Origin of the sequence: Arthrobacter sp. NPDC080031 (assembly GCF_040702485.1) — a bacterium.
GTDB lineage: Bacteria > Actinomycetota > Actinomycetes > Actinomycetales > Micrococcaceae > Arthrobacter.
On sequence record NZ_JBFBLA010000002.1, the window covers coordinates 38,529 to 269,214 of the forward strand.

The window sequence follows — 230,686 nt, forward strand, 5'->3', positions numbered from 1 at the left end:
ACATGCCCCTCGTTGGCAGCAAGGAGTGGACATATACCCACTATGTCCAGTGCTGGTGGCGAGGGGAGGGCATGTCCCGGTGTGGAAGCTCAGCCGTGGCCCGGGTCCCCACGGGACATGCCCCTCGTTGGCAGCAAGGAGTGGACATATACCCACTATGTCCAGTGCTGGTGGCGAGGGGAGGGCATGTCCCGGTGTGGAAGCTCAGCCATGGTCACCAAGTGATAACCATCTATCAAATATCTCCCACCCTGAGTTGGCATGTGATTGGCTCTTTGGACGAAGTAGTCTCCTGCGGATGGGTGTGATCAGACTTATGAACCCCTTGGTTAATGACTGCACCGCAGAATGACCACCATCTGAAATAGGCTGTTGCCGCTTCAGGGACCAATCCAGCTTGGATTTCACCCCGCACAGTGCGATCCGAGTGTCCCCACTGGACATGCCCCTCGTTGGCTGCAAGGAGTGGACATATACCCACTATGTCCAGTGGTGGTGGCCAGGGGAGGGCATGTCCCTTCCGGCTTGGCCCGGGTCGCCACGGGACATGCCCCTCGTTGGCAGCAAGGACTGGACATAAACCCACTATGTCCAGTGCTAGTGGTCAGGGGAGGGCATGTCCATACGAAGCTCAGGCCTGGAGGTCGACCCATTCCGTTCCCCGCAAGTGGAGTAACGAGGCGCCCCCGGTCATGGATGCCAGCCGCTCACCGGCGTCGGCGATTGCGATTGCATCATCAGGCAGGGCCACGCGCAGGATCGTCCCCGAGGGTTCGTAGCTTGTTTCGGCCATGGCATAGCCCGCGGAGCGCAGGTCGTTTTCAAGCCTTCCGGCCGCGTGGTGGGGCACGGGGATGTCGCAAATCCGCAGGCGGCGTCGCTGAACCAGGGGAGCGGAGTCCAGCGCGGCCGAAATTGACTCGGAATAGGCACGGACCAGCCCGCCGGCGCCCAGGAGGATCCCGCCGAAATAGCGCACGACGACGGCACTCACGTCGCTCAGGTCAGCCACCCCGGGAAGTGTCTCGCGTTTGATGAGTGCCTCAAGCATGGGGATGCCGGCTGTGCCGGAGGGCTCGCCGTCGTCGTTGGAACGCTGGATGACGCGATCCGGACCGAGGACGAATGCCGAGCAGTGGTGCCGGGCGTCATGGAATTCCTTGCGCAGTTCCGTCACCAAGGCGCGGGCGGAGTCCTCGTCCGAGGCGCGGCGCAGCACTGTGATGAAGCGCGAACGCTTGATCTCGAGTTCGTGGCGGAAATCGCCTCCAAGCGACAACGTTGTGTACGCGGTCGCCCGGCTTTCGTCCTGTTCTGCCACCGACCCAGTCTAGTGTGGAGGGGTGCTGAAGATTGGACTTACCGGCGGGATCGCCTCCGGCAAATCGCTCGTGTCCGCCCGGCTGAGGGAGCTGGGCGCCGTCTTGATCGATGCCGACGCGCTGGCCCGCGAGGTCGTGGAGCCGGGCACGCCAGGCTTGGCGGCTGTTGTTGCCGAGTTCGGTGAGGGCATCCTCGACGGCGACGGGCGCCTTGACCGGGCACGCCTCGGCGCGATTGTGTTCGCTGAGCCGGATCGCCGGGAAGCGCTTAACGCGATCATCCATCCGCGCGTCCGGGAGAAGGCCGCCGCGATGCTTGCGACCGCCGAACCGGGAGACATCGTCGTCCAGGATATTCCGCTTCTGGTCGAAACCGGGCAGGGCAGCAGCTTCCACTTGGTGCTGGTGGTCGATGCCTCGGACGAAGAGCGGATCCGTCGCATGACGGAGATCCGCGGCATGACAGTCGAAGACGCGGTCTCCCGCATGGCCGCGCAAGCCGGCAGGGACGAACGGTTGGCGGCGGCCGACGTCGTGTTGGACAACTCCGGAAGCGTTGAGGACGTTACGAAGCTCGTGGAAGCCCTATGGGAAGAGCGACTGGCACCGTTTGCCCGCAATCTTGCCGCCGGCCGCCCGGCACCGCGGGACGGCGGACCCGTCTTGTCCCCGCCAAACCCCGACTGGCCGGTCCAGGCCGAACGGCTGCTTGCCAGGCTCAGGCGGGCATCTCCGGAGATCCTGGGCGCAGACCACATCGGTTCGACATCGGTACCCCGCCTTCCCGCCAAGGACGTCATCGACCTGCAAGTAAATGTGTCCTCGCTGGAAGCCGCGGACCGGATAGCAACGGCCTTGGGCGAGGCCGGTTTCCCGTTGCAGGAGGCTTCCGCCCGTGACACGCCCAAGCCGCCGGACCTGGATCCATCGGCATGGCAAAAACGCTTCCATTGCAACTCCGACCCCGGGCGGGCCGCGAATGTCCATGTCCGGGTCCTTGGAAGTCCAGGCTGGCGTTATGCGTTGTTGTTCAGGGACTGGCTCCGCGCCAACCCCGACGCAGTGCGCATGTATACGGACATGAAACAGGAGCTCGCCGCGCTCCACGCCGGCGACCACCGGACCTTGGCGTATGCGGAAGCCAAGGAACCCTGGTTCACCGAAGTGGCCTGGCCGCTTATGGATGCCTGGGCCAGGAGCAGCGGGTGGCAGCCGCCGTCGCACTCCGCGGCACGAGACTAGGCGGTACGCATGGCCGGGAATCGGAGAATCACGTCCCATCTTGAGGGGCAGCGGCTCGGCGCCGTTCGCGCCCTGGCTTGTGTCCGGCATCTGGTTCGCCGTCAAGATGTTCCGTTCCATCATGGGACGGCTGGATGACAGCTGGATCCGCCCCGGCGGCGGTCCCCGTTCAACCGGAAAACGCGGACAGTAACTGTCCGCGGGCGGGGGTACATTGGATTCATGAGTCTTGCCCAGGAGATCAACCGAGTCGTCGCGCCCTTTGAGGTCATCAGCGAATTCAAGCCGGCCGGTGACCAGCCGGCCGCTATCGCGGAGCTGACCGAACGGATCAACAACGGCGAAAAAGACGTGGTGCTGCTCGGCGCCACCGGTACGGGCAAGAGTGCCACCACCGCCTGGTTGATCGAACAGGTCCAGCGGCCCACCTTGGTGATGGTCCAAAACAAGACCCTGGCAGCGCAGCTCGCCAACGAGTTCCGGGAACTGCTGCCCAACAATGCGGTCGAGTACTTCGTTTCGTACTACGACTACTACCAGCCTGAAGCCTATGTTCCCCAGACGGATACCTTCATCGAGAAGGACTCCTCCGTGAACGAGGAAGTCGAGCGGCTGCGTCACTCGGCCACCAACGCGCTGTTGACCCGCAGGGATGTCGTTGTGGTGGCCACCGTGTCCTGTATCTACGGCCTGGGTACCCCCGAGGAGTACATCGCCGGGATGGTCACCCTCACCAAGGGCGCGGAATTGAACCGGGACGATCTCCTGCGCAGGTTCGTCGCCATGCAATACACCCGCAACGACATGGACTTCCACCGCGGCACTTTCCGTGTGCGCGGAGACACCGTGGAGATCATCCCCATGTACGAAGAGCTGGCCCTGCGCATCGAGTTCTTCGGCGACGAGATCGAGAACATCTACACCTTGCATCCGGTCACGGGCGATGTGATCCGCGAGGAAACCGAGATGTACATCTTCCCGGCTTCGCATTATGTCGCCGGACCGGAACGCATGTCCCGCGCCATCACCGCCATCGAAGAAGAGCTCGCGGAGCGGCTCAAGGTCCTCGAAGGCCAGAACAAGCTGGTGGAGGCCCAGAGGCTGCGCATGCGCACCACCTACGACCTCGAGATGATGCAGCAAATGGGGTTCTGCAACGGGATCGAGAACTACTCACGCCACATCGATGGCCGCGGCTCCGGCACAGCCCCGCACTGCCTCATCGACTACTTCCCGGACGACTTCCTGCTGGTCATCGACGAATCCCACGTCACTGTCCCGCAGATCGGCGCCATGTACGAGGGCGACATGTCGCGGAAGCGCACCCTCGTGGACCACGGCTTCCGGCTTCCGTCGGCCATGGACAACAGGCCGCTCAAATGGGATGAATTCCTGGAACGGGTGGGCCAGACCGTCTACCTTTCCGCGACCCCGGGCAAGTACGAGCTGGGCAAGGCCGACGGTTTCGTCCAGCAGATCATCCGCCCCACCGGACTGATCGATCCGGAAGTCATCGTGAAGCCGACCAAGGGCCAGATCGACGATCTCCTTGGCGAAATCCGGACGCGGGTTGAGCGCGATGAACGCGTGCTGGTCACCACCTTGACCAAGCGCATGGCCGAGGACCTGACCGACTACCTGCTGGGCCACGGCGTCAAGGTCCAGTACCTGCACTCCGACGTCGACACCCTTCGGCGCGTGGAACTGCTCCGCGAACTCCGCATGGGCAGTTTCGACGTCCTGGTGGGCATCAACCTGCTCCGCGAGGGCCTCGACCTGCCCGAAGTGTCCCTGGTCAGCATCCTGGACGCCGACAAGGAAGGTTTCCTGCGCTCGGCCACTTCACTCATCCAGACCATCGGGCGCGCGGCCCGGAACGTTTCGGGTCAGGTCCACATGTACGCCGACCGGATTACGGACTCCATGGCGAAGGCCATTGAGGAAACCAACCGTCGCCGGGAAATCCAGGTCAAGTACAACACCGACAACGGTGTCGATCCGCAACCGTTGCGCAAGAAGATCGCGGATATCACCGATCAGCTTGCCCGCGAAGACGCCGACACCCGCGAGTTGCTCGCCGCAGCCGGAAAGGGCGGCCGGACCGGAAAGGGCAAGGGCGCTTCGAAGGTCCGGCAAGACGGCCTGGCCGCGGCGCCGGCCGAGGACCTGGTCGGTCTGATCGAACAGCTGACCGAGCAGATGCACGCGGCCGCCGCCGAACTCCAGTTCGAGATCGCCGCGAGGATCCGTGACGAGGTGGGCGACCTCAAGCGCGAACTGCGCCAAATGCAGTCCGCAGGGCACGCCTAAGGTAAAGTTGGGCCTACGTAGGGGAGTATCCCAAGCGCTAGGTCCGTCAACACGCAAGGCACAGCTGCCTCGCCGGGCCTAGTGGATCGCCGTTTGAGCGTTGTTGCCTTGAGGCAGGGTGACGCAGGCAGGTCGGAGAGACTTACGCCGTTTTGGCGTACCTGCGAAAGGCAATTTAGATGCAACTCCCCGCCTGGTTTGAGATCGGCTCTTTCGTCGTTCTCGGAATCATCCTCCTTGTCGACCTTCTCCTGGTGGTCAAGCGTCCGCATGAACCCTCCATGAAGGAAGCCGGTCTCTGGGTCGCCTTCTACGTCACCCTTGCCTTGGTGTTCGCCGTAGCGATGTTCGCGTTCGCCGGTCCGGAGCATGGCAGCCAGTTCATCGCAGGCTGGGTGACTGAATACAGCCTGAGCATCGACAACCTCTTTGTCTTCATCATCATCATGGCGCGGTTCTCGGTGCCCCGTAAGTACCAGCAGGAAGTACTGATGGTGGGCATCATTATCGCCCTCGTCCTGCGCGGTATCTTCATTGCCCTCGGTGCGGTGGTGATTGAGCAGTTCAGTTGGGTCTTCTACATCTTCGGCGCGTTCCTGCTGTGGACCGCGTGGAAGCAGGCCACGGACAACGGCGAAGACGAGGAAGATGGCGCCGAAAACCCGCTGATTGCCCGCATCCGCAAAGTTGTCCCGATGTCGGAGAAGTTCGACGGCGGCAAGCTGCGCACCACGGTCGACGGCAAGAAACTGTTCACGCCGATGCTGATCGTCTTCGTGACCATCGGCATGACGGACCTTTTGTTCGCCGTGGATTCCATCCCAGCCATCTTCGGACTGACGCAGAGCCCCTTCATCGTCTTCACCGCCAACATCTTCGCCCTCATGGGCTTGCGCCAGCTGTACTTCCTCCTTGGCGGCCTCATGAGCCGGCTGATCTACCTCAAGCACGCCTTGTCGGTCATCCTCGCGTTCATCGGTGTCAAGCTGGTCCTGCACGCCATGCACGTCAACGAACTGCCCTTCATCAACGGCGGCCACCATATTGAATGGGCTCCGGAGATCCCGACCTATGTGTCCTTGGCGGTCATCATCGGCACGATCGTGGTAGCGGTTGTCGCGAGCCTCATGACCCCCGCCGCCAGCAAGTCCAAACTGGACGCCCGGCTCGAGGAAGACTCCCGCAAGAGCATGAACAAGGTCAGCGGCCACTGACAAATGCGGAGCCACTGACAAATGCGGAAGGCTTCGGAGCCCCGGGGCTCAGTTCGCCCCGGGGCTCAGTTCGTGCCGCGGGCCATCCCCAGAAGTCGGTTGAAGATGCCTTCCCCGTCTTCACCGATCCCGTCGTGATGAAAGTCCGCTGTGGTCCAGGCCTGGAGTCCGCGCACGGCCGCTGCGGTTTCCATGGATAGCTGGAAGTCCACGTAGATGTCGTCGCGGTACACGGCGGCCGCGACGGGCACAGTGTTCGCGTTCAGCCGGGACACATCGTAGAGCGGTTTCCAGTCTTCCTTGCCGGCCAACAGTCCGGCTACTTCCTGCAGGGGAACGAGCGCCGGATCCTGTTCGAAATACCAGGGATAGACCATTTCGCCGGTCAGGAGCGGTTCCGCGGCGTCGGGCCGGAACCCGGGGAATTCCGCGAGGACCCGCCACGCCGCCCAGTCCGTGGCCTGCCCCTGGCCGTAGATGGACTCGTGCAAGACTGCGTACAGGGGATTCGACGCCCGGGAAACGAGCCCGTGGACCTGTTCCAGGAACGCATCCGAGAGGCGCTCTCCGTCCCGGGAGGGCACGAAGGCGTCCTCCAGGAGGGTGTGCAGGGCATCCACACGGGCGTTCCCGCCCAGGAACGACCCCACCATTTGGAAGCGTTCCGTAGTGAGGCGTTCTCCGCTGGGCAGCCGCTCCTCCGTGGATTCCAGGTGCCGTGCAATCCGGGTGACCAGCTCGCGGTCCTCCGGATACCACGCGAAGTATTCCGCGTTTCGTTCCGCAACCCGTTGGAATGTGGCCCGGTAGACGCGCTCGGCGGGACCTTCCAACGGCGCCAGCCCTCCCGTGATGAGGACTTCGCTCAAACCTTCCGGCGCGAATGACAGGTACGTCAGCGCGCAGAAACCGCCGAAGCTCTGGCCGAGGACGGTCCACGGCTCCGAACCCAAGGCCTTCCGGATGAGTTCGGCGTCGGCCACGATCGAGTCCGCCCGGAAATGGGTGAGGTATTCAGCCTGCGCCGCGGCATCGCCGCGGAGCGGCAAGGTATTGCGGTCCGCCGGCGTGGACAGGCCCGTTCCCCGTTGATCCAGCATCAGGATGCGGAAATTCCTTGCGGCAGCCTTCATCCAGCCAGACAGGGACGTGGTTCGGGTTCCGCGTCCGCCGGGCCCGCCCTGGAGGTAGAGCAACCATGGCAGCCGGGCAGCATCTTCCTTCGAGTGCTCGGCGGAGACGAACTCCCGGGCGAAGACGGTGATCGTTTCAGCGGTGCCAGGAGCGTCCGCACCCCCGGCGGCCCAGTGGTCGAGGGGGACCGTGAAAAAATGCTCGGTGGTGCGGACACCCCTGAATTCGTGATGTGCCCGGATGGTGTGGGCCGCGTGCTCAACCGTTTGCCCAACGGCGGGCCGACTCGCGCGCCCAACGATGCCCTCAACCACCCGCTCAGCCACGAGCCATGACCTTGCCGTTGCCGAAGGCGCCCAGGGCTTCGCCGGTCAGCCGGAACGTGGACCAGCCGTCCATGGGCACGGCGCCCAGGCTCCGGTAGAAGTTGATGGACGGTTCGTTCCAGTCCAGGACGCTCCACTCCACCCTTGCGTAACCGCGTTCGACGGCGGTGGCGGCCAGGTGCTGCAGGAGCGCCTTGCCGTGGCCCTCGCCCCGGGCATCGGGCCTGACGTAGAGGTCCTCGAGGTAGATCCCGTGGACGCCTTCCCACGTGGAGTAGTTCAGGAACCACAAGGCGAAACCCTGGACGTCCCCGGCTGCGTTTTCCGCCATGTGCGCATACACCCGCGGATTCTCGCCGAACAGGGCATCGGACAGCATTTCCGGCGTGTTCTTCACGGCGTCGGGCTCTTTTTCGTAGGCCGCAAGCTCATGGATCATCTGCAGGATCGCGGGGACGTCGGACGCTGTGGCAGGGCGGATAACACTCATGATTCGAGCTTACTAGGCGCCTAGAGGCGGTTGACCGAGGTCACCTTGACCACGGCGGTTCCGCTCTCATCCGAGGCTTCCAGGTCCACTTCGGCGGAAATGCCCCAGTCATGGTTGCCGGCCGGGTCATCGAAAATCTGCCGCACCCGCCAGATGCCGGGTTCCTCCGTGATCATGAGGAGTCCCGGGCCCCGGGCGTCGGGGCCGGTTTCGATGTCGTCGTGTTCGTCGAAGTAGTCGTCCAAAGCGTCTTCCCAGCGCTCCGCATCCCAGCCGCTGCCGGCGTCGAGCTCGCCCAAGGCGGCCGCGTCCTCGTCCGCGAACAACTCGACACGCCGGAACATCTCGTTGCGGACCATGACCCGGAAGGCGCGGATGTTGGATGTGAGCGACGGCGGGGGAGGAGGCGGGGCGTCGTGCGGCGTCGGAGCCACCCCGGAGGTGAGCTCTTCCCACTCGTCGAGCAGGCTGGAGTCGACCTGGCGGACCAGTTCACCCAGCCAGGCGATGAGGTCCTCGAGGTCTTCGCGGAGCGAGTCCTGGGGGACCGTCTGACGCAGGGCCTTGAAGCCGTCGGCCAAATACCGCAGCACGATCCCCTCGGAGCGGGCCAGCCCGTAGAACTGGACGAATTCACCGAAATTCATGGCGCGCTCGTACATGTCCCGGACCACCGACTTCGGAGCCAGCTCAAAGTCGCCCACCCAGGGTGCGGCCTTGCGGTACACCTCGAACGCTTCGCCCAGGATCTCCGCGAGGGGCTGCGGGTAGCTGACCGCTTCAAGCATGGCCATGCGCTGGTCGTAATCGATGCCGTCGGCCTTCATCGCGGCGACGGCCTCGCCGCGTGCCTTTTTCTGCTGCGCGGAGAGGATCTGCCGTGGCTTCTCAAGGGTCGCTTCGATCACGGACACGACGTCCAAGGCGTACGACGGCGACTCCGGATCCAGGAGCTCAAGCGCGGCAAGGGCAAACGGTGAAAGCGGCTGGTTCAAGGCGAAGTTGGCTTGCAAGTGAACGGTCAGCCGGACGGAACGGCCCTCTTTCTCCTGCTCGGCCTCGGGAATGCGTTCAACCACTCCGGCCGCCAGCAGCTCGCGGTAAATACTCAGGGCCTTCTTCATGAGCTGCAGTTGGGCCGGCCGGGCTTCATGGTTTTCGGTGAGGAGACGGCGGGCAGCGGCGAACGGATCCCCGGGGCGCTCCATCAAGTTGAGCAGCATTGCATGCGTCACGGTGAAACTCGAGGTCAACGGGTCCGGCACGGACTCCACCAAACGGGTGAAGGTGGGCTTCCCCCACGAGACGAAGCCTTCCGGCGGCTTCTTCCGCACGACTTGCCGCAGTTTCTTCTGGTCGTCACCGAACTTCGCCGTGGCTTTTGCCATCGCCTTCGCGTTCTCCACCACGTGTTCGGGCGCCTGCACCACAACTGTTCCGGCAGTGTCGTAGCCCGCGCGGCCCGCGCGGCCGGCGATCTGATGGAATTCCCGGGAGTTCAGCAGGCGGGTGCGCACGCCGTCGTACTTGCTGAGGGCAGTCAAGAGGACTGTGCGGATGGGAACATTGATCCCGACGCCGAGAGTGTCGGTGCCGCAAATGACCTTCAGGAGTCCTGCCTGTGCCAGTTGTTCGACGAGGCGGCGGTACTTGGGCAGCATTCCGGCATGATGGACGCCGATGCCGTGGCGGACCAGCCGGTTCAGGGTTTTGCCGAAGCCGGCGGCGAACCGGAAACCGGCAATCAGCTCGGCAATCTTGTCCTTCTCCTCGCGCGTGCACATGTTGACGCTCATGAGGTTCTGGGCCCGCTCGATGGCTTCGACCTGGCTGAAATGCACCACGTACACGGGAACCTGCTTGGTGCTCAGCAGTTCCTCGAGGGTTTCGTGGACCGGCGTTTCCTGGAAGTAGTAGTGCAACGGGATGGGCCGATCGGCCGAACTGACGGTTGTAGTGGACCGCCCGGTGAGTTCACTCAGGCCGGTTTCGAAACGGCTGACGTCTCCCAGGGTGGCCGACATCAACAGGAACTGGGCCTGGGGGAGTTCCAGGAGCGGCACTTGCCACGCCCAACCGCGCTGGGGATCGGAATAAAAGTGGAATTCGTCCATGATGACCGTGCCGAGCTCGGCTTCCTTGCCTTCGCGCAAAGCAATGTTGGCAAGGATTTCGGCGGTGCAGCAAATGATCGGGGCATCCTGGTTGACTCCCGAATCACCGGTGATCATCCCCACGTTCTCCGCTCCGAAAATGTCGCAGAGGGCGAAGAACTTCTCGGAGACCAAGGCCTTGATGGGGGCGGTGTAGTAGCTGCGCAAGCCGCGGGACATCGCCTCGAAGTGCGCGGCGATCGCCACTAGGGACTTTCCGGAACCGGTAGGGGTTGCCAGGATGACGTTGGAGCCGGACGCGAGTTCCATGATGGCCTCGTCCTGGGCGGGGTAGAGCTGAAGCCCGCGGCTCTCCGTCCATTCGACGAAGCGTGTGTAGATTTCGTCCGGGTCGACGCGTCCGCTGCCCGATCCGGCGTTGGACGTTCCAGCGTTGGATTTTACCGGGAGCTGCTCAAGAAGTTTCATTGCCTTCCAGCTTAGTGTGGGTGGAGCAGGCCACGGAGACGGGCGATGGAGGAAGCAGTGAAGTGGGAACCAGAGAAGTACATCGAGTTCGGCAATCACCGCGACCGGCCGTTTTTTGACCTGACCTCGAGGATTGCGGCGGAGGACCCGCGGCGTGTCGTGGATCTGGGCTGCGGACCGGGGAACTTGACGGCGACCCTCGCGGCGCGATGGCCCGGTGCCGCCGTCGTCGGTCTGGACTCCTCAGCCGAAATGCTGGCCAGGGCCCAGGTCCTCGCTCCCGGGCAACCCGGTCTCTCGTTCGTCCGCAAGGACATTGCCGAGTGGACACCGGAAGCGGACACCGACGTCGTGGTCAGCAACGCGGCGCTGCAGTGGGTGCCGGGCCATTTGACGATGCTGGCCGCGTGGCTCGAAGCGCTGAAACCAGGCGCATGGTTTGCGCTCCAGGTCCCCGGAAACTTCGGTGCGCCTTCCCATCTGCTCATGCGCGAACTGGCCGGTTCGCCGGAATGGTCCGGAAGGCTGTCCGGTGTGCTCCGGCACGAGGATGCCGTCGGGGAGCCGGCCGACTACCTGCGGGTCATGCTCGACGCCGGATGCGACGCCGACGCCTGGGAAACCACCTACCAGCAACTTCTGCCGGGAACCGATCCCGTACTGGAATGGGTCCGGGGAACCGGCCTGCGTCCGGTGCTCGCCGCACTCCCCGAAGACGAAGCGCGCGCCTTCGAAAAGCGTTATGCAGCCGCGCTCCGCGAGGCCTACCCGACGGACCGGCACGGGACGGTGTTTGCCTTCCGCCGGATTTTTGCGGTGGCACAGAAGCGGGGCTGAGCGGACCCGGATCCACGGAACGCCGGAAGTGCCGCCATTACAAGGTTTCGCACTGTGATCTGAACTACAATGGCAACGCGATCGCGGGGCGGCATCGTGTGGATCCGCTGCTCCGGAGGCCGACGATTGGAGGCAGTGTGCTGGCATCCTTGCTGTTGCAGCGGCTCGCCCCCTTCAAGGCCCACGTGCTGGCCATCGTTCTCCTCCAGCTTGTCCAGACCGGCGCCACACTCCTCCTGCCCACCCTCAACGCTGAGATCATCGACGACGGGCTTGTCGCCGGGAACAGCGAGGTGATCCTGCGCCTGGGCGCCTGGATGATGGTCCTTACGGTCATCCAGGTGCTTGCCGCCGTGCTGGCCGGCTATCTTGGAGCGATTGTCGCCATGAAGGTCGGCCGCGGTTTGCGGCAGGAACTCTTCGACAAGATCCATTCCCTGCCCGACCAGGACGTGGCAGCCTTCGGGCCGGCCAGCCTCGTGGTCAGGACCACCAATGACGTGCTGCAACTGCAGAACATCACGGTGCTCGTTTTCAGCATGCTGGTGGCAGCGCCCGTCATGGGCGTCGGCGGCGTGATCCTGGCAGTCGAACAGGACGTGGCCCTGTCCTGGATCGTTTTCGCCATCGTTCCCGTGTTGCTGGTCATCATGCTGCTGATTGTCCGCAAGCTCATCCCGCTGTACCGCGAAGGCCAAGGCCTGGTGGACCGGATCAACGGCGTGCTCCGCGAACAGATCCTGGGGACCGCGGTCATCCGGGCCTTTGTCCGCCAGCCGTTTGAGATGAAACGGTTCGAGGCCGCCAACGACGCCCTGACAAAGAACAACCTCCGTTCTGCCAGGATCGTCGCGGCCATGCTTCCGCTCGTCATGACCGTGGTCAACCTCTCTTCCGCAGGCGTGGTCTGGCTCGGTGGCCACCGCATCATTGCCGGCGACATGCAGCTCGGTGCGCTCACCGCGTTCATCGCCTACATCATGCAGATCCTCCTCGCGATCATGATGGCGATGTACGTCCTAAGCACGGCACCGCGGGCGACTGTCAGCGCTGAACGCGTCACCGAAGTGCTCGCCACGGAATCTGAACAGGTCCTGCCGGGAGCCACTGCCGGGGGAGCGGTGGCCCGTCCTTCGGCGGAAGGCCTGCGCTTCGACAACGTCGTCTTCGCCTACCCGGGAGCCGAAACCCCCGTGGTGGAAAACATCACTTTCCATGCTGCTCCGGGAACCACGACGGCGGTGATCGGCTCCACGGGAAGCGGCAAGTCGACCATCGTCAGCCTTGTGCCGCGGCTGCTTGAGGCAAGCAGCGGAACCATCTCGCTCAATGGCCGGGACATCGCCGCCGTTCCCCTCGGTGCCTTGCGCGACCAACTCGGCGTCGTGCCCCAGGAGACCTGGCTATTCCGCGGAACCATCGCCGAGAACCTGCGGATTTCACTGCCGTCCGCGACGGATTCGCAATTGTGGCATGCCCTTGAGACGGCCCAGGCCGCGGATTTCGTGAACGAGTTGCCGCAGGGGCTGGAAACCACGTTGTCCCAGGGCGGCGCCGGTCTCTCCGGCGGTCAACGGCAGCGCCTATGCATAGCGCGTGCGATCCTGCGTCCCGCATCCGTCTACCTCTTCGACGACAGCTTCTCGGCGCTGGACACAGTGACGGAAGCGAAACTCCGTGCCGCGCTTGAACCGGAACTCCGCGGGGCAGCCGTCATCATCGTGGCCCAGCGCGTCAACACCGTGGTGTCCGCGGACCAGATCCTGCTCATCGACGAGGGCCGCCTGCTGGCAAAAGGAACCCATGGCGAACTTCTCGAGTCCTCGGAGACCTACCGGGAAATCGTAGCGTCCCAGATGGAAACGGAAGAAGCCGCGTGAGCAGCGAAGGCGAGCACCCCGGCGTCACACCGAACCCGTCGCGGTCGCTCCTCCGCCTGGTGGGCTTGATGAAGCCCGCCCGCGGCATCATGACCGCGGCGATCCTGTGCAGCTGCGGCTTTGTCACGCTCAATGTCGCCGCCCCCAAGATACTCGGCGACGCCACCGACGTCGTCGCGGCCGCCGTGTTCGGAGCGCAGTTCGACGCCGGGCGCTTCGTCTTCCTGTTGCTTGTGGCTGCAGGCATGTATTGCGTCACCTCGCTGCTCAGCTGGGCGCAGGGCCGCCTCAACGCCCTCGCCGTGCAGCGGCTCGCATACGACCTCCGGGAAGCCGTGGAAGCCAAACTGCACCGGCTTCCCCTGGCCTACTACGACGGCCGCTCCCGGGGCGACGTCATGAGCCGGGCCACGAACGACCTCGACAACGTCTCGCAGACGCTCAACCAGCTCCTTTCCCAGCTCCTGACCTCAACGCTGATGGTCCTTGGCTCCCTCACGATGATGCTGCTGCTCTCGCCGCTCCTCGCCGTCGTATCCCTGATGGCTGTTCCCGTGTCGGCCCTTGCGTCGATAGTCGTGACCCGACGCTCGCAGAAGTACTTCGTCCGGCAGTGGGAAGCCACAGGGGACGTGAACTCCCTCGTGGAGGAGACCGCCACCGGTCATGAGACCATCAAGCTTTTCAACGCCCAGTCGTCGATGGCGGCCCGCTTCGCCGGCCACAACGACGGCCTGTACGCCGCCAGTTCCAAGGCACAGTTCGCTTCAGGGTTGCTTGTACCCCTCATGGCTTTCGTCTCGAACGCCAGCTACGTGGGGGTCGCGATTGTTGGTGCACTCCAGTTCCTTGCCGGGAGGATGAGCATCGGAGGCATCCAGGCGTTCATCCAATTCAACCGGCTCTTCAGCCAGCCGCTGGGCCAGATCGGCGGAATGGCCCAGGTCCTTCAGTCCTGCGCAGTTTCCGCCGGCAGGGTCTTCGAGCTGTTGGACGCAGCCGAATTGACAGCCGAACTGGCGGAACAGGGCCCCGCTGCCCGCGCCGACGGTTCAAGCCTTGATGCACGGTTTGATCTCCCTTCGGGAAGGGTTGCCTTCGAACACATCTCCTTCCGCTACCGGCCGGATGCCCCCCTCATCGAGGACCTGTCCTTCCATGTGGAACCGGGACAGACGGTGGCCATTGTCGGGCACACCGGAGCGGGGAAGACCACCCTGGTCAGTCTCCTCATGCGTTTCCACGAACTCGGCTCGGGAAGGATCACGATCGACGGCGTGGACATCGCCGGAATGGGACGTGATGCACTCCGCCGGAATTTCGGCGTCGTTCTCCAGGATCCATGGATTTTCACCGGCACCATCCGGGAGAACATCGAGTATGGACTTCCGGGCGCCAGCGAGGCAGACGTCGTTGCCGCAGCCGAGGCGAGCCATGTTGACCACTTTGTCCGCTCGCTGCCCAACGGGTACTCCACCATGCTCAGCAACGGAGGGGAACCCCTCAGCCAGGGTCAGAGGCAATTGCTGAGCATCGCGCGCGCACGGCTCTCGGGCCGGCCCATTTTGATCCTGGACGAGGCGACAAGTTCAGTGGACACCCGCACGGAAGTCCTCATCCGCCAGGCAATGCACAGGCTTCGGAGCAACAAGACGTCATTCGTCATCGCGCACCGCTTGTCCACTATCCGCGACGCTGATCTAATTCTCGTCATGGACCACGGACGGATCGTTGAACACGGCACCCACCATTCGCTGTTGGAGCTTGGCGGGCACTACGCGCGCTTGCACGAAGCACAATTCGCCGCCGGAGGCGGCGAGTTCGCCGAGATGCCGGTGAGGTCCGCGAAGCACCGCGCCGAGCAGGGGAAGAGTGCAGCAAATGAGCCCGCTTGAGTTTCCCGGTTCGTGGCGTCCCAATCAGTCCAGCACCGTCGCCCTGTACGAACAGCTTCGGCTCCGCGTCATCGAATTGGCCGACGGCGGCACCCTGCCTGCCGGGACCAAGCTTCCCGCAGTCCGCAGCCTGGCCGAACAATTGGATGTCGCCCCCCACACGGTGGCCCGGGCCTACAAGGAACTTGAAGCGGCCGGGGTGGTAGCCACCCGTGGCCGCAACGGGACGGTTGTGTGCGCCCGCGATGACCGCTGGAGCGCCTTGGCAGCGGTAGCGGCGAGCTACTCCGCCGCGGCCAAAGCGCAGGGTGCCAGTTTCGCGGAGGCTGTGCAGCTTCTGGCAGCGGCCTACGACGCCGATTGATACCCGTCGGTAGGCTGCGGGAAGCCACATGGAAATTCGAAGAAGTTTTCGATTAGCATTAGTGGGTGCCTAAAGCCGTAGCTGAAGTCCCCGCCGTCGAATCCTTCGCAAGCGTTTCCGCGCAGCAACCTGCCCTGCCCGTAAGACATGACCTGTCCCGGCTCGTGGTCAAGGGAGCGCGCGAACACAACCTGCGCAACGTCGATCTCGACCTTCCCCGTGACGCCATGATCGTTTTCACAGGCTTGTCAGGATCAGGTAAGTCGTCCTTGGCCTTCGACACCATCTTCGCCGAGGGCCAGCGCCGGTACGTGGAGTCGTTGTCCGCTTACGCCCGCCAGTTCCTGGGCCAAGTGGACAAACCGGACGTGGATTTCATCGAGGGCCTTTCACCGGCAGTGTCCATCGACCAGAAGTCGACGAGCAAGAACCCGCGTTCCACCGTGGGCACGATCACCGAGATCTACGACTACATGCGCCTTCTCTGGGCACGCGTCGGCCGGCCGCATTGCCCGATATGCCACGAACCGATCACGCGCCAGACTCCGCAGCAGATCGTCGACCAGCTGCTGGAACTCGAATCCGGCACCCGCTTCCAGATCCTTGCTCCAGTGGTCCGCGGGCGCAAGGGTGAATTCGTCGAGCTCTTCAAAGAGCTCACTGCCAAGGGATACTCCCGTGCCCGGGTGGACGGCGAGCTCGTCCAGCTAAGCGATCCCCCCAAGCTCGGCAAGCAATTCAAGCACTCCATCGAAGTGGTGGTGGACCGGCTGGTGGTCAAGGAAGGGATCAGCCAACGGCTGACGGACTCGATCGAAACCGCGCTCAGGCTTGCGGAAGGCCGTGTGCTGGTCGAGTTCGTGGATCTCGACGCCGAAGACCCTGCCCGGATCCGGGCCTTTTCCGAAAACCTTGCGTGCCCCAATGAGCACCCGCTGGCGATCGACGAAATCGAGCCGCGCTCCTTCTCGTTCAACAATCCCTTCGGCGCATGCGCCGCCTGCAGCGGTATCGGCACCAAGCTCGAAGTCGATGAAGAATTGGTCGTCCCCAACCCGGAACTTTCCTTGAACCAGGGGGCCATTGCGCCTTGGTCGTTGGGAACTGCCACCACGGAGTATTGGAACCGGCTCCTGGAAGGCCTCGCCTTGGAGCTCGACTTCTCCATGGACACCGCCTGGGAGAAGCTGCCGCAGGAAGTGCGGCAAACCGTGCTGTACGGCAAGGACCACAAGGTCGTAGTGCAGTACCGCAACAGGTTCGGCCGGGAGCGCAAGTACAGCACAGGCTTCGAAGGCGCCATCCAGTACGTCCACCGCAAACACGGTGAAACGGACTCCGATTGGGCCCGCGACCGCTACGAAGAGTACATGCGGCAGATTCCTTGCCCTGAATGCAACGGCGCCCGGCTCAACCCGGCCTCGCTTTCGGTGCTGATCAACGGCAAGTCCATCGCTGAGGTAGCAGCCCTTCCGATGCGGGACTGCGCAGACTTCCTCGGCAGCCTCACGCTTACTGACCGCGAGGCCCAGATCGCCCACCAGGTTCTCAAGGAGATCCAGGCGCGCCTGACATTCCTCCTGGACGTCGGGCTCGAGTACCTGAATCTCGAACGGCCGTCCGGGACGTTGTCCGGCGGCGAAGCCCAGCGCATCCGGCTTGCCACGCAGATCGGCTCCGGCTTGGTGGGCGTCCTGTATGTCCTGGACGAGCCGTCCATCGGGCTGCACCAAAAAGACAACCGGCGCCTCATCGAAACGCTGACCAGGCTCCGCGACCTGGGCAATACGCTGATCGTTGTCGAGCACGACGAAGACACCATCCACGAGGCCGACTGGGTGGTGGACATTGGACCCGGCGCCGGTGAGCACGGTGGCCAGGTGGTGCACTCCGGCTCCTACAAGGAACTCCTGGAAAACACGAACTCGCTGACCGGCGACTACTTGTCCGGGCGACGCAAGATCGACATCCCGGCCAAGCGGCGCAAGTACGACAAGAAGCGCGAACTCAAGGTCATCGGCGCCCGCGAAAACAACCTGAACAACGTTGACGCCACCTTCCCGCTGGGCCTCTTCACGGCTGTCACGGGCGTCAGCGGTTCAGGAAAATCCACCCTGGTGAACGAGATCCTCTACAAGGTTCTTGCCAACAAGCTCAACGGTGCCAAGCAGGTTGCCGGCCGGCATCGTTCCGTGGCAGGCCTTGAGCATCTCGACAAGGTGGTCCACGTGGACCAGAGCCCCATCGGGCGGACCCCGCGTTCCAACCCCGCCACCTACACCGGCGTCTTCGACAACATCCGGAAGCTTTTCGCGGAAACGACTGAAGCCAAGGTCCGCGGATACCAGCCTGGACGCTTCTCCTTCAACGTCAAGGGCGGCCGCTGCGAGGCATGCTCCGGCGACGGCACCCTGAAGATCGAGATGAACTTCCTGCCGGACGTCTATGTACCGTGCGAGGTGTGCCATGGCGCCCGGTACAACCGCGAGACCCTGGAGGTCCATTACAAGGGCAAGACCATCGCTGACGTCCTCAACATGCCCATCGAGGAGGGTGCCGAGTTCTTTGCCGCCTTCACCCCCATCGCCCGGCATTTGAACACCCTCGTCGACGTCGGCCTCGGCTATGTCCGTCTTGGGCAGCCCGCCACCACGCTTTCCGGAGGCGAGGCACAGCGCGTGAAGCTGGCCTCGGAACTGCAGAAGCGTTCGAATGGCCGGAGCGTATATGTCCTGGACGAGCCCACCACGGGCCTCCATTTCGAAGACATCCGCAAGTTGCTGATGGTGCTGCAGGGTTTGGTGGACAAGGGCAACACGGTCATCACGATTGAACACAACCTCGACGTCATCAAGTCCGCCGACTGGATTGTGGACCTTGGCCCCAATGGCGGTTCAGGCGGCGGGCGCATCGTGGCTACGGGGACGCCCGAACAGGTTGCCAAGTCCACCGAAAGCCATACCGCGACGTTCCTGGCGGAGATTCTCAGCTAGTCCCGTGTGAACAGCCGGGGAATATTCGGTGGCGATTGAAGTATTCCCCGGCCGGCATGTGAGTTTCAGGCATGCCTCAACTCGTGAGAAACTAACCCGGTGACTCAAACAATGGTGCCCGTAATCTTTGATCTGGACGGCACCCTTGTCGATCCTGCAGGTGGCATAACCGGCGGAATCGCCGCGGCCCTGGGCGAAATGGGCCTCCGTGTCCCGGAACAAGCCGTGCTGGACTCCATGGTTGGACCCAAGCTCAGCGATTCGCTGGCACACATCGCCGGGGTTCCCGCGGGAAAAGTCGACGACGTCATCGGGCTTTACCGCAGCTACTACCGTTCCGTGGGAATCGGTCAAAGCCGCCTCTATCCCGGTATCCGTGAGCTCCTGCAGTTTTTCGCGGAGTCGCGGCGGCCGGTTGCCGTGGCCACCCAGAAACCTCAAGGCTTGGCGCACACCGTGTTGGAGCACCACGGCATCGCCGGTTTCTTTGCCTCCATCTGCGGTGCCCCGGACGATGAGTCAATGGCCGCCAATACAGCTCCGGGCAAGGTGGCGATCGTTGGTGCCGCGCTGGCCACGTTGCGCTCCCAGCCCGCGGTGATGGTCGGGGACCGCCACCAGGATGTTGCCGGTGCCATGGCCAACGGACTCGACTGCATCGGGGTCAGTTGGGGATTTGCGCCCGATGGGGAACTTCAGGAGGCAGGCGCCGTCGCCGTCGTGGACAACGCGGCGCAGCTGCTGAAGAAGATCGAAGAACTTGACGCTGTCCACGCGGCGGCCCTGAGCGAGGTGCAGAACGATGGAAGCCTTTGATGTCATCCGCTGGACCACGCGCGGACTGATTTCCAGCACCTGCCGCCCCACGGTCATCGGGCTGGAAAACGTGCCCAAGGAAGGGCCCTTCATTGTGGCCCCAAACCATTTGTCCTTCCTCGACAGCGTGATTGTCCAGGCCTTGATGCCGCGCCCGGTGGGCTTCTTTGCCAAGGCCGAGTACTTCACGACCAAAGGCTTCAAAGGCCGGGCGATGAAGGCGTTCTTCCAGGCAGTCGGATCCATTCCGGTGGAACGCGGAGAGCAAGCAGCCAGTGTGCAGGCCCTCAAGACCCTCCTGGACATCCTGGAGAACGGCAGGGGCATCGGTATCTATCCGGAGGGAACCCGCTCCCGCGACGGCTTGCTCTACCGCGGACGTACCGGGGTCGGCTGGCTTGCCCTGACCACGGGGGCGCCCGTGATTCCGGTCGGCCTTATCGGCACCGACAAGCTGCAGCCTGTGGACCGCAACACCGTTCGTCCGCAGCATTTCACCATGAAGGTCGGCGAGCCTCTGTACTTCGAGAAAACCGGTCCGGACCATTCCCTGCCGGCCAGGCGCGAAGTCACCGACAAGATCATGGATGCCATCGCGGCATTGAGCGGCCAGGAACGTTCCACCAGCTACAACCAGAGCAAGTCCGCGGAGTAGCTTCGGCGGGCCGGCCGGCCCGTACGGGGGAGTCCGATTCCCTTACTAGACTGGATCTGTGGCAGATCCAGCGAGTTATCGACCCCAGACGGGAGAAATCCCCACCACCCCCGGCGTCTACCGGTTCCGGGATCCGCACGGCCGCGTCATCTATGTGGGCAAGGCGAAGAACCTCCGCTCCCGGTTGAATTCGTACTTCGCCAACCCCGCGGGCTTGCTGCCGAAGACGCACGCGATGGTGCACGCGGCCAGCAGCGTCGAATGGACCGTGGTGGGCAGCGAGCTTGAGTCGCTCCAGCTCGAATACACCTGGATCAAGGAATTCAAGCCCCGCTTCAACGTCGTCTTCCGTGATGACAAGACGTATCCGTACCTTGCGGTGAGCATGGGGGAGAAGCTCCCGCGGGTCCAGGTCATGCGCGGGGAGCGCCGCAAGGGCACCCGTTACTTCGGGCCGTACACAGCCGGGGCCATCCGCGAAACCATGGACACCTTGCTGCGGGTCTTTCCGGTCCGCAGCTGCAGTCCCGGCGTGCTGAAACGCGCCCAGGCCAGCGGTCGGCCATGCCTGCTCGGCTACATCGACAAGTGCTCGGCCCCGTGTGTCGGCCGTGTCACCGCCGAGGAGCACCGGGCCATTGCCGAAGACTTCTGCTCGTTCATGGGCGGCGAAGCGAAACGCTTCATCACCCGCCTCGAAAAGGAGATGGGCGCCGCCGTCGCCGAGCTGGACTACGAACGGGCAGCTCGGCTCCGGGACGACATCATCGCCCTCCGCAAAGTGTTCGAGCGCAATGCCGTCGTGCTTTCCGAGGACACCGACGCGGATGTCTTCGCCCTGTACGACGACGACCTCGAGGCTTCCGTCCAGGTGTTCCACGTCAGGGGTGGCCGGGTGCGCGGCCAGCGGGGCTGGGTCGTGGAAAAAGTCGAAGACGCCACCACTCCGGAGCTCATCGAGCACCTCCTGCTGCAGGTCTACGGCGAGGACAGCGACAACCAGGGCCGTATTCCGCGCGAAGTCCTCGTGCCGGAGATTCCGAGCAACCATCACGAACTGCTCGAATGGCTCGGCGGCCTCCGCGGCGCCAAGGTGGATATCCGGGTGCCGCAGCGCGGTGACAAGGCCGCGCTGATGTCCACCGTCCGCGAAAACGCCGAGCAGGCGCTGAAGCTTCACAAAGTCCGGCGGGCCGGCGACATCACTGTCCGCTCCCAGGCGCTCCAGGAACTGCAGGAAGCCCTCGAGCTTCCCGTGCCGCTGCTCCGGATCGAGTGCTACGACATCTCCCATGTGCAGGGAACCAACGTGGTTGCGTCCATGGTGGTGGTGGAGGACGGCCTCCCCAAGAAGGCCGACTACAGGAAGTTCTCCATCACGGGCGCGGCGGCAAGCGACGACACCGCTGCAATGCACGACGTCCTTACCAGGCGCTTCAGGCACTACCTGCAGGACAAATCCGCCCAGCTTCCCAAGAGCGGAGAAGTTCCGAATCCCGGCGCCGGGGAACCGTCGTCGGATGACGCCGCCCTCACGGGAGCCAAGGCGAGATTCGCCTATCCGCCGAACCTCGTCGTCGTCGACGGCGGGCAGCCCCAGGTGAATGCCGCCGCGAGGGCACTCGCGGAACTGGGGATCGATGACGTCTACGTCGTGGGCCTGGCCAAGCGGCTCGAAGAAGTCTGGCTGCCGGACAGCGACTTCCCGGTGATTCTGCCCCGCACTTCGCAGGGTCTCTACTTGCTCCAGCGCATCCGCGACGAAGCCCACCGCTTCGCCATCACCTTCCATCGGCAGAAGCGTGGAAAGGCCATGACGGTGTCCGCACTCGACGGCGTTCCGGGCCTCGGCGAAGCTAAACGGAAGGCGCTCGTGGCGCACTTCGGATCCCTCAAGAAGATCAAAGCCGCAACGGCCCTTGAGCTGACCGCCGCGAAGGGGATCGGCCCGGCTTTGGCGGAAGCAGTCGTGAGCCATCTGGCGGCTGCCGGCGCCTCCGGAGAGACCGCGCCTGCCGTGAACATGACCACCGGCGAAATCCTTGAAATTTAGCTAGGGTAAGAAGCGGACCGCTCCAGGAGGTGGTCTGCCTTGGACCATCCCAGAAACTTTGGACCATCTCAGAAACGGGGACACTTGATGTCAGAGTCAACAGCAGGATCCGGCGCGGAGCAGGACGGTCTCATCCCCGTCAAGCCTGTCGAAGCGGAACTGCTGGTGGTGACTGGCATGTCCGGAGCAGGCCGCAGCACCGCCTCGGACGCCCTGGAAGACCACGGCTGGTACGTCGTCGAAAACCTCCCGCCGCAGATGCTGGGGACGCTTGCCGAAATCGTCTCGCACGCGCCCCAGTCCATCCCCAAGCTCGCCGTCGTCGTCGATGTGCGCAGCAAAGGCCTCTTCACCGATATCAGGACGGCGCTCGGCGCCCTCAGCGCCAGCGGAATCACCTTCCGCGTCCTCTTCCTCGATGCCAGCGACAACGTTCTGGTGCGGCGCTTCGAGCAGGGCCGCCGCCCGCATCCGCTCCAAGGCGGCGGCCGGATCCTGGACGGCATCGCGGCCGAACGCGACGTCCTGAAGGAACTGCGGGAATCAGCGGACGTGGTCCTGGACACGAGCACGTACAACGTCCACGGCCTGGCAACCGCCATCACCGAACTTTTCACCGACACGGGCCCTGTCGCGTTGCGCTTGAACGTCATGAGCTTCGGCTTCAAATACGGACTGCCCGTGGACGCCAACTTCGTGGCGGATGCACGTTTCATCCCCAACCCGCATTGGGTTCCGAAATTGCGTCCGCACACGGGACTCGATGCCGATGTCAGCGATTACGTGCTCGGTGCCGCGGGAGTGAAGGACTTCGTTGACCGCTACGTCCTCGCATTGGAACCTGTCCTGGACGGCTACCGCACAGAAAACAAGCACTACGCCACCATTGCCGTGGGTTGCACGGGCGGGAAGCACCGCTCGGTCGCGGTCGCCGTCGAACTTTCCAAACGGCTGGCGCAATATCCCCGCGTCACCGTCACCACAAGCCACCGCGATCTGGGTCGCGAGTAATGGGGGTCCTGACCGGACCCCTGCCGCTGGTTCCACCGAAGGGCACCCCGGGCAGCCAGCCCGCCAAGGGCCCCTCGGTTGTGGCGCTCGGCGGCGGACACGGGCTTTCGGCGTCGTTGTCGGCGTTGCGGCTCCTGACCTCCGAGCTCACCGCGATTGTCACGGTAGCCGACGACGGCGGATCCTCCGGCCGGCTGCGTGAAGAGTACGGCGTCCTTCCGCCGGGCGATCTTCGCATGGCGCTGAGCGCCCTTTGTGACGACACCGATTGGGGGCGCACCTGGCGGGACGTCATGCAGCACCGCTTCAGGACGCCGAACGGTAGCCGCGGCTCCTTGGACGATCACGCCATGGGAAACCTGCTCATTGTCACCCTCTGGGAGCTTCTGGGCGACGCCGTGGCCGGACTGAAATGGGCAGGCGCCCTTTTGGGTGCCCGCGGCCAGGTCCTTCCGATGTCCACGCAACCGCTGAACATCGAGGGCGACGTCAGGGTGCCCTTGCCGGGGGGCGGTTACGAGTTCCAGACCGTCAAAGGCCAGGCCAAGTGCGCCGTCGCCGGATCCCTCGAAAACGTCAGGCTCCTTCCGGAGGACGCGCGCGCCTGCATCGAAGCGCTGACTGCGATCGAGCTCGCGGACTGGATCATTCTGGGTCCCGGTTCCTGGTACACGTCCGTGCTGCCGCATTTGCTGCTGCCCGAAATGCGCCAGGCCCTGTGCGACACGCCGGCCAAACGCTGCCTCACCATGAACCTCGCCATGGACACCAAGGAAACCTCCGGGATGTCCGCTGCCGACCACCTGGATGCCCTGCGCCACTACGCGCCGGAGTTCAGTGTGGACGTTGTCCTGGCCGACCCCTCCTCAATATCGGACGTCAAGGAATTCGAACGCGCTGCCGGGATGATCGGTGCAGAGGTGGTCTTGGGTAAAGTGGGGGCGTCGAGCCGCCGTCCAGTCCACGACCCGCTGCGTCTGGCATCGGCGTATCACGATATCTTCGGGAATAGTTAGGAACATGCGATGGCACTGACCGCATCGGTCAAGGAAGAACTTTCCCGGCTGGACATCAAGAAGTCGTCCGTCCGCAAGGCCGAAGTTTCGGCCATGCTTCGTTTTGCGGGCGGACTGCACATTATTTCGGGCCGGATCGTGATCGAGGCAGAGGTTGACCTCGCCTCAACGGCGCGGCGGCTGCGCGCCGCGATCGCCGAAGTCTACGGGCACCAGAGCGAAATCATCGTCGTCTCCGGCGGGGGACTCCGTCGCGGTAGCCGCTACGTTGTCCGTGTAGTGCGCGACGGCGAAGCCCTGGCCCGCCAGACCGGCCTCCTGGACGGCCGCGGACGGCCTGTGCGTGGCTTGCCGTCCGCCGTCGTCAACGGCTCGGCGTCGGATGCCGAAGCAGTGTGGCGCGGAGCGTTCCTGGCTCACGGATCCCTTACCGAACCCGGCCGGTCTTCCTCGCTCGAGGTCACGTGTCCCGGGCCGGAATCGGCGCTTGCCCTCGTGGGGGCCGCCCGCCGCCTCGGCATCCAGGCCAAGGCCCGGGAAGTGCGCGGCGTGGATCGCGTGGTCATCCGTGACGGTGACACGATCGCCGCCCTGCTCACCCGGATGGGCGCCCACGACGCCCTCATGGTGTGGGAGGAGCGCCGCATGCGCAAGGAAGTCCGGGCCACGGCCAACCGCCTCGCGAACTTCGACGACGCCAACCTGCGCCGCTCGGCCCAGGCCGCCGTCGCGGCCGGCGCCCGCGTGGACAGGGCCCTGGAAATCCTGGGCGACGACGTTCCCGACCACCTCAAGTACGCCGGCGAACTCCGCGTGGCCCACAAACAGGCCAGCCTGGATGAATTGGGCCGGCTCGCCGATCCGCCCATGACCAAGGACGCCATCGCGGGAAGGATCCGGCGGCTTCTGGCCATGGCGGACAAGCGGGCCGGCGACCTGGGGATCCCGGGTACCGAGGCAAATGTGACCCCCGAAATGATGGACGAATAAAGCTCCCGCCCTAGAATCGTCAGGGTGTGGATTTCCGGCCGGTTCGCCGGCCGGATGAACAAAACGAGAGTTACCAACCGGACCCCGGTCCACTACATTGGAGGATTTCGTGACAGAGTACGTATTGCCCGAGCTCGGCTACGACTACGCAGCACTTGAGCCGCACATTTCGGCGAAGATCATGGAGCTGCACCACAGCAAGCACCACGCTGCCTATGTAGCAGGCGCCAACAACGCCATGGCCCAGTTGGCCGAGGCTCGCGACAAGGGCGACTTCGCCAACATCAACCGCCTCTCGAAGGATCTCGCGTTCCACACCGGCGGCCACATCAACCACTCCGTGTTCTGGAACAACATTTCCCCGGACGGCGGCGACAAGCCCGAGGGCGAGCTGGCTGCAGCCATTGACGACGCCTTCGGCTCCTTCGATGCGTTCCGTGCCCAGTTCTCCGCAGCCGCGCTCGGCCTGCAGGGATCCGGCTGGGGCTTCCTCGCCTACGAGCCCATCGGCGGCAACCTCCTCATCGAGCAGCTCTACGACCAGCAGGGCAACGTCGCAGTCGGTACAACCCCGCTGCTCATGCTGGACATGTGGGAGCACGCCTTCTACCTGGACTACGTCAACGTCAAGGCTGACTACGTCAAGGCCTTCTGGAACATCGTCAACTGGGCCGACGTCGCGAAGCGCTTCGAAGCGGCCCGCGCGAACGCCACCGGGCTCATCGTTCTCTAGCGGTTTCCGTCCCGAATCGGTGAGTGACGCGGAATACACAAGGATGTAACAAACTTCACATTAAGGTGAATTTCGCTCAAATACCGGATTGTCTGCCCCCGCAGTTGCGGGGGCAGACGTAGTTAAACGTAAGATGGGTCACGGAAGGCGGTTAGCCTTCAGCAATGTGGCTGGTCGCCCTCCGATCTGATAATCACTTCTGCCCAATGATGTGCGGGAATTGTTAGTTGGAATCAAGATCCGACTCACTAGGTGTGCTTGCAAGAGCACCAAGGAGACTGAAATAGTGACCACCCGTATTGGTATCAACGGCTTTGGCCGCATCGGCCGCAACTACTTCCGCGCAGCACTCGCCCAGGGTGCAGACCTCGAAATTGTTGCGGTCAACGACCTCACGAGTCCCGAGGCACTTGCCCACCTTCTGAAGTATGACTCCGTCGGCGGTCGCCTGACTGAGTCCGTTGAAGTCAAAGAGGGCAACCTCATTGTTGACGGCAACATCATCAAGGTCCTTGCAGAGCGCGATCCTGCGAACCTCCCTTGGGGCGAGCTGGGCGTCGACATCGTCATCGAGTCCACAGGCTTCTTCACCAAGGCTGCCGCCGCGCAGAAGCACATCGATGCAGGTGCCAAGAAGGTTCTGATCTCCGCCCCTGCCTCGGGCGAAGACATCACCATCGTCATGGGCGTCAACCACGAGCTCTACGACCCCGCAGCCCACCACATCATTTCCAACGCTTCCTGCACCACCAACTGCCTCGGCCCGCTGGCCAAGGTCGTCAACGATGCCTTCGGCATCGAGCGCGGCCTCATGACCACGGTGCACGCCTACACGGCAGACCAGAACTTGCAGGACGGCCCCCACAGCGACCTTCGCCGTGCCCGTGCCGCCGCGATCAACATGGTCCCCACCTCCACGGGTGCTGCCAAGGCGATCGGCCTCGTCCTTCCGGAGCTGAAGGGCAAGCTCGACGGCTACGCCATCCGCGTCCCGGTCCCGACCGGTTCCGCCACGGACCTGACCGTCACGGTTTCCCGCGAAGTGACCGTCGAGGAAGTCAACGCAGCACTCAAGGCTGCTTCCGAGACCGAGCAGTTCAAGGGCATCCTCAGCTACACGGCAGATCCGATCGTCTCCTCGGACATCGTCGGCGATCCGTCTTCTTCGATCTTCGACTCCGGCCTCACCAAGGTCATCGGCAACCAGGTCAAGGTTGTTTCCTGGTATGACAACGAATGGGGCTACTCCAACCGCCTCGTCGACCTCACGGAGCTCGTCGCATCCAAGCTGGGCTAGGGTAGACACATGACATTTCACACCCTCAACGAACTGATCGCTGAAGGTGTCCGCGGGCGGTACATTCTTGTCAGAAGTGACCTGAATGTGCCGCTCGACGGCTCTACAGTGACCGACGACGGCCGCATCAAGGCCTCCCTCCCGGTCATCGAAAAGCTCTCGGACGCCGGTGCCCGCGTGCTCGTCACGGCCCACCTCGGACGCCCCAAGGGCTCTCCCGAGGCCAAGTACTCGCTCAAGCCCGCAGTGGCGCGGCTGGCGGAGCTCGCGCCGTTCAAGGTCCACCTTGCGGAAGACACCGTTGGCGGGTCCGCCAAGGAACTGGCCGCGTCGCTGGGCGACGGAGACGTCCTCGTCCTGGAGAACGTCCGCTTCGACGCCCGCGAAACCAGCAAGGACGACGCCGAGCGCGGCGCCTTCGCCGATGAACTCGTAGCGCTGACCGGTGCCAACGGTGCGTTCGTGGATGACGCATTCGGTGCCGTCCACCGCAAGCACGCCAGCGTGTACGACGTCGCCACCCGGCTTCCTTCCTACCAGGGGGACCTCGTCCACACCGAGGTGGAGGTCCTGCGCAAACTCACCACGGATACCCAGCGCCCGTACGTCGTGGTTCTGGGCGGCTCCAAGGTCTCGGACAAGCTCGCCGTGATCGAGAACCTCCTGGGCAAGGCTGACACCATCCTCGTCGGTGGCGGAATGCTCTTCACCTTCCTCGCAGCGGTTGGTCACAAGGTCGCGGGCAGTTTGCTTGAAGCTGACCAGATCCCCGTGGTCCAGGACTACCTCAAGCGCGCTTCCGACGCCGGCACCGCCTTCGTCATCCCCACCGACGTCGTGGTTGCAAGCCGCTTCGCGGCTGACGCCGAACACGAAGTGGTCGCCGCAGACGCGATCGAGGACAGCTCGTTCGGTGCCACCGGCATTGGCCTGGACATCGGACCGATCTCCGCGGAGGCATTCGCCGAACAGATCAAGGCCGCCCAGACCGTGTTCTGGAACGGCCCCATGGGCGTCTTTGAATTCGAAGCTTTCTCGGGCGGCACCCGTGCCATCGCCCAGGCTTTGACCGAGACGCCAGCATTCACCGTGGTGGGCGGCGGCGACTCCGCCGCGGCCGTCCGGACCCTCGGCTTTGAGGACTCCCAGTTCGGTCACATTTCCACCGGCGGCGGCGCCAGCCTGGAATACCTTGAAGGCAAGGATCTTCCCGGCCTGAGCGTTCTGGACCGCTAAGGCTACACGGCCGGCGGGGCGCCCTTCCTGGAAGGCAAGCGCCCCGCCGGCTTCCCTATCTCAACGCATCTTTGGAGCACACGTGACAACTTCTGCCAACGGAAACTTCATCCGCAAGCCCTTCATTGCCGGCAACTGGAAGATGAACATGGACCACGTCCAGGGCATCACCCTGCTGCAGAAGCTGGCATGGACCCTGTCCGACGCCAAGCACGACTACAGCCGGGTGGAGGTTTCGGTCTTCCCGCCGTTCACCGACCTGCGCGGTGTGCAGACCCTCGTTCAGGGCGACGAGCTGGAAGTCGTCTACGGTGGACAGGACCTTTCGCAGTTCGACTCCGGAGCCTACACCGGCGATATCTCCGGCCAGTTCCTCAACAAGCTCGGTTGCGCCTATGTCCTGGTGGGCCACAGCGAACGCCGCACCATCCACAACGAGGATGACCAGCTCCTCAACGCGAAGGTCAAAGCGGCCTTCCGCAACGGTGTCACGCCGGTCCTGTGTGTCGGCGAGGGCCTTGAGGTCCGTCAGGCCGGCACCCACGTGGAGCACACGCTGGCCCAGCTGCGCGCCGGCGTCGAAGGCCTTTCTGCGGAGCAGGCAGCCGAACTGGTTGTCGCGTACGAGCCTGTCTGGGCCATCGGGACGGGCGAAGTCGCGGGTCCCGAAGACGCACAGGAGATGTGCGCCGCGATCCGTTCAGAGCTCGCATCCTTGTTCGACGATGGCGTGTCTGCCAAGACCCGGCTCCTCTACGGCGGTTCGGTCAAGGCCAACAATGCTGCGGCGATCATGGCCGAGAGCGACGTCGACGGGCTGCTGGTGGGTGGCGCGAGCCTGGACCCAGCCGAGTTTGCTAACATTGTCAGGTTCGAGAGCCACCTCAGCGCGGCTTAGTCCGTTTCAGGATCCGCTCCCGTTTTCCGTTCTTCCGAAAGGCCGTCGTGGACGTTCTTCAAGTCATTCTGCAGATTCTGCTGGGCATTACCAGCCTTCTGCTGACGCTGCTCATCCTCCTCCACAAGGGGCGTGGCGGCGGGTTGTCCGATATGTTTGGCGGCGGTATGAGCTCAGGATTGAGTTCGTCTGGTGTCGCAGAGCGAAACCTCAACCGCTTCACCATCGTCTTGGGCTGCACTTGGGGCGTCGTGATCATTGGACTTGGCCTCATCATGCGATTCACCACCGGCGCAAACTCCTAGCACTGCCGCCGTCGGATCCTCGCACTAGAGGGGTCCTCTCATTAGACTAGGCTGCATGGCCTTCAGCGCCATGCAGCCGAACTCTCAAGGGGATCGACGATGGTTCATGGTACTTCAGGATTCCGGGGCACACGTGCCGGCGTAACTGCTGGATCAGCCCCGAGAAACCAACCCGACTCTGTTGGTGGCGAGAGCTTGCCGCGTATTCGTGTTCCCTATTGGTGCGCCAAGGGACACGAGACGCGGCTTGTTTTCGTTAAGCTCCCGGAAGATCAAATCCCGATCCGGTGGGACTGTCCGAAATGTGGCCTGGTTGCCGTCCGCGAACAGGGCGAAGCCACCATGGAACGTGCGGACGAAGAAGTCTTCAAGAGCCACCTGGACTACGTTAAAGAAAGGCGCTCCAGCCAGGACGCGGAAATTGTCCTGGCCGGAGCGCTCAAGCGGTTACGCGCCCGCGGGGTCCTTACGGACGAGCTGCTGGGGGACACGTGAGGCTGCATTCTCATCGATGAGCCATAGGGTCCTCGACCGGCCACTAGGACCGGCGGCGGGAACCTGGACCGGGTTGGCCCCGGCGAGGGCCAGTCCCACGGCGCCGGCCTTGTCCTCGCCTGCCACAACCATCCAGATTTCCTGGGCTGAGTTGATGGCGGGCAACGTCAGCGAAATCCTCGACGGCGGTGGCTTGGGGGAGTTCTCGACGCCCACGACCGTACGGTCCTTCACGCGGATACCCGCCTGCTCCGGGAAGAGCGAGGCGATGTGCGCATCCGGACCCACGCCGAGCAGCAGGATGTCGAAGCGAGGCAACTCGCCGGCCTCCTCGGGACGATTGTCCGAAGTGTCCGCGGCGTGCTCGGCAACGGCTGCAGCCTTGAGCCGGGCCGCGTAGTCCGCAGCCGCCTCGTCCGCGGTGGCGAACTCATCCGATGAACCCGGTTCGTGCACGCGGGCCGGGTCCACCGGCAGGCTGGAGAGCAGCGCCTCACGCGCCTGTACGGTGTTGCGGTCTGTGCTGTCCTTGCCAACGAAGCGTTCGTCACCCCACCAGAAGTTCACCCGGGACCAGTCAACGGCGGGCGCCGCGGGCGAGTCGGCAACCGCTTTCAGCGTGCCGATGCCCACGGTTCCGCCGGTGAGGACCACCGTGGCTTCGCCGTGCTTGTCCTGGACGTCCACCAGCTTGGTGATGAGCCGTGCTGCGATCGCGGCCATAAGGACGGCGGAGTTGGGATGGATGCTTACTCTGGGGTCAGCGCTCACTGGGACGGTCACTCCTTGCTATTGGTTCGGGGCAGTCCCATAGTAATCACTTCTCCGAAGACGTCGTCGGGGTCGAGGCGGCGCAGTTCTTCGGCGAGGCAGTCCCGCAGGCTGCGGCGCGGGAGTGAAATCCGCTGGGCGGGCTGGCCCGGCTGGGTCAGTTCCGCGACGGTGAGGCCGGGCCGGACCAGTTGGACGTCGCCGGTGGCGCGGCTCAGCCGTACCCTGCGGATGCCCGTTCCTGCCGGGTCGGCGAGGATCCGGACCGGGGCGTCGAGGAACAGCGTGAGCCAGGCGGCCAGCAGCAAAGTACTGGGCGAGTCCGAAGCGCCCTCGACGGCGATGGCCGTGACGGGCGATTCGTCTACCTGGTCCAGGGCTGCCGCGAGTTGCACGCGCCAGTTGGTCAGGCGTGTCCAGGCGAGGTCGGTGTCCCCGGCGCGGTACGTGGCCCGGATCCGGGCCAGGGCCGCTGCGGGATCGGCTTCGTTGGCGGAGTCCGTGATGCGGCGGTGCGCGATGCGTCCGATGGATGTCTCGCAGGCGTTCTCGGGCGCTCCGTGCGGCCACCAGGCCACGATCGGCGCGTCCGGCAGCAGCAGCGCTGCGACGAGGGATTCGCTTTCCTTGGCGAGCTCACCGTAGCCGCGCAGCACGATGACCTCCGATGCGCCGGCGTCCCCGCCCACCCGGATCTGGGCGTCGAGGCGGTTGGGCGCTTCGCTGCCGGCGTCGGCGAGGACGATGATGCGGCAGGGGTGTTCGCGGCTGGCCTCGTTGGCTGCCTCGATGGCTTCTTCCTCGAGGCCGGACTTGGTGACGACCACGAGGGTCAGGACGCGTCCGAGGGCGATCACGCCTCCCTGCTCGCGCAGGGAGGTGAGCTTCTTGGAGATCTTGGAGGTGGTGGTATCGGGAAGATCTACGATCATGGCCTTCTCCAGGTTCGTCCGTCGCGGGCAAGCAGTTCGTCGGCCGAGGCCGGGCCCCAGCTGCCGGGGGCATAGGGTTCGGGTTGTTCGTCGAGCCCGGCCCAGTATTCCTCGAAGGGGTCCAGGATCTTCCAGGACTCCTCGACTTCCTGGTGGCGCGGGAAGAGCGGCGGCTCGCCCAGCAGCACGTCCAGGATGAGGCGTTCGTAGGCCTCGGGGCTGGACTCGGTGAACGAGTGGCCGTAGCCGAAGTCCATGGTCACGTCGCGGACTTCCATCTGCGTGCCCGGGACCTTGGAGCCGAAGCGGATCGTGGCGCCCTCGTCGGGCTGGACGCGGATGACCACGGCGTTCTGGCCGAAGTCGTCCTCGCCGTGGCCGCGGAAGAGCAGGTTGGGCGCTCGTTTGAACACCACCGCGATTTCCGTGACGCGCCGGCCCAGGCGTTTGCCGGCCCGGAGGTAGAACGGCGCGCCGGCCCAGCGCCGGGTGTTGATGTCCAGGCGGATGGCCGCGTAGGTTTCCGTCTTGGAATCGGCCGGAATGCCGTCTTCCTCAAGGTAGCCCTGGACCAGTTCTCCGCCCTGCCAGCCGCCGGTGAACTGCCCGCGGGCCGAGTGGGTGGACAGGTCTTCGGGGAGCCTGACCGCTGCCAGGACCTTTTCCTTTTCGGCACGCAGGTCATCGGCGTTGAAGGAGATGGGCTCCTCCATGGCCGTCAGCGCGAGCAGCTGCAGGAGGTGGTTCTGGATGACATCGCGGGCCGCGCCGACCCCGTCGTAGTATCCCGCCCGGCCGCCGGTGCCGATGTCCTCGGCCATGGTGATCTGGACGTGGTCAACGTAGTTGGCGTTCCAGAGCGGCTCGAACAGCTGGTTGGCGAAGCGCAGGGCCAGGATGTTCTGGACCGTTTCCTTGCCCAGGTAGTGGTCGATGCGGAAGACCGCGTCCGGCGGGAAGACGGACTCGACGATGTCGTTGAGCTTGCGCGCGGAATCCAGGTCGTGGCCGAAGGGCTTCTCGATGACCACCCGGCGCCACTGCCCGTCCCCGGCCTGCGCCAGCCCGTGCTTGGAGAGCTGCTGGCAGACCTGCTCGAAGGCCTTGGGTGGAATGGACAGGTAGAAACCGTGATTGCCGCGCGTGCCGCGGGTCTCGTCCAGTTCGTCAAGCGTGGCGCTGAGGCGCTTGAACGCCTGGTCGTCGTCGAATTCTCCCTGGACGAAGCGGATGCCCTCGGAGAGCTGGTTCCAGACGGCGTCGTCGAACGGGGTGCGGGAGTGCGCCTTGACGTTCTCCTTGACCTCGTCCGCGAAGTCCTCGTTGCTCCAGTCCCGCCGGCCGAAGCCGACGAGCGCGAAGCTCGGCGGCAACAGCCCTCGGTTGGCGAGGTCGTAGACCGCCGGCATGAGTTTCTTCCGGGCGAGGTCACCGGTGACTCCGAAGAACACCAATGACGAAGGCCCTGCGATGCGGTTCAGGCGCCGGTCCCGAGGATCCCGGAGGGGATTGCGGTGGCTTGCCTTTCCGGTGGACCTGTAACCGATTTCAGTTTCTGGCATGTTTGGGTTTGTGCCTTAGCTTTCGAGCGCGCTGGCCTGGCCGGCCAACGCGGCGACAATGTCCTGGAGCTGGGCAACGCCCGCCCCACGATCCGTGAGGTGCAGCCGCAGGACCGGACGGCCGTGGTTCTCGAGAACCTGGGCATCGCCGGCCGCCTGGGCTGTGATCAGTTGACCGAAAGTGAACGGGCGTTCCGGGATGGCGATATCGCCGGCCGCGGAGGCCGTCACCTGCAGGAAGGAACCGATGGCCGGTCCGCCCTTGTGGAATTGCCCGGTCGAGTGCAGGAAGCGCGGACCCCAGCCGAAAGTGACCGGCCGGCCGCTCACGGCGGCGAGTTCGTCGCGGATGCCCTCCAGCTGCGCGAACGCGATCCGGTCGAAATATGCCTGGACGCTGAGGTAGCCGTCCGTGCCGAGTTCACCGAGGAGGGCCTTGACGGCGTCGGCGGCCGTTGCGGCGTCGCCGAGCCACGCACCCCCGCGGACCTCGATCACGCCGTCGACGAAGTTCGCCGGCGTCGGCTCGGGACGGGCGTCCAACAGGCCGCGCGCGGCAATCTTGGCTGCCTCGACGTCGGGCTGGTCAAAGGGGTTGATGCCCAGCAGGCGCCCTGCGACCGCGGTAGCGAATTCCCAGACGAACATCTGGGTGGCCAGGCCACCGGCGATGGCGGCCTCGTTCGCACCGAGTTCGACGTCGGAGTCCGCACCGACGAGCCGGATCACCAGGACGTCTTCCGCGCCGCTGCTGACCTCGGGTGCGGACGGGCCTGCAACAACCGGCAGGACCCCCGTGCCGAGCTTGCCGGTGGACTCGGCGATGAGCTGCTCGGCCCAGTCCGCAAATCCGACAATGCCGGAACCGTCTTCGACGATGACGATCTTGTTGCGCAGCGGGGTGGTTCCACCGAGCGCAGCACCGAGCCGGAGCCCGATGTTTTCAGGGGAGTCCTCGTTGAGGATCTCCGCAGCTTCCTCGGCCTCGTCCAGGAAGGCCTGGATGTCGACCCCGGCGAGGCCACTGGGAACCAAGCCGAAAGCCGTCAGCGCCGAAAAGCGGCCGCCGACGTTCGGGTCGGCGTTGAAAACGGCACGGTAGCCGGCTTCACGGGAGGCCTTGTCCAGCGGCGAACCGGGATCGGTCACGACGACGATGCGGCTCTTGGCATCGATGCCGGCCTCGGTGAAGGCCTGCTCGAATACCCGCCGCTGCGAGTCGGTCTCCACGGTGGAGCCCGACTTGGAGGAGACCACGATCGCGGTCTCGGCCAGGCGGTCCGCGAGGGCAGCACCGACCTGTTCGGGGTCTGTGCTGTCCAGCACGGTCAGCTCGACGCCGGCGGTGCCGGCAATGACCTCGGGGGCAAGCGAAGAGCCGCCCATGCCACACAGGACAATGCGGGAGACTCCTTCGGCCCGGAGGGCATCCCGGAGTTCCAGGATCCCTTCGACCAAAGGCTGGGATACGGTTGCCGCTTCCACCCATCCAAGACGGATGGCGGATTCGGATTCGGCATCCGGACCCCACAGAGTGTGGTCCTTCGCGAAAATCCTCGTGGCAATCCGGTCTTCGACAAGTGCCGGGATGTGCTGCTCAATGGCCTGCTGCGCAGCACCGCTGGCGTCGTAGCTGAGAGTGCTCATGTGGGTTAGGAAGCCTTCCGTGCAGAGGCGAGGGCGCCTTCGACGTCGGCCAGAAGTTCCTTCCAGCTGGCGACGAACTTGTCCAGGCCCTCGGATTCGAGGATTGCGACGACGTCGTTGTAGGAGATGCCCAGGCCTTCCAGTGCGTTGAGGACGCTGTTTGCTTCCTCGTAGGTGCCGGAGATGGTGTCACCGGTGACTACCCCGTGGTCGAACGTGGCGTCGAGGGTCTTTTCCGGCATGGTGTTGACGACGCCGGCGGCGACCAGTTCGGTGACGTACAAGGTGTCCGGGTATGCCGGGTCCTTCACGCCGGTCGAAGCCCACAGCGGGCGCTGCGGAAGCGCGCCGGCGGCGGCAAGGACTGCCCAGCGCTCGGTGGAGAACAGCTCTTCGTAGACCTGGTAGGCCAGGCGGGCGTTGGCGACGCCTGCCTTGCCCTTGAGGGCCTTGGCTTCATCGGTGCCGATGGCGTTGAGGCGCTTGTCGATCTCGGTGTCCACACGGGAGACGAAGAAGGACGCCACCGAGTGGATCTTGGAGAGGTCGTGGCCGTTTTCCTTGGCCAGCTCAAGGCCGGACTGGAAGGCGTTGATGACGGCGCGGTAGCGCTCCAGGGAGAAGATCAGGGTCACGTTGACGCTGATGCCCTCGGCCAAGGTTGCCGTGATGGCGGCGAGGCCCTCAAGGGTTGCCGGGATCTTGATGTGGACGTTGTCCTTGTTGACCTTCTTGTACAGGTGCTTGGCCTCGGCGATGGTGCCTTCGGTGTCCCATGCGAGGCGCGGGTCCACCTCGATGGAGACTCGGCCATCGACGCCCTTGCTCGCTGCCGCGACCGGTGCGAAGAGGTCGCACGCGTCGGCAACGTCGCGGGTGGTGATCTCGAAGACGGTTTCTTCGACGGTGGCGCCCCTGGCGGCCTCTTCGGAGATCACGGCGTCGTAGTCGCTGCCGGCGGTGATGGCGGCGTGGAAGATGGACGGGTTGGTGGTGACGCCAACCACGTTCTTCTCGTCGATGAGCTTCTGCAAGGTGCCGCTGGACAGGCGTTCCCGGGAAAGGTCGTCAAGCCAGATGGAAACGCCGGCGTCGGAAAGCTGCTGGGTGGGAGTCGTAGTCATTTCTTTAATCTCCTTGGAAATCTGTTCGTTGCTGTCGGATTCGTCTCAAACGCGTTTTCAGCTACTGAGACCCGCGAGGGAGTCCTTGGCGGCGGCGGCGACTGCTTCTGCCGTGATGCCGAACTCCTTGAAGAGCCGCTTGTAGTCCGCCGAGGCGCCGAAGTGCTCGAGGCTGATGGAGCGTCCGGCGTCGCCGACGAATTCCTTCCAGCCCAGTGCCAGGCCGGCTTCGACCGAGACGCGGGCCTTGATGGCGGCCGGGAGGACGGACTCGCGGTAGGCGGAGTCCTGCTTGTTGAACCACTCGACGCACGGCATCGAAACGACGCGGGTGGCGATGCCTTCGGCCTGGAGCGCTTCGCGGGCGTTCACGGCCAGCTGGACCTCGGAACCGGTGCCGATCAGGATGACGTCGGCCGGGACGGTGGCGCCGTCCTTCGAAGCCTCTGCCAGGACGTAGCCGCCCTTTGCGACGCCTGAGGTGGAACCGAAGGTGTCACCCTCGGCAACGCCCTCGCCGCGTGCGTACGTCGGGATGTTCTGGCGGGTCAGCACGATGCCTGCCGGGTTCTCGTGGTTTTCAAGCATGGTCTTCCATGCTGCGGCCACCTCGTTGGCGTCGCCGGGACGGACAACGTCCAGGCCCGGGATGGCGCGCAGGGTGGACAGCTGTTCCACCGGCTGGTGGGTGGGGCCGTCTTCGCCCAGGCCGATGGAGTCGTGGGTCCAGACGTACAGCGACGGAACACCCATGAGGGCGCCAAGGCGGATCGCGGGACGCTGGTAGTCGCTGAAGATCAGGAACGTGCCGGAGAACGCCCGGGTTCGGCCGTGCAGGGAGATGCCGTTCACGATCGACGCCGCGGCGTGCTCGCGGATGCCGAAGTGCAGCACCCGGCCGTAGGGGTTGCCCTTCCACGCGCCGGTGGACCGCGAGGCCGGAATGAACGACGGCGAACCCTCGATGGTGGTGTTGTTGGACTCGGCGAGGTCGGCCGAGCCGCCCCACAGTTCCGGCAGGACCGGGCCGATCGCGTTCAGGACCTTGCCGGACGCGGCGCGGGTGGAAACTTCCTTGCCCGCTTCGAACACCGGCAGCGCGGCGTCGAGCTCGACAGGAAGCTTCTTGGCCTCGATGCGCTCAAGCAGTGCAGCGCCCTCCGGGTTGGCGGTCTGCCAGGCCTCGAAGGATGCCTGCCATTCGCTGCGCTCGGCTGCGCCGCGTTCGATGACGGCACGGGCGTGTGCCAGGACGTCCTCGTCAACCTGGAAGGAACGCTCGGGGTCGAAGCCCAGTACTTCCTTCAGTGCTGCGACTTCCTCGGCGCCGAGGGCGGAACCGTGGATCTTGCCGGTGTTCTGCTTCTTGGGAGCAGGGTAGCCGATGATGGTGCGCAGCGAGATGATGGACGGCTTGGACGTCTCGGCCTTCGCGGCGAGCAGGGCACCGTAGAGCTCCTGGACATCTTCGACGTATTCGCCGGTCTTGGTCCAGTCCACGCGCTGGGTGTGCCAGCCGTAGGCTTCGTAGCGCTTGAGCACGTCTTCGGTGAACGCGATGTCGGTGTCGTCTTCGATGGAGATGTGGTTCTCGTCGTAGATCACCACGAGGTTGCCCAGTTCCTGGTGCCCGGCCAGTGAAGAAGCTTCCGAGGTGACACCTTCCTGGAGGTCGCCGTCGGAGGCAATGACCCAGATGGTGTGGTCGAACGGGCTCTCGCCGGCGGGAGCATCGGCGTCGAACAGGCCGCGTTGGCGGCGCTGCGAGTAGGCGAAGCCCACCGAGGAGGCCAGGCCCTGGCCCAGCGGGCCGGTGGTGATCTCGACGCCGGCGGTGTGCTTGTATTCCGGGTGGCCCGGGGTCAGCGAACCCCAGGTGCGCAGGGCCTCGAGGTCCTTCAGCTCCAGGCCGTAGCCGGAAAGGAACAGCTGGATGTACAGGGTCAGCGACGTGTGTCCGGGGGACAGGATGAACCTGTCGCGGCCGATCCAGTCCGGGTGCTTCGGGTCGTGGCGCATCAGCTTCTGGAACAGCAGGTAGGCGGCCGGTGCAAGGCTCATGGCCGTGCCGGGGTGACCGTTGCCGACCTTCTCGACGGCGTCAGCGGCCAAAACGCGGATGGTGTCCACGGCGCGCTGGTCCAGGCTGGTCCAAGTCAGTTCTTGCTCTTCCAAATGTGGCACGTAAACCGAGCCCCTCTCTGTGCTGACGGCTGGTGACGGCACATGGCAAGCCTCGGGCACAGGATGGCGCCCGCTGCGAAGTTCCTACCAGCCGTTCACCATTGAAACGTTGATCTATCATCCAGACATGCAAATCTGAGAATACGCTTTCTCGGAAACCTGCGTGAGCTGATCTGCAGACAGCTTAGCCCGGTTCGCAGCCTCGGATGGTGGGAATCTCAAAAAATGGACGCAAATTCCGTTTTATGAATCACCGCGACGTCAAAGTGCCGGTGAACTTTCGGAAACAATGGAAAGTTCGCCGGTGCCGTGGCGCCGGACAGGCCACGGTATGATATCTGGAGGCCACCAGCGGCGAGTGCGCCACCGCGGAAACCCGCCTTGACAACACCAGCAAAGAACAGAGTGACTGCCAACGTGAGCACAACAGATACGCCCCTCAATGCTTCCCCGGTTGTGGGGAAGCGCGGAATGTCCCGTAAGTTCAAGGCGTATCTGGCACTGACCAAACCCCGCGTGATCGAATTGCTTCTGGTCAGCACCCTGCCCACCATGATCTTCGCGGAACGGGGCTTCCCCTCGATCGGCTTGATACTTGCCACGTTGGTGGGCGGCGCCTTCGCAGCCGGCAGCGCAGGGGTCTTCAACTGTTACATCGACCGCGACATCGACAAGTTGATGCACCGCACCGAAAAGCGTCCCCTCGTGACGGGCGAGGTCACCCCCCGCGAAGCACTCGTCTTCGCGTGGATCCTTGGAACTGCCTCCATCGCCATCCTCTGGTTCGGGGCCAACCCGCTTTCGGCGTGGCTAGGCCTTGGTGCGATTGTTTTCTACGTTGTCATCTACACGATGATCCTCAAGCGCCGCACGGCACAGAACATCGTATGGGGCGGTGCCGCCGGCTGCTTCCCCGTGCTGATCGCCTGGGCTGCGGTGACAAACACTGTTGAGTGGCCCGCCGTCGTGCTCTTCATGGTGATTTTCCTGTGGACTCCTCCGCACTACTGGCCGCTGTCCATGCGGTACGGCGAGGACTACCGCAACGCCAACGTCCCCATGCTCGGTGCCATCGCCGGTGCCAAGGTGGTTTCCGTCCAGGTGGTTCTCTACGCCTGGGCCATGGTGGTGTGCTCGCTGCTTTTGGTGCCGGTTGGCCGCGCGGGCTGGGTGTACACCATCGCCGCCGTCCTTGCCGGCGCCTGGTTCCTGTACGAATCCCATGCCCTCTACAACCGGGCACAGGGCGGGGACGTCTCGAACAAGGGCGCCATGAAGGTCTTCCACGGCTCCATCAGCTACCTGACTCTTCTCTTCATTGCCCTCGCGGTGGACCCGTTCATCGGTTCCCCGATCATCGGCGGCTGACGGCCGCTCACCGGCAAACGCCCGGTCACTTATAGGGGCTCATCGGCAAACGCCCGGTCACTTATAGGGGCATATGGCAAACCCCCGCGCAGCTTTAGCGGGCAAACGAACGACCCTCCTTCACGTCGTGATGATGTGGACGAGGGTCTTTTCAGTTTCCGGTAACCTCTCGACACCTTTGCTAAGGGTGCTTACTATTAAGGCTCGATCAATTTCCCTTTTGCGGGCGGACGGGCCGGGCGGGACTTTCCCGGATGAGCCTGCCGCCTGGAAGCCTTTGGCCTCCCGACCCTGTGGTGGGTTCGGGGACCACAATCCTTGTTTCCCCCCTTACTCGCCAGTTCCACATGCGTGTATCCAGGTGACACCCCGGCCGTTTCGGGCCGCTGTCCTGCATGCCCGTGACTTTGCTGCGCACCCGGAAGCTACGACGCCTTGGGCAACGGCCGGGATGGGATAAAAGAAAAGAGCGGAAAAATGAAGGCAGTAGTTTACAAAGGACCGAATGACGTCAGCGTCGAGGACGTACCGGATGCCAAAATCGAACATCCGGCCGACGTGCTGGTCCGGATTACCACGACCAATATCTGCGGCTCGGACCTGCACATGTATGAAGGCCGCACCAGCTTCGAACCCGGACGCGCCTTCGGGCACGAGAACCTGGGCGAAGTGATCGAGACGGGCCCGGCCGTCAGCAAAGTAAAGGTGGGCGAACGCGTCGTGCTGCCGTTCAACATTGCCTGCGGATTCTGTAAAAACTGCGAACGGGGTTTCACTAATTACTGCCTGACCATGCAGCCAGAACCCCACCTCGCCGGCGCAGCCTACGGGTTCGCGGACATGGGTCCGTACCAGGGCGGACAGGCCGAGTACCTGCGGGTGCCATACGGGGACTTCAACTGCCTGCGCTTGGGCGAGGACGCCGTGGAGAAAGAGCTCGACTACGTCATGGTCGCCGACATTTTCCCCACCGGCTGGCACGCCACCGAACTGGCGGGGGTGTACCCCGGAGACTCGGTGGTCATTTACGGCGCAGGACCAGTCGGCCTCATGGCCGCCTACTCGGCGATTATCAAAGGCGCCGGCAAAGTCATGGTCGTGGACCGCCAAAGTGACCGGCTGAAACTGGCGGAGCAGATCGGCGCCATCCCCGTTAACGATGCGGAGGTGGACCCCGTTGAATTCGTCAAGGACCAGACCATGGGGTTCGGGGCTGACCGGGGCTGCGAATGCGTCGGCTACCAGGCCCACGACCCGGGCGGAACCGAACATCCCAACATGACCCTGAACCGGCTCGTGGACTCGGTCCGGTTCGTCGGCGGTCTGGGCGTCGTAGGCGTGTTCCTGCCACAGGACCCTGGAGCCCCCGACAAACTCGCCCGGCAGGGCCAAGTGGCCTTCGACTACGGAAACTACTGGTTTAAAGGACAGACCATGGGCTCCGGCCAGTGTCCCGTCAAGAAATACAACCGGGCCCTGCGCGACCTCATCGCTGGCGGCAAAGCCACCCCCTCATTCATCGTCAGCCACGAGCTGCCGCTGGACCAGGCCCCCGAGGGGTACAGGAACTTCGACAGCCGCGAGGACGGTTGGACCAAGGTAGTCCTCCACCCCGCCGAAGCCTGATGTGCGGTTATTCCCACACCTGCTGAGGTACGACGGCGGCAGTCGCTGAAGGAGAAACGCCTAGAGCTTCGGGCTGAAGCGTGCCACATCCGCAGCGTTCGTGGCGGCACTCATGAGCAGGGCGGCACCCAACATGTGGGCGCCTACCAGGAGGGCCGGGATGCCGTTGTAGTACTGGGCAAAGCCAATGACCGCCTGCAGGACCGTCACGGCGAGCAGCAGCAGTGTCGCAGTGCGGAACGGGCCGGTGATGCCCTTGCGCAGGACGAAGTAGACGGCGAAGACGGCCCCAGCCGTGATGAGGTACGCCGGCACTGCGTGGATGTGCGAGACGAGGTCCCAGTCGAGATCGTTGCGGGGGGCGTTCGCGTCCCCGGCGTGCGGTCCGGCGCCGGTCACCACGACGCCGAGGCACACAGCGACTGCCGAGAAGAACGCAACGGCGGTCATGACGGGGCCGATGGCGCCCGGAATCGCTGCCAACGGCCGTTTCATGAAGCGGCCGGTCCGGCCATAGGCGCGGTTGACCAGGAGCGTGGAGAAGACGACCAGGGCCATGGAAACCAGGAAGTGCAGTCCGACAACCCAGGGGTTCAGATTGGACAGCACGGTGATGCCGCCGATGATGGCCTGTGCCGGGATGCTCGCAAGCAGGCCCATGGCCAGGAGGAAAAGGTCGCTGCGTTCCTTGCGGAGGTTCCACAAATACACCAGCATCAGGACGGCGATGGCCGCCAAGGCGAATGTCAGCATCCGGTTGCCGAACTCGATGAAGCCGTGGATACCCATCTCCGGCGTATTCACGAGCGAACCGCTGGTACAGCGCGGCCATGTCGGGCAACCGAGCCCAGAGGATGTCAGCCGGACCGCGCCGCCGGTGACCACCAGGACCACCTGGCCGACCAGGGACAACATCGCCAGCCTGCGGATGGTGCTGTTGACTTCCGTGGGCAGCTTGGCGGTCAACTGCTGGATGGACTTCGGGAGGCGGGAAGCCGTGCTCACAGTGTTCTCAATTCTCGGTACTCAATTCACGCTGACGGTTCGGTTCCACAACGGGACACTCAGTTCCATTTGAACCAGCGGACGGCAGCCGCGCCAGGGACGATTGTCCACAGCAACAGCACAAGAACGTAGGGCAGGGAGACGCTGCCATGGAGGAAAGCGTCCCTGAGTGACTGTCCCAGGGCTCCTGAGGGCAGGAAGTGCACGATGCTTTGCGCCAAGTCCGGCAATCGCTCGGCAGGAACCACGATTCCACCGAGGGCGCCCAGCAGGATCCAGAGCAGGTTGGTGATGGCGAGCGTAGCCTCCGGCCGCACCGTGCCGGCAACCAGGAGCCCGAGCGCAGTGAACGCGGCAGCACCGAGAACCAGCAGGCCCAGGCCGGGAAGCCAGCCTTCGGGACGCGGATGCCAGCCAAGCAACGCGGCCACGGCGCCGATCACCAGGACCTGGAGAACCAGGACGGCCAAGACGGCGATGATCTTGCCGGCGATGAGGCCCGTCCGGCCAAGGGGAGTGGTCGACAGGAAGCGGAGCACGCCGTAGCGGCGGTCGAAGCCCGTGGCAATGCCCTGGCCGGTGAATGCCGTGGACATGGCACACAGTGCGAGAACGCCCGGGGTTGCGATGTCCACCCGATTGGCGCCGAGGCCATCGAGCAGCGGTGTGACGGACAGTCCCACCAAGGCCAGCAAGGGCATGATCACCGCGAGGATCAGCTGCTCGCCGTTCCGGATCATGGTCAAAGTTTCGTAGCGGCCCTGCAGCAGGATCCTGCGCATCAAGGGCGCCGGTCCGGCGTCGGGCATGCCGAGGGCGGGGGCTGCGTTGGTCATCGGATGTCCCTTCCGGAAATGTCCAGGAAAACGTCTTCCAAGCTGCGGGCCTCCAAGCGGAGGGATGCCGGCATGATGCCCTTCTCGGCCCACCAGGCCGTGAGCTTCGCCAGATGCTGGGGCGTCAGTGTGCCGGCGATCGCGTAGCTGCCCGCCCGGCTTTCAGTGATGGTCAGTTCGTCGCCGATGGCCGCCGCAATGTCCAGGCCGGCCGGGGCGTCAAAGAACAGGGTGCGTTCGGTCACCCCGTCCATGGCCTCGTGGCCGTGGCTCAACAAGTCGGCGACGGTGCCCTCAGCGACATTGCGGCCGGCATCGATGATGTAGACATAGTCCGCAAGCCTCTGGGCGTCGTCCATGAGGTGCGTGGTGAGGATGATGCCCATGCCGGCGTCCCGCAGTTCGGCGATGAGCTCAAAGACGATTTGGCGCGACTGGGGATCGAGGCCCGCGCTGGGCTCGTCCAGGAACAGGACTTGGGGATTGCCGATGAGGGCAGCCGCAAGCGAGAGCCGTTGCTTTTGGCCGCCGGACAAGCGGCGGACGCCGGTGCGGCTGAAGGAGTCGATGCCCAAGCGCTCCACGAGCCCGTCCAGGGGAAGCGGGTTCCGGTACATGCCCGCAATGTGCCGAAGCAAGGGGATGGGACGGGCCGACGGCGGCAGGCCGCCGTCCTGCAGCATCACGCCGACGCGCGAACGAAGGTTTGCCCCGGCCGTGTCAGGGTCTTCGCCGAGGAGTTCGATCCGGCCGCCGGTGCGCTTTTGAAGGCCTTGCGCGCATTCGAGCGTTGTTGTCTTGCCTGCACCGTTGGCGCCCAGCAAGGCCGTGACCTGGCCGCGTTCTGCGAACATGGACAGTCCGCTGACCACCCGGAGCATCTTGCCGTCAAGGGAAGCCAGCGGGCCAACGTCCTTGATGAGTCCATCGATGGTGAGGACAGGGGATTCGGGAGATCGCACCAAAGTATTCTACGTGAAGTAGTAGGGGTGCAGGGGAAGGTGCGGCAGGCCAGCCTTGCCTTACTGGATGCACGGACTAAATTACGACATGATTGTGTTGTGTATTCCATGAGGAGTTCTGTTTCCGTGCCCGCAAGGCCGCCCGCAAGGCACAGCGCCGTCGCGCCTGTGCCCGGTGGCACAGCCGTCGGCGTGGCCGATGCGGAAGACCGCACCCGGGACCGGGTTCTCAACGCGGTGCTGGAGCACGGTCCTGTCAGCGCGGCTGAACTTGGCGACATGCTGGGCTTCACCCCTGCAGCTGTCCGCCGGCACCTGGATCACCTTCAGCGTGCCGGGGTCATCGAGGTAAAACGCGTAGCGAAGGCGGGTGCCGGCGCGGGACGGCCGGCCCGTCGCTATGTCCTCAGCTCCCAAGGCCAGTCGAAGCTCGGGGATGACTACCTTAACATTGCAAGTTCTGCGCTGCGGCGGCTGCGGGACCTTGCGGGCGAACAAGCAGTCAGGGACTATGCAGTAGAGCGCTTCGCCGAGATGGAACAGCGCTACGCACCCGAGGTCGACCGGGCCGGTTCCGATATCGCAGCCCGTGCTGTGGCCCTGTCCAAGGCGCTGAGCAGGGACGGATACGTCGCGTCGGCTGCGTCGATTGAGACCAAGTCGCCCTTGCCCGCATCCCTCTCGAGCGTCCAGCTGTGCCAGGGCCATTGCCCCATCCAGCAGCTCGCCGCGGAATTCCCCGTTTTTTGTGACACTGAGACCGAACTGTTTTCCCGTTTGGTCGGCGTCGACGTCCGCAGGCTCTCCACCCTCGCGCAGGGCGGGCATGTCTGCACCACCCACATTCCTACAGGCAGGCCGGCCGCCAAGGAGGCCCTCGGGTTTCCTAAGCTGCGGGCCACGCCCCATGTCGAATCCAACAATCAGTAAGAAAGGCCGTGATGACGGGTCAATTAGCTGAAGGAACAGCAGAGAAAGCGCTAGCTGACGGTGCTGTGATCTCGGAGATTCTGGAGAAGAATCCCGAGCTGCACGGTATTGGCAACTACGAGTACGGATGGGCTGACAAGAACGACGTCGGCGCCAACGCACGCCGTGGTCTCAACGAAGAGGTAGTCCGCGACATTTCGGCCAAGAAGAACGAGCCGCAGTGGATGCTGGACCTCCGCCTGAAGGGTTTGAAGTACTTCGACCGCAAGCCGATGCCCACCTGGGGTGCAGACCTCTCCGGCATCGACTTCGACAACATCAAGTACTTCGTGCGCTCCACCGAGAAGCAGGCTGCCACCTGGGAAGACCTGCCCGAGGACATCCGCAACACCTACGAGAAGCTGGGCATCCCGGAAGCCGAGCGCAGCCGCCTCGTGTCCGGCGTGGCCGCGCAGTACGAGTCCGAGGTTGTGTACCACCAGATCCGCGAGGACCTGGAAAAGCAGGGCGTCATCTTCCTGGACACGGACACCGCGCTCCGTGAGCACCCGGAGATCTTCCAGGAGTACTTCGGCACCATCATTCCGGTGGGCGACAACAAGTTCGCGTCGCTGAACACGGCCGTGTGGTCAGGCGGTTCGTTCGTGTACGTCCCCAAGGGCGTCCACGTGGACATCCCGCTGCAGGCCTACTTCCGCATCAACACCGAGAACATGGGCCAGTTCGAGCGCACCCTGATCATCGCGGACGAGGACTCCTACGTCCACTACATCGAAGGCTGCACCGCTCCGATCTACACCTCGGACTCGTTGCACTCCGCAGTGGTGGAAATCATCGTGAAGAAGGGCGCCCGCGTCCGTTACACGACCATCCAGAACTGGTCCACGAACGTGTACAACCTGGTCACCAAGCGCGCTATCTGCGAAGAAGGCGCCACCATGGAATGGATCGATGGCAACATCGGCTCCAAGGTGACCATGAAGTACCCGGCTGTCTACCTGGTCGGCGAGCACGCCAAGGGTGAGACCCTGTCCATCGCCTTCGCCGGCGAAGGCCAGCACCAGGACACCGGCTCGAAGATGGTCCACATCGCGCCGAACACCAAGAGCTCCATCATTTCCAAGTCCGTGGCCCGCGGCGGCGGTCGTGCAGCCTACCGGGGCCTGGTCCAGGTCCGCGAAGGCGCCAAGCACTCCGCCAACACCGTGCGTTGCGACGCCTTGCTGGTAGATACCATTTCCCGTTCCGACACCTATCCCTACATCGACATCCGCGAGGATGACGTGGTGATGGGTCACGAGGCCACCGTTTCCCGAGTCAGTGAGGAGCAGCTCTTCTATCTGATGTCTCGCGGTATGCCCGAGGACGAGGCCATGGCCATGATCGTGCGCGGCTTCATTGAGCCGATTGCCCGTGAGTTGCCTATGGAATACGCCCTTGAACTCAACCGCCTGATTGAACTGCAGATGGAAGGATCCGTCGGTTAGCAATGACTGAAATCACTACTGAAAAGGCCCGCATCGGCGCGCCATCGGCACACCCCTTTATTGACGGCTTCACCGAAGAGGGCGAGAACCTCTCACCGGTCAACACCGGCACCAACACGTCTTCCACCTCGGAAAAGACCTCGGAACAGGCGCCTTCGGCCGGACCGCTCGCGGGCGCCTCGGCCAAGAGCCACTCCCACGGCGGCGGCGTTGGAATTCCGGACAGTTCGCGCGCAGGTCGGCTGACCTCGTACAAGCTGGCTGACTTCAAGCCCCTCACCGGTCTCGAAGAAGACTGGCGCTTCACCCCGCTCAAGCGGCTTCGCGGCCTTCACAACGAGGTCCTCTCCGGTTCGGCGCCGTCCGTCGCCGTTACCGCCCCGGAGGGCGTCGTCGTCGAGACCGTGGGGCGGGATGACGCCCGCATCGGCTCGGCGGCCATCCCGGAGGACCGCGTGTCCGCCAACGCTTGGGAGAACTTTACCGAGGCCACCGTCATCACGGTGCCCGCCGAGCTCCAGCTCGACGGCGAAGTGTCCGTCCTGCTGACCGGCACCTCTGCTGAAGCTTCCGCCCAGCACATCGTGATCGTGGCAGGCCGCTTCTCGAAGTCCCGGATCGTGCTGGACCACCAGGGCAGTGCAATCGTTTCGCAGAACGTCGAAATCCTCGTCGAAGACGGTGCCGACCTGACGGTCATCTCGCTCCAGGAATGGAACGACGACGCCGTTCACGCCTCGTCGCAGCAGGCCAAGCTGGGCCGTGACGCCAAGTTCAAGCACATCGTGGTCAGCCTCGGCGGCGACGTCGTGCGCATGACTCCGTCCACGCGCTTCACGGCTCCCGGCGCGGAAGCCGAGATGTTCGGCCTGTACTTCGCCGACGCCGGCCAGCACCTCGAGCAGCGCCTGTTCGTTGACCACGCCGTTGCCAACTGCAAGTCCCGCGTGCTGTACAAGGGTGCCCTGCAGGGCCGCAACGCACACACCGTGTGGGTGGGCGACGTCCTGATCCGCAAGGAAGCAGAAGGCACCGACTCCTACGAGGCCAACCGCAACCTGGTCCTCACCGACGGTGCACGCGCGGACTCCGTGCCGAACCTGGAAATCGAAACCGGCCTGATCGAGGGCGCCGGCCACGCCAGCGCCACCGGCCGCTTCGATGACGAACACTTGTTCTACCTCATGGCACGCGGCATCCCTGAAGACGTAGCCCGCCGTTTGGTGGTCCGTGGCTTCCTCAACGAGATCATCCAGCAGATCAAGGTACCGGAACTCGAAGAGCGCCTGACCGAAGCTGTTGAGCGCGAGCTCGCCGCGACCGACAACTAATACAAGCCAAGCAGGGAAAACAGACTATGAGCGAACAGCCACAAGGCGAACTGGTATGCAACGCCAACGAGATCCAGGTCAAGCAGGCGCTGCGCATCCTGATCGATGACTACCCCGTAGCCATCGTCAAGGATTCGATGGGGGAGATCCACGCCATCGGCGACACCTGCTCGCATGCGGACATTTCGCTCTCCGAGGGCGAAATCGAAGGCTGCGCGATCGAATGCTGGGGCCACGGCTCCCAGTTCGATCTCCGCACCGGACAACCCTTGCAGCTCCCTGCCTATGACCCCGTCCCCGTCTTCGCCGTCACCCTCGACGGCGACGACGTCTACGTGGACGTGACCAACGTTGTGAACGGCGCCTCAGTACAGAACTACTGAGCGCCAAGTGCCTAAAGACTTACGAAAGAAAGAAGAGCATGTCTACTCTTGAGATCAAGGACCTGCACGTCAGCATCGAGACGGAGCAGGGCACCAAGGAGATCCTGAAGGGCGTCAGCCTGACCATCAAGACCGGCGAGACCCACGCAATCATGGGCCCCAACGGTTCGGGCAAGTCCACCCTGGCGTCCACCATTGCCGGCCACCCGCGCTACAACGTCACGAGGGGCACCATCACGCTCGACGGCGAAGACGTACTGGCCATGAGCGTTGACCAGCGCGCCCGTGCAGGCGTCTTCCTGGCAATGCAGTACCCCGTAGAGGTTCCGGGCGTGACCATGACCAACTTCCTGCGCACCGCCAAGACGGCAATCGATGGCGAAGCTCCTGCCCTCCGCACCTGGACCAAGGACGTCAAGGCGGCCATGCAGCAGCTGCGTATCGACGCCGACTTCGCACAGCGCAACGTCAACGAGGGCTTCTCCGGCGGTGAGAAGAAGCGCGTGGAGATCCTCCAGCTCGAACTCTTCAAGCCGAAGTTCGCCGTGCTTGACGAGACCGACTCCGGCCTGGACGTCGACGCGCTCAAGGTCGTCTCCGAGGGCGTCAACCGCGCCCACGCCACGGGCAACATGGGTACCCTGCTCATCACCCACTACACCCGGATCCTGCGCTACATCAAGCCGGACTTCGTCCACGTGTTTGTTGATGGCCAGGTTGTCGAAGAGGGCGGCCCTGAACTGGCCGACCGCCTCGAAGAAGAAGGCTACGACCGTTACGCCACGGGCGCCGGCGCAGCCACCATCGCTGCTGCCGCAGCACAGGCCTAGTTAGGACTCCCGCCATGACCGAAATCAACGCGGCTCGCACCAGCCTCGAGGACGTCGAGGAGGCGCTCAAGGATGTCATTGACCCGGAACTCGGTGTCAACGTGGTGGACCTTGGGCTGCTCTACGGTCTGAAGTACTCGGAAGAGGACGGCGCCCTGCTCATCGACATGACGCTGACGACGGCGGCATGCCCGCTGACGGACGTCCTTGAAGAGCAGGTCGGCCAGTCGCTCGACGGCATCGTGGACGACTGGCGCCTCAATTGGGTATGGATGCCGCCGTGGGGTCCCGAGCGGATCACGGACGACGGCAAAGACCAGATGCGGGCCCTCGGCTTCAACATCTAGGTCCCCAGCCCCGGCTTAGGGTACGACGACGGCCGGTCACCTTCCTGCGAAGGTGGCCGGCCGTCGTCGTACCCGCACAGCGTCATAGAACGCCGCTGACCCGCCGCAGAGGCTAAAATTCGATGATGCCTTTCCTGGACAAACTTCAGCTTTGGGCCGATGAACGCCCCGACGACACTGCCGTCGTCGTTGGCGGCAAACGGCTCAACTGGGCTGACCTCAGGGACGCCGCAACCTTGCGCCTTGGGGAGACGCCCGCGACGACGGTACTCGCCGAGCCCAATTCCCTCGGGTTCGTGGTGGCGTACGCGGCCGCTGTGGCCGGCGAGCGGCGCTGCGCCGTGCTCGACCCGTTGTGGCCGCAGGCCATGATCGATGAGGTCACGCAGAGGATCGGACAAGCCGGGCCCGCCGCCGCACAGACTTCCGCCACGGGCCCGAAGACCGCCAGCGACGAGCTGTCCGACGGCCCTCCCGACACCACGTTCCTGATCGGCCTGACCTCCGGAACCACCTCCGTCCCCAAGGCCTTCACCCGTACCCGGCGTTCGTGGCAGGTCTCGTTTGACGCCTCCATCGAATTCTTCGGGCTGACACAGGAGGACAGGACACTCGCGCCCGGACCGCTCGCCGCGAGCCTGAACCTGTACGCACTATCGGAATGCCTGTATGCCGGAGCGGCCTTCCACACCACGGAGACCTTCGACGTCGGCGATGTCCACGGTGCCATCGCTTACGACGGCATCACCCGCGTGGTCCTGGTGCCCACCATGCTGCGCCTGTTGAGCGAACGCGGACTGGCCGGAGGCGTGGACGCATCCGGCGTGCGGAGCATCATCTGCGCAGGCTCGAAGCTGGACGCCCGCACCCTCGAGGCCGCCAGGCGTTGGGCGCCCAATGCCGCGATTTTCGAGTACTACGGTGCGTCCGAACTCAGTTTCGTTTCCGGAACGCGCCTCGCTGCCGGGGAACCGCTCGACGCCGGCGGCACGGGAATCGGCGGACCGTTTCCCGGCGTCGAACTCAGGATCATGGACGACGACGGCGCGGAGGTGCCCGACGGGACCGACGGGAACATCTGCGTCCGCTCCGGCATGGTCAGCAATGGGTATTTGTGGGGCGACGACGGCCAGGCGCTGCGGTGCTTTGACGGTTGGTACACGGTGGGGGACCAGGGCTACGTGGACTCCGGTGTCCTGCATATCCTCGGCCGTCGGTCCGACATGATCATCACCTCGGGCAGGAACGTCTATCCCCATGAGGTGGAGCTCGCCCTGGCCTCGGTCCCCGGGGTCTCGGCGGCGGTGGCGGCCGGAATACCGGACGAGGTCCGCGGCCAGAAAGTTGTCGCAGGAATCGTTCCGGCCTACGGTTCGGTGACGGCAACCCAGGTCAAGACCGGCCTGGACGGTTTGCTCGCCCGGGACAAGCGACCCCAGCGGTATTTCACGCTGTCCGAATTGCCCGTGACGGACCGCGGGAAGGTCAGCCGCCAGCTGTTGCTCGACTGGATTGAGAACAACGATCCGCGGGCGAATCCCCTTGCCTAGCCGCGAGCCGGGCACCGGGCTGGACCCTTCGCGCCAGCCGGTGATCATTGCCGCCCTGCGCACACCTATTTGCCGCGCCAACGGACAATTGAAGTCGCTCCGCGTCGAGGATCTCCTCGCCCCGGTCCTGCGTTCACTCCTGGCGGCCACGGGTGTTGCCGGTTCGGACGTCAGCGACGTCGTGATCGGCAATGCGGTGGGCGGAGGCGGAAACCTGGCCCGGTATGCCGCATTGCAGGCGGGACTGCCGGTGGGCGTTCCCGGACTGACCGTGGACCGGCAGTGCGGTTCCGGACTCGACGCCATCGCCCTGGCGTCCCGGCTCGTGGCCGCAGGCGGTAACGGCGTCTTCCTGGCCGGGGGAGTGGAGAGCATCAGTACTGCCCCGCTGCGTGCCCGGCGGAACCAGGACCCCGACGGCGAGCCGGACTTCTACACCCGAGCCACCTTTGTGCCGCCTGAGTTCGGGGACCCGGACATGGGGGTGGCCGCTGAAAATGTGGCGCGGGAATTCTTCGTCAGCCGCGAACGACAGGACGATTTCGCCCTCCGGAGCCACCAGCGGGCGGTCGCTGCCACTGCTGCCGGGGCGTTCGCCGCGGAAATTGTTCCCTTGGAAGCGGGGGGCGCCGTGGTCCGCGCGGATGACGGACCGCGGGCATCCCTCAGGGCAGGACTCATGGCCCGCTTCCCGCCGGCATTCGTACCCGGCGGCACCGTGACGGCCGGAAACTCGTGCTTCGACGCTGACGCGGCCGCCGCCGTCGTTATCACTTCACTGGAGCGGGCACGGCAACTTGGTGCCGCCGACGGATTGCGCGTCCTGGGTTGCGACACAGCCGGCGTGGACCCGGAACTACTGGGTATCGGAGCTTCAGTGGCGGCCCAGCGGTTGCTGGCGGAGCTGGATCTTGAACCCGGAAAACTGGACCTCGTCGAATTCAACGAGGCATTCGCTTCGCAGACGCTCGCCTGCCTTGACGCGCTGGGAGTGGAACCGGAACGGGCGGACCTCGACGGCGGCGCGCTGGCCTTGGGACACGCCTACGGCGCGTCCGGCGCCGTCCTGGTGACGCGGCTACTGGCCCAGGCCCGCAGGATTGCAGAAGCGCAGCCGGGCCGGGAGAGCCTGGCGCTGGCGATGATCAGCAGCGCAGGCGGAATGGGCACGGCGGCGATGTTCCGGTATTCGCAGGTGACGGGCGGTTAGTCTTCGGCGTCGCCGAGGCCGCGCGCGGCCAGGGCGTCGCCGGTCTGCCGCGCATAGGCAACCGTGGTGATGAATACCGGCAAGACCAAGGCGCGGGGATTGCGCTCAAGCCCCCGTGCCCGGGCTGAGTCACGGACATCGGAAAATGCGCCGGCAATGAACGGAAGGCTGCGCAGCATGATGGCGATGGTCAGCGCGAAGCGCTCAGGGTCCGCACCGAAACGCTTGAACGGCTTGGACAGGGCAACAACCCCGTCCAGCAACGCCTGCACCGGAGTGGTGACCGTAAGTACCGATGCCGCGACGACGCAGACAAGCACATTCAGTACAATCCGCGCCGCAACGGGGCCGCCCAGCTGCCACCATTGGACGGCGCCGATCGCCCCGAGGATGGGCGTCACGAGCCACACGGAATGCGCGAGCCGTTTGAGTCCCGCGCGGCTCAGCAGGAAGAGTCCGCACATCACGGCGAGGACCACTGCCGAGACAAGCCAGTCGACAATCAGGAACGATGCCAGCCCGCAGCCGGCAACCAACAGGAACTTGAGCCATAGGGGCGTGCGGTGCACGATCGAGTTGCCCCGCACGTAGTTGGGGATCAGGACCCCGTGGCCCCTCACGTCGCCTGCACCTTGTCGCCGGGCGCCGCGGCCGCTGCGCACAGCGCGCGGTAGTGTTCGACGGCGCCGACTGCTCCGCCGTCGAACACTATCCGTCCGCAATCCACGACCAACGCGCGGTCCGCTTCGAGGGCAAGGTCCAGATCGTGGGTGGACATGATGATCTGCTGCTCCAGGCCCGAAAGCGTGCGCCTGAGCAGCTCCCGGTTGCGCAGGTCCAGCAGCGTTGAAGGCTCGTCGAGGACCAGTACGGCGGGATTCACGGCGAGGACGGCCGCGAGGGCGAGCAGCTGCCGTTCGCCGCCGGAGAGCTCGTAAATACTCTGGTCGGCGAGGTCCAGGAGGCCGAAGCGTTGCAATACGGCTTCGGCACGGGCCGCGCGCTCTTTGGAGTTCTTGATGGAACGCCGCAGGGAGAGTTCAACGTCTTCCCGCCCGGTCGGCATGACCAGCTGCGAAAGGGGATCGGTGAAGACAAATCCCACCTGGCTGCGGGCCTGACGAACGTCCCGCACGCTGTCTGCGCCGTTGACGCTGACGGCACCATCGCTTGGAGCCACCAGGCCGTTGAGCAAGCGCAGCAGGGTGGACTTTCCCGAGCCGTTGGCCCCGATGACCGCGATGCGTTGCTCCGTGAGTTCCAAGGAGACGTCCTGCAGCAACGTCTTGGGCGCAGGGCTGCCGTCGATGGCCACGCGCACTGAGACGTCGCTGAGAGTGATGGTATTCATGGACTGATTGTTCCTGCTTTATTTGACGCGGGCTTTATTTGACGCGGCGGACCAGGATGTCGGGGAAGGCTTTGTGGAGCGCGACGGCGATGATTGCCGCCAGGACGTTCTTGATGGTGTCGCCGGGGTAATAGGGCAGGTCGGCCAGGAATGCCTTGGCGAAGTCGAACTTGCCATTGACCATGAAGCCAAGCACTCCGAGGCCGTGGATGAGGACGATGGTGCTGATCATGGCGGCGGCAAACAGGAAAACGGCACGGTGCTTGACGGTTTTGCGGATCACGATCGCAGCCAGCCAGCCGGTGGCGGCCGCCGCCAGGGGGAACGCGATGATGTAGCCGGCCGACGGTGTGGCCAGGATACCGAGACCGCTGCGACCTCCGCTGAAGATCGGCAGTCCCGCGAAACCGAGCAGGGTGTACAGCCCGACGGCGGCAAAGGCCCGCCCGCCGCCGAGCACGAGGCCGGTCAGGATGACAGTGAGGGTCTGCAGGGTGATCGGCACGCCGAGGGCGCCGACCGGAATGCCCGGAACAAGGGTCGAGGCGGCCACGAGGCCCGAGAATACCGCGATGAGGCCGATGTCCGTGGACGTCCAGCGGGTGCGGGGAGGGGTTCGTCGCGTGGAAGCGGTTTCTGTGCTGCTCATGGTGTGTCCTGTCTGTGCCTGGGGGCGGAATGGATCCCTCAAACCGACACTACAGAGCGGCCTGGCACGGCATTTTGTAGGGTGTCCACGAGCAGCGCGCCAAGGCCTTGGCGCCAAGGTACAAAGAACGGCGGCCAGCGGCCGGAGTCTTTGGCTAAGCCTCGATGTCCTCTTCCGTCGGGGTGAAACCCGCGCGGTCCACCTTGCGGTGGTAGTGCATGCCGGCCAGTCCTCCTAGTGCCGCGGCGACGAGGGTCACAACAGCCACCACGACGGTGGCGATGATGCCGGTCGTGCTCAGATGTCCCTCATTCACGGGAATCCTCGGGAAGCTGTTCACGTTGGCGAGGATATTGAACCGCGGTCCGGCGACCAATCCCAGCAACGCCACCAGCACGGCGACGATGACTGCCCAAAACCAAACCATGAGCCCCTGCCTGACGCCGTTGAACCGGGCCATGCGTCCGGCGACGTAGCCGCCGCAATAATAGGAAAGGAACAGGATCACCAGGAGCGAAATGATCCCCGCAATGCCAACGGTTTGCGACGACGCCAGGTTCACTGCGTCGCTGACGTTCGCGTTGTTGGCGAGTCCAACAGCGATCCCCGCCGCCGCCAGGAGCGCGACCAACAGCACGGCCATCCCCGTCGCGGTCAGCCAGCCGAAGAAGGCCGAGCCGATCTTGATTCCGCCGAACTGCTCCCTTTCGCGGGCGATGACCGTCTCACGGGTGGCGGCGTCTGGGTCGGCAGCGGCCGGAATCACGGGATAGCTGCTCGTTGTCTCGACGTAGCCGTCCTCAACATAAGCAGGGCCAGCCCCAGGTACACCGGCTACCTGGTCCCGCGCCGGTTCGGCGGTGTACGGGACTTCATCCTGGCTCCGGTCCGCCCTGAGGTGTTTGCCATTGGATCCTGTTGCACTGCTCATCAAGAGCCTCCCTCGCAATCGTCCCATCGGATTCATCCCTGAGCCGCTATGCAGCGTTCCCTTCCGGGCCCTACCTTCACCTAACCACGCGCCGAAAATAGTAGCAAGGGTACTTACTATTTTGGGGTCATCCGCGTGCACCCTTGTCGCTGGCGGGCGGGCGGGCTGGTGGGCGGTAGAATCGTAAAGGCCGTTTGTTCGGCCCCTCCACTTCAGCCGCGCCTTGACCTCCGGTGCTGCGGGTGTTCCCCATTGAAAGGCATCCCCCGAATTGATTACCGTCCACGAACTCGAACTGCGCGCCGGCGCCCGCCTGCTCATGGACCAGGTGAGCTTCCGCGTGGACAGGGGGGACAAAATCGGTCTGGTGGGCCGGAACGGTGCAGGCAAGACGACCCTCACCCGCGTCCTTGCCGGAGAGGGACTGCCGGCGGCCGGCAAGGTCACCCGCAGCGGTGAGATTGGCTACTTGCCCCAGGACCCGCGGACCCCGGACATGGAACAGCTTGCACGCGACCGCATCCTTTCCGCCCGCGGCCTTGACGTGGTGGTGGGCAAGCTCAAGCAGGCGCAGGCGGACATGTCCAGCGAAGACGCGACGGTCCAGCGCAAAGCCATGAACCGCTACGACCGCTTGGAAGCCGAGTTCCTCGCAGGAGGCGGTTATGCTGCTGAGGCCGAAGCGGCGGCCATTTCCTCCAACCTGGCACTTCCCGAGCGGCTCCTGAACCAGCCGCTCAAGACACTCTCCGGCGGCCAGCGCCGCCGTGTGGAACTGGCCCGGATCCTTTACTCGGACGCCGAAACGCTCCTCCTGGACGAACCCACCAACCACCTCGATGCGGACTCCATCACCTGGCTTCGCGACTTCCTCAAGAGCCACCAGGGCGGGCTGATCGTGATCAGCCACGACGTGGAGCTCCTCGAAGCCACGGTGAACAAGGTTTACCACCTGGACGCCAACCGGGCGCAGATCGACTTCTACAACATGGGTTGGAAGCGGTACTTGCAACAGCGTGAAACCGACGAGCGCGCCCGCAAGCGCGAACGCGCCAATGCGGAGAAGAAGGCCCAGGTCCTCATGGACCAGGCGAACAAGATGCGTGCCAAGGCCACCAAGGCCGTGGCGGCGCAGAACATGGCGAAGCGTGCCGAACGGCTGCTCGGCGGCCTGGAAGCAGTCCGCGAGAATGACCGCGTGGCAGCCTTGCGTTTCCCGGATCCTGCTCCGTGCGGCAAGACTCCGCTCACGGCAGAGGGTCTGAGCAAGTCCTACGGCTCACTGGAAATCTTCACTGACGTGGACCTGGCAATCGACCGTGGCTCCAAAGTGGTCATCCTGGGCCTCAACGGTGCAGGCAAGACCACCCTCCTGCGGATGCTTGCCGGAGTGGACAAACCGGACACCGGCGACATCGTCCCGGGCCACGGGCTGAAAGTGGGCTACTACGCGCAGGAACACGAAACCCTGGACCACGAGCGCACCGTCCTGGAGAACATGCGTTCATCCGCTCCGGACATGAAAGACGCAGAGGTCCGCGGGATCCTCGGTTCCTTCCTGTTTTCGGGTGACGACGTCGACAAGCCGGCGGGAGTGCTTTCCGGTGGTGAGAAGACTCGACTGGCCCTCGCCACCATCGTGGCCTCGAGCGCCAACGTGCTGCTCCTGGACGAGCCCACCAACAACCTCGACCCCGCCAGCCGCGCTGAGATCCTCGGCGCACTGCGAAACTATTCCGGCGCCGTCGTGCTCGTCAGCCACGATGAAGGCGCCGTGCAGGCGCTGAACCCGGAACGCGTGGTCCTGCTCCCCGACGGCGTCGAGGACCACTGGAACGAAGACTACCTGGACCTCATCACCCTCGCGTAGGGTGCGGGTCAGGGCGTTCCCGTCCCGTCAGGGCATTTCCCACGGCACGGAGGCAAGCGGGCGGCCGAGTTCAATGTAGCTTTTCAGGTTGGACAGGACCGCCGACCAGCCGCGGCCCGCAATCGCCAACTGTTCGTCGTCGGCGATGTTCCTGTGGTGGACGGTAAGCCGGGCAATACCGTCATGGGACTCGATGGTGAAGGTGACCACGTCGGGCTTTACCACCGCTGGAACCGCGGGATCCTCCCATGTGTTCACGAGGCGCGCCGGCGGTGATGCTTCCAGGATTGTTCCTACGACGTCGGCCGTTCCGGAACCGTCCGTGCGCCGGTGTTCCCAGCGTGAACCTGCCTTCCAGTCCGAGACATTGGAGTGGCCCCAGTACTCCGCGCTTTGGTCTGCGTCCGTGAGTGCCGTCCAAATCTGGTCCGGGGTTCCTTCGATGTACGTGACGTAGGTGTATTCAGCCATGCTCACAGCCTAGCCCCAGGCCGGAGCGGATCAATGGGCCGGATCAATGTGCCGGCGGACTGTCGGCTCAGCGGACCTTGAGGGGCTGGGCTGCCGTAATCCGCTGTAATTCACCGTAACTGATGGAGAACATCGAGTTATGGTCGCCTGCGCCGGCCCAGAGCAGTGGATGCTCCTGGAGCGAAATGTCGAGGATGGTACGGATAGGCCGCGGGTGTCCAAGGGGAGCCACGCCGCCCACGGCCTGGCCGGTGTGCTCCAGGACGAAGTCCGGGCTGGCCCGGCGGATCCTGGCTGTTCCCAAGGAGGCGGCGACCAAGGCAGTGTCCACCTTCGCAGCCCCGCTCGCGAGAATCAGCAGGGGAGCGCCGTCCAGTTCGAAGACCAGGCTGTTTGCGATGGCCGCAATATCGCAACCCAGCAGGGAGGCTGCCGCGGCGGCGGTGGGGACATCGTCGTCGAATGTGCGAACCGTGTCTTGGGCGCCGGCCGCGGCCAGGGCGGACTTCACATTCAGCACGGGGGCCGGGACCATATCAGTAGCCTTGTGCATCCAGGATTGCGTCTTCCTCTTCTTCGGCCGTCGGCCGCTTCGATTTCCGTGGCGCGGGTGCCTTGCGACCAGGCACGGCGCTGATTTCTTCTTCCTCGTCCTCGGCATCAATCCGGGCATTGCGGGCCTGTTGCCTGGCCGCATAGCCGAAACCGACGAACATCAGCACACCGAAAGCGAACCACTGCAAGGAGTAGGAGAGGTGGGTGCCCTCATCCGTGGCCGGCTTGGCGAACGGCGCGGGCATCACCTGGACGGCGGGCGACTCTGTGGCGAGCTGCCCGTAGGCGCCGGTCATGATGGGATAGCCAAGCTCCTTGGCGTAGGAAGGAAGATCGATCGATGCCAGTTGGCCGTCCACGGCGCCGCGGCCCAAATCCGGTTCCGAGGCCTTCAAGCGGGCGACGACGGTGACCTCGCCGGCCGGAGGCGCCGGGATGCTGTCGGGGTGGCCGGGCGTCTTGTTGCCGATGGGCAGCCACCCGCGATCAATCACCACCGCTTCCCCGCTCGACAAACGGAAGGGGACCACTACTTCGTACCCGGGCTGGCCGTTGAGGGGACGGTTACGGACGACGCGTTGACCGGAAACGTCATACCTTCCGTGCAGCTCCACTTGCGCCCATTCCCTTTCGGGGTCCAAGGACTGGAACTGCGCCTTGGCGGCGGAGAAGGGAACCGGAGTGGCCGAGTAGTTGGTGACCACGCGGTTGATCTCGGCCAACGTCTCTGCCCTGCGGTCCATTTGCCAGCGGCCCAGCAACACGCAGCCGGTGGCGAAGATCACCGCCAGGACGAAATAGCCCAGCCACTTGCTGGAAAAAAGAAAGCGATACATTCAGCGGGCCCCGCCTGGATCGGTTGTCTTCGCAAACGGTACGGTCTCTTTCCACAGGCCGCGGGTCTGCAGGTAGTCCTCCAGCCATTCCCGGTGCTCCCCGCAGGACAGCCACACCTTGCGGCGCTCGGGAGTGTGGATGCGTGGATTGTTCCACAGGAGCTGCCACGTAGCCTCGGCGCGGCACGCCTTTCGTGAACAGACAGCCGCAGGCGTCGCGCCGCGGCCTGCATGCTCCTCATTCTCCAGGCCAGGGCCGCCCATAGTGAAGATATTCATGAAGCCGCCTGTTCTTCCCCGCCGAGCGGGTATTGCTGCCTGCCGGCGCCGGGGTTGTCAACGGGTGCAGGGCCGGAAGCGTCCCGGGAGGCGGCGTCGTCGTCGATGAGTTCGCCCTCCAAAACGGTGACCGGAGCGGCCGGTTCCCCTTCTTCGGGTGACGCTTCCAGCTCCGCGGCCGGGACGTAGTCCAGCAAGGCATCACTGTGGACTTCGGCTTTGTCGCTGCCGTTGGCGATCACTACAGCAATCCAGGGCAGGAAAACGGCCCCCGCGACGGCGATGATCTTGAACCAGCCGTCAACTACGAATATGAGCAATAGGCACACCAGGCGGATACCCATCGCCAAGGCGTACTTGATCATTCGTTCGCGCATGTCGTCCGAGTGGGCGGCGGCGGCGTCGGTAATGCTGTGCACCACGGGGTCACCTGAAACGGCGTCCGGGTCCCCGGGCGCCCGCAGGGGACTGCTATCTCTTGTCACGGCTGATTCATCACGCTCCAACGGCTTCCCTCAATTCTCTCACCCCGGAACGGGCCTCCCAAACCGCGCCGGGCGCAGCTACCCGCGGCCAGTGGCACCCGGCGGCTAAGATCGATGCAGGAAATCACCCACTTTCAAGCGGCACAGTCCTGTCGCGGAACTCTGGAGAGCAGCATGTCTGAAGCAGTATCAACCGCCCGCAGTGTCCTCATCACGGGCGGAAACCGCGGCATCGGCCTGGCGATCGCAGAGTCATTCCTCGCCAACGGCGACAAGGTCGCCGTGACGTACCGCAGCGAAACACCCCTCCCTGAGGGCATTCTTGGCGTCAAGGCCGATGTGACCGACGAGGCCTCGCTTGACGCCGCGTTCAAGGAAGTCGAGGCCGCACACGGGCCGGTGGAGGTGTTGGTAGCCAACGCCGGCATCACCAAGGACACGCTCCTTTTGCGCATGAGCGAGGACGACTTCACGTCTGTCATCGACACCAACCTCACCGGTGCCTTCCGGGTCATCAAGCGGGCCTCGAAGGGCATGATCCGCATGCGCAAGGGGCGGGTTGTGCTGATCTCTTCCGTGTCGGGCCTCTACGGTGCCCCCGGACAGATCAACTACTCGGCCTCGAAGGCCGGCATGGTGGGCATCGCCCGTTCCCTCACCCGGGAACTTGGCAGCAGGGGCATCACAGCAAACGTTGTGGCACCGGGTTTCATCAACACGGACATGACCGCCGAACTTCCCGAAGACACCCAGAAAGCCTACTTGGCGAGTGTTCCGGCCGGCCGCTTTGCCGAAGCTTCCGAGGTCGCCAACGTGGTCCGCTGGATTGCCAGTGACGAAGCCGCATACATTTCCGGTGCCGTCATCCCCGTGGATGGCGGCCTGGGCATGGGCCACTAGGGCAGGGTCCCGCTGGCATGATTGACCCGGGACTAAAAGAACTTGGATGGTTTGAACAAGTTGAACGATTTGAATAAAGGAGTACGAATGGGACTGCTGGACAACAAGACAGCAATCGTCACCGGTTCTTCACGCGGCATCGGCGCTGAAGTAGCCAAGATCCTGGCTGGCGAGGGCGCCGCCGTCGTCGTCAACTACCGGCAGAAGGCCCCGCGGGCCAACAAGGTAGTGGGCGAGATCCAGGCCGCCGGCGGTCGCGCTGTAGCCGTCGGCGCGGACCTGACCACCCAGGAAGGCGTTCAGGCACTGGCCAGCGCGGCCATGGAGGAATTCGGTTCGCTGAACGTCCTCGTGCTCAACGCTTCCGGTGGCATGGAGTCCGGCATGGAGGAGGACTACGCCCTCAAACTGAACCGTGATGCGCAGATCAACATGCTCAACGCCGCTGTCCCGCTGATGCCGGAAGGGTCCCGTGTGGTCTTCGTCACGAGCCACCAGGCGCACTTCGTCGAGACTGTTCCCACGATGCCCGAGTACGAGCCCGTTGCCCGCAGCAAGCGCGCCGGCGAGGATGCCCTGCGGGCCCTGCTGCCGAGTCTGGAGGAAAAGGGCATCTCGCTCGTGGTGGTTTCCGGCGACATGATCGAGGGCACCGTGACGGCGACACTGCTGGACCGCTCCAACCCGGGTGCCATCGAGGCCCGCCGGGCCGAGGCCGGCAAGCTGTACTCGGTGGAGGAGTTCGCCGCCGAGGTGGCAAAGATGGTCACGGCCGACGTCGAGAGCGGCCACACCGAATACGTCGGCGGCGCCGACTACTTCGGCAAGAGCGCCTGATAGCTATTCAGCGCATAGAGGAGCGGCCCGGGACTGGATTACCCAGTCCCGGGCCGCTTTTTTATGGCGCATGACGTCGGGCTAAACGCCGGCGATATACCGGACCGCATCCAGGTACGGCATGTTGATGGCTGCGTCAGCTACCGCCCGGACGGCAGGCTTGGCGTTGAACGCGACACCGATGCCCGCCGCGCCCAGCATGTCGAGGTCATTCGCGCCGTCGCCCACGGCGATGGTGTGCTCCAGGTCGATTCCCTCGGCGGCTGCCCACTCGCGAAGGTACTTCTCCTTGGCGGCGCGGTCGATCACGTCGCCAAGGACCTTGCCCGTGAGGAAGCCGTCGACGATTTCAAGTTCGTTCGCGATCCAGTAGTCCAGCCCGAGTTCCTCCGCGATGGGCCGCAGGATCTGGTTGAAGCCGCCGGACACCACCGCCACCGCATGGCCGGCGGCTTTGAACGCAGCCACGAGTTCCGCGGCGCCCTCGCTCAGGCGCACCTCGGCACGGACGTCGTCGACGACGGCGGCCGGCAGGCCTGCGAGGACCGCCACCCGGGCGTGAAGGCTTTGCGCGAAGTCCAGTTCACCGCGCATCGCGGCCTCCGTGACGGCTGCTACTTCCTCGCGTTTGCCGGCGTGCGCGGCAAGCAGTTCGATCACTTCCTGCTGGATCAGAGTGGAGTCCACATCCATGATCAGCAGCTTGCGCGAGGCGTCACGCAGCGCGTCGGCGACGATCGCGGTGTCCATGCCCGGTGCTGCGGAGTCCGCGACCCTGCGCCGAAGGCCCGATAAGTCGGCGACGGTAGCCCCGTCAACGGCCAGGCCGATGGTGTAGACCCCGAAACGCTCGTCCCCCGAGCGCGACTCCGACGTGAGGGAAGCGCCCGAGCCGGACAGTACCTTTCGCAGGTGTTCAAGCTCCGAAGGGGACAAATTCACGCCATAGCTGACCGCGGTCAAGTTCGAACTCATGGCTGCAATCTTAGCGAGCGCCGAACCGCCGCCCGAACTTGTGTTTCACTCAACGCGTCGCGCAATCCGTGCGGCCGGGTTCCGGTTATCTATCGCCCCTGTTTTTGTCCTAGTGTCTACTCCTATGAGTGATGTTCTTGAATTGGCTTCCGTCAGCGTTGTCCGAGGTACCAAGACCCTGCTGGACAAGGTTGACTGGCAGGTCAATGAAGGCGAACGCTGGGTCATCCTCGGTCCCAACGGTGCCGGCAAGACCACTCTGCTCCAGATTGCCGCCGCCCGGATGCATCCCACGAGCGGGAAAGCCGGGATCCTTGACGAGACTCTGGGCCGGGTGGACGTCTTTGAGCTCCGTCCGCGCATCGGCCTTTCCTCCGCTGCCCTGGCCACCCAGATCCCGGAGCAGGAGAACGTGCTGAACGTTGTGGTCACCGCTGCCTACGGTGTCACTGGCCGCTGGCGGGAGGGATACGAGCGCGACGACGAACGCCGCGCCTTCGGCCTTCTCAACGAATGGGGGATGGGCCCGCTGTTGAACCGCTCCTTTTCCTCGCTTTCCGAAGGCGAGCGCAAGCGCGTGCAGATCGCCCGGGCCCTCATGACCGATCCCGAGCTGCTCCTGCTCGACGAGCCGGCCGCCGGCCTGGACCTGGGCGGACGGGAAGAGCTCGTCCATAAACTCGGTGAGCTCGCCCGCGACGAGGACGCTCCCGCCATGGTCCTCGTGACGCACCACCTCGAAGAAGTTCCTCCGGGATTCACCCATGCCATGCTGCTTCGCGACGGCGGGGTGGTTGCGGCGGGACCCATAGGGGAAGTCCTGACCGCAGAACACCTCAGCAATACCTTCGGCCTGCCCCTGGACGTGACCGAAAACTCCGGCCGCTACACGGCCACCGCCCGCCACTAGGCCGGGGCGGGAACCAGTGGAGATCCTTAGCGGCATCCTGATCTTTTTCGCGGGCTTGTGGGCCGGAACCATCAACACCGTGGTCGGCTCGGGCACGCTAGTGACGTTCCCGGTCCTCATCGCCGTGGGCTACGCACCTGTCACGGCGACCATCAGCAACGCCATGGGGCTCGTGGCAGGCAACGTGACAGGGGCCTGGGGCTACCGCCACGAGCTCAGGGGCCGGGGCCGGCAGTTGCTCAGGCTCTTGCCTGCGTCGTTGCTTGGCGGCATCACGGGCGCCTGGCTGTTGCTGCACCTCCCGGAGAAGGTCTTCTACTACGCCGCCCCCATCCTGATCGTGGTCGCGCTGATCATGGTGCTCTTCCAGCCCAAACTCCAACGGTGGGTCCAGGACAGGGCCGGCAACCCGGAGCACGCCATCCACGACAAGAGGCACAGCGTGGTCCTCGTGGTGCTGGTGTACCTCGCCGGGGTCTATGGCGGCTATTTCGTCGCTGCCCAGGGCATCCTGCTTGTCGGCATTCTGGGTATCTTCATGACCGGTACGATCCAGAACGCCAACGCCATGAAGAACATCCTCGTGTTGGCCGTCAACGTGGTGGCCGCGTGCTCCTACCTCCTGTTTGCCTTTGGCCGTATCGAGTGGCCGGTCGTGGCAGTCATCGCGGTAAGTTCATTGATCGGCGGACTGGTGGGCTCCAAAGTGGGCCGGCGCCTGAAGCCCCTCGCGCTGCGCATCGTGATCTTCGCCCTCGGCATCGTGGCACTCGGCTTCATGATCGCCAACTTGCTGAAATAGGAACACGTGACTTTCCACTACCTCGACTCCGCCGACGACCCGCGCGTTGCCGACTACACCCAACTGACGGATGTCCACCTCCGCAAGCTCCGCGAGCCCCTCGAGGGCATGTACATTGCCGAATCGTCCCGGGTCCTGCGACGCGCCCTCGCGGCCGGCCACCAGCCCCGATCCTTCTTCCTGGCGGAGAAATGGCTGGAAGACCTCGACGACGTCTTCCAACAGTTCCCGGAGGTGCCGGTCTACATCGGCAAGGCTTCGCTGCTTGAGGAAATCACCGGATTCCATTTGCACCGCGGTGCCATGGCGGCCATGCATCGGCCGGCGCCGGTGCCCCTGGAGGAACTTCTCGCCGGGGCGCACCGGGTGGCGGTGTTGGAGGACGTCGTCGACCACATGAATGTCGGTGGTTCCAAAGTACAAGGGCCGGATCGGGCTCAGATGCAAGGACGATCACGGATCGCGGTCCTTGAGAACCTTACCGACCATACGAACGTGGGTGCGATTTTCCGGAGCGCCGCAGCCATCGGCGTCGACGCTGTATTGGTCTCACCCCAGTGCGCCGACCCGCTCTACCGACGCTCCATCCGGGTGTCGATGGGGACCGTGTTCCAGGTGCCGTGGACGCGGATCGAATCGTGGCCTGGGGACCTTGAGCTACTCAAGGAAGCGGGCTACTTTGTGGCCGGCATGTCGCTCGGCGAAGGGGCCATCACGCTCGACGAGCTGGTCGCCCAGGACCACCCGCATCTGGCGCTGGTCTTCGGCACCGAGGGGGAGGGGCTGAGACCTGAGACCGATCGGGTGCTCGACGCGCGCGTGACGATTCCGATGATGAACGGCGTCGACTCCCTCAACGTGGCTGCCTCGTCGGCGGTCGCCTTCTACGCGACCAGGTAGTGGCTGAGCGTGACGCACCCGCCCACCCGCGGTGTCAGGAGCAATTGAAGAGCTAGAGATGCTCGCTCACATCGCGACAAGTGATGGCGGCAACGCAGCGTTCGAGCATGTCGTTGGAAAACGACAAAGGGACAGGAAGTTCTGCGGTCAGTGGGGGTCGAGGGAACCTTATGAATGTACTGCCAGGTTTTAGGGCGCTTTTTGACAACAAGCGTTCGGCGCCAGGCGGCCTGGACACATGTCGGGGAAGCCGTGATCGATTCCTGGATCGTCCGCGCTCCGTGGTGCGGTATAGCCGGTGGGATGTACGGCATCAGTGCCAGCGGCGACTCCCCAGGACCGTCACAGCGGCAGTGATGGCGATGCCGAGGCCGATCGGGACGCTGAAATGGATCTGGAGCAGGAGTACTCCGCTGGCGGCCCCGGCGAACATAGCGAGGACAGCGCCCAGCCGTCGGTTGAGTAACCGGGGCCGTTGCTTGCCCACAAGTGATTCTCCGGCGAGGGAAGTCATGGTGGAAGTAATGACCACTGTGGTCATGTCTCGTACGCCCAAATGCCGCGCAATCAGGGCCTGGGAGCCCATGTGCATGGCGATAACGGCGGCAACAATGACACCAATGGACTGCCGGCCGACGTTTTCCACGATGAGAGAGATGGCGGCGGTTCCCGTCAACGCGATACAACCCGCTGTGAGAAGGAGCGTCACCCTGCGGTTCCAGCCTTTCGGGCTTGACTGGAGCGTAAATCCGGCGACCGCCGCGCCGAGGAGAAAGGCGCCAAGTGCTACCAGTGGGCCCAAAGTTGGCAGGTTCGCCGCCCCGGCCAACGCCATCGCAAGAATCACCACGTTGCCGGTCATGTTTCCGGTGAAGACGTGATTAAGTCCAAGGTAGCCGACCGCGTCAACCACACCTGTAACGAGCGTGAGGGCCATCATGAGCATCAGTCGGAACTTTTCCGGAGACGACGCATTTTCTTGTGGGGCAGAGGCGGTTTTGGTACCTGAGCTGGCTACGGCTGATGTCATGGTTTAGGGATCCTTCATCGTGAGGGGTGGTTTCTATGACCACCCCTCGGACATGCTTGTGGGTGGTTTTAGATGGACTGGCTGGCAACTACGGCGATGCCGTCGCTCCGGGGATCTGCGCCGGCGGCTAGGGTGCCATCGCAGCGTCGACGTGGCAATCATGGAATGGCCGACAAGGTCGTCCCGGCCCTTGCCGTTCAGGATCGTGAACGTTGTCTCGCCCAACTGGGCAAGGGTGTCATCGTCAATCAGGCCCTGGGCAAGGATGTGGTCGTTGGCCGTGCTGTGCGTCCATGCCGCCAACCATGAAGCGCGGACGGCGGGGGTTATGCTTCCGCCGTCGTGAGCCGTTCGTCTTCCTTGCCTCGCATTGTTCGCGCGGCGCTCAGCCTTCGAGCTTGGAATGCTCGCCCAGACGGTGCCATGAACGGTTGTGGTAGACCAGAGCGTCGCCGGGTTCGCCCGCTTGGACGTCACGCCTCACGCGGGACTCCAGGGCGTGAACGGCGATGATCGTGGAGGTCCCCACCTCCATGCGATCGATGACGGCGCAGCGCACCCAGGCGCGGACATCGTCATACACCGCTTCGCCGGTTTCAAGGGCCGACCAGCGGTGCGTCTGGTCAAAGCGGTCGGCGCCGGGGGTCGCTCCAAACTTCGCCAAGTCGACGTCGTGCGCGTCCAGCAGGTGCACGACGACGGTTTCGGCGCGCGTAAGCACCTCGGACGCAGAGGACAGTGCCGAGACCGAGAAAATCAGCAACGGAGGTTCCGCACTCACTGACACCACCGACGATACCGTCAGTGCCACCGGTCCTTCGCCTGCATCGGCCGTGATGACGGCGACACCTCCCGGGTGGCCACGGAACAGTGCCTTGAACTCCTCGGCCGAGAGGGAGGACGGAAAGCTTTGCTTCGGAGCCTCGAGCCAGGTGTCTGCGGGGTAGGCGTGAAACATCGCTATGACACCTTGGGGGCGGAGCGGGCGAGTTCCTCGCGAATGATGTTCGTCCCTGCGCTGAGAGCACTCAGCTTGGCCAGTGCGACATCCCGAGGGAACGGTGCCATGCCGCAGTTGGAGCTGGCGATGAGCTTGTCCGCATCGACGAACTGCAGGGCCTTGCGGAGGGTGTTGGCGACCTCCTCCGGGGTCTCGATGGTCTCGCTTGCGACGTCGATTGCCCCGAGCATGACTTTCTTTCCCCGGAGGAGCTCGATGAGGTCCATGGGCACGTGGGAGTTCTGGGATTCCAGCGAGATGATGTCGATGCTGGAGCTCTGAAGCAGCGGGAACGTTTCCTCGTACTGCCGCCATTGTGAGCCGAGCGTCGCCTTCCAGTCGTTGTTCGCCTTGATCCCGTAGCCATAGCAGATATGCACGGCGGTCTCCGCACGAAGCCCTTCCGCCGCTCGCTCAAGGGCAGCCACGCCCCAGTCCTTGACCTCGTCGAGGAAGACATTGAACGCGGGCTCGTCGAACTGGATGATGTCCACGCCGGCCGCCTCCAGTTCTTTCGCCTCCTGGTTCAGGATCGTGGCGAACTCCCAAGCGAGCTTCTCGCGGCTCTTGTAGTGGTCATCGTAGAGCGTGTCCACCATCGTCATTGGACCGGGAAGAGTCCATTTGATCGGCCGGTCGGTGGCTGCGCGGAGGAACTTTGCGTCTTCGACGAATACCGGCCGCTCGCGGCGCACCGCTCCGACGACGGTCGGCACGCTGGCGTCGTAGCGATCGCGGATGCGCACGGTCTTGCGCTGTTCAAAGTCGACCCCGCTGAGATGCTCGATGAAGGTCGTGACGAAGTGCTGGCGGGTTTGCTCGCCGTCGCTGACGATGTCGATGCCGCGTCGGCTCTGCTCGTGGAGCGCGATCCGCAGCGCATCCTCCTTGCCCTCAACCAGCGCATCTCCCTCCAGCTTCCACGGTGACCAAAGAGTCTCCGGCTGTGCGAGCCACGAGGGTTTCGGCAGGCTTCCGACAACGGTGGTGGGCAAAAGTGCGTTCATGATTGTCATTCTCCGTGGGTCAGTTGACGAGAGCGGGGTGTTTGGCGGTCCACTGGTCCAACAGGTCCTTGTGGGGCGTGATGAAGTGTTCCTCCGTGTACTTCGCCTGCGTGGTCGCGAGCTGACTGCGCTCGACGCGGTCGTAAGCGATCTGGGTGCGCGAGTAGTCCTGCTCTCCCAGGCTCGGTTGGTAGACGACGGCGGCGGCGGAGTTCGCGTTGTAGATCTCTGGGCGGTAGATCTTCTGGAACGTCTCCATGGTGCTGATCGTGCCGATGAGCTGCAGGTTGGAGTAGTCGTTGAGCAGGTCGCCGCGGAAATAGAAGGCGAGCGGCGCAACGCTGCCGCGTGGCATGAAGTAGCGAACCTGCAGCCCCATCTTTGCGAAGTACGCGTCCGTCAGCGAGAACTCGTCCTGCTGGTACTCGACGCCCAGGACCGGGTGATGGTTCTCGGTTCGTCGGTAAGTCTTGCTCGTGGAGACGCTGATGCACACCACTGGCGGCTGCGGGAAGCGTTCCTGGCATGCCGGGGAATCGAGGAATTGCTGGAACAGTTTGCCGTGAAGATCGCCGAAGTCCTCGGGAATGGTGGGCTTGCCTGAGGCCTCTGCTGCCGCTGGCAGTACTACGCTGAAGTCGAAGTCACGGACGTAGGAGGAGAAGTTGTTCCCCACGATCCCTTGGTGGCGGACCCCGTTCAACTGGTCGACGATCTGGATGTCGAGAACCTCGAACAGAGGGAACTGCCGGTCCGTACCTTCCGCAGTGAACTCTATCTGCACGGAGACGATTTCAAGCTCAAGCGTGTAACGGTCCCGGTCCGGGTTGTCCCAGCTTGCGAGATCGTTGAATCGGCGCCGAATCATGGTCAAAGCGTTGCGGAGGTTCTCCTGGCGGTGCTCGCCCCGTGCCAGGTTGGCGAAATTCGTCGTGATCCGCGAGCCTTCCGACGGGGAGTAGTCCTCGTCGAAGCGGGTCGTGGTGATGCTGAAGGTAAAGTCGTCTGCCATGAGCTGCCAATCCGTTGATGATGGGCCGGAGACGGCCTTTCAGAAGGGGATGTATCCATGGTGCAACCTTCCCGGGGGTATCGGGTAACTAGGCGTTACTATGCATTCATATAGACTTTTCCTATGGCACAGCTTTCGAGCGGACTGACCCTGCAGCAGCTCCGGTACTTCATAGAAGTTGCAGCCGAGGGGTCGATCTCCGCGGCTGCCGATCTTCTCTACGTAGCGCAGCCGACAATGTCCGCCGCGATGAAGGACCTTGAGGCCCGGGTGGGACGTGCGCTCCTGGTTCGCTCCGCCCGTGGGGTCACCCTCACCGCCGACGGGGCAGAGTTCCTCGGCTACGCGAGGCAGGTCGTCGAGCAGTTCGCTCTCCTCGAGCAGCGTTACCTTGGCAGACCACCGACACGACGTCTGCTCGGGGTATCAACGCAGCACTACTCGTTCGCGGTGGACGCCTTCGTCCGGATGGTCAAGGCCACTGAGGTGGCCGAATACGAATTCTCGCTGCGTGAGTCCCGCACCTGGGACATCATCGAGGATGTCCGGACGCTCCGCAGCGAGATAGGCATCCTCTACCGGAACGATTTCAACCGGAAGATCATCGACAAGCTGCTTCGGGAATCCGGACTCGCGTTCACTCCGCTTTTCCTCGCCGATCCGCACATTTTCGTTGCACGGAACAACCCGCTCGCCTCGAAAGTGCGTGCGAATCTCGATGATCTCGCCGGCTTGCCGCGGCTAACCTTCGATCAAGGTGCGAACAACTCCTTTTACTTCGCGGAGGAGATTCTCTCCACCTTGTCCAGCAAGCAGGAGATCCGGGTCTCTGACCGTGCGACGATCTTCAACCTCATGATCGGGCTCCACGGCTACACGATCTCGACAGGCATCATCAGCGGGGAGCTCGACCCGGAGATCGTCGCCATCCCGCTCGACGTAGACGAACGCATCGAGATCGGCTGGATCGGCCACGCCGCGATTCCGCTCACCGACCAAGCGCAGCGCTACCTCAGGGAATTGCGGGCCGTCGTCGCTGAGTTCGGCCTGGCGTTGTTCGACTGACTGCAGTTGGGTGGGCGGGTCTTTACCCTTTCGGTTTTTGGACGTGTTTGTTGCAGCCGAGCGGGTTGCTGGTGCCGTATATGCCCGTCGCCGTCGCCGTCGTTGGCATGACCGGGGCAGACGCCCGCGAGGAAACCGGCCTGTTCCAAATGGTGGCGATCCAGCCAGGGGACATCAGGCCGAGCTTGTAAGGCCGCAGTGCCGTCCTGGCCGCCACCTGTGGACGCCATTGAGCCGCAAACCGATGTTGGCGGCGTACCGGCTCGCGGGCGGGAGAAGGCTAAGTGGCTCACCGCATTTGGGGGTGTAGTCGGGGCCTCACTCCGCCGGCTTCGAGTAGTGACGGGAGACGCTCGCCGCCGTCGACGTCCCGGTAAAGATTCCCATGCGCGCGGGTGTCGACTCGCTCAACGTCGCTGCCGCTTCTGCCGTGGCTTTTTGGGAGTTGCGCCCGCGCGACTGACGCTGCTGGTTCAAGCAAGGTGCGGTTTCCGCTATGATTGATTGTTGGCCCGGCACTGGCTATCTGTTTTCAGTGCGCGGACCGAATCCATTCATACCTGGCAGCTGGCAAAATCCAGCTGCGTGAACAAAAGGTCCCATTATGAAGTCTGATATCCACCCGAAGTACGAAGCTGTTGTATTCAACGACCTGGCTTCCGGCGTCAAGTTCCTGACCAAGTCCACCGTGTCTTCTTCCAAGACCATCGAGTGGGAAGACGGCAACACCTACCCGGTCATCGACGTCGAAATCTCCTCGGAGTCCCACCCGTTCTACACGGGCAAGCAGCGCATCATGGACTCTGCAGGCCGCGTCGAGCGCTTCAACGCTCGCTTCAAGGGCTTCGGCGGCAAGAAGTAATCAACTTCACCACCAAGCTTCTGTGAAAGCCCGCATCCGCCGGATCTTCGGCGGCTGCGGGCTTTCGCGTTTTCCGGCAGGATGGAAACCATGACTTCCAGCATGGCATTCCAACATGGCGACCCCCGGCTCCATGGCGAATACAAGGTACCCGGCGGAAAACTCGTCGTAATTGACCTGGACGTCGTGGACGGTCGGTTCGCGAACGTCTCACTCAGTGGCGACTTCTTCCTGGAACCGGACGAGGCGCTGATGGACATCAACCGGGCGCTCACGGGCCTTCCGGAAGGTTCGACGCCGGCAGAGATTTCCGCTGCCGTCTCCGCCGCGCTGCCTGCCGACTCGGTCCTGTTCGGCTTTTCCGCCGACGCCGTCGCTGTTGCTGTCCGAAGGGCGCTGTCCAAGGCCAGCGGGTGGGCGGACCACCAGTGGCAGGTCATCCCGCCGTCGGTCCTTCCCACGCACCTCAACGTAGCGCTGGACGAGGTCCTCACGGAGCAGGTCGGCGCCGGACTTCGCAACCCCACCCTGCGCTTCTGGGACTGGGAAGAGCCGTCGGTTGTGATCGGCAGCTTCCAGTCTTTCCGCAACGAGGTGGATCCCGACGGCGTCGCGCGCCACGGCATCACGGTGGTCCGCCGCATCAGCGGCGGGGGAGCCATGTTCATGGAGGCCGGAAACTGCATCACCTATTCGCTCTATGTGCCACAGAGCCTGGTGGATGGCATCAGCTTTGCCGACTCCTACGCGTTCCTGGACGCGTGGGTCATGGCTGCCCTGGAAAAACTGGGCATTACAGCGTTCTACGTCCCGCTCAATGACATCGCCACCGAGCAAGGCAAGATCGGCGGCGCCGCACAAAAGCGCCTCGCCAACGGCGGCATGCTGCACCACGTCACCATGAGCTACGACATCGACGCCGACAAGATGGTCGAGGTCCTGCGCATCGGAAAGGAAAAGCTTTCCGACAAGGGCACCCGCAGTGCAAAGAAACGTGTGGATCCACTCCGCCGGCAAACCGGCTTGGCACGGACCGAAATCATCAAAGCCATGCAGGAGGTTTTCACGGAGCGCTATGGCGCGACGGAGTCCCGCATCACCGACGCCGAATTGGCAATGGCCCGGGAGCGGGTGCAATCAAAGTTCGGCACCGAAGCATGGCTGCACCGTGTTCCCTAGGGGCTGCGCGGGGCTATCCTGCGCGGTACGCATTGACTGCCTGCTCCAGGACCGGACTGTAGAGCGGCCATGAATCGGCGGGAGCCGCCACGATGAGGACGCTGCTGCCCTCGCTCCCCGCTACGAGGCAAGCTATCTCACGGTAGCGGTTGTTGGCGACGTGGGTCATATAGCTGTCCTCCACGCAGGAACCCGTGCCTCCGTGGAAAGCCATTCCGCTTCGCTCGGCGATTTTGGTGGGTGGCCAGGAGTTCTCGTCCGCCAGGTGATCGAGCCTGAAGGCGTTCCAATTGTCCAGCGACTCGCTGCCCTGCCGGGGTGTGGCGTTGAGGTATATCCGCAGTTCGCCCGTTGGCGACGAGACAGTCGCGGATACGCTGCCGGGGTCGCTTTCCGCAGGAGCGGCATCGGATGGGACTGAAAGGACCCCGGTGCCATCTGGAAGTTCCATGGTTCTCCACCCTGCCGGGGCCGCTGCTGCGTTGAACCACGCGAAGGGTGCTTCCGCGGACTGAACTGTGCGGGAATCCGGGCCTTGAACGGCGGAACTGCAAGCGGCGACGGCCATCATCGCCATAGCCGTACCCAGGGAGAGCCCGGCGAGCAGCGTTGTCCTATGGCGAGGCGGCACGCTACCGGTTTCCATCGCCGTCGTCCGGTCCGCCGTTGTCGTCGCCGTCGCGGTCGCCGCCATTGGGGTGCCGCGGGGGCGGCGGAACCATGTGGGGCGCCGCCGGTACCGTAGGCGGAACGACGGCGGGCGGCGCTGGGGGTGGCGGAACTGGGGTTGGCGTGGCCGGGGACGAAACCGCCGGAGGCGCGGTTGGTGTCGCCGTCGGGATCGTCGACGGCGTTGTGGGAGTCGGGCTGTTCAGTGAAGGTGACGGCGTGCTTGGGGCGGGCGTTGTGCTCGCCGTTGGGGATGTCGGCGTTGCAGGCGCCGGAGCGGCCGGCTGTCCGCCGAAGCAGGCTCCGAGCAAAAGGGTGGTGCCCAGCGCTGCGGCGGCAAGCACGGGCCGAGGGAACTTCATGGTGACCGTCCTCAAGAAGGGCCCATGCGGAGCGCCGGGCTTGCATCTAAAGACGATGCCGGCGAGCTCCAGGTTCACCCCGTATCGCCGGCTCCTGGGTCAGCCCCGCTGCGGCCCTGCGGCATCTTGTTTCGACGCACCGGCGGCTTGGGCCGTCAGCGCGCGGAACAAATGGCTGCGCTGCTCAATGACGATGCGCCGGAGCGCGCGCGGAGCTGCGGTGTGGGCGCTGAGCCAATCGTCCGTGCGTCGAAGCACCGGATGATCTTCCGGCGCCATTCCGGCCTGCAGATCCTGGGCTGAGGGGAACAGGCCCCGCACAATCCGGCCGGCTATCTCGATGCTCCGGGACTGCCAGACGTCCTCCAGGCAGTCGAAGTACGGTTCCGTGAAGCCGTCCAGGAGTCCTGAGGGGGCAAGGGAGAAACCTGCGATGGTCGCGCTCAGAATTTCATTGGAGAGCCCGGTGTCGTTGACTGCGGCATTCCATGCGGCCGTCTTGACGGCGGCATCGGGACGGGCAGCCGCGGCCAGTGCATGGCCTTCGCGTCCGGCCGCGGTGTGGTCGAGGGCGAGTTCGGCATCCAATTCCGATAGCCCGGCGGCGCCGTTGGCTGCCAATGCTTGCCACAGGCTCCACCGGAGATCCGCATCCACCGTCAGGCCGTCCACTATGACGCTTCCGGAGAGAATGCCGCGGAAGAACTCGACGTAGGCGCTGTCATGCCGCGACAGCTCTGCCAGGGTCCTTGCCCACGCGAGTTGTTGGTCTGAACCCGGTTCGGAGGTCCGCAGCTGCATCGCGCTGCTCGCCATCAGGCTCTCCCGGACCGCATCGCGTTGCGGAGCCGGGACGTAGCGCTCGACGGCGGTTACCGCGTTGCCCAGAACGTTGAGGAGGACGCCGATTCCTGACTCGGCAGGGGCGAAGCGTTCGACGGCGGCGACGTACAGCGCCGCCGGGGTAACGGCGTCGCGCGCTGAATCCCACAGGGCTGTCCAGCACAACGCCCGGGCCATGGGATCGCTGAGCCGGTCCAGCGAGGAACGTACTGTTTCCTCGGACCGAGCGTCAAGGCGGACCTTGGCATAGCTGAGGTCGTCGTCATTAACGAGGAGGAGGGCCGGGCGTGGCTTTCCCTCGAGTGCCCCTACTTTCGTGTCGGCGCCTTCGAGGTCCAGCTCGACGCCCTCTGTGCGGAGCAACCGGCCGCCGTCGTCAAAGTTGTAGAGACCGATCCTGAGCCTGTGCGGGCGGTGTTCCTGCTTGCCCGTAATGGGGTCCACGGAGTCCTGGCGCAGGGTGACTGCCGCCATGGAATCGGCGCTCCCGGAGATGTCGGCTGCGATGGTGGAGATCCCCGAGGTCTGCAGCCATTGCCGGGCCCACGTTCCAAGGTCCCGGCCCGATGCCGTGCCCAGGGCTTCGAGGAGGTCGGCCAGTGAAGTGTTGCCGTACTCGTGATCCTTGAAGTACCGCCGGGAGCCGGCAATGAACGCCTCGAAGCCGACGTAGGCCACCAATTGCTTGAGGACGGACGCGCCTTTGGCATAGGTAATGCCGTCGAAGTTCTGTTTGGCGGCTTCCAGGTCCGGAATGTCGGCCACGATCGGGTGGGTCGTCGGCAACTGGTCCTGCACGTAGGCCCAGGACTTGCGCTTGTTCGCGAAATTCACCCACGCGCTGTCCCAGTCCGTGGCCTTGTCCACGCCGAGGGTGCCCATGTAGTCGGCGAAGGATTCCTTGAGCCAGAGATCATCCCACCAGGTCATGGTCACAAGGTCTCCGAACCACATGTGGGCCATCTCGTGCATGAGGGTGTTGGCGCGGGCCTGGTATTGGGCATCGGTAGCCCGGGAGGTGAAGACGTATTTCTCCGTGAAGGTCACCAGTCCGGGATTCTCCATGGCGCCAAGGTTGTACTCGGGCACGAACGCCTGATCGTACTTCCCCCACGGGTACGGATAGTCGAAGAGATCGTTGAAGAAGTCCAGGCCGTTCTTCGTCAGCCGGAAAAGCTCCGCGGCGTCGAAGGACTCCTGCATGGATGCGCGGCAATAGAGCGCCAGCGGAACCTTAAGGCTCCTCCCGTCGTCGAGCGTCTTGCTCCAGTGGTCCGTGGCGCGGAAATAGGGACCGGCGAGGACGGTGGTGATGTACGTGGACATCCGCTTGGTGGTGGCGAAGTCCCAGCGGCTCGTGGCCGGATCGCTCGTCAGTTGCGTCCGGGCGAGCTCGGCGCCGTTGGAAGCCACGTGCCAGCCGGAAGGCGCCATGACGTGGAAGGTGAATTCAGCCTTCAGGTCCGGCTGTTCGAAATCCGCGAAGACGCGGCGGGCGTCCGCCGGTTCGTATTGCGTGTAGAGGTAGCACTGTCCGTCGGCAGGATCGACGAAGCGGTGCATGCCCTCTCCGGATCGGCTGTAAAGGGCGGTTCCGGTGACCGTGACCTGATTTTCGGCCTGGAGGTTGCGGAGGTGGATCCTGTCGCCGTCCACAACCTGGGCGACGTCGAGCCCTTTTCCATTGAGGAAGACGCTGTGTACGCCGCCGTGGATGAAATCCAGGAACGTGGAGGAACCAGGCTCGGCCGAAAAGTTGATGACGCTGCGGCTGGTGTACCCCGGCACGCCCGCATCGGCCGCTTCGCGGACGTCAAGGGAGACATCGTAGCTGTGGGTGCTGACCAGGGCTGAACGGGTGGCGGCCTCAGCGCGCGCCAAGTTGTGATTCGACACCCAGCTATCTAATCATGAGGAAGACCGCGCCCAAGCCGAGCAGGGCGATGCCGGCCCGCATGTGGTGCTTGCCGGCGAAGTCCAGGCCCGGACGGGCGCGTCCGGCAGCCCATGCCGCCCTGCCCGGTATATTTGCAGCTAACAAACCGAGCGCTACAGCGGCAAGCGCCGAACTGCGGACCCATGAACACTTGGTGTCGCAACATGCAGAACGCGAAATGCGTTCGTAATCGAAAAGGTGATTGTCTGAGTCCCATGTCAGAGCTATTCCGGGATTACTCCGAGGCGGCCGCCCGTTCAGGCGCCTACGACGAAATGTTCGCCCCAGGCACCGTTGCCCGAAAATCCTACGGCCAAGTGGACGGCGCACTCCGCGAGCTTTCGCTTGCCGATGTGAGCGCGCGTGCCGAGTCGATGGCGCGGACCTTCCTGGACCGGGGCGTGACCTTCGATTATGCGGGGGAGGAGAGACCCTTCCCGCTGGATATCGTTCCGAGGGTGATTCCGGCCGACGAGTGGGACGTGCTGGAGCGCGGGGTGGCTCAGCGCGTGCGCGCGTTGGAGGCTTTCCTGGATGATGTCTACGGGAAGATGGCGGTGGTTGCCGACGGTGTGGTGCCGCGGGCGTTGGTGACCACGAGTGCGCACTTCCACCGTGCGGTGCATGGTTTCGAGCCGGCAGGCGGGGTGCGCGTGCACGTGTCCGGCATCGACGTGGTCCGCGATGCCGCGGGCACGTTCCGGGTGCTGGAGGACAACGTCCGCGTGCCGTCCGGGGTGTCGTACGTGTTGGAGAACCGGCGGGCGATGGCGAAGGGTTTGCCGGAGGCGTTCGGGCAGCAGCACATCCGGCCGGTCGAGGAATACCCGCGCCGCCTGCTGTCGGCATTGCGGAAGACTGCGCCGTCGGGGGTGGATGACCCCACGGTGGTGGTGTTGACGCCCGGGGTATTCAACAGCGCCTACTTCGAACACACCTTGTTGGCCGGGTTGATGGGCGTTGAACTGGTGGAGGGCAGGGACCTGATCTGCCGCGGAAACCGGGTCTACATGCGCACCACCGCCGGCGAGCAGCGGGTGGATGTGATTTACAAGCGGATCGATGATGAGTTCCTGGATCCGTTGCAGTTCCGTTCCGATTCGATGCTCGGATGTCCGGGACTGGTGAACGCGGCCCGGGCGGGCGGTGTGACGATCGCCAACGCGGTGGGCAACGGGGTGGCGGATGACAAGCTGGTCTATTCCTACGTGCCGGACCTGATTCGTTATTACTTGCACGAAGAGCCGGTGATCGCGAATGTGGAGACCTTCCGCCTGGAAGAGAAGGAAGCCCGCGAGCAGGTCCTGGACCGGCTCGAGGAACTCGTGGTCAAGCCGGTGGACGGGTCCGGAGGCAAGGGCCTGGTGATCGGCCCGGATGCGTCACGGGAGGAGCTCGATGCTTTGCGTCAGCGGGTGCTGGCGGACCCGCGCGGCTGGATCGCCCAGCCCGTGCTCCAGCTTTCCACCGTGCCCACGCTCTCGGGAGACCGCTTCGGGCCCCGGCACGTGGACTTGCGTCCGTTCGCCGTCAACGACGGCGACGACGTCTGGGTGCTGCCCGGCGGGCTGACCCGGGTGGCGTTGAAGGAAGGCTCGCTGATCGTGAACTCGTCCCAGGGCGGCGGGTCCAAGGACACCTGGGTTCTCTCGGACTCCCCGCAACTGCCCGCCGTCGAGCTGCCCCGTTCCTCCATCACGGTCCGCGAACAGGTCTCGGTCTGGCCCGTGGAAAGCAATTGGCGGGACCGCCAATCGGACCAGCAGCAGTGATCCGGCACGCCATGCTGCCGGAGCAGGATACATTCATCGTCACAACGCAGGACCCGAAGGAGGCACAGCCCCATGCTGAGCCGTATTGCTGAATCCCTTTTCTGGATCGGCCGTTACGTGGAGCGGGCCGATGGAACGGCCAGGATCCTGGACGTCCATCTCGAGCGCCTGAACCACTTGCCGCTCGAGGAGCAGCGCAGCGTGGCAAGGGAACTCCTGGCTGTCATGGGAGCCAGGCCGCAGAGTGAGGAATTCGGCTTGCCGGAGCTTCTTCACGCCCTCGCCTACGACAAGACCAGCGCCACGTCCATTGCCGGCTCCTTGGGGGCTGCGCGCGAGAATGCGCGGCGGGCGCGCGAGACTGTGTCCTCGTCATTGTGGGAGAGCCTCAACACGACGTACTACGGGCTGAACCAGCACCGAAAAGACGTGGTGGGTACGTACCGTTTCTGCAACTGGGTGCTTGAACGCACCGCCATGGTCAGGGGCCTGGCGGACACCACGGTGAGCCACGACGAGAGCTGGCTTTTCCTGGTCCTCGGCCGCTCACTTGAACGCGCCGACATGACCGCGCGGATGCTGTCCACCAGGGATGTCCTCTCCGCGGGAATGTCCTGGGTCAACATGTTGCGGTGCGCCGGGGCCTACGAGTCATTCCTTCGGACCCGCCGTGCGGCCTTCGGAGACCAACACGCTGCCGAGTTCCTGCTGCTGGACCGTTTGTTCCCGCGCTCCATTGTCTTCGCCCTGCGCGACGCTGACGAGTGCCTGGCAAAGTTGGATCCATCCGCGCAGCGGGTGGGCTTCATCAATGACGCCCGCCGCATCGTCGGCCAGGCCCGTACCTTCCTTGAGTTCCATCGCACGGACGATCTCATGTCCGAGCTGCCCGAGCATATGGACCGGGTACAGAAGGCTGTCACGCAGGCCTCCGACGCGATTTCCCGTAAGTACTTCAATCAGGCGGATGAACTGGCCTGGGTGGGAGAAGTTTCATGACCCGGCTGAGCATCGTCCACAAGACGGCCTACAAATACAACCGCCGAGTGACCCTGTCGTACAACGAGGCACGCATGACGCCGTTGACCGACCCGCAACAGGTGGTCCTTGAATCCTCGCTGAAGATCACGCCGTCGCAAGCTGCGGTGAGCACCTACCGCGACTATTGGGGCACCCGCGTGACCGCCTTCGATATGCAGATGCCGCACGAACGCCTCGAAGTGGTGGCCACCACCACCGTTGAGGTCCACCGGGTGGAACGGGTGGCCCGCGACGAAGAGATTGTCGGCTGGGAGGTGATGGCTTCCGACGAGATCCGGGACCAGTTCAGCGACTGGTTGCCGCAGTCCCAGCTCAGCGGTCCGGGGGAGGAAGTCCTCGGCATCATTCCCGCGGTCGTGGCCGGAAAGAACCCGCACGAGACTGCCATGTCCATTTTCGAATGGATGCGCGGCGAAATGAGCTATGTGAAAGGCACTACGGGCGTCACCACCAACGCCGAGGAAGCCTGGAACCAGCGCCAAGGAGTCTGCCAGGACCTGGCCCACTTGGCCATCGGTTCGCTACGCAGCTGCGGCATTCCGGCCCGGTACGTCTCCGGTTACATCCATCCGCGGCCCACGGCCGACATCGGTGAAACGGTCGCAGGCCAATCCCACGCGTGGCTGGAATGGTGGGACGGCGAATGGCGCAGCTGGGATCCCACCAACCACAAGCCTGCCGGAGATCTTCACGTCACCGTGGCGCGGGGCCGGGACTACCGGGATGTTCCTCCCCTGAAAGGCATCCTGTCGGGCGGCGGCGGCTCAGGCCTCACCGTGACCGTCGAGATCACCCGACTCACTTAGCGGTCCCGCGGCCCTCCGCCTGGATTTACCAGGGGGAGGGCTTGTAGTCCTTCAGGAAGACGCCGTACTGGTCTTCGCCCTTTTCGCCCATGACGATGGGATCGTAGACGCGCGCCGCCCCATCCACGAGGTCGAGCGGTGCGTGGAAGCCTTCCTCCATGAGCCTGACTTTGGTGTAATGCGGGCGTTCGTCAGTGATCCATCCGGTGTCGACGGCGGTCATCAGGATCCCGTCGCTGTCCAGCATCTCTTGTGCGCTGGTCCGGGTCATCATGTTCAACGCGGCCTTTGCCATGTTGGTATGCGGGTGCCCGGGGCCTTTGTAGGCGCGGGAGAACTGGCCCTCCATGGCCGAGACGTTCACGATGTACTTCCTATGGGCGGTGGACCGCTTCATCGCCCCGCGAAGCCTGCTGACCAGGAGGAACGGCGCCGTGACGTTGCAGAGTTGAACTTCGAGCATCTCCAGCGGGTCAACTTCGTCCACCACTTGGGTCCAGCTGTTGATGGCCGCGAGGTCGGGAACCAGGCCGCCGGCATCGATCGCGGTGCCCGTGGCGATCCGCTCCAAGGACGCGGAACCGGTGGACAAAGCGAGCGAGGTGATCGCATCGCCCGCCAAGACAGGATGATCGGTGACGCTTTGGGTGATGGCCAGCGGGTGCTTGTCGTGGGCATGCCCGAACGTGACGAGCTCCGGGCCGCCGTTGGCTGCCTGCAGGGCCTCAGGGAGAGGTTCGTCCTCGGCATCCACCAACGGTTTGTACGCATTCCCCGAACGCCGGACTGTTTGGGCGGCGTTGTTGATGATGATATCCAGGGGGCCCGCTTCGTTGAGGGAGTCGGTGAGGGCCATGACCTGCGAGGGGTCGCGGAGGTCGATGCCCACAATCCTGAGCCGGTGCAACCAGTCCGCGCTGTCCTCCATGGCGGCAAAGCGGCGTGCCGCGTCCTTGGGGAAGCGAGTGGTGATGGTGGTGTGTGCTCCGTCGCGGAGCAAGCGCAGGGCGATGTACATGCCGATCTTGGCTCGTCCACCCGTGAGGAGGGCCCGGCGTCCGCTGAGGTCAGTGCGGGCATCGCGCTTACTGTGGCTGAAGGCAGCACATTCCGGGCACAACTGGTGGTAGAACGCGTCTACCTGCGTGTAGTGCTGCTTACAGATGTAGCAGGGCCGGGACCGGATGAGGTGGCCGGCGATTTCGCCCGTGGCCGAGGTGGCCAGCTTGTTGCCGCGGGTCTCGTCGTCGATCCTGTCCGGGGCTGCGGTGGCCGTCAGTGCGATGACAGCACGGTCGGCTTCCGCGATCTCGTCCCGTTTCGTGACCCGGCGATGGCGTTTGACGGCCTTGAACATCTTTCCCGTGGCGCGACGGATGGCGACGTAGTCCGGGTGCTCCTCGTCATAGGCGTGGATGGTGTTCAAGACCTTGAGGCAGGCCTGGATCTCTTCAGGCGTCAAATCGGCGGGGCTCATTGGGTCAATTTTACAGGGTCGGACACAGCAAAGCCTCCCGGGCGGCAGAGGGGGGAGGCCTGCTGTCGCCCGGGAGGCCGGGGGCTGCGCTGGTTCAGGGTTCCGGTCAGACCTCTACCGAGGAAGCCTGGATTTTCGTGACCTGCTCGGCGGAGTCCCTGATGTCGGGGAACTTCTCCGTCGCCGCCTTGATCGCCTCCGGCACGGAGCGCCGGTATTCGGCCGCAAGGGCGAGCTCGGAAGCCTCCGGTTCCGGCACCACCTGGCCCTTGGCGAGTACGGTGATTCCGGATTCGGTGACCTTGAAGCCGCGGGCCCGGTCGAGGTCGGGATCCAAGCCGATGGCGGCCCCGGCAGGGACGTTCACGTTTTTGTCGATGATGGCTCGTTTGATCACCGCGCCTGCACCGACACGCACCTTGTCCATCAGCACCGAGTCCTGGACCCTGGTGGCCGTTCCCACGTAGACATCGTTGGACAGCACGGACCCTTCCACAATTCCGCCGGAGATCACAGAGCCACTGGCAACGATTGAATCCAAAGCGGTGCCGACCGTGCTGTTGTCGCCCCGGACAAACTTGGCCGGCGGTGAAATACTTTGCCGCGTGTAGATGGGCCATTCCGAGTTGTACAGGTTGAACACGGGGACCGGCGAAATCAAGTCCATGTGGGCGTCATAGAACGAATCGATCGTGCCAACGTCGCGCCAATAGGTGCGGTCGCGGTCGGTGGACCCGGGAATGTCGTTGAGCGTGAAGTCGTAGACGCCGGCCTCACCCTGGGAGACGAAGTAAGGGATGATGTCGCCGCCCATGTCGTGCTTGGTGTCCAGGCGCTCCGCATCGATGCGAAGTGCTTCCACCAGGGCGTCGGCGTCAAAGACGTAGTTGCCCATGGAGGCGAGGAACTGCGTGGGATCGGCGGCGAGGCCTTGCGTTTCAGCGGGCTTCTCCACGAACGCCGAAATCTTCTGGGGATCGTTTTGGTCGACCTCGATCACGCCGAATTGGTTGGCCATGTTCAGCGGCTGGCGGACGGCGGCAACCGTGGCCTTGGCTCCGCTGGCCACGTGCTGTTGGACCATCTGCTGGAAGTCCATGCGGTAGACGTGGTCCGCTCCGACAACGACAACAATGTCGGGGTTGGCGTCGTGGATCAGGTTCAGGGACTGGTAAATGGCATTCGCGCTGCCGAGGAACCAGCTCTTGCCTACGCGCTGCTGGGCGGGAACCGAGGCCACGTATCTGCCCAGCTGGGTGGACATCCGCCAGGTCTCGGAAATGTGGCGGTCAAGACTGTGCGACTTGTACTGGGTCAACACCACGATCTGGAGGTACCCGGAATTGACCAGATTCGAGAGAGCGAAATCGATCAATCGATACCCCCCCGCAAACGGCACCGCAGGTTTTGCCCTGTCTGCCGTCAATGGCATAAGGCGGTTTCCTTCTCCGCCTGCCAACACAATTGACAATACTTTCTTCAACGCCATGGTGTTTGCTCTCCCTGTACGTCTTTGTAGCCCCCGAAAAAAGCCCGGGTTGCCGGACCCTTTCACACTAGAACACATACTCCGGAAGGACTACGTTAGGTAGCGTGCGCGTAGACATTGTGACTAAAGAGTTTCCACCCGAAATCTATGGCGGGGCCGGTGTGCATGTTGCCGAGCTCAGCCGCGTCTTGGCGAAGCACGTGGATCTGCAGGTGCGGGCCTTTGGCGCGCCCCGTGATGCGGACTTCCATGGGGCGACCGTGACGTCGTATTCCACACCGGATGATCTGGGGGCCGCCAATGCCGCCGTCCAGACCCTCGGGGTGGATTTGCGCATCGTGCCGGACATCGCCGGAGCGGACCTGGTCCATTCCCATACCTGGTACGCCAACATGGCAGGCCACCTGGCGTCGCTGTTGCATGGGATACCCCATGTGCTCAGTGCCCACAGCCTGGAACCGTTGCGGCCTTGGAAAGCGGAGCAGCTGGGCGGTGGTTATGCGTTGTCCTCATGGGTTGAAAAGACCGCCTATGAGGCCGCAGCGGCCATCATCGCCGTCTCGGACGGCATGCGGAAGGACATCCTGCGCAGCTATCCGAACGTGGATCCGGCCAAGGTCCGGGTGGTCCACAACGGCATCGACGTCGACATGTGGCAGCCGGACGAAGGCGAAGACGCAATTCGCGCCCTCGGCATCGACCCCGCCAAGCCCAGTGTGGTCTTCGTCGGGCGGAACACCCGCCAGAAGGGTGTCCCGTACCTCCTGAAGGCTGCGGCCAGCCTGCCGGAAGATGTGCAGCTCGTGCTGTGCCTGGGGGCGGCTGACACCCCGGAACTGGCGGCGGAAACGGCCCGGCTCATCGAGGACCTGCAGAGCAAACGCGAAGGTGTCCTGGTCATCGAACGCATGCTTCCGAGGCATGAGCTCATCCAGGTCCTCAGCCATGCCACGGCCTTCGCCTGCCCGTCCATCTACGAGCCCCTCGGCATCGTCAACCTCGAGGCCATGGCGTGTGGCGCAGCCGTGGTGGCAAGCGCCACTGGCGGCATCCCCGAAGTGGTTCAGCACGGTGAAACAGGACTGCTGGTGGAACTGGAGCAGGTCACGGACGGCACCGGCACACCGCTGGATCCCGAAAAGTTCGTCGCCGATTTCGCCGCCGCCCTCAACGAGGTTGTGTCCGATCCTGCGCGGGCCAAGGTCATGGGTGCCGCAGGGCGCGTCCGGGCGGAGGAGCACTTTTCCTGGGAGTCGATCACCGAAACGACCCTCGAGGTCTATCGCTCGGTCCTCGCCTCCTGACCCACCAACCAACGGGCCCAACTGACTCGCAGTAAGTGTCGTTTTGAGGGCTCATAACGACAACAACTGCGAGTGAGTTGGGAAAGAACGACGACGGCGCCGCACCCCTCAGGAGGAGTGCGGCGTCGTCGTCGTTAAAAGGATTCGGCAATTGTTCACCGGCCTGTCACGGCAGGGTGCTAGCTGGATTTCCTCCCCTTCAAGGCGAGGAGGCTCTTCTCCTCCGCGGGGGCAGCGCCGCTTGCCCGTTGCGCCCGGAGATGGGCGCGGGCTTCGTCCTGGCGTTCCCTTTCGGCGCCTGAGGCGATGGACGCCCGCAAGTGCTCCGGACCGTAGCCGAAGGAATCGACCAGGTCCAGGGCATGGGGACGGATCTTGACGAGCAGCCTGTTGATGTAGGCCCCCACGGTGCGTCCGCGCTGCATGGAGAGGCGGCCGTTCATGAGGTACCAGGACAAGTGCTTTTCGATGAGGGAAAGGCCGAACAGGTCGCGAAGCCATGTCAGGACGCGCAGGGTGCCCGGGTCGCCGACCTTGCCGAGGGCCTCGGTGAACGCTTCCCATTGCAGGAGTTCGGCGTGCGCCTGGGCGGCTTCAATCAAATCGTCCTGATGCTGGTTGAACAATGCCGCCGCCTGGTGCTGGGGAAGCTTGTTTGCACCCTTGAGCGCAGAGCCCACCTCAGCCACCATGGACTGCACCCGGTCCGTCAGGAGCGTGCGTTGGCCCGCTTCGTCCCGCAGGGCCAAGGCAGCTTTCTGCACTGATCCCGTGTCTGCTACGAACTGCGCCACTTGCCGCAGGCCTGTGCGGTTGATGGCGACGTCCGCAGCCTGGGCCGCAACGAAGCGAGCTAGGACGCCAAAGTCGACGTTCCGGAACTCCTTGGCGTAGTCGGCCAGGAGGCGCTTGGCGACGAGCTGGAGCAGCACGGTGTTGTCACCCTCGAAGGTGGCATAGACGTCCAGGTCCGCGCGGAGCGAGGCGAATCGGTTTTCGATGAGGAATCCAGCGCCGCCGCAGGCTTCGCGGCACTCTTGCAGCGTGTCGAGGGCGTGCCAGGTGCTCATGGGCTTGAGGGCCGCGGCGAGGGTCTCAAGGTCCTGGCGGTCGGCGTCGGTGTCGTGACGGCCGGAAAAGACGTCGTCGAACTTTTCAAGCAGCTGCTCGTGTGCGAAGCTCGCCGCAAAGGTGGTGGCAAGCCGGGTGAACAAGCGGCGCTGGTGCCGTTGGTAATCCAGCAGGACTTCCTCGTCCGTGGGGGACGAGGCGTTGAACTGGCGCCGTTCGGCAGCGTAGCGGATGGCGGCTGTCAAGGCCACCTTGCTTGCGGCGACTGCGGCGCCGTCGAGGGAGACGCGGCCCTGCACCAAAGTGCCGAGCATCGTGAAGAAGCGCCGTCCCGGGCTGGCGATCGGCGAGGTGTACTCGCCTTCGGGGGAGACGTTGCCGTAGCGGTTGAGCAGGTTGGTGCGCGGGACACGGACATCGGTGAAGTGCAGGCGGCCGTTGTCGATGCCGTTGAGCCCGCCCTTGATACCGTCGTCTTCGCCGCCGATTCCGGGCAGGAATTCTTTGGTGTCCGGGTCCCTCAACTCGACATAGAAGGCGTGGACGCCGTGGTTCACGTTGCGGGTCACCAGTTGGGCGAACACGACGGCGGCCAGGCCGTCCTCGGCTGCGTTGCCGATGTAGTCCTTCCACGCGGCACGGAACGGAGTGTTGATGACGAACTCCTGGGCGGCCTCGTCGTACGTGGCCGTCGTGGCGATGCTCGCGACATCGGAGCCGTGTCCGGTTTCGGTCATGGCAAAGCAGCCGGGGATTTCCAGGCTCATGATTCCGGGCAGCCATTTGTTCCGGTGCTCCTCTGTGCCCAGGTGCATCACCGCTGAACCGAAGAGACCCCACTGGACGCCGGCCTTGATCTGCAGTGATGGATCGGCAGTGACGAGTTCCTCGAAGCCGGCGATGTTGCCGCCGTGGTCATCCGAGCCGCCCAAGCCGGCGGGGAAAGCCCGGTGCACGGCGTTGTTGTCCACGAGGTACTTCAGCTGCCCGAAAACACGTTTGCGGTGCTCGGTATGCGTCAAGCCTTCGATCTTGTGTACCTCGGGGCGGCCTGCGAGGTCGCGTGCCGTGTGCCGGATGTGGGCCCACTTGCCGAGCAGCAGTTCGCCAAGAGCCGCCACATCCACAGTAGGGGCGGGTGCGGCAGGCTGTGTGGTTGCAGCCGTTCCCGCGGCCGGCCGGTTGCTGGAGGAGGTGCGGTCCACTACTTCAGTCATGGTCATTCCTTCTTTGGTTCCGAACAACGTGGAGTCATTGCTGATATTCAGGGGAGTTGATCTTGAGTTCCGGGGCGATACCCACGCACAGCCAATCGGTGATTTGGGCCGCCATGGTTTCCTGGTCGGGCTTGGCGGGGGAGGCGGGACTGCCGAGCCACCTCTCGCCGGCGTTGCGGACCAGCCCGATGGCCGCGGTGGGCCAGTAGTCGATCAGTGCTTCCTTTTCCGCCCCCAGGTGTTCCCGCATGGGCCGGGCGATCATGGCACTGATCGACTCGAAGAAATGGCCAAGGGCTCCCGAGGCGGCGATGGCGTCTTGCGCTGAGGGTTCCCCTTGCGAGAGCCGCGTGATGAACGCGTAGACGGCGGGGCTGGACTCCGCCATCTGAAGGTACGCGGAGACCATTGCGAACAAGCCTTCGCGCGGGGTCTGCGCGCTTTCTGCCGCTTCCTTCATCCGCCGTTGCATTTGGCCCAGCACGACTTCTCCCATTGCCTGCTGCAAGCCGGCTTTATCCCCGAAATAGCGGTAGTACACAGACTTGGAAGTACTGGCCGCGGTGGCGATGTCCTCCATGGAGGCTTCGCTGCCCAGCGCATGGACCGCCTTGCGGGCGGCCTTGATGAGATCGCGCCGGCGTTCTTCGCGGTGCACCTGCCAGCGGGCGGCACGGCCGTCGACGGCGGGAGCCTCACCGTCCGCAGGCGGCGTGGTCCCGGCGTCGTGTTCGGCAGGAAGTCCTGGGCTGGGGATGTTCACGATACTCAGCGTATCAGGTACGCTGGGTATCAGTAACCCGATGTGATCATAAGGAGAAACGCATGCCTGCAGCAGCACATTCCGCGAGCGCACCAAACGAATCCCCCGCAACCCAGGGCACGCTCCGCATGGCCGTGGTGGTTGGCGGGAACAGGATCCCCTTCGCCAGGACCGGCGGCGCCTACGCCAAATCGTCGAACCAGGACATGTTGACGGCGGCACTGGACGGGCTGATCGCGCGCTTCGGCCTTCAAGAGGAACGGATCGGCGAGGTCGCCGCAGGAGCTGTCCTGAAGCACTCCCGCGACTTCAACCTGACGCGCGAAGCGGTGCTTGGCTCGGCCCTTTCCGCCGAGACGCCTGCCTACGATCTCCAGCAGGCGTGCGCCACTGGCCTTGAGACCGTCCTGGGCCTCGCCAACAAGATCAAGCTGGGCCAAATCGACTCGGCCATTGCCGGCGGCGTCGACTCGGCGTCGGATGCCCCTATTGCAGTGAGCGAGGGCCTCCGCGAAATCCTTCTTGACCTCAACCGGGCCAAGTCCCTGCCCGAGCGGCTCAAGATCCTCTCCCGGCTGCGTCCCAAGGACCTCGCCCCGGATGCTCCGAACACCGGGGAACCGCGCACCGGACTTTCGATGGGAGAGCACCAGGCACTGACCACGGCGCAGTGGAAGATCAGCCGCGAGGCGCAGGACGAGATTGCGTTCAATAGCCACCAGAACCTCGCCGCGGCCTACGAACGTGGCTTCTTCGATGACCTCGTGACTCCGTACCGTGGGCTGAGCCGTGATTCGAACCTCCGGCCCGATACGTCCATGGAGAAGCTGGCCACCCTCAAGCCCGTCTTCGGAAAGGGCCTTGGCGCTGAGGCGACCATGACGGCCGGCAACTCCACGCCGCTCACGGACGGCGCTTCCACGGTTCTCCTCGGCAGCGAGGAATGGGCGGACGCCCGGGGCCTGCCCAAGCTGGCCGTCGTCGTCGACGGCGAGGCGGCCGCCGTCGACTTCGTCCATGGCAAGGACGGCCTCCTCATGGCTCCGGCATTTGCGGTACCGCGGCTCCTCGCGCGCAACGGCCTGTCCTTTGAAGACATCGACTTCTTCGAAATCCACGAAGCGTTTGCGGGCACCGTCCTGAGTACGCTCGCTGCGTGGGAAGACGAGGAGTTCGGCCGTACCCGGCTGGGACTCGATGGTGCCTACGGCAAGCTGGACCGCGCCAAGCTCAACGTCAACGGCTCGTCCCTCGCCGCGGGACATCCGTTTGCCGCCACCGGCGGACGGATCGTCGCCTCGCTGGCGAAGATGCTCCACGACAACGGCCCGGTGGACGGCCGTCCCGCGCGCGGGCTCATCTCCGTCTGCGCAGCCGGGGGGCAGGGCGTCGTCGCGATCCTTGAGGCCTATTCCGCCCCGGAAGGGCGGTAGCCGGCATGACGGACAAATACACACAGTTTGTCAGCCACGGGATCGGCAAGGACCTGGCCAAAAAGCTCGGCCTGCCCCAACCTGCCGTGCTCCGGAGGTACAAAGCGGGAGAACCGCTGGTTCCGGGTCCGGTCCTTGTGCTCGGGAGCGGCAACGGCCGAACCGCCGGCTCCGACGAGCTGGCTGCCGCCCTCGCGGGCTGGGGCCTCGACGTCCGGCGTTCCGCGTTGCCCAAGGAAAAGCTGGGGGCGATCGTCCTGGTGCTTGACGCCGTCGAACACCCGGAAGACCTTGCCGGGCCTGTTCTCACTGCGGCCCCGTCGCTCCGCGATCTGGCCCCCGGTGCACGGGTCGTCACGATCTCCCGCACTTCCGCCTCTGCAGCCAACCCGGCTGTTGCCGCCGCTCGTCAAGGCATCGACGGCCTGCTGCGTTCGCTGGCCAAGGAACTCCGGGCAGGTGCCACGGCCAACGGCGTTCTCCTCGGGGACGGTGCCGGCACCACGAGCCCCGGCACACTGGGTGCGCTGCGCTTTTTCCTCTCCGGCCGTTCCGCGTTCGTGGACGGGCAGTTCCTGACTGTCACCTCGGGCGCCGGCCAGCTCCCCGCCGACGCCGACAAGCCCTTGGCAGGGAAGGTCGCCGTCGTCACGGGAGCAGCCCGTGGAATCGGCGCGGCGATCGCGCGGACCCTGCACCGGGACGGCGCCCGGCTGGTGGTGGTGGATATTCCCGCCGCGGGGGACCACCTCGCCGCCGTCGCCAACGAGGTGCATGGCACTGCCCTCCAATTGGACATCACGGCCGAAGACGCCGGGAAACGGATCATCGATCACGCCGTGGAACGTCATGGCGGCCTCGACATCGTCATCCACAATGCCGGCATTACCCGGGACAAGCTGTTGGCCAACATGGATGAGGGCCGCTGGAAATCCGTCATCGGCGTGAACATCGCCTCGCAGTTGAGAATCAACGAGGCACTCCTTGGCTCGGACCAGCTCCACAGGACCCCGCGGATCGTGTCGGTGGCCTCCACGAGCGGTATCGCCGGCAACCGCGGGCAGACCAACTACGCTGCTTCAAAGGGGGGAGTGATCGGCATGGTCAGGGCCACGGCGCCCTTGCTGGCAGAACGCGGCGGCTCCATCAACGCCGTCGCGCCCGGTTTCATCGAGACCGACATGACAGCACGGATCCCCTTCGCCACCCGCGAAGTGGCCCGCAGGCTGAATTCCCTGCAGCAGGGCGGCGTGCCCGGGGATGTGGCGGAGGCAATTGCGTTCCTGGCATCGGATGCGGCCGCTGGAATCACGGGAGAAGTGCTCAGGGTCTGCGGACAGAACCTGGTGGGTGCATGACCACCGAACAACCGCTCATCCTGGGGGAGCTGCCGTCCCTCTCGAAGCTGTACGTGAATGCGGCGGCGACGGCGGCACGGCGGAGGGTACTCGGGTTCCAGGCTGCCTCTGCGTTGCCCCGCGGGAGCCATGAGGTCCGGGGAGTCCGGGCCGACGTCGCCAACCTCACGGCGTACCAGCACCTGATCGGCGAGACTGCGAGTGACGCACTGCCGGCCGGCTTCATCCATGCCCTCGCGTTCCCGGTTGCCATGAGCGTGCTGAACCGGGATGACTTCCCGCTTCCGCTGTTGGGAATGATCCATTTGAAGAATCATGTGGAGCAATTTCGGGCAGTTCAGTTCAGTGAGCCGCTCGACGTCAGGTCCTGGGCCGAAGACATGCGCGGCCACAGGGCGGGAACCCAGCTGGACGTCGTCGCCGAAGTCCGGTCGAGCGAGGACGGGTCCCTGCTCTGGCGGGGCGTGTCGACGTATTTGGCCAAGGGGGTCTTCCTCCCGGGAGTCGATAAGGCCGCCGCAGCCGCGGCTCCGGCTGACTTCACGGCGCCCGCACCAACGGCCGTGTGGCAGCTCGGCGTGGATACCGGCCGCCAGTACGCGGCCGTATCCGGCGACTTCAATCCGATCCACTTGAGCCTTCTCTCGGCCAAGGCGCTGGGCCTGCCGCGGTCAATCGCGCACGGCATGTACCTTGCATCCCGGGCCTTGGCCGACGTGGGCTCCGTGAAGTCGGAAGCGTTCCGATGGGACGTGATTTTCGAGGCACCGGTGTTCCTCCCGGCGCGGGTTGCCCTGGAGATCGGCACCGTCCACTCGGCGTCGGGGCCGTGGGAGCGATCGGACTACGTGGCCTGGAACTCACGGAGCGGCAGGAAGCACTTCAGCGGATCGGTGACGGCGCTGTAGGGCGTAGTGGGTGAATTGCCAGTAATGCAATTTAATAAATGTGATGAACGCCGCAAATTGCCCGCAAAGGCAAATTCAACTTAAACAAACAAGGCCTGGAATTATCATAATTCCAGGCCTTGCAATTGTGCGCGGAGGGGGACTTGAACCCCCACCCCCTTTCGAGGACTAGCACCTCAAGCTAGCGCGTCTGCCATTCCGCCACCCGCGCAGGTGGTGTTCGGAGCCTTCGTTCTGCGCCTCCCGGCGCTTCTCTTTCCTCCGAAGCAGCGAGAAAAACTCTAACACGGATTCGGGGAAATAAAAAAACCGGAGCCGGAGAGGGGCCCGCCAACCGCAATTGGACCCTGCCATTCCGCGCCAAAACGCGGGAAAGCACGCGGCTAAACGAGGCTGCGGTGGGTAGGCTGAGGGAAGCGCGCGGGAGCGTCCGCACCATGTGCCCGCCCGCGGAGTACGTCCATCCAAGCCAGCAAGGAGAGTTCCATGACTGATATCCGACCCGAGGACGAAGTAGTCCGGATCTGCCAGGAACTCATCCGCATAGACACTTCGAACTTCGGTGACGATTCCGGTCCCGGGGAACGCGCCGCGGCGGAATACACCGCGGCCCTTATCAATGAAGTCGGACTGGACGCTGAAATCTTTGAGTCGGCTCCGGGGCGGGCCAATGTTGTCACCCGCATGGCAGGGGAGGACCCCTCGGCCGGGGCCCTCGTGGTGCACGGCCACCTCGACGTCGTTCCGGCGCTCAAGGACCAGTGGTCCGTGGATCCCTTCAGCGGCGAACTCAAAGATGGACTTATCTGGGGACGCGGCGCCGTGGACATGAAGGACATGGACGCCATGATTCTCTCGGTCATGCGCGACTTCGCCCGCACGGGACGAAAGCCCAAGCGGGACATCATCTTCGCGTTCTTCGCTGACGAGGAAGCCGGAGGCAACCACGGCGCGCGCTACGCCGTCGAGCACCGCAGGGAACTCTTCGACGGCGCTACCGAAGCGATCTCCGAAGTAGGTGGCTTCTCGGCCACCATCGGAGGCCAGCGCACCTACTTGCTCCAGACCGCGGAGAAAGGCCTTTCCTGGCTGCGCCTCGTGGCCCACGGCCGTGCCGGGCACGGTTCGCAAATCAACACGGACAATGCGATCACCCGCCTGGCCGCGGCGGTCACCAGGATCGGCGAGTACCGGTGGCCGATCGAGCTGACCCCCACCACCCGGCAGTTCCTCGACGGTGTCACGGAACTGACCGGCGTCGAGTTCGATCCGGACAACCCCGAGACCCTCCTGAAGGAACTCGGCACCGTAGCGCGCTTCGTGGGGGCCACCCTCCAGAACACTTCGAATCCCACGCTGCTGAGCTCCGGATACAAGCACAACGTCATCCCGGAATCGGCGGAAGCACTCGTGGACTGCCGCACCCTGCCGGGCCAACAGGAGTTGGTCTTCGAAACCGTCAAAAAACTTGCCGGAGACGGAGTGGACGTCAGCTACGTCAATAAGGACGTGTCCTTGGAAGTGCCGTTTGCCGGCAACCTGGTAGACGCCATGATCGACGCCCTGCACACGGAAGACCCCGGCGCCAAAGTGCTGCCGTACACCTTGTCCGGCGGCACCGACAACAAGTCGCTCAGCAAGATCGGCATCACAGGTTACGGGTTCGCCCCGCTGATGCTCCCCGAGGAACTCGACTTCACGGGGATGTTCCACGGGGTTGACGAACGCGTTCCGGCCGATTCGCTCAAGTTCGGATCCAGGGTGCTCAACACCTTGCTCAGCAACTACTAGGGAGAACGCCTTGATCCCTGAGGAGATCCTGCCGGACGAGTTGCTCGAGCGCATGCGGGGCCGCGCCGCGGGCTACGACCAGGACAACTCGTTCTTCCACGAGGACCTTGAGGAGCTCGCCGCGGCGGGTTACCTGAAGATCTTTGTCCCCGGGTCCGACGGCGGACTGGGGCTCGGTCTCGAAGCCGCGGCGGCGCTTCAGCGCCGGCTTGCCACGGCTGCCCCGGCCACCGCGCTGGCCGTCAACATGCACCTTGTCTGGACCGGCGTCGCGCACGTCCTGGCGGCCCGCGGCGACGATTCCCTTGACTTTGTCCTCAAGGAGTCCGGACAGGGCGAGATCTTTGCCTTCGGGATTTCCGAGCCGGGCAATGACTCCATGCTCTTTGATTCAGGGACCACGGCGGAACCGCAGGAGGACGGCGGGTACACCTTCACCGGGCGGAAGATCTTCACGAGCCTGTCGACGGCATGGACCCGCCTGGGCATCTTCGGCAAGGACAGCGGCGCCCGGGAGGGGAGTGGAGAGCTGGTTTTCGGATTCATCCAGCGCGACGCGCCAGGCCACGAGACACTGGGTGACTGGGACACCCTGGGCATGCGGGCCAGCCAATCGAACACCACGCTTTTGCGGGGTGCCACAGTGCCGCCGGAACGGATCTTCCGGAAACTGCCCGTAGGGCCCAACCAGGATCCGTTGATCTTCGCGATCTTCGCGTGCTTCGAAACGCTGCTTGCCGCCGTCTACACGGGCATCGGGGAGCGGGCATTCGCCCTGGCCGTCGAGGCGGCCAAACGCCGTACCTCGGCCAAATACGGCGGCCGGAGCTTTGCGCAAGACCCGGACATCCGCTGGAAGATCGCCGACGCCGCCATGGCAATGGATTCCATCCAGCCCCAGTTGGCGTCAGTTGCCCGTGACGTGGATGGCCTGGTTGATCACGGCGCCCAGTGGTTCCCCAAGTTCGTGGGGCTCAAGGTGCGGGCAACGGAGAACGCCCGGACCATGGTGGATGTGGCAATCCGGGTTTCCGGAGGCTCAAGCTACTTCCGGGGCTCCGAACTCGAACGGCTGTATCGCGACGTGCTGGCCGGGATCTTCCATCCCTCCAATGACGAATCAGCGCACAACACGGTAGCCAACGCGTGGCTTGGCCCGCTCGAAAGCTGACACGCTCGAAAGCTGGAGGGGAACCGGGAAGCGCCGCCGCTGCTATACGGTGCGCTGTACGTTGAGTACCCTGCGGCGCAGCCAGAACCGGCGACCGCCGCCGATATAGAGGATGCTCCGCTCCAGTTCCCACTTGCCATATTCGGAGTGTTCCACGAGCCGGCGCCGCGCCTCGGGCAAGGAATCGTCAGGGCTGACGGTCAGCACGAGATACTCGTACTGCCTCGCGTAGTCCCGCTGACGTTCCACTGAACTGCTCAGAAATTGTTCTCTCATCCCTCTCCATTTTCGTCTTTTTCGGGCTAACGTGAAGTCATGAGCATCGATCCGCGTGTCGCGCTTCAGTCATTGACAGCCGCCTTGGAAGAGCACCTGATTGCCGCTTCTGCCCGCAGGGGCGAAGGAGATCCCGCTGTGGAGGCAGCGTTTTTCGCCGTCGCAGATGCCTTCGAGGTATATGAGGACTCACTATACGAGGCCTACTCGGAAGTCACACCCCTTCAGGTGTTCGACGACGATGAAGAAGATGACGACGAGGACAACAGTGAACTCCTCGACGAAGACGAGCTGGAGATCCTCGACCAGTAGTGCGCGATCAGTAATCCCGCGGCCACCCATGCCGCAGTAACAGCTGAGTCAGATCGTTGAAACGTCTTCCAGCGCCCGCGAAATCTCAGCAGGAAGAGGGGACAGCTGCGCATCCAGCAACTCCTTGAGCTGGACCGCATTGCGTGGGCCCACCACGGCCGTGGATACGCCTGGGCGGGAGAGCACCCAGCTGAGTGAAACGTCGACGGCGGAACGTCCCAATCCGCGCGCGGCCATTGCCGCTGCTTCGACGATCCGCGCCCCCCGCGCGTCGAGGTACTTTTCGACGTAGCCGCTGAGGCGGCCCTCCGCCGCACGGGAATCAGAGGGAATCTGTCCACGGTATTTGCCGCTGAGCACCCCGCGGCCCAGGGGCGCCCACGCCATGAGGCCGAGGCCGGCATCCTCGATCGCGGGCACCAGTTCGTCTTCGGGCCTCCTGTGCAGGAGCGAGTATTCGGATTGGTTTGCCACCACGGTGAATCCCGCGATGGCCGCAGCCTTGGCCGTCTGCCAGCCGTTGTAGTTGGAGATGCCCACGTACCGTGCGCGTCCCGAGCGCAACGCAAGGTCAAGTGCGGAAAGCGTTTCGTCCAGCGGAACGTTGCCGTCCCAGGCATGGGCGAACCAAATGTCCACGTAGTCGGTTCCCAAGCGGGCAAGGCTGGCGTCGAGTGCGGACAGCATGGAACCGCGCGAGGCATCGACACTGCGCCGGCCGTCCGACGTCGAGACCCCCGCTTTCGTGGAGAGGACAACCTCCGAACGCGCCACGACGTCTCCCAGCATGGAGCCCAGGAGAGCCTCGGCTCGTCCGCCTGCGTAGGAGGCGGCGGTATCGATCATGGTGCCGCCCGCTGCGATGAACGTATGGAGCAGCTCCCGTGCATCCTGTTCGTCTGTTTCTTCCGCCCAGGACATGGTGCCCAGGGAAAGGGTGGACACCCGAAACCCACTGTTGCCGACGTAACGCTGCTGCATAGCTGATAGCTTACGGGGAGATCGGGTAGATCATGACGTAGGGTCTATTCACGTGAACTGGATAGAAGCAGCCTTCCTTGGCCTCGTGCAGGGCCTGACAGAATTCCTTCCGATTTCTTCAAGCGCACACCTGCGAATTGTCGGCTCGTTCCTGCCCAATGCGGCGGACCCCGGAGCTGCTTTCACGGCCATTACCCAGCTGGGCACCGAGACGGCCGTGATCGTCTTCTTTTGGCGCGACATCGTCAGGATTGTCCGCGCCTGGTTCGGATCGCTGCGCGGCAAGGTCGCCAGGGACGATCCCGACGCGCGCATGGGTTGGTTGGTCATCCTCGGCAGCCTGCCCATCATCGTCCTCGGCTTGCTCTTTCAAAACCAGATCGAATCCGTCCTGCGCAGCCTGTGGATCGTCGCCACCATGCTCATCGTCTTCGGCATGATCCTCGCGGTGGCCGACGCCGTTGGAAAGCAGAAACGCGAGCTGAGCCAATTGACCTTCAAGCACGGCATCCTTTACGGGCTGGCCCAGGCCATGGCGCTCATCCCGGGCGTTTCGCGCTCCGGCGGGACCATCACCGCCGGCCTCTTGATGGGGTACACGCGCGAAGCTGCCGCACGGTATTCGTTCCTGCTCGCCATACCCGCTGTCTTCGGCAGCGGCCTGTACCAGCTATACAAGGTCGTGTCGAAGGAAGGAATCACAGGACCCTTCGGCCTGCCCGAAACAGCCCTGGCCACGATCATCGCCTTCGTTGTGGGCTTCATCATCATCGGCTGGTTCCTCAAATTCATTTCCACCCACAGCTACCGTGTCTTCGTGTGGTACCGCATTCTCCTTGGACTGGCCCTCTATGTGTTGCTGGGTTTCAATGTCATCAGCGCCTAGCACTATGGTTGAGGCTGTGAAATCGTGGATCTCCCGCCCAGTGCCTGAACTACCCGGCAGCATGCCCCCGTTGAGGCTGTTCGATACCGCCCTGAGGGCGCTCGTGGAGGTCGAGCCGCGCGCGGAGCAATCCATGTACGTCTGCGGCATCACGCCCTACGACGCCACCCACATGGGCCATGCGGCCAGCTACGTCGCTTTCGACCTGCTCAACCGGGCATGGCGGGACAGCGGCCAGCGGGTTGCGTACGTCCAGAACGTTACCGACGTCGACGACCCCCTCCTGGAGCGGGCCACCGCCACCGGCGTGGACTGGCGGGAACTGGCGGCGAGCCAGATTGAGCTTTTCCACACCGACATGGACGCCCTCAACGTGCTGGCTCCGAGTCACTACATCGGAGCCGTCGAGGCGATTCCGATGATTGTCCCGGCTATCGAGAAATTGATCGCTGACAAGCTCGCCTACCGCGTGCACGGCACCGGCGGCGAGCCCGACGGAGACGTATATTACGACGTCGAGGCGGCCGGCAAGGCTTCGGATAGCCCGGATGCGTGGACACTCGGTGACATCTCGGGGCTCGGCGAAGTGGAAATGTTGGAGCTTTTCGCCGAACGCGGTGGCGATCCCGGCCGTTCCGGCAAACGGAATCCCCTTGATCCCCTGCTATGGAGAGTAGCCCGGGACGGCGAGCCGAGCTGGCCCGGCGCAAGCCTCGGTGACGGACGTCCCGGCTGGCACATTGAATGTACGGTCATCGCCCAGAAATACCTGCCGGCTCCGTTCACTGTGCAGGGCGGCGGATCGGACCTCGTCTTCCCGCACCACGAGATGGGCGCCGGACACGCCTATTCGCTTAGCGGCATTCCCTTGGCACGCCACTACGCCCACGCCGGAATGGTGGGCCTGGACGGCGAAAAGATGAGCAAGTCCAAAGGAAACCTCGTGCTTGTGTCGAAGCTGCGTGCCGCGGGCGAAGAGCCTGCCGCAATCCGCCTTGCGATCCTGGCCAACCACTACCGGGCGGATTGGTCCTGGACCGATGAAGGCTTCGCCCAGGCCAAGGAGCGCCTCAACACGTGGCGCGCCGCGCGGGACATTGCTCCCGAGGGAACCGCGGCGGAACTGCTGACGCGGATGCGTGCCGAGCTGGCCAACGACCTCAACGCTCCCGGCGCGGTCGCCGCCGTCGATGCCTGGGCTGCAGCGGCTCTCAGCAACGCGTCCGACGCCGATCCCAGTGCGCTGGATTCCGCCCTGGTGAGCGACGCGATCAACGGATTGCTCGGCGTCGAACTCTGATATTTAAACAACGCGGGGTCACTTACGGCCCATAATGTCCCTTTGGATGGGCCGTAAGTGACCCCGCGTTGGCTTAGATGCGCATCGCGCCCCCGGAGACAGCCCGTCAGGGCTTGTCTTTGCCCCTGCGCTTGAGGTAACGCTCGAATTCGCGCGCGATGGATTCGCCACTGGCCTCCGGCAGGTCAGCCGTGTCCTTCGCCTCCTCGAGCTGCCGCACGTAGGCGGCGATTTCGGGATCTTCGGTGGCCAGTTCGTCCACACCGCGCTCCCAAGCCTCCGATTCCTCGTTGAGGGCGTGGGTGTCCAGCGGCACTTGGAGGAGGTCCTCGATCCTGTTCAAGATGGCCAGTTGCGCCTTGGGGGAGGGGGGCTGCGCGACATAGTGCGGTACGGCCGCCCACAGCGACACCGTAGGCAAGCCCGCGAGCAGCGCGAATTCCGCCAGTACCCCCACAATGCCTACCGGGCCCTCGTACTGCGAAGCCTCCAGGTTCAAGCGCTGCCGCAATCCACTGTCGTCCGAGGTGGTGCTGACGGGGATCGGACGGCTGTGCGGGACATCGGCCAGAAGCGCTCCGATCAGGACCACGTAGTCGACCTTGAGCGCTTCGGCGTGGACCAGGAGCTCGGCCGTGTAGGCACGCCAGCGGTAGGAAGGCTCGGTGCCGAGCACGAACACCACATCGACGTTGCTGTCGGGGACGCTGGCCTTGTACAGGCGCGTGGAAGGCCATTTCACCTTGCGCGTTCCGGCTGCCGTGCGTCGTACCGTCGGCCTGGTGAACTGGAAGTCGTAATAGTCGTCGGCATCAACGGATGCCACTTTCTTTCCTTGCCACAACTTGTTCAAGTAGTGAAGGGAATCGCTGGCCGCCTCGCCGGCGTCGTTCCAACCCTCAAAAGCCGCCAGCATCACGGTGATGCGCTGGCCTTCGGCTACAGGCTGGAGAAGGCGCTCAGGCTCCGGTGTTGTGGCCTGTCCGTCAGGGGCTCCGTCCAAACTGTTCATTCACTCACCCTACGTCCAACACCGCCACCGATGCATGGCGTGAGCGGACCGGCGTGGCCAGACTTCGCCCCGGGCGTAGAGCGGCAATTGCCCTGTCTCCTTCCACGTAGACTTTAGGCATGCTTGCTTCAGCCGCCCAGCCCTTTGTAAAAGCCGAGCTCAAAGCCGCGCTATGGGACATGGATGGCACCCTGGTGGACACCGAGCCGTACTGGATTGCAGCAGAGCGCGCCCTGGTTGAGTCCCACGGTGGCGCCTGGAGCCATGAACAAGCCATGCAGCTCGTCGGGCAGTCGCTGATGCACTCGGCCGGCATTCTCCAAAGGGCTGGAGTGAACCTGGAAAAGCGCGAGATCGTTGACTCCTTGAGCGCCCAGGTCATCGACCGTCTCCGCGTCCAAGTGCCGTGGCGGCCCGGAGCCAGGGAATTGCTTGACGAGCTGTACCAATCAGGCGTCCGTTGTGCCCTCGTGACGATGTCCGAAGGCCCGATGGCGCGCGAAGTCGTGGCCAACCTCCCCAAGCCCTACTTCGAGTTCCTCATCACGGGGGACACCGTCAGCCAAGGAAAGCCCCACCCGGAGGCTTACCTCGCCGCCGTCGAGCGGCTCCGGGACAGCGACCCCGCGCTGACCGTGGATCACTGCGTCGCACTCGAGGATTCCGTCCCGGGAGTTGCGTCCGCGATCGCCTCCGGCGTGGTCACGGTCGGAATTCCGCACCAGATGCCACTGCCCCAGGACCCCCGCCGGGCAACCTGGGACACCCTCGCGGGCCGGAAGGTCGCCGACCTTGAAGCGCTTGTTGCGGAGCGGGCATCCGCAAAGGTGCCGGCCGGGGCTTTCCTTGGACAGGCAAACTAAGTGAGCACTCCCGGTAACCGTGGCCATAGCACCCGTAGCGCTAAAAAGGACGGGATTCCGCTCGGCCGCATCGCGGGAATCCCCGTGTACCTTGCCTACTCCTGGTTCATCATCGCGGCGTTCACCGTCATCGTCTATGGACCAGCGCTGCTCATCCGGAACCACTCCTTGGGAATCGGCGCCTACTTCGTTGCCTTTGCCTATGCGGTGCTCCTCGCGCTGTCCGTGCTCGTCCACGAACTCGCCCATGCCTTGAGCGCCAAGGCTTTCAAGTGGCCCACGGAGAAGATCGTTTTGAATCTTTGGGGCGGGCACACGCAGTTCGAGAGCTTCATCGCGTCCCCCGGCCGCTCGGTCGTTGTCGCTTTGGCAGGACCCGCGGCCAACTTTGTCCTCGCGGGCGGTGCCTGGCTGTTGCTTCAGGCCGGTGTCGTCACCGGGGTTGGGGACACCCTGACGAATATCCTCATGTGGGCCAATCTGCTGATCGGCATCTTCAACGTTCTCCCCGGACTGCCCCTCGACGGGGGACGCTTGGTGGAGTCCGCGGTATGGAAAGTGACGGGAAGCCAGGAAAAGGGCACGGTGGCGGCTGGCTGGGCCGGACGGATTATTGTCATCGTCCTGGTTGTTTGGTTCGTCGTGCTGCCTTTGCTGAGCGGCAACACGCCCGATCTCAGCCTGATGCTCATCACCTTCCTCGTCTGCAGCTTCCTTTGGATGGGCGCTTCGGGTGCGATCAAGCAGGCGACGCTCCGCGGCCGGCTCCACTTGGTGAGCGCCTCCGCCCTGGCGGAACCCGCCGTCGGCATTCCGAACTCGGCCACTGTCGCGGATGTCCTGCGCGTGGCACCCTACGGCGCTCCCGCCGTCGTGATTTGCGGACCGGATGGCCGGCCGCAGGGCCTCGTCGATCCGGCTGCCGCGGCAGCCGTGCCGGCCTCCGAGGTATTCACCACCGTCGTGACGGCGGTTTCGACCCCGCTCGCCGACGGCGCCTACGTGCCTTGGACTTCCAGCGGCCAGGAACTGATCCAGTACTTGGCGCAGCTCAGCGGCGGGGAATACGCCGTAGTGGATGAGGCAGGCACAGTCATGGGCTTGCTGCGGCAGCAGGCCGTAGTGACAGCCATTACAGGTAAAGTAGCCCGACGGAGCGGACGCCCGTAGGACCTTCCCGGTAGAGTTACCTGCCGGCCGAAAAATAACCCGGCTGGCAGAGCGCAGCACTAAGCAGTAACTGTGGCAACGAATGACGGCCCAGCCGTACAGGAGCGAGGAAACACCCATGAGCAGCGAAACCGCCGCCAACTACACGGCCACCGGCGCCAATACCGCGATTCAGCCGACTGGTGCGGCACGGCGCCGAGGGCCGTTCCGTGTGGGCGAACGGGTTCAACTCACGGACGAACGCGGCCGGATGAACACCATCACCCTGGAGGAAGGCGGCGCCTTCCACACGCACCGCGGCTTCCTGAACCACGACGAAATCATCGGCCAGGTTGACGGCTCCGTGGTGGCCAACAACATCGGCCAGCAGTACCAGACCCTCCGTCCGCTGCTCTCGGACTTCGTGTTGTCCATGCCCCGCGGCGCCGCGGTGGTGTACCCCAAGGATGCCGGCCAGATCGTCACCATGGCCGACATCTTCCCGGGTGCGCGGGTTGTGGAAGCGGGCGTTGGCTCCGGCGCTCTTTCGATCTCCCTGCTTCGTGCCGTGGGAGACAACGGTTACCTGCACTCTTTCGAGCGTCGCGAAGAATTCGCCGACATCGCCCGCGGCAACGTGGAAACCATTTTCGGCGGTCCGCACCCGGCCTGGAAGATCTCGCTGGGCGACTTCCAGGAGGAAGTTGTCCGCAGCGAGGAGCCCGGCTCCGTGGACCGCGTGGTGCTGGACATGCTCGCTCCTTGGGAATGCCTCGATGCCGTAGCGACGGTCCTGGCCCCCGGCGGCGTGTGGATCAACTATGTGGCCACCGTGACCCAGCTCTCCCGTACCGCAGAGGCCATCCGCGCCGACGGCCGTTTCACGGAACCGGACGCGTGGGAGTCCTTGGTCCGCGGCTGGCACCTTGAAGGCCTCGCTGTCCGTCCCGACCACCGCATGGTGGCCCACACCGGCTTCCTTTTGGTGACCCGCCGCCTCGCCGACGGCGTGACCGGGATCTCGGTCAAGCGGCGACCGTCGAAGACCGAGTTCAGCGAGGAAGACCTGAATGCCTGGACGCCGGGAGCCGTAGGAGAGCGTGCGGTTTCGGACAAGAAACTGCGGCGGGCGGCACGGGATGCGATTGCCGGCACCAACGTCAAGGATGACCCCTCACCGGCTCCCTAGGGAAAGATCACAAACTGGTCCGCATTCCGGATGTCACAGGTTTCCCGACGCTTTTGAGGGCTAAGGTCTATTTATAGAAAGCGGGAAGGAGCTGATGCTTCGTGGATACGTCGAACAATGACTTCGGGCGAACAACGCCGGAGGAGCCATCGAACAAGGCTGTGACTGGGGGGAAAGCGGGACACGGGGGTGGGGCAATCCAACCGGTGGACGAGTCGGGGGAACTCACTGTCGCGGAACGCCAGATAAACATCCTTCGAGACAAGCTGCGCCACATCGACCGTCAGCTTGCCGCAGCCACCCAGAACAACACCAAGCTCGTGACCATGCTGGAGACGGCGAAGGCCGAAATCCTGCGGCTCAAGGGCGCCCTCGAGCAGGACGGCCAACCGCCGTACAGCTTCGGGACCATCTTGCAGATCAACCCTAGGCGCCAGCCAACGGCAGGCAGCACGGGCCAGGCGGCCACCGAGGAGTCGGTCGACATTTTCAATGCCGGCCGCAAGATGCGCGTGGGCGTCAGCCCCCTCGTGAACATCAACCAGCTGGCCGTCGGGCAGGAAGTCCTCCTCAACGAGGCCCTGCTCGTGGTCACCGGCCTGGGCTATGAACGGGCGGGAGAACTCGTCACGCTCAAGGAAATGCTCGGCACCGACCGCGCCCTGGTAGTGGGCAGGGCCGATGAAGAGCGGGTCGTCAGGCTTTCAGGCGCCTTGCAGAAGGTGCACCTGCGCGTCGGGGATGCCTTGTCGCTGGATTCCCGCACGGGCTACGCGCTGGAGAAGGTGCCCCGGGCAGAGGTCGAGAACCTTGTCCTTGAGGAAGTCCCCGATATTACCTACGAGGACATCGGTGGCCTGGGCCCGCAAATCGAACAGATCCGCGACGCCGTGGAACTACCGTTCCTGCACCCGGACCTGTACCGCGAACACGGGCTCAAAGCACCCAAGGGCATCCTGCTTTACGGCCCTCCGGGTTGCGGCAAGACGCTGATCGCGAAGGCCGTTGCCAACTCCCTTGCCGCACGCGCCTCCGAACGGGCCGGCAACGTGGACCTGAAGAGCTACTTCCTGAACATCAAGGGACCTGAACTCCTTGACAAGTACGTCGGCGAAACAGAGCGGCACATCCGCCTGATTTTTGCCCGTGCCCGGGAGAAAGCATCAGATGGCAGCCCCGTGGTGGTGTTCTTCGACGAAATGGACTCATTGTTCCGCACCCGCGGCACCGGGGTATCCTCCGACGTCGAAACAACCATCGTCCCGCAGCTCCTGAGCGAGATCGACGGCGTCGAACGGCTGGACAACGTCATCGTGATCGGCGCCTCGAACCGCGAGGACATGATCGATCCGGCTATTCTCCGTCCCGGCCGGCTTGACGTGAAGGTCAAGATCCAGCGGCCCGACGCCGAAGCGGCCGCCGACATTTTCGCCAAGTACATCACCACCGACCTTCCTTTCCACGCAACGGATCTGGCGGAGCACGGCGGCGACGTCCAGGCCACAGTCGACGCCATCATCCAGCGCACTGTTGAAGCCATGTACTCGACGGAGAAATCCAACGAGTACCTCGAAGTGACCTACGCCAACGGCGATACCGAGATGCTCTACTTCAAGGACTTCAATTCCGGCGCGGTTGTCCAAAACGTCGTGGATCGGGCGAAGAAGTACGCCATCAAGGACCTCCTGCTGACCCAGCAGAAAGGCCTGCGGATCGACCACTTCCTGCGCGCCGTCGTCGACGAATTCCGCGAACACGAGGACATGCCCAACACCACCAACCCGGATGACTGGGCACGTATCTCAGGCAAGAAGGGCGAACGAATCACCTACATCCGCACAATCGTCCAGGGCAAGGCCGGCCAGGAGCCCGGGAAGTCGATCGAAACGACTCCAAACACCGGCCAGTACCTGTGACGGCCCGGCCGGAAGGCCTTCCCTCGGACAAGCTTCCCGTGGGCGGGGCCATGCGGGTCATGGGTTCGGAAACTGAATACGGTATCCACGCGCCTTCTGCGCCAGGTGCGAACGCCACGATGATGTCCGCGCGGATCATCCAGGCCTACGCCACCCTGACGCGACAGCGGGCGGCGGGGGGCGCTGAAACCCGCTGGGACTACACGGACGAAGAACCCCTGCATGACGCACGCGGTTGGACGGTTGAGCGCAGCGCGGCCGATCCCAGCCAGCTGACCGACAGGCCTCCGGTGCTCGACGCCGAGGCCGTCGCGTTGGCGTACGGCCGGCAGGAGTTGGAAGCCGACGGCGGCGACGAGTCAGGATCGTTGCTGATGAACATGGTCCTCGGCAACGGGGCCCGTCTGTACGTGGACCATGCCCATCCGGAATATTCAAGTCCCGAGGTCACGAATCCCCGTGACATCGTGGCGTGGGACGCGGCCGGCGACCTCGTCGCCCTGGCGACGGTTCGGAAGGTGGCCGCCGATCCTGATCTGCCGGCGATCAATCTGTACAAGAACAACACCGACAACAAGTCTGTTTCCTACGGCTCCCACGAGAACTACCTCATGCCGCGCTCGGTGCCTTTCGGAGACATCGTCCGCGGCCTGACCCCGTTTTTTGTCACACGCCAGGTGATCTGCGGTGCGGGACGCCTCGGCAAGGGCCAGGACGGTTCAACTCCCGGATTCCAGATCAGCCAGCGTGCGGATTTCTTCGAAGCCGAGGTAGGGCTGGAAACCACCATCCGGCGTCCGATCATCAATACCCGGGATGAACCGCATGCCACAGCGGACAAGTACCGGCGCCTGCATGTGATCATCGGGGACGCCAACCTGAGCCAGGTGTCGAACTACTTGAAGTTCGGCACCACGGCATTGGTCTTGAGCCTTATCGAGGCCGGCCAGGCTCCGAAGATCGAAGTGCATGAGCCTGTGGCGGGCCTGCAGGCCATCAGCCACGACACGTCCCTGACTGCAACCGTCAGGCTTCTCGACGGACGGCGCGTAACAGCGCTTGATATCCAGTGGATGTACTACGAGGCAGCGGCCAAACTTGCCCAGGAAACAGGGGTTTCCGATGCCTTCAGCGGAGACGGGCACACCCGTGACGTCCTCGAACGGTGGGAGTCGACGCTCGGGCTCCTCGGCAGCAACCCCGCGGGCGCCGCGTCTTCCGTCGAATGGCTGGCCAAAATGTCCCTGCTGGATGGCTACCGGAACCGTGACGGCCTTGAATGGAACGACGCCCGGCTCGGCCTCGTCGATTTGCAATGGTCCGACGTGAGGCCGGAAAAGGGTCTGTACTACCGCATGCTTTCCCGGGACCGCATGCAGAGGATCGTCGACGACGCCACGATCAACCGTGCTGTCGTCGAACCGCCGTCGGACACCCGCGCATATTTCCGGGGGAAGTGTGTTTCCACCTTCGGCAAGGACGTGGTCGGCGCCAGCTGGGATTCGGTCATCTTCGACGTTCCCGGCATCGGGAAACTGCAGCGTGTGCCCACCCGGGAACCGCTCCGCGGCACGGAAGCACTCACCGGACAGCTGTTTCGGAAACACGCCACAGCGGGCGCATTCCTCCGTGAATTGCTCGGCCTGGACCCGGCTCCGCCCGCCTGAACAGCCAGTCGGCCAACGGCGACCAAACGGGCCCTTAAAACCCCAGCGTCACGGCCCGCCCCGTGGCAGTATGGCATTACAGGAAGTCCCCGTTACCGGGGATGGACAGAATGGAGAAAGAAATGGCAGCGCAGGAGCAGCAGCAACCGCAGTCGCGGGACGTCGAGGCAGAGGCCGACGCCCCCGAGGCGCCGCCCGCAGCGCCGGAGGCACAGGCCTCGGTCGCCACGCAGGGCGTAGACGATCTCCTCGACGAAATCGACGGTGTTCTTGAATCGAACGCCGAAGAGTTCGTCAGGGCATTTGTGCAAAAGGGCGGCCAGTAGCCAGCCGCCAGCCAAGCCAAGGGCCCGGTCGGCGCGAGGCCGCCGGGCATCGGATGTCAGAGTCGAAGGAGCGCAGCAATGCAGGATCCATCAGCCGGCCACCTGGCCACTCAAGCAACGTCTTCGTTCATAGAGCATCTGCAACGCTCCAGGCCTGAACTCCTTCCCTACAATCAAAGCCTGCCCGCGGGACAGATTCCGCCGGTGCCGCATGCCACGACAATCGTCGCCCTGAGTTACCCCGGCGGCGTCCTGATGGCGGGGGACCGGCGCGCCACCATGGGCAACGTGATCGCCAGCAGGCACATCGAGAAGGTCTTCCCGGCCGACGAATACTCCGTCCTGGGAATTGCCGGGACGGCCGGCCTGGCCATCGACATCATCCGGTTGTTCCAGGTGGAACTGGAACACTATGAAAAGATCGAAGGCACGCTGCTGAGCCTGGACGGCAAAGCCAACAGGCTTGGAGCCATGATCCGGGGAAACCTGCCGATGGCCATGCAGGGTCTCGCGGTGGTCCCGCTCTTCGCGGGCTTCGACCAGGCAGCCGGCGTTGGACGGCTTTTCTCCTACGATGTCACGGGGGGACGGTACGAGGAGTTGGAGCACCATTCGGTCGGCTCCGGTTCCGTCTTCGCACGTGGCGCCCTGAAGAAGCTGTGGCGGCCGAACCTCACCGAAGACGAGGCTGTCGCCGTCGCGGTTGAAGCCCTCTATGACGCCGCCGACGACGACTCCGCCACGGGCGGTCCGGACCCGGTCCGGCAACTCTGGCCGGTGATTTATACCGTCAACCGCGCCGGTGCCCGCCGGGTGCCGGAACGGGAATTGGCGGCGATCGCCGGATCCATTGTCGAAGCACGCACAGTTGCCGGACGGGAGGCCTGAGATGACCCAGCAGTTTTATGTTTCGCCCGAGCAACTGATGAAGGACCGCGCGGATTTCGCGCGGAAGGGTATCGCCCGCGGCCGTTCCGTCGTCGTGATCAGTTGCGCCGACGGGATCGCGCTCGTGGCGGAAAACCCGTCGCCGTCGCTCCACAAGATCGGTGAGATCTACGACAAGATCGCGTTCGCCGCCGTGGGCAAGTACAACGAGTTTGAGAGTCTTCGGCAAGCCGGTGTCCGCTACGCCGACGTCCGCGGCTATTCATACGATCGCGAAGACGTCACGGCCCGCGGGCTGGCGAGCGTCTACGCACAGAGCCTTGGCGCAGTCTTCACCGCGGAGCAAAAGCCGTTCGAAGTCGAGCTTGCCGTGGCCGAGGTCGGTCACACCCAGGCCGAGGACCATCTTTACCGCCTGACTTTCGACGGGTCGATTGCCGACGAGAACGGTTTTGTAGTGATGGGCGGCTTGGCCGAGCAAGTAGCCGAGAGCGTGGCCCGCGGATGGAAGGCCGATCTCAATCTGGCCGGCGCGCTGCGACTGGCCGTCAAGGCGCTGGCCACGGACAAGGAAATGGACGCCCTGCCCGGCACCGCAGTCGAGGCCGCCGTGTTGGACCGAAGCCCGGAAAGCGGGCGCGGATCCCGGCGGGCCTTCCGGCGGCTCAGGGCAGAAGAAATCACGCAGCTGCTGGCAGGGGAGGCCTGAGATGGACAAAAGGATATTCGGGATCGAAACGGAGTTCGGTATTTCGTACTCGAGCCCCGACTCGCGGCCATTGGCTCCCGAGGAAGTCGCCAGGTACCTCTTCCGCAAAGTCGTGAGCTGGGGACGTTCCTCCAACGTGTTCCTTACGAATGGCTCGCGCCTGTACCTGGATGTCGGCTCGCACCCGGAGTACGCCACGGCGGAATGCGACGACCTCGCGCAGCTGATAGCCCACGACCGGGCAGGGGAGCTGATTCTCGATGACCTCGTCGACGAAGCGCAGGCACGGCTCGCGGCGGAGGGATTCAACGGAACGGTCTACCTCTTCAAGAACAACACCGATTCCGCCGGCAATTCCTACGGCAGCCACGAAAACTACCTGATTCCCCGGCGGGGTGAGTTCTCCCGGCTCGCCGAAATCCTCATCCCCTTCCTCGTCACACGGCAACTGATCGCCGGTGCGGGCAAGGTCCTGAAGACACCCCATGGGGCCACGTTCGCATTCTCCCAACGTGCCGACCACATTTGGGAAGGCGTCTCCTCTGCGACCACGAGATCCCGCCCCATCATCAATACCCGTGATGAGCCGCACGCCGATGCCGAGTTCTTCCGCCGTCTGCACGTGATCGTCGGAGATTCCAACATGTCCGAGACCACCGCGCTGTTGAAGGTGGGAACGGTGGATCTGCTCCTGCGCATGATTGAGGCCGGAGTGATCATGCGGGACATGCGCATGGAGAACCCCATCCGGAGCATCCGTGAAATCTCCCACGATCTCAGCGGCAAGGCCTTGGTGCGCCTGGCCAACGGCAGGCAATTGACGGCCCTGGACATCCAGCGCGAGTACCTTGCAAAGGTCAGTGCCTTTGTGGCATCGAACGGAGCCCACAATCCGCACGTACCGCTCATCCTGGATCTTTGGGAACGGACGCTGGATGCGATCGATAGCGGCGACACCAGCGGAATCGACACCGAAGTGGACTGGGCCATCAAGAAGAAGCTGATGGATGGGTACATGCGTCGCCATGGAATCGGCCTCGACTCCCCGCGGATCGCGCAATTGGACCTGACCTATCACGACATCTCGCGCAAGCGCGGCCTTTTCTTCCTGATCCAGTCCCGCGGCGCGGCGCGCCGCCTGGTTGCCGACACGGATATCAAGGATGCGGTGGATGCGCCGCCGCAGACCACCCGGGCAAAACTCCGCGGCGACTTCGTCCGGCGCGCGCAGGAACTCGGCCGTGACTACACCGTGGACTGGGTCCACCTGAAGCTGAACGACCGCGCTCACCAGACGATTTTGTGCAAGGATCCCTTCCGCAGCGTCGACGAAAGAGTAGATGCCCTCCTGGACTCGATGAGCTGACTCCCAGCTTCACCAGCTACTCTGGAGGTTGGCCTTTAGCAGGCCGCTACGCGCGTGGCCCGGCCATGCCCTCCTTTTGGCCCGACGAAAGTTCAATTTGTGCGACGTCTACTAGCAATCCTCATCCCCGGCCTCTTGCTGATCACCGCCTGCGGCGGAAGCCCGGCACCAACAGCGACCCCGGAGCCCACCAGTCAATCCGCCGGCGAAGTCGCCAAGCTGGATTCCCTCAAGGTCTCCGACAATGGAGACAAGAAGGCACCCGGCCTGGAATTCAACAAGCCGCTGGACGTAACGCAGCCGACCATCAAAATGGTCAGCGACGGCACCGGCGACAAGGTGAAGGCCGGACAGGTGGCGCAGATCACCTACATCGCCGTCGACGGCAAGGACGGCAAGACCCTCGAAGACACATTCCCGACAGGGTCCCAGCCCGTCGAGCTGAGCGACCAGCTCAAGACCGGCAGCGCTGTGCTCTACAACGCGCTCGTCGGTGCGAAGGTGGGCGCTGACATCGCTTTCGCCGTCCCCGGAACTGCGGCGTCGGCTGAAGCAGCGGCAACGTCATCCCAGCTGGTGGTCTTCAAGATCACCGGCGTCAAGGACGCAGTCAAGCCCCTGGCCAAGCCCGAGGGCGACACCGTCACTCCGCCCGCCGGCCTCCCCACGGTCAAGGTCGATGACAAGGGAATTCCGCAGATCTCCGTTGACGGCGCGAAGGCCCCGCAGGCCCTCGTCTCCCAGGACCTCATCAAGGGCAAGGGCGCAGTCGTCAAGGAAACGGACACCCTGACGGTCAACTATGTCGGCGTCACCTTGGCTGATGGCAAGAAGTTCGACTCCAGTTACGACAAGGGCCAGACCGCCAGCTTCGCGCTCAACGGCGTGATCAAGGGCTGGACGCAAGGCCTCACCGGCAAAACGGTCGGCTCGCGTGTCCTCCTGGTTATCCCCAAGAGCCTCGCATATGGCGACGCCGCCGCAGCCCAGGGCCAGCCGGCAGGCGACCTCGTCTTCGTCGTGGACATCCTGGGCGCCCAGTAGCCTTCCGTAAACTTCCATAACACCATCCCCTATCAAATTGAGGAGTACCCATGTCATTTGGTCAGCGTGATTACGACCGCACAAAGCCGGAGATCGACTTCCCCGAGGGCGACGTCCCGACGGAACTCGTTATCAAGGACATCATCGTCGGTGACGGCGCCGAGGCCCAGGCCGGCGACACCGTCTCCACCCACTACGTCGGCGTTGCTTGGTCCACCGGCGAGGAATTCGACGCATCGTGGGGCCGCGGCGCACCGCTGGACTTCCGCGTGGGCGTCGGCCAGGTCATCCAGGGCTGGGACCAGGGACTGCTTGGCATGAAGGTCGGCGGCCGCCGTCGCCTTGAAATCCCCTCCGAGCTTGCCTACGGCTCCCGTGGCGCGGGCGGGGCCATCAAGCCCAACGAAGCCCTCATCTTCGTCGTGGACCTCGTGGCGGTCCGCTAGGTTTCACAGCATGGGAGGGCGCGCCTGCAGCAGGAGAAATCCGGCCGCAGACGCGCCTTCCGCCTTTGCCGGAGGAATTTAGTAACGTAGCCATCGTGTCCGCATCACGTACCGAACGTCTCCTGAACCTGCTGATCGCCCTTCTGAACACGAAATACGGGCTGTCCCGGGCCGTTCTCAGGCAGAAGGTCTATCACGACGCCGGTGACAGCGACGTCGCGTTCGGACGCATGTTTGAACGGGACAAGTCAGAGCTGAAGCGGTTTGGCTTCGAGATCGAGACACTCCTTGACCACGGGTTCGGCTCGGACGATCCCGCTTCGACCCGCTACCGCATCGGCAAGGAATCCAATCGCCTGCCGTATGTGCACCTGACGCCTGCCGAGGGCACGGTGTTGCTCCTGGCCGCGCAGCTGTGGGAACGCGCAGCGCTCGGCTCGGCCGCCGCAAGCGCGCTACGGAAGCTGCAGGCTTCAGGCGACCTCGCCGACGTCGAACTCCCCGCCGGCGTCCAGCCGCGCATCAAGCCCGCCGGCCAGGCATTTGACGACATCATCGTGGCCATGAACGGCCAGCACCCCGTAAGCTTCGGCTACCGTGCCGCGAGCACAGGCAAAGACGAACGCCGCATGGTAGAGCCGTGGGGCCTCGGGAGCCGGTTCGGCCAGTGGTACCTGGTGGGCTTCGACCGGGACCGGAACGCGAAACGCTTTTTTCGGCTGTCCCGGATGACAAGCGATGTCCATATTGAGACCGGATTTCACTACGAGACACCTCCAGGGTTTGATACCCGCGCCGAACTGGACAGCCTCAATGAACTTCCCCTGCAGGAGGCCCACCTCGACGTGGTCGAAGGGCGTTTGCTGGGTCTTCGCAAGCGCGCCGTGAGTGTCAACCGAGCCGGCGGCGCCGGCGGCTCCCAAGCGGGCAGGGACCGCCTCTCTGTGCCCTTCCGGGATAGTGAGCTGCTCGCCGAAGAACTTGCCTCCTATGGTCCCCACGTGCTCGTGGCCGGACCTCCCGAGCTGCGCGACGCCGTGATCCGCCGCCTTGAAGCTGCCGCCGCGTTCGCGTCGAGCCCCGCCGTCGAGGTCCGCTTCTCCGGCACGGGACCAGCGCCGCGGACGCGCAAGCGGACCTCGGAAGACCAACTCAACCGCATGCTCCAACTGGTTCCCTTCCTTGTCCACAACCAGGGCCTGCCTATTCAGGAGGTGGCGGACCGTTTCGGGGTCACGCGTGAGGAACTCGTCGAAGACCTGAAGATCCTGATTTGCTCCGGCCGCCCCGAAGGCTATCCGGATGACTTGTTCGATATCGATTGGGAGAACGAGCACGTCTACATCCGCGAGCACCTCGACCTCAACCGGCCCATCGGCTTCAGCGTTGATGAAGCTTGCGCACTGCTGACGGGCCTGGCGACCCTCGGCGGACTTCCCGCCCAGGCCGGAATGTCGGAAGACGAGCAAAGCGGAGCCCTGGAGTCCGTGACCCTGAAGCTCACCGGCGCTGCGGGGGAGGCCGGCCGCTTGGCGGCGGCCGTCGCCGGCCCGCCCGTGGCCCCGTCCGACGCCGCGGCGTTCGACACCATCACCCGGGCGATCCAGTCGGGTCATCAACTCCGGCTTCGCTACCTCTCTCAGCAACGCGATTCGGTTTCCGAACGCGACGTCGATCCTTTCCGGCTCTATTCCTTGGACAACACCTGGTACTTCGAGGCGTACTGCCATAGCAAAGCCGGACTGCGGAACTTCCGCCTCGACCGCATCGAGGAGATCGCGCCCAATGGCCGTCCGGTTTCCGAGACCGCAGGCGCCGGGGAAGGCGTCCCGGTGAAGCTGTACACGCCCAACGACGACGACGTCGTGGTCGTCCTCCAATTGACCCGGCAGGGCGTCGGGCTGGCGGACGACTATTATGCGGAGCGGACGGCTGTCCTCCCTGACGGCGGCTTGCTCGCCGAGGTCCGGTTCGGAAATGCCGACTGGTTGCCGATGTTCGTGGCGCAGCACGGCGGTGCGGCACGCATACTTCAGCCCGCAGAGCTAGCCGACGCCTCGGTAGCCTGGGTGGCTGCCGCACTTGCGCAGTACAAGTAATGAAGGCTGGTTAGACTACTCAAATGCCTTGGTGGTCCTGGATCCTTTTGTGGCTCGCGCTGATTGCGGTGTCGCTGCTCTGCTATGTCCTGCTGGGCATCCGGCTTTTCCGGAAGTTCATGGCCACGGTCCATGAACTGAGCGCAGCGGGGGAGCGGCTCGGTCATCGCACGAACTTTCGCGAACATGCCGACGACGACGGCGAGGCGTCGCCGAAAGTGTTTGGCGCGGCCGTTTTTGCCTCACCGGAACAGATGCGTCATGATTACGTGACGGCCAAGGCCTCCCGCCGGGAAGTGCGTCGCCAAAAGCGCGTTAAGCGCAAAGCAGAACGGGGCCAACCCCAGTCTCTGCACGACATCGAATTCAGTTAGACGTAGGATGTATTCCAACGAAAGGACTTCCCGTGGGACGACTATTTGATGGCCCTTGGCCAATTGTCATTATCATCATCGTGGCCCTGCTGCTGTTCGCGGCACCCAAGCTCCCCGCTATGGCCCGCAGCCTCGGCCAGTCGATGCGCATCATCAGATCCGAAGTCAAGGAAATGAAGAACGACGGAAAGCCGGCGGCCAAGGACGACTCGGACCCCGTTGAAGGCAAAGTGGTCAACTACCCCGAAGCCAACAAGAGCGGCAACGACACTGACGTTCCGCCTGCAACCCGTAGCTAAGCAGTAGTGGCAACGAAGACGGGCCGCAAAGCCAACCCCGAAGGGCGGATGGCGCTCCTAGACCACCTGAAGGAGCTCAAGAATCGGCTGATCAAGTCTGCCATCGGCGTTCTCGTAGGCGCCGTGGCAGGGTGGTTCCTCTATGAGCCGGTGGTCAACAGCCTGTCGGATCCGTTGATCAAGATCGCCCAGGAAACCAAGCGGACCGCGGTCCTGAACTTCGCGAGCGTGGGGGATCCGTTCGACTTCAAGCTCCGGATTGCCATCCAGATCGGCTTGGTGCTCTCCAGCCCCATCTGGATCTATCAGGTCTGGGCATTCATCACTCCGGGCCTGACCAAGAAGGAGCGCCGCTACACGCTGGGGTACATGGCCGCGGCGGTCCCGCTGTTCCTGGTCGGCGTGTATGTTGCATGGACGGTCATCCCGAACGTCGTACGTGCGCTCCTGCAGTTCACCCCGCAAAACGGTGCCAACAACATCGACGCATCCCAGTACTTGACGTTTGCCACGCACATGCTTCTTTTCCTCGGCATCGCCTTCCTGGTGCCGGTGGTGTTGGTGGGCATCAACATGGCAGGCGTCTTGAGCGGCAGGACCATCCTCAAGGCCTGGCGCATCACGGTCTTCCTCGTGTTTGTCCTTGCGGCGGTGGCCGCGCCCGGTGCGGACGCGTTGTCAATGTTCATGCTCGCCGGTCCCCTCTTGGTGCTGTTCTTCGCCGCGATCGGACTCTGCATCTTGAACGACAAACGGCGCGCGCGCCGGCAGGCGAAGATTACCGCCGAGACGGAAGCCACGGCCGACGTCGCCACTCCTGCTTCCGATCTGGAGAATCTGTAGTCTCACGGCCACTAGGCTTGAAGCATGTCCTCCAATTCAGGGGCCCTTTCGCCCTCAGAAGCCTTTCAAGCCGCAGCGCAGCGGAGTGCTGAGTCGAAAACCTATCTAGGTACCTTCGCCCGGACACTGGAGTTCGAGCTTGACGATTTCCAGCGGGATGCGTGCCGTTCGCTCCAGGAAGGCAAGGGAGTGCTCGTGGCGGCGCCCACGGGCGCCGGGAAGACAATCGTCGGCGAGTTCGCCATCTATCTGGCGCTCGAACGCGGGCTCAAGGCGTTTTATACGACGCCCATCAAGGCACTAAGCAACCAGAAGTTCTCCGAACTCTCGGCGAAGTACGGTGCCTCAAGCGTGGGACTGCTGACCGGTGACACCACCATCAACGGCGAGGCTCCGATCGTGGTAATGACCACTGAGGTCCTGAGGAACATGCTGTACGCGGACTCGGACACCCTGGGGGACCTTGGCTACGTGGTGATGGACGAGGTGCACTACCTGGCAGACCGCTTCCGCGGCGCCGTCTGGGAAGAGGTGATCATCCACCTGCCCAGCGAGGTGCAAGTGGTTTCCCTCAGCGCCACCGTGTCCAACGCGGAAGAGTTTGGCGCGTGGTTGGACACTGTGCGCGGACACACTGACGTGATTGTCTCCGAACACCGTCCCGTCCCCTTGTGGCAGCACGTCATGGTGGGGCGTGAGATCGTCGATCTGTTCGCGGGGGACACCAGCTTTGACGAGATTGCTCCAGGGGCACCAGACGGCGAAGGGCCCGCGCTGGAGGCAATACGGGAGCCGGAGCGCAATCCCCTCCAGAGGGAATTCGAGGTCAACCCGGAGCTACTGTCGATGGCCCGGGCGGAAAGCCAGATGAACTTCCGTGGCCGCTTTGGCCATGGCGGACGCAGCCGCCGCCGGCAGGACCGTCAGCGTGACAACAGTGCCGGCGAGCAGCGCAGCCCGGTGCGCAAGGCCAGCCGGCCCCAGATCATTGCGAGCCTGGACCGCCAAGGATTACTACCGGCCATTACATTCATCTTTTCCCGTGCCGGCTGCGACGGGGCCGTCGCGCAGTGTGCCGCCGCCGGGCTGTGGCTCACGACGGAGCGCGAACAACAGATCATCGCGTCCCGGGTGGATGAGGCAAGCCGCGAGATTCCAGCCGACGACCTTGATGTGCTGGGTTTTTGGAGTTGGCGTGACGGCCTGCTCCGGGGGCTCGCGGCGCACCACGCCGGTTTGCTGCCGACCTTCAAGGAAGTCGTGGAGACGCTCTTCGCCGATGGCCTGGTGAAAGCCGTTTTTGCCACGGAGACCCTCGCCTTGGGCGTCAACATGCCCGCCCGCTGCGTCGTCCTGGAGAAGCTCGACAAGTTCAACGGTGAAGCCCACGTCAACATCACCGCGGGGGAGTACACCCAATTGACCGGCCGAGCGGGAAGGCGGGGAATCGACGTCGAAGGCCACGCCGTGGTCCTTTGGCAACCGGGTACCGATCCTGCCGCCGTCGCCGGCCTCGCTTCGCGGCGCACCTACCCGCTCAACTCGAGCTTCCGCCCTACCTACAACATGAGCATCAACCTGATTGCGCAGTTCGGCCGGCCCAGGGCACGGCAAATCCTCGAATCCTCATTCGCCCAGTTCCAGGCGGACCGTTCCGTAGTGGGGCTGGCCCGGCAGGTGCGAAGCCGCGAAGAGTCGCTGGCCGGCTATGCGGAATCCATGAAGTGCCACCTGGGCGACTTCACAGAGTACGCAAAACTCCGGCGGGACCTCAGCGAGGCCGAGCAATTTGCCTCGAGGAGCACTTCGCGGGCCCGCAAATCATTGACCGTGGACTCGCTGGCCCGGCTCATGCCCGGCGACATCGTCAAGGTTCCCGGCGGACGCACACCGGGTTACGCCGTCGTGCTCAATGCCGATCCCAACTCGCGGGAACCGCGCCCCGCGGTCCTCACGGAAGACAACCAGCTGCACAGGATCGGTACCCACGAAGTCGAAGGTCCGGTCGCCCCCGTGTCCTGGATCCGGATTCCGAAGTCGTTCAACGCGAAGCTGCCCAAATCCCGTCGTGACCTGGCCTCCGCCATGCGGAACGCCGTGCGCGAGGGACGTCCGCCGGCCCGCGGCACGAACCGAAGCGAGGACTTTGGCCGTGCCCGCTACCTGCCGGACCAGGAAAAGAAGATCGCAGACCTTCGCCGCGCATTGCGCGCCCATCCCTGCCACGGCTGCAGCGAACGCGAGGACCACGCCCGCTGGGCCGAGCGCTGGTGGAAATTGCGCCATGAGACTGACGGGCTCGTCCGGCAGATCCAGGGCCGTACCAATACCATCGCGAAGACATTCGACCGCGTGTGCGATGTGCTCGCTGCCTACGGTTACCTCCAGACGTCCGACGCCGGCCATGTCACCATCAGCGCGGACGGGCAGCGCCTGCGCCGTATCTACGGCGAAAAAGACCTGTTGATCTCCCAATCCATCCGCCAGGGGGCCATCAAGGACCTCGATGCCGCGGAGCTGGCCGCGCTGGCCAGCACGATGGTCTACCAAGCCAAGCGGGACGATCGCGGCCTGCGACCCAAAATGCCGTCCGTATCGCTCGAAACGTCCGTGGACATCGTGGTGCGTGAGTGGTCTGCGCTGGAGGACATCGAGGACAAGAACAGGCTCCCGTTGACTGCCGAGCCGGAGCTGGGACTTGTCTGGCCCATCTTCAAATGGGCGAAGGGCCGCCATTTGCAAGAGGTCCTCAGCGGCACCGACCTCGCTGCAGGCGACTTTGTGCGTTGGGCGAAGCAGGTCATCGACTTGCTGGACCAGATGGCAAAGATTCCAGGGCTTGATCGGCGCCAAACCAAGACGTGCCGCGATGCGATCGATCTGGTCCGCCGGGGCGTCGTCGCGTACTCCAACGTCTCCTGACACACCACAGATTCCCAGCAAGGAGCATATCCATGACTCATCCAGGCGTGCCCGCCGATACCCGGCCCCGCAAAGTCACAATGTACCGGAACGGCTCCGTCTACACAGCCGCTGATCCCTTCGCGACGGCAATGCTGGTTGACGGAGACACTGTTGCGTGGGTTGGTTCGGAGCAGGCAGCCACGTCGATTGCCGATTCTTCGATGGAAATCATCGATCTCCGGGGAGCCTTGCTGGCGCCCGGTTTCGTGGACTCCCACATGCACCTCACGGAGACCGGAATTGCTTCCGATTCCCTCCAGCTCGCCGGGGTCCGTTCGGCACGGGAACTGCTCGACGCCGTCGCGCAGGCCGCCGGGCCTCTTGGCACCACCGGAGCAGTGCTTGGCCACGGTTGGGATGACTCGCTTTGGCACGAAAAGACGCTCCCCACGCCGGAGGAGCTCGACCGGGCCGCGGGCGGGCGCAAGGTGTACCTGGCGCGCGTCGACGCGCACTCTGCCCTAGCCTCATCCTCCTTGGCATCCGACGCGGGCCTGGACGGCCTTGATGGGCACGACGGTTCCGCCCACGTCCTGCGGGCTGCCCACACCGCGGCCCGGCTGGTCGCCCGGCAGTTCCCCGACACCGAACGCCGCCGCTACCAGGAACTGGCCCTTCGCGAGGCTGCGGCCAACGGCTATGTCGCATTGGCCGAAATGGCGGCCCCGCACATTTGCAGTGTCGAGGACCTTCGGATGTCTTCGTCGTGGAACTCCGCATCGTGGAAAGAAGGCAGCGCGGGCGTCCCCCGGATCCTTCCCTATTGGGGCGAACTCGCCACATCGGCCGAGCATGCCGCTGCCATCCTGGAAGGCTTGGGCGTACCCGTTCTTGGCTTGGCCGGTGATTTGAACATCGACGGTTCCATCGGTTCGCGAACGGCTGCGCTCAGCGAAGACTACGCAGACGCGCCGGGCCACCACGGAAGCCTCTATGTTTCCGTGGAGGAAGCCGCCGGCCACATTGCGGCCTGTTCAGCGCTCGGTATCCAGGCAGGCTTCCACGTCATCGGCGACGCCGGACTGAAGACGATACTGGATGCCTTGGACCTTGCCGCGTCGGATGTAGGGGAGCAGCGCGTCCGTGCCGCCGCGCACCGGCTCGAACATGTGGAAATGGCGGATGCCGGCGATCTCGCCCGGCTTGCGAAGTATTCGATTACAGTGAGCGCACAGCCCGGCTTCGATGCCAGGTGGGGCGGGGCGGGAAAACTGTACGAGCAGCGCCTGGGTGCGCGAAGCCTCGCCATGAACCCCTTCGCTTCCTACTACTCCACCGGCGTGCCTGTCTGTTTTGGAAGCGATAGCCCGGTCACCCCGTTGCGCCCCTGGTCCAGTGTCAGGGCATGTTTGGAACACAGCAATCCGGATCAACGCATTTCGGCGCGGGCAGCGTTCCTCGGACACACCCGGGCTGGTTGGCGGGCCGGCAAAGAGCGGAATCCGCTCATGGGGCAATTGGTCCCCGGGGCCCCTGCGAGTTTCGCAGTGTGGGAAGTCGAAGAGCTGATGGTGCAGGTGGCCGATGACCGCGTCCAGTCCTGGTCCACCGATCCGCGTGCACGAACGCCGCTCCTCCCCGCGCTGGACAGCGGTAGCGATCCCGCTTGCCTGCAGACCGTGCGCGAAGGCCAGGAGATCTTCGCGAGTGAAACTTTGCGGTCATAGTTGCAGACAGCGTGGCGGTCCGGCGGGCCCCTGACCTGCGTGTATAGATAAAGCCCCAGCTCAGACGGTGCTTGACAGGATTTGTGAACTCCGTAGCATTTAGGGTCAACAGGCTTCCACAGGGAACACCTGGTTGTCTGGCCGCGGTGGGGTCTGCTGCCAAAAACCGTCAACGGACCCGTTTTCCAAAACCGTGGCACTCGTAGTGGGCAGGTCCACTGTGCCGCAGAAAACGGTTCGGCCTCGAGTTCAACACACGGGCCGGCACTGGACCTGGGCTAGTGGACCTGCCCGCGGCCAGGCACGGCCCGCGTGGCGGACGCCACAGGTGGCCGCAGGTACGTCAAGATGTCGTCCTATAATGGAGAGTTGCGCCTGAATGCCAGCCACGCTGCTGCTCCGGCCCACTGACCGCTCCATCAAGGAAAGGCCTCTTCTTGCGTGTCCTGACGATCATCCCCACGTACAACGAGCTGGAATCGCTACCCAAGACCCTCGGACGGCTGCGTGCGGCTGTGCCCGCATCCGACGTCCTGGTTGTCGACGACAACAGCCCTGACGGCACGGGACAGCTGGCCGACAGCATCGCCGCCGAGGACAGCCAGGTCCATGTCCTGCACCGCAAGGGCAAGGAAGGCCTCGGAGCCGCATACATTGCCGGATTCAAATGGGGCATGGCGGCCGGCTACGACATCCTCGTTGAGATGGACGCCGATGGTTCGCACCAGCCCGAGCAGCTCCCGCTCCTGTTGGAGGCCATCAACGACGGCGCCGACCTCGCCATGGGCTCACGCTGGGTTCCGGGTGGCGGCACCGTTAACTGGCCGCTCTACCGTCAGGCGATTTCACGGACGGGCAGCACCTACGCGCGGATCATGCTCGGCATGAAGATCAAGGACATCACGGGAGGCTTTCGTGCCTTCCGCCGCAGCACCCTCGAAGCACTCAAGCTCGACGACGTCGATTCGGTCGGCTACGGCTTCCAGGTTGACCTTGCCTGGCGGGTCGCCAAGCTTGGCCTGAAGATCGTCGAACGCCCCATCACGTTCGTTGAGCGCGAGCTCGGGGCGTCCAAGATGAGCGGCAACATTGTTGTTGAGGCCATGATCAACGTCACCAAGTGGGGCCTGGCTGCCCGTTGGGCCGCATTGACGCGGAAGAAGACCCCGGTCTCAAAGTAGGCCGAACAGACAAAGGCCGGGTCCGCGCTCCTCTGCGAAGAGGAGCCAGGACCCGGCCTTTGCCGTCAACTCTGCCGTTATGCCGAGCGGCGTTCTCCGCGACGCTCGCGCAGGATGTTCAGGCGGTCTTCGAGGATCTGCTCGAGCTCGGGAAGGCTGCGGCGTTCCAGCAGCATATCCCAGTGCGTGCGGACGGCCTTCTCGTTGGTGTCAACGGGGCGTTCGCCATCAACCAGGAGCGCTTCCTTGCCGGTCTTGGAAACCCAGACAGGAGGGATCTCGGCTTCGGAGGAGAAGGTAACGAAGACCTGCTCTCCGTCCGCGCAGCGGTATTCAACCCTCTGACGCGGCGCCGGCTCCACACCGGATTCGGTTTCCATGCTCTGGGCGCCAAGACGCATGCCCCGCAGGCTGCGATCGCTCATGATTACTCCCTCTGTCTGTTCGCGGAACCAAGCTCCGCGCTAGCCGGACGCCACAAATGCGTCGCCCGGACTACTGTCTGCACACGTTGCATCACTAGATGAAACGCCTGACCAAGCGTTAATGTTCCGTTCGGATTGAACCGCCCGGACAAATACACCATTATACGCGGATCGAAGCGGACAGGACAAAGCGAAGGGGACCGGCCGGGTCTCTGGCCGGTCCCCCGTGCAAACTGTCCGCAGTTACGCCGACGGTTCTTGCGGCTTTGCGGAATCGCTGAACAGGTCCGCGACGCCGGATCCACCGTTGGCACCACCCAGTGCGCCGCCGATGCCCTTGAGGGCCTCACCGACCTCGCTGGGGATGATCCACAGTTTGTTCGATGATCCCTCCGCAATCTTCGGCAGGGTCTGAAGGTACTGGTAGGCCAGCAGCTTTTGGTCCGGGTTGCCTTTGTGGATGGCGTCGAAGACCTTCTGAATGGCCTGGGCTTCGCCATCGGCGCGGAGGATGGCTGCCTTGGCGTCACCCTCTGCGGCCAGGATTGCTGCCTGCCGCTGGCCTTCGGCTGTGAGGATTTGCGATTGCTTGGTGCCTTCGGCGGTCAGAATCGCAGCACGCCGGTCACGCTCGGCCCGCATCTGCTTCTCCATTGAGTCCTGGATGGAGTGCGGCGGGTCGATCGCCTTGAGTTCGACCCGCGAAACGCGGATTCCCCAGCGTCCGGTGGCTTCGTCCAGGACCCCTCGGAGCTGGCCGTTGATCTGGTCGCGCGAGGTGAGCGCTTCTTCAAGGTTCAAGCCGCCGACGACGTTGCGGAGCGTCGTCGTGGTCAGCTGTTCAACAGCCTGGATGTAGTTGGCGATCTCGTAGGTCGCGGCCCGGGGATCGGTGACCTGGAAGTAGACCACGGTGTCGATCGAGACAACCAGGTTGTCCTCAGTGATCACCGGCTGCGGCGGGAAGGAAACCACTTGTTCGCGGAGATCCAACAGCGGCAGCAGGCGGTCGACGAAGGGGATCAGGATGGTGAGCCCTGGGTTGAGCGTGCGCTGGTACTTACCGAGGCGTTCTACGACGCCGGCGCGCGCTTGCGGGATGATCCTGATCGAGCGGACCAAAACGATAATCACGAATATGACGAGAACTAGCAGCACGATCGCGGCTGCAGTTCCTCCCAAGCTGTCCATACATCTCCTTCATTCCCCAGTTGAGTATTTGATGCGGTTGTGTGCGGCAACGTGCCGATCGCCCGGCGTCGAAGGCCGGTCGTCGAACCCGGCGGCTTGTGCCATGGCGGGACGCCGCTCAGTGCGGGCTGTTCTCAGCTGTCGAGGCGACTACCGCCGTCGCGCCGTCGATCCTGGTGACCTGCACGGTCTGGCCTGCGTCGATGATTCCAGCCGCGCTGCGGGCGCTCCACACGTCGCCACCGATCTTGACCAGTCCCGCCGTCGCACTGACGGGCTCCATGACGAGCGCTGATTGGCCGATCAGGCGGTCCACGTTGGTACGTTGCTCGGCAGGCCCCTTGTGCAGATGCTTGAGTGCGATAGGACGGACGAACGCGATCATCAGCAGGGACACGATGCAAAAGACGACGATCTGCAACCAGAGATCGGCTCCAGCGAAGTCAGCGGCGAGGGCAGCCAGCGCACCGGCCCCGAGCATGATGAAGAAGAAGCTGAGCGTGAGCATCTCCACCACGGCAAACGCGAGAAACACGGTGAGCCAGAGGGCCCACCAGTTGCTGCCAAGCCATTCAAACATCGTTCCCCCCTGGTTCCGGACCCGCGACGGCAGCCGGGCTGATCCGGACTGCAGCGTCGGCAAGATCACAGTCGCTCTTTTTCCATCCTAGCCCGGCGCGAAGGTTCCCGTTAGGAGCCTTGCTCCGCCGCCGTGAAAACGCTGAGGGTGAACTTCGCGGTGGCATGGACGGACGTTTCCGCCGCCGTCGACGCCAGGAGAGCGGATCGCTCAAGGTGGTGCCCTGCCGGTCCCATGAAGGCGACATCGGCGATGTCGCGCCCGTCGAGCTTGAGATCCACGTCGAGGCGAATACTGTCCGCAAGACTGAAGAACTCCTGCATGGACTCGGCGAGACGGATGTCTTTGCCCGGTTCAATGCCCAACATTCCAGCCCGTTCCGCAATCTCCGCAAGGTGTCCGTTGCGCGGAGTCACCACGATCACCCGGCCGCCCGGACGCAGCACGCGGGCAAATTCCGGGGGATTCCGCGGCGCAAAGACCACGATGATGGCATCCACGGCATGGTCCGCGAGCGGCAGGGGACGCCAGATATCCCACACGAGATTGATGGCGCCGGGATTCAACCGTGCTGCCCGGCGGAGCGCGAACTTCGAGATATCGATCCCAATGGCTGCTGCGGGAATGCGGTCCAGCACCGTGCGGAGGTAGTGGCCGGTGCCGGTCCCCGAATCCAGGACAAGGGATCCCGGCACCGGCAGGACCGGCGCCGCCAGTTCCGCGATGGCCTCAGCGAGTGGACCGTAATGGCCCGCGCCCAGGAAATTGTTGCGGGCTGCGACCATTTCTGCCGTGTCGGCCTCGAAGACCGTGCCCTTGCCGGTGAGCAGGTTGAAGTAGCCCTGTTTGGCGGCGTCGAAACTGTGGCCGGCGACGCAACTCAACGAAAACGGCGCTGACCCGCTCAGCCCGAAAGGACCCCGGCAGACCGGGCAGCGCAAGGCGGAGACGGCGTCGGAAAGCATATGGACAATCCTACGGCGGCCGGAGTGGCACATATCGTCATACCGTGGCGGCCGCTAGGCTCACCAGCGTGAAAGCCGAACAACTTCCGCTCCTGAATTCCGTCTCCGCTCCCGCCGCCCATCCCGATGGCACCCGCGCCGTCGTGTCCGTGACGCGGCCCGATTTCGACGCCGATGCGTACGTCGGACAGCTCTGGAGCGTTCCTTACGACCCCGCGACACCGCCCCGGCGCATCACCCGTGGCTTCCGGGACACCGCACCCGCATTCTCGCCCGACGGCAGGGCGTTGGCGTTCCTCCGGGCGACCCCGGACGGCAAGCCGCAACTGCACGTGGTGGAGGCCGACGGCGGGGAACCGCAGGCGATGACGGAACAGAAATTGGGAGTTTCCGAGTTTTCCTGGGCGCCCGATTCGCGCAGGATTGTGTTCTCCTCACGGGTCCCCGAAGAAGGCCGTTACGGAACAATTGACGGAGTCGGCGCAGACAGCGAAGACCCCCGGTTGATCACCGACAACCAATACAGGCTCAACGGACTGGGTTACACCGCGGACAAGCCCGCCCAACTGTTCGTCGTCGACGTCCCCGAGCGCGGAGCGGAACCTCCCGTGGTTCCTGTGGGGAGGGCCGCCAAAGCCCGCGGGGCCGACGCGGGAGGCCTGGTGCCGCCGGCCGCGCAGTTAACGTTCGGCGAAGCCGACCACACCTCTCCGTCCTTCAGCCGCGACGGCCGGAACGTCTACTTTGTCGCTTCGCTCCACGAAGGGCACGACGCCGATATCGCCTCGGGTATCCATAGTGTCCCCGCCGCGGGCGGCGAGGCCACGGCACTGCGTCCGGACGCTGCTCCGCAGTCCGTCCAGGAAGTCCGCGACTCCGCGAACGGTGAGTGGCTCTTCTTTACGGCGCAGGACCTCGGCGAGGACGGCCTCGACTTCGTCGCGAGGAACACCGCGCTTTACGCAATGCCGGTCAGGGGCGGCACGGCAACCATGCTGAGCGACGTCGAAAGCCAGGACATTGGCGGCCGCCTAGAAGCTTTTGGACCGGACGGGGTGCTCGCGCTCAACACGAGCCGTGGGAGCGTCCAGCTGATCAAATGGACGGCCGACGGCGGGAGCGAGATCCTCGTAAAGGGGCCCGGGGTAGTGATCGGCGCTTCCGCGGCGGGAGACCTGGTGTCTGTCACTTACGGTGGCGCTTCCAGCAATGGCGAACTCGGCGTTCTGGAGGAGGGCGAACTCCGGGTGCTCACTGATTTCACCAAGGCGCTCCGGGACGAAGCAACCATTCTGGAACCGCATGAGTTCACCGCCACCGGCGCTGATGGCTACCCGGTCCACGGCTGGGCCGTATTGCCCGAGGGGCCCGGCCCCCACCCCGTGCTCCTCACGATCCACGGCGGCCCTTTCGCCCAGTACACGGCGGCCTTCTTCGACGAGGCCCAGGTGTACGCCGAGGCGGGATACGCCGTGCTGATGTGCAACCCGCGGGGATCGGCCGGATACGGCCAGGCGCACGGCCGTGCCATCAAGGAAAAGATGGGCACCGTGGATATGGCGGATGTGCTTACCTTCCTGGAGGGGGCCCTGGAAGCCTTCCCGGCGATGGACAGGGGGTCGATCGGCATCATGGGCGGGTCCTACGGCGGATATCTGACCGCCTGGGTCATTGGCCACGATCACCGCTTCAAGGCTGCGGTCGTGGAGCGCGGATTCCTTGACCCGGTGAGCTTCGCCGGTTCCTCGGACATTGGCTGGTTCTTCGGCGGCCAATACACGGGTGGCTCGCTGGAGCAGATGGCGGCCCAAAGCCCCATGGCCGTAGTGACCGCAGTCCGGACGCCTACGCTGGTGATCCATAGCGAAAACGATCTCCGATGCCCGGTTGAACAGGGACAGCGCTACTTTGCCGCGCTCAAGGCGCAGGGCGTGGAGGCTGCGTTGCTCCTCTTCCCCGGTGAAGACCACGAACTATCGCGCTCCGGCACGCCGCACCACAGGCGACAGCGGTTCGAGCACATCCTCGCGTGGTGGGCAAAGCACCTGCCTTCCGCGGCAAACCCGCGGCGCGGGGCCGGTTCAGCTAAGGGCTGAGGAAACCCAGCCCGCGGCGTGCCTCATCTATCCCGGGGTACGCCCAATGGGCGGAGTACTCTTCATCGTTTGCCAGTGACCGCAGCTCGGCGCGGTCCAAATAGAGTCCGCCGTGCAGATGGTCGGTCTCGTGCTGGACGATCCGGGCCTGCCATCCGGAAAATCCGGCCGAGGCCGCACTGCCGTCAGGACGCTGGTAGTGCAGGCGAACATCGCGGTGCCGTGTGACCACGGCTTGGAATCCGCGCATCGACAGGCAGCCTTCGTAGAACGACGCCGTTGAGGTTCCCTCGGGTTCGTAGCGGGGATTCAGCATCGCGAAGAAGCCCAGCGGCGTCCTTTGCCGGATCTCCGAGGCGACGGGATCAACATCGAAACGGTCTTCGAGCACGGCCAGCTGCAACGGGATGCCTAGCTGCGGCGCTGCCAGGCCCACGCCGGGAGCGGCATGCATGACGTCCCGCATCCGCTCGATCAGTTGCGCCAGTTCGGTGTCCTCGAGCTGTCCGTCGTAGGGCGCGGCGTGCTGGCGCAGCACCGGATGACCGACCTGCACGATGGGCGGGAGGCCGTCGAGACCAAGTATGTCCTGAACTGCGCTGCGGATTTGCGAGGCAGTAAACGTCGTGTCCGGGCCGGCAGGCAGGGGTCGGGTCTCAAAGTCCATGGATTGAGCTTAGTGTCAGTGCATCGTGAATCTCCGGGCGACAAGCTCCGAGAACACCGGCAAGGTAATGGCCCGGCCGATCAGGGCGTTCCGTGCGCTGAGGACCTTCGGGGGCAAGGGTCGGCCCAGCGCCATGTTCAGACTGGCTTGCCGGATGGCTTTCTTCGCCGCACGCTGACGGTCCCGCTCGAAGCCCGCTAGTTCCTTGCCGGCAGGGCGTCCCGCGGATGTCCGCAATGCTTCGCTGACGATCGGCGCCAAGGCAACGGCGTCCAACCAGCCCAGGTTCATTCCTTGACCACCGATCGGGCTGATCTCGTGCGCGGCGTCTCCAAGCAGGGCGACCCGTCCGTGGACCATCCGGGTGACCAGCCGTGAGGTGACGCCGAAGGTGCTGATCATCGTATTGCTTGCGGAGTCCACCGCGCTGCCGCTCCGCTTCTTGATGAGGGCGGCGAGCGCGTGGGGAGTGGGTTCCTGGCACGGGGCGCCAAGCCGGACCACCCAGCGGCGGATCCCGCCCGGCAAGGGAAAGGACTCCACTATTCCTCCCGGCTCAAGGAAAAGGACAGCGTTGTTGCCGTACATCGATTCATCCCGGAAATCGCCCATCACGTAGTAGTCGGGATACGTGCGCAGGCGCGGCTCCAGTCCCAGTCCTTCGCGCACTGCCGAATGGACACCGTCGGCCGCCACCACGAAGCGGCCCAGAAACTCCGCTGGAGCCCCCTCTTGCTGTCCCCGCAAACGCAGGCGCCCGCCGTCGTCGACGACTTCCTCGACGTGCACTCCGCGCTGGAGTGCGCCCGGATCGAGGTCGGCCACCCTCGACTCAAGGGCGTGGGTGGTGAGATATTGCGGAACGGAAAGGATGAAAGGGTACTCAGCCGAGGGGCGGGCGAAGTCCATGTCGGCTACTTTCCTGCCGCCGCTGTAGGCGGCACCGTGGGTGATCCGGACCCCTGAGGAAACCAGGGGATGGGCGGCACCGACTGCATCCAAAGCTGCGAGGGCGGGCGGATGGATCCCTATGGCGCGGGTCTGGCTACCCGGCGTCGCGCGTCTTTCCAGTACTGCGACGCGGTGCCCCTTCTGCAGCAGCAAGGCTGCCATGAACAGTCCGACCGGCCCGGCTCCGACCACCACGACGTCAAACACCGGGGACCCCGCCGCGCCGATAGATAAGCAGGTTGTGCCACAAGCCGCTTGGTTCAACCGTCCAGGCCGGAGGAGTCGCTGCACGCAGTTCTGCTGCTGTGTAGCTCCTCCTGATCGAGGTGAGGCCGTCACCGTGGATATAGGATCCAATGCCGAGGGGCCAGGATCCGGCCCAGAAAAGTGCGTATGCGACGCGGCTGCGGCTGAGGTCGTTGTGCAGGGCGATCCGGCTGCAAAGCTGTTCGGAATCGCGAAGGAACGAGGCGAGTTCTGGGGCGGTCAAGTGGTGCAGGACATGGTTGGAAACGACGACGTCGAACGTGCGGCCTTCTGCCACGAGTTCGGAGCTGAAGGCTTTTCTGTAGCTGACGCCTTCCACGGAAGGGGCAGAGTTCGCGAAACGGAAGGCGCGCTCGTCCGGGTCGATTCCGGTGACTTCCAAGCGGTAACCGTCGGCGGCGGCCCGGCGCGCGAGGCTACGGGCGACGTCTCCACCACCGCAGCCGATGTCAAGGACCGTCGTGGAGGCCGCCGTCGTGAGCAATGGCTTGATCCGTGATTTGTAGGTATCCCGCCAGCCGGACACCACAGCGTTGACGATCGGAAACCGCGCGTAACTCCTGTTGAGCCGGTCAAGCTCGCAATCGGGGCGGTCCATGTCTTCCACCGCGGCTTCATCCCGCGCGTCGAGAAAGCCGCCGGGGCGGGGGAGTGCAGGCATCACAGACCCGGCATCACAGAGCCGGGGAGACCCGGGTGAACAGCCCCGTCTCCACCGTGAGGCCCGGCCCGAATGCCATGGAGCAGATGCGTTCCTCCCGCTCTGCCGGAGTTTGGCCCAGGATGTGTTTCAGGACGAAGAGTACGGTGGCGCTGCTCATGTTGCCGTACTCGCGAAGGACTTCGCGCGCGGGAATCATCTGTTCTTCGGTGAGTTCAAGTTTCGCCTCGACTTTGTCGAGGATGCTGCGGCCGCCGGGATGGATGGCCCAATGCGTGATGTCCCGGTAGGGGAGCCCAGCCAAGGACGGGTCCCGGGCAAGCAGCGGCTCAAGCGCGCCGGTGATGTGTTCCTCGATGATGTGCGGCACGTACGTGCCGAGGACCATCTCGAAGCCTTCGTCGCCGATATTCCAGGCCATGGCTTCTTCGCCGACGGGCGTCAGGACCGTCTCGAAGTGATCAAGCCTTATCGCCGGGTCCGGGCCCTCGGGTTCGCGGGAAGTCACGACGGCGGCCGCCGCACCGTCCGCAAAGATCGCCGATCCCATGATGGTGTCCGGGTCATTTGAGGTCCGGACGTGGAGCGAACAAAGCTCCACGCAGATAACGAGGACGACGGCATCGGGATCAGCCTGGCAGAACTGCCGGGCTGCGCGGAGGGCGGGGAACGCAGCGTAGCAACCCATGAAGCCAAGGTGATAGCGCTGCACGGCCGGGCTGAGTCCGAGGGCCCGGACTACTTTGTAGTCAGGGCCGGGATTGAAGAATCCGGTGCAGGAGACTGTGATGACATGAGTTATGTCAAGCAAATCAATGTCGGGACATTTCCCGACGGCGGCTTTGGCGGCCTCAATGAACAATTTGGTGGCTTCGAGCGCGAAGATTTCGTTGCGGACCTTTGTGCTGGGGCTAAGCACACGGCCCGTGGCAGGATCAAAGAACGACGGATTCTCGGAGTGATTATCAAGGGACAATTCGGCGACGGCAGTGAAACGGGTATCGATGGCTGCTGAATCAAAGCAGGTTCGCACCAGCCGGGATCCAAGCCGTGTCAGGCCGGGTTGGGATGCAAAAACGTCGCGCGCCTGTGGTTGCACAAGCACTGTGGGCGGTACGGCAGTTTCCAGAGACCTCACGTAGACCGGCATGCTTCATTGTTGGCGACGAAGATGCCGTTGACAACGGCAGAGCGTGGAAATGCGGACGTTTTTGAGCGACTCCGCTGCTTTCCCGCGGGAGCCGCGGACTCAACCGCGCTCAGGGCCCAAAAGCTTCTGCGACACAAATTGAAGAAACGAACCACTACTTCTAATAGCAGCTCATGTGACCGTTTCACCGATCGGCGGGGCGGCAACAGGGTGGCCCTTAGTACTTTTGGGGAGGTGCGCAGGTATGCAGCTGGAGCTGGACGTCGGGGGCGCGCGTGTCAAGGTGAACCGATTGCGCCTGCGTTTGGCTGAGCTTGACCGCCAAGTTGGTGTGGTTGACCGCTTGCTCGGCCAAGTCGTGAAGCTCGCTTTGGAGCTGTATGCGGCGAGGGCGTGGAAGGCCTTTGGCCTGAGTACGTGGGCGGAGTTGGTGGAGGCTGAGCGGTTGGTCCTCCCAGGCCTGGGTGGCAATGCCCGGGTGAGTGTCGCGATGGAGTTGGCGGCCGGAAACTTGTCGCTGCGTGCCATCGCCCCGGTCTTGGGCGTATCCCATGAGACCGTGAAGACCTTGCTCGCGAAGGGCGTTGCAGAGGGCGGAACGCTGCCGTCCGTGAGATTGTCACTGGACGGCAAGATGCGCCGCTGCGCACCCGTAGTAACAATGAACGTGATTGCAGGTGAACTGGTTCACCCTGATTCCGACTCTGATTCCAACTCTGATTCCCACGAGGGAGTCTTCGATGTGGAGGGGTTCCTCGCGGATGTCGGTGCTTTGGGCGTGGATCACGGTCCTTCCGACGCCGCCGTGCTGGCGGAACTCCAGCTCCGGGAGCTGATGGATTCCATCCGGAATCTGGGGAGCTCAGAGCTTGTCGTCCGGCGGTTGCCCGAGGCCGATCCCGCACGACGGCGCCGGCTGGCCGCCCAGTTCCATGCCGCCACGGAATTGATGAGCGACGTTGCGAGGCAGTGGGGTGTCGCGGCGTGAGTCCAGAAACGCGAGGGAAGCTTTCGATGTCAACCGAACGCGACGCCTTTTTGGTGGACCTGGTAGCAAGATGGCGGCGGGAAGGCCAAAACGGTTCAGCGACCCGGGAGTTGTTCGGTTCATTTCTTCCGGCGCTCTTGTCACGTTTTTCAGTACGAGTTCCCCTCGATTGACCCCGAAGATGCACTGTTCTACGCCACGGAAGTTCTTTGCGACAGCGGGATCCCTGCCGACGTCCCGGCCTGCGCATGGCTGCTTGCGGTTGTCCGGAACGGGCTCCGAACCTTGACTATCACCCAACGCCATTGGCTCTCGGAGCGTGATGTGCGGGACGGCGTTTGGGCGGAGGTCAAGGAGAACCACGGCCTGGGGGAGGGGGCGCCGCTGGTATCGCTGTACGGCTACGAATACGAGTGGCCTCAGATCCCTCTCGCCACGGTGCCACTGCCCGCCGGTTCGTCGCCCCTGTGGGAGGAACTGAGGACGTTGTTGATCAGGGCCGGCTGGGATCGCGACCTCGCAGAGCAGGGTCTGCAGGTGATCGAGCATCGAGCAGCCCGGCACATCGAGGAGGCCGGATTCGGCTCAGAGCCGCGGGCCGCGATGTCCCGGCTGGAAACGAACAGGGCGTTGAGCTGCGTGCCCAAGGGCCATAAGACGGCACTTGTGGACTTCGTATGCAGCGAACGCGGATACCTTTGGGGCCGCCTCCACGGAATCTCTCCAGCCAATGCTCTTGCACTTCCCGGGGTCCAGGAGGCGTTGGCGTCGCTGGTCTGGAGCAAGGCGAGGCCCAAGAAGACCCGAACCAGAACGTACTCGCCACCCATAGTTCATTCCCGATTGGATATCCCTGCATGAGGCATGCAACCCGCTCTGGACCGGTGAAGTGAGTCATGGCCAGGGGATTGCAGTGGCCACGGTGTTGTTGGCGAACTGGGGGTGCCCGGCAATCGGGACGAAAGGGCTGCCAAGATCACAGGTGACGACCCTCAGTACCGGTGGGCCCTCAGTGGCAAAGTAATCCGGGGGCAGGGACGTCTTGGCCAGCGATTCCAGGCTGGTGATCTTGTACCGGCAGGTGACCCCGGACTTGTCGGATACATAGAGGGGCATGCCCTTGGTCACTTGGACGAGGGAAGCCATAGGCGCCAGCGACCCATCCGGGAAGTTCACGTGCCCGGCCAGCAGGGTCGATCCCTTCGCGGCACAGACAGCCGCGGACCCTTTGTAGCGGGCGGCTTTGGAGGATTCCGGGATCACCAGGTAGCCGGACTCGTCACGACCTTCGTCCACGAGACCTACTTTGAGGTCCACGCCGGGGATGGAGAGCGTGTCAGGCGGAAGGCCGGGGACCTCGGTTGGCCCTGTGTATGTGTCCGGTCCTGCGGTCGCAAAGGGAGCCAGGAAAGGTGCCAGCTGGGCCGTTGGGGGAGCGGGCCGTGATGTCAATGCCAAGAGGGCAGCGCCGGCCCCGGCCAGGCCACAAATGACGACGATGGTCGCCGCAATACGGTACCGCCGGTCGCCGGGATAGTTGCGGGTTCCGATCATCGGACTTTCCTTGGTGTGGGGCGGGGCACCCGGCCGGTCTGCCGGGATGGCTGGATCCGGGTGCCCCGCGTCTATTTGGTGGTGCGCGGTGGGGGCTTCTAGTCACTGTTCCTCTGCGTGGACTTTGGCCGCGTCAACTCCTCGGTCGGCGAAACGTTTGCGGTAGAACAGGCCTGCCCCGGCGAGGAGAGCCAATGCGAAACTGATGGCGCCTGTGATGAGCAGAGGTATGCTCGGCCCGGCTTCCTCTGCCGTGCCGGTTGTGGGAGCGAATCCGGCGTTGACCATCAGGACCGGCTTGCCCGGGGTAACGGTGACTGCTTCGGGGAAGGCGATCCCGGTCTCGTTCTTTTCGCCGCAGTTGCCCTTGTGCAACTGCGCGGTGAATGGTTTCTTGCCCGGGCCCTTGTCGATGGTCAGCGTAAGTTCCTCGACGTACCCGTATGTGCCTTTGTGGGCGATGGTGTGGCTCGGGTAGGTGATTTCACCTGCTGTGGTGACGTCCTGTTCCGTGGAGGTCCAAGCCGGGCTGGCGCAGACGGCCTGGGCGGAGCCGTCGGTTGAGTCGTCAAACTTGTACTGGCTCACTTTCGTGGTGACTTTGATGCCGGTACCGGAAGGGATGGTGCCGGAGACAATTCCGATGTCGTGAGCGACGAGAGGCACCACCCCGCTCGCGGAGGCCTTGGTGACTATCGAAGGCTTCTCGACTGGAACGGTTTCGTTGGGCAGCAGTTCCTTGCCGTCCCACGGCTTGGTGGACTCGGTGCCGTCGATCTTTTCGGAGAAGTACAGGTTGGCTTTCAGGCCCTTTGCCCACTTCCCGGCGACGATTTTCTCCCACGGAACTTCCACGGGCGCGGTCTTGAACTCGCCGTTGCCGCTGACCTTCGTGGTGGTGGTACTGATGACCTCGGCATCAGCGGGCGCTGTGTCGGTGCCGCCGGCAATCGGGACGGCGGAGGTCAGAACCAGATCCGTTGTCACGGAGAGTTCTTTGCCTGGTTCGTTGCCAGTCACGGTGATGACGTCGTAGACCTTGCCGTTTTCAATGGCCGATGCCTTGGTTACCACCTCGGGTTGGTACTTCTGGATCGTCTCCTCATTCGGATCGTTAAAGCCTGCCGTCCAGTCGGCACGGAAGTATTGCCGCAGCTCGGCGGGCTGGGCCGCCTTGGAGAAGCGGGCCACCGGGTAATAGTAGCCGGGCTTGTCCGCCGCCTTGTCTGCGGTCACCGTGATGTCGCCCGGTTCCGTTGCCGTGCCCGTTCCGGAGGCAACCTTCACGACAGCTGCCGGAATCTTGGCAGTCGGGGCGAGTTTGAGCGGGCTGTAGTACCAGTCGATGTTGAAGCGGGCCGGAACGTTGCTGCCGCTCGCGAACGCCCAGTCATTGGCCTTTCCCGTGGACGTCTTCACGTGCAGGACGTCCACCAGGGGCTGGCCGCCCTCCACAAACCGAGGGGCTGTCGACGTTGCTTCAGGTTGGAAATCGAAGATCACCTTGGCGTCGGCTGACGTTCCCGCGACGGGTTGAGCGCCGCCGGCAACGAGAAGGTTCTGGAACCCCTTCACTGAATAGGTTGTGGCCGACACCCCGGGGGCGTCGATCGTCAGCGTTACGGACACGGTTCCGTTTCCGGTAGCCGCGAAGCCGAGCTGATCTCCGGTATGGAGGCTGACTGCCTGGGAGTTCGTTCCTGCCCACACGGCGGGGCCGTTCAGGACGGCTCGGGCCGAGAAGCCGCTCAGCTTGTTCCCGGCTGCGGAGACCAGCTCTGTCGAGGTGATCGTGCCGCCGCGACCGTTAGCGTCCATCGAGAGTTTAGGTTGCGTGGAATACGGACCGGAATTGGCCTGGGCATCGGCGAGCATCGCCGCGGCCCGGGCACGGACACCGGGCATTTGCGGGTCAGATGAATCCCGAAGGTTAGGGTAGGGAGCGCCAATGCCGTTCCACGGCACGTTGAACCTCGGATCCGCGAGCTCGTGCGCGAGGTACGCCAAAGCGGCATGGTTGGCAGGGTCACCCTGGTACTTCTGGATCGCGTAGTTAAGCTGTGGGTTGCCCAGGGAACCCACCGCTCCGGATCCGGCTGGGCCGGCCGGAATCCCGACATCGAAGCAGAATGCCGTGGGGCCCCCGCCGGCACCGTCCAGGTTCAGCGATCCCAGCCACATCGACCAGTCTCCAAACGCCCGAGGCGGCGGAGCCTGGACGGTGATGCCCGATTGGTGCATGCCCGGCAGGTCAGTTGCGGCTTGTGCAGCAGGCGCGGCCAAGACACTGCCGGTCCCGACAGCAGAAAGGACCAGGGCGGCAGTCGCTGCCAGAGCCCTTGTCTTGGCGAACGCCCGCCAGCCCTTTGCCTGTCCCGACGGTTTGCAGGTGTCCCGATTGAATCCACTTTGACTCACTTATGTTCCCCTCTCTTCAACCGCGTCCATACGCGCGATGACCACGCTTCGGGTGGTCCTGTTAGTAGAGAGCCGGACAAATCGCAGTTCGTCAGAGAAGGGCTTCGTTCAAGCTTTCGGGCTTGAGCGGGACGTCTTCAGCGCCGTCAACTGTCCAGAATTTGACAGTTGAAGCGTCCAGGCGGAGTTGAAAAATGGCATTGATTCCTCGGAGCTTCTGCGCCATAAATCGAGGCGACGGGCCACTAGTTCTAGTAGCAGCTCATTTGATCGTTCCTTCGAGCGGCTGAAGGGCAAGCGGGGGTGGTCCTTTCTACTTTGGGGCCCATCCATCGGTAGAGGCGAATCGTCTCTCCGCAAGGGCCAACTTTGGCCGCTAGAAGAATGGGGATTGTCATGAAAGTTAAGCGTCTGCTCGCCGGGGGAGTCTTGGTCGGTTTGTTGACGGTCGGGGCCGCGGCTCCTGCGTTGGCGGGAACGATCACTAACGTCGGTGGCGGCACCTGGAGTTATGGGACCGCGTTCCAACCACCATGGTTCAAGAACGTCTGGTCTCACTACGTTCATCCGGCCGCCTACCACTCAGCTACGGCTATCGGCGGCCCGAACACCGTCAAGGTCTACGCAACCGCCAATAACTGGGCTAAAGCGAATACCCAGTGCGGCGTAGGCGAGAACGCCGCCCAATACTGGAATACCTACTGAGCAGCAGCCATCCCAATTTGCGCGTGCCGTCAGAGCGGCTGTCGGTCGGCGGGTCCCGTTTGGGCCCGCCGGCCCGCTTGTTTGTGCGCGGCAAGCGGAAATGTCGACAAGCTGAAGGGGTGGTAAGCCGATGAAACACATACTGCTGGGACTGGTGATCGCAGTGTGCGCTGCAACGTTTGGAGCGAGCTTCGTCAACGGAATCAACGAACAACGCACGGCTGTGGCGCGGTCGGCAGCTGATGCCGGACAGGCGTTTTCAGTCCCGAGCGATGCAACGGATCCTGATGCAGTGCTGTCTGCGCTGCGAAGTGCAGCAGAAGCCACCCGCAGCAACGTTTTCAGGACTGTGGTCGGGGTGGATGAAAACGACCGTGCGTTCGTGACTCATTACGTGCTCTTGACCCGGTCCGATACTCGCGTCTTTGACGCTACAAATCTCTCATCAGGGAGATTCCTCACAGTCCAAGAGTCGCAGGAAGGCGACGCTTCGGTCGCCTCGACAGACACCAGCCCGAACACGATAGGTGTTCTGCGTGTCCTGGGGGAGGGGGAGCGTTTCTCTTTCCGTCCATTACGGGCAGGGTTCGACACACTGGCTGCGCCGGGAACCTACTACGCCGAGTGCGGGCCGGCAGGGTGCGCAGGCTTTGTTGATGCAGCGGCTGCGTCACTCACCGCTCACGTTGCCGGGCGGACCTTCGTGGCGTCGGATTTGCGCGCACCGAATCAGCAGTTGGTTGTCCCCACAAATGTCCCGCCGCTCTACTTGCAACTCGCGGTTGCCGCCGGCCTTCTCCTCACCGCTGTGCTTGCTGTCTATCTGCAACTGTATGAGGCAAAGAGAGCCGGCGCGTTGCGCTTGTTTGGCTATGGTGCGACCAGGGCATGGTGGACGATCACGGGGCGCCCGGTAATGATTGTCGGTGCTGCTTCCGGCGTCGCTTGTGTTTCCCTCTCGGTACTTCTTCCGGGAGCGGACGCAAGGTTCGTAGCTGTTGTGGTTCTCGACCAGGCAGCTGCCTTGGTCTTGATCGCCGCTGCCAGCCTGCTGACCATACCGTACGTGGCAACGATGCGAATTTCGGACGCGTTGAAGAACCGACGTGACACCGGAGCTTTGTTTGGCTCAGGAATCGTTCTGTCCGTTGCAATTTCGGCTGCGCTCGTGGTGGTCGCTGCGGGCGCGTGGTCAAACGTGGATGTGATCAACCACGAACGCGACAACCTGCGCCACTGGACCTCGACCACCGGATACGGCGTTTTCGCTCCGATGAGCAATGGGAACGACGCAGTGGACCTGCAGACGGGCCAGCCCGGCTCATCCGTCGTTCAAGCCACAGACCTCTATGACGCACTCAGTGCCCGCGGTGCCTTGTATGTCTACGCCGGGGCTTTCTCGGAGACAGGTGTCCAGCAAAGTCGACCGGCCGGCCAATACCGATCGATGCAGGTAAACCCTGCCTACCTCCACGCGTACCCGATCCGTGACACGGATGGCCGGCCGGTCACGGTTGATGAGAGTGAATCATCGTGGATCTTGCTCGTGCCGGAGCGGTTCCGTTCCCAGCAACAAGACATCGCTGCCTATTTCCAGGCCGAACGCGACAGCGCACCCTCCGCAGAGAAGGCGATCTTCCACCGGGATGTCAGCTCCACACGGCGGGATCTCCGCGTGCGGATCATCTGGACGGAGAACCGCCAGCAGATTTTCACCTTCAACCCCGACGTCGCCGCATCTTCCGGCGGCTTGGTGGAGGACCCCATCGTTGAAGTCATGACCCGCGCCAATAGCCTGGGCGTGGACCGGCTCAACGCCGTCACGGGCGACGCCAGCGGCGGACTAAAGGTCCCGCTTGAAGAAGGGAGCTCCCAGGCCACAATCACCGCCCTCCAGCCACTGCTCAAACGATTGAGCCTGGACGACAACCTCCGTCACCTGGTGACCATCAACGAATATCAGCTCGCCAGGATCGGCCACCTCCAGGAGAGCCTCCGCAACACCACGATTGTGCTCGCCGCGCTGGTGGTTCTGCTCGTGATCATCACCGCGCAGACACTGACGATCGCGTTTGAGCGTTTCGCGCGCAAGATCATTGTCCGTGGCCTGTTCGGACTGTCGACGGTACGGCGCTACCGCGAATTCATCAAGCTTGGAGCAATTGTGTGGGCTGTCCAGGGCGGGCTCGGTTCCGGGCTGGTATTGGCCGGTTTCCGGCCGTTCTCCTATGACGATACCGGGCCGCTTTCCACGCTCACCGCGGCCTTGGCCATCAGTGCTGTCCAGGGCCTGGCCGCTGTCGGCGTCCTGTGGCTCACGGAACGGCGGCGTACTCCCAACATCCTGAAAGGGGAGCTCTAATGTCTGACATCGTTTGCGAACTCCTGAACGTACACAAAGGCTTTCGCGGCCATGAAGTCATCTCGGACCTGAGTCTGAAGGTGCACGCGGGCGAAATCGTCGCCCTTACAGGTCCGAGCGGGAGCGGGAAGACAACCGTCCTTAACCTGCTTGGCCTGCTTGACCACCCTGACAAGGGCGAGATCAAGTTATTTGGCCGCCGGGCCCCGCGCCCAGGTAGCCGCAATGCACGCATGCTCCTGAGGCTGCGCCTTGGATATCTCTTTCAGAACTATGCCCTCATCGACAACGAGACCGTGACCGAAAACCTCAAGATCGCACAGACTTACACCCCGGGTACGGCCAAGGAAAAAAGCGAGTCCCGGGCGAGCGCGATGGAGCGGGTAGGCCTGGACCTTGACCCGAATCGCAAGGTCTACGAACTCTCAGGCGGAGAGCAACAGCGTCTCGCCATTGCCAGACTCATCCTCAAACCCTGCCAGATGATTCTCGCCGACGAACCGACAGGCTCCCTCGACACCGTAAACCGAGACCATGTGCTTGGCCTCACCAGAACTTTGGCTGAGGCTGGCAAAGCCGTCATCATCGTGACACATGACAACTCGGTATCCGGGCGAAGCGATCGAGAAATCACCCTCGGCGCCGCAAGCAGCGCGTGAGTGTGCCGGATTCGTCACGGAAAAGGAGTTCCCGCAGCTACTTCTACTCCCGTTCTTTGAACGCCGATAATCTACATTATGTAAAGTTGAATCGTGATATTGCATCTGATGCATGATCACCCTTCTTCGCCTACACCCGTGGCCGAAATACTCGGATACAGCTACCAAGTGACCCAGAAACACGCCGCCGCTGCAGAACATTGGAAACGCTATGCGCTTGGCCAAGCGGCGGCCCCCGCTAGACTGCGCTTTGACGGCTAGTGGGCCGCGGCGGGAAAGGCTCCGGATTACCCGGGGCGCTGCTCGTTGATCACGGCGCTTCTCCCCCACCGGGATCCTGGACTGCCCGCTAGGTGATCCCGGCCACACAATAGCTAGAACACATCCTCCGGGTTGACCGTGGACGTTGCGTATTCCGGACGCCCGGCCGGCCGATAAGTCTGGACGGTGATGCCGCGGGACGTCGTCCGTGAGTTGACCAGCTCGAGCGCTAGGTCGGGACCGGATTCGGGGAATAACCGTGTGCCCTGGCCGACGACCACGGGATAGGTGAGCAGATCGAGCTGGTCTACCAGGTTGTTGGCGAGCAGCCATCGGACGAGGACGCCGCTGCCCGGGACCAACAGGTCGCCGTCGTGATGTGCCTTCAGCTCGCTGATCGCCGTGGCGAGGTCGCCGGGCAGGACGGTCGTGCCCGCCCATTGCGGGTCGGTGAGGCTGGTCGACGCCACGTACTTGGGCCGGCTGTTCAACGCGGCCGCGATCGGGTTTGTACCCGGATCGATCATCGCTCCCCAGTAGGGGGCGAAAATCTCGTAGGTCCGCCGGCCGAAGAGGAACGCGGACGCACCGCCATAGACGTCGCTGAGATAGTCACCGGTTTCGGTGTCGATAAGCGGTATTGCCCATCCCCCGCGGTCAAAGCCGCCTCTGCGATCTTCGTCCGGTCCGCCCAGCCCCTGCATCACGCCGTCCACTGAGACGTTGGTCGTGGTCGTCAACTTCATGTCGTTTCACCCCGTCTAACAACGGCTGCGGGCCCCTTCTGGATCCACGCTACGTGCCCTCATTCTCCCAAGCCACCACGCCCTCGGCCCAGTACCGCCGTCGAACTCCAAGCAGGGCAAATGCTGTTCGAGCATGACGGCGACTTCCGTGCGACGATAACCGGTTGGGGATCGCTGAACCCTCCTAACCCGCCCATGCCCGGCGCGGTTCCCAAGCGAAGATAGTAAGGCAACCTTTTCAGTTTGCCTTACTTTCTGGTAGCGTCATTGCTATGAACCCCCACCCGGATGCCGACGCGGCGGCCATGCTCGAAGCTGCCGCCGAGCTTCGTATCCTCATCGGCCAGTTGACCCGGCGGCTGCGTGAGCAGTCCCACGTGGACAACCTGACGAATGCGCAAAAGGCCGTGCTGATCCACCTGGAACGTGACGGCCGTGCCACGTTGTCCGCGCTGGCCCGCGCCGAGGGAATGCGCCCGCAGTCCATGGGAGCCATCATTTCCGCCCTTTCCGGCGCTGGACTCGTTGAGAGCGGCCCTGATCCGGCCGATGGCCGCCAGAGGATCCTGTCCCTCACAGCCGAAGCCCGGGAGAGCATCAGGGCCAGCCGGGCGGCCAAGGCTGATTGGCTTTACCGCACCATCCAATCCAAACTGACGCCGGACGAGCAGGAAAGGTTGCCCGGCGCCATTGACCTACTCAAACGCCTTTTGGAGCCGTGATATCCATGACGATCACCACCCTGGACCCACAGACCGCCCTGATCATTGTTGACCTTCAACGGGGAATAGTTGCCTCCCCGAAGGCTCATCCCCTCGAACCCGTCGTGCGGAATTCCGCCGCCCTCGCGGACGCCTTCCGCCGCCAGGGACTTCCCGTGGTGCTTGTCAACGTCACCGGCGGCGCGCCCGGCCGGACAGATCAAGGCAGCAGCGCGCGAAGGGAGTTCCCCGCCGATTTCGCCGAACTCCTGCCTGAACTGAACCAGCAACCAAGCGATCACCTTGTCACGAAGAAGACGTGGGGTGCCTTCACCAACACCGGTCTTGGCGCACTCTTGGAAGACCTTGGTGTGACCCAGGTGGTGCTGACCGGTGTAGCCACCAGCATCGGCGTGGAATCCACCGCGCGCAGCGCCTACGAAGCCGGCCTTAATGTCACCCTCGCCCTGGACGCGATGACCGATCTGACCATGAGCGCCCACGAAAACTCCGTCACGACGATCTTTCCCCGGCTGGGCGAGACTGGAACGACGCAAGAAATCCTGGACGTGCTCAAAACCACCCGGCCGTGACCGCGCCGGACGCTGCCCGGCCATCGGGCCTCTCGGCGGACCCGGGCAATTCACCACTGGCTCCCCCACCGAACGCGGCCGGCGCCCCGGCTTCCAACGATGGGAGCCGGCCGTCGAACCCGCTGGGCTGGAGGTTCACGGCACCCCTGCTGCTTGGCTCCACCCTGAACCCGATCAACAGCTCGATGATCGCCACGGCGCTGGTGGGCATCGGGGCCGACTTTCGCTCAAGTCCGGGCGCCACCGCCGGGCTTATATCCGTCCTGTATCTATGCAGCGCCGTGGCCCAACCGACCATGGGCAAACTCTCTGTCCTCTTTGGGCCCAGGCGCGTCTTCCTCTCCGGAGTCGCCGTCCTTCTGCTGGCTGGAGTTGTCGGAGTACTGGCTCCAAACCTGGGCGTCCTGCTCGTTTCGCGGGCGCTCATCGGCATCGGGACTTCAGCCTGCTACCCGACGGCGATGGCGCTGGTCCGCCGGCGTGCAGATGAGTCCGGCATCCGGGTGCCGGGCCGCATCCTGGGCAACTTTTCGATCGCAGCCCAGGTGACCGCCGTCGTCGGCTTGCCACTTGGTGGAGTGCTGTCCGGCGCGTTCGGCTGGCGGGCCCTGTTCGCAGTCAACATACCGCTGGCACTGCTGGCCTTTACCTTCACTTTGCTCGGAGTGGCGAAAGACGCGCCGGTCCGAAAACAGGGCCTGGGTAGCCTGCTCACAATGCTGGACCTGCCGGGGATCGCCCTCTTTGCCGGTGCGATCATCTCGCTGCTGGTGTTCCTTTCGGCGCTCAAGACGCCGGCCTGGTGGCTTGCGGTGCTGGCTGCGGTGCTCGCGGGGGTGCTGCTGTTGCGCGAACGGCATGCGCGCAGTCCGCTGATCGACGTCCGGATGCTGGGCACGAACGGGCCGTTGCAGCGAACCTACCTGCGTTCGATCCTGGCCGCACTGGCCACCTATGCCTCGATGTACGGGGCCAGCCAATGGATGGAACAAAGTATGGGACTGAACCCGGCGACGGTAGGGCTGGTTCTGATCCCGCTGAGCCTTCTGAGCATCGTCGTGGCGCGGGTCGTCTCGGGTCGGGCGTGGGTCCGTTGGCCGTTGGTCCTTGCCGGCGTCGCGTTGGCGCTCTCCGCAGGCGTGATGCTGCTGGTGAACCACGGCTCCGGCGTCGTGCTGCTCGTCGGGATGACCATGCTGCTGGGCCTGACCAACGGTTTCAGCAGCTTCGCCAACCAGGCGGCGCTGTACCTGCAGACGACTGCCGCGGAGATCGCCGTTGCCTCGGGGTTGCTGCGGACGTCGATGTACTTGGGGGCGATCGGGTCCTCAAGCCTCATCGGCATCGCCTTCGGGCCGACTGCCACCGACGCGGGTTTCCACACGCTGGCCTGGATTCTGCTCGCCATTGGTGCATCGATGGTGGTCCTGACGGCGTTTGACCGCAGCATTCCTGCCGTCGCCGCGGGGCATTGAGCCAGAGGATCAGAAGGGATGACGCGGCGGCATGCGGGCTTGGCTCGAAGCGGAGCCTTCAAAGCCGGGAGTGAATAGCTGACCGAGTTCCCGGCGGGAGCGGAGGCCAAGCTTGGCCAGGACATTCCGAATATGGAAGTTCACAGTTGCCGGCGAAACAAATAGCTGGGCGGCGATTTGCTTATTGGTCATGCCGCGTTCGGCATAGAAGGCGATTTCCCGTTCCCGTCCAGTAAGGGACTCGAATGCCTGTAGGTACGGATTGCCAGGCCTGCCGCTCAGCCCGTCGAGCAACTTCGTCGCGCGGCTGAGGTACGGGGCGGCACCGAGTGCAAGGAAGATCCGCACGGCGGCCCTCAGTGCGGTGCCGGCGGCTTTCGTGTTTCCGAGCGAGATGAGCAGCCGGCCAAGATCGAGCTGGGCAATACCCTGCGACAACGGGAAGCGTGATTCCTTCGCCGCGAGCCGGTAGAACCTGGCCGCCCGGCTGGAGAGTCCATACGCTTCGCTGACTCTGCCTTCCAACCAGTCCAGCGAGCCATACACCGGCCACCATCCGCGACCGTTCATCTCCTTGCAGGCCTGCAGCAACCTGTCGGCTTCCTCCGCCCGGCCCAGTCCAGCCAAGGCGTCAATCCTGTAGCTGTGCATCGACGGCGTGCCCGAAATGATCGCCTCGGATGCCTCCAGCTGCTGTTGCCATTCAGCCAAGGAACGGGCGCGTTCGAGCCGGGCCAGGCCACTGAGTTCGACTCCAAACGTGTCATAGTCGCTGATTCGGACTTCCTCCGCGCGTCGCAACGCAGCTTCGTACGTTTCCGAACGGCCTTGTACTGCCTCGACGACCGCGGACATCGAGAAAACGAGGGGGCGGGAGGAGACATCGCTGACATCCAGGGAAAGCAATTGCGCCGTGCGGATCACCGTCAGCATTTCCTGCACCCTCCCCAGCAGGAAATAGCAGTATGCAAGTACGACCCTGGCGTGCCCGATTGCCAGGCCCGCACCGGCCGAAGCGGAGACCTCCATGGCCCTCTCCAGATCGACCGTGGCCTGCTCGATGCCACCAGTAACGCTGAGGAATCCGGCTCTGCAGGTGAGCGCATCGGCCAGGGCAGGACTGTCGTTCGCACCAGAGATCCTTGCGCTGAGCGACGCGAAAGCCTTTGAGATCAGATCGGGATCCTGGGTGCCGCTTGCGCCGATGAGGTTGAATCCATCGAATTGCAGGCCTAGCTCCGTTCCTGACGGCAGGTGCCGAAGCCGGGGGTCGTGGACTTCCCCATTGGTTTGGCCCAGATGCGCCAGGTATCGGTGCGCTTGGGCGACAGCGACGGCGGTGGAGGACTTGTCGTCGGAGACCATCCGTGAGACGACTATCGCCAACGAAATGTGTGCCCGCAGCAGGGCTTCGTCAGGGTGGTCCAGCTCCTTGGCGATCAGCTCCTCGGCAAATTGGCCCGTTCGGTCCAGGTCCGGCCTCATCTGGAGCAACTGCAACAGCGCGAAGTCCCGCACCGGGCCAGGAAGCATGGATTGCACCTGAGGCAGAAGGTCCATCACTTCGGCAATGCAATGATGGACGGACGCAACGAGACAGGCTTCGATGATGCAGTCGTCCCGGCGGCTTCCGCTGAACCTGTCCATCGCCGAGCGTAGGTATTGCAACGCGAGTTCCGGCTGGCCATCCGCCAAAGCGTGATCGACGCCGGAGCTCACCTCCGCAAAAAGCTCGGCCGTCCCTGGTTCCTGCAGAAGCAATCGATGCTGCAAAGCAAGTCTCGGATCATCGACTTCGCCTGCAATCGCTCGATGGATGGAAGACAAGCGGTGGCTCTTGAGGCTGTCCCGCACCCCGACAGCGAGCAGATCATGAAACGGGCGCAATTGCACGGTCTGCCCAGTCCGGGTGCCCCGGACCAGCCCGCTCGCCAGTGCAGCCGCGACATCCGTTGGTTCATGCAAAGCGTCGCCAATCCGCTGCACGCGCTCCTGTTCAATCGGGTCGCGACTGACACACACAAACTCGACGACGGATCGGGCAGGTCCAAGCTCCAATGCGTCGAGCATGGCGGCAAAGGGATTCTTTCCCGAGGCGATATAGGGCACCGCATCGGGCCAGGGGTTCTGGGCGGAGGATTCCGGCCCGGCGGTATGCTCCATTGCGGCGTTGATCAACAAGGGGGTACCTCCGGTGCTCCGTCGAAGGCGTTCCGCAGTGCGCGCCGATATGGTCCGATCCCAGACTTGCGCCACGTAATCCTGGACCTGTTCAGGACTCAGCGGTTCCAGGGTGACCCGTTTGATAAAGCCCCAGGACAGGTCATCACTCACCATCCGATCGATGGCAGCGGTACCGGCTCCTGAGACACCTGCCAAGACAACTGTGATCTTGTCGTCTGCGAGCCTCTGAAGCACGAACCGCAGGGCCTTGGCGGAGCGTTCATCTATCCATTGGGCGTTGTCTATGACCATGCAACTGATGTTCTTGGGACGGGCAGCCAGCGCAGACAATAGTTGGCGGGCGGCCATGACAACATCTGAGAGGGGTTCGGCCCCGCGATGGCCCAGAGCCACAAGAAGCTTGTCAATAAAGGACAGCGCAAGGGTACTTTCGAAAGTGTCCGCGCTGCAGGCCACCACGTTTGCCCGCCTCAAAGCATCCGTGAGTTGCAGGCACCATGTCGTTTTGCCGATCCCCTGGATCCCGGTGAGCACAACAATCCCGCCTCCGCACTGGCGTGTGCGTTTCAGTACAGCGGCGGGAGTGTCATCGTTTGACAGTCCCGGATGTACGACCGTGCGTGACGTCATGCCGCCATATTATGGGCAAATCAACCCTTTCTTCCCTGTTGGCCCCGGGGGCCGCCAAGGTGTGGTGGGCGGCTCCAGAGCCGGAGGAACAAACCGAGAACGAGCGCGGCAACGGCCCCGAGTCCCAATCCGGCAAAGGCCGGACCGTTGGACCCGGTGTTCGCGAGGGTGCCAAGCGGCGCCGTCGACGCTGCTGGCAAGGCCGCGGCGGACGACGCCGGACCCGGCGCCGCGGGAACAGCCGCCGGAACCGTAGGCACGGCCGGAACCGTAGGCACGGCCGGAGCCGTCACGGCAATTGAAGCCGGCGCTCCCGAAGCGGGCCGGAAATAGGTGTCGCCTGAGTAGTCCACTTTTATTTCGTGGTTCCCTATGGACAGTGCCGGAAGGGTGACAGCGGCCGAGCCGGAGACCAAGGTCACCTCAGGCAGCCGGACCCGGTTGTCTACTGTCAAAATGACGGTTCCGCCAGGCTGCACCGGGAGCGAACTGCTCGCCGTGACGTTTACCCGTACGTCCACAGTCCGGCCTTCCAAGACGGAAGTTGACGATGGAACAAGAAGGACGGTCGCTTGTGCCCGCGCGGCGTTCACTTGAACCGTCACCGGTTCTGCGGGCCTGAAGTTGGTGTCGCCGTCGTAGCTGAGTTGAACTGTGCGACTACCTTCGGCCCAAGGGATCGTGGTGGTGAAGTCACCGCGCGAATCCAAGGGCGCCGTTCCGAGAACGTTGCCGTTCAAACTCAAAGTCACTTGCCCCGTGGGCACAACAGGAGAAGAAGCGCTCGAGGCTGTCGTGACCTTGCCGGCCGCCGCGGCAGTGTCGGCGGACACCGTACCGGTTATCGTTGCGGGCTTGCTCAGCAGCTCGGCGGAAACAGTCGTACGGACGATCCGCGTTGCGAGAGGCTGTACGAGTTGGTTCAGGGATGCAGCGGAGGATTGGAATTTGTAGGAATCAGTGTTGCGTGGCCGGTAATTGAAAGCCAGATCGTGGGAACCCGCGGGTAGGTCGATTGCCCTGATGTTGGCAGTACCAGCGGCGTCGACGGGAGCGGTTGCAAGCTCCGTGCCGCTATTGTCGGTGACTGCAACCTCGCCGCGTGGAACCAGCCCGCCAAGGTCGGAATTGACGACTGTTGCGACGTAGCCGCCGGGGGTGCCGTAGATGGAAGGATTCGCCGTCGCGACGACACTGGTCTTTGTGGCGTAGTCGGGGGTGTACCAAAAGCTGACCCAACCGCTACCCGCGTTGTATCCCCTGATCACGTTGCTCGCGGTGGGGTCAACGTAGCTGCTGCCGCCGCCACCGCCACCCCCTCCGGCGCCACCGACGCGGCTGCCAAGAGCACCTGAACCACTTAGCCAACCGCCACCGCCACCCCCTCCGCCGCCGCCGCTGGACGAATTTCCGGCTCCGCCGCCACCGGTTCCCGCTGCGCCGCTCGGCCCGATGACTCCGGAGTCGGCGCCAGGCGCCCCGCCTGCGCACCACCCGTCCGCTGACTGGCCATTCTGGTTGGCGGCACCCCCGGCACCGCCATTGCAGTACACGAAAGCAGCCCCGTGGCCTGCACCCCCGCCGCCGCCGGCGGCGACCACAAGCGGGATCCCTTTCCCGTTGACTACGGCGCTCGCGCCGCCGCCACCGCCACCGGCAGATCCGGCGAGGGAACCGGTGCCACCTGAACCTCCGCGAATGAATCCCAGTCCGCCGACCCCTGGATTATGCCGCGACCCTGTCCCCCCGCCAGGTGTTGAAGCGTAGATCTTCAGGGTCTCCCCCGGCGTCACTTGCAGCGTGGCACGAATGTCGGCCCCCGCTCCGCCGGGACCATCATTGCTCACAACAAGAGCGGTACCAGGAATGTTGATTGGTCCGCCACCGCCGCCGGCGGAGCCCCAGGCCCGGACATCGATGGAACGCACACCGGCCGGTACGATCCACGTGTCTCCGTTGACGTTGGCGAAGTCCAGTTTGGTGGGAGTCGGGTCCGGAGCGACGGAAAGAGCCGCTGACGAAGCATTCGCAGGAGGAGCGGTGAGCACCGGAACTCCAACGGCACACGCGAGCATGAACATGGACAATTGCACAGCCGACGGCTTGCGTACTGAAACTGGCCTCATACCGGGAACAGTAAGGACGGGACGCTGGCAGCCCCTTCCATGGGAGCAAATACTATTCACAACGAATAGGTCGGTGCCGCGGGCTTCACCGAACCTTCCCAGAACCCCCGGCTACAATAGGGCAGTCCGTATTATCCCTGGAGAGGTAGTTTCCCTTTTGGTCACTCGCCACGATGCACCCAGCCCGGAGCCGGGTCAGTCACCCCCTGTCGCCTATCCGGGCCAGGGAAAGCTGGCTGCCCGCAGCCGGCGGTTCAGCTTTCGCCGCTCGCCCCGCTGGTTCAAAATCACCAGCGCCGCAGTGGCTGTCCTGCTGATCGCAGTCATCGCGTTCGGAGGGTATTGGGTATGGCGCCTTCAGTCCAACATCTCATCGTCCGCACTCGGCGCCGGTGGCATCAGGACGGAAGGACCGGTGGACGACAGCAAGGACCGGCTTCAAATCCTTGTTCTGGGTACTGATACCAGGAGCGGGAAGAACGGGCAGTTCGGCACCACCGACCAATCCTCGGGCTACGGCCAATCGGACGTCATGATGTTGCTGGATATTTCCGCGGACAACAACCACGTCAACGTCATCAGTTTCCCCCGCGACTTGTTGGTCGATGTGCCGGCTTGTACGGATAACAAAACCGGCAAGCAATACCCCGAACGCCAAAATGCGATGATCAACAGCGCCATGGCCGAGGCGGGCATCGGCTGCGCCGTTGATACCGTCAACAAGCTCACGGGTCTGGAGGTCGACCACTTCATGATGGCCGACTTCAACGCCGTGACCGAACTATCCAAGGCCGTCGGCGGCGTCGACGTCTGCGTGAGTACTGCCGTCAACGACCCCGACTCCGGATTGCACTTGCCTAAGGGCACTTCACAGGTGGAAGGCGACCAGGCCCTGGCCTTCCTGCGCACCCGCCATGCATTTTCCGACGGCGGAGACCTCGGACGGATCAAGGCGCAGCAATCGTTCCTCGGTTCCCTCGTCCGGAAGCTCAAAGCTGACGGAACGCTCGGAAACCCCCAGAAGATGCTCGGCATCGCCGATACCGTCACCAAGAACCTCACCGTCGACAACGGACTCGCCTCGGTTCCGGCCCTATTGACCATCGCGGGCAGGCTCAAGAACATTGACCCGGCCAAGGTCAACTTCATCACCGTGCCCAACGTCCCGGCCGCCTCCGATCCCAACAGGCTCGACCTCGACCAACCGGCGGCCAGCAACTTCTTCGCCGCCTTGACGAAGAGCCCGGACCTCAGCCAGCCCGCACCAAGCGCCGCGGCGTCCCCTGCTCCATCGACCGAAGCTCCGAAGGCCGGATACAACAAGGCACTTCAGCCGGTCACCGTCGCCAATGGAACGGGTGTGACCGGCAGAAGCCAGGAGATCGGATCGCTGCTCTCCGCCGGTGGATTCACGAAGCTGGCCAAGATCCAAGCCGATGCCAGGCCACAGACCATGGTCTATTACGGTGCTGGTTTTGCCGACGTTGCCGCGGACGTCGCTGCAATGTTCGGGTTGCCGGCGACGAGCGTGCAGCAGGTCGGCAGTGTCCAGGGAGTCCAGCTCTACGCCGGACAGGACTTCGCCACAGGCGACAAGCCGACACTTCCGGCCCCCAAGCCCAACGATGTCGTCGCCCAAACCGCCCAGGACCAGACCTGCCAGACGACCAACCCGGTCGGATAGCCCCAGAAGACAGAGCGCCCTCCGCCTCGCATTGCGTGGCGGAGGGCGCTTTCTGTTTTCGTGCTACTGGGGCTGCTCCGCCGAAACGTTGACCAGCCACGCAATGCCGAACTTGTCAGTCAACATCCCGAAGATGTCCCCCCACGGCGCCTTCTCCATCGGCACCGTGACCGTCCCGCCGTCGGCCAGTCCGTCCCAATAGCCGCGAAGTTCTGCTTCGTCGTCGCCGCTGAGGGACACGGAGATGTTGTTTCCGGGACTGTAATCCATGCTGTTGGGGGTGTCTGCGGCCATGAGCAGCATTCCGTTGTCTGTTTTGAGTGCCGAGTGCATGATCTTGTCGCTTTCGGCGGGGTCTTCGCTCGCGTGGAACTCCGCGAAGGTGCTTTGGGTCAGCTCGCCGCCGAAGACCGATTGGTAGAATGCCATGGCCTCCTTGGCGTTGTCGCGAAAGCTGATGTAGGGGTTGAGGTTCGTGGTCATTACATGTCTCCTCAGTGTTTGGGGGCAGCACGATCAGCTACCTTTTCGCCATGCTAACAGCGCACGCCGGGACCATCTACAGCCAAACTTTCCGGGCCCGACGGCGGCAGCCCCGGTTTTCAGGCGCGGCTTGCCCCGCGGCTCGCCTCGCGGCCGACGAGGCCCACCGTGTTGCCCTCGCTGTCCTCGATGAAGGCCATCCATTCCTCGGTCCCGGCCGGCCCCAGGCTCCCGTCGACGTGGTTGTAAACCAATTGTGGTTCCTGGACGATCTTGGCCCCGGAGGCGCGGAGTTCTTCAACAGAGCGCCGGAGATCGGCTACGTCAAGATAGATCAGCGACGACGGAGCGCTTCGATCCAGCAGAAGCCGGACGCCGTCGAGATCAAAGAAGAGCAGGCCGGGCGGATCGAATCTTCCGCTCGGCTCACTGCCTAGCAGCCGGGAGTAAAACGCCGATGCCCGCTCAAGGTCCGCCGCCCGCTGGGCAACCTGGATCAGCCTCATGCCGTACCTCCGGGGATAGTCGCTTCAAGTGTCGTAGCCACATCTTCCGCGGTACCCCGTGCGGGTTCAAGGTCCGGCGGCATGAGCGGGACCTTCGGTTCGAGTTCGGGATCAGTGCGGGATAGTGTCGTTTCCATGCCTGCTTCAAAACCAATCCTGGTCCGCACTGCCTTCATCGCCGGACTGGCCGACGCCGTTCTTATTCTTGTTTTCGCGGCCATTGGCCGCGACGCACACCAGCGCGCGGATGTGCTGGCCGGGGTCTTTGCCACTGCTTGGCCGTTCCTTGCCGGTGCCGCGATCGGGTGGCTCGCCGTGCGGGCATGGCGGGTACCCTTCCAGGCCTGGCCGGCCGGCGTCGTTGTATGGATTGCAACCGTGGCCGGGGGCATGCTTTTGCGTGCCGCTACCGGACAGACCGTGGTGCTCGCGTTCATCATTGTCGCCCTGATCAGCCTGGCGATCCTGCTGCTTGGCTACCGCGCTGTGATCGCGCTCGTGGTGCGGGTCCGCCGCCGGAGCCGCCAGTCCTAAGCACCCGCCGATGCACTAGGCTTGCTACGTCCACTGCTGCACTTCGGAAAGGCTGCCCCCAGTGATCACCGCTTTCGTCCTGATCAAGACCGACGCTTCACGCATCCCGGAGACGGCCGAGGAGATCTCCGCCATCCAAGGGATCAGCGAGGTCTACTCCGTCACAGGGGAATGGGACCTTATTGCCGTGGCGCGCGTGGCGAAGCATGAGGAATTGGCGGACGTCATCGCCGACAAGCTCTCCAAGGTTCCCGCAGTGGTTCACACCACCACGCACATCGCGTTCCGTGCCTACTCACAGCATGATCTGGATGCCGCATTTTCGTTGGGCTTCGAGCAGTAACCGCCGGAATCCCGGCGTCCTGCCTACCCTTGGGTGAGTCCCACCCATGTGTCGAGGACGCGGATGGCCGCGCCGGAATCAATGGATTCCGCAGCCCGCAGCCAGGCCGATTTCATTCGCTCCAGGAACGGCCCGTCGGCAGCAGTGTCGAAGGCCACGAGGCCCGCAGCGGCGTTGAGGACCACGGCGTCCCGGACCGGGCCCGGCTTCCCCCCAAGTACTTCGCGCACGACGGCGGCATTCGCCACAGCGTTGCCGCCTCGAAGATCGGCGACGGTCGCCGCCGCGATCCCAAGATCCGCCGGCGAGAACCGCTGCTCGATGACCTTCCCGTTCCTGATTTCCCACACCGTCGACGGGCCTGTGGTGGTGAGTTCATCGAGGCCGTCTTCGCCGCGGAACACCAGTCCGCGGCTCCCCCGGCGCGCCAGGACCCCCGCGATCAACGGAGCCATTGTGGCGTTGGCAACACCCACGGCCGAGGCCTGCACGTGGGCCGGGTTGGTCATCGGGCCCAGGAAGTTGAAGGCCGTGGGAATCCCAAGTTCCGCCCGCACAACGCCGGTATGGCGGAATGACGGGTGGAATACCTGGGCGAAACAGAAGGTGATGCCCGCCTCTTCGGCGTTGCGGGCCACGCGTTCGATCGGCAAGTCGAGCCTCACGCCCAACGCTTCCAGGACGTCGGCGGACCCCGACGACGACGATGCCGCCCGGTTCCCGTGCTTTACGACGCGCGCTCCCGCGCCCGCCGCGACAAGGGCAGCCATCGTCGAGATGTTGACCGTGTTGAGCCGATCGCCTCCGGTGCCCACGATGTCAAGCTTTTCGCCGGGAATGTTCACAGCTTTGGCGTTGGAGAGCATCGCCTCGACCAGTCCCGTGACTTCATCCACCGTTTCCCCTTTGGCGCGCAGGGCAACCAGGAAACCGGCAATCTGGGAAGGCGCGGCTTCCCCGGACATGATCGTGTTCATGGCCCATTCCGTGTTCTCGACGGAGAGGTCATGCCCGTTGATCAATGCGGAGATGAGTCCGGGCCACGAGTTGCTTGCCTGCTCTGCAGATGCCTGTGAAGTCACCACTTGATGCTAGCGATCCACCCTGCTCCGTGACCAATGCTAAGGACGCCGGGAACTTTTCCGCGCGAATTCGCGTCTTTGTAGAAAAAGTCTCCCCAAATGGCGGTTCGCATTGGGAAGTCCGGACTTTTACAGACATAATGTCCTTGTGACATCTGCGACCCATGCCCCCAGTACCCCGGCGCACCCGACGCTGAATCGCCCCAATTTGGTTTCCGTTGGAACCGTTGTGTGGCTTTCCAGTGAGTTGATGTTCTTCGCCGGTCTCTTCGCCATGTACTTCACGCTGCGCTCCACGTCAGGCGCGCTGTGGGCGGAAGAAACCGGCAAGCTCAACTTCCCGTTTGCGCTTGTAAACACGATCGTCCTCGTGTCGAGCTCCTTCACTTGCCAGATGGGCGTCTTCGCTGCCGAGCGACTTGAGCCGCGCCGTCGAGGTGGTGTGCTTCAGTTCACCCGCTGGGGCATGAACGAATGGTTCATCCTGACCTTCATCATGGGCTCCTTCTTCGTTGCCGGCCAGACCACGGAATACGCGATGCTTGTGTCCGAACACGTTACGCTCTCGGCCAACGCCTACGGTTCCTCGTTCTACATCACAACCGGCTTCCACGGTCTCCACGTCATCGGCGGCCTCATCGCCTTCCTGTTCATCATTGGCCGCGCATACGCCGCCAAGAAGTTCGGGCACTTTGAAGCGACCTCGGCAATCGTCACCTCGTACTATTGGCACTTCGTGGATGTTGTGTGGATTGGCCTCTTCCTGGTCATCTACGTACTGAAGTAGCCGGCACCGACTCTTCTTGCACAAGAGGATGAATTTTAAAGAAGCGGCTCACGGAGCCGACGCAGGATCGAATAAAGGAACCACCACGTGAAGGCACTCTCGCAGAAGCGACGTCATCCACTGGCAGCCATTGCGCTGCTGCTGATGGGACTCCTCGTCACTGGTGGGCTCTACGCCGTTGCCACAACGGTCAACCAGGCGAAGGCAGATACCACTAGCTACAGCGCCAGCGATGTCCAAGAGGGCGGCAAGCTCTTTGCCGCCAACTGCGCCACGTGCCACGGCATGGGCGCCAGCGGAACCAAGGACGCCCCCTCGCTGGTCGGCGTGGGTGCTGCTGCAGTTGACTTCCAGGTTGGCACCGGCCGTATGCCCATGCAGATGAACGGACCCCAGGCCCAGGAAAAGCCGAGGCAGTTCAACGACCAGCAGACCCGGCAGCTGGCGGCCTACGTCGCATCTCTCGGCGCCGGCCCGGCCATTCCCGACGCATCGTTGCTCGACGCAAACGGAGATGCCGCCAAGGGTGGCGAACTCTTCCGCGTGAACTGCGCGATGTGCCACAACGCCGCAGCTGCCGGCGGTGCCTTGACCCGTGGAAAGTTCGCTCCGGCACTTGCCGGCGTGTCGAGCCAGCACATCTATGAAGCCATGGTGACTGGTCCGCAGAACATGCCCGTCTTCAACGACGCCAATATCTCTCCTGAGGGCAAGCGCGACATCATCACCTTCCTGAAGAAGATCGAAGCCAACGGCTCGCCCGGCGGCGCCGACCTCGGAGGCCTGGGTCCTGTATCCGAAGGTCTCTTCGTCTGGGTTGCAGGCCTCGGCGTCATCATCGGCTTCACCATCTGGCTGACGTCGCGCACGTCCTAGGCCAGCGCACTACAAAAACTTCTGCTGTCCCCGCAGCAGTTTTGAATTGAACATCAACCCGGTTACGGCCGGGACAACGAGAGAAGGATGAGGCGAATTATGGGCAACCATAGTGACGGCAGTCCGAACCACTCGGGCACCGTAGCTACGGCTGGTCAGAATGTTGTGGAGAAGTTCCAGGATCCTGGGCTTCCTCCGCACCGTTTGCGCCTGGCTGACACGGACCCGAGAGCCGCCAAGCGAGCCGAGCGGCAGGTGGCCATACTGTTTGGCATCTCCGTCATCGGCACGGTGATCTTCCTGGTGTCGTACTTTGCCATCGATCTGGGGCACGACTCCACGATCGCAACGATCCGCACCCAGAACCTGTTGCTCGGCCTTGGCACCGCATTTGCAATGCTCGGCATCGGCACGGGCATCGTGCACTGGGCCAAGGCGCTCATGCCGGACCACGAGGTCTCGGAAGAGCGCCACGCCATCCGCACCGAGGAAGACCGGCAGGCAGCCGTGCGAATCGTCGAGGACATCGTCGAGGAAACCGGCATCAAGCGCCGCCCGCTGATCCGCAACACCCTTTTGGGCGCTGTGGCACTGGCACCCCTCCCGGCATTGGCAGTATTCGGTGACCTTGGTCCCCGCCCGGACACCACGCTCGCACACACCATGTGGGCTCCCCAGGACGGCAAGCTCAAGCGCCTCACCCGTGACCCCGACGGAACTCCGATCAAGGCATCGGACGTGACCATCGGTTCTGCCTTCCACGTCATCCCGGAAGGCCTCAACGAACTCCAGGAGGGCAAGCTCAACGCGAAGGCCAAGGCCGTCGTTTTGCTCATGCGCCTCAACCCGGATGACTTGACGATTTCCAAGGGCCGCGAAACCTGGAGCTACAACGGAATCGTTGCCTACTCCAAGATCTGCACCCACGTCGGTTGCCCCGTTGCCCTTTATGAGCAGCAAACGCACCACCTGCTGTGCCCGTGCCACCAGTCAACCTTCGACCTCACCAAGGAATGCAAGGTTATCTTCGGCCCCGCCAGCCGCCCGCTCCCCCAGCTGCCCATCGCGGTAGACGCTGAGGGCTACCTCGTAGCGACGAGCGATTTCAAAGAACCTGTAGGACCGAGTTACTGGGAGCGTGACGAGCATGAGCGCCTCATCAACAGCTGAAGTCCCCTTCGCACCCAAAACCAAGGTTGGCCGGATCACGGACTTCGTTGACGAGCGCGTCGGCGGATCCGGAATCCTGCGTGAATTCGGCCGGAAGGTCTTTCCCGACCACTGGTCGTTCATGTTCGGTGAGGTGGCGCTGTATTCCTTCGTCATTCTCCTCATGTCGGGTACCTTCCTGACGTTCTTCTTTGACCCGTCCATGGCTGAGACCCACTATGCGGGTTCATACACGCCGCTGACCAATGTCGAAATGTCCGTCGCGTACAACTCGTCGCTGAACATTTCCTTCGACATCCGCGGCGGCTTGTTCTTCCGCCAGGTCCACCACTGGGCGGCGTTGCTGTTCGTGGCATCGCTTGGTGTGCACATGCTGCGCGTTTTCTTCACGGGTGCTTTCCGCAAGCCGCGTGAAATGAACTGGGTAGTGGGCGGCGTCCTGCTCATCCTGGCCATGGCCGAAGGCTTCACGGGATATTCGCTTCCCGATGACCTGCTCTCCGGTAACGGCCTGCGAATCATCGACGGTGTCATCAAGTCCATCCCCGTGATCGGAACGTACATCTCGTTCTTCCTCTTCGGAGGCGAGTTTCCGGGAACAGCCATCATCGGCCGTTTGTACGTGCTGCACATCCTGCTCGTTCCGGCGATGATTCTGCTGATGATCGTCATCCACCTCTTCATGGTGGTTGTGCACAAGCACACGCAGTACCCCGGCCCGGGTCGCAATGACGGCAACGTCGTCGGTTACCCCCTGGGACCGGTTTACGCTGCAAAGGCCGGCGGCTTCTTCTTCATCGTCTTCGGTGTCGTTGCCCTCATGGCTGCGATGTTCACTATCAACCCGATCTGGAACTACGGGCCGTACGACCCCTCCCCCGTGTCGGCAGGTACCCAACCTGACTGGTACATCGGCTTCGTCGATGGCGCCCTGCGGCTCATGCCCGGCGTGGTCAACGACTTCCACTTCGAGTACATCATTTTCGGCCATGTGCTGACGCTGAATGTGCTGCTGCCCGCATTGGTTCCCGCCGGCATCATTTTCACGGTGCTGTTCATGTACCCGTGGATCGAACGCTGGATCACCAAGGACAACCGTGAGCACCACGTCCTGGACCGTCCCCGCAACGCTCCTACCCGTACTGCCATTGGCGTAGCAGGCTTCACCTGGTACTGCGTCATGTGGGCCGCTGCCGGTTCGGACCTCATCGCAACGCACTTCCACGTTGCCCTGAACGACGTTACGTACTGGCTGCGCACGCTGTTCTTCATCGGCCCGATCCTTGCATTCATGGTGACGAAGCGCGTAGCCCTTGCGCTGCAGCGCAAGGACCGCGAAATCGCCCTGCATGGCCGCGAGACGGGTCGTATCGTGCGCCTGCCGCATGGCGAGTTCATCGAGGTACACGCGCCCCTGGACGACTACAAGCAGTACAGGCTTGTGGGCTTCGAGTCGCCTTCACCGTTGCCGGCTGAGCCGAACGAACACGGCGTCGTCACCCCGAAGGAGAAGCGCCGCGCGGCGCTCTCCAGGTGGTTCTTCGAAGACCGTGTTGCTCCGGCAACACCGGCCGAGCTTGAAGCTGCGCACGGACACGGCCACCATGAGGCCATCGAGTCCGTCGAAGAGCACAAGAGCCTTAGCCACTAGTTCCCGCAGCTAGCACAGAGAAGGCCCTGTCCATTATGGACAGGGCCTTCTCTCGTTTCTTCGGGCTTTCAAGCGGGCGGTTCGCCGGCTTTGAACTAGTGGGTGCGGTAGCCCGTGGATTGGCTTCGGGTGGACCGGACGCCCGGACGCTGCAACGGGACCCACAACTTGTACCGGTCGGCACGGTAGTACGACACGGAGTAGTCAACCATCGCGCGGGCAACGAAAGCGTGGCGCTGGATCTTGAGCAACGGCGTACCGACGTCGACGTTCAAGAGCCGCGCCGTTGATGGCGAAGCTGCCGTTGCTTCGATCATGTCCTCTCCCCACTCCATCACCAGTCCGTACTTCTCGCTCAGGACGTTGTACAGGGAAGTGGGAGGCGCATCGTCCAGGAGTCCTGGCACGCGATGCGCAGGGATGAAGTTTTCGTCCACGCTCATGGGCTCGTTGTCAGCGAGGAGGAGCCGCCTGAAGCGGACCAACGGCGTCCCTTCCTCCAGTTGGAGTTCCCTCGCCAGGAAGGCACTGGCCGCGATTTGTTCAAAGCTCAGGACCTTGGCTGCCGGAACCATGCCGCGGCGTTGCATCTCTTCGCTGTACGAGGTGAGCTTCACCTGAAGGTCCAGCTTCGGTTTGCGGACAAAAGTTCCCAGTCCAACCACGCGTTCAATGACTTCCTCGCCGACGAGGGCATCAATGGCCTGCCGGACCGTCATCCTGGCAAGCCCGAACCGTTCGGAGAGGTCCCGTTCCGAAGGCAGCGCCGCACCGGGCTTACAGGACTCGGAGATATAGCTGCGCAAGATCTCGCGCAGTTGAACGTAGATAGGAGTTCCGCTCTTGCGGTCTATCTCCCCCGCGATACGTGCTGCTTCAGCGGGCACGACGGTCTCCGGCCACGAAATCTTTCATGAAATAAGCGTAGGCCAATCCACCGGCAGGTCTAGACCAGTTGGGCACTGCGAACAGTGCGGTCGCGTGGCGGCGCTACGCTTGTAGGGATCAAAATCGCAGTCGGCATTCAGGCCGTCAGAGTCAAAGGAGCCGGTTTGCCCGAGCACAAAGCCATCGTCGCCGCAGAGATCGGCCTCCATGCACGGGCTGCTGCCGTTTTCGTGCGGGCCGTGACGGCCACGGGCCTTCCGGTGACGATCCGCAAGCCTGGCCAGCAAGCGGTGGATGCCCGGTCTTTGCTCGAGGTCATGACCGAGGATTTCGGCCACGGGTGCGAGGTGGTGCTGTCGGTCTCCGGAGAAGCGCTAGAAGCCGGCCGCACGCCTGACGAGGTCGATGATGCCTTGGCCGCGCTTTCGGCCGTCCTGGAGGCCGTAGAAGGCCCGTGAACGGGCAAGCGGCCTGTTGACTCACCCCGGGGTGTGTCAACGACGTACAACCCGGATACGACGACGGCGGGCCCCACCAATGGTGGGGCCCGCCGTCGTCGTTCAAGTACTTCTAGTGCGCGTGGTCTCCGCGGCTGTATTCGAACACCCAACCGACCAAGGCTACGACCGCAAGACCGGCAGCGACGAACGTGATCCAGAAACCTACAGCCAAGCCAAGGAACCCAGCGGCACACGACAGGCCGAGCACCAGCGGCCACCAGCTCCAGGGGCTGAAATGTCCCTGCTCGCCGGCGCCCTCGTGGATCTCGGCGTCCGGACGGTCCTCCGGACGCATGCCGACGCGCTTGCCCGTGAAACCGAGGTAGCCGCCGATCATGCCGGCCAGGCCACCGACCAGGAGGATGCCGAGGGTTCCGACCCACTCAGACCAGTGGTTCAGAAAACCATAGACCAGTGCCACCGGCACGAAGAAAAAACTACCGGCTCCAAAAATCCATGATTCGATTTTCATTTCGCGTCCTTCTGGTCAGCGTTGCCGAGTACCTTTGCTGCCGGCGTAGGGCTCTCGGCAGTGTGGTGCTGGGCGAGTTCCGGGTGGTGGAGGTCCAAAGCAGGACGTTCGGAACGAATGCGGGGCAAGGAGGTGAAGTTGTGCCGCGGCGGCGGGCACGATGTGGCCCACTCCAGCGAAGCGCCGAAGCCCCAGGGGTCGTCTACTTCGACCTTCTTGTTGCTGCGCCAGGTGATGTAGACATTCCAGAAGAACGGCAGGAGCGAGGCGCCGAGCACGAAGGATGAAATGGTCGAGAACTGGTTCATCCAGGTGAAGCCGTCCTGCGGCAGGTAGTCGGCGTAACGCCGGGGCATGCCCTCGACGCCAAGCCAGTGCTGGATGAGGAAGGTGCCGTGGAAGCCCAGGAACAGGAGCCAGAAGTGGATCTTGCCGAGCCGCTCGTTGAGCATCTTGCCTGTCCACTTGGGCCACCAGAAGTAGAAGCCTGCGAACATTGCGAACACCACGGTGCCGAAGACCACGTAATGGAAGTGCGCCACGACGAAGTAGGAGTCCGATACGTGGAAGTCAAGCGGCGGGGAAGCCAGGATAATGCCCGTCAGGCCGCCGAAGAGGAAGGTGACCAGGAAGCCGATGCTCCAGAGCATGGGCGTCTCGAAGGTGATCGAGCCCTGCCACAGGGTGCCGATCCAGTTGAAGAACTTCACGCCGGTGGGTACCGCGATCAGCATCGTCATGAAGGAGAAGAACGGCAGCAGCACCGATCCGGTGACGTACATGTGGTGCGCCCAAACGGTAACCGAGAGGGCGGCAATGGCGATGGTCGCGTAGACCAGGCCCTTGTAGCCGAAGATCGGTTTGCGGCTGAATACCGGGAAGATCTCGGACACGATGCCAAAGAACGGCAGCGCAATGATGTAAACCTCGGGGTGGCCGAAGAACCAGAACAGGTGCTGCCACAAGACAGCTCCGCCGTTCTCCGGGTCGAAGATGTGGGCTCCGAAGCGGCGGTCAGCACCGAGCGCGAAGAGCGCGGCGGCGAGCGGCGGGAAGGCCATGAGAACCAGGATTGCCGTCACGAGGGTGTTCCAGGTGAAGATCGGCATGCGCCACATCGTCATGCCGGGAGCGCGCATGCAGATGATGGTGGTAATGAAGTTCACGGCACCGAGGATGGTTCCGAAACCAGACAATGCCAGGCCGAAGACCCACAGGTCTCCACCCACGCCGGGGGTGAACGTCGTGTCCGACAAGGGAGCATACGCGAACCACCCGAAGGAGGCAGCACCCTGCGGGGTGATGAAGCCGGACACCGCGATGGTGGAGCCAAAGAGGAAGAACCAGAATGCCAGCGCGTTCAGCCGCGGGAAGGCAACGTCGGGGGCACCGATCTGAAGCGGCATGATGACGTTCGCGAAGCCGGCGAAAAGCGGCGTTGCAAACATCAGCAGCATCACGGTGCCGTGCATCGTGAAGAGCTGGTTGTACTGTTCCTTGGTCTGCAGGATCTGCATGCCGGGCTCGAACAGTTCCGCACGCATCAGCAGCGCCATAACGCCGCCCAGGCAGAAGAACACAAAGGACGCGATCAGGTACATGTACCCGATGGTCTTGTGGTCGGTGGAGGTGATCCAGTTGACGACGATGCGTCCCTTGGACTTCGGTACTACCGGAGCGTCAAGGACTCCGGCGGATTGGGTGTAAGTAGCCACGTCGCTTCCCTTAATTCTTTGCGTTCAGGTTCGGGTTGCGGTCGTACTTCGAATCGAGAAGACCGGTGTTGCCGCTCTGGCGAAGCTGGTCCATGTGAGCCTGGAACTCGGCTTCGGAAACGACCTTCACGCGGAACAGCATCTCAGAGTGGTATTCACCGCAGAGTTCGGCGCACTTGCCGTCATAGGTGCCCTCCTTGGTGGGGGTCAACCTGATGTAGTTGGTCTTGCCGGGAATCACGTCGCGCTTCTGCAGGAAGGCCGGAACCCAGAAAGAGTGGATAACGTCGCGTGAGTTCAGCTCAAGGTCAACCGACTTGTTGACCGGAAGGTACAGAGTCGGCAACTGATTCAAGTCGATCGCGTTGCCTGTGAGGTGCGCCTGGACGCCGGCTTCGTGAAGGTCTTCAGTGACGACCGAGCCCTTCACGTAGTTGAAGTCCCATGCCCACTGCTTGCCGCGGACGTCAATCGTGACGTCGGCCGGCTGGGATCGGTCATCGATTGCACGCTGGTCCTGATCGGTGAAGTAGAAGAACACCAGCACCATGAACAGCGGAATGGTCAAATAAAAGACCTCCAGAGGGAGGTTGTAGCTAAGCTGCTTCGGGAAACCCGTGGTGCCCTTGCGGCGGCGGTAGGCGATGATGCACCAGACCAGCAGGCCCCAAGTAATAATGCCGACGGCGAGGGCGGCGATCCATGAGTTGACCCAGAGGTCCATGATCCGATCGGTGTTGCTGGTGGTGCCACGTTCCGTGGGCAACCAGCCTTTTCCTACCTCTGGTGAACATCCGGTCAAAACCAACGCGCCGGCTAGTGCCAAGCCAGTGATCGAAGTGATCTTTATGCGTCGGCTGCCGGTTCGGTTCTGCGAACTCACAGACGGCCCTTCCTCTTGTTGCTGCAGCCCGGCCGGCCGGAAGCCCACCGGGCACACTAAAGTTTTACTACCCGATGTAGAGCTTACCGCTACCGAGCGGTTTTCGCCGACATGCTGGCCCAGTGCGTCGGCCGGGGTTCAACCCGTTGCTGAACTGGGCCAACAGTCTGCGAATGCCCGGGCTAGTGGAACGAATCGCCGCAGGCGCAAGACCCGCCGGCGTTGGGGTTGTCGATGGTGAAGCCCTGCTTCGAGATGGTGTCCTCGAAGTCGATGCTGGCACCGCTCAAGTAAGGCACGCTCATCTTGTCGACAACCACTTCGACGCCGTCGTAGTCGCGGACGGCATCGCCGTCGAGCAGACGCTCGTCGAAATAGAGCTGGTAGATCAGGCCCGAGCAGCCGCCCGGCTGAACAGCGACGCGGAGCCGCAAGTCGGTGCGCCCTTCTTGTTCAAGAAGGCTCCGGACTTTGCCTGCGGCGACATCGGTCAACATGACCTCGTGCTCAGGAAGCTCGCCGCCCGCGAGCTGCGCTCCGGTGCTGTTTTCGTTGGTTGCAGTGCTCATTGGCCTACCTTCTTATGACGCTCTTGGCGGCTGCGCCTTCGCGCTGCCTGCCCTTACCCAAATACGTGCGGGCTATAGCTACATGCTACGTCGAGCCGGCGCATAGCTATAACTCCTAACGTAACCGGCCGGACCCTTGCCTTGTTCCCGGACCCTTCCAGGCGGCGGCTCAGAGGCCTTCCATGTTCAAACGGGCGAGCATCAGTGCCTCAGCCAGCACAGCATTGCGGAAATCGCCGATGTGAAGGGATTCGTTGGCGCTGTGGGCTCGTGAGTCCGGGTCTTCGACGCCGGTCACCAGGATCTGGACATCGGGATAGGTTTCCGTCAGGTCCGCGATGAACGGTATGGATCCACCGATCCCCATTTCGACGGCGGGCACACCCCAGGCCTCACCCAGCGCCCACATCGCGATCCGTGCCGCAGCCGATGAAGTATCGGTGGAGAAGGCGTTGCCCCGCTCCCCCGGCACGAATGTCACCTTTGCTCCGAAGGGCGCATGCGCCTCCAGATGCCTTCCCACGGCGTCCATGGCGGCATCGGGATCTTGCCCGGGAGCCAAGCGCAGGCTGAACTTCGCCCGCGCGGCGGGGAGCAGCGTGTTGGATGCGACGTCGACGGCGGGCGCGTCGATGCCGATGATGGAGAGCGCGGGCTTTGTCCAAAGCCTTGACGCGATGCTGCCGCTGCCTGCGAGCCGTACGCCGTCGAGCACGGAGGCGTCGGCGCGGTACTGTTCCTCGTCGACGTCCTCTACTACGCCGTCCCTGGCGACCAAGCCCTCGATGGCCACGTTGCCGTCGTCGTCGTGCAGGGTGGCGATGAGGCGGGACAAAAGGGTCGGAGCATCCAGCACGGGACCACCGAACATGCCCGAGTGCACGGCGTGATCCAGGACCCGCACTTCGAAGGTGCCGTCGACCAAGCCGCGGAGACTGGTTGTCAGCGCGGGAACGCCGACTTTCCAGTTGCTTGAATCCGCAACGACGATGACGTCCGCTTCGAGGAGTTCGCGGTGTGTCTCGAGGAAAGTGCGGAACGTGGGCGAACCGGCTTCCTCTTCGCCTTCGAAGAACAACGTGACACCAAGCCCGAAATCGTCTCCCAATACCTGGGTTACCGCCGCATAGGAAGCCAGATGGGCCATGATTCCGGCTTTGTCGTCGGCCGCGCCCCGGCCATAAAGGCGGCCATCGCGTTCCTCGGCCACAAAGGGCTCGGTGTCCCACAAGCTCATGTCGCCCGGCGGTTGCACGTCGTGGTGCGCGTAAAGCAGGATCGTCGCTTTGCCCGGCGCGGCAACGCGGCGCGCAACAATGGCAGGGCCTCCCGGTGTCCCGTCGGCCTTGTCGCAGCGCAGGATTTGAACGTCGCCGAAGCCCGACTGGCGGACCAGCGCCGCGACGGCCTCGGCGCTACGCTCCAGTTCCGCAGGGTCAAAGCTGGGCCAGGCGATCCCCGGGATGGCGACCAAGGCCTTTAAACGGGCCATGGTCTCGTCGAAAGAAGCATCGATGGAGGACTTGAGCGCATCAACATTGATCGTGCCGGAGCCGCCGGAAAAGGTCTGCGGGATCTCCGCATTCATTGAAGTCATGGCGAAAACACTACCGCCGCGAGTGGCGCCGTGGAACCGGACCTGGCGGCGTGGCGGGCGCATTCCCACGGCGGCACGTCACGTCGACTTTGGCGCGGTTCCTGCGGGGTATTCTGTAGTGGTGTTTGGACGTAAAAAGGATGAGCCGAGCGCTCAAGACCAAGTAGACCAGCTTGCCGCCGATGCCGCCGTGAAAGGCCCTGGCAAGGGCGCTCCCACGCCCAAGCGCAAGGAACAGGAAGCGGCCCGCAAGCGGCCCCTCGTGCCGACGGACCGCAAGGCCTCGAAAGAAGCCGAGCGCATTGCCGTGCAGGATCAGCGCCAGAAAATGCGCCAGGCCCTGGACACCGGGGACGAAAAATACCTTCCCCTGCGGGACAAGGGACCCCAGAAGCGTTTTGCGCGCGACTATGTCGATGCGCGTTTCAGCCTGGGTGAGTACTTGATGTTCGGTGCCCTGCTTTTCGTGGTCATCTCCTTCATCATTCCTTCAGGAAGCGACGTCCTGAGCTATATCCTGATCGGCTTCTGGGTCATGTTCCTCGCGGTGTTCGCGGATGTGTTCATCCTTTCCCGCAAGTTGCGCAAGGGCTTGGCGCAGAAGTTCGGCGACGTCGAGCGTGGCACCGTCTGGTACGGCAGCATGCGTTCACTGCAATTCCGTCGCCTGCGCCTGCCGAAGCCGCAAGTGCAGCGGGGCCAGTACCCCGCCTAAGGTCCCCAATCGCCAAGGACAAGAGTCCGACCAAGCAAAAAGACCCTGGAACCGCTGTTCCAGGGTCTTTTTGCTTGACCGCACTTGGTGGTCCGGTGCTCGTCTGCCTGCTTAGCGGCGACGCTTAACTGCGACGTTTGGCCAAGGCCCTGTTGATCCCGGCAGCCCAGAACGGACCTTCGTAGAGGAATGCCGTGTAGCCCTGCACGAGGGTTGCTCCGGCGTCGAGCCTTTCCTGGACGTCGGCCGCGGACTGCACTCCGCCGACCGCGATCAGCACCAGGCCCTCCCCCACGGCGGCCTTCAGCCGGCGCAGTACCTCCAGCGAACGCTCCTTGAGCGGCGCACCGGAGAGCCCGCCGGCGCCGCACGCGTCCACTTTGCCCGGGTCGGAAACCAGGCCTTCCCGGCTGATGGTGGTGTTGGTGGCAATGATCCCGTCGAGCTTGAGGTCCAAGGCGAGGCGGGCGACGTCGTCGATGTCTTCGTCGCTCAGGTCCGGTGCGATCTTGACGAGCAGCGGCACATGGCGGCCGGCGGATTCGTCCGCGGCGTCTCCAACGGCGCGCAGGAGGGGGCGAAGGGTTTCGACGTTCTGGAGCAGGCGCAGTCCCGGAGTGTTGGGCGAGCTGACATTGACTACCAGGTAGTCGGCGGCGGGTGCCAGGCTGCGGGCGCTGACCAAATAGTCCTCGACTGCGTCGTCGAGCTCAACAACCTTGGTCTTGCCGATGTTGACTCCGATCACGGGACGGACTCCCGAATGCGTCCGCTGCAGGGCCGCCCGCGCAGCCTTGAGCCGCGGGGCCACGGCCGCTGCGCCGTCGTTGTTGAAGCCCATGCGGTTGATCACGGCCTTGTCCTCGACCAGGCGGAAAAGCCGTGGCTTCTCATTGCCGGGCTGCGCCTGGCCGGTGATCGTACCCACTTCCACATGGCCGAAGCCCAGCTCAGCGAGGGCCTCGATTCCGTGGCCCTCTTTGTCGAAGCCCGCCGCAAGGCCGAACGGCGACGGGAACGTCAGCCCGAAAGCCTCCGTGCGCAGGGAGGGGTGCGGAGCGGTCATTTTGGCCAGAACGCGTCCTGCGCCTGAGCGGTGTGCAAAGCGGATCGCCTGGAAGCCGATCTTGTGGGCTTTTTCGGCATCCATCCAGGAGAAGGCCAGCTTGAAGAATGTGGGGTAAACGCGCATGGTCCTAGTTTTCCGGTTTACGGGTCGCGCACCAAACCAGCGCGGTTACCGGACGGTAGCATGTACGAATGCCGCACAATCCGCGTGAGGGAGCTCACTCCAAGGCAAACATTGAAGCCGACGTTGTCGTCATCGGGGCGGGACTGTCGGGACTGGTCGCCGCCGCCCAAGCCTATGCCGACGGCAAACGGGTTGCCGTCCTGGACCAGGAGCCGCCCGCCTCCGTGGGCGGCCAGGCACATTGGTCCTTCGGCGGCTTGTTCCTGGTCAACTCCCCGGAGCAGCGGTGGTTGGGCGTCAAGGACAGTGCCGAGCTCGCCTTGGACGACTGGCTCGCGTCCGCGGCGTTTGACCGGCCGGAAGACTCCTGGGCGCGGCTCTGGGCGGAGGCCTACGTGGATTTTGCCGCCGGCGAGAAACGCCGGTGGCTGAGCTCCCTCGGCGTGCGGCTCTTTCCCTTGGTGCAGTGGGCCGAGCGGGGCGGCTATGGTCCCCAAGGCCATGGCAACACGGTCCCGCGGTTCCACGTCACGTGGGGCACGGGACCCGGCGTCGTGCAACCGTTCCTGGCAAAAGTCAACGAAGGCGTGGCCCGCGGAAGGATATCCCTCCACTTCCGGCATCGCGCCACGGAGATTACGACGACGGCGGGCCGCGCCACCGGGGTCGGCGGCGAGATCCTTGAGGCGTCCGGAGCCGGACGCGGCCAAGCGTCGCCAAGGACCGTCGTCGGGCACTTTGCGGCGACTGCGGGAGCGATCATCGTGACTACCGGCGGGATCGGCGGGAACCACGCCACGGTGCGGAAGCAATGGCCGGACAATAGCGCTCCGGAACAGATGCTGAGCGGCGTACCCGCTTCCGTCGACGGCGAGTTCCTCGCTGCCGCCGCAGCCGCCGGCGGTAGGCTCATCAATGGCGACCGCATGTGGCACTACCCCGAAGGCATCCACAACCACTCCCCCGTATGGCCTTCGCACGGCATCCGGATACTTCCCGGTCCGTCGTCGCTGTGGATTGACGCGACGGGACGGCAGTTGCCTGCGCCGCTGTTTCCAGGCTTCGACTCGCTCGGCGCCCTCAGGCATATCCTGGCGGGCGGGCACGGACATTCGTGGTTCGTGTGCAACCGCACCATCGCGCTGAAGGAGTTCGCCCTCTCAGGTTCGGAACAGAACCCGGACCTCACCGGCAAGGACATCAGGCTCCTTGCCTCCAGGCTCAATCCCGGCAGCGATACTCCATTGCGCTTTTTCCTGGACCGTGGCGTGGATTTCCTGCAGGCGGCAACAGCCGCCGGGCTCGCCGCCAAAATGAACTCGTTGACAGGCTCGGCGCTGATTGATCCAGCCCGGCTCGATTCACTCATCAACGACCGGGACCTGCAAGTGGCGAGCGGGCTGGGCAAGGATCCGCAGCTCGCCGCGATCCGGGCGGCCCGGCGTTTCGCCACCGACAAGATCATGCGTGTGGCCCCTCCGCATCGGCTCACCGACCCGGAACACGGTCCCCTCGTCGCTGTCCGGCTCTCCGTCCTGACGCGCAAGAGCCTGGGCGGACTCCAAACAGACCTTCGTTCACGCGTCCTTGGCGATTCCGGAGTTCCCGTCCCGGGCTTGTACGCGGCGGGCGAGGCCGCCGGCTTCGGCGGAGGAGGAATCCATGGCTACCGGGCGTTGGAAGGGACGTTCCTTGGCGGGTGCCTGTTCTCCGGACGTGCAGCCGGGCGCGATGCCGCGGCGAGTGTCTAAGCTGTTCCCATGGAGTGGCAGACCGATATTCTCGGTGCGGACTTTGAGAGTTGCGCATTCGAGGCAACCGGGCCTGATGGAGTTGTCCGGCGCGCAACGCTGGTCCGCCATGTCCCGCGCCAGGGCGCCGGAAGTCCCGGTGATCCTGCTTTGCCGGCCAACCGTTCGGTGCTATTCCTGCACGGTTGGAGCGACTACTTTTTCAATGTCGCCCTCGCGGAGTTCTGGACGGGACAAGGTTTCCAGTTCTATGCGTTGGACATGCACAACCATGGCCGCAGCCTGCAAGCGGACACGCCAGGCGGTTACGTTGAGGACCTGAACGACTACGACGCCGAAATCAGCCAAGCCATTGACATGATCCGCTCGGGAGAGCAGTTTGGCGGGAAGCCCGGCTCGTTGACGCTCATGGGGCATTCCACAGGCGGGCTCGTGGCAGCTTTGTGGGTGAGCAGCCACCCCGGCTCGGTCCAGTACCTCGTCCTTAATAGCCCGTGGCTTGAAATGCACGGAAGTTCCGTGGTCCGCCGCGCAGCCCAGACCATGGTGAAGCCGCTCGCGCGGTTCCGGCCCAAGACAATCCTGCGCTTGCCCGAACGAGGGTTCTATTACCGGAGCATCAGCAGCTCGGCCGAGGGAGAATGGCTCCTCGACGACAAGTACCGTCCGCCGTTGGCTTTCCCCATGCGGGCCGGTTGGCTCAGTGCGGTCCTCAGCGGCCACACGAGGGTAGCCCGAGGGCTGAGGATAGACATCCCGATCCTGGTCTTGATTTCCGGGGCGAGCGCCAACGGCATGGTCTGGCAGGAGTCAATGCGGCATTCGGACGCCGTCCTGGACGTCAACACCATGGCCGTCCGTGCCATGACCCTCGGCCGGACCGTCACCCTGGAACGGGTGGACGGCGGCCTCCACGACGTGTTCCTGTCGGCCGGTCCGGTGCGGGCCGATGCCTACGACAGGCTTGCGCGGTGGATTCACGGGTACATTGCCAATGGGCCACGGACGGTACCTCCGGCAGGCCACGAGCTTGGACAACCGGGGGAAACGCCATGACTACGGAACTGGGGTTGCCGGTCTGGCAACAGGACTTTCTCGGCGGTGGTTTCGAGGCCTTGGAGCTCGAACTTCCACCGGATGAGGAGGGGCCGGTCTGCGCCACCCTCGTCCGATACGTCCGTCCGGTGCCCGCAACCTCGGCGCCCCACGGCCTCCTGGATGCGCTGACGGCATTCACTCGACGTCGGCGCCGGAGCGACGTTCCCGTCACCCAGGGGCCACCGCGGGTGGTGTTGTATCTCCACGGCTGGGCCGACTACTTCATGCAGACCGAGTTGGCTGAGTTCCTGGGCGCCTCCGGATTCCATTTCTATGCGCTTGACCTGCGCAAGTTCGGGCGGAGCCTGCGGCCGGGCCAGACTCCCGGCTACACCACGGACCTGTCGGTCTACGACGAAGACCTCGACGCCGCCCTGCAAGCCATCCAGCGGGATATCGCCGAGCTGACAGGCAGCGCGGAGGCACCCACCATCCACCTCGTGGCCCATTCGCTGGGCGGCCTGATCGCGGCGTTGTGGGCTCACCGGAATCCCGGCCGGATTGCCACGCTGACGTTGAATTCGCCATGGTTGGAGCTCCAAGGCAGCAGCCTGATCCGCAGCATCGCCATGCACGTGGTGGAGCCGTTTGCGCGCACCGACCCCAAGCGTCCTTTCCGTTTCCCCGAGATGCCGGCTTACTGGGAAAGCGTGAGCAACCTGGCCCACGGCGAGTGGACCCTTGATCCGGAATGGAGGCCGCGGGCTTCCTTCCCGATCCGCGCAGGGTGGACAAAGGCAGTCCTGGCGGGCCACGCCGCCGTCGAGCGCAAACTAAATATCGACGCTCCGGTGCTCGTGCTGCTTTCCGGCCGGACCCGGATCCAGGCTGAGTGGACCGCGGAGCTCATGCGCGTCGACGCCGTGATCGACGTCGAGCAGACTGCCCGCCGGGCGCTGGGCCTCGGGCGCCGGACGGCGGTATTCCGCTACCCGGGTGCACTCCACGATGTGTTCCTGTCACGGCGCACCGTCCGGCAGCAGGCCTACAGGGACGTGGCCATCTGGTTGGCTTCCTATCCGGACTGAGGGGTTTCACAGCACGCTTGTGCCCGCTTGGTGCCGCGGTCAGCGGGGCGCCGCAGCGTCCACCGCGCCTCCGTAGCGCCGATCCCGTTTGGCATAGATCTCGACGGCGTCCCACAGGGTCCTGCGGTCGACGTCGGGCCATAGCGTATCCATGAAGACGAATTCCGCGTAGGCCGATTGCCACAAGAGGAAGTTCGAAAGGCGCTGCTCGCCGGAGCTCCGCAGGAACAGGTCCACATCCGGAAGGTCCGGTTCATCGAGGTACTTCTGGATGGTCTTCTCGGTGACAGAGCCGGGCTTCAAACGGCCGTCGGCAACATCCCGGGCAATCGCAGCCACGGCATCGGCGATCTCGGCCCGGCCACCGTAGTTAACACACATGGTCAAGGTGCACGTGTCGTTGCCGCGCGTGTAGTCCTCGGCTTCCTCCAGTTCCTTGATGACGGAACCCCAGAGCTTGGGCCGCCGCCCTGCCCAGCGGATCCGCACTCCCCAATCATCGAGCTGGTTGCGCTGCCGGCGTAGCACATCCTTGTTAAATCCCATGAGGAAGCGCACTTCTTCAGGAGAACGGCGCCAGTTTTCGGTGGAGAAAGCGTAGACACTGACGTACTTGATGCCAAGTTCGATCGCACCCGCCATCACATCCAGCAAGGCCGGCTCTCCGGCCTTGTGGCCTTCGATGCGCGGGAGGCCGCGTTGGTTCGCCCAGCGGCCGTTGCCGTCCATGACGATGGCCACGTGCCGCGGTACCAGCTCGGCAGGGATGGCCGGCGGCTTGGCGCCTGAGGGGTGGTGGTAGGGGGCCCTCACCGGGGTGGTCCGCGCCGTTGCCGTCTTCTTTTTTCCCAGTGCCACTTTCAGCTTCGCTCCACATGTTTGAGGGACTTCAATGCTCGTTCAAGATGCCATTGCAGGTAGCTTGCCACCAATCCGGCGGCCTCCCGGCGATGCAAGGTTTCGGACACATCCGCAGTTGTCCAGTCCCCCGTCAGCAGCGCGCCCAGCAGAATGACGGTTTCCGGTGCCGGCGCCGGCGAACCGGGCGGGCGGCAGTCGTGGCAGATCATTCCGCCCAACGGAGCGGAAAAAGCCATGTGCGGACCGCTCGCCCCGCAGCGGGCGCAATCCGTGAAACTTGGCGCCCAACCGCCTGTCGCCAAGGCGCGGAGCAGGTAGGAATCGAGAATGAGCTCCGGCGGGTGGTCGGAACGGCTCAACGCGGCAAGAGCCCCGACAAGCAGGTTGTATTGGGCGGTTCCCGAATCGGCGTCGGCATCCGTCAGCTTTTCTGCGGTCTCCGTCATGGCAGCAGCGACGGTATACCGGGAGTAATCTGCGGCGATCGAGCTCCCGTAGGCTCCCTTGGCGACAGCCTGCGTGACGATGTCCAGGGTCCGGCCGGCAACGAGTTGCAGGTCAGCCACCATGAACGGCTCCAAGCGGGCCCCGAACCGGCTGCTGGTTCTACGTACGCCCTTGGCAACCGCCCTTACTTGTCCGTGGTGCTTTGTCAGCAAAGTGATGATGCGGTCCGCTTCGCCCAGCTTATGGGTGCGCAGCACTACGGCATCGTCCCGATAGGACCGCGCTGCAAACGACGAAGGATTGGCCACAGTTAATCTTCGCACCACACCGGGCCTGATCGGGTCCGGTGAAGCCGTGCGGCGCCGTGTTGCGGGCGCCGCACGGCAAATGGCTATGCCCGGACAGCCCTGATCGCGCGGTTGACGGCAGAGATGACTGCCTTGAGCGCTGCGGTGCTGGTGTTGGGATCGATACCGACACCCCAGAGGACCCGCTCGCCAACGGCGCATTCCACGTAAGCGGCGGCGGTGGCGCTGCCACCTTCGGAAAGGGCGTGTTCCGTGTAGTCCAGGACGCGGACGTCCACGCCGTCTTGTCGCAGGATGTCCAGCATCGCCGCGATCGGTCCGTTGCCCGTTCCGGTTCGCTGGACTACCGAGCCGTCAACGCGAAGGGCTGCATGCAGGGTGAGCTCGCCGGACTCATCGGTCTCGGTGCGGATGGAACCCAGCGAATAGCGTCCCCACTGGCCATCGGGTGTGCTGGCCGGCAGGTACTCGTCCTGGAACATTGCCCACAACTGGGCGCCGCTGACTTCGCCGCCCACGGTGTCGGTGCGGTGCTGGATGACGCCGGAGAATTCGATTTGTGCCCGGCGCGGCAGGTCCAGGCTGTGTTCGTTCTTGAGCAAGTACGCCACACCGCCCTTTCCGGACTGCGAGTTGACGCGGATGACTGCCTCGTAGCTGCGGCCCAGGTCCTTGGGATCGATCGGCAGATACGGAACCTGCCACGTGAAGTCGTCCACGGCCTTGCCGGCAGCGGCAGCGTCCCTTTCAAGGGCTTCGAAACCCTTCTTGATGGCGTCCTGGTGCGAACCGGAGAATGCCGTGAACACCAGGTCCCCGCCATACGGGGAACGTTCGGGGACGGGCAGCTGGTTGCAGTACTCCACGGTCCGACGGACTTCGTCGATGTCCGAGAAGTCGATCATCGGATCGACGCCTTGAACGAACATGTTCAGGCCCAGGGTGACCAGGTCCACATTGCCGGTACGCTCGCCGTTGCCGAACAAGCAGCCCTCGATGCGGTCGGCGCCGGCCAGGTAGCCCAATTCCGCGGCGGCTACGCCGGTGCCGCGATCGTTGTGCGGGTGGAGGGAGATGATGATGCCGTCACGGGGATGCAGGTTCCGGTGCATCCATTCGATGGAGTCCGCGTAGACATTGGGAGTGGCCATTTCCACCGTCGCAGGCAGGTTGATGATGACCTGCTTGTCAGCGGAGGCTTCGAAAACGTCGGCGATTGCGTTGCAAACACGCGCTGCGTACTCAAGCTCGGTTCCGGTGAAGGACTCCGGCGAGTACTCGTACGTGATGTGGGTGTCCGTGAGGGTTTCCTCGTACTTCTTGCACAAGCGGGCACCTTGCAGGGCGATGTCCAGGATGCCGTCCTCGTCCTGGTTGAACACGACGCGGCGCTGCAGGACCGACGTGGAGTTGTACAGGTGGACGATCGCCTGCTTGGCGCCCACGAGGGATTCATACGTGCGCTCGATCAGGTGTTCACGCGCCTGGGTCAGGACCTGGATGGAGACGTCATCCGGAATGTGGCCGCCTTCGATGAGCTGGCGTACGAAGTCGAAGTCGGTCTGCGAGGCGGACGGGAAGCCGACCTCGATTTCCTTGTAGCCCATCTTCACCAGCAGCTGGAACATTTTCAGCTTGCGGGCCGGGCTCATGGGGTCGATCAGGGCTTGGTTGCCGTCACGGAGGTCCACAGCGCACCAGCGCGGAGCCTTGGTGATGACCTTGTCCGGCCAGGTGCGGTCCGGCAGGTCGACCTTGATCTGGTCCTGGAAAGGGACGTACCGGTGAATGGGCATTCCGGAGGGCTTTTGTGCGTTGCGCATGTCTTGGGGCCTTTTCTCTTAATCTTTGATGGAAGATTGGCCGGGCATAGCTAACTCCGCAGCGAGGGTTGGCCTAGCGAATGATCGCTTACGAGGCCCCGCCGCGGCAGCTAAGGAGAAGCATTCCTGCACGCACCATTTCACAGTAACACGGGTGCGTATGATGACAATGCAATACCAGAAGCAACGTCCACTATGCAGACGCGGGAACGGTGGTGAGCCGGATCCGATCGTCGTCCGAAGGAGTTCTTGTGCCACAGTCGGGGATCACACTGTCCAATATCGATGAAAGCGTCAGGCCGCAGGACGACCTTTACCAGCACGTCAACGGGGCGTGGCTGAAGTCGACGGTCATCCCCGACGACCGGCCGCTTGAGGGAACGTTCACCGCGTTGCGGGATGGCGCTGAACTGGCAGTCAAAGCGATCATCGAGGAAGCTGCCGCAAAGGGCGAAGACGCCAGCGGCATCGAACGCAAAGTAGGCGGGCTCTACAACAGCTTCATGGACGAGGAGGCCGCCGAGGCCAAGGGCATGGAGCCCATCCGCGCCCGGCTCGCGGAGGTCTTTGCCACGGCTTCGCCAGCCGACGTGGTTGCCCTGACCGGGCGGCTGTTCCGCTCGGATGTTTCCGGACTCTTCTCCATCTATCCTGCTCCCGACGCCGGGAACCCGGACCGGGTCCTGTTGTACATCGGTCAGGGCGGCCTGGGGCTTCCCGACGAGTCGTACTATCGGGACGCGAAGTTCGAAGGCATTGTCAGCGCTTATGCGAAATACGTCGCCAAACTCTTCGGCCTGGCAGGCATTCCCGACGCCGACAATGCCGCCGCGCGCGTTGTCGCCCTTGAAAAGGCCCTTGCCTCGCATCATTGGGACAACGTCACCCTCCGCGATCCCCAGAAGACCTACAACCTCAAGACCGCGGAAGAGGGCCGTGAGCTGTTCCCGTACCTTGACTCGTGGTTCGATTCGGCCCGCATCGAGGGAGACAAATTCACCGAGCTGGTGGTGAGTACTCCCGATTTCTTCACGGGTGCGTCCGCCCTCGTCGAGTCGGAGTCCCTTGCCACGTGGCAGGAGTGGCTTGCCCTGCGTGTGCTCAATGCCGCCGCCCCCTATCTTTCGTCGGCATTCGTGGAGGCAAACTTCGATTTCTACGGCACCACCCTGAGTGGCACTCCGCAGAACAAGGACCGCTGGAAGCGCGGAGTCGCCGTCGTCGAAGCCGCCCTGGGCGAGGCGGTAGGCCAGATCTACGTGGAGCGGCACTTCCCCGAAGGTTACAAGGCCAGGATGCAGACGTTGGTTGCCCGACTGATCGAGGCTTACCGCCAGAGCATCACGGCGCTCGACTGGATGGGCGAGGACACCAAGGCCGAAGCGCTGAAAAAGCTCGAGGCCTTCCGGCCGAAGATTGGTTTCCCGGACAAGTGGATCGACTATTCCGCCGTCGACATTGATCCGACTGATCTTCTGGGCAACGTCGAGCGGGCGCACAACGCCGACGTCGACCGTCACCTCGATGAGGTCGGCAAGCCGGTCGATCTCGACAAGTGGCTCATGACGCCGCAGACCGTCAACGCGTACTACCACCCGATGCTGAACGAGATTGTCTTCCCCGCTGCGATCCTGCAGCCGCCCTTCTTCACAGCGGAGGCTGACGACGCGGTCAACTACGGCGGTATCGGCGCGATCATCGGCCATGAAATCGGCCATGGCTTCGACGATCAAGGCTCACAGTTCGACGGAAGTGGAGCGCTGCGGAATTGGTGGAGCGAGGAGGACCGCAAGGCTTTCGAAGCACTGGCGGCGAAGCTCGTGGCCCAGTTCGACGCCCTTGCCCCCTATGCAGCTCCGGACCACAAGGTCAACGGGAAGCTCACGCTCGGCGAAAACATCGGTGATCTGGGCGGCCTGACCATCGCCTACAAGGCTTACCTCTTGAGCCTTGACGGTGCGGAGCCGCCCGTTCTCGATGGCCTGACCGGCCGGCAGCGCTTCTTCATGTCCTGGGCTGCCGGCTGGCGCCAGGTCATCCGTCCTGAGGAAGCGATCCGGCGCGTCGCCACGGACCCGCACTCTCCCAACGAGTTCCGGACCAATGCCATCGCCAAGAACCTTGACTCGTTCCATGAGGCGTTCGCGGTGGAAGCCGGGGATGGCATGTGGCTCTCGCCCGGGGACCGCGTCAGTATCTGGTAGCCAGCAAGGGCTTTTCCTGTGCTGCTACCTCGGGATGAGTGCGGGGTTGACCGCCTGGCATTTCACGTCGCCTGCGGTCTGCTTGACGACGTCGGACGGAACGGAGGCAACCCCGTACTTGGTCCCTGAATCGAAGTCACTGCCGATGTAGACCTGGACTCCGACGACACCGTTGGATGGATCGACTTGTGAGGCCGGGATCCCCAGGAGATTCGCGACATCCGGCGCGACGTCGGCATAGCCGGCCCCGTAATAGACGACGGTCTTGGGCACCGCGGCCGCAAGGAAGTGTGCGGCTTTCGTGAATCCGCCGCCTACCAGGGCGGCGGCGATCTCCTGGCCGCGGGAGGCGACGCCTGTTCCGTCGGCAACGGTCACTGGCTGAAGGGCCTTGTCATAGGCGGGAACAGCGGGAGCGCTCGGTGCCGGCGCCGCGCTGCTGGACGGGGCGCCAGGCGCGGCCGCCGAGGGACTGGCCGATGGGGTGGCCGTGGCCCCCGGGTTTGTCAGGTCCAGGTTCGCGCGCATGGCGGCGAACAGCTGGGAGGCCTGCGGTTGGACCAATTCGAGCCTGTTGGGATCGACGGCGGCGGGCTGGGTGGGAACGGAGACGAACGCAACCTTGGACAAGTCAACGTCCTTGAGGCGGCTCCCGATCGTCAGGAGCGACTGGACGGACGCAAGGCCTTCGTCCACGGTGAGGTTCTTTGTCACGGCATCCGCGATGGACAGCAGGCTCTGCGGATTGCCGAGCGTGCCGTCAGATTTGATCTTCCGGGTCAATGCGGAAAGGAAACCCTGCTGGGCCTGGATGCGGCCGAGGTCGCTTCCGTCGCCAAAACCGTGGCGGGTCCGGAGGAAGGCCAAGGCCTGCTCCCCCTGGACCTTCGATGTTCCCTTGGGGAGCCGGAGCCCGGAGTCGGGATCGTAGACGGCATCGCTCACGCAAACGTCGACTCCGCCTACGGCGTTGGACAGCTCCTTGACGGCGTTGAAGTCGGCCATCATGAAGTGGTCGATTTGCAGTCCCATGAGTTTGTTCACTGTATCGACGGCGCAACCGATCCCGGCTTCCGCCATGGCCGAGTTGATCATGACGTTGGAATGGGCTTGATAGACGGTATTGGTTTTGGGATCAGTGCACTTCGGAACATTCACCAGGAGGTCGCGGGGAATGCTGGTGAGGCTCACCCTCTTGTTGTCCGCTGAAATGTCCAGCACCATCATGACATCCGACTGGCCATAGCCGGCGGAGTCCTGGGTGGATCCGTATTGCGAATTCTTCCCGTCCCTGGTGTCGGAACCGAGGATGAGGATCTGCAAGCGGTCGGTGGCATCGTTCGCGGCGGCCTCCGTCCTCGGTGCGCCTGCCGACAACGGTGCCGTGCTGATGTTCGACTGCAAGCGGATGACCCAGTAGGCGGCGAAAGCGATACCGGCGACCAACAGCATTGACACCGTCACGGCAGTGATCTTGAGCCAGGGCGGGAGGCCCTTGGGAGCATTCATGTGGCGGGGGGTGCCGGGAGCTTCCCCGTGGCGTGCAGCGCCGGGGGCACCAATGGTGCCGGGCTCCTGAACGCGTGCATCGCGACGTCGCACGACTCGCTCAACCTTTCCTCGGAAAATGGGATTCGGACCATTTTACGAGCCCAAACTGGGAACTTCCCCAGCGCTTAGAATCCCAGCTTCACGAGTTGCTTCGGGTCGCGCTGCCAGTCCTTGGCCACTTTCACATGCAGGTCGAGGTAGATCTTGGTTCCCAACAGGGCCTCAATGCCCTTGCGTGCGTTCGTTCCGACCTCGCGCAGCCGGCTTCCGGCCTTGCCGATGATGATGGCCTTCTGGGACGGGCGTTCAACGTACAAATTCACCCGCACGTCGAGGAGCGGGTTGTCTTCGGAGCGGCCTTCGCGGGGCAGGATTTCCTCCACCACCACGGCCAGGGAGTGCGGAAGCTCGTCACGGACGCCTTCCAGGGCTGCTTCCCGTATGAGTTCGGCGACCATGACAGCCTCCGGCTCATCAGTGAGTTCACCGTCCGGGTAGAGAGGCGGAGAAGGAGGCATGTGGCCGATGAGGACGTCGGCGACCGTATTGACCTGGAAGCCGTCGGTCGCGGAAACCGGAACGATATCGGCCCAGCCTTGTTCGCCAAGGACTTCGCGGCCCAGCGCGGCTACGGCCAGGAGCTGCTCGGTCAAGGCCTGGCGGTCCACGAGGTCGGTCTTGGTGACAAGTGCGATGATCGGCTTGCGTCCGACGGCGGCCAGCTGGGCTGCAATGTACTTGTCGCCCGGTCCGATCTTCTCGTTGGCGGGCAGGCAAAAACCAATGGCGTCGACTTCGGAGAGGGTGTCCGCGACGAGATCGTTGAGCCTCTTGCCAAGAAGGGTACGCGGGCGGTGAAGGCCCGGAGTGTCCACGAGGATAAGCTGGGCGTCCTCGCGATGGACAATGCCGCGGATCGTGTGCCTTGTGGTCTGCGGCTTTGCCGAGGTGATGGCCACCTTCTGCCCGACCAAAGCGTTGGTGAGGGTGGACTTGCCGGCATTGGGCCGGCCCACAAGAACCGAGAAGCCTGCGTGGAAGCCGCCGAAGTCCTGATCGGCGTCGAACTTCTTATTGTGCTTGCTCACGTGGAACTCCCTGTTGCGTTGTGTCGGCCTCGTCGAGAAGGTCTTCAAGGTCAGTGTCTTCTTTTGGAATGGCTGCCGCAATGATATGGCTGACCCGGTTTCGCCGGCCTTCCAGCCTATCGGCTTTCAAGGAGATCCCATCCACCTCCACCGCGCTGCCTACGATCGGCACCTTGCCCAGGGTCTTGGCCAGGAGGCCGCCCACTGTGTCCACTTCGTCGTCGTCGAGGTCAATGTCGAAAAGTTCGCCGAGGTCATCGATGCTCATCCGTGAGCTGACGCGATACGTGCCATCTCCCAAGTCAGTGACCTCCGCATCGTTGGAGTCGTACTCATCCACGATCTCCCCCACGAGTTCCTCGATAAGGTCCTCCAGCGTCACCAGTCCGGCTGTGCCGCCGTATTCGTCAATGACCACAGCCACATGGGTGGACTCTTGCTGCAGCTCGCTTAGGAGGTCGCTGACAGGCTTTGATTCGGGAACGAAACGTGCCTCGCGGGCTATGGCATCAACGTCCTGGCGCGCCGATGGCTGTTCCGGGCGGTGCAATGCGGCGGCAACGTCCTTCAAGTAGAGAATGCCGCGGATTTGGTCCGCGTTCTCGCCGATGACCGGGATCCTTGAGTACCCGGAGCGCAGGAACAGGGCCATGGCCTGTTCCAGGCTGGAGCCGGACTCGATGCTCACAATGTCCGTTCGGGGCACCATCACCGAGCGCACCAGGGTGTCGCCGAAATCGAAGACCGACTGGATGAGTTCGGCCTCGCTGTCCTCGATCATGTCGGATTCCGTGGCCCTGTCGACGAGTTCACGGAATTCTTCCTCGCTGAAGAAGGCCTCATCGCCGCTGGGCGCTCCGGGTGCCACGACGCTGCCGATCCTCACGAGCCAGCCTGGAATGGGACCCAGGATCCAGCACAGGAACCTGATGAGCGGGGCCGAGTAGCGGACCACGCCGCCTGAGTGGGCGCGTCCGAGCTGGCGGGGCGAGACGCCCACCAAAACGAAACCAATGACGGCCATGATGCCCGTCGCCGCCAGACCGGCAAGCCAGACGTTTTCGAGGAGGCTGTGCATGACGACGGCGACGGCCACCGCGGCAGCCATTTCGAACCAGACCCGCCAGAACCGCAGCGCGCGAATGTGCGCAATGGGCTGGGCGAGGATACTGCGAAGGGAATTCCCCCGGCTCCTGACGACGGCTTGCTCCGCGTCGTGCCGCGGCAGGAACGTGAAGGCAGCCTCAGCCGCGGTCAGCAGGGCGACGAAACTGAGGAACACCAACGCCATCCCGACCAGGATGAGCGAGGTCACAGCATGGTCTCCATGGGGGCGTCCTTGCCAAGGAACGCGGACAGCAGCTCACGCTGCAGGCCGAACATCTCTTCCCTTTCCTCCGGTTCGGCGTGGTCGAAACCGAGCAGGTGGAGGATTCCGTGCGTGCAGAGCAGGAGCATTTCATCCTGCGTGGAATGACCTGCGTTGCGCGCCTGTACTTCGGCGACCTGGGGGCAGATGGCGATGTCGCCCAGCATGCCCTGCGGAGCCGGCTTACCCGGTGTCCCCGGCGTCAACTCATCCATCGGAACAGACAGGACATCGGTAGCGCCGGGTTCGTCCATGAGCTCGATGTGGAGCTTTTCCATGGCAGGTTCATCCACCAGGAGGATGGAAAGTTCGGCCTGGGGGTGAATGTAGAGCCGCTCGAAGATGAAGCGTGAAAGCGTCACCAATTGGGCCTCGTCCACCTGGACGCCGGACTCGTTGTTGACCTCGATGCTCATCGGTGTTCTCCCCGTTTGTCGTGGATCGGCGTGTGCTGGGCACGCACCCGGTGCTTTTCATCCCATGTGCTGTAGGCGGACACAATGTCGGCGACGAGCCGGTGCCTGACGACGTCGGAAGCGTCCAACATCGTAAAGTTCACGCCTTCGATCCCGCTGAGGATTTCCTGGACAATGCGCAGGCCGGAGGTGGCGCCGAAGGGCAGGTCCACCTGGGTGATATCCCCCGTGACGACCATCTTGGAGCCGAAGCCCAGGCGGGTCAGGAACATCTTCATCTGTTCCGCGGTGGTGTTCTGGGCCTCATCAAGGATGATGAACGCGTCGTTGAGCGTGCGGCCGCGCATGTACGCAAGCGGCGCGACCTCAATGGTCCCGGCAGCCATGAGGCGCGGGATGGATTCCGGGTCCATCATGTCGTGCAAGGCGTCGTACAAAGGGCGCAGATACGGGTCGATCTTGTCGCTCAATGTTCCCGGCAGGAAGCCGAGTCGCTCTCCCGCCTCGACGGCAGGACGCGTGAGGATGATGCGGCTGACTTCCTTGAGCTGCAGTGCCTGAACGGCTTTGGCCATCGCGAGGTACGTCTTGCCGGTGCCTGCAGGGCCGATCCCGAAGATGACGGTGTTGTCGTCGATGGCGTCGACATAGTTCTTCTGGTTGAGCGTCTTGGGGCGGATGGTGCGCCCGCGGCTCGAAAGGATGTTGTGGGTCAGCACTTCCACGGGGTTTTGCAGCGACTGGCTGCGCAACAAGGACACAAGCTGCTGCAGCACGTCCGGGGTGATGACCGTCCCCTTGCCGACCAGGCCGCGGACTTCTTCCAGAAGCCGCATGATCCGGGGAACATCGCTTGACGGTCCGCTGAAGGAAAGCTCGTTGCCGCGCACATGGAAGTCGACGCCGGGGAACTGCGCTTCGATGTAGCGCAACGCCTCGTCATGGCTGCCAAGGGTCTGAACCATCTGATCCGAGTTGTCGAAGATGACAACTTCCGTCCGGGCGCCCGGGACAGAGTGCGGGAACTCGGCCGGACCTGTGTCAACGCTGCCGGCCTTGGGCCGCCCGTTCAATGATTCTGTCATAGTGCTGGCCTTGCGGCCTGTGCTCCTCCGGCTTGGTGATGTCCATCGATTTTCTCCGATGTCCGTCTGCTGGATGGGCGCAGGATCGCGGGCCTCGGATGCATTCAATCCTACGCCAGCCAGTCCCGGGGGTGGTTCCGGACCGTGCCCGGCGGGCTGCGGACGGCCGATCGGCGCCGCTTTGGTATCAACTCGGCATCGACCTCGTATCAATCGCATTGCAGTTGCCCGCCGGAGCATCGAAACGCCAGCCGGGGCCCATGGGACTATGACAAGCTGATTCATGGGCAAAAATGCCCCGGCGCCCGGCCCCCGGGCGCATGACTCCCCCGCACCACAGCGGCCGAACACGAGCAGGAATCCACCATCACCAGGCCAGCCGGGATTTCACACGGCACACGCATCCGGAAACGTTCCGCCATGCTTGTGACCGCCCTGACGGCTGCCTTGTTCCTGTCGGGTTGCATTGCCGACCGCACCGTACAGGGATCCACGACGGCGGTCCCCGCCCCGACAGCTGCGCTGCAGACGGCCCCGGACAGCAATGCTCCGCTCGAAACAACCCAGGCCTCAAACAAGATCCCCGTGTATTGGATCGGGCGCAGCGACACGGACACCTTCCTGTACCGCGAGTTCCGTGACAACCCGGGCAATGAGAACCCCATCACCACGGCCCTGCGGATCATGATGTCCCAGAAGCCGCTGGATCACGATTTCTTCACTCCGTGGCAGAACCCGGGCAGCCTGGCGACCTCCATTTCCGGTAAGAACGTGGTCACTGTCGATGTTTCCCGCGACGCGTTCAATTCCAATCTCGACGCCGGGACGGCCCAGCGGGCGGTCCAGGAACTCGTCTACACCGCTACCGCTGCGGCCGCGAGTTCAGGCCTGATCGATTCCGGACAGCAGATCAAAGTGACCATCCTCGTGGACGGACACACGGACTACATGGCATTCGGACAGGTCAAACTCGGCGATCCGATGGTCCGCGACGCATCCATGGTTGCACCCGTGTGGATCATCGACCCGCAGGAGGATCTGACCTTGCTTGCCGGTCCGGTCAAGTTCAACGGCCGGAGCACGGATCCCTCGAAGAAACTGCACTGGCAAATCCTTCGGGAGAATTCAAACGGCGATAAGTCGTCCTACCTCACCGGGCAGACCACGGCTTCGACCGTTCCGGGACAAGGCGGGGTCTTCAGCTTCACAGTGGGGCTCGGAGCGGGCCGCTATGAACTGCGGGTTTCCTTGGTGGGACCCAACGACGCGGACGTCGCGACGGATACCCGGAGTTTCAACGTTCGCTAAGGCCGATCGCTGGACAAGGACGTGCGCTGCGGGCTACCAGCGCCCCAGGATGTCGCTGGCCAGCACGACGGCGGCAGGACCTGCCGTCGAGGAGCGAAGCACGTGGTGGCCCAACAGGGCGGTGACGGCGCCGACGTCGCTGAGCTTCGTCACCTCGCGCGGTGAAATGCCGCCCTCCGGGCCGACGATGAGCAGGACTTCCCGTTCCGCTCCGGTATCCGCGTCGGAAACCTGGCCCTGCCACTTCTCCAGGACCTGCCGCAGGGGACGTTTCGCGTCCTCGTGCAGGATGATCGCCAGATCAGCCGCTGCAACCGCAGCAGCCAGGCCGGAGCCGTCGACGGCGGCACGCACCTCGGGAATCCACGCGCGCCGCGCCTGCTTGGCGGCTGCGGTGGCCACGGACTGCCACTTCGCGTGGGCTTTGGCGGCCCGGTCGCCCTTCCAACGGACGATCGAACGTTCGGCCTGCCAGGGCACGACGGCGTCGATCCCCAGTTCCGTTGCAGTCTCCACTGCAAGCTCGTCACGGTCGCCCTTCGCGAGGGCCTGGACCAGCACGAGCCGTACGGTTGGCTGCTGCTCCTCTTCGACCGCGGAGGCAAGGACTGTCAAGGTTCCCTGCCCGGATTCCGTCACAGTGCCCGTAAGCCGTCTGCCGGCACCGTCGGCGATATCGACGGCTTCGCCGATTTCCAGGCGCTTGACGGTGACAGCATGCCTGGCTTCGGCGCCGTCGAGCACGAAAGAATCACCAGGGCCCAGCCCGTCAAGCGTTCCGGCTGCTGTGAAGAATACGGGGTTGCTCACCGCTACAGGTTACCGAGCTTGTCCCGCAGCTTCGCGAACATACCGCCACTGGCCACAAGCTTGCCTTCGGTGAACTGCTCTCCGCGCAATTTGGCCAGTTGGCGAAGCAGGTCTTCCTGCGCGGCGTCGAGCTTGCTGGGGGTCTCAACGTGCAGGTGCACTTTGAGGTCTCCCCGGCCGTAGCCGCGGAGATGGGTGACGCCGAGTCCACGCAGCGTGATGACCTCGCCCGACTGGGTGCCGGACTTGACGTCGATTTCCTGGGGGCCGTCGAAAGTATCAAGCTGCATCTCGGTACCGAGTGACGCGGCAGTCATGGGAACGCTCAGCGTGGCGTGCAGGTCGTCGCCTTCACGTACGTAGGTGGGATCGTTGTTGACCCGGATCTCCACGTAGAGGTCGCCGGGAGGCCCGCCGGCAGGACCAGCCTCGCCTTGCGAAGACAACTGGATGCGCGTTCCGGTAGCGACGCCGCCTGGCACCTTGACGGTCAGCGAACGGCGGCTGCGGATGCGGCCCTGGCCGCCGCACTCATTGCAAGGATCCTTGATGATCGAGCCGAAACCTTCGCATGATCCACACGGTGCGGCAGTCATGACCTGGCCGAGAATCGAGCGGACTGCCCGCTGGACCTGGCCCGAGCCGCCACAAATGTCGCAGCGCTCCGGGTGGGTGCCCGGACGGCAGCATGAGCCCTCGCACGTGGGACAGACGACAGCGGTGTCCACCTCAAGCTTTTTGTTGACACCGAAGACCGCTTCGCGCAAGTCGATGCGCACGCTGATCAGGGCGTCCTGGCCGCGGCGCATGCGGGACGCGGGGCCCTGCATGCCGCCGCCTCCTCCGCCGAAGAAGGTATCGAAGATGTCCTGGAAGGCGAATCCCTGGCCCGCGTAGCCTCCGCCGAAACCGTTGTCGGTCCCGTTCTCGTTGCCGGTGGCGTCGTAGACGCGGCGCTTCTGGGGGTCGGAGAGGACCTCATATGCGTGGGTCACCGCCTTGAATTCCTCGGCAGCGCCGGCCCCCGGGTTCACATCCGGGTGCAGCTTGCGTGCGAGCTTGCGGTAGGCCTTCTTGATCTCCTCGCCGGTTGCTTCCGGCGAGACGCCCAGAACGTCATAGTGACTGCTCAAAGTCGGTATCTCTTCCTTGTTTACGGTTCCACTGCTTTTCTTGCGAGGCGGTTTCCAGCCGAGGCCGTCAGCCGCCCAGAATGCGGGAAAGGTAGCGTGCGACGGCACGGACGGCCGCCATGGTGTTGGGATAATCCATGCGGGTGGGTCCAAGAATGCCGATCTTGGCACTGCTGCCCGGACCGTAGCCCGTGGCAACCACCGAAGCCTCGGAGAGGCCGTCATAGGGGTTTTCGCGGCCGATGCTCACCGTGACGCCCCGGGGGTCCTCAGCCATGTCCGACAACAGCCGCAACATGACCACCTGCTCCTCGAGCGCTTCGAGGACCGGACCGATGCTCAGCGGGAAGTCCACGTTGGAGCGGGCCAGGTTTGCCGTGCCTGCCATGACCATGCGTTCGTCGCGGCTCCGCTCGGCGAGCCTTTCCAGGCCGTGGGCAAGGGCGCCCGCAAGGTTCCGAAGCGCGGGCGGACACAAGGCAACCACCGAGGGCAGGACTTGCGGCATGAGGTCGAGCTGGGAGCCGGCAATGCTCCCGAGGAATCGCGCCCGCAAAGCCATTAGCTCTTCGTCGGCAGCGTCTGTCGCCGCGTGCACAACGCCCTGTTCCACTTTGCCCGAATCGGCGATCAACACCACCAAGACTTGGCGCGGTGCCAAAAGGACAAACTCAATATGGCGGACACGCGCGCGGCTCAGGTGCGGATACTGGACGACGGCGACCTGGTTGGTCAGTTGGGAGAGCAGCCGGACGGTTCGCTCAAGGATGTCCTCGACGTCGTCGGGGCCCTCAAGCAACGAGTGGATGGCCCGGCGCTCGGCAGCCGAAAGCGGCTTGACCTCGGAAATACGGTCGACGAACAAGCGGTAGCCCTTGTCCGTGGGAATGCGGCCCGCACTCGTGTGTGGTGCTGCAATGAGGCCTTCTTCTTCCAAGAGAGCCATGTCATTGCGGATGGTTGCGCTCGACACTCCCAGATGGTGCCGTTCGACCAAGGCTTTGGAGCCGACGGGCTCGCGGGAGTGAACGTAGTCCTCCACGATGGCGCGCAACACTTCCAGCTTCCGTGGTTCGCTCACTGCCCACCTCCAATCAACATTTCAATAAATAATTAGCACTCAACATGCCCAAGTGCTAACAAGTCTAGTATGAGCCACCTCGTTGTTAGCATTGGTACCGCTCGCGGCGAACATGATTCCCGCGCGGTCCTGGGGAATCCCATGGACCGTGACCGATCCCCCTAGCGCAAAGTGGTGTGAAGACCGTGTCTTACGACAATTGGGGCCCGCAAGACCTCTCCTCGCCGGCCAAACGGCAACTGCCGGAGGTGCCCGTTGAACGCGGGATGGTTCTCGAGGACGTGCAGTCCGGTTGGGTCGGTGCCGTGACCAGGGTGGAGAAGTCCGGAGGCATGCACATTGTGGTGCTTGAGGATCGACGGGGAAAGGCCAAGTCATTCCGGCTCGGATTCGGATTCCTGCTGGAGGGACAAGCAGTGAAGCTCCTGCCGCCGGCGCCACGCGCGGCAGCCGCCAAGGGTGCGGCGCAAGCAGGCAGGACGGCTTCGGGATCCGTCCGCGTGGCCGGCCAGCGGGCCCAGGTCGCCAAGGCGAGCCGGATCTGGGTGGAAGGCAAGCACGACGCCGAGCTTGTGGAAAAGGTGTGGGGAGATGATCTCCGGGTGGAGGGCATCGTCGTCGAGCCCTTGCACGGTGTGGACGATCTCAAGGCGGCCATTGCCGCGTTCTCCCCCGGCCCTGGCCGGCGGCTCGGAATCCTGGTGGACCATTTGGTACCGGATTCAAAGGAGTCGCGGATCGCTGCAGACGCCATGACGCTGCCGGGCGCCGCGGGAAACGTACTGATCGTTGGACACCCCTATGTGGACGTCTGGCAGGCCATCCGCCCCAAGGTGTTGGGGATCGAGCAATGGCCAACCATCGCCCGCGGCACGGATTGGAAGACCGGAATCCTGAGGTCGTTCGGCTGGCCGCATGAGACAGCCGAAGACGTCGGACTTGGCTGGCAGAAGCTTCTGGGCGCTGTCCACAGCTACGCCGATTTGGAGGCCTCTTTGCTGGGTCGCGTGGAGGAAGTGATCGATTTCCTGACCGTTCCGTGAGGATTGCCTGCTCCCGGGCACAAGAGTTGGTCGGCTGATCGCGTGCCGAGCAAGTATTCTGGGACAGCAACACCGCACCGATAGATACTCGAAGGAAGATACTGTGGCAGACAACGCTCCTGACGATCGGGATGGCACCTCGGGCCAGTCCCAGTACCACGGCGTTCCTGCCAACGCGCTGCCCTTGACCGCATCGGAGGACCGGCAGTGGGCAACCCTGGCGCACTTCGGCGGGATCCTTGGCTGCGTGCCTTCGCTTCTGATCTACCTGATTTTCCGCGAACGTGGCCCGTTCACCGCACAGGAATCCAAGGAAGCCCTCAACTTCACTTTGCCTCCGACGATTGCGGCAGTGCTCGCCAACATCCTCGTCTTGCTTCCGGTGGTCGGAAACCTCTTCGCCGTCCTTGCCACGGCAATCTGGGTCGCAGTGACCTGCTTCTCGGTGTCGGCCGGAATCCGGGTCAACCACGGACAGCCGCACCGCTACCGCTTCAACCTGCGCTGGATCAAGTAGCCGGTCTTCGCAGGTGCCTGTGCCGGTTGGTGCGTCTGCCGTTAGCGCGGGGCGCTAGTCCGGAAGGATCCGGCGGACCACGGCATCCGCGAGTAGCCGGCCTTTGAGTGTCAGGATCAACCGTCCTTGAAAGGCCGCTCCAGGCTCAACCAGGCCGTCGGCAATGAGGCCTGCGACGGCGTGGCGGCCCACCTTGTCGAGGGCGTCGACCTGAAGCCCGGTGCCGAGGCGCGCCTCGAGCATGATGCGTTCCACTTCCCGGGTTCCGGCGTCGAGCGTTTCGCGTCCGGCGGCGGGCGACACCCCGCTACCGAGCCTGTTGGCATAGGCGGTGGGGTGTTTGACGTTCCACCAGCGGACGCCGCCCATGTGGGAGTGCGCACCGGGTCCGATGCCCCACCAATCGTCTCCCCGCCAGTAGGCGAGGTTGTGTTTGCACGCCTGTTCGGGCGTGCGGGACCAATTGCTGACCTCGTACCAGTCCAGTCCGGCGGCGCTGATCAGCTGGTCGGCGAGTTCGTACTTGGCGGCGTGGTCGTCGTCGTCGATTCCCGGAACTTCTCCGCGCCGGATCTGTGCCGCCAGCTTGGTGCCTTCTTCCACGATCAGCGCATAGGCGCTGATGTGGTCCGGCCCGTAGGACAGGGCAGTCTCCAGGGAAGTCTGCCAATCAGCCATGGACTCGCCGGGAGTGCCGTAGATGAGATCGAGGCTCACGGCGAGGCCGGCGTCGCGCGCCCACTGGACCACCAAGGGGACCCGGCTGGGAGTGTGCGTACGGTCCAGGACCTTGAGCACGTGAGGGACCGCCGACTGCATGCCGAAGGAAATCCGCGTAAAGCCGGCGTCGGCCAACAGGTGGAGGGACTCCGGCGTCACGGAGTCCGGGTTCGCTTCAGTGGTGACTTCGGCTCCCGATTCCAGGCCCCAGTGCCCGACGGCGGCAGTCAAGATGCGTGCGAGATCTTCAGCCGGCAGCAGGGTCGGTGTGCCACCGCCGAAGAACACCGTGCTCAGGGGCCGCTGCGGCAGACCGGAGGCTTCCATGGCCCGGACGGCGAACTCCACTTCCGAAATGGCAGTAGACGCGTAGGCGTCCTGGGAGGCACCGCCGCCCAGCTCGGTGGCGGTGTAGGTGTTGAAATCGCAGTAACCGCAACGCACGGCACAGAACGGTATGTGGACGTACAGCCCAAACTTGCGTGAACTGACGCCGTCGAGCACCTGCGGCGGCAAGAGGCCATCCGCAGGTGCAGGATCCCCGAGGGGAAGAACGCTAGGCACCGGGTTACTTCCTGGCCTTGTCCTTGGATTCGTCGGTGGTCAGGGCTGCGATGAACGCTTCCTGTGGAACCTCCACGCGGCCCACCATCTTCATGCGCTTCTTGCCTTCCTTCTGCTTTTCCAGAAGTTTGCGCTTACGGGTGATGTCACCGCCGTAGCACTTGGCAAGGACGTCCTTGCGGATGGCGCGGATGCTCTCACGGGCAATGATCCGCGAGCCGATGGCCGCCTGGATCGGCACCTCGAACTGCTGGCGGGGAATGAGTTCGCGCAGCTTGCTCGTCATCATGACGCCGTAGGCGTAGGCCTTGTCGCGGTGCGTGATGGCGCTGAAAGCGTCAACCTGCTCACCCTGGAGCATGATGTCCACCTTGACCAGGTCGGCAACCTGCTCGCCGTCGGCCTTCCAGTCCAGCGAACCGTAGCCGCGCGTCTTGGACTTGAGGATGTCGAAGAAGTCGAAGACGATCTCGGCCAGCGGCAGCCGATACCGGATTTCCACGCGGTCTTCGGAGAGGTAGTCCATGCCGCCCATGACGCCGCGGCGGCTCTGGCACAGCTCCATGATGGCGCCCACAAACTCATTCGGCGCAAGGATGGTGGCGGACACCATCGGTTCGCGGACCTCGGCGATCTTGCCGGTGGGGTATTCGCTCGGGTTGGTGACGTGCAGGACCCTTTTGTCCTCCAGCGTGACCTCGTACTCAACGTTGGGAGCGGTGGAGATGAGGTCGAGGTTGTACTCGCGCTCAAGGCGCTCACGGGTGATTTCCAGGTGCAGCAGGCCAAGGAACCCCACACGGAAACCGAATCCCAGGGCGGCAGAGGTCTCGGGTTCGTAAACGAGCGCTGCGTCGTTGAGCATCAGCTTCTCGAGGGCATCACGGAGCACGGGATAGTCCGTGCCGTCCAAGGGGTACAAGCCGGAGAAGACCATGGGTTTGGCGTCGGCATAACCGGCGAGGGATTGCGAAGCGGGCTTGGCCAGGTTGGTCACGGTGTCGCCGACCTTCGACTGGCGGACGTCCTTCACGCCGGTGATCAAGTAGCCTACTTCGCCGACGCCCAGCCCCTTGGAAGGGGTAGGTTCCGGAGAGCTGACACCGATTTCCAGGAGTTCGTGGGTGGCACGGGTGGACATCATCTGGATCCGCTCGCGCGGGTGCAGCATCCCGTCCACCACGCGGACGTAGGTGACCACGCCGCGATATGTGTCATACACGGAGTCGAAGATCATGGCGCGGGCCGGTGCGTCGGGGTCGCCGACAGGGGCTGGAAGATCGCGGACGATCTTGTCCAGCAGGGCCTCCACGCCAACACCGGTCTTGCCGGATACCCGAAGCACGTCCTCGGGGTCGCCGCCGATCAGGTTGGCGAGTTCGGCCGCGTACTTTTCGGGCTGCGCGGCCGGGAGGTCGATCTTGTTGAGCACCGGGATAATGGTGAGGTTGTTTTCCATCGCCAGGTAGAGGTTGGCCAGCGTCTGTGCCTCGATGCCTTGTGCGGCGTCCACCAAGAGGACTGCACCTTCACAGGCCGCGAGGGAACGGGAAACCTCATAGGTGAAGTCAACGTGGCCGGGGGTATCGATCATGTTCAGGGCGTAGCTGGTGCCGTCAAGTTCCCAGGGCATGCGGACAGCCTGGGACTTGATAGTGATGCCACGTTCGCGTTCGATATCCATGCGGTCCAGATACTGGGCCTTCATGTCGCGGGACTTAACGACGCCGGTGTACTGCAACATGCGGTCGGCCAGGGTGGATTTACCGTGGTCGATGTGGGCGATGATGCAGAAGTTCCGGATGATGGCCGGATCTGTCGCGGCGGGCACCGGTGCGGTGCGGGCCATGGGAGACACGCAGGGTCCTTACTGTCGATACTCACACGGCCGGTCTCCGGACTGGTCTGGACCATCCCGGCCGATGCCGCATATCTGAACTAATAGTCTCCCATGAACCCGGCGCCGGTTGTGCACTGGCTCGGCAAGGGAAAGTACGGTGGTTCCATGGCATCGGACACACACTTCCTTGGCAGACTCCTCAAGGGCTCCTTGGGCTACCTTCAAAGGATCGTCGGAGCCCCGGCCGGCACGCGCCCTGGCCAGGCCCGGAAAGGCGGGGTAGCAGGGAAGGCGGGCCGGACCGGAAACGCAAGTACCGGCGTCGGGCAGCTTTCCCGCCCATATCCGGGAGACTTCCGGGGCACGGTGTCTCCGCTGTACTCCCCCGATCCCGACGGCAAACCGGACCCCGGAGAGATCGTGTGGTCCTGGGTGCCCTACGAAGAGGACTATTCCCAGGGCAAGGACCGGCCGGTGCTTTTGATAGGGCACGACGGCGCGTGGCTGCTGGGGCTGATGCTGACCAGCAAAGATCACGACAACGGCCGCCGTGCAGGCGACTACGTCGACATCGGCACCGGCGACTGGGACCCCCAGGGCAGGCCGAGCGAGGTCAAGGTAGACCGGGTGGTCCGCGTGAATCCGGCCGACGTCCGGCGCGAGGGTGCCGTCCTGGACAAGCGCGCTTTCCAACTGGTGGCGAATCGGCTCAGCGGACGACACGACTCGGCGTAGACGCCAAATCCCCGGAAAAGCGCCGAGTCTGATAATATTTATGGCTGTGTGTCCGTGCAGGTCGACGGCCACTCATGGTTGGCTGCCATAGGCATCCCCACGCCGCTCAGTCGATGGCCAACCTGAAAACCCTCTAGACCATTTCCGCATTAAAAAGAGAGTTCACACACGTGGCTAATATCAAGTCCCAGAAGAAGCGCATCCTCACCAACGAGAAGGCTCGCCTGCGTAACAACGCGGTCAAGTCTGAGCTGAAGACGGCCATCCGCGCCGTTGCCACCGCCGTTGAGTCCACGGACAAGGATGCCGCTGCAAAGGCTCTTGTTGCTGCCAGCCGTAAGCTGGATAAGGCTGTCAGCAAGGGCGTTATTCACAAGAACAACGCTGCAAACCGCAAGTCGGCGATCTCCAAAAAGGTCAACGCACTCTAAGGTTTATCCAGTTCGACTGAGCTGAACGTGAGGCCGGCACCCCTGGGTGCCGGCCTCAGGTATTTAAGGCGGAGCTGCCTGAGACGAGCAGGACCGAGTTGACGGTGGCAACGAGACGAAGAGAACCGCGAGGCGCCCCTTCGGGGCAGCAAACGCCGTCTTTGCAGCGGCAATGTAGATGGCCCCCGCGATGGTGCCGAACAGAATACGCACCCAGGCTTGACCGAGGAGACCTTGCGCTCCGGGCTCCAAAAACAGTCCCATGAAGAGCACGGTGGCCATGAACGGGATTTGACCTAGAAGAACCCAAAACCAGCTTGCTCCAAGGGTGGGGCCTCGTCCTTTGACGATGCCCTTGTAAATAAGCCTCAGTACGAGTCCTTGCAGAAAGGACGCCAGAGCACTCCAGATAATGACCCCTACGCGAAGGAAGGTCACGAGCACCTCTTGGCTCGAAAACTGGTTGTGTTCGGCATTTTCTGTGGCCAGCCGTTCAATGCTCGATCCCACCGCGTATTGGGCAGCAGCGGTGTATGCAAGCAGAAGGCAGATGATCCAGACTGGGTTGATTTTCCTAGGGCTTTGGGGCGCGGCAGGACCGGAGGTTTTTGGGCTCGCGGAGGTCATGACTTACCTTTCGAGTAGTGCGTGTTCGGCCCACTCGGCGAGGGCCGCCAGAAAGGAGAAGGTAGCTGCGGCGATGAGGACTTCCCGCGTTCTTTGAACCACGTGACGCCAATTGTCTTCTCCGCTGATGATTCCGAGAAGTGCTGGCCAGAACAGGCGTGCCCCTTGGATTGTGAGTGCCCACGCTACGATCTCAAGTGGAATGTGGACTGCGGTGAGCGCAACTGTCTGGTGGAGGCCAATAGCCGCGGTACTTGCGCCCAGCCCCATCCCTAGCCAAACGCCGTTGAGGATCATCATGACGATCGCACCGTAGTGGGTCAGAAAAAGTGCGAGAACGGCCAAGGAAGCGTTGCGCAGAAATATTCCTGGTGCGCTGATCGAGGTCATGTCACTGGTACTGCCCCACGTGAAGAGAGAAGCAAAGCCAATCCCGCAGCCTATGGCGATCAGAATTTTCAAGAAATCGGTGCCCAGATATGGGAAGCGGGAACGCAAGGCTTTGAAAGGAGTGCGAACGCTATTGGTGAGACGACTGCTCATTTTCGTGCTCCTGTTGGGCGCAGTTCGATCGTATCCTTGTGGCGGACCGCGAGATCGTAGTCGGTCCAGTGGTCATCCTCGTGGGTAGCCACGAGAATCAGCTGGCTTCTTCCTACGGCGAGCATTGACTGGCGTGCAATTAAAGAGCCTTGCTGGTCCAATCCGTTAAGAGGCTCGTCGAGAAGTAGGACTTCGACGTTCTTGAGTGCCAAAGCTACTGTCAGAACAAGTCGCTGGCGCTGTCCGAAGGACAGGTCTGCAACCTTGGTTGGCATCATCTGTTCCGTCAGAAGATGGTGCCCGTCCCCTTCCGGCATCTCCGACGGGCCAATCAGCGGCCTGACCATATCCAAGTGTTCTTCGACCGTGAGGTAGTCGAGGGTAAGAAAGTCCGTGTCTAGATAGACCGCCGTGAAGTCCTTTCTCCACCGCGCGATTTCAGTGCACGACGTCGAGATCATGCCACCGAGGAGCTTGAGCAGGGTCGTTTTGCCACATCCATTCGGACCTCGAAGCGCAACAACGCCTCGGTCCGGAAGATCTACAGAGGCACGGTCAAAGATCACGTGGGATCCAAAGGCATGATCGACACGCGCTAGAGATTTCACGTGTCCTCCATTTCGGTGACTGATAGTTCACGGACCCACGCAGCTGCGTCGTTGAGAACCAGGGAGGTCAAGAGAACAGCGACGAGAATCAGTGCGCCAGACGTGACGCCAAGCCAGGGACCTTGTGTTGCTTGCAATGCAGCGGTGCCGAGAATGCCTGAGAACACAACTGCGAGGCCGGCGCAAAGCGCTGCGCCTAAGCCTGCCCTTGATTTCTGCGCCAATTTCGAAATCTGCGAACCTGGCATGACTGCTGTCCGACGCTGGAGGATCAAGGCGTCGATGCTTATCTCGAGAGACGCAAGAGCAACAAGCAAGACCGCCGCTTGGGTGTACTTTCCTAAGAGGAGGAATACACATAACACAAAGGTCAATGGCGCAGTCACTACGAGCGCAGTTACCAGGCTGCGGACAATGAGCGGCCTCACCCAGCAGGGTCTAAGCCTTACTAGGAATAGCGCAAAGCCCAAGGTTTCAGGTGAAGAGATCCGTACGAAAGATGATCGATACAGAACTAAACCCGAGAAGAAGACAGCAAGAGCAATAAACGGCGCCGTCCACGGCCACGGTGTCATTTCCATGACGGACAAGGCCAAGCTTGACAAGAGAAAAATGCATGCTGCCTTAATTGATAAATCAGTCATCAACCCTCGGCTACGTCGGGCACGAGGATGAGCGGTGGCCCTGTGGAGGGCAGGGGTGGACGCGGCCGTAAGAACTGTACCAGCCAGGATCAACAACAACTTGTAAGCCGATGCGGAGCCGAAGCTTTCATCGATATCAAACGACGGCGCATTCGTAAAGAGAAAAATCAGGCTGCACGCCGACAAGGCAACAATCGGAACAACGAGCACCCGGATCCCCGCTCTCTTTAGCGGTGCCACGACAAGAAATGATGAGATTACGAGGGCCCCGGCAGCTAGCAGGTTATTGACATTGTGCCACCGCAGGTTCTAAAGGATGAGCATGCCGGCGAGACCAAGATCAGTAAGGACCAAACCTGCGCGCATCCCTGCGTCCAGGGGTGCTGACACGGTGTTCCAGCAACCATGGGTTTTTTCCTGTAGCGGCGCCTGGTTTGTAAAAGCGCCATTGCCAACAGCACCGTCACGATGCTCACTATGTCAGGAGTGCTGAGCGGAATTCCCCATGTGATTAACGCGGTCCGCTGAGGCGTCCACACTATTCCCACACCGACGATTAGTAGTGTGAACAAATGCCCAAATATCAGTGCATTGTTAATTGCGGTGGTGTGCGATGAAAAGCCTAAACCCGTCAGAAGGTCGACGGGACCTTCGCCGAAAATCGTTAGTGAAGGTGGCCTTGCACCCGGAGAGGACCACAGCGTATGCACGAGGACGCCTGTGGTTGACGTTCGGCGAGTTCATTGTGGCCCTCCCAGGGCAAAGTCACACGACCGGGATCTCAGTGGGCAGACACGTCGGGCGCGGCATCCGGAGGAAGGATTCCCTCACCGCGAAATCTACGGTCAAAAGGGCCGGCTGGGCAGCCGTTGGCTTGAATTTGAGTGGTCGTTGCCCGAAAGTGAGTGGTGATTTCCTCGAAATTGAGTACCGGCCGGCCGCCTCTTTGTGCGTTGGTGACACGCAGAGTGCGTCGCGGAACGCCTGCTGACTTACTTGTGGATTGGCGGGATGTACGTGGGGATGAAACTCGCGCCGCCGGGCTGAGTTGGCCAGCGGCCCGGCACTAGCCCCGCTAGCGGCCGCGGGCCGCGTTGGCAATGACCGTGACGGCGTGCTCTACCGCGTACACGGGATCCCGCGAGAGGCCCTTCACCTGGGCATCCGCTTCAGCTGTGACCTGGATGGAACGGACCAGGCCTTCGGGAGTCCAACGCCGTACGTCACGTTGGGCCTGTTCAACGAGCCATGGTTGCATGCCAAGCTGCTTGGCAATCTGTGCCGACGATCCTTGGGCACCAGCTACCTTGGCCAAGGTGCGCAGCTTGGCGGCGAGGGCGGCCACCAGCGGCACCGGGTCGACCCCGGTGGCGAGGGCATGCCGGAGGCTGGACAGGGCCTGCGGCCCGTTGCCGGCCATGGCGGCGTCCGCAACCTTGAAAGCCGTGGCTTCCACGCGGCCGCCGTAGTAGCGCTCGACGGTGGCTGCGTCGACCGCGGTGGTGGCGTCTGCGATGAGCTGGTTGCATGCCGCAGCAAGCTCCGAGAGGCTGGCACCGACTGCATTGACGAGGGCTTGGACAGCTTCCGCTTCGATGCGGCGACCGCCTGCCTTGAATTCCGAGACCACGAATGCTGTTTTCTCGGCGTCCTTTTTCAAGGGCTGGCAGTCCACCACTGGCCATCCGGACGACTTGATGGCGTCGAGGAGCTTCTTTCCGCGCACCCCGCCACCGTGGCGAAGGACCAACACGACGTCGTTCTCCGGTTGGGTGACGTATTTCGAGGCATCGGCAAGGAAGGCATCGTTCATTGACTCGAGGCCCTCGATCTCGATGAGTTTGGCCTCATCGAAAAGCGACGGCGTGACCGCCATTGCGAGCGAACCGGACTCGTAGCTTCCGGCATTGAGCCTGCTGATTTCCACTTCGGGTGCCGCGGCCCGCACCTGCGAGCGGATCCGATCCATTGCCCGGATTCCGAGGTACTCCTCAGGGCCGGTGATGAGCACTACCGCGGACGGGGTAACGTCCCGCCAACTGGCGGTGTTCGCCGCGGAGGTTTTGGCCTTGGAGACCTGGCCAGCAGCCAATGTTGCTTCCTTCCAGAAGGGTTTTGCTTTGGTCCCAGTCTCCCACGTGCAGCGTCCCGGGCGGTGTTCCTCAACCCTGCGACCCGCACACCGGGCGGCGGCGAGCCGGCGGAATGGCCATCGGTCCGGCAGTGACGGACAGCGGACTCCGCGGCGGCTATAAGGAATACCAAGCGGCGGTGCAACGACAGTACGGCGGAGCCCGCCCAGACCGGATGCAGGACCAGCCACAGCATCAGGACGGTCACGACAGACCAGAGAATCATGGTGGCGATTCCCGCGGGACCTTCCGGCCACGGCAGGGCCGCTCCCGGAAGTCCTGCGAAAAACCTGGCGATTCCCGCCACCATTGCCGAGCTGACCCCGGCAACGGCTATCGGAACAATTGCAAGCCACGGAAGTAACGGAACGAGGGGAACCGCAATGGTTCCCAGGATGGTCACGGGTGCGACAAAGGGGGCAACTGCGATGTTCGTCAGCAGTGAGTAGCTGGAGAACTGCGGTTGCAAGGCCACGATGACCGGGCTGCACAGAAGCTGCGCGGCCAAGGGAACGGCGACGGCGGACGCCAGCCAGGAAGGCACCCATGCTGGTGCCCAAGAGGCGATGGGTCGTGCCAACAGGACAATTCCCAGGGTGGCGAGGACAGACAAGAGAAACCCGATGCTCGTACCGAGTGAGGGATCCAGGATGAGAAGGCCAGTCACGGCGAGGCAGAGAAAGCCAAGGCTCCGGCCCTGCCGGCCGCTACTTAGCGCGCTGAGGCCGATAGCACCCATGACCGCCGCCCTCAGGACGCTCGCGTCCGGCCCGACCATCATGACAAAGCCCGCCAAACCACCAAGGGCCACCATGGCCGCCACTCCCCTGGCAAGCCGGGAGGTCCTGGCCAAAAGCACCAGGCCGCCAAGAATGAGACTGCAGTTTGCGCCGCTGACCGCCGTGAGGTGGGTGGTGCCGGTGGTCTTCATCGCCGCCTCCAGGCCTTCGTCCAAGCCCGTGGTGTCGCCCGTGACCATTCCGGGCAGGAGTCCGGCCGCGTCGCCGCGCAACCATTCAGTGGCGGAGCGGAATTGTTTTTTCAATTGCGCCGGACCCTGGGGAATGTTTCCAGGTGCTTCCGGCTTGTGCCGTTTGTCCGGCCGCATGGGTGGAGTGGCGGCGGCAAGAACACCGGCCTCGACTTGTCCTGGTTTTGCTGGCTTCAGTTTGCCGGCGGTTCTAACCTCCTGTCCCGTGACGACTTGGTCCCAGCCTTCGCCTCCGGTCAGCAGAATTCTTGTGCGGGAGCGGATGAGCATGCCGTCGGCCGCAATATCGATTACTTCGGCGGGTACTGCCCACCGTCCCGATCCACGTGAGTCCGTGCCTAGTTCGCTAGGATCACCCACGATCAACACGTGGATGACAACCGAGTCGCGCGCCGCCGCGGCGTCGGCAACCGGACCGTCCTGGCGCTGGCCGGCTTCCGCTGCGGCGTGGGCGGCCACGGCCGCTCCGAACAAGCAAGCGACTGCCAAAGTCGCGGGAAACGTCCTCAGGCTTCGAGGGGCCGCGGCCCGGGCGGCGAAAAGGAGACACGCAGCTGCGGCCAAAGCCGAGCACACGACTCCCGTCCACAGCGAAGGTAGATAGGCGGCCGCAACAGAAACAGCCCACGTGAGAACGGCAGAGGGGGCCAGCCGAAGGTCCACCCGGCCCGGACCGGCATTGACCCCACGCACCCTAAACCGTCACCAACGGCAGAAGCGATTCCATCAGCTTCGGACCGACACCATCCACGGCATCGAGGTCCTCCACGGAAGCGAACGGGCCGTGTTGCTGCCGCCATTCGACGATGCGCTTGGCCAGGACGGGGCCGACCTTCGGCAAGGTATCGAGCTCTTCAGCGGTTGCGGTGTTGAGATTCACTTTTCCGCTGGCAGAAGTCCCTGCTCCCGTACCGCCGGCTGTTGGAGCGCCGCCTGCTGGCCCCACGGGCTGTGACGGAGCCGCCTCCCCCGTCCGTGGGACATGGATCTTCGCGGCGTCCTGCACCACAGCCGCAAGGTTCAGGCTGTCCAGATGGGCTGCAGGATCCGCACCGCCGGCAGCGGCGATTGCGTCAAACACCCGTGCTCCGGCGGGCACCCTGACGATCCCGGGACTTTTCACCGCACCGGCAACATGGACGGTCAGCAGTTGGGCCCCCTTCTCTGGTTCCGGAGCCTCGTTGACACCGCCTTTACTTCCCGCACCCGCTTCTGGAGTTGCTCCCGCATGTGAACTTCGGACCAGCGGCGCGGTCGTCGGCTGCCCGGACCAGGACTGCCAGAAGAACCAGACCACCAGCACCAAGCAAGGCAAAGCCAACAACACGGCCACGCGCCACGGTGTGCGCCACCGAAGCCGCGATGGAGGTCCTGCTGCTTCGGACAAGTCCTCGGTGCCTGACTGCGCGCCCGCATCGGCCATACCCGAGCCGGATGTCATCAACGTTTGCAACGGAAGCAAAGGGTCGGCTTTGCTGTCGTGGCTCAGCTGCGCGCCCGCCTCCTGGTCCGGCGGTGGTGCAAGACGAGCAGCGAATCGGAGCCGGGCGGCACTCGCAGCATCGTCCGCGGGTGAGGCTCGGTTCCTGCGTGGCATATCCACGAGCGTAGAACGTCCGGACCCGCAGCAGCAGCCCGGACCGGCGCTATGTGGACAGGGGCGCCGCAGAGTGCCTGTGGAGGATCAGTGGGCAGGACCGGCCAACTCCGGGCTCATATTTGGAAGTAGTGGTTTCTTCGGGGTTTCCGGTGCGGGTCGGTGTGGGGTGGCGGGATGAACCAGGGGATGCCGTTGCGGACCTGGATGTGCCAGTCTTCCTTGTGGATCAGGTGGTGGTGATGGCTGCAGAGCAAGGTCCCGTTCGCGGTGCTGGTGGGTCCGCCCCGGGACCAGTACTCGATGTGGTGGGCCTCGCACCACGGGGCCGGCATGGTGCATCCGGGGAAAGCGCAGCCCTTGTCCCGGGCCGTGATGGCCTTGCGGATATGCGGCGGGAAGACCCGTGAGGCCCGTCCGATGTCCAGGACCTTGCCCTCGCCGCCCAGGACCACGGGGATGATGTCCGCGTCGCAGGCGATCTTCCGCAACGTCCCCGCCGGGACGGGGCCGGTGAACGTGAAGGACCCGGTACCGCCGTCCCGCCGGGGCCGGCTGAACAGGGCAGGCTGCCCGGGCCGTGAAACTTGCCTGGACTTCGAGGATTGCCCGGACTGTGGATCCGGGCTGTCTTGGGGGAAGAGGTCTCGGTGGTCGATGGTGGCCAGGATCTGCGGGCGGTGGCCGCCGGTGGCGGGCAGGGACCCGGTGGCCAGGGCGAGCCGGCAGGCGCCGATCAAGCCGTCCAGGAGCTTCTGCGCCCTCGACCGCCGGTCCAGCGGCCCGGCATTCTCCGCCGCCTCCCCGGAGGAATCGGTGAAGGAACCGCCGGATGGTTCCGCGCAGGCGGGAACCGTGCTGCGGGGTTCGGTGTCGCTGGGTGTTGTGCCTTGGGGTGTGCGGGTGCGGGGGTTGGCGGCGGTGTTCATGACGGTGAGCAGGTGTTCGTATTGTTCGGCGGTGGCGAAGATCTCCACGTGCGCGAGCCCGTGCTTGGGACGGCGCAGGAACGCCCCTTGATGGTGGCGCAGGGATTCCCCGGACGGTTCGGGGCCGTCCTGGTCGATCGCCTCGACCCAGCGCCGGGCAACCCGGGCCAGGAAGTCCTGGTCGTTTTCCGCCGCGGTCCGGGCCAGGGCGTGTTCCATTTCCGCGGCCTTCTCCGGGGCGCACAGCGGACGCACCTTCGCCACGGCCATCGTGATGATCCCGGCCGCACCGGTGCCGATCGTCCCGGACGCCAGCGCCGCGCCGGTTTCCCCGTGCCGGGCAGGGACCGTATGCCCGGTGAGGCCCCGGCCCGGCAGCAGCTCCCGGGCCAGCGCGAGCCGGCGCCTGGCCTCGGCGGCACTGATCCGCAGCAACGACCGCAGATGCTCGGCCGTGGACCGGAACTCCCCGCTGACACTCCCCTGCACCGCGCCGGAGGCGCTCTCCTCCACCGCGCCGGAGGCTGTGTCCGTCCCGGACTCACTCCCCGCGTCGGCGGCCCAGCCTGTGGTCCAGCCGGGCCGGGCGGCGGGTTCATCGTTCCGGGCCGTGTCCAGCCCGGCTGCGGCGAGCAGCTGGAGATAATCCAGGGCCCGGGAGAGTTCCTCCACCCCGGACGCGAACGCGACAGCCTCTTCGAGACCCAGGACTCCGACGTCGTCGGCCGCCTTGTCCGTCAGCGACCTCAGCGCCGCCACGGCCCCCTCCAACGCGGCCTGCCGCCCGCCCCGGCCCCCAAGGTCGGGCGGATCCGGCAACGCCACCGCTCCCGGGACGCGCCCGGAACCCCGGCAAGATGCGGAACACGGGCACGCCGGGACACTCCGGAAAGCCCGAGGGACGCAAGGCCCTGCCGCTTGTCGAAGTATCCGATCACTTCCATGGAAACACTCTGCCAGGAGGCTCTGACAAAATAAGTCCGCCGCTCGGGGCCTGCGCACCTAGCCCGAGGCTAGGGGGTGGTTCCGCGCTGGGTGCGTCGTGGCGCCAGGGGTACTGCTTTCTCCGACAACCACGGCCAAAACGCCGAGCCCGGCATGGGCCGCGAGGACGGCAGGCAGGGCGCTGATCTGCGCCGGCGGGCAACCGGGGCGATTCTCTCCGAGCCGGGCCGCGAGCCGCTCTGCCTCTGCCTGGTTGCCAAAGTGATGCACGGCGAGCCGCGATTGCCCTACTGGCCGGGAATTGACGTCGGCGGCAACGATTTCTTCAAGCCGGGCAACGGCTTTAGCGGCCGAGCGCACTTTCTCGAGCGGTACGATCTTGCCGCCGTCGACCGCGAGGATCGGCTTGATGGACAGCATTGTTCCGAGCCAAGACGCAGCAGTTCCGATTCGGCCGCCGCGCCGGAGCTGCTCAAGGCTCGGCACGTAGAAGTAGACCTTGGTGCGGCCCAACCGCTCCTCGGCAAAGCGACGGACATCGGCTGCGGAACGGCCGTCTGCGGCGGCAACCAGCGCGCTTTGGACACCCATGCCTTGCGCCATTCCCACGGTGCGGGAGTCGACGACCTCGACGGGGATCGAGACGCGTTGCGCAGCCAGCCTTGCGGCGTCCGCGGTGCCGGACAGCCCGGCGGAAATGTGGATGGAGACGACGGCTTCGAAACCGCGGTCCTGGGCGGCGAGATAGGCCTGTTCGAACTGGCCGGGTGACGGCCTGGAGGTCTTCACGGGCGATCCCGCCGCCAAGGCCAGCGCGAGGGTCTGGGTGATGTCGTCCTCCCCCTCGCCGTAGATCTCTTCGCCCACCAGGACGGGCATCGGCACAACGGCGAGGCGGCCGTCGGCAACGAACGCCTTGACCCATTCGGCGGGGAGCGCGGCCGCAGAGTCGGTGACGACGGCGGTACGCACGGCGACAGGCGCCGGCTCAGTTCCGGCGCGGCCCGGCGTCGTGGACTGGCGCAGGCGGGCCAAACGTTCCTTGAGCCACAACCAAGCGGGTGGTTCGCGGTCCGTCAAGGGATCCTCCTGGAGCTGGTGGCCGGCCGCCGGCAAGCGCCGGCGGCCGTTTCCCGGCTATGCCGGGACGATGTTGACCAGTTTAGGCGCGCGCACGATCACCGTACGGATGCCGCGGCCATCGAGTGCCCGCTGCACGTTGTCGCTGGCGAGGGCGAGCTCGCGCAGGGCGTCCTCACCGATGTCCGGGGAGACGTCCAAGCGGTCGCGGACCTTGCCTTGTACCTGCACGACGGCCGTCACGGTGTCCTGGACAAGAAGCGACGGATCGTGGGAGGGCCAGCCGGCGTTCGCCACGGAGGCCGGGTGGCCCAGCTGGTTCCACAAGTCCTCGGCCGTGTACGGCGCGAAGAGGCTCAAGATGACAGCGACGGCCTCGGCGGCTTCACGGACGGCGGGGTCTGCGCCACCGGCACCGGAATCGATGGTTTTGCGGGTCGCGTTGACCAGCTCCATCAGCTTGGCCACCACGACGTTGAACTTGTTGTTGTCCAACAGCTCAGCGGCGTCGGCGATGGTCCTGTGGGTCACGGTGCGCAGCGCGCGGTCACCGGCGGAGACATCGACGCCGGGCTCGCTTGCGACGTCCTGGCCAAGGCGCCAGGCACGGGCAAGGAACTTCGCAGAGCCCGACGGCGAGACGTCGGCCCAGTCGACGTCGTCCTCGGGCGGGGAGGCAAAGACCATGGTCAGGCGGACGGCGTCGACGCCGAACTTGTCCAGTTGCTCGCCAAGGTCCACGCCGTTGCCGAGGGACTTGCTCATGGCCTTGCCGCCATTGAGGACCTGCCCCTGGTTGAGCAGGGCGCTGAAGGGCTCGTCCGCGGCGAGCAGGCCCATGTCGTGGATGACCTTGGTAAAGAAGCGGGCGTAGAGCAAGTGCAGGATGGCGTGCTCGACGCCGCCCACATACTGGCCGACCGGCATCCAGTCGTTGATCTTGGCCGGATCGAACGGTCCCTCGGTGTAGTGCGGGGAAACGAAGCGCAGGAAGTACCAGGACGAGTCAACGAACGTGTCCATGGTGTCCGTGTCGCGCTGGGCGGCGCGTCCGCAGTTGGGGCACTCGACGTTGACCCATTCCAGGGCCGCGGCGAGAGGAGACGTGCCCCTGGGAGACAGTGCCTCGCCGCGCAGGTCTTCCGGTAGCCGGACAGGCAGTTGATCGTCCGGCACCGGCACCTCGCCGCATTCGGCGCAGTGGATGATGGGGATCGGGGTACCCCAGAAGCGCTGGCGGCTCAGGAGCCAGTCGCGCAGGCGGAAGTTCACGAACTTCTCCCCCGTGCCCAGCTTCTCCAGGATGTCGATGGCTGCCGGGATGGCCTCGGCCTTGGACAAACCGTCCAGTTCGCCGGAGTTCATCAGGGTGCCCTCGCCGGCAGTCGCGATGCCGGTTTCCGCCGGGTCTTCCCCTCCGGTGTTCAGGACCGGACGCACCGGCAGGTCAAACGCGCGGGCGAAGTCGAGGTCGCGCTGGTCGTGCGCGGGCACTGCCATGATGGCGCCTGTGCCGTAGTCGGCGAGCACATAGTCGGCTGCCCACACGGGCAGTTTTTCACCGTTGAGCGGGTTGACGGCGTAGCGGCCGGTGAACACACCGGTCTTCTCGCGCTCAGTGGACTGGCGCTCGATGTCAGACAGGGCCTTGACCTTCTCGCGGTAGGCCATGAGGGAGTCGTGGTGTTCGGGCGTGACCAGGTCCAGCGCCATGTGCGCATCCGCGGCGACAACGAAGAACGTTGCCCCGTACAGGGTGTCCGGGCGGGTGGTGAAGACAGTCACTTCGCGCTCGGCGCGGCTTTCCGTGGCTTCGATGACGAAACGGACGTGTGCGCCCTCGGACCGGCCGATCCAGTTGCGCTGCATTGCCAGCACACGCTCGGGCCAGTGCCCCTGGAGCTCGGACATGTCATCCAGCAAACGGTCGGCGTACTCGGTGATCTTGAAGTACCACTGGTTCAATGACTTCTTCGTGACAGGCGTCCCGCAGCGTTCGCACGCGCCGTTGACTACCTGTTCGTTCGCCAGGACGGTCAGGTCCTTCGGGCACCAGTTGACCGGGGAATCCTTGCGGTAGGCCAGCCCGCGCTCGTAGAAGCGCTTGAACAGCCACTGGGTCCAACGGTAATACTCCGGGTCCGAAGTGTGCAGCCTGCGGGACCAATCGGCAGAGATCGCGTAACGCTTGAACGATGCTGCCTGCGTATCGATGTTGGCGTAGGTCCACTCGCTGGGGTGGGCGTTGCGCTTGATGGCGGCATTCTCTGCCGGCAGGCCGAACGAGTCCCAACCGATGGGGTGCAGGACGTCGAAACCCTTCTGGCGGAGGTACCGCGCGACGACGTCGCCCATCGCGAAGGCCTCGGCGTGGCCCATGTGGAGGTCGCCTGAAGGGTAGGGGAACATGTCCAGGACATAGCGCCGCTCGCGGGAGCCGTCGTCAAGCGGAGTGAAGACTTTGAGGTCTTCCCAGACCTGCGGCCACTTGGCCTCCATCGAGGCGAAGCTGTAGACACCCTCCTCGGGCGTCTCGCCTGCCACTGTTGACTGTGCTCCGGTTTCTGTCTCCGGCTGAACGCTCACTGCTGCCCTCTTCTGTTCTTCCATGACGGTTTTGCCTCCTGCTCCGGGCCCCGGAAGGTCCCGGACACACAAAAGCCCCTCGGCAAGGAGGGGCGGCCGCTCGGTTCGCGATGCTCTAGATCGACGTATACCGGGCGGCTAGCTAAGCAGAAGGATCGCACGCATAAAGCCACCTTACCCTGTTCATTGTCCCAAGTAACACTGAACGGTCGGTGGGTTGGGGCACAGAGAAAAGGGGCCGGAGACTCCCCGCCATGGTGTGGTGGGCACCGCGAAGCGGGCGGGCGGGAGTTACCGGCCCCTTTTCGGGGCGAGGCGGGACCTTTAGGAGAGGCCGGAGCTACTTAACGTCCTCGTCCACCCAATCCATCGACTTGGTGACAGCCTTCTTCCACAGGCGCATCTGGCGGTCCCGCTCGGCGTCGTCCAGCTGTGGCTCCCAGCGCTTGTCCTCGTTCCAGTTGGCGCTAAGCTCGCCGAGGTCCTTCCAGAAGCCGACGGCGAGGCCGGCCGCGTAGGCAGCGCCCAGGGCTGTGGTTTCCACGACCTTCGGGCGGACCACGGGCACGCCCAGGATGTCGGCCTGGAACTGCATGAGCGCCTCATTGGCGACCATGCCGCCGTCGACCTTCAACTCGGTCAGCGGAACGCCCGAGTCCGCGTTGACGGCGTCGAGCACTTCGCGGGTCTGGAAAGCGGTGGCCTCCAGGGCCGCGCGGGCGATGTGGCCCTTGTTGGCAAAGCGGGTCAGGCCAACGATGGCTCCGCGGGCGTCGGCGCGCCAGTACGGGGCAAACAGGCCCGAGAACGCGGGCACGATGTACACGCCGCCGTTGTCTTCTACGCCGGCCGCCAGCGTCTCCACCTCAGGAGCGGTGCTGATCAAGCCAAGGTTGTCGCGCAGCCACTGGATCAGTGAACCCGTGACGGCGATGGAACCCTCCAGCGCGTAGTGCGGTTTGGCGTCGCCCAGCTTGTAGCCGAGCGTGGTCAGCAGGCCGTTCTTCGAGTGGACGATTTCTTCGCCTGTGTTGAAGATCAGGAAGCAGCCGGTGCCGTAGGTGTTCTTGGCTTCGCCGGGCTCGAAAGCCGCCTGGCCGAAGGTTGCCGCCTGCTGGTCGCCCAGGATGCCTGCGACGGGCACTTCGCGCAGCAGCTGCGAGGTGTGCACCGTGCCGTAGACCTCGGAGGAGGACTTGATGGCTGGCATCATCGACGCCGGCACGCCGAATGCGTCCAGAATGTCCTGGTCCCATTGCAAGGTGTCGAGGTCCATGAACATGGTGCGCGAGGCGTTGGTGACGTCCGTGGCGTGCACGCCACCGTCCACGCCGCCTGTCAGGTTCCACAGGACCCAGCAGTCGGTGTTGCCGAAGATGAGGTCCCCGGCTTCGGCCTTGGCCCGCGCACCTTCGACGTTGTCCAGGATCCACTTGATCTTGGTGCCGGAGAAGTAGGTGGCCAAGGGCAGGCCTACCTTTTGCTTGAAGCGCTCGGGGCCGCCGTCCTGTGCCAGTTCGTCGACGATGGGCTGTGTGCGCGTGTCCTGCCAGACGATGGCGTTGTAGATCGGCTCACCCGTGTTCTTGTCCCACACAACGGTGGTTTCGCGCTGGTTGGTGATGCCGACGGCAGCGATGTCGTGCCGCGTCAGGTTGGCCTTGGACAACGCAGAGCCGACGACCTCCCTGACGTTGTCCCAGATCTCCACTGGGTTGTGCTCTACCCAACCGGCCTGGGGAAAGATCTGCTCGTGCTCCATCTGGCCGGTGGAGACAATGTTGCCTGAGTGATCGAACACGATGGCACGCGAGCTGGTGGTTCCCTGGTCAATGGCGATGACGTATTGCGACATTTTGACGTCCTTGTCTGCTTGCTTTGGTGTGGATGCGGGATAGGTGCTGAGCGGTTGCTACTTGGCGACGGTTGCCATGATCGGTATGGAGTGGGCGACGAGTCCTGCGATGGTTCCGCCCAGGAGCGGGCCGACGATCGGAACCCAGGAGTAGGCCCAGTCGCTGGAGCCCTTGCCCTTGATCGGCAAAATAGCGTGGGCGATACGCGGTCCGAGGTCACGGGCGGGGTTGATCGCGTAGCCGGTCGGTCCGCCAAGGGAGGCGCCGATGCCGACGACGAGCAATGCCACCGCGAGCGGGCCCAAGCCGGAGGGGGTGCCGCCGAAGGTCAGGATCACGAAGACCAGCACAAACGTTGCGATGATTTCGGTGACGAGGTTCCAGGGGTACGAGCGGATGGCCGGTCCCGTGGAGAATACGGCGAGCTTGCTGGCTGCCAATGGCTCGGCGTCGAAGTGCTGCTTGTGGGCGAGCCAGGCGAAGACAGCGCCAAGGAAGGCGCCGAGCAGTTCTCCACCGAAGTAGGTGAACGTGGATGCCGCACTCACGGCCACCCCCGGGGCGAACTCGGCCTTGCCGTCAACCAAGAGACCGAGCGTCACGGCCGGATTCAGGTGCGCACCGGACATGGCGGCTACATATACGCCGGCAAATACTGCGATGCCCCAGCCAAAATTCACCATCAGGAACCCGCCGCTGTTACCCTTCGTGCCCTTGAGCGCGACGTTTGCCACGACGCCACAGCCGAGCAGGGTAAGCATTCCGGTTCCGAACACTTCGGAAAGGAAAACAATTCCGAGAGACATCTTTGACTCCTCATTTTCTTCTGTTGTCAGCCCTGCAGGTTTTGTTGGGGCCGTTGGGCCGGCGTCTGTTAGCGCCGTCCCGGTTGCGGTCCTCCCTTACGGAGCGGAACACCGCAACCCTTGTGTCCGGGCTTCTGGGCCCGAACAATCAAGCTGATGAGACGTACAATACGTTCATGCGACGAGGCTGTGAACAGTCACGCCATGAAAACGCAGAAGCACCTCCTGGGCATGCTGGATTTCGGTCTCCCGCCTCGTTGCGTCCCAGCCAAGCTGCGCGGCGAGGACTTCGGCGATTTCGTTCAAAAGCTCCCCGGTCACCAGGCCGCGGAAGGCCAGCGAGGTGCGGCGGATGAGGACATCCACAAGGTGTCCGAGCTGTTCGTTGACGGCCATGAACTCGAGCTCCCGGACGCTGAGCTCGTTCGTGGAGCGCAGTTTCCGATCCTCGCCCGCCTTGAGGTAGGCAATGACGTCTTCGGCGCGGGTGCCGTAGCGGGTCAGCAGGCCGGAGACCCGATCGGCACTGAGACCGGGAGCCATGTGCTTCTTGACCCAGTCCTGGATTCCGTCTTCGCTGTCCGGGAAGCCCAGCCCGCCTCCGATGGCGAGCTTCGCCGTCGAGGTCTTCCGCTCCATGCCCAGCTCCCGGAGGACGTCGTTGCTCAGGTGTTCGGCGAGGGCCCGGAAGGTGGTCCACTTTCCGCCGATCAACGACAGTACGACGGCGGCCTTCCCGCCCGCGGCGGTCAAGTCACCGGCGGCCGAAGCACCGGAAGCTTTGCGCTCGCTTCGCTCGATCCGGTAGTCGCGGGATACGAAACCCGGCTGGGTGTCATCGTGGCGCGGAAGCGGCCGGACGCCGGCGAAGCTGTAGACGATATGGCTGCGCTCGACCGTGATGGAGGGGAAGACGTGGCCGACGAGGTCGAAGAAGTAGTCAATCTCGGCTTCGGTGCACACGGCGTCCTGGGCCATGTCGGCCTCGACGTCGGTGGTGCCGACCAGGACACGGTCACCCATCGGGTAGATCAGGACGATCCGCCCGTCCGTGTGTTCGAAGAAGATCTCGCGGCCGCCGCAAGCTGCGAGCAACTCCGGGTGGTCCAGGACAATGTGGGAGCCCTTGGTTCCGCCCATGAAGCGGCTCGCTGCACCCATTGCCTCGTTGGTGAGGTCAACCCATGCACCGGTGGTGTTGACGATCACGTCGGCCTGGAAGCTGAATTCCTCGCCTGTAAGTTCATCGCGCAGCAAAACGGCGCCAGCCGGGCCGGCTGATTCGGCGGCGGGGTCGGTCGGGAGAAGGGAGACGTAGTTGCTGGCCCGGGCGCTGCCGCCCGGCAAGCCGCTCCCGATGCCCGCCTTTTCGCCGTCCTGCAGCACATCGAGCGTCAGGCGCTCCGGGTTGTGCACGGACGCGTCAAAGTAGGTCGCAGCGTATTTGATGCCGGGGTGCAACTTCGGCAACTCAGCCAAGGCCTTCTGCCTGCCGCTGAACTGATGGCGGGGGACGCTGCCGCCATCGCGGGAGAAGAAGTCGTACATGCTCAGTCCGAGCTTGATGAGGAAGGCGCCGCGTTCTTTCGGCTTGCCTTGCTTGTGCGTGAGGAAGCGCGTGGGGGCGGAAAGTATCCCGGAGAAGGTGCTGAAGATGGGGATGGTTGTCTGCAGGGGCTTGACGTAGTGGGGTGCGATCTTCAAAAGCCGGTTGCGCTCGACCACCGATTCCTGGACGAGGCGGAATTCCCCGTTCTCAAGGTAGCGGATGCCGCCGTGGATCATGTGGGATGAGGCTCCGCTGGCGCCCTGGCAGTAATCACCGCGTTCCACGAGGGCGACGTCCACGCCTTGGAGTGCCAAATCGCGGAAGGTTCCGACGCCGTTGATGCCGCCTCCGATGATCAGCACCTGGGCTTGCGGCCGTTCGCGGAGTGCCGAAACCGAGGTCCGACGTGGTGATCCTGCTGCGGAACCGGAATTACTGGTGTATCCCAAAACTGCTCCCTTGGGCTTTGGTGTGTGCGCTGCATCACTTGACGTCGCACCTTGCACAACTATTCTTCGAAGGAATGGAAAATGAAATCAAGCTAGTTGCACAAACGTGCAGAACGGAATTGAGATGCCACGATCACGACATTCAGAAGCCCTCCGGGCAGCACAGATGTACTACCTCCAGGACCTCACGATGGACGCCATAGCCCGCGAACTCCGGACCTCGCGTTCAACGGTGTCCCGCCTGCTGTCCTCGGCCCGCGAGTCGGGACTGGTCCAGATCCAGATCCGCAGTCCACTGGATTCCGCTCCCGAACTGGAGCGTATGATCCGCAACCACTACGGCGTCGATGTCCATGTTGTGCCGGTCCTGGACACCTTGAACGAGGCGGAAACCCTTGACCGGGTGGCGACGCAGGCCGCACGGACCATTGGTCCCCTGGTCGATTCCAACGCCATCATCGGAGTGGCCTGGGGTGCGACCATCAGCGCGGTCAGCAGGCACCTGACGCGCAAGATCACGCACGGCAGCACTATCGTGCAGCTCAACGGCGCCGGCAACATGCAGACCACCGGCATCACCTACGCGAGCGACATCATGCGCCGTTTCGGCATCGCCTATGGTGCGCGGGTGGAACAGTTCCCAGTGCCCGCCTTCTTCGACCATGCCTCGACGAAGACCGCCATGTGGAATGAGCGCAGCGTCCAGCGCGTGCTCGATCTCCAAGCCAGGATGAGCATCGCCATCTTCGGAGTCGGCTCGGTGCATTCGGACTACCCCAGCCACGTGTACGCAGGCGGCTACCTCGATGAAACGGACCTGTCCCTGCTGGCCAGCTCGGACGTCGTGGGCGATGTTGCCACCGTCTTCTTCCGCGCCGACGGCTCTTCCGACGGCATCACCCTCAACGAGCGGTCCACCGGCCCGAGCCATGAGCAACTCCGGCAGGTCCGTCGCCGCATCTGCGTCGTCTCGGGTGCGTCCAAGATCAACGGACTTCGCGGAGCGCTCGAAGCGAGGCTGGCAACGGATTTGATCCTGGACGAGGCCACGGCGAAGCGCCTTGTCAGTTTCGGCAGCCCTTCTGCGAATAATTGAAGGACGCTGAAACATTCCCGGCATCGAGGTAGGTAGAGTCTTGGCTATGAAACCCTCGCCTAGGCTCAGTCTGAACAACGGTGTCTTGATTGACCAGCTGGGGTTCGGGCTTTACAAGGTGCCGCCGGCGGACGCCACCCCTTTGGTCGCCACTGCGCTCGGTGCCGGCTACAGGCACTTCGATACAGCAGCCATGTACGGCAATGAGACCGGGGTCGGCCGCGGCATCGGCAGTGCGGTCATACCCCCGCCCGGCGTGGACAGCAACACGGGAGGCTCCGGGGAGGGCACCCACGGTCTCTCCCGCGAAGACGTCTTTGTCACCACCAAGCTCTGGAACGATGACCAAGGCTACGACTCCACGCTCCGCGCCTTCGATGCCTCCATGGCCAATCTCGGCCTCGACTACGTCGACCTCTACCTGATCCATTGGCCCTGTGCGGAACGCGGACTGTTCCAGGAAAGCTACCGGGCAATGGAAACCCTGTACCGCGAAGGCCGGGTGCGCGCGATCGGAGTCTCCAACTTCCAGCCGGCCCATCTCGAAGCACTCATGCAAAAAGCCGAAGTGGTTCCAGCCGTGAACCAGATTGAACTGCACCCATGGTTGCAGCAGACCCGGCTCCGCACGCTCCACGAGCAGTTGCGCATCCGCACCGAGGCGTGGAGCCCTTTGGGCCGCGGCCAGGTCCTTCAGGATCCGGCCGTCCGGGCGCTCGCCGACAAATACGGAAAGACACCTGCCCAAATCATCATCCGCTGGCACCTCCAGCTGGGAAACATCGTCATCCCGAAAGCGAGCACCGCGGCACGCATCCAGGAGAACTTCGATGTCTTCGGCTTCGAGCTCGATGCCGACGACATGGATGGCTTGGCCGCCCTCGAACGCCACCACCGCACCGGGTCACACCCGGACAACGTCAACTAGGACCTGCCGAATGGAACAAGTGGACACCAACCACTCCCCCGAACCCGCACCAGCCTCCCCACGGGAGTTCTTCAGCAAGGCATTGGCCGCCCGGACGAGTGCCTCCGACATCGACCTCGACGGCAGCAACGTCGCCTATTGGTGCTACGAGCCGGTCAAGGTGACCGCGGCTACCCGGACCATACTGGTCATCCACGGTTTCCGCGGCGACCACCACGGCCTGCTCCGTGTCGTAGACCATCTGCCGGAAATGCGTGTCATCATGCCCGACCTTCCCGGTTTTGGCAGCTCGGAGCCTTTCGCCGGAGACCCCCACACCGTGGATCGGTACGGGAAGTTCATCACCGGTTTCATGGCAGCCCTGGGCCTCGGACCTGACACCGTTCTCTTGGGGCACTCCTTCGGATCCATTGTCGCCAGCCACTTTGCCGCCGCGAACCCGGGAGCCATCCGTCCGTTGATCCTGGTCAATCCCATCGCCGCTCCCGCGCTTGAGGGCCCCAAAGGGCTCATGACCAAGCTGGCGGTCCTGTACTACCAGGTCTCGGCCAAGCTCCCGCGCCGGCTGGGGCTCGCCGTCTTGCGCAGCCGCCTCATTGTCCGCGTCATGAGCGCCGCGATGGCCAAGACCCGGGACAAGGAACTCCGGGCCTTCGTCCATGGCCAGCACGATGCGTACTTCTCCGCGTTCGCCGACCGCGCGAGCCTCCTGGAGTCGTTCCGGGCTTCAGTGTCCAGCCATGTAGCCGAGGTGGCCGCGCAGTTGGACCTTCCCGTGTTGTTGGTGGCCGGCGAGAAAGACGAGATCGCCCTGCTCCGGGACCAGCACAAGTTGTTGGAGATGCTGCCGGACGGTGCGCTGGAAGTGATTCCCGACGTCGGGCATTTGATCCACTACGAGACACCGGCGCCGGCCGCCGCCGCTATCCGCAGCTTCCTGGAGGAACACCCCGCGTGAAAATCGTCATAGATGCCCGCTTCACCCGCACGGACCATCATGACGGGATCAGCCGCTACGGATCGAGCCTCATAGCGGCGACGTCCAAGATCGCGGATGTCACCATGCTCATCAGCGACAAGCGCCAGTTGGCGCTCCTCCCGGATGTCCCCTACGTTCACATCAACAGCCCGCTGTCTCCCTGCGAACTGTTCGTTGCCCGCGAAGTCAACAAGCTCGGGGCCGACGTTGTGGTTTGCCCGATGCAGACCATGGGCACCTGGGGCCGCAAGTACGGGCTGGTCCTGACCCTGCACGACCTCATCTACTATGAGCACCCGGCCCCTCCGGGCTTCCTGCCCCCACCGGTCCGGTTGCTCTGGCGGCTCTACCACAAGGCCTATTGGCCGCAGCGATTGCTTCTTAACCGGGCCGATGTCGTTGCCACCATCAGCCACACCACCGAGTCGCTCATGGCGAAGTTCAAGTTGACCCGCCGCCCGGTCCGGATCGTGGGCAACGCACCACAGCCGGGCCAGTCGCCGCGCGATCCCGCGGCCGGCGCCGAGAAATCCCTGCTCTACATGGGCTCGTTCATGCCCTACAAAAATGTGGAAACCATGATCCAGGGAATGGCCGAATTGCCCGGATTCACGCTGCATCTGCTCAGCAGGATCACGCCGCAGCGCCGGGCCGAGCTGGAGCCTTTGGTCCCGCCGGGAGCGCGCGTCGAGTTCCATAACGGCGTCACGGATGCCGAATACGACTCCCTCCTGCTCCGGGCCACCGCCCTCGTCAGCCTGTCCAAAGCGGAAGGCTATGGCCTGCCCCTGGTGGAGGCGATGGCACTTGGCACTCCCGTGATCGCCAGCGACACTCCCATTTTCCGTGAGGTCGGCGGGGACGCCGTGAGCTATGTGCACCCCGAATCGCCGGGCGAATTCGCCGCGGCAGTCAAAACCCTTGAAGATGTGGAATTCTGGGAAGCGCGCTCACGCCGCTCTGTGGAACGCGCAGCTCACTTCAATTGGGACGAATCGGCCCGCCAACTCCTGGCCGTGGCCGAAGAGATCGTTGCGATGCGCAGCCGTAAGCGGCGCTAGAGGACATCCACCCCGTCGAGCCGCAATTGAACTGGTCCCGAGGTGCGCTTCGCCGCACTGGCGGCTTTGACGGCCCGCATGGAACGGGTGGCAACAGCTGCTTGTGCGTAGGGAATGAAGATCAGCGTCCGGACGTCCGGTTCGCCCTCCCGCTGTGCTGGATGTTGCGCAGACTGGGTGAGGGAGACCGGAGCGGGGCCCGCGGTTCGGAGCTGGATGCTTTCAGCCAGGCTTTCGGTGAAGTGCACGACGTCGGCCCGTTTGCCCGTCACCGACGCGATCCGTACTGCGGGCGGTAGCTGGAGTTCCTGCCGCAGTGCCAGTTCCCGGGACGCGAATCCCGCAGGGTCCCAGCGCAACAGGGCGCCCGTCGCGGTTGTGTCGTCCGCGGTAATGACTACGAGCCCGCCTTCATTCGCGGGCCGCACGAGGGCTGCCGCATTGAACCAACGCCGTACGGTGTCCTCACCGGCACGCAGGTTTTCCCTGCGCAGGAGCGAATTGCCGTCCAGGAGCAGCGCCGCCGCGTAGCCGCCGTTTGCGATCGGCTCAGCGCCCACAGTTGCCACCACCAGTGCACGGGCATCGGATACCGTGGCCTTGACCTGGTCCCCGGACGACGTCACGACGGCTTTGCCTGGAAAAGCCCTGCCGAGTTCTTCCGCGGTCCGCAGCACTCCGGCGGCGCCCCTGCGGAGCCGGACTCCGCCGCAATGGCGGCAACGCCATTCCGGGGCGGGAGTGGAGCACCAACGGCATTGCGGCATAGCCGATTGGCCTGCGATTGCGAGGGGTCCCTGGCAGTTGTTGCACCGGGCGGTTTCGCGGCAATCCTCGCAGACAAGGGACGGGGCGTAGCCGGCCCGGGCCACCTGCACCAGGACAGGTCCGCGCTCCAGGCCCTCTTTGGCCGCCCGCCAGGCGGCGCCGGGCAAGCGTGCAATCTTTGCCAGGGGGTCGCGTTCCTGTTCGAAGCTGTCCGCTGTATTGAGCACCCGGGGCGTGCTGGCGCGGACCACCGGCCGGGGGGCTTCCACTGGCACGGCCCAGCCGCCCTCGACAAGCCGCTGAAGTTCGGTGCTCCGGCTATGCGCAGCCATGAGGCACGCCGCTGATTCCTGTTCCGAACGCAAGAGCAGGACTTCCCGGGTGTGGGCGTAAGGGGCGCGCTGGTCAATGTGGAGGTCGTCGCCGTCGTCCCAGCACACCACCAGTCCCAAGTCCTCCACGGGAGCGTAAGCTGCCGAGCGGGTGCCGACTGCCACCTTTGCGGCGCCGCTGAGGAGCCGAAGGTAGCTTCGGTACCGCGGGGTCGGGCCGTCGTCGGCCGTCAACCGCGCGACGTCCCCCGCCGGCAGGACAGCGCGCAGGGCCGCTTCCATGCGGTCGAGATCACGGTAGTCGGGCACGACGACGACGGCGCCCCGCCCTGAGGAGCGGACTGCCGCGACGGCAGACGCCACAAGCCCGGGCCAGCCGGCCGCTCCAAAACCCTGTGTCGCAGTCAAGACGGCACGGGGTGAGCCACCTCCGGCCAGGTGTTGCAAGTAGGGCGCCCCGTTGGTGTAGGAAGCCCACGCCGCTTGGGCTTGCGAAGCGGTGCCCGGGGACGCGGAGCCTTGGGCAGCCCCGCCGTGCCCGTCCGGCGTGTCCGGCTTGTCCGAGGTGTCCGGTTCGTCCAGCCCGTCCAGGAGGGAATCGCCGGACAGGAGCTGCTTCTCCAGCCGCGCGACGCGGGGCGGAATGGCGGTACGGAGGACGTCGCTGAGCGTCCCGGCGTAGCGGGCAGCGACGCTGGAGGCGAGCTCCAGCAACGCCGGTGTCAGCACCGGGACGGCCGAGACCACCTTGAGAAGCGGAGTCAGGGCATGTCCGGCTTCCGAGGATTCCGTGCGCTCCAGGACGTAGCCGTTGAGTTCCTGGCCGCTGAAGCGGACTTTGACCCGGACGCCTGGGAGAGCGGTCCCGTCCAACTCGGCCGGGACGCTGTAGTCGAAAGACCTGTCGAGATGCGGCAAGGATGATTCGATCAACACCCGGGCCACCGGATCGCTGGCCGCCAGGGGTGGCCCGTCGGCGTCGCTCCCGCGCGAGGGGAAGCCCTGCAACAAGGACGGCTGATGGGACGCCGACGGCGAGGCCACGGCAAACGGAAGCAATGAACCATCGCTCATGCTTGCCACCTCCCTGGTTCGGCTCTTGGGTCAAGCCAAACACACACCACCGACAATCGGGTCCCCGGCAGTCGAAGCCTTGGCGCAGCCCGGTCAGGCGTTGAAGAATTCCTTCAGTTCGTCCACGCGGTCCAGTCGTTCCCACGTGAAATCCGGCTCTTCGCGGCCGAAGTGGCCATGCGCAGCGGTCTTTGCGTAGATGGGGCGCTTGAGGTCGAGGGCGTCGATGATGGCGCGCGGACGGAGGTCGAAGATCTCCGCAATCGCTTCGCTGATCTTGGCCGGGTCAACAGTCTCGGTACCGAAGGTTTCAACATAGGTGCCCACCGGACGCGCCTGGCCGATGGCATAGGCGATCTGGATTTCGGCCCGCTTGGCCAAGCCTGCTGCTACGACGTTCTTCGCTACCCAGCGCATCGCGTAGGCCGCCGAACGGTCCACCTTCGACGGATCCTTGCCGGAAAAGGCACCGCCGCCGTGGCGGGCCATGCCGCCGTAGGTGTCAACGATGATCTTGCGTCCTGTCAACCCGGCGTCGCCGACCGGGCCGCCGATGACGAAGGCACCGGCAGGGTTCAGGATATTCGCGACGTGGGAGATGTCCAGGTTGGACACAGCCAGGACGGGGTCGATCACGTGCGAGGCGAGATCGGCGCGCAAGCGATCGAGGTGGGTACCTTCGGCGTGCTGGCTGGAAATGACCACCGTCTCAACGGAAACCGGACGGTCGCGGTCGTACCCAACCGTCACCTGGGTCTTGCCGTCAGGGCGCAAGTAGGCCAGCTCGCCGCTCTTGCGGACTTCGGTGAGACGCTCGGAGAGCCGGTGGGCGAGCCAAATCGGCGTCGGCATGTAGGAGGGGGTCTCGTCGCTCGCGTAGCCGAACATGATGCCCTGGTCGCCGGCGCCCTGGAGGTCGTAGTCGTCCTCCTGGCGGCCTTCGCGGGCTTCGAGCGAATTGAAGACGCCGCCTGCGATGTCGTTGGACTGCTGTCCGATGGAGACAGACACGCCGCAACGGGCGCCGTCGAAGCCGTTGGCGGACGAGTCGTAACCGATTCCGAGAATGGTCTCGCGGACGATCTGCGGGATTTCAACATACGCATCAGTGGTGACTTCACCGGCCACGTGCACCAAGCCCGTGGTGGCCATGGTCTCAACAGCCACGCGCGACTCGGGGTCTGCCGCCAGGAGCGCATCGAGGATGGCGTCGCTGATCTGGTCGCAGATCTTGTCCGGGTGCCCTTCCGTGACCGACTCTGAAGTGAAGAGCCGGAGCTTGGACGGGATGCCGTGGGATTCATGGTGCAGCGGTAAAGTCACTCGACTACCTTACTCGGTTGGGGGCGACCGGCTTCCGCCGTATGTCCCTATGCTAAGGATGGACCAGCTAAGGAATGGGGCTCGCCGGAGGCCTAGGTGGCCGGGCGTACTCTGCTCAGTTCGGTGCTGATGCGGTCAATGACAACGGCAGCGACGTCGGATTTGGAACCTGCCGCCGACTGCGCCGCCGCGCCATGGGCGGAGAGAATGATCACAGAATTCTGGTCCTGGCCGAACACGCGCCCGACGCCGACCTGGTTGACCACCAAAAGGTCGCAGCCTTTGCGTTTGAGCTTGGCGGTGGCGTGCTCCAGGACGTTGCCGTCCTCGTCCCCGGTTTCGGCCGCAAACCCGACGATCAACTGGGAGGATGCCTCAGAGTCGCGGCGCACCACCAGCTCGTGCAGGATGTCAGGGTTTTGCACAAGGCGCACCACGGGGGCGTCGTTGCCGTTGACCTTCTTGATTTTCGTGCCGGAAACCTCGGCGGGGCGGAAATCCGCGACGGCGGCGGCCATGATCACGACGTCGGAGCCGACGGCGGCTTCCAGCGCGGCGTCGCGGAGCTCCAATGCGGATTCAACCTGGATCAATTCGACGCCCGCAGGTACCTGGACGTCCATGTGCGCAGCGAGGAACCTGACATGGGCGCCGGCGTCAAGGGCCGCGGCGGCCAGCGCAACACCCTGCTTGCCGGAGGACCTGTTCCCAAGGAACCGGACCGGATCCAGGGCTTCCCGGGTGCCGCCGGCGGAAATCGTGATGGTCCGTCCGGCCAGGGGTTTCGGGCCAGGGAGCCTGGTTGAGGGCGCTGAGGCGTCGACCAAAGCCATGGCGGCTGCGAAGATCGCTTCCGGCTCGGGCAGCCTGCCTGGTCCGGAGTCCGCGCCGGTAAGCCGGCCCACTGCCGGTTCCAGGACGGTAATGCCCCGGCTGCGCAGTGTTTCCACGTTCGCCTGGGTGGCTTGGTTGTGCCACATTTCGGTGTGCATTGCGGGAGCGAAAAGCACGGGTCCGTGGGCCATGAGGAGTGTATTGGTCAGCAGATCCCCTGCTTGGCCGGTTGCTGCCTTGGCCAGCAGGTCGGCGGTCGCCGGGGCGACCACGATGAGATCCGCCTCATGACCGAGACGGACATGATTGACCATCTCGACGTCGTCAAAGACGCTGTTGCTCACCGGGTTGCCCGAGAGGGCCTCCCACGTAGCCACGCCGACAAACCGGGTGGCCGCCTCGGTGGGGATGACCGTGACGTTGTGTCCGGCCTCAGTAAAAAGCCGGAGGAGCGATGCAACCTTGTAGGCTGCGATCCCTCCCCCGACTCCGAGGACTATGCGCACGTGACCTCCGTCAACAGGCAGTCTGTTTTACTCTGCGGGCTCGATGGGAGTGGAAACCAGCAGGCCTTCGTTGATCTCGCGCAGCGCGATGGAAAGCGACTTCTCGTTGAGCTTCGTGTCGACCAGCGGGCCGACGTATTCGAAGAGGCCCTCGTGCAGCTGGGCGTAGTACGCGTTGATCTGGCGCGCGCGCTTGGCGCCGAAAATCACCAGGCCGTACTTTGAATCGGCAGCAGCAAGCAGCTCGTCGATCGGCGGGTTGATGATGCCTTCAAGGTTCGTGGACACGAATTCTCCAAATTCTAACGGGCTGACAAGTGCTAGCGCTTAGCGCTGGTGCGGGGTAAGCCCCATGAGTGAAACAAGCTCGTCCGCTGCCCGGCGTACGTCGTCATTGATGACGGTGTGGTCAAACTCCGGTTCAGCGGCAAGTTCCAGTTTAGCGGTTTCCAGCCGTCGCTGCTGTTCCTCCGGGGTTTCGGTGCCGCGTCCCACCAGGCGGCGGACCATTTCGTCCCAGCTGGGCGGAGCGAGAAACACGAATTTGGCGTCCGGAACCGCGGCCTTGACTTGGCGGGCGCCCTGCAAATCGATCTCCAGCAGCACCGACCTGCCTTCGGCGATGGCAGCATCCACGGTGCTGCGCAGCGTGCCATAGCGGTTCCTTCCATGGACGACGGCCCACTCAAGCAACTGGCCGTCCTCAACAAGCGCGTCGAATTCTTCGGCGGACTTGAAGTAGTAGTGGACACCGTCCTTCTCCCCCGGCCGCGGAGCACGGGTGGTGGCTGAAACCGACAGCCAGACCTCGGGGTAATTGTCCCGGATATACGTGGATACTGTTCCCTTGCCAACGGCAGTGGGGCCTGCGAGGACGGTCAGTCCCGGATTCTTGCTCACATCGTCCTTCGTGGAGGGCTGCAGTTCTTCAAACGCTGTATTTGTTCAAACGCTGTATTTGTCTTCCATAAAATCTATCAGCGACCGGGACTGGTGAATTCCCAGGCCCCGGAGCCTGCGTGAAGGGGCGATTCCGATCTCCGCCATGATGGCCGCTGCACGGACCGGGCCAATGCCCGGGACAGCCTCGATGAGCTCGGAAACACGCATGCGCGCGATGGCCTCGTCAGTCTGCGCCGACTTGATCAGCCGGGCGATGCTGAGTTCGCCCGACCTGAGCTGTTCTTTCGCGAGAGCCCGCCTTGCCCGGGCTCTCGCGGCCTTTTCCAAGGCATCGGCACGTTCCTCTGGCGACAGAGCCTTTAAGGTCACTGACACATCCCCCTTTGGCCGGCATCGAGTGCGTAGCGGATTGGACTGATCCCGAAGCTATCGCGTGGTCAGTGCGGAGCGCAATGCATTGGACCCACCAAGATCACGCTCAGCCTTCCAGCAAGCCGTCGCGGGTTGCCTCGGTAGCGGAACGCAGTCCGGCAATCGTTGGACCGGCCGCGAGTATTCCGCGGCTCGACGTCGCCAGGACCGCCGGGTATGCCGCGCCGAAAGTGGCACGCAGATCGGCCGGCGTGGCTCCCTGTGCGCCCAGGCCGGGCGCCAGGATGGGCCCGTGAACCGCGTCGAGGTCCAGCCCGAGTTCCGCGAGGGCGCCCCCGATCGTGGCGCCCACCACGAGACCGACCGAGCCCAGACCCGCAGGCCCCATGCCGTCGGAACCCGACGTGCCGGAATAGCGGCGGTTCTCCGCGGCCGCGGCCTCGGCAATGCGCCGGGCCACCGATTCCGAACCGCCAACATGCTGCACGGACTTTCCCTCGGGGTTGGACGTCAGGGCGAGCACGAAAACACCGCGGCCGGACTCGGCCGCGAGGTCGAGCGCCGGGCGCAGCGACTCGAAGCCGAGGTACGGGCTCAGCGTGACCGAGTCTGCCGCCAAGGCGGAGCCATCCCGTAGCCAGGCGTCGGCATAGGCAGCCATCGTGGAGCCGATGTCTCCGCGTTTGGCGTCGGCGATGCTCAAAACTCCGGCATCGGAAGCGGCAGCAAGGGTCCGCTCCAAAACCGCCATGCCTGCTGAGCCGTGACGCTCATAGAGGGCCACCTGCGGCTTTACCGCGGCAGCGAGCGTCGCCACGGCCTCCAGCACGGTGAGGGAAAAGCGCTCCAGGCCGGCGACGTCGTCGTTCAATCCCCAGTCCGCCAAGAGCCCCGGGTGCGGGTCGATGCCGACGCACAAGGGGCCGCGGGCGGCCATCGCGGCAGCCAGGCGGGAACCGAACGGCTGCCGGGGCCCCGGGCCAACAGCACCCTGCCCCAGGGACGGTTGCCCGGCTGCGGCAGACTCAGGCACTGACGGCCTCGGCTGCCGCGGCCTTGGAAGCTGACAGCGCCGCGGCGTGCTCCTGCAGGCTCGTCACTGACCATTCGTAGGTGCGCAGTGCCTCGATGGCCTGCACGGCGGCGTTGAACTCCGCAACCGTAGTGATGCAGGGGATGCCGATGGACGTAGCCGCCGCACGGAGTTCGTAGCCGTCGCTGCGGGCTTCGCCGCCGGAAGGCGTGTTGAAGACCATGTCGATCTCGCCGGCGATGATGAGGTCAGCGATGGTTCCTTCGCCTTCGGCGCTGCTGCCTTCAGCGACCTTGCGGACCGGGGTGGCCTGGATGCCGTTGCGGCGCAGTACATCCGCGGTACCGCCCGTCGAGACAATCTCGAAGCCAAGATCGGACAGGCGCTTGACGCCCATGATCACCGAGCGCTTGTCGCGGTTGGCGACAGAAACGAAGATCTTGCCCTCGGTGGGCAGCGCGTTGTTGGCCGCGGCCTGGCTCTTGGCGAAAGCGGTGTCGAAGTGCTTGTCGATGCCCATGACCTCACCGGTGGAGCGCATCTCCGGGCCGAGCAGCGAGTCCACAACCTTGCCTTCCGGGGTCCGGAAGCGGCTGAACGGCAGCACGGCTTCCTTCACGGCGACAGGCGCGTCGAGCGGCAGGGTTGAACCGTCGCCCGTTTCCGACAGCATCTTGTAGGCGCTGCGCAGCTGGTTGATGGTGACGCCCGTACCGATCAGGGCCGCAGCCTTGGCCATCTGCACGCCCGTCGCCTTGGAGACGAACGGAACCGTGCGGGAAGCGCGCGGGTTGGCCTCGAGCACGTAGAGCACGTCGGACGCCAGCGCGAACTGGATGTTGATGAGGCCACGGACGCCTACGCCTTCAGCGATGGCCCGGGTGGCCGTGCGGACGCGTTCGATCACGTTGCTGCCGAGAGTGATCGGGGGCAGGACGCATGCGGAGTCGCCGGAGTGGATGCCGGCCTCCTCGATGTGCTCCATGATGCCGCCGAGGTACATGTCCGTGCCGTCGAAGAGCGCGTCGACGTCGATTTCGACGGCGTCCTCGAGGAAGCGGTCGATCAGCACCGGGTGGTCCGGGGTGATTTCCGTGGCGTTGGCGATGTAGCGCGAGAGGTTGGCTTCGTCGTAGACGATCTCCATGCCGCGGCCGCCAAGCACGTAGGACGGACGGACGAGGACCGGGTAGCCGATTTCGTCGGCGATCTTCTTGGCGTCCTCGAACGACACGGCGGTGCCGTTCTTCGGGGAGATTAGGCCGGCCTGGTCAAGCACGCGGGAGAACATGCCGCGGTGCTCGGCAAGGTCGATCGCTTCCGGGGAGGTGCCCAGGATCGGCACGCCGGCGTCCGCCAGCTGCTGTGCGAGCTTGAGCGGGGTCTGGCCGCCGAGCTGCACGAACACGCCCATGACGCCGCCCGTGCGCTCCTCTGCCGCGATGACTTCGAGGACGTCTTCCAGTGTCAACGGTTCGAAGTACAGGCGCGTGGAGACGTCGTAGTCCGTGGATACGGTTTCCGGGTTGCAGTTGACCATGACGGTTTCGTAGCCGGCCTTGCGCAACGCCATGGAGGCGTGGACGCACGAGTAGTCGAACTCGATGCCCTGGCCGATCCGGTTGGGGCCCGAACCCAGGATGATGACGGACGGCTTGGAGTGCAGGCCGACCTCGTCCTCTTCGTCATATGCCGAGTAGTGGTACGGAGTGTACGCGGCGAATTCGGCGGCACAGGTGTCCACCGTCTTGTAGACCGGACGGATGCCCAGGGCCTGGCGGACGCCGCGGACAACGGCCTCCGGGTTGTGGGTCAAGGCGCCGATCTGCTCATCCGAGAAGCCGTGGCGCTTGGCGTTGCGAAGCATCTCTTCCGTCAGGGCACCGGCCTTGCGGATCTCGTGGGACGTCTCGTTGAGCAGCTGCAACTGGTCCAGGAACCACGGATCGATCTTGGTGGCGGCGTAGAGCTCCTCGACCGAAGCACCGCCGAGCATGGCGCGCTGGACCTGGTGGAGGCGGTCCGTCGTCGGACGCTTGGACTTCTCGATGAGCTCCGGAACCTCCCATTCGGGCACGTGGCTGAAGTCCAGCTGCGAACCCTTCTGTTCAAGGGAGCGAAGGGCCTTCTGCAGGGCCTCGGTGAAGTTGCGGCCCATGGCCATGGCTTCACCGACGGACTTCATGGTGGTGGTCAGCGTGTTGTCCGCGGCCGGGAACTTCTCGAACGCGAAGCGCGGAACCTTGACGACGACGTAGTCGAGCGTCGGCTCGAACGAAGCCGGCGTCTGCTGCGTGATGTCGTTGGGGATCTCGTCCAGGGTGTAGCCCAGGGAGAGCTTGGTGGCGATCTTGGCGATCGCGAAGCCGGTGGCCTTGGACGCCAGCGCCGAGGAACGCGAAACACGCGGGTTCATTTCGATAACGACGACGCGTCCCGTGTCCGGCTCGATGGCGAACTGGATGTTGCAGCCACCGGTGTCGACGCCGACTTCGCGGATGACGGCGATGGAGATATCGCGCAGCCGCTGGTATTCGCGGTCAGTCAGGGTCAGGGCCGGGGCAACGGTGATGGAGTCGCCGGTGTGGACGCCTACCGGATCGAAGTTCTCGATGGAACAGACAACAACGACGTTGTCGTTCTTGTCGCGCATCATCTCCAGCTCGTACTCTTTCCAGCCGAGGATGCTCTCTTCCAGCAGGACCTCGGAGGTGGGGCTGTACTGCAGGCCCTGGCCCACGATGCGGCGCAGGTCGTCCTCGTTGTACGCCAGGCCCGAGCCCAGGCCGCCCATGGTGAAGGACGGACGGACAACCATCGGGTAGCCGAGGTCTTCCGCTGCGGTGAGTGCTTCATCCATGGTGTGGATGATGTGGCTGCGGGCCGACTCGGCGCCGCAGCGTTCCACGACGCCCTTGAACTTTTCGCGGTCCTCGCCGAGTTCGATCGCGGCAATGTTGGCACCGATGAGTTCGACGTTGTACTTCTCGAGCACGCCGTTCTTGTCCAGGGCGATGGCCGTGTTAAGGGCAGTCTGTCCACCCAAGGTGGGCAGGACGGCGTCCGGACGCTCCTTGGCGATGATCTTTTCGACCACCTCGGGAGTGATGGGCTCGACGTAGGTGGCGTCGGCGAACTCGGGGTCCGTCATGATCGTGGCCGGGTTGGAGTTCACGAGGATGACGCGCAGGCCTTCCTCTTTGAGCACCCGCAGGGCTTGGGTTCCGGAGTAGTCGAATTCGGCCGCCTGGCCGATGACGATCGGGCCTGAACCGATAACGAGGACGCTCTTGAGATCTGTACGCTTTGGCATTACTTGGTGTCCTCGTTCTTCGCGGAGTTCGATGTCTGAGTGTCGGCGGCCTGTGCTGCGTTCTGGCCGTTCTTCGTGCTCTCCATCAGGTCGATGAAGCGGTCGAAGAGGTAGGCGGCGTCGTGCGGTCCGGCCGCGGCTTCGGGGTGGTACTGGACCGAGAAGGCCGGGATGTCGAGGCAGGCGAGTCCTTCGACGACGTCGTCGTTGAGGCTCACGTGGCTGACCTCGACGCGGCCGAAGCGCTCTTCCGGAGCCATGGTGGCACCGTCCATGGGAGCGTCGACGGCGAAGCCGTGGTTCTGCGAGGTGATCTCGACTTTGCCCGTGCGGCGGTCCATCACGGGCTGGTTGATTCCACGGTGGCCGTACTTGAGCTTGTAGGTACCGAAGCCGAGGGCCCGGCCGAGGATCTGGTTGCCGAAGCAGATCCCGAAGTACGGCATCTTCTCATCGAGCACGGAGCGGAGCAGCTTCACCTGCGCGTCCGCCGTGGCGGGGTCACCCGGGCCGTTGGACATGAAGAAGCCGTCAGGGTTGACGGCCTTGACGTCTTCCAGGGTTGCGGTGGCCGGCAGGACGTGGACGCGTACGCCGCGTTCGGCGAAGCGGACCGGGGTCATGGCCTTGATGCCAAGGTCGATCGCGGCGATGCTGAATTTCGGCTCGCCATCCCAGCCGTGGTCCGCCGGTTCGACGACGTATGCCTCGTCGATGCTCACTTCCTCGGCCAAGCGGGCGCCTTCCATGGGGGCGCTGGCCAGGACCGTGTCCAGGAGCTCCTTGTCGGTGGCCTGGGCTGCCTCGCCGGAGAAGATTCCTGCGCGCATGGTCTTGTGTTCGCGCAGGTGCCGGGTGACGGCACGGGTGTCCACGCCCTGGATGCCGACGATGCCCTGTTCAACGAGCTCTGCGTCGAGGCTGCGCTCCGAGCGCCAGTTCGAGGGGCGTCGGGCAGCGTCGCGGACCACGTAGCCGGCCACCCAGATGCGGCGGGACTCGGCGTCTTCCTTGTTCACACCGGTGTTCCCGATGTGCGGAGCCGTCTGGACCACCAGCTGGCGGGCGTAGGAGGGGTCCGTGATGGTTTCCTGGTAGCCGGTCATGCCGGTGGCGAAGACCGCTTCGCCCAGGGCCACGCCTGTGGCGCCGTAGCTGCGGCCACGGAACGTGCGGCCGTCTTCGAGGACCAGCACTGCCGCGGAGGACTCCGCTGGGTTGGTATTGCCTGTCACTGTGCCTGCTACTGCATTGCTATCCGTCACTTTGTTACTTTCCACTATCGGCATCTGCCTGGGGGGCTGCAGAGATCAATTCTTGAAGTGCTTCGAGGAGCGGTTGTTTGTCGGCGGCGCGCCTGGTCCTGAATCCGGTATCGAGTTCGTGTTCTCCGAGCATCCAGCTCAAGACCACGAGTCCATCCTTCTCTACGAACTTGCCTGCCATGCCGTTGGCGTTGCCGCAATCCGTCACGGCTTCCGCCGGAACGAACAATGGCGCAGTCCCCTTCCGGTCGAAGAGGACGCCTTCCGGATGGACGCTCATTTCCGCGTTCCCGCGGAAGCCAAGGCCGTGGACGGCGACCCGGTCAAGCCAGTCTCCCGCCGTCGTCGTGGCCACGTACTGGCCTTCAGCCACGATGCCCGCCGGGCTGAGCCTTTCAGGCACTTCCGGAAGCTGCCCGAGTCCGGCCTGGCGCTTGAGCCTGCCGCGCCAACCTATCGCAATGAGTCCGGCCGCAACCGCGGCGAGGAGCACAACGAGGAGCAGGGAAGCAAGTTTGTTGTCCATCAGTTGCTGCCGGCGCCGGCAGGATCCGCTGCGTAGCGGTACGGCGTGTTGAGCTTGCCGTCCAGTACGGTTGGGTGGCCCTTGAAGAAGGTGGCGACGACGGCGCCCGGCAGCTCTTTGCCCGCAAAGGGTGAGTTCCGGCCCATGGTCGCCATCTTATGCGGATCCACTGTCCACCGGGCAGCCGGGTCCACGAGGATCACGTTGGCAGGCTCGCCGGCGTCGAGCGGACGTCCCTGGTCCGCGACGCGGCCAATGGCCGCGGGAACCGTGGACGTGACGCGGGCGAAGTCGGCCCACGTCATGAGCCCGGTTTCGATCATGGTTTCCTGGACTACCGACAGGGCCGTTTCCAGGCCCGTCATGCCCATCGCGGCCTGGGCCCACTCGCATTCCTTGTGCTCGCTCGGATGCGGGGCGTGGTCCGTGCCCACGACGTCGATGGTGCCGTCGGCGAGTCCGGCACGGAGCGCCTGGACATCGGCGTCGGTGCGCAGCGGCGGGTTGACTTTGTAGACGGGGTCGTAGCTGCGGACCAGTTCGTCGGTGAGCAACAAGTGGTGGGGGGTGACCTCGGCGGTGACGTTGATCCCCCGTTCCTTGGCCCAACGGACGATCTCCACCGATCCGGCGGTGGATACATGGCAGACGTGGAGGCGGGAGCCGACGTGCTGGGCGAGGAGGACGTCCCTGGCGATGATGCTCTCTTCTGCGACCGCGGGCCAACCGGCCAGGCCGAGAACTGCGGAAACGGCGCCCTCGTTCATCTGGGCTCCCGCGGTGAGGCGGGGTTCCTGCGCGTGCTGGGCAACGACGCCGTCGAACGCCTTGACGTACTCGAGGGCGCGGCGCATCAGCACGGGATCGTGGACGCAGATACCGTCGTCGGAGAAGACCCGGACCTGCGCGCGCGAGTCGGCCATGGCACCGAGTTCGGCGAGCTGCTCGCCGGCGAGCCCGACCGTGACGGCACCCACCGGGCGCACGTCCACCCACCCGGAGGCGCGGCCCAGGCTGTGGACTTGCTCGACGACGCCGGCGGTGTCCGCCACCGGATTGCTGTTGGCCATGGCGTGGACCGCGGTGTAGCCGCCAAGGGCTGCGGCGCGGGTACCCGTTTCCACGGTTTCCGCGTCTTCGCGGCCGGGTTCACGCAAGTGGGTGTGGATGTCGACCATGCCGGGGAGTGCCACGAGGCCGGCGGCCTCGATAACGGTGGCACCTTCGGCGGAAAGGCCGGTGCCGCGCTCAGCGATGACCCCGTCGCGGATCAGCAGGTCCTCGGCGTCGCCGCCCAGGATGGCCGCGCCGCGGATCAAGTAGACACCGCTTGCTGTGCCTGTTGCGGTCTCGGTCATCAGTTGCTCTCCTTATCGGAACGGGCGGTGTTGGTACGGGCTGCGCCCGGTATGGGGGCGGCTTCACGGGAATCCCCTGAGAGCAGCAGGTACAGCGCGGCCATCCGGACCGCCACGCCGTTGCGGACCTGGGCCAGGACGGTGGATCGCGGCGAATCGGCGGCGGCGGAAGAAATTTCCAGCCCGCGGTTCATGGGGCCCGGGTGCATGATGATGGTGTCCTTGAGCCCGAGTTCGTCGAGGGCGCGGAGGCGGGCATCGTCGAAGCCCCAGCGGCGCGAATACTCGCGGGTGGAGGGGAAGAAGGAAGCGTTCATGCGCTCACCCTGGACGCGCAGCATCATCATGGCATCCACTCCGGCCTCGAGCGTCTCGTCGAGGTTGTAGCTGACCTTGCAAGGCCAGTGTTCGACGCCGATCGGCAGCAAAGTGGGCGGGGCCACGAGCGTTACTTCCGCGCCAAGGGTGCGCAGGAGCCACACGTTGGAACGCGCGACGCGGGAGTGCAGGACGTCGCCGGCGATGGCGACGCGCATGCCTGTGAGGTCGGCGCCCGTCGACGCCGAGCCGTGCAACCTGGACCAGTGCCGGCGCATCGTGAACGCGTCCAGGAGGGCCTGTGTGGGGTGTTCATGGGTGCCGTCCCCGGCGTTGATGACGGCAGCGTCGATCCAGTCGGTTGCGGCAAGCCGGTGAGGCGCCCCGGAAGCCCAGTGGCGGATGACTACCGCGTCGGCCCCCATGGCTGCGAGGGTCTGCGCGGTGTCCTTGAGGGACTCGCCTTTCGACACCGATGAACCCTTGGCGGCGAAATTGATCACGTCGGCGGAGAGCCGTTTCGCTGCGGCCTCGAAGGAAATGCGCGTGCGGGTGGAGTCTTCGAAGAAGAGGTTGACCACGGTGCGGCCGCGAAGGGCGGGCAGCTTCTTGACCTCCCGGTCCCCTACCGCCGCCATCTCTTCGGCCGTGTCCAGGATCCGGATGGCATTCGCGGCACTCAGGTTCTCGGTGGAGAGCAGGTGTTTCATGCGCCTGCCTCGATCACTACTTCATTGATCGGCTGGCCGTCCACCGAATCAAATTCTTCAAGGTGGACCCGGACTTTTTCCGAGGAAGACGTCGGCAGGTTCTTGCCGACGTGGTCCGCACGGATCGGCAGCTCGCGGTGCCCGCGGTCCACGAGGACGGCCAGGCGGACGATGCGCGGCCTGCCGAGATCGATGATCGCATCGAGGGCTGCGCGGATGGTGCGGCCCGAGTACAGGACGTCATCGATGAGGACAACAACCTTGTTGTCGATTCCGGACAGCGGCAACCTGGTGGGGTATGGAGGCCTGGCGGGCTGGTGGGATAGATCGTCACGGAACATGGTGACGTCCAGCTGGCCGACAATTGCGGAAGCGTTGACGGACGGATCCGCGGCGGCGATTTTGTCCGCCAGCCGCACGGCCAGCGGATAACCGCGGCGTGGGATGCCCAAAAGAACCAGATCCTGGGAACCCTTGTTGGCTTCGAGGATCTCGTGGGCGATACGAGTGAGCGCACGGTCGATGTCCGCGTGGTTGAGAACAACCCGGGACGGTACCGGCGCAGTGACTTCAGTCATCGCTCGTCTCCCCTTTCCCCGCCTCACGGGACGGAATTAAAAAAGGAACATTTGCCCTTCAAAATTACCACAGGGGCGGAGTCCGGCTGGCGCGCTCCGGGCCGGGGCGATGCGTTTTAGCTCACAGTTGCGCGGGCGATGTTCGGCTGCCCCAGGGTCTCTTGAGGTCAGCCCAACTGACTGGCAGCAGATGCCGTTATGAAGGCTCATAACGACCTTAAGTGCCAGTCAGTTGGGCTGATCCTTCCAATGCCGCCTAGGCGAGCAGGGAAGGCTTGAGCGTCTGCAACCGTCCGAGGAGGCCGTTGATGAACGCCGGAGATTCGTCGGTGGACATGACCTTGGCCAGCGCCACCGCTTCGCTGACGGCTACGCCGTCCGGGACGTCGTCGTTGTAGAGGAGTTCCCAGGCGCCGATCCGCAGGATGATGCGGTCGACAGCCGGCATCCGCTCCAAGGTCCAGCCCTGGGCGTAGGTCTGCAGGAACTCGTCGATGGTGGGCTGCATGGCAACCACGCCCTCCACGATGTCGATCGTGTACGGGTTGACCACGAGGTCGGTCATTTCCCGGCGGGCCTTCAAGACCTCGAAAGCGGAGGCGGAACGCTGCTCCGCCTCGAACAGTACCTCGAGGGCCCTGTTGCGGGCCTTACCACGGGCGCTCACTAGTCGTTGACCCGGCCCAGGTAGCTGCCGTCGCGGGTGTCTACCTTGACCTTGGTGTTGTTCTCAACGAACAGGGGCACCTGGATCTCGTAGCCGGTCTCAAGGGTGGCCGGCTTGGTTCCGGCCGAGGAGCGGTCGCCCTGCAGGCCCGGCTCGGTGTAGGTGATTTCAAGGACAACGCTCGGGGGCAGTTCGATGTAGAGCGGGGTGCCCTCGTGGATGGCAATGTTGACCATCTGGTTTTCCAGCATGAAGTTGGTGGCGTCGCCTACCGTGGCGCCGGAAACCGTGATCTGGTCGAAGTCCTGGGTGTCCATGAAGACGAAGTCTGCGCCGTCCTGGTACAGGTACTGGTAATCGCGGCGGTCAACCGTGGCAGTTTCGATCTTGAGGCCGGCGTTGAAGGTCTTGTCGACCACCTTGCCCGACATGACGTTGCGCATCTTGGTGCGCACGAACGCGCCGCCCTTGCCCGGCTTGACGTGCTGGAACTCGATGATGTTCCAGAGCTGGCCCTCGAGCTTCAGCACGGTTCCGTTCTTGATGTCATTTGTGGTTGCCACTAGTATCCTCTGGTTTCTTTCACTGGTGCTAGCTACCGCTTTAGCTACTGGTTTAGCTTCCAGCCGACTATGCCAAGCAGGCATGCCTTGAAGGCAGCCAGCGCGTATTTATCAAAAATCCAAAGTCCATTCTACCGGCAAAATGCGGGGCGCCTTTCCCCGCCCTTGTCAGGAGGCGAACTCGAGGACGTTCCGGACGCGTTGCAGGGCCACGGCCGAGGAGTAGATCAGGGAAGCGTCGGCCGCCAGGGCGACGCGCAGGTCCAGGGCCTTTGTAAACGACTCCGCCGCGGCGACGTGATTGCCGGCCACAAAATGGGCCCGCCCCAAATACTGGTGGACGACCGGTTCGTTGGCGGTCCCGTGGACTTCGCCGAGCAGTTGGCGGAACAGCTCCACCGCACGGTCAAAGCGGTTGGTGGCACGGTGCAGTTCGGCTTCGAAGATCCGCAATTTGAACGACTCGGGATCGTTGTAGCGCGCCTCGGCCAACAATTCCGCGGCTTCGCCCGGGTGGCCTTCGAGCATGAGCGCCATGATGCGGTCGGCGGGATCGCTGGACTCAGCGAGTGCGGACTGCATGGCTTCCTCGTTGACGATGGCCGGCAGGAGGGTATCCGGGTTTGTGCGCACCCCGGGGAATCCACCCGTGGGCCAATCGCTGATGCTGCTGAAGGTTTCGGTGGTCATGATGCGATCTCCTGGTAGGCAGCGAAGAGCAACGAGGTGTCCGGCACGTCGAGGATTCCGGGCTTTGCCACGCCGTCGAGCACCACGAACCGCAAGAGGTCGCCGCGGGACTTCTTGTCACGGCGCATGCCGTCGAGCAGGCCCTGCCAGCGGTCCCGGCGGTAGGTGACCGGCAATCCGAGTCCCTCAAGAATGCTGCGGTGCCTGTCGGCGTCGACGTCGGAAAGCCGGCCGACGCTGCGGGCGAGTTCGGCGGCGAACATCATGCCGACGGAAACCGCTGCGCCATGCCGCCACGAGTAGCGTTCCACGAGTTCGATCGCGTGGCCGAGCGTGTGCCCGTAGTTGAGGATTTCACGCAGGCCGGATTCCTTGAGGTCTTCGGAAACCACCTTCGCTTTGACGGCAATGGCGCGTTCGATGAGCTCGCGGAGCACTGCCGACCCTGGATCGGTGACTTCCTCCGGCTTGTTTTCGACGAGTTCCAGGATGGCGGGATCTGCAATGAAGCCGCATTTGATGACCTCCGCCATTCCGGAGATCAGCTCGTTCCTGGGCAGCGTCTGGAGGGTGTCCAGGTCCGCGAGGACAGCCGCGGGCGGGTGGAAGGAACCCACCAGGTTCTTGCCTTCCGCCGTGTTGATGCCGGTCTTTCCGCCTACGGAAGCGTCCACCATGCCGAGGAGGCTCGTAGGCATGTGGATGACCTTGACGCCGCGCAGCCACGTGGCGGCGACGAATCCGGCGAGGTCGGTGACTGCACCGCCACCGACCGCCACGATGGCGTCGGAGCGGGTGAAGTCGTTCTGGCCAAGCACTTGCCAGCAGAAGGCGGCAACCTGGATGTGCTTGCCTTCTTCAGCGTCGGGAATCTCGGCGGTGAGGGCGGTGAAACCGGCAGCCTCGAGCTCGGCACGGACAGTATCGCCCGTGAGGCGGAGGGCACGCGGGTGGACCACGAGGACCCGCCGGACGCGCTCCCCCAGCTTCGCGGGCAGGGTCTCCAGGAGGCCGCGCCCGACGACGACGTCGTAGTTCTCGTTGGCGGACTGGCCGCTGACCTTGATGACAGTTGATTCGTTGCTCACTTTTGCACTTCCTCTTTCAAGGCCGCGTATTCACGCAGTCTTTCCTCCACGTGGAGGGCGATTTCCGCCACGGTCCCGGACCGGACGTCGACGGTGATGTCTGCAAGGCGTTCATAGACAGGACGCCGGGCGGCGAAAAGGGCCTCCCAGCGGGCCATGGCGTCACCGGCCAGCAGTGGCCGGCCCGTGTTGCGGGCGATGCGCTCAGCGACTGTCTCGGCATCGCACTCGAGGTAGATCACGGTGCAGTCACCCAGCAGTTGCTGCGTGCCGGAATCGAGCACTGCGCCACCACCCAGCGATACCACCGCACCGTTGACATCCGCAGCCTCAACGGAGCGTGCCACCGTCCTGGCCTCGATCTCCCGGAAAGCATGTTCTCCGCGACCGGCGAAAATATCCGCAATAGTGCCGTGGTGCTCAACGATGACGGCATCAGTGTCCACGAACGGCACGCCCAATTGCTGGGCAAGCTGCTGGCCGATGACTGATTTTCCAACGGCCATCGGCCCCACTAAGACGATCGCGCGCCCTTGACCCACGCCCGAGGTACCGCGGACCACTAGTGGCCGACCGAGTCCAGGGTTGCCGGGATGCTGTCCAGGTAGCCCCGAAGGTTCCGTGCCGTCTCGGCGACGGAATCACCGCCGAACTTCTCAGCAACGGCCTCGGCCAACACCAGGGCGACCATGGCCTCGGCGACGACACCCGCCGCCGGAACGGCACAGACGTCGGAGCGCTGGTGGTGCGCCTTGGCGGCCTCACCGGTGCTGACGTCGATGGTCTTCAGTGCACGCGGGACGGTGGCGATGGGCTTCATGGCGGCGCGGACGCGCAGGACTTCGCCGATGCTCATGCCACCTTCGATGCCACCTGCACGGTTGGTCTTGCGGACGATCCGGCCGGTCTCGTCCTTGACGATCTCATCGTGCGCGGCTGAGCCGCGGCGCGCCGCGGTCAAGAAGCCGTCGCCGACCTCGACGCCCTTGATCGCCTGGATCCCCATCAGGGCGGCGGCCAGGCGGGAGTCGAGGCGACGGTCCCAGTGCACGTAGCTTCCGAGTCCCGGGGGAAGACCGTAGGCCAGAACTTCGACGACACCGCCGAGGGTCTCGCCTTCCTTGTGTGCTGCGTCGACCTCGGCCACCATGGCGTCCGAGGTTTCCCGATCGAAGCATCGCAAAGGATCGGCGTCGAGGGCCAGGACGTCGGACGGCACGGGCAGCGGACGGCCCTCGGGCACGGTCACGCTCGCGATGGAAACGGTGTGGCTGACGAGCTCGATGCCAAGCTGCTTGAGGAATTGCGAAGCAACGGTACCCAAGGCGACACGCGTGGCGGTTTCCCGGGCGCTGGCGCGTTCCAGGACAGGGCGGGCCTCAGGGAACCCGTACTTCTGCATGCCCGTGAAGTCTGCATGGCCGGGCCGCGGGCGGGTCAACGGCGCATTCCGGGCCTGGTCTGCAAGAAGCTCGGGGTCAACCGGGTCGGCAGACATGATCTGCTCCCATTTGGGCCACTCGGTGTTGCCGATCTGGATCGCGACGGGGCCGCCCTGCGTCACGCCGTGCCGGACGCCGCCAAGGATGCTCACTTCGTCCTGCTCGAACTTCATCCGGGCGCCGCGGCCATAGCCAAGACGGCGACGCGCGAGGGCGTCACGAATTTCCTCGCTAGTGAGTTCCACACCGGCGGGGACGCCTTCAACAATTCCGAGCAGTGCCGGGCCATGGGATTCACCGGCAGTCAACCAACGCAACATATATCCAATCCTGCCATGTAAGGCCCTTACTAGACCCGCCGGGGAAGCCCGACTGAGTCACACATCACATCTATGACATCGCTGGTGACGTCGGCTCCGGAAAACAAACGGATTTGCTCCACGGCTTGGTAAAGCAACATCTCCAGTCCCGGAACCACCACTGCGCCCCGCGAATGCCACGCTTCGGCAATGCGGCTGGGCCAAGGATCGTAGGCGACATCGAGCAGGACACCCCAGACGCCGGGAAGCTTGTCGCCGTCGGGAAGCTGTTCGAGCTGCGCCGCGATACCGTCCGCTGCCCGCGGCGGAAGCGTGGAGATCACCAGATCGGCTCCCACCATGCCTTGGGCGGCTTCGGCCAGCGGCCGAAGGTGGATGGAAAGCCCGACGGCGGCCGCCGCGGCTTTCGCCTCGGCGGCGCGTCCGGCGTCACGCACGAAGATGTCAACGTGTTTGGAGCCGAGCTCCCGGAGCGCCGCAATGGCCGCCGCGGATGTCCCGCCGCCACCAAGGATCGCCGAGTTCGGCCGCTCCGTGACTCCTGCATTCCTCACGGCTTCAACGATGCCGGCCACGTCCGTGTTGTGGCCGACCCGCCGCACGCCGTGCCCGGTGTCTTCGAAAGCAACCGTGTTGATGACACCCAAGTACGCCCCGGCCCCCCGGACCTCGTCGACTTCGCCCACCATGGCGGTCTTGAGCGGCATGGTGACGGACAAACCGCACCAGTCGTCGCCGGCCTCAAGGCCCGCCATGAAGGCCGGGAGCCGCTCGACCGTTACGTCGATCGCCGAGTATTCGATGTCGAGCCCGAGCTTCGCGTAGGCCGCG

The 230,686-nt window shown here is 64.0% G+C and carries 207 protein-coding genes, 1 tRNA gene and 2 pseudogenes (1 of these 210 running past the window's edge); 102 read left to right on the top strand and 108 right to left on the bottom strand.

The annotated features are described in order from the left end of the window. Nucleotides 1–631 precede the first annotated feature (631 nt). A complete protein-coding gene (locus AB0323_RS02030) occupies nt 632–1,321 on the bottom strand; it encodes a YigZ family protein (protein WP_366175909.1) in 690 nt (229 codons plus the stop codon). A 22-nt stretch (nt 1,322–1,343) separates the two neighbouring features. Between AB0323_RS02030 and coaE the strand changes: the two genes are divergently transcribed. The 3 genes from coaE to AB0323_RS02045 all read left to right on the top strand — a co-directional run bounded on the left by coaE (nt 1,344) and on the right by AB0323_RS02045 (nt 6,088). Then, nucleotides 1,344–2,564, top strand: coding sequence for a dephospho-CoA kinase (gene coaE, locus AB0323_RS02035; protein WP_366175910.1), 1,221 nt, complete (start codon nt 1,344–1,346; stop codon nt 2,562–2,564). Nucleotides 2,565–2,786: 222 nt separating this feature from the next. After that, nucleotides 2,787–4,874, top strand: a complete 2,088-nt coding sequence (uvrB, locus tag AB0323_RS02040; protein WP_366175911.1) for an excinuclease ABC subunit UvrB — start codon at nt 2,787–2,789, stop codon at nt 4,872–4,874. 179 nt (nt 4,875–5,053) lie between these two features. Further along, nucleotides 5,054–6,088 carry a TerC family protein gene (locus tag AB0323_RS02045; RefSeq protein ID WP_366175912.1) on the top strand — a complete coding sequence of 345 codons (1,035 nt, stop codon included), beginning with the start codon at nt 5,054–5,056 and terminating at the stop codon, nt 6,086–6,088. Between the two features lie 65 nt (nt 6,089–6,153). Here the strand turns inward: AB0323_RS02045 and AB0323_RS02050 are convergent, their stop codons facing one another. Genes AB0323_RS02050 through AB0323_RS02060 form a run of 3 tightly spaced genes read right to left on the bottom strand, consistent with a single transcriptional unit; the run spans nt 6,154 to nt 10,620 of the window. Continuing rightward, nucleotides 6,154–7,524 carry an alpha/beta fold hydrolase gene (locus AB0323_RS02050; protein ID WP_366176069.1) on the bottom strand — a complete coding sequence of 457 codons (1,371 nt, stop codon included), beginning with the start codon at nt 7,522–7,524 and terminating at the stop codon, nt 6,154–6,156. Nucleotides 7,525–7,540: 16 nt separating this feature from the next. Further along, entirely contained in the window at nt 7,541–8,038 is a 498-nt protein-coding gene (locus AB0323_RS02055; RefSeq protein ID WP_366175913.1) for a GNAT family N-acetyltransferase, read from the bottom strand. A 20-nt stretch (nt 8,039–8,058) separates the two neighbouring features. Then, nucleotides 8,059–10,620 (bottom strand): DUF3516 domain-containing protein, encoded by a 2,562-nt coding sequence (locus tag AB0323_RS02060; protein ID WP_366175914.1) that lies wholly within the window; start codon nt 10,618–10,620, stop codon nt 8,059–8,061. Between the two features lie 57 nt (nt 10,621–10,677). Here AB0323_RS02060 and AB0323_RS02065 point away from each other — a divergent pair, with 57 nt between their 5' ends. From AB0323_RS02065 to AB0323_RS02145, 17 genes are all read left to right on the top strand, one after another. Beyond that, nucleotides 10,678–11,457 carry a trans-aconitate 2-methyltransferase gene (locus tag AB0323_RS02065; RefSeq protein WP_366175915.1) on the top strand — a complete coding sequence of 260 codons (780 nt, stop codon included), beginning with the start codon at nt 10,678–10,680 and terminating at the stop codon, nt 11,455–11,457. Between the two features lie 137 nt (nt 11,458–11,594). After that, the gene (locus AB0323_RS02070) at nt 11,595–13,337 is read left to right on the top strand and encodes an ABC transporter ATP-binding protein (protein ID WP_366175916.1); all 1,743 of its coding nucleotides are present in this window, start codon (nt 11,595–11,597) and stop codon (nt 13,335–13,337) included. Then, nucleotides 13,334–15,232: an ABC transporter ATP-binding protein gene (locus AB0323_RS02075; RefSeq protein ID WP_366175917.1), complete on the top strand. Its 1,899-nt coding sequence runs from the start codon at nt 13,334–13,336 to the stop codon at nt 15,230–15,232. Before AB0323_RS02070 ends, AB0323_RS02075 begins: the two co-directional genes overlap by 4 nt. After that, nucleotides 15,219–15,596 carry a GntR family transcriptional regulator gene (locus AB0323_RS02080; protein ID WP_366175918.1) on the top strand — a complete coding sequence of 126 codons (378 nt, stop codon included), beginning with the start codon at nt 15,219–15,221 and terminating at the stop codon, nt 15,594–15,596. Before AB0323_RS02075 ends, AB0323_RS02080 begins: the two co-directional genes overlap by 14 nt. A 65-nt stretch (nt 15,597–15,661) precedes the next feature. Beyond that, nucleotides 15,662–18,589, top strand: a complete 2,928-nt coding sequence (uvrA, locus tag AB0323_RS02085) for an excinuclease ABC subunit UvrA (protein ID WP_366175919.1) — start codon at nt 15,662–15,664, stop codon at nt 18,587–18,589. Nucleotides 18,590–18,688: 99 nt separating this feature from the next. Then, nucleotides 18,689–19,405, top strand: a complete 717-nt coding sequence (locus AB0323_RS02090; RefSeq protein ID WP_366175920.1) for an HAD hydrolase-like protein — start codon at nt 18,689–18,691, stop codon at nt 19,403–19,405. Continuing rightward, entirely contained in the window at nt 19,392–20,060 is a 669-nt protein-coding gene (locus AB0323_RS02095; RefSeq protein WP_364534361.1) for a lysophospholipid acyltransferase family protein, read from the top strand. Before AB0323_RS02090 ends, AB0323_RS02095 begins: the two co-directional genes overlap by 14 nt. A gap of 58 nt (nt 20,061–20,118) precedes the next feature. Further along, a complete protein-coding gene (gene uvrC / locus AB0323_RS02100; protein WP_366175921.1) occupies nt 20,119–22,113 on the top strand; it encodes an excinuclease ABC subunit UvrC in 1,995 nt (664 codons plus the stop codon). Nucleotides 22,114–22,200: 87 nt separating this feature from the next. Beyond that, nucleotides 22,201–23,124, top strand: coding sequence for an RNase adapter RapZ (gene rapZ / locus AB0323_RS02105; RefSeq protein ID WP_234749478.1), 924 nt, complete (start codon nt 22,201–22,203; stop codon nt 23,122–23,124). Next, entirely contained in the window at nt 23,124–24,140 is a 1,017-nt protein-coding gene (gene yvcK / locus AB0323_RS02110; RefSeq protein ID WP_366175922.1) for a uridine diphosphate-N-acetylglucosamine-binding protein YvcK, read from the top strand. The genes rapZ and yvcK overlap by 1 nt, the downstream gene beginning before the upstream one ends. A 9-nt stretch (nt 24,141–24,149) precedes the next feature. Next, entirely contained in the window at nt 24,150–25,130 is a 981-nt protein-coding gene (gene whiA, locus AB0323_RS02115; protein WP_133202987.1) for a DNA-binding protein WhiA, read from the top strand. A 109-nt stretch (nt 25,131–25,239) separates the two neighbouring features. Beyond that, nucleotides 25,240–25,863 (top strand): superoxide dismutase, encoded by a 624-nt coding sequence (locus AB0323_RS02120; protein ID WP_364534373.1) that lies wholly within the window; start codon nt 25,240–25,242, stop codon nt 25,861–25,863. Between the two features lie 286 nt (nt 25,864–26,149). Further along, the gene (gene gap / locus AB0323_RS02125; RefSeq protein ID WP_366175923.1) at nt 26,150–27,160 is read left to right on the top strand and encodes a type I glyceraldehyde-3-phosphate dehydrogenase; all 1,011 of its coding nucleotides are present in this window, start codon (nt 26,150–26,152) and stop codon (nt 27,158–27,160) included. A gap of 9 nt (nt 27,161–27,169) precedes the next feature. Then, nucleotides 27,170–28,396, top strand: a complete 1,227-nt coding sequence (locus AB0323_RS02130) for a phosphoglycerate kinase (protein WP_366175924.1) — start codon at nt 27,170–27,172, stop codon at nt 28,394–28,396. Between the two features lie 82 nt (nt 28,397–28,478). Continuing rightward, complete coding sequence (gene tpiA, locus AB0323_RS02135; RefSeq protein WP_366175925.1) at nt 28,479–29,294, top strand: triose-phosphate isomerase; 816 nt, start codon at nt 28,479–28,481, stop codon at nt 29,292–29,294. Nucleotides 29,295–29,341: 47 nt separating this feature from the next. Continuing rightward, complete coding sequence (gene secG / locus AB0323_RS02140) at nt 29,342–29,599, top strand: preprotein translocase subunit SecG (protein WP_366175926.1); 258 nt, start codon at nt 29,342–29,344, stop codon at nt 29,597–29,599. Between the two features lie 99 nt (nt 29,600–29,698). Continuing rightward, nucleotides 29,699–30,094 carry an RNA polymerase-binding protein RbpA gene (locus AB0323_RS02145; protein WP_366175927.1) on the top strand — a complete coding sequence of 132 codons (396 nt, stop codon included), beginning with the start codon at nt 29,699–29,701 and terminating at the stop codon, nt 30,092–30,094. On the opposite strand, the gene pgl is transcribed toward AB0323_RS02145, so the two are convergent. The 6 genes from pgl to tkt are packed head-to-tail and all read right to left on the bottom strand — an operon-like array spanning nt 30,047 to nt 38,305. Next, nucleotides 30,047–30,865, bottom strand: coding sequence for a 6-phosphogluconolactonase (gene pgl, locus AB0323_RS02150; protein WP_366175928.1), 819 nt, complete (start codon nt 30,863–30,865; stop codon nt 30,047–30,049). The genes AB0323_RS02145 and pgl overlap by 48 nt on opposite strands. An 8-nt stretch (nt 30,866–30,873) precedes the next feature. Beyond that, nucleotides 30,874–31,797: a glucose-6-phosphate dehydrogenase assembly protein OpcA gene (locus tag AB0323_RS02155; RefSeq protein ID WP_364534394.1), complete on the bottom strand. Its 924-nt coding sequence runs from the start codon at nt 31,795–31,797 to the stop codon at nt 30,874–30,876. Beyond that, nucleotides 31,794–33,359: a glucose-6-phosphate dehydrogenase gene (gene zwf / locus AB0323_RS02160; RefSeq protein WP_366175929.1), complete on the bottom strand. Its 1,566-nt coding sequence runs from the start codon at nt 33,357–33,359 to the stop codon at nt 31,794–31,796. The genes AB0323_RS02155 and zwf overlap by 4 nt, the downstream gene beginning before the upstream one ends. 15 nt (nt 33,360–33,374) lie before the next feature. After that, nucleotides 33,375–35,006 (bottom strand): glucose-6-phosphate isomerase, encoded by a 1,632-nt coding sequence (locus tag AB0323_RS02165; protein WP_366175930.1) that lies wholly within the window; start codon nt 35,004–35,006, stop codon nt 33,375–33,377. A gap of 5 nt (nt 35,007–35,011) precedes the next feature. Next, the gene (gene tal / locus AB0323_RS02170) at nt 35,012–36,130 is read right to left on the bottom strand and encodes a transaldolase (protein WP_366175931.1); all 1,119 of its coding nucleotides are present in this window, start codon (nt 36,128–36,130) and stop codon (nt 35,012–35,014) included. Nucleotides 36,131–36,187: 57 nt separating this feature from the next. Further along, entirely contained in the window at nt 36,188–38,305 is a 2,118-nt protein-coding gene (gene tkt, locus AB0323_RS02175; protein ID WP_366176070.1) for a transketolase, read from the bottom strand. A gap of 414 nt (nt 38,306–38,719) precedes the next feature. On the opposite strand from tkt, the gene AB0323_RS02180 reads away from it, so the two are divergent. After that, on the top strand, nt 38,720–39,682 hold the full coding sequence (locus AB0323_RS02180) for a heme o synthase (protein ID WP_366175932.1): 963 nt from the start codon (nt 38,720–38,722) through the stop codon (nt 39,680–39,682). A 477-nt stretch (nt 39,683–40,159) separates the two neighbouring features. Further along, nucleotides 40,160–41,308: a glutathione-independent formaldehyde dehydrogenase gene (locus AB0323_RS02185; protein ID WP_366175933.1), complete on the top strand. Its 1,149-nt coding sequence runs from the start codon at nt 40,160–40,162 to the stop codon at nt 41,306–41,308. A gap of 60 nt (nt 41,309–41,368) precedes the next feature. On the opposite strand, the gene AB0323_RS02190 is transcribed toward AB0323_RS02185, so the two are convergent. Genes AB0323_RS02190 through AB0323_RS02200 form a run of 3 tightly spaced genes read right to left on the bottom strand, consistent with a single transcriptional unit; the run spans nt 41,369 to nt 44,111 of the window. Then, entirely contained in the window at nt 41,369–42,313 is a 945-nt protein-coding gene (locus tag AB0323_RS02190; RefSeq protein ID WP_366175934.1) for a COX15/CtaA family protein, read from the bottom strand. A gap of 59 nt (nt 42,314–42,372) precedes the next feature. Continuing rightward, entirely contained in the window at nt 42,373–43,149 is a 777-nt protein-coding gene (locus AB0323_RS02195; protein ID WP_366175935.1) for an ABC transporter permease, read from the bottom strand. After that, the gene (locus AB0323_RS02200) at nt 43,146–44,111 is read right to left on the bottom strand and encodes an ABC transporter ATP-binding protein (RefSeq protein ID WP_366175936.1); all 966 of its coding nucleotides are present in this window, start codon (nt 44,109–44,111) and stop codon (nt 43,146–43,148) included. The genes AB0323_RS02195 and AB0323_RS02200 overlap by 4 nt, the downstream gene beginning before the upstream one ends. A 126-nt stretch (nt 44,112–44,237) precedes the next feature. Between AB0323_RS02200 and AB0323_RS02205 the strand changes: the two genes are divergently transcribed. The 8 genes from AB0323_RS02205 (at nt 44,238) to AB0323_RS02240 (ending at nt 52,179) form a co-directional block, all read left to right on the top strand. Beyond that, entirely contained in the window at nt 44,238–45,041 is an 804-nt protein-coding gene (locus AB0323_RS02205; protein WP_366175937.1) for a MarR family transcriptional regulator, read from the top strand. Between the two features lie 11 nt (nt 45,042–45,052). Continuing rightward, the gene (gene sufB / locus AB0323_RS02210; RefSeq protein WP_284981344.1) at nt 45,053–46,528 is read left to right on the top strand and encodes a Fe-S cluster assembly protein SufB; all 1,476 of its coding nucleotides are present in this window, start codon (nt 45,053–45,055) and stop codon (nt 46,526–46,528) included. A gap of 2 nt (nt 46,529–46,530) precedes the next feature. After that, nucleotides 46,531–47,859, top strand: coding sequence for a Fe-S cluster assembly protein SufD (sufD, locus tag AB0323_RS02215; RefSeq protein ID WP_366175938.1), 1,329 nt, complete (start codon nt 46,531–46,533; stop codon nt 47,857–47,859). Between the two features lie 26 nt (nt 47,860–47,885). After that, the gene (locus AB0323_RS02220; RefSeq protein WP_364534426.1) at nt 47,886–48,242 is read left to right on the top strand and encodes a non-heme iron oxygenase ferredoxin subunit; all 357 of its coding nucleotides are present in this window, start codon (nt 47,886–47,888) and stop codon (nt 48,240–48,242) included. Between the two features lie 38 nt (nt 48,243–48,280). Continuing rightward, nucleotides 48,281–49,072: a Fe-S cluster assembly ATPase SufC gene (gene sufC, locus AB0323_RS02225; RefSeq protein ID WP_364534429.1), complete on the top strand. Its 792-nt coding sequence runs from the start codon at nt 48,281–48,283 to the stop codon at nt 49,070–49,072. Between the two features lie 14 nt (nt 49,073–49,086). Further along, nucleotides 49,087–49,419: a metal-sulfur cluster assembly factor gene (locus tag AB0323_RS02230; RefSeq protein WP_059389266.1), complete on the top strand. Its 333-nt coding sequence runs from the start codon at nt 49,087–49,089 to the stop codon at nt 49,417–49,419. 125 nt (nt 49,420–49,544) lie between these two features. Then, nucleotides 49,545–50,969 carry an AMP-binding protein gene (locus AB0323_RS02235; RefSeq protein ID WP_366175939.1) on the top strand — a complete coding sequence of 475 codons (1,425 nt, stop codon included), beginning with the start codon at nt 49,545–49,547 and terminating at the stop codon, nt 50,967–50,969. Beyond that, on the top strand, nt 50,962–52,179 hold the full coding sequence (locus tag AB0323_RS02240) for a thiolase family protein (protein WP_366175940.1): 1,218 nt from the start codon (nt 50,962–50,964) through the stop codon (nt 52,177–52,179). The genes AB0323_RS02235 and AB0323_RS02240 overlap by 8 nt, the downstream gene beginning before the upstream one ends. Here AB0323_RS02240 and AB0323_RS02245 read toward each other — a convergent pair. From AB0323_RS02245 to AB0323_RS02260, 4 genes are all read right to left on the bottom strand, one after another. Next, on the bottom strand, nt 52,176–52,799 hold the full coding sequence (locus tag AB0323_RS02245) for an energy-coupling factor transporter transmembrane protein EcfT (RefSeq protein ID WP_366175941.1): 624 nt from the start codon (nt 52,797–52,799) through the stop codon (nt 52,176–52,178). The genes AB0323_RS02240 and AB0323_RS02245 overlap by 4 nt on opposite strands. Then, complete coding sequence (locus AB0323_RS02250; RefSeq protein WP_366175942.1) at nt 52,796–53,530, bottom strand: ABC transporter ATP-binding protein; 735 nt, start codon at nt 53,528–53,530, stop codon at nt 52,796–52,798. Before AB0323_RS02250 ends, AB0323_RS02245 begins: the two co-directional genes overlap by 4 nt. A 34-nt stretch (nt 53,531–53,564) precedes the next feature. Then, nucleotides 53,565–54,179: a biotin transporter BioY gene (locus AB0323_RS02255; RefSeq protein ID WP_366175943.1), complete on the bottom strand. Its 615-nt coding sequence runs from the start codon at nt 54,177–54,179 to the stop codon at nt 53,565–53,567. A gap of 154 nt (nt 54,180–54,333) precedes the next feature. Next, entirely contained in the window at nt 54,334–55,110 is a 777-nt protein-coding gene (locus AB0323_RS02260) for a hypothetical protein (protein WP_366175944.1), read from the bottom strand. Between the two features lie 271 nt (nt 55,111–55,381). Here AB0323_RS02260 and AB0323_RS02265 point away from each other — a divergent pair, with 271 nt between their 5' ends. Beyond that, nucleotides 55,382–56,980 carry an ABC-F family ATP-binding cassette domain-containing protein gene (locus AB0323_RS02265; protein ID WP_366175945.1) on the top strand — a complete coding sequence of 533 codons (1,599 nt, stop codon included), beginning with the start codon at nt 55,382–55,384 and terminating at the stop codon, nt 56,978–56,980. Between the two features lie 27 nt (nt 56,981–57,007). On the opposite strand, the gene AB0323_RS02270 is transcribed toward AB0323_RS02265, so the two are convergent. The 5 genes from AB0323_RS02270 to AB0323_RS02290 all read right to left on the bottom strand — a co-directional run bounded on the left by AB0323_RS02270 (nt 57,008) and on the right by AB0323_RS02290 (nt 59,606). Then, nucleotides 57,008–57,451 carry an SRPBCC domain-containing protein gene (locus tag AB0323_RS02270; protein ID WP_366175946.1) on the bottom strand — a complete coding sequence of 148 codons (444 nt, stop codon included), beginning with the start codon at nt 57,449–57,451 and terminating at the stop codon, nt 57,008–57,010. Between the two features lie 67 nt (nt 57,452–57,518). Next, nucleotides 57,519–58,004 carry a YbaK/EbsC family protein gene (locus tag AB0323_RS02275; RefSeq protein WP_366175947.1) on the bottom strand — a complete coding sequence of 162 codons (486 nt, stop codon included), beginning with the start codon at nt 58,002–58,004 and terminating at the stop codon, nt 57,519–57,521. Beyond that, nucleotides 57,988–58,842, bottom strand: a complete 855-nt coding sequence (locus AB0323_RS02280; protein WP_366175948.1) for an SURF1 family protein — start codon at nt 58,840–58,842, stop codon at nt 57,988–57,990. Before AB0323_RS02280 ends, AB0323_RS02275 begins: the two co-directional genes overlap by 17 nt. Continuing rightward, nucleotides 58,843–59,121 carry a hypothetical protein gene (locus tag AB0323_RS02285; protein WP_366175949.1) on the bottom strand — a complete coding sequence of 93 codons (279 nt, stop codon included), beginning with the start codon at nt 59,119–59,121 and terminating at the stop codon, nt 58,843–58,845. After that, complete coding sequence (locus AB0323_RS02290; protein ID WP_366175950.1) at nt 59,118–59,606, bottom strand: DUF3099 domain-containing protein; 489 nt, start codon at nt 59,604–59,606, stop codon at nt 59,118–59,120. Before AB0323_RS02290 ends, AB0323_RS02285 begins: the two co-directional genes overlap by 4 nt. A gap of 174 nt (nt 59,607–59,780) precedes the next feature. Here AB0323_RS02290 and AB0323_RS02295 point away from each other — a divergent pair, with 174 nt between their 5' ends. Together AB0323_RS02295 and AB0323_RS02300 are read left to right on the top strand one after the other, a co-directional pair. Further along, nucleotides 59,781–60,506 (top strand): beta-ketoacyl-ACP reductase, encoded by a 726-nt coding sequence (locus AB0323_RS02295; RefSeq protein WP_234749389.1) that lies wholly within the window; start codon nt 59,781–59,783, stop codon nt 60,504–60,506. A gap of 87 nt (nt 60,507–60,593) precedes the next feature. After that, nucleotides 60,594–61,343, top strand: coding sequence for an SDR family oxidoreductase (locus AB0323_RS02300; protein ID WP_364534466.1), 750 nt, complete (start codon nt 60,594–60,596; stop codon nt 61,341–61,343). 81 nt (nt 61,344–61,424) lie between these two features. On the opposite strand, the gene serB is transcribed toward AB0323_RS02300, so the two are convergent. After that, nucleotides 61,425–62,318, bottom strand: a complete 894-nt coding sequence (serB, locus tag AB0323_RS02305; RefSeq protein ID WP_366175951.1) for a phosphoserine phosphatase SerB — start codon at nt 62,316–62,318, stop codon at nt 61,425–61,427. A 124-nt stretch (nt 62,319–62,442) separates the two neighbouring features. Between serB and AB0323_RS02310 the strand changes: the two genes are divergently transcribed. From AB0323_RS02310 to AB0323_RS02320, 3 genes are read left to right on the top strand one after another with little or no spacing between them, the layout of a single operon-like run. Beyond that, on the top strand, nt 62,443–63,228 hold the full coding sequence (locus AB0323_RS02310; protein ID WP_364534470.1) for an ABC transporter ATP-binding protein: 786 nt from the start codon (nt 62,443–62,445) through the stop codon (nt 63,226–63,228). 16 nt (nt 63,229–63,244) lie between these two features. Next, nucleotides 63,245–64,030, top strand: coding sequence for a sulfite exporter TauE/SafE family protein (locus AB0323_RS02315; RefSeq protein WP_364534472.1), 786 nt, complete (start codon nt 63,245–63,247; stop codon nt 64,028–64,030). Nucleotides 64,031–64,036: 6 nt separating this feature from the next. Next, a complete protein-coding gene (locus AB0323_RS02320) occupies nt 64,037–64,930 on the top strand; it encodes an RNA methyltransferase (protein WP_366175952.1) in 894 nt (297 codons plus the stop codon). Nucleotides 64,931–65,243: 313 nt separating this feature from the next. On the opposite strand, the gene AB0323_RS02325 is transcribed toward AB0323_RS02320, so the two are convergent. The 4 genes from AB0323_RS02325 to AB0323_RS02340 form a co-directional block, all read right to left on the bottom strand. Beyond that, nucleotides 65,244–65,960, bottom strand: a complete 717-nt coding sequence (locus AB0323_RS02325) for a YoaK family protein (protein WP_366175953.1) — start codon at nt 65,958–65,960, stop codon at nt 65,244–65,246. Between the two features lie 385 nt (nt 65,961–66,345). Continuing rightward, nucleotides 66,346–66,918 carry a flavin reductase family protein gene (locus AB0323_RS02330; protein ID WP_366175954.1) on the bottom strand — a complete coding sequence of 191 codons (573 nt, stop codon included), beginning with the start codon at nt 66,916–66,918 and terminating at the stop codon, nt 66,346–66,348. Nucleotides 66,919–66,920: 2 nt separating this feature from the next. Beyond that, complete coding sequence (locus AB0323_RS02335; RefSeq protein ID WP_366175955.1) at nt 66,921–67,967, bottom strand: methionine synthase; 1,047 nt, start codon at nt 67,965–67,967, stop codon at nt 66,921–66,923. 19 nt (nt 67,968–67,986) lie between these two features. After that, entirely contained in the window at nt 67,987–68,979 is a 993-nt protein-coding gene (locus AB0323_RS02340) for a DUF1852 domain-containing protein (RefSeq protein WP_366175956.1), read from the bottom strand. Nucleotides 68,980–69,102: 123 nt separating this feature from the next. Between AB0323_RS02340 and AB0323_RS02345 the strand changes: the two genes are divergently transcribed. The 5 genes and pseudogenes from AB0323_RS02345 to AB0323_RS02365 all read left to right on the top strand — a co-directional run bounded on the left by AB0323_RS02345 (nt 69,103) and on the right by AB0323_RS02365 (nt 72,085). After that, nucleotides 69,103–70,044 carry a LysR family transcriptional regulator gene (locus AB0323_RS02345; RefSeq protein ID WP_366175957.1) on the top strand — a complete coding sequence of 314 codons (942 nt, stop codon included), beginning with the start codon at nt 69,103–69,105 and terminating at the stop codon, nt 70,042–70,044. Nucleotides 70,045–70,091: 47 nt separating this feature from the next. Beyond that, entirely contained in the window at nt 70,092–70,235 is a 144-nt protein-coding gene (locus AB0323_RS02350; RefSeq protein ID WP_366175958.1) for a hypothetical protein, read from the top strand. A 155-nt stretch (nt 70,236–70,390) separates the two neighbouring features. Continuing rightward, nucleotides 70,391–70,507: pseudogene (locus tag AB0323_RS02355) on the top strand (rRNA methyltransferase); the annotation flags it as partial. Nucleotides 70,508–70,648: 141 nt separating this feature from the next. After that, on the top strand, nt 70,649–70,906 hold the full coding sequence (locus AB0323_RS02360) for a type B 50S ribosomal protein L31 (protein WP_009358283.1): 258 nt from the start codon (nt 70,649–70,651) through the stop codon (nt 70,904–70,906). A 90-nt stretch (nt 70,907–70,996) separates the two neighbouring features. Continuing rightward, entirely contained in the window at nt 70,997–72,085 is a 1,089-nt protein-coding gene (locus AB0323_RS02365) for a biotin/lipoate A/B protein ligase family protein (protein ID WP_366175959.1), read from the top strand. 13 nt (nt 72,086–72,098) lie between these two features. On the opposite strand, the gene AB0323_RS02370 is transcribed toward AB0323_RS02365, so the two are convergent. From AB0323_RS02370 to AB0323_RS02380, 3 genes and pseudogenes are all read right to left on the bottom strand, one after another. Then, on the bottom strand, nt 72,099–72,716 hold the full coding sequence (locus tag AB0323_RS02370) for a hypothetical protein (protein WP_366175960.1): 618 nt from the start codon (nt 72,714–72,716) through the stop codon (nt 72,099–72,101). A 499-nt stretch (nt 72,717–73,215) separates the two neighbouring features. Then, nucleotides 73,216–75,855: an aminopeptidase N gene (pepN, locus tag AB0323_RS02375; RefSeq protein WP_366175961.1), complete on the bottom strand. Its 2,640-nt coding sequence runs from the start codon at nt 75,853–75,855 to the stop codon at nt 73,216–73,218. A 31-nt stretch (nt 75,856–75,886) separates the two neighbouring features. Continuing rightward, nucleotides 75,887–76,075: pseudogene (locus AB0323_RS02380) on the bottom strand (hypothetical protein); the annotation flags it as partial. A 35-nt stretch (nt 76,076–76,110) separates the two neighbouring features. Between AB0323_RS02380 and AB0323_RS02385 the strand changes: the two are divergent. The 3 genes from AB0323_RS02385 (at nt 76,111) to AB0323_RS02395 (ending at nt 79,514) form a co-directional block, all read left to right on the top strand. Further along, on the top strand, nt 76,111–77,667 hold the full coding sequence (locus AB0323_RS02385; protein ID WP_364534499.1) for a circularly permuted type 2 ATP-grasp protein: 1,557 nt from the start codon (nt 76,111–76,113) through the stop codon (nt 77,665–77,667). A 72-nt stretch (nt 77,668–77,739) separates the two neighbouring features. Then, nucleotides 77,740–78,666, top strand: coding sequence for an alpha-E domain-containing protein (locus tag AB0323_RS02390; RefSeq protein ID WP_078108851.1), 927 nt, complete (start codon nt 77,740–77,742; stop codon nt 78,664–78,666). Continuing rightward, nucleotides 78,663–79,514: a transglutaminase family protein gene (locus AB0323_RS02395; protein ID WP_366175962.1), complete on the top strand. Its 852-nt coding sequence runs from the start codon at nt 78,663–78,665 to the stop codon at nt 79,512–79,514. The genes AB0323_RS02390 and AB0323_RS02395 overlap by 4 nt, the downstream gene beginning before the upstream one ends. Nucleotides 79,515–79,539: 25 nt before the next feature. Here AB0323_RS02395 and AB0323_RS02400 read toward each other — a convergent pair whose 3' ends face one another. Beyond that, on the bottom strand, nt 79,540–80,991 hold the full coding sequence (locus tag AB0323_RS02400) for an SDR family NAD(P)-dependent oxidoreductase (RefSeq protein ID WP_364534508.1): 1,452 nt from the start codon (nt 80,989–80,991) through the stop codon (nt 79,540–79,542). Nucleotides 80,992–81,097: 106 nt separating this feature from the next. After that, on the bottom strand, nt 81,098–82,480 hold the full coding sequence (glgC, locus tag AB0323_RS02405; protein ID WP_366175963.1) for a glucose-1-phosphate adenylyltransferase: 1,383 nt from the start codon (nt 82,478–82,480) through the stop codon (nt 81,098–81,100). A gap of 104 nt (nt 82,481–82,584) precedes the next feature. On the opposite strand from glgC, the gene glgA reads away from it, so the two are divergent. Next, nucleotides 82,585–83,784 carry a glycogen synthase gene (gene glgA, locus AB0323_RS02410; protein ID WP_366175964.1) on the top strand — a complete coding sequence of 400 codons (1,200 nt, stop codon included), beginning with the start codon at nt 82,585–82,587 and terminating at the stop codon, nt 83,782–83,784. 179 nt (nt 83,785–83,963) lie between these two features. Here glgA and AB0323_RS02415 read toward each other — a convergent pair whose 3' ends face one another. Together AB0323_RS02415 and AB0323_RS02420 are read right to left on the bottom strand one after the other, a co-directional pair. Next, nucleotides 83,964–86,072 (bottom strand): acyl-CoA dehydrogenase, encoded by a 2,109-nt coding sequence (locus AB0323_RS02415; protein WP_366175965.1) that lies wholly within the window; start codon nt 86,070–86,072, stop codon nt 83,964–83,966. 34 nt (nt 86,073–86,106) lie between these two features. Next, complete coding sequence (locus AB0323_RS02420) at nt 86,107–86,829, bottom strand: TetR/AcrR family transcriptional regulator (protein WP_364534814.1); 723 nt, start codon at nt 86,827–86,829, stop codon at nt 86,107–86,109. A 68-nt stretch (nt 86,830–86,897) separates the two neighbouring features. Between AB0323_RS02420 and AB0323_RS02425 the strand changes: the two genes are divergently transcribed. From AB0323_RS02425 to AB0323_RS02435, 3 genes are read left to right on the top strand one after another with little or no spacing between them, the layout of a single operon-like run. Continuing rightward, nucleotides 86,898–88,268, top strand: a complete 1,371-nt coding sequence (locus tag AB0323_RS02425; RefSeq protein ID WP_366175966.1) for an acetyl-CoA C-acetyltransferase — start codon at nt 86,898–86,900, stop codon at nt 88,266–88,268. A 5-nt stretch (nt 88,269–88,273) separates the two neighbouring features. Beyond that, complete coding sequence (locus AB0323_RS02430) at nt 88,274–89,626, top strand: 3-oxoacyl-ACP reductase (RefSeq protein WP_366175967.1); 1,353 nt, start codon at nt 88,274–88,276, stop codon at nt 89,624–89,626. Further along, nucleotides 89,623–90,534, top strand: a complete 912-nt coding sequence (locus AB0323_RS02435) for a MaoC/PaaZ C-terminal domain-containing protein (RefSeq protein ID WP_366175968.1) — start codon at nt 89,623–89,625, stop codon at nt 90,532–90,534. The genes AB0323_RS02430 and AB0323_RS02435 overlap by 4 nt, the downstream gene beginning before the upstream one ends. A 128-nt stretch (nt 90,535–90,662) precedes the next feature. Here AB0323_RS02435 and AB0323_RS02440 read toward each other — a convergent pair. After that, a tRNA-Leu gene (locus AB0323_RS02440) sits at nt 90,663–90,745 on the bottom strand. Between the two features lie 275 nt (nt 90,746–91,020). On the opposite strand from AB0323_RS02440, the gene AB0323_RS02445 reads away from it, so the two are divergent. Both AB0323_RS02445 and AB0323_RS02450 read left to right on the top strand, forming a co-directional pair. After that, the gene (locus tag AB0323_RS02445) at nt 91,021–92,325 is read left to right on the top strand and encodes a M20/M25/M40 family metallo-hydrolase (protein WP_366175969.1); all 1,305 of its coding nucleotides are present in this window, start codon (nt 91,021–91,023) and stop codon (nt 92,323–92,325) included. Nucleotides 92,326–92,335: 10 nt separating this feature from the next. Next, nucleotides 92,336–93,496, top strand: a complete 1,161-nt coding sequence (locus AB0323_RS02450; protein WP_366175970.1) for an acyl-CoA dehydrogenase family protein — start codon at nt 92,336–92,338, stop codon at nt 93,494–93,496. A gap of 42 nt (nt 93,497–93,538) precedes the next feature. On the opposite strand, the gene AB0323_RS02455 is transcribed toward AB0323_RS02450, so the two are convergent. Next, nucleotides 93,539–93,772 (bottom strand): DUF5703 family protein, encoded by a 234-nt coding sequence (locus AB0323_RS02455; protein ID WP_059389241.1) that lies wholly within the window; start codon nt 93,770–93,772, stop codon nt 93,539–93,541. 39 nt (nt 93,773–93,811) lie between these two features. Between AB0323_RS02455 and AB0323_RS02460 the strand changes: the two genes are divergently transcribed. Then, on the top strand, nt 93,812–94,084 hold the full coding sequence (locus tag AB0323_RS02460) for a hypothetical protein (RefSeq protein ID WP_284982173.1): 273 nt from the start codon (nt 93,812–93,814) through the stop codon (nt 94,082–94,084). Nucleotides 94,085–94,132: 48 nt separating this feature from the next. Here the strand turns inward: AB0323_RS02460 and AB0323_RS02465 are convergent, their stop codons facing one another. Next, on the bottom strand, nt 94,133–95,065 hold the full coding sequence (locus AB0323_RS02465) for an aldo/keto reductase (RefSeq protein ID WP_366175971.1): 933 nt from the start codon (nt 95,063–95,065) through the stop codon (nt 94,133–94,135). A 52-nt stretch (nt 95,066–95,117) separates the two neighbouring features. Here AB0323_RS02465 and AB0323_RS02470 point away from each other — a divergent pair, with 52 nt between their 5' ends. Then, nucleotides 95,118–95,951 carry an undecaprenyl-diphosphate phosphatase gene (locus tag AB0323_RS02470; RefSeq protein ID WP_364534540.1) on the top strand — a complete coding sequence of 278 codons (834 nt, stop codon included), beginning with the start codon at nt 95,118–95,120 and terminating at the stop codon, nt 95,949–95,951. A gap of 16 nt (nt 95,952–95,967) precedes the next feature. Next, the gene (gene mshC / locus AB0323_RS02475) at nt 95,968–97,251 is read left to right on the top strand and encodes a cysteine--1-D-myo-inosityl 2-amino-2-deoxy-alpha-D-glucopyranoside ligase (protein WP_366175972.1); all 1,284 of its coding nucleotides are present in this window, start codon (nt 95,968–95,970) and stop codon (nt 97,249–97,251) included. Nucleotides 97,252–97,357: 106 nt separating this feature from the next. Here the strand turns inward: mshC and AB0323_RS02480 are convergent, their stop codons facing one another. Continuing rightward, nucleotides 97,358–98,263 carry a PAC2 family protein gene (locus AB0323_RS02480; RefSeq protein ID WP_366175973.1) on the bottom strand — a complete coding sequence of 302 codons (906 nt, stop codon included), beginning with the start codon at nt 98,261–98,263 and terminating at the stop codon, nt 97,358–97,360. A gap of 119 nt (nt 98,264–98,382) precedes the next feature. Between AB0323_RS02480 and AB0323_RS02485 the strand changes: the two genes are divergently transcribed. The 18 genes from AB0323_RS02485 to AB0323_RS02570 all read left to right on the top strand — a co-directional run bounded on the left by AB0323_RS02485 (nt 98,383) and on the right by AB0323_RS02570 (nt 119,253). Next, nucleotides 98,383–99,126, top strand: coding sequence for an HAD family phosphatase (locus tag AB0323_RS02485; protein ID WP_366175974.1), 744 nt, complete (start codon nt 98,383–98,385; stop codon nt 99,124–99,126). Then, the gene (locus AB0323_RS02490) at nt 99,127–100,296 is read left to right on the top strand and encodes a site-2 protease family protein (protein ID WP_366175975.1); all 1,170 of its coding nucleotides are present in this window, start codon (nt 99,127–99,129) and stop codon (nt 100,294–100,296) included. Nucleotides 100,297–100,414: 118 nt separating this feature from the next. Continuing rightward, complete coding sequence (locus AB0323_RS02495) at nt 100,415–101,464, top strand: tRNA (adenine-N1)-methyltransferase (protein ID WP_366175976.1); 1,050 nt, start codon at nt 100,415–100,417, stop codon at nt 101,462–101,464. 101 nt (nt 101,465–101,565) lie between these two features. Continuing rightward, nucleotides 101,566–103,380 (top strand): proteasome ATPase, encoded by a 1,815-nt coding sequence (arc, locus tag AB0323_RS02500; RefSeq protein ID WP_364534557.1) that lies wholly within the window; start codon nt 101,566–101,568, stop codon nt 103,378–103,380. A gap of 50 nt (nt 103,381–103,430) precedes the next feature. Further along, complete coding sequence (dop, locus tag AB0323_RS02505) at nt 103,431–105,047, top strand: depupylase/deamidase Dop (protein WP_366176071.1); 1,617 nt, start codon at nt 103,431–103,433, stop codon at nt 105,045–105,047. A gap of 122 nt (nt 105,048–105,169) precedes the next feature. After that, nucleotides 105,170–105,373, top strand: a complete 204-nt coding sequence (locus AB0323_RS02510; RefSeq protein ID WP_234749319.1) for a ubiquitin-like protein Pup — start codon at nt 105,170–105,172, stop codon at nt 105,371–105,373. Nucleotides 105,374–105,451: 78 nt separating this feature from the next. After that, nucleotides 105,452–106,261, top strand: coding sequence for a proteasome subunit beta (gene prcB / locus AB0323_RS02515; protein ID WP_366175977.1), 810 nt, complete (start codon nt 105,452–105,454; stop codon nt 106,259–106,261). Nucleotide 106,262: 1 nt separating this feature from the next. Next, the gene (gene prcA, locus AB0323_RS02520; RefSeq protein ID WP_366175978.1) at nt 106,263–106,970 is read left to right on the top strand and encodes a proteasome subunit alpha; all 708 of its coding nucleotides are present in this window, start codon (nt 106,263–106,265) and stop codon (nt 106,968–106,970) included. A gap of 1 nt (nt 106,971) precedes the next feature. After that, on the top strand, nt 106,972–108,336 hold the full coding sequence (gene pafA / locus AB0323_RS02525) for a Pup--protein ligase (protein WP_366175979.1): 1,365 nt from the start codon (nt 106,972–106,974) through the stop codon (nt 108,334–108,336). A 99-nt stretch (nt 108,337–108,435) separates the two neighbouring features. Next, nucleotides 108,436–109,380, top strand: coding sequence for an FKBP-type peptidyl-prolyl cis-trans isomerase (locus AB0323_RS02530; RefSeq protein ID WP_366175980.1), 945 nt, complete (start codon nt 108,436–108,438; stop codon nt 109,378–109,380). Nucleotides 109,381–109,430: 50 nt separating this feature from the next. After that, the gene (locus AB0323_RS02535) at nt 109,431–109,826 is read left to right on the top strand and encodes an FKBP-type peptidyl-prolyl cis-trans isomerase (RefSeq protein WP_059389230.1); all 396 of its coding nucleotides are present in this window, start codon (nt 109,431–109,433) and stop codon (nt 109,824–109,826) included. A gap of 95 nt (nt 109,827–109,921) precedes the next feature. Next, nucleotides 109,922–111,925, top strand: coding sequence for a WYL domain-containing protein (locus tag AB0323_RS02540; RefSeq protein ID WP_366175981.1), 2,004 nt, complete (start codon nt 109,922–109,924; stop codon nt 111,923–111,925). Nucleotides 111,926–111,948: 23 nt separating this feature from the next. Continuing rightward, nucleotides 111,949–112,299 (top strand): hypothetical protein, encoded by a 351-nt coding sequence (locus AB0323_RS02545; protein WP_366175982.1) that lies wholly within the window; start codon nt 111,949–111,951, stop codon nt 112,297–112,299. Between the two features lie 32 nt (nt 112,300–112,331). Beyond that, nucleotides 112,332–112,598, top strand: a complete 267-nt coding sequence (gene tatA, locus AB0323_RS02550; RefSeq protein ID WP_366175983.1) for a Sec-independent protein translocase subunit TatA — start codon at nt 112,332–112,334, stop codon at nt 112,596–112,598. 48 nt (nt 112,599–112,646) lie between these two features. Beyond that, nucleotides 112,647–113,441: a twin-arginine translocase subunit TatC gene (gene tatC / locus AB0323_RS02555; protein WP_366176072.1), complete on the top strand. Its 795-nt coding sequence runs from the start codon at nt 112,647–112,649 to the stop codon at nt 113,439–113,441. A gap of 24 nt (nt 113,442–113,465) precedes the next feature. Next, on the top strand, nt 113,466–116,363 hold the full coding sequence (locus AB0323_RS02560) for a DEAD/DEAH box helicase (RefSeq protein ID WP_366175984.1): 2,898 nt from the start codon (nt 113,466–113,468) through the stop codon (nt 116,361–116,363). A gap of 32 nt (nt 116,364–116,395) precedes the next feature. Further along, entirely contained in the window at nt 116,396–118,072 is a 1,677-nt protein-coding gene (locus AB0323_RS02565) for an amidohydrolase family protein (protein WP_366175985.1), read from the top strand. A gap of 437 nt (nt 118,073–118,509) precedes the next feature. Then, nucleotides 118,510–119,253: a polyprenol monophosphomannose synthase gene (locus AB0323_RS02570; protein ID WP_366175986.1), complete on the top strand. Its 744-nt coding sequence runs from the start codon at nt 118,510–118,512 to the stop codon at nt 119,251–119,253. A gap of 77 nt (nt 119,254–119,330) precedes the next feature. Here the strand turns inward: AB0323_RS02570 and AB0323_RS02575 are convergent, their stop codons facing one another. The 4 genes from AB0323_RS02575 to AB0323_RS02590 all read right to left on the bottom strand — a co-directional run bounded on the left by AB0323_RS02575 (nt 119,331) and on the right by AB0323_RS02590 (nt 122,414). Beyond that, nucleotides 119,331–119,678, bottom strand: coding sequence for an RNA polymerase-binding protein RbpA (locus AB0323_RS02575; protein ID WP_059389983.1), 348 nt, complete (start codon nt 119,676–119,678; stop codon nt 119,331–119,333). 243 nt (nt 119,679–119,921) lie between these two features. Further along, entirely contained in the window at nt 119,922–120,869 is a 948-nt protein-coding gene (locus tag AB0323_RS02580; RefSeq protein ID WP_366175987.1) for an SPFH domain-containing protein, read from the bottom strand. Between the two features lie 118 nt (nt 120,870–120,987). Further along, complete coding sequence (locus tag AB0323_RS02585) at nt 120,988–121,449, bottom strand: NfeD family protein (RefSeq protein WP_366175988.1); 462 nt, start codon at nt 121,447–121,449, stop codon at nt 120,988–120,990. Between the two features lie 110 nt (nt 121,450–121,559). Beyond that, complete coding sequence (locus tag AB0323_RS02590; RefSeq protein WP_366175989.1) at nt 121,560–122,414, bottom strand: methyltransferase domain-containing protein; 855 nt, start codon at nt 122,412–122,414, stop codon at nt 121,560–121,562. 68 nt (nt 122,415–122,482) lie between these two features. On the opposite strand from AB0323_RS02590, the gene AB0323_RS02595 reads away from it, so the two are divergent. After that, nucleotides 122,483–124,510, top strand: coding sequence for a S9 family peptidase (locus AB0323_RS02595; protein WP_366175990.1), 2,028 nt, complete (start codon nt 122,483–122,485; stop codon nt 124,508–124,510). Here the strand turns inward: AB0323_RS02595 and AB0323_RS02600 are convergent. From AB0323_RS02600 to AB0323_RS02615, 4 genes are read right to left on the bottom strand one after another with little or no spacing between them, the layout of a single operon-like run. After that, a complete protein-coding gene (locus AB0323_RS02600) occupies nt 124,500–125,177 on the bottom strand; it encodes a peptide deformylase (protein WP_366175991.1) in 678 nt (225 codons plus the stop codon). The two genes, AB0323_RS02595 and AB0323_RS02600, sit on opposite strands and share 11 nt — an antisense overlap. A gap of 15 nt (nt 125,178–125,192) precedes the next feature. Continuing rightward, on the bottom strand, nt 125,193–126,335 hold the full coding sequence (locus AB0323_RS02605) for an NAD(P)/FAD-dependent oxidoreductase (RefSeq protein ID WP_366175992.1): 1,143 nt from the start codon (nt 126,333–126,335) through the stop codon (nt 125,193–125,195). Next, nucleotides 126,328–127,056, bottom strand: a complete 729-nt coding sequence (locus tag AB0323_RS02610; protein WP_366175993.1) for a class I SAM-dependent methyltransferase — start codon at nt 127,054–127,056, stop codon at nt 126,328–126,330. Before AB0323_RS02610 ends, AB0323_RS02605 begins: the two co-directional genes overlap by 8 nt. A 13-nt stretch (nt 127,057–127,069) precedes the next feature. Then, on the bottom strand, nt 127,070–128,206 hold the full coding sequence (locus AB0323_RS02615; RefSeq protein WP_366175994.1) for a type III polyketide synthase: 1,137 nt from the start codon (nt 128,204–128,206) through the stop codon (nt 127,070–127,072). Between the two features lie 244 nt (nt 128,207–128,450). Between AB0323_RS02615 and AB0323_RS02620 the strand changes: the two genes are divergently transcribed. Together AB0323_RS02620 and AB0323_RS02625 are read left to right on the top strand one after the other, a co-directional pair. Then, nucleotides 128,451–129,194 carry a hypothetical protein gene (locus tag AB0323_RS02620; RefSeq protein WP_366175995.1) on the top strand — a complete coding sequence of 248 codons (744 nt, stop codon included), beginning with the start codon at nt 128,451–128,453 and terminating at the stop codon, nt 129,192–129,194. 285 nt (nt 129,195–129,479) lie between these two features. Further along, nucleotides 129,480–130,055 (top strand): hypothetical protein, encoded by a 576-nt coding sequence (locus AB0323_RS02625; RefSeq protein WP_366175996.1) that lies wholly within the window; start codon nt 129,480–129,482, stop codon nt 130,053–130,055. A 33-nt stretch (nt 130,056–130,088) separates the two neighbouring features. Here the strand turns inward: AB0323_RS02625 and AB0323_RS02630 are convergent, their stop codons facing one another. Continuing rightward, nucleotides 130,089–130,748 carry a class F sortase gene (locus AB0323_RS02630; RefSeq protein WP_366175997.1) on the bottom strand — a complete coding sequence of 220 codons (660 nt, stop codon included), beginning with the start codon at nt 130,746–130,748 and terminating at the stop codon, nt 130,089–130,091. Between the two features lie 102 nt (nt 130,749–130,850). Continuing rightward, nucleotides 130,851–133,166, bottom strand: a complete 2,316-nt coding sequence (locus tag AB0323_RS02635; protein ID WP_366175998.1) for a hypothetical protein — start codon at nt 133,164–133,166, stop codon at nt 130,851–130,853. A 396-nt stretch (nt 133,167–133,562) separates the two neighbouring features. Between AB0323_RS02635 and AB0323_RS02640 the strand changes: the two genes are divergently transcribed. The 3 genes from AB0323_RS02640 to AB0323_RS02650 all read left to right on the top strand — a co-directional run bounded on the left by AB0323_RS02640 (nt 133,563) and on the right by AB0323_RS02650 (nt 136,892). After that, the gene (locus tag AB0323_RS02640; protein WP_364534624.1) at nt 133,563–133,871 is read left to right on the top strand and encodes a lactococcin 972 family bacteriocin; all 309 of its coding nucleotides are present in this window, start codon (nt 133,563–133,565) and stop codon (nt 133,869–133,871) included. Nucleotides 133,872–134,001: 130 nt separating this feature from the next. Then, entirely contained in the window at nt 134,002–136,233 is a 2,232-nt protein-coding gene (locus AB0323_RS02645; protein WP_366175999.1) for a hypothetical protein, read from the top strand. Continuing rightward, entirely contained in the window at nt 136,233–136,892 is a 660-nt protein-coding gene (locus AB0323_RS02650; RefSeq protein ID WP_366176000.1) for an ABC transporter ATP-binding protein, read from the top strand. Before AB0323_RS02645 ends, AB0323_RS02650 begins: the two co-directional genes overlap by 1 nt. 374 nt (nt 136,893–137,266) lie before the next feature. On the opposite strand, the gene AB0323_RS02655 is transcribed toward AB0323_RS02650, so the two are convergent. Then, nucleotides 137,267–137,899 (bottom strand): dihydrofolate reductase family protein, encoded by a 633-nt coding sequence (locus AB0323_RS02655; protein ID WP_366176001.1) that lies wholly within the window; start codon nt 137,897–137,899, stop codon nt 137,267–137,269. A gap of 272 nt (nt 137,900–138,171) precedes the next feature. Between AB0323_RS02655 and AB0323_RS02660 the strand changes: the two genes are divergently transcribed. The 3 genes from AB0323_RS02660 to AB0323_RS02670 are packed head-to-tail and all read left to right on the top strand — an operon-like array spanning nt 138,172 to nt 140,668. Then, a complete protein-coding gene (locus AB0323_RS02660) occupies nt 138,172–138,621 on the top strand; it encodes a MarR family transcriptional regulator (RefSeq protein WP_366176002.1) in 450 nt (149 codons plus the stop codon). Between the two features lie 5 nt (nt 138,622–138,626). After that, entirely contained in the window at nt 138,627–139,193 is a 567-nt protein-coding gene (locus AB0323_RS02665; protein ID WP_366176003.1) for an isochorismatase family cysteine hydrolase, read from the top strand. Then, nucleotides 139,190–140,668, top strand: coding sequence for an MFS transporter (locus AB0323_RS02670; RefSeq protein ID WP_366176004.1), 1,479 nt, complete (start codon nt 139,190–139,192; stop codon nt 140,666–140,668). The genes AB0323_RS02665 and AB0323_RS02670 overlap by 4 nt, the downstream gene beginning before the upstream one ends. A gap of 9 nt (nt 140,669–140,677) precedes the next feature. On the opposite strand, the gene AB0323_RS02675 is transcribed toward AB0323_RS02670, so the two are convergent. Continuing rightward, nucleotides 140,678–143,482 carry a LuxR C-terminal-related transcriptional regulator gene (locus AB0323_RS02675; protein ID WP_366176005.1) on the bottom strand — a complete coding sequence of 935 codons (2,805 nt, stop codon included), beginning with the start codon at nt 143,480–143,482 and terminating at the stop codon, nt 140,678–140,680. A gap of 20 nt (nt 143,483–143,502) precedes the next feature. Continuing rightward, nucleotides 143,503–145,608, bottom strand: coding sequence for an Ig-like domain-containing protein (locus AB0323_RS02680; protein WP_366176006.1), 2,106 nt, complete (start codon nt 145,606–145,608; stop codon nt 143,503–143,505). A gap of 157 nt (nt 145,609–145,765) precedes the next feature. On the opposite strand from AB0323_RS02680, the gene AB0323_RS02685 reads away from it, so the two are divergent. Next, on the top strand, nt 145,766–147,292 hold the full coding sequence (locus tag AB0323_RS02685) for an LCP family protein (RefSeq protein WP_366176007.1): 1,527 nt from the start codon (nt 145,766–145,768) through the stop codon (nt 147,290–147,292). Nucleotides 147,293–147,355: 63 nt separating this feature from the next. On the opposite strand, the gene AB0323_RS02690 is transcribed toward AB0323_RS02685, so the two are convergent. The 3 genes from AB0323_RS02690 to AB0323_RS02700 form a co-directional block, all read right to left on the bottom strand. Next, entirely contained in the window at nt 147,356–147,775 is a 420-nt protein-coding gene (locus tag AB0323_RS02690; RefSeq protein ID WP_364534679.1) for a VOC family protein, read from the bottom strand. A gap of 119 nt (nt 147,776–147,894) precedes the next feature. Continuing rightward, nucleotides 147,895–148,281, bottom strand: a complete 387-nt coding sequence (locus AB0323_RS02695; RefSeq protein ID WP_366176008.1) for a VOC family protein — start codon at nt 148,279–148,281, stop codon at nt 147,895–147,897. After that, nucleotides 148,278–148,418: a hypothetical protein gene (locus AB0323_RS02700; RefSeq protein ID WP_366176009.1), complete on the bottom strand. Its 141-nt coding sequence runs from the start codon at nt 148,416–148,418 to the stop codon at nt 148,278–148,280. The genes AB0323_RS02695 and AB0323_RS02700 overlap by 4 nt, the downstream gene beginning before the upstream one ends. Here AB0323_RS02700 and AB0323_RS02705 point away from each other — a divergent pair. Further along, a complete protein-coding gene (locus AB0323_RS02705; RefSeq protein ID WP_366176010.1) occupies nt 148,417–148,815 on the top strand; it encodes a DUF3054 domain-containing protein in 399 nt (132 codons plus the stop codon). The two genes, AB0323_RS02700 and AB0323_RS02705, sit on opposite strands and share 2 nt — an antisense overlap. 61 nt (nt 148,816–148,876) lie before the next feature. After that, nucleotides 148,877–149,158, top strand: a complete 282-nt coding sequence (locus tag AB0323_RS02710; RefSeq protein ID WP_078108932.1) for an Lrp/AsnC ligand binding domain-containing protein — start codon at nt 148,877–148,879, stop codon at nt 149,156–149,158. 23 nt (nt 149,159–149,181) lie between these two features. Here AB0323_RS02710 and trpD read toward each other — a convergent pair whose 3' ends face one another. Continuing rightward, nucleotides 149,182–150,240 carry an anthranilate phosphoribosyltransferase gene (gene trpD, locus AB0323_RS02715; RefSeq protein WP_366176011.1) on the bottom strand — a complete coding sequence of 353 codons (1,059 nt, stop codon included), beginning with the start codon at nt 150,238–150,240 and terminating at the stop codon, nt 149,182–149,184. A 148-nt stretch (nt 150,241–150,388) separates the two neighbouring features. Between trpD and AB0323_RS02720 the strand changes: the two genes are divergently transcribed. The 4 genes from AB0323_RS02720 (at nt 150,389) to AB0323_RS02735 (ending at nt 154,724) form a co-directional block, all read left to right on the top strand. Further along, the gene (locus AB0323_RS02720) at nt 150,389–151,027 is read left to right on the top strand and encodes a heme-copper oxidase subunit III (RefSeq protein ID WP_084784675.1); all 639 of its coding nucleotides are present in this window, start codon (nt 150,389–150,391) and stop codon (nt 151,025–151,027) included. 87 nt (nt 151,028–151,114) lie between these two features. Continuing rightward, nucleotides 151,115–151,903: a c-type cytochrome gene (locus AB0323_RS02725; protein ID WP_366176012.1), complete on the top strand. Its 789-nt coding sequence runs from the start codon at nt 151,115–151,117 to the stop codon at nt 151,901–151,903. 99 nt (nt 151,904–152,002) lie between these two features. Beyond that, nucleotides 152,003–153,073: a Rieske 2Fe-2S domain-containing protein gene (locus AB0323_RS02730; RefSeq protein ID WP_364534694.1), complete on the top strand. Its 1,071-nt coding sequence runs from the start codon at nt 152,003–152,005 to the stop codon at nt 153,071–153,073. Next, nucleotides 153,051–154,724: a cytochrome bc complex cytochrome b subunit gene (locus AB0323_RS02735; protein WP_366176013.1), complete on the top strand. Its 1,674-nt coding sequence runs from the start codon at nt 153,051–153,053 to the stop codon at nt 154,722–154,724. The genes AB0323_RS02730 and AB0323_RS02735 overlap by 23 nt, the downstream gene beginning before the upstream one ends. Nucleotides 154,725–154,819: 95 nt before the next feature. On the opposite strand, the gene AB0323_RS02740 is transcribed toward AB0323_RS02735, so the two are convergent. Further along, nucleotides 154,820–155,611 carry a GntR family transcriptional regulator gene (locus AB0323_RS02740; RefSeq protein WP_284982897.1) on the bottom strand — a complete coding sequence of 264 codons (792 nt, stop codon included), beginning with the start codon at nt 155,609–155,611 and terminating at the stop codon, nt 154,820–154,822. 165 nt (nt 155,612–155,776) lie between these two features. Between AB0323_RS02740 and AB0323_RS02745 the strand changes: the two genes are divergently transcribed. Then, nucleotides 155,777–156,070 (top strand): HPr family phosphocarrier protein, encoded by a 294-nt coding sequence (locus AB0323_RS02745; protein ID WP_366176014.1) that lies wholly within the window; start codon nt 155,777–155,779, stop codon nt 156,068–156,070. A 112-nt stretch (nt 156,071–156,182) separates the two neighbouring features. Here AB0323_RS02745 and AB0323_RS02750 read toward each other — a convergent pair whose 3' ends face one another. The 5 genes from AB0323_RS02750 to AB0323_RS02770 all read right to left on the bottom strand — a co-directional run bounded on the left by AB0323_RS02750 (nt 156,183) and on the right by AB0323_RS02770 (nt 161,348). Next, the gene (locus AB0323_RS02750) at nt 156,183–156,584 is read right to left on the bottom strand and encodes a cytochrome c oxidase subunit 4 (protein WP_364534703.1); all 402 of its coding nucleotides are present in this window, start codon (nt 156,582–156,584) and stop codon (nt 156,183–156,185) included. Continuing rightward, nucleotides 156,581–158,299 (bottom strand): cytochrome c oxidase subunit I, encoded by a 1,719-nt coding sequence (ctaD, locus tag AB0323_RS02755; protein WP_366176015.1) that lies wholly within the window; start codon nt 158,297–158,299, stop codon nt 156,581–156,583. Before ctaD ends, AB0323_RS02750 begins: the two co-directional genes overlap by 4 nt. Before the next feature lie 10 nt (nt 158,300–158,309). Beyond that, complete coding sequence (coxB, locus tag AB0323_RS02760; RefSeq protein WP_366176016.1) at nt 158,310–159,182, bottom strand: cytochrome c oxidase subunit II; 873 nt, start codon at nt 159,180–159,182, stop codon at nt 158,310–158,312. A 182-nt stretch (nt 159,183–159,364) separates the two neighbouring features. Further along, entirely contained in the window at nt 159,365–159,751 is a 387-nt protein-coding gene (locus tag AB0323_RS02765; RefSeq protein ID WP_234758451.1) for an iron-sulfur cluster assembly accessory protein, read from the bottom strand. Nucleotides 159,752–159,920: 169 nt separating this feature from the next. Beyond that, nucleotides 159,921–161,348 carry a dipeptidase gene (locus AB0323_RS02770; protein WP_366176017.1) on the bottom strand — a complete coding sequence of 476 codons (1,428 nt, stop codon included), beginning with the start codon at nt 161,346–161,348 and terminating at the stop codon, nt 159,921–159,923. Between the two features lie 121 nt (nt 161,349–161,469). Here AB0323_RS02770 and AB0323_RS02775 point away from each other — a divergent pair, with 121 nt between their 5' ends. Further along, entirely contained in the window at nt 161,470–162,063 is a 594-nt protein-coding gene (locus AB0323_RS02775; RefSeq protein WP_366176018.1) for a DUF3043 domain-containing protein, read from the top strand. Nucleotides 162,064–162,187: 124 nt separating this feature from the next. Here the strand turns inward: AB0323_RS02775 and AB0323_RS02780 are convergent, their stop codons facing one another. Beyond that, nucleotides 162,188–163,255, bottom strand: coding sequence for a quinone-dependent dihydroorotate dehydrogenase (locus AB0323_RS02780; RefSeq protein WP_366176019.1), 1,068 nt, complete (start codon nt 163,253–163,255; stop codon nt 162,188–162,190). A gap of 68 nt (nt 163,256–163,323) precedes the next feature. Here AB0323_RS02780 and AB0323_RS02785 point away from each other — a divergent pair, with 68 nt between their 5' ends. Genes AB0323_RS02785 through AB0323_RS02795 form a run of 3 tightly spaced genes read left to right on the top strand, consistent with a single transcriptional unit; the run spans nt 163,324 to nt 167,132 of the window. Next, complete coding sequence (locus tag AB0323_RS02785) at nt 163,324–165,006, top strand: FAD-binding dehydrogenase (protein ID WP_366176020.1); 1,683 nt, start codon at nt 163,324–163,326, stop codon at nt 165,004–165,006. A 9-nt stretch (nt 165,007–165,015) separates the two neighbouring features. Further along, nucleotides 165,016–166,062: an alpha/beta hydrolase gene (locus AB0323_RS02790; protein WP_366176021.1), complete on the top strand. Its 1,047-nt coding sequence runs from the start codon at nt 165,016–165,018 to the stop codon at nt 166,060–166,062. Continuing rightward, nucleotides 166,059–167,132, top strand: a complete 1,074-nt coding sequence (locus AB0323_RS02795) for an alpha/beta hydrolase (protein WP_366176022.1) — start codon at nt 166,059–166,061, stop codon at nt 167,130–167,132. Before AB0323_RS02790 ends, AB0323_RS02795 begins: the two co-directional genes overlap by 4 nt. A 39-nt stretch (nt 167,133–167,171) precedes the next feature. On the opposite strand, the gene AB0323_RS02800 is transcribed toward AB0323_RS02795, so the two are convergent. The 3 genes from AB0323_RS02800 to leuA form a co-directional block, all read right to left on the bottom strand. Then, nucleotides 167,172–167,990 (bottom strand): isoprenyl transferase, encoded by an 819-nt coding sequence (locus tag AB0323_RS02800; protein WP_366176023.1) that lies wholly within the window; start codon nt 167,988–167,990, stop codon nt 167,172–167,174. A gap of 2 nt (nt 167,991–167,992) precedes the next feature. Continuing rightward, a complete protein-coding gene (recO, locus tag AB0323_RS02805; RefSeq protein ID WP_364534736.1) occupies nt 167,993–168,748 on the bottom strand; it encodes a DNA repair protein RecO in 756 nt (251 codons plus the stop codon). A gap of 83 nt (nt 168,749–168,831) precedes the next feature. After that, on the bottom strand, nt 168,832–170,571 hold the full coding sequence (gene leuA, locus AB0323_RS02810; protein WP_366176024.1) for a 2-isopropylmalate synthase: 1,740 nt from the start codon (nt 170,569–170,571) through the stop codon (nt 168,832–168,834). A gap of 251 nt (nt 170,572–170,822) precedes the next feature. On the opposite strand from leuA, the gene AB0323_RS02815 reads away from it, so the two are divergent. Beyond that, a complete protein-coding gene (locus tag AB0323_RS02815; protein ID WP_366176025.1) occupies nt 170,823–172,775 on the top strand; it encodes a M13-type metalloendopeptidase in 1,953 nt (650 codons plus the stop codon). Between the two features lie 24 nt (nt 172,776–172,799). On the opposite strand, the gene AB0323_RS02820 is transcribed toward AB0323_RS02815, so the two are convergent. The 5 genes from AB0323_RS02820 to AB0323_RS02840 all read right to left on the bottom strand — a co-directional run bounded on the left by AB0323_RS02820 (nt 172,800) and on the right by AB0323_RS02840 (nt 178,284). Continuing rightward, nucleotides 172,800–174,377, bottom strand: coding sequence for an LCP family protein (locus AB0323_RS02820; RefSeq protein ID WP_366176026.1), 1,578 nt, complete (start codon nt 174,375–174,377; stop codon nt 172,800–172,802). Nucleotides 174,378–174,451: 74 nt separating this feature from the next. Then, nucleotides 174,452–175,414 (bottom strand): GTPase Era, encoded by a 963-nt coding sequence (era, locus tag AB0323_RS02825; protein ID WP_284752235.1) that lies wholly within the window; start codon nt 175,412–175,414, stop codon nt 174,452–174,454. Then, nucleotides 175,398–176,729: a hemolysin family protein gene (locus AB0323_RS02830; RefSeq protein ID WP_364534749.1), complete on the bottom strand. Its 1,332-nt coding sequence runs from the start codon at nt 176,727–176,729 to the stop codon at nt 175,398–175,400. Before AB0323_RS02830 ends, era begins: the two co-directional genes overlap by 17 nt. Beyond that, the gene (gene ybeY / locus AB0323_RS02835) at nt 176,726–177,199 is read right to left on the bottom strand and encodes an rRNA maturation RNase YbeY (RefSeq protein WP_364534752.1); all 474 of its coding nucleotides are present in this window, start codon (nt 177,197–177,199) and stop codon (nt 176,726–176,728) included. Before ybeY ends, AB0323_RS02830 begins: the two co-directional genes overlap by 4 nt. Continuing rightward, a complete protein-coding gene (locus AB0323_RS02840; protein ID WP_366176027.1) occupies nt 177,196–178,284 on the bottom strand; it encodes a PhoH family protein in 1,089 nt (362 codons plus the stop codon). The genes ybeY and AB0323_RS02840 overlap by 4 nt, the downstream gene beginning before the upstream one ends. Before the next feature lie 420 nt (nt 178,285–178,704). On the opposite strand from AB0323_RS02840, the gene AB0323_RS02845 reads away from it, so the two are divergent. Beyond that, nucleotides 178,705–179,592 carry a GerMN domain-containing protein gene (locus AB0323_RS02845; protein WP_364534758.1) on the top strand — a complete coding sequence of 296 codons (888 nt, stop codon included), beginning with the start codon at nt 178,705–178,707 and terminating at the stop codon, nt 179,590–179,592. A gap of 33 nt (nt 179,593–179,625) precedes the next feature. Here AB0323_RS02845 and AB0323_RS02850 read toward each other — a convergent pair whose 3' ends face one another. The 3 genes from AB0323_RS02850 to hrcA all read right to left on the bottom strand — a co-directional run bounded on the left by AB0323_RS02850 (nt 179,626) and on the right by hrcA (nt 182,616). Next, on the bottom strand, nt 179,626–180,402 hold the full coding sequence (locus AB0323_RS02850; protein WP_366176028.1) for a 16S rRNA (uracil(1498)-N(3))-methyltransferase: 777 nt from the start codon (nt 180,400–180,402) through the stop codon (nt 179,626–179,628). 2 nt (nt 180,403–180,404) lie between these two features. Beyond that, entirely contained in the window at nt 180,405–181,535 is a 1,131-nt protein-coding gene (dnaJ, locus tag AB0323_RS02855) for a molecular chaperone DnaJ (RefSeq protein WP_366176029.1), read from the bottom strand. 67 nt (nt 181,536–181,602) lie between these two features. Beyond that, the gene (gene hrcA / locus AB0323_RS02860; RefSeq protein ID WP_366176030.1) at nt 181,603–182,616 is read right to left on the bottom strand and encodes a heat-inducible transcriptional repressor HrcA; all 1,014 of its coding nucleotides are present in this window, start codon (nt 182,614–182,616) and stop codon (nt 181,603–181,605) included. 185 nt (nt 182,617–182,801) lie between these two features. Here hrcA and AB0323_RS02865 point away from each other — a divergent pair, with 185 nt between their 5' ends. Both AB0323_RS02865 and AB0323_RS02870 read left to right on the top strand, forming a co-directional pair. Beyond that, nucleotides 182,802–183,659, top strand: a complete 858-nt coding sequence (locus tag AB0323_RS02865; protein ID WP_366176031.1) for a DUF3097 family protein — start codon at nt 182,802–182,804, stop codon at nt 183,657–183,659. A 103-nt stretch (nt 183,660–183,762) separates the two neighbouring features. After that, entirely contained in the window at nt 183,763–184,176 is a 414-nt protein-coding gene (locus AB0323_RS02870; protein WP_059390016.1) for a DUF4870 domain-containing protein, read from the top strand. Between the two features lie 54 nt (nt 184,177–184,230). On the opposite strand, the gene hemW is transcribed toward AB0323_RS02870, so the two are convergent. Both hemW and lepA read right to left on the bottom strand, forming a co-directional pair. Continuing rightward, the gene (gene hemW, locus AB0323_RS02875; RefSeq protein ID WP_366176032.1) at nt 184,231–185,460 is read right to left on the bottom strand and encodes a radical SAM family heme chaperone HemW; all 1,230 of its coding nucleotides are present in this window, start codon (nt 185,458–185,460) and stop codon (nt 184,231–184,233) included. A 4-nt stretch (nt 185,461–185,464) separates the two neighbouring features. Beyond that, nucleotides 185,465–187,318, bottom strand: coding sequence for a translation elongation factor 4 (gene lepA, locus AB0323_RS02880; RefSeq protein WP_364534776.1), 1,854 nt, complete (start codon nt 187,316–187,318; stop codon nt 185,465–185,467). Between the two features lie 147 nt (nt 187,319–187,465). Between lepA and AB0323_RS02885 the strand changes: the two genes are divergently transcribed. Both AB0323_RS02885 and rpsT read left to right on the top strand, forming a co-directional pair. Beyond that, nucleotides 187,466–188,035 carry a type II toxin-antitoxin system PemK/MazF family toxin gene (locus AB0323_RS02885; RefSeq protein ID WP_366176033.1) on the top strand — a complete coding sequence of 190 codons (570 nt, stop codon included), beginning with the start codon at nt 187,466–187,468 and terminating at the stop codon, nt 188,033–188,035. A 170-nt stretch (nt 188,036–188,205) separates the two neighbouring features. Further along, a complete protein-coding gene (gene rpsT / locus AB0323_RS02890) occupies nt 188,206–188,466 on the top strand; it encodes a 30S ribosomal protein S20 (protein WP_028267110.1) in 261 nt (86 codons plus the stop codon). A gap of 63 nt (nt 188,467–188,529) precedes the next feature. On the opposite strand, the gene AB0323_RS02895 is transcribed toward rpsT, so the two are convergent. The 13 genes from AB0323_RS02895 to AB0323_RS02955 form a co-directional block, all read right to left on the bottom strand. After that, the gene (locus AB0323_RS02895) at nt 188,530–189,093 is read right to left on the bottom strand and encodes a hypothetical protein (protein ID WP_366176034.1); all 564 of its coding nucleotides are present in this window, start codon (nt 189,091–189,093) and stop codon (nt 188,530–188,532) included. Nucleotides 189,094–189,096: 3 nt separating this feature from the next. Further along, nucleotides 189,097–189,636: a hypothetical protein gene (locus AB0323_RS02900; protein ID WP_366176035.1), complete on the bottom strand. Its 540-nt coding sequence runs from the start codon at nt 189,634–189,636 to the stop codon at nt 189,097–189,099. After that, entirely contained in the window at nt 189,633–190,244 is a 612-nt protein-coding gene (locus AB0323_RS02905) for an ATP-binding cassette domain-containing protein (RefSeq protein ID WP_366176036.1), read from the bottom strand. The genes AB0323_RS02900 and AB0323_RS02905 overlap by 4 nt, the downstream gene beginning before the upstream one ends. Beyond that, nucleotides 190,241–191,098: a hypothetical protein gene (locus AB0323_RS02910; protein WP_366176037.1), complete on the bottom strand. Its 858-nt coding sequence runs from the start codon at nt 191,096–191,098 to the stop codon at nt 190,241–190,243. Before AB0323_RS02910 ends, AB0323_RS02905 begins: the two co-directional genes overlap by 4 nt. Nucleotides 191,099–191,963: 865 nt before the next feature. Beyond that, nucleotides 191,964–192,980: a DNA polymerase III subunit delta gene (gene holA, locus AB0323_RS02915; protein ID WP_366176038.1), complete on the bottom strand. Its 1,017-nt coding sequence runs from the start codon at nt 192,978–192,980 to the stop codon at nt 191,964–191,966. Continuing rightward, a complete protein-coding gene (locus AB0323_RS02920) occupies nt 192,899–194,470 on the bottom strand; it encodes a ComEC/Rec2 family competence protein (protein ID WP_366176039.1) in 1,572 nt (523 codons plus the stop codon). Before AB0323_RS02920 ends, holA begins: the two co-directional genes overlap by 82 nt. A 235-nt stretch (nt 194,471–194,705) precedes the next feature. After that, nucleotides 194,706–195,452 (bottom strand): helix-hairpin-helix domain-containing protein, encoded by a 747-nt coding sequence (locus AB0323_RS02925; RefSeq protein ID WP_366176040.1) that lies wholly within the window; start codon nt 195,450–195,452, stop codon nt 194,706–194,708. 272 nt (nt 195,453–195,724) lie between these two features. Continuing rightward, the gene (locus AB0323_RS02930) at nt 195,725–197,296 is read right to left on the bottom strand and encodes a DUF222 domain-containing protein (RefSeq protein ID WP_366176041.1); all 1,572 of its coding nucleotides are present in this window, start codon (nt 197,294–197,296) and stop codon (nt 195,725–195,727) included. A gap of 243 nt (nt 197,297–197,539) precedes the next feature. Further along, nucleotides 197,540–198,562, bottom strand: coding sequence for a DegV family protein (locus tag AB0323_RS02935; protein ID WP_366176042.1), 1,023 nt, complete (start codon nt 198,560–198,562; stop codon nt 197,540–197,542). A gap of 57 nt (nt 198,563–198,619) precedes the next feature. Beyond that, complete coding sequence (leuS, locus tag AB0323_RS02940) at nt 198,620–201,148, bottom strand: leucine--tRNA ligase (RefSeq protein WP_366176073.1); 2,529 nt, start codon at nt 201,146–201,148, stop codon at nt 198,620–198,622. Nucleotides 201,149–201,488: 340 nt separating this feature from the next. After that, nucleotides 201,489–203,003, bottom strand: coding sequence for a glycerol kinase GlpK (gene glpK, locus AB0323_RS02945; RefSeq protein WP_366176043.1), 1,515 nt, complete (start codon nt 203,001–203,003; stop codon nt 201,489–201,491). Between the two features lie 57 nt (nt 203,004–203,060). Beyond that, complete coding sequence (locus AB0323_RS02950; RefSeq protein WP_366176044.1) at nt 203,061–203,810, bottom strand: MIP/aquaporin family protein; 750 nt, start codon at nt 203,808–203,810, stop codon at nt 203,061–203,063. A gap of 174 nt (nt 203,811–203,984) precedes the next feature. Next, entirely contained in the window at nt 203,985–205,808 is a 1,824-nt protein-coding gene (locus AB0323_RS02955; protein WP_366176045.1) for a glycerol-3-phosphate dehydrogenase/oxidase, read from the bottom strand. A gap of 124 nt (nt 205,809–205,932) precedes the next feature. Between AB0323_RS02955 and AB0323_RS02960 the strand changes: the two genes are divergently transcribed. Genes AB0323_RS02960 through AB0323_RS02975 form a run of 4 tightly spaced genes read left to right on the top strand, consistent with a single transcriptional unit; the run spans nt 205,933 to nt 209,872 of the window. Continuing rightward, nucleotides 205,933–206,904, top strand: coding sequence for a sugar-binding domain-containing protein (locus AB0323_RS02960; protein ID WP_366176046.1), 972 nt, complete (start codon nt 205,933–205,935; stop codon nt 206,902–206,904). A 46-nt stretch (nt 206,905–206,950) separates the two neighbouring features. Continuing rightward, the gene (locus AB0323_RS02965; RefSeq protein WP_366176047.1) at nt 206,951–207,832 is read left to right on the top strand and encodes an aldo/keto reductase; all 882 of its coding nucleotides are present in this window, start codon (nt 206,951–206,953) and stop codon (nt 207,830–207,832) included. A 10-nt stretch (nt 207,833–207,842) separates the two neighbouring features. Next, on the top strand, nt 207,843–208,790 hold the full coding sequence (locus tag AB0323_RS02970; protein WP_366176048.1) for an alpha/beta hydrolase: 948 nt from the start codon (nt 207,843–207,845) through the stop codon (nt 208,788–208,790). Then, nucleotides 208,787–209,872, top strand: a complete 1,086-nt coding sequence (locus AB0323_RS02975; RefSeq protein WP_366176049.1) for a glycosyltransferase family 1 protein — start codon at nt 208,787–208,789, stop codon at nt 209,870–209,872. Before AB0323_RS02970 ends, AB0323_RS02975 begins: the two co-directional genes overlap by 4 nt. Here AB0323_RS02975 and AB0323_RS02980 read toward each other — a convergent pair. The 20 genes from AB0323_RS02980 to AB0323_RS03075 form a co-directional block, all read right to left on the bottom strand. Then, nucleotides 209,869–212,046, bottom strand: a complete 2,178-nt coding sequence (locus tag AB0323_RS02980) for a primosomal protein N' (protein ID WP_366176050.1) — start codon at nt 212,044–212,046, stop codon at nt 209,869–209,871. The two genes, AB0323_RS02975 and AB0323_RS02980, sit on opposite strands and share 4 nt — an antisense overlap. A gap of 93 nt (nt 212,047–212,139) precedes the next feature. Continuing rightward, nucleotides 212,140–213,369: a methionine adenosyltransferase gene (metK, locus tag AB0323_RS02985; protein WP_284982275.1), complete on the bottom strand. Its 1,230-nt coding sequence runs from the start codon at nt 213,367–213,369 to the stop codon at nt 212,140–212,142. Between the two features lie 92 nt (nt 213,370–213,461). Beyond that, nucleotides 213,462–214,709, bottom strand: coding sequence for a bifunctional phosphopantothenoylcysteine decarboxylase/phosphopantothenate--cysteine ligase CoaBC (gene coaBC, locus AB0323_RS02990; RefSeq protein WP_366176051.1), 1,248 nt, complete (start codon nt 214,707–214,709; stop codon nt 213,462–213,464). A 27-nt stretch (nt 214,710–214,736) separates the two neighbouring features. Continuing rightward, nucleotides 214,737–214,997 (bottom strand): DNA-directed RNA polymerase subunit omega, encoded by a 261-nt coding sequence (gene rpoZ, locus AB0323_RS02995; RefSeq protein WP_028267125.1) that lies wholly within the window; start codon nt 214,995–214,997, stop codon nt 214,737–214,739. 39 nt (nt 214,998–215,036) lie between these two features. Beyond that, nucleotides 215,037–215,609, bottom strand: a complete 573-nt coding sequence (gene gmk, locus AB0323_RS03000; protein WP_364541025.1) for a guanylate kinase — start codon at nt 215,607–215,609, stop codon at nt 215,037–215,039. 45 nt (nt 215,610–215,654) lie between these two features. Next, nucleotides 215,655–215,981 (bottom strand): integration host factor, actinobacterial type, encoded by a 327-nt coding sequence (mihF, locus tag AB0323_RS03005; protein WP_364541022.1) that lies wholly within the window; start codon nt 215,979–215,981, stop codon nt 215,655–215,657. A 109-nt stretch (nt 215,982–216,090) separates the two neighbouring features. Beyond that, nucleotides 216,091–216,984 carry an orotidine-5'-phosphate decarboxylase gene (gene pyrF, locus AB0323_RS03010; protein ID WP_366176074.1) on the bottom strand — a complete coding sequence of 298 codons (894 nt, stop codon included), beginning with the start codon at nt 216,982–216,984 and terminating at the stop codon, nt 216,091–216,093. Between the two features lie 25 nt (nt 216,985–217,009). Then, entirely contained in the window at nt 217,010–220,330 is a 3,321-nt protein-coding gene (gene carB / locus AB0323_RS03015) for a carbamoyl-phosphate synthase large subunit (RefSeq protein WP_366176052.1), read from the bottom strand. Then, nucleotides 220,330–221,619 (bottom strand): glutamine-hydrolyzing carbamoyl-phosphate synthase small subunit, encoded by a 1,290-nt coding sequence (gene carA, locus AB0323_RS03020; protein WP_366176054.1) that lies wholly within the window; start codon nt 221,617–221,619, stop codon nt 220,330–220,332. Before carA ends, carB begins: the two co-directional genes overlap by 1 nt. Next, on the bottom strand, nt 221,600–222,121 hold the full coding sequence (locus AB0323_RS03025) for a hypothetical protein (RefSeq protein ID WP_366176055.1): 522 nt from the start codon (nt 222,119–222,121) through the stop codon (nt 221,600–221,602). The genes carA and AB0323_RS03025 overlap by 20 nt, the downstream gene beginning before the upstream one ends. Then, a complete protein-coding gene (locus AB0323_RS03030; RefSeq protein ID WP_366176056.1) occupies nt 222,121–223,479 on the bottom strand; it encodes a dihydroorotase in 1,359 nt (452 codons plus the stop codon). The genes AB0323_RS03025 and AB0323_RS03030 overlap by 1 nt, the downstream gene beginning before the upstream one ends. After that, nucleotides 223,479–224,507, bottom strand: coding sequence for an aspartate carbamoyltransferase catalytic subunit (locus tag AB0323_RS03035; RefSeq protein WP_366176057.1), 1,029 nt, complete (start codon nt 224,505–224,507; stop codon nt 223,479–223,481). Before AB0323_RS03035 ends, AB0323_RS03030 begins: the two co-directional genes overlap by 1 nt. Next, entirely contained in the window at nt 224,504–225,085 is a 582-nt protein-coding gene (gene pyrR, locus AB0323_RS03040) for a bifunctional pyr operon transcriptional regulator/uracil phosphoribosyltransferase PyrR (RefSeq protein WP_284982265.1), read from the bottom strand. The genes AB0323_RS03035 and pyrR overlap by 4 nt, the downstream gene beginning before the upstream one ends. Nucleotides 225,086–225,341: 256 nt before the next feature. After that, a complete protein-coding gene (nusB, locus tag AB0323_RS03045) occupies nt 225,342–225,752 on the bottom strand; it encodes a transcription antitermination factor NusB (RefSeq protein WP_364541003.1) in 411 nt (136 codons plus the stop codon). Next, the gene (efp, locus tag AB0323_RS03050) at nt 225,752–226,315 is read right to left on the bottom strand and encodes an elongation factor P (RefSeq protein ID WP_028267136.1); all 564 of its coding nucleotides are present in this window, start codon (nt 226,313–226,315) and stop codon (nt 225,752–225,754) included. Before efp ends, nusB begins: the two co-directional genes overlap by 1 nt. A 168-nt stretch (nt 226,316–226,483) precedes the next feature. Further along, the gene (locus AB0323_RS03055) at nt 226,484–227,005 is read right to left on the bottom strand and encodes a tetratricopeptide repeat protein (protein WP_366176058.1); all 522 of its coding nucleotides are present in this window, start codon (nt 227,003–227,005) and stop codon (nt 226,484–226,486) included. After that, on the bottom strand, nt 227,002–228,093 hold the full coding sequence (aroB, locus tag AB0323_RS03060; RefSeq protein ID WP_366176059.1) for a 3-dehydroquinate synthase: 1,092 nt from the start codon (nt 228,091–228,093) through the stop codon (nt 227,002–227,004). The genes AB0323_RS03055 and aroB overlap by 4 nt, the downstream gene beginning before the upstream one ends. After that, nucleotides 228,090–228,656 (bottom strand): shikimate kinase, encoded by a 567-nt coding sequence (locus AB0323_RS03065; protein WP_366176060.1) that lies wholly within the window; start codon nt 228,654–228,656, stop codon nt 228,090–228,092. Before AB0323_RS03065 ends, aroB begins: the two co-directional genes overlap by 4 nt. Next, on the bottom strand, nt 228,656–229,855 hold the full coding sequence (aroC, locus tag AB0323_RS03070; protein ID WP_364540996.1) for a chorismate synthase: 1,200 nt from the start codon (nt 229,853–229,855) through the stop codon (nt 228,656–228,658). The genes AB0323_RS03065 and aroC overlap by 1 nt, the downstream gene beginning before the upstream one ends. A 29-nt stretch (nt 229,856–229,884) precedes the next feature. Further along, nucleotides 229,885–230,686 carry the 3' portion of a shikimate dehydrogenase gene (locus tag AB0323_RS03075; RefSeq protein ID WP_366176061.1) on the bottom strand. 65 nt of this gene lie beyond the right edge of the window, so only the last 802 of its 867 coding nucleotides appear in the window; the start codon falls outside the window, past its right edge; its stop codon occupies nt 229,885–229,887.

Bases quoted from the DNA above. Each gene is read 5' to 3' on its own strand.
- uvrB (WP_366175911.1), top strand. From the start codon at position 2,787: ATGAGTCTTGCCCAGGAGATCAACCGAGTCGTCGCGCCCTTTGAGGTC.
- AB0323_RS02045 (WP_366175912.1), top strand. From the start codon at position 5,054: ATGCAACTCCCCGCCTGGTTTGAGATCGGCTCTTTCGTCGTTCTCGGA.
- AB0323_RS02055 (WP_366175913.1), bottom strand. From the start codon at position 8,038: ATGAGTGTTATCCGCCCTGCCACAGCGTCCGACGTCCCCGCGATCCTG.
- AB0323_RS02060 (WP_366175914.1), bottom strand. From the start codon at position 10,620: ATGAAACTTCTTGAGCAGCTCCCGGTAAAATCCAACGCTGGAACGTCC.
- AB0323_RS02080 (WP_366175918.1), top strand. From the start codon at position 15,219: ATGAGCCCGCTTGAGTTTCCCGGTTCGTGGCGTCCCAATCAGTCCAGC.
- AB0323_RS02095 (WP_364534361.1), top strand. From the start codon at position 19,392: ATGGAAGCCTTTGATGTCATCCGCTGGACCACGCGCGGACTGATTTCC.
- rapZ (WP_234749478.1), top strand. From the start codon at position 22,201: ATGTCAGAGTCAACAGCAGGATCCGGCGCGGAGCAGGACGGTCTCATC.
- yvcK (WP_366175922.1), top strand. From the start codon at position 23,124: ATGGGGGTCCTGACCGGACCCCTGCCGCTGGTTCCACCGAAGGGCACC.
- whiA (WP_133202987.1), top strand. From the start codon at position 24,150: ATGGCACTGACCGCATCGGTCAAGGAAGAACTTTCCCGGCTGGACATC.
- AB0323_RS02130 (WP_366175924.1), top strand. From the start codon at position 27,170: ATGACATTTCACACCCTCAACGAACTGATCGCTGAAGGTGTCCGCGGG.
- AB0323_RS02145 (WP_366175927.1), top strand. From the start codon at position 29,699: ATGGTTCATGGTACTTCAGGATTCCGGGGCACACGTGCCGGCGTAACT.
- AB0323_RS02155 (WP_364534394.1), bottom strand. From the start codon at position 31,797: ATGATCGTAGATCTTCCCGATACCACCACCTCCAAGATCTCCAAGAAG.
- zwf (WP_366175929.1), bottom strand. From the start codon at position 33,359: ATGCCAGAAACTGAAATCGGTTACAGGTCCACCGGAAAGGCAAGCCAC.
- AB0323_RS02165 (WP_366175930.1), bottom strand. From the start codon at position 35,006: ATGAGCACTCTCAGCTACGACGCCAGCGGTGCTGCGCAGCAGGCCATT.
- tal (WP_366175931.1), bottom strand. From the start codon at position 36,130: ATGACTACGACTCCCACCCAGCAGCTTTCCGACGCCGGCGTTTCCATC.
- AB0323_RS02185 (WP_366175933.1), top strand. From the start codon at position 40,160: ATGAAGGCAGTAGTTTACAAAGGACCGAATGACGTCAGCGTCGAGGAC.
- AB0323_RS02195 (WP_366175935.1), bottom strand. From the start codon at position 43,149: ATGACCAACGCAGCCCCCGCCCTCGGCATGCCCGACGCCGGACCGGCG.
- sufB (WP_284981344.1), top strand. From the start codon at position 45,053: ATGACGGGTCAATTAGCTGAAGGAACAGCAGAGAAAGCGCTAGCTGAC.
- sufD (WP_366175938.1), top strand. From the start codon at position 46,531: ATGACTGAAATCACTACTGAAAAGGCCCGCATCGGCGCGCCATCGGCA.
- AB0323_RS02220 (WP_364534426.1), top strand. From the start codon at position 47,886: ATGAGCGAACAGCCACAAGGCGAACTGGTATGCAACGCCAACGAGATC.
- sufC (WP_364534429.1), top strand. From the start codon at position 48,281: ATGTCTACTCTTGAGATCAAGGACCTGCACGTCAGCATCGAGACGGAG.
- AB0323_RS02230 (WP_059389266.1), top strand. From the start codon at position 49,087: ATGACCGAAATCAACGCGGCTCGCACCAGCCTCGAGGACGTCGAGGAG.
- AB0323_RS02235 (WP_366175939.1), top strand. From the start codon at position 49,545: ATGCCTTTCCTGGACAAACTTCAGCTTTGGGCCGATGAACGCCCCGAC.
- AB0323_RS02250 (WP_366175942.1), bottom strand. From the start codon at position 53,530: ATGAATACCATCACTCTCAGCGACGTCTCAGTGCGCGTGGCCATCGAC.
- AB0323_RS02255 (WP_366175943.1), bottom strand. From the start codon at position 54,179: ATGAGCAGCACAGAAACCGCTTCCACGCGACGAACCCCTCCCCGCACC.
- AB0323_RS02260 (WP_366175944.1), bottom strand. From the start codon at position 55,110: ATGAGCAGTGCAACAGGATCCAATGGCAAACACCTCAGGGCGGACCGG.
- AB0323_RS02270 (WP_366175946.1), bottom strand. From the start codon at position 57,451: ATGGCTGAATACACCTACGTCACGTACATCGAAGGAACCCCGGACCAG.
- AB0323_RS02275 (WP_366175947.1), bottom strand. From the start codon at position 58,004: ATGCACAAGGCTACTGATATGGTCCCGGCCCCCGTGCTGAATGTGAAG.
- AB0323_RS02280 (WP_366175948.1), bottom strand. From the start codon at position 58,842: ATGTATCGCTTTCTTTTTTCCAGCAAGTGGCTGGGCTATTTCGTCCTG.
- AB0323_RS02285 (WP_366175949.1), bottom strand. From the start codon at position 59,121: ATGAATATCTTCACTATGGGCGGCCCTGGCCTGGAGAATGAGGAGCAT.
- AB0323_RS02295 (WP_234749389.1), top strand. From the start codon at position 59,781: ATGTCTGAAGCAGTATCAACCGCCCGCAGTGTCCTCATCACGGGCGGA.
- AB0323_RS02300 (WP_364534466.1), top strand. From the start codon at position 60,594: ATGGGACTGCTGGACAACAAGACAGCAATCGTCACCGGTTCTTCACGC.
- serB (WP_366175951.1), bottom strand. From the start codon at position 62,318: ATGAGTTCGAACTTGACCGCGGTCAGCTATGGCGTGAATTTGTCCCCT.
- AB0323_RS02310 (WP_364534470.1), top strand. From the start codon at position 62,443: ATGAGTGATGTTCTTGAATTGGCTTCCGTCAGCGTTGTCCGAGGTACC.
- AB0323_RS02325 (WP_366175953.1), bottom strand. From the start codon at position 65,960: ATGACATCAGCCGTAGCCAGCTCAGGTACCAAAACCGCCTCTGCCCCA.
- AB0323_RS02330 (WP_366175954.1), bottom strand. From the start codon at position 66,918: ATGTTTCACGCCTACCCCGCAGACACCTGGCTCGAGGCTCCGAAGCAA.
- AB0323_RS02335 (WP_366175955.1), bottom strand. From the start codon at position 67,967: ATGAACGCACTTTTGCCCACCACCGTTGTCGGAAGCCTGCCGAAACCC.
- AB0323_RS02340 (WP_366175956.1), bottom strand. From the start codon at position 68,979: ATGGCAGACGACTTTACCTTCAGCATCACCACGACCCGCTTCGACGAG.
- AB0323_RS02345 (WP_366175957.1), top strand. From the start codon at position 69,103: ATGGCACAGCTTTCGAGCGGACTGACCCTGCAGCAGCTCCGGTACTTC.
- AB0323_RS02360 (WP_009358283.1), top strand. From the start codon at position 70,649: ATGAAGTCTGATATCCACCCGAAGTACGAAGCTGTTGTATTCAACGAC.
- AB0323_RS02365 (WP_366175959.1), top strand. From the start codon at position 70,997: ATGACTTCCAGCATGGCATTCCAACATGGCGACCCCCGGCTCCATGGC.
- AB0323_RS02385 (WP_364534499.1), top strand. From the start codon at position 76,111: ATGTCAGAGCTATTCCGGGATTACTCCGAGGCGGCCGCCCGTTCAGGC.
- AB0323_RS02390 (WP_078108851.1), top strand. From the start codon at position 77,740: ATGCTGAGCCGTATTGCTGAATCCCTTTTCTGGATCGGCCGTTACGTG.
- AB0323_RS02395 (WP_366175962.1), top strand. From the start codon at position 78,663: ATGACCCGGCTGAGCATCGTCCACAAGACGGCCTACAAATACAACCGC.
- AB0323_RS02400 (WP_364534508.1), bottom strand. From the start codon at position 80,991: ATGAGCCCCGCCGATTTGACGCCTGAAGAGATCCAGGCCTGCCTCAAG.
- glgC (WP_366175963.1), bottom strand. From the start codon at position 82,480: ATGGCGTTGAAGAAAGTATTGTCAATTGTGTTGGCAGGCGGAGAAGGA.
- AB0323_RS02415 (WP_366175965.1), bottom strand. From the start codon at position 86,072: ATGACTGAAGTAGTGGACCGCACCTCCTCCAGCAACCGGCCGGCCGCG.
- AB0323_RS02425 (WP_366175966.1), top strand. From the start codon at position 86,898: ATGCCTGCAGCAGCACATTCCGCGAGCGCACCAAACGAATCCCCCGCA.
- AB0323_RS02430 (WP_366175967.1), top strand. From the start codon at position 88,274: ATGACGGACAAATACACACAGTTTGTCAGCCACGGGATCGGCAAGGAC.
- AB0323_RS02435 (WP_366175968.1), top strand. From the start codon at position 89,623: ATGACCACCGAACAACCGCTCATCCTGGGGGAGCTGCCGTCCCTCTCG.
- AB0323_RS02445 (WP_366175969.1), top strand. From the start codon at position 91,021: ATGACTGATATCCGACCCGAGGACGAAGTAGTCCGGATCTGCCAGGAA.
- AB0323_RS02455 (WP_059389241.1), bottom strand. From the start codon at position 93,772: ATGAGAGAACAATTTCTGAGCAGTTCAGTGGAACGTCAGCGGGACTAC.
- AB0323_RS02460 (WP_284982173.1), top strand. From the start codon at position 93,812: ATGAGCATCGATCCGCGTGTCGCGCTTCAGTCATTGACAGCCGCCTTG.
- AB0323_RS02465 (WP_366175971.1), bottom strand. From the start codon at position 95,065: ATGCAGCAGCGTTACGTCGGCAACAGTGGGTTTCGGGTGTCCACCCTT.
- AB0323_RS02480 (WP_366175973.1), bottom strand. From the start codon at position 98,263: ATGAACAGTTTGGACGGAGCCCCTGACGGACAGGCCACAACACCGGAG.
- AB0323_RS02485 (WP_366175974.1), top strand. From the start codon at position 98,383: ATGCTTGCTTCAGCCGCCCAGCCCTTTGTAAAAGCCGAGCTCAAAGCC.
- AB0323_RS02495 (WP_366175976.1), top strand. From the start codon at position 100,415: ATGAGCAGCGAAACCGCCGCCAACTACACGGCCACCGGCGCCAATACC.
- dop (WP_366176071.1), top strand. From the start codon at position 103,431: ATGCGGGTCATGGGTTCGGAAACTGAATACGGTATCCACGCGCCTTCT.
- AB0323_RS02510 (WP_234749319.1), top strand. From the start codon at position 105,170: ATGGCAGCGCAGGAGCAGCAGCAACCGCAGTCGCGGGACGTCGAGGCA.
- prcB (WP_366175977.1), top strand. From the start codon at position 105,452: ATGCAGGATCCATCAGCCGGCCACCTGGCCACTCAAGCAACGTCTTCG.
- prcA (WP_366175978.1), top strand. From the start codon at position 106,263: ATGACCCAGCAGTTTTATGTTTCGCCCGAGCAACTGATGAAGGACCGC.
- pafA (WP_366175979.1), top strand. From the start codon at position 106,972: ATGGACAAAAGGATATTCGGGATCGAAACGGAGTTCGGTATTTCGTAC.
- AB0323_RS02535 (WP_059389230.1), top strand. From the start codon at position 109,431: ATGTCATTTGGTCAGCGTGATTACGACCGCACAAAGCCGGAGATCGAC.
- AB0323_RS02545 (WP_366175982.1), top strand. From the start codon at position 111,949: ATGCCTTGGTGGTCCTGGATCCTTTTGTGGCTCGCGCTGATTGCGGTG.
- tatC (WP_366176072.1), top strand. From the start codon at position 112,647: ATGGCGCTCCTAGACCACCTGAAGGAGCTCAAGAATCGGCTGATCAAG.
- AB0323_RS02560 (WP_366175984.1), top strand. From the start codon at position 113,466: ATGTCCTCCAATTCAGGGGCCCTTTCGCCCTCAGAAGCCTTTCAAGCC.
- AB0323_RS02565 (WP_366175985.1), top strand. From the start codon at position 116,396: ATGACTCATCCAGGCGTGCCCGCCGATACCCGGCCCCGCAAAGTCACA.
- AB0323_RS02575 (WP_059389983.1), bottom strand. From the start codon at position 119,678: ATGAGCGATCGCAGCCTGCGGGGCATGCGTCTTGGCGCCCAGAGCATG.
- AB0323_RS02580 (WP_366175987.1), bottom strand. From the start codon at position 120,869: ATGGACAGCTTGGGAGGAACTGCAGCCGCGATCGTGCTGCTAGTTCTC.
- AB0323_RS02585 (WP_366175988.1), bottom strand. From the start codon at position 121,449: ATGTTTGAATGGCTTGGCAGCAACTGGTGGGCCCTCTGGCTCACCGTG.
- AB0323_RS02590 (WP_366175989.1), bottom strand. From the start codon at position 122,414: ATGCTTTCCGACGCCGTCTCCGCCTTGCGCTGCCCGGTCTGCCGGGGT.
- AB0323_RS02600 (WP_366175991.1), bottom strand. From the start codon at position 125,177: ATGGACTTTGAGACCCGACCCCTGCCTGCCGGCCCGGACACGACGTTT.
- AB0323_RS02610 (WP_366175993.1), bottom strand. From the start codon at position 127,056: ATGCCTGCACTCCCCCGCCCCGGCGGCTTTCTCGACGCGCGGGATGAA.
- AB0323_RS02615 (WP_366175994.1), bottom strand. From the start codon at position 128,206: ATGCCGGTCTACGTGAGGTCTCTGGAAACTGCCGTACCGCCCACAGTG.
- AB0323_RS02620 (WP_366175995.1), top strand. From the start codon at position 128,451: ATGCAGCTGGAGCTGGACGTCGGGGGCGCGCGTGTCAAGGTGAACCGA.
- AB0323_RS02630 (WP_366175997.1), bottom strand. From the start codon at position 130,748: ATGATCGGAACCCGCAACTATCCCGGCGACCGGCGGTACCGTATTGCG.
- AB0323_RS02640 (WP_364534624.1), top strand. From the start codon at position 133,563: ATGAAAGTTAAGCGTCTGCTCGCCGGGGGAGTCTTGGTCGGTTTGTTG.
- AB0323_RS02645 (WP_366175999.1), top strand. From the start codon at position 134,002: ATGAAACACATACTGCTGGGACTGGTGATCGCAGTGTGCGCTGCAACG.
- AB0323_RS02650 (WP_366176000.1), top strand. From the start codon at position 136,233: ATGTCTGACATCGTTTGCGAACTCCTGAACGTACACAAAGGCTTTCGC.
- AB0323_RS02655 (WP_366176001.1), bottom strand. From the start codon at position 137,899: ATGAAGTTGACGACCACGACCAACGTCTCAGTGGACGGCGTGATGCAG.
- AB0323_RS02660 (WP_366176002.1), top strand. From the start codon at position 138,172: ATGAACCCCCACCCGGATGCCGACGCGGCGGCCATGCTCGAAGCTGCC.
- AB0323_RS02665 (WP_366176003.1), top strand. From the start codon at position 138,627: ATGACGATCACCACCCTGGACCCACAGACCGCCCTGATCATTGTTGAC.
- AB0323_RS02675 (WP_366176005.1), bottom strand. From the start codon at position 143,482: ATGACGTCACGCACGGTCGTACATCCGGGACTGTCAAACGATGACACT.
- AB0323_RS02680 (WP_366176006.1), bottom strand. From the start codon at position 145,608: ATGAGGCCAGTTTCAGTACGCAAGCCGTCGGCTGTGCAATTGTCCATG.
- AB0323_RS02690 (WP_364534679.1), bottom strand. From the start codon at position 147,775: ATGACCACGAACCTCAACCCCTACATCAGCTTTCGCGACAACGCCAAG.
- AB0323_RS02695 (WP_366176008.1), bottom strand. From the start codon at position 148,281: ATGAGGCTGATCCAGGTTGCCCAGCGGGCGGCGGACCTTGAGCGGGCA.
- AB0323_RS02705 (WP_366176010.1), top strand. From the start codon at position 148,417: ATGCCTGCTTCAAAACCAATCCTGGTCCGCACTGCCTTCATCGCCGGA.
- AB0323_RS02700 (WP_366176009.1), bottom strand. From the start codon at position 148,418: ATGGAAACGACACTATCCCGCACTGATCCCGAACTCGAACCGAAGGTC.
- AB0323_RS02730 (WP_364534694.1), top strand. From the start codon at position 152,003: ATGGGCAACCATAGTGACGGCAGTCCGAACCACTCGGGCACCGTAGCT.
- AB0323_RS02735 (WP_366176013.1), top strand. From the start codon at position 153,051: ATGAGCGCCTCATCAACAGCTGAAGTCCCCTTCGCACCCAAAACCAAG.
- AB0323_RS02750 (WP_364534703.1), bottom strand. From the start codon at position 156,584: ATGAAAATCGAATCATGGATTTTTGGAGCCGGTAGTTTTTTCTTCGTG.
- AB0323_RS02765 (WP_234758451.1), bottom strand. From the start codon at position 159,751: ATGAGCACTGCAACCAACGAAAACAGCACCGGAGCGCAGCTCGCGGGC.
- AB0323_RS02770 (WP_366176017.1), bottom strand. From the start codon at position 161,348: ATGACTTCAATGAATGCGGAGATCCCGCAGACCTTTTCCGGCGGCTCC.
- AB0323_RS02780 (WP_366176019.1), bottom strand. From the start codon at position 163,255: ATGCGCGTTTACCCCACATTCTTCAAGCTGGCCTTCTCCTGGATGGAT.
- AB0323_RS02785 (WP_366176020.1), top strand. From the start codon at position 163,324: ATGCCGCACAATCCGCGTGAGGGAGCTCACTCCAAGGCAAACATTGAA.
- AB0323_RS02790 (WP_366176021.1), top strand. From the start codon at position 165,016: ATGGAGTGGCAGACCGATATTCTCGGTGCGGACTTTGAGAGTTGCGCA.
- AB0323_RS02795 (WP_366176022.1), top strand. From the start codon at position 166,059: ATGACTACGGAACTGGGGTTGCCGGTCTGGCAACAGGACTTTCTCGGC.
- leuA (WP_366176024.1), bottom strand. From the start codon at position 170,571: ATGCGCAACGCACAAAAGCCCTCCGGAATGCCCATTCACCGGTACGTC.
- ybeY (WP_364534752.1), bottom strand. From the start codon at position 177,199: ATGAGCATCGAGGTCAACAACGAGTCCGGCGTCCAGGTGGACGAGGCC.
- AB0323_RS02840 (WP_366176027.1), bottom strand. From the start codon at position 178,284: ATGACAGAATCATTGAACGGGCGGCCCAAGGCCGGCAGCGTTGACACA.
- AB0323_RS02845 (WP_364534758.1), top strand. From the start codon at position 178,705: ATGCTTGTGACCGCCCTGACGGCTGCCTTGTTCCTGTCGGGTTGCATT.
- AB0323_RS02885 (WP_366176033.1), top strand. From the start codon at position 187,466: ATGGCATCGGACACACACTTCCTTGGCAGACTCCTCAAGGGCTCCTTG.
- AB0323_RS02895 (WP_366176034.1), bottom strand. From the start codon at position 189,093: ATGACCTCCGCGAGCCCAAAAACCTCCGGTCCTGCCGCGCCCCAAAGC.
- AB0323_RS02900 (WP_366176035.1), bottom strand. From the start codon at position 189,636: ATGAGCAGTCGTCTCACCAATAGCGTTCGCACTCCTTTCAAAGCCTTG.
- AB0323_RS02925 (WP_366176040.1), bottom strand. From the start codon at position 195,452: ATGACATCCGGCTCGGGTATGGCCGATGCGGGCGCGCAGTCAGGCACC.
- glpK (WP_366176043.1), bottom strand. From the start codon at position 203,003: ATGTCGCAATACGTCATCGCCATTGACCAGGGAACCACCAGCTCGCGT.
- AB0323_RS02950 (WP_366176044.1), bottom strand. From the start codon at position 203,810: ATGTCTCTCGGAATTGTTTTCCTTTCCGAAGTGTTCGGAACCGGAATG.
- AB0323_RS02960 (WP_366176046.1), top strand. From the start codon at position 205,933: ATGCCACGATCACGACATTCAGAAGCCCTCCGGGCAGCACAGATGTAC.
- AB0323_RS02965 (WP_366176047.1), top strand. From the start codon at position 206,951: ATGAAACCCTCGCCTAGGCTCAGTCTGAACAACGGTGTCTTGATTGAC.
- AB0323_RS02970 (WP_366176048.1), top strand. From the start codon at position 207,843: ATGGAACAAGTGGACACCAACCACTCCCCCGAACCCGCACCAGCCTCC.
- AB0323_RS02980 (WP_366176050.1), bottom strand. From the start codon at position 212,046: ATGAGCGATGGTTCATTGCTTCCGTTTGCCGTGGCCTCGCCGTCGGCG.
- carB (WP_366176052.1), bottom strand. From the start codon at position 220,330: ATGCCAAAGCGTACAGATCTCAAGAGCGTCCTCGTTATCGGTTCAGGC.
- carA (WP_366176054.1), bottom strand. From the start codon at position 221,619: ATGCCGATAGTGGAAAGTAACAAAGTGACGGATAGCAATGCAGTAGCA.
- AB0323_RS03025 (WP_366176055.1), bottom strand. From the start codon at position 222,121: ATGGACAACAAACTTGCTTCCCTGCTCCTCGTTGTGCTCCTCGCCGCG.
- AB0323_RS03030 (WP_366176056.1), bottom strand. From the start codon at position 223,479: ATGACCGAGACCGCAACAGGCACAGCAAGCGGTGTCTACTTGATCCGC.
- AB0323_RS03035 (WP_366176057.1), bottom strand. From the start codon at position 224,507: ATGAAACACCTGCTCTCCACCGAGAACCTGAGTGCCGCGAATGCCATC.
- pyrR (WP_284982265.1), bottom strand. From the start codon at position 225,085: ATGACTGAAGTCACTGCGCCGGTACCGTCCCGGGTTGTTCTCAACCAC.
- AB0323_RS03055 (WP_366176058.1), bottom strand. From the start codon at position 227,005: ATGACCACCGAAACCTTCAGCAGCATCAGCGATTGGCCCACGGGTGGA.
- aroC (WP_364540996.1), bottom strand. From the start codon at position 229,855: ATGTTGCGTTGGTTGACTGCCGGTGAATCCCATGGCCCGGCACTGCTC.